General features: G+C 69.6%; 136 protein-coding genes and 3 pseudogenes (1 of these 139 cut by a window edge). 90 read left to right on the top strand and 49 right to left on the bottom strand.

The genetic code is table 11. From position 1 onward, the window contains the following. Positions 1-628 carry the 3' portion of a bifunctional DNA-formamidopyrimidine glycosylase/DNA-(apurinic or apyrimidinic site) lyase gene (gene mutM, locus ACZ5U5_RS37290; RefSeq protein ID WP_469030846.1) on the top strand. Its footprint begins 236 nt before the window's first position, so the window shows 628 of its 864 coding nt (coding positions 237-864); its start codon lies beyond the left edge, outside the window; the stop codon is at positions 626-628. On the opposite strand, the gene ACZ5U5_RS37295 is transcribed toward mutM, so the two are convergent. Continuing rightward, entirely contained in the window at positions 598-1002 is a 405-nt protein-coding gene (locus ACZ5U5_RS37295) for a winged helix-turn-helix transcriptional regulator (protein ID WP_469030848.1), read from the bottom strand. The genes mutM and ACZ5U5_RS37295 overlap by 31 nt on opposite strands. A 75-nt stretch (positions 1003-1077) precedes the next feature. Next, positions 1078-2016: a CAP domain-containing protein gene (locus tag ACZ5U5_RS37300; protein WP_469031029.1), complete on the bottom strand. Its 939-nt coding sequence runs from the start codon at positions 2014-2016 to the stop codon at positions 1078-1080. A gap of 132 nt (positions 2017-2148) precedes the next feature. Between ACZ5U5_RS37300 and ACZ5U5_RS37305 the strand changes: the two genes are divergently transcribed. From ACZ5U5_RS37305 to ACZ5U5_RS37320, 4 genes are all read left to right on the top strand, one after another. Further along, a complete protein-coding gene (locus ACZ5U5_RS37305) occupies positions 2149-2430 on the top strand; it encodes an acylphosphatase (protein ID WP_469030850.1) in 282 nt (93 codons plus the stop codon). 383 nt (positions 2431-2813) lie between these two features. Continuing rightward, complete coding sequence (locus ACZ5U5_RS37310; RefSeq protein ID WP_135333243.1) at positions 2814-3017, top strand: hypothetical protein; 204 nt, start codon at positions 2814-2816, stop codon at positions 3015-3017. 251 nt (positions 3018-3268) lie between these two features. Next, on the top strand, positions 3269-6832 hold the full coding sequence (gene smc / locus ACZ5U5_RS37315; RefSeq protein ID WP_469030851.1) for a chromosome segregation protein SMC: 3564 nt from the start codon (positions 3269-3271) through the stop codon (positions 6830-6832). A gap of 204 nt (positions 6833-7036) precedes the next feature. Continuing rightward, the gene (locus tag ACZ5U5_RS37320; protein ID WP_469030853.1) at positions 7037-8491 is read left to right on the top strand and encodes a sugar porter family MFS transporter; all 1455 of its coding nucleotides are present in this window, start codon (positions 7037-7039) and stop codon (positions 8489-8491) included. A gap of 44 nt (positions 8492-8535) precedes the next feature. On the opposite strand, the gene ACZ5U5_RS37325 is transcribed toward ACZ5U5_RS37320, so the two are convergent. Beyond that, a complete protein-coding gene (locus ACZ5U5_RS37325; protein ID WP_469030854.1) occupies positions 8536-9516 on the bottom strand; it encodes an LLM class flavin-dependent oxidoreductase in 981 nt (326 codons plus the stop codon). 107 nt (positions 9517-9623) lie between these two features. After that, on the bottom strand, positions 9624-11075 hold the full coding sequence (locus ACZ5U5_RS37330; RefSeq protein ID WP_469030855.1) for a purine-cytosine permease family protein: 1452 nt from the start codon (positions 11073-11075) through the stop codon (positions 9624-9626). Between the two features lie 198 nt (positions 11076-11273). On the opposite strand from ACZ5U5_RS37330, the gene ftsY reads away from it, so the two are divergent. Further along, the gene (ftsY, locus tag ACZ5U5_RS37335) at positions 11274-12482 is read left to right on the top strand and encodes a signal recognition particle-docking protein FtsY (protein WP_469030857.1); all 1209 of its coding nucleotides are present in this window, start codon (positions 11274-11276) and stop codon (positions 12480-12482) included. Between the two features lie 87 nt (positions 12483-12569). Here ftsY and ACZ5U5_RS37340 read toward each other — a convergent pair whose 3' ends face one another. Beyond that, entirely contained in the window at positions 12570-13232 is a 663-nt protein-coding gene (locus tag ACZ5U5_RS37340) for a bifunctional DNA primase/polymerase (RefSeq protein WP_469030858.1), read from the bottom strand. A gap of 431 nt (positions 13233-13663) precedes the next feature. On the opposite strand from ACZ5U5_RS37340, the gene nsdA reads away from it, so the two are divergent. From nsdA to ftsH, 6 genes are all read left to right on the top strand, one after another. Then, positions 13664-15139, top strand: coding sequence for a transcriptional repressor NsdA (nsdA, locus tag ACZ5U5_RS37345; protein ID WP_469030860.1), 1476 nt, complete (start codon positions 13664-13666; stop codon positions 15137-15139). A gap of 299 nt (positions 15140-15438) precedes the next feature. After that, the gene (locus ACZ5U5_RS37350) at positions 15439-16806 is read left to right on the top strand and encodes an ammonium transporter (protein WP_469030861.1); all 1368 of its coding nucleotides are present in this window, start codon (positions 15439-15441) and stop codon (positions 16804-16806) included. Continuing rightward, a complete protein-coding gene (locus ACZ5U5_RS37355; protein WP_150493276.1) occupies positions 16803-17141 on the top strand; it encodes a P-II family nitrogen regulator in 339 nt (112 codons plus the stop codon). The genes ACZ5U5_RS37350 and ACZ5U5_RS37355 overlap by 4 nt, the downstream gene beginning before the upstream one ends. 57 nt (positions 17142-17198) lie before the next feature. Continuing rightward, a complete protein-coding gene (locus ACZ5U5_RS37360; protein WP_469030863.1) occupies positions 17199-19652 on the top strand; it encodes a [protein-PII] uridylyltransferase in 2454 nt (817 codons plus the stop codon). A 628-nt stretch (positions 19653-20280) separates the two neighbouring features. Then, the gene (gene ffh, locus ACZ5U5_RS37365; RefSeq protein WP_469030864.1) at positions 20281-21834 is read left to right on the top strand and encodes a signal recognition particle protein; all 1554 of its coding nucleotides are present in this window, start codon (positions 20281-20283) and stop codon (positions 21832-21834) included. A gap of 107 nt (positions 21835-21941) precedes the next feature. Further along, positions 21942-23882, top strand: coding sequence for an ATP-dependent zinc metalloprotease FtsH (gene ftsH, locus ACZ5U5_RS37370; protein ID WP_469030865.1), 1941 nt, complete (start codon positions 21942-21944; stop codon positions 23880-23882). Here ftsH and ACZ5U5_RS37375 read toward each other — a convergent pair. Further along, positions 23879-24502 (bottom strand): maleylpyruvate isomerase family mycothiol-dependent enzyme, encoded by a 624-nt coding sequence (locus ACZ5U5_RS37375; protein WP_469030867.1) that lies wholly within the window; start codon positions 24500-24502, stop codon positions 23879-23881. The two genes, ftsH and ACZ5U5_RS37375, sit on opposite strands and share 4 nt — an antisense overlap. Positions 24503-24572: 70 nt before the next feature. Here ACZ5U5_RS37375 and ACZ5U5_RS37380 point away from each other — a divergent pair, with 70 nt between their 5' ends. Continuing rightward, the gene (locus ACZ5U5_RS37380; protein WP_469030868.1) at positions 24573-25481 is read left to right on the top strand and encodes a LysR family transcriptional regulator; all 909 of its coding nucleotides are present in this window, start codon (positions 24573-24575) and stop codon (positions 25479-25481) included. Between the two features lie 6 nt (positions 25482-25487). On the opposite strand, the gene ACZ5U5_RS37385 is transcribed toward ACZ5U5_RS37380, so the two are convergent. Beyond that, positions 25488-26357, bottom strand: coding sequence for an SAM-dependent methyltransferase (locus ACZ5U5_RS37385; protein WP_469030869.1), 870 nt, complete (start codon positions 26355-26357; stop codon positions 25488-25490). Positions 26358-26584: 227 nt separating this feature from the next. Here ACZ5U5_RS37385 and proS point away from each other — a divergent pair, with 227 nt between their 5' ends. The 18 genes from proS (at position 26585) to ACZ5U5_RS37475 (ending at position 41274) form a co-directional block, all read left to right on the top strand. Then, positions 26585-28015: a proline--tRNA ligase gene (gene proS, locus ACZ5U5_RS37390; protein ID WP_469030871.1), complete on the top strand. Its 1431-nt coding sequence runs from the start codon at positions 26585-26587 to the stop codon at positions 28013-28015. Between the two features lie 261 nt (positions 28016-28276). Next, complete coding sequence (locus ACZ5U5_RS37395) at positions 28277-28873, top strand: hypothetical protein (RefSeq protein ID WP_365864749.1); 597 nt, start codon at positions 28277-28279, stop codon at positions 28871-28873. A gap of 207 nt (positions 28874-29080) precedes the next feature. Then, on the top strand, positions 29081-29518 hold the full coding sequence (gene rpsP / locus ACZ5U5_RS37400) for a 30S ribosomal protein S16 (protein WP_363212531.1): 438 nt from the start codon (positions 29081-29083) through the stop codon (positions 29516-29518). 2 nt (positions 29519-29520) lie between these two features. Next, positions 29521-29760 (top strand): RNA-binding protein, encoded by a 240-nt coding sequence (locus tag ACZ5U5_RS37405; protein ID WP_030361979.1) that lies wholly within the window; start codon positions 29521-29523, stop codon positions 29758-29760. A gap of 85 nt (positions 29761-29845) precedes the next feature. Further along, positions 29846-30424, top strand: coding sequence for a ribosome maturation factor RimM (rimM, locus tag ACZ5U5_RS37410; RefSeq protein WP_469030874.1), 579 nt, complete (start codon positions 29846-29848; stop codon positions 30422-30424). Beyond that, a complete protein-coding gene (gene trmD, locus ACZ5U5_RS37415) occupies positions 30424-31245 on the top strand; it encodes a tRNA (guanosine(37)-N1)-methyltransferase TrmD (RefSeq protein ID WP_363212533.1) in 822 nt (273 codons plus the stop codon). Before rimM ends, trmD begins: the two co-directional genes overlap by 1 nt. Before the next feature lie 132 nt (positions 31246-31377). Next, the gene (gene rplS / locus ACZ5U5_RS37420; RefSeq protein WP_469030876.1) at positions 31378-31728 is read left to right on the top strand and encodes a 50S ribosomal protein L19; all 351 of its coding nucleotides are present in this window, start codon (positions 31378-31380) and stop codon (positions 31726-31728) included. 45 nt (positions 31729-31773) lie between these two features. Next, a complete protein-coding gene (gene lepB / locus ACZ5U5_RS37425) occupies positions 31774-32493 on the top strand; it encodes a signal peptidase I (RefSeq protein ID WP_469030877.1) in 720 nt (239 codons plus the stop codon). Next, complete coding sequence (gene lepB, locus ACZ5U5_RS37430) at positions 32486-33571, top strand: signal peptidase I (protein WP_469030879.1); 1086 nt, start codon at positions 32486-32488, stop codon at positions 33569-33571. Before lepB (ACZ5U5_RS37425) ends, lepB (ACZ5U5_RS37430) begins: the two co-directional genes overlap by 8 nt. Beyond that, positions 33456-34427 (top strand): signal peptidase I, encoded by a 972-nt coding sequence (lepB, locus tag ACZ5U5_RS37435; RefSeq protein ID WP_469030880.1) that lies wholly within the window; start codon positions 33456-33458, stop codon positions 34425-34427. Before lepB (ACZ5U5_RS37430) ends, lepB (ACZ5U5_RS37435) begins: the two co-directional genes overlap by 116 nt. Positions 34428-34507: 80 nt before the next feature. Continuing rightward, a complete protein-coding gene (lepB, locus tag ACZ5U5_RS37440) occupies positions 34508-35275 on the top strand; it encodes a signal peptidase I (protein ID WP_469030882.1) in 768 nt (255 codons plus the stop codon). After that, positions 35265-35771, top strand: a complete 507-nt coding sequence (locus tag ACZ5U5_RS37445; protein WP_469030884.1) for an NUDIX hydrolase — start codon at positions 35265-35267, stop codon at positions 35769-35771. The genes lepB (ACZ5U5_RS37440) and ACZ5U5_RS37445 overlap by 11 nt, the downstream gene beginning before the upstream one ends. A 55-nt stretch (positions 35772-35826) precedes the next feature. Then, complete coding sequence (locus ACZ5U5_RS37450; RefSeq protein ID WP_003965949.1) at positions 35827-36135, top strand: DUF2469 domain-containing protein; 309 nt, start codon at positions 35827-35829, stop codon at positions 36133-36135. Between the two features lie 118 nt (positions 36136-36253). Further along, positions 36254-36631 carry a YraN family protein gene (locus tag ACZ5U5_RS37455; protein ID WP_363212539.1) on the top strand — a complete coding sequence of 126 codons (378 nt, stop codon included), beginning with the start codon at positions 36254-36256 and terminating at the stop codon, positions 36629-36631. Next, a complete protein-coding gene (locus ACZ5U5_RS37460; protein WP_469030885.1) occupies positions 36631-38250 on the top strand; it encodes a YifB family Mg chelatase-like AAA ATPase in 1620 nt (539 codons plus the stop codon). The genes ACZ5U5_RS37455 and ACZ5U5_RS37460 overlap by 1 nt, the downstream gene beginning before the upstream one ends. Continuing rightward, positions 38247-39413, top strand: a complete 1167-nt coding sequence (gene dprA / locus ACZ5U5_RS37465; protein WP_469030887.1) for a DNA-processing protein DprA — start codon at positions 38247-38249, stop codon at positions 39411-39413. The genes ACZ5U5_RS37460 and dprA overlap by 4 nt, the downstream gene beginning before the upstream one ends. Before the next feature lie 328 nt (positions 39414-39741). Beyond that, positions 39742-40584 (top strand): RNA polymerase sigma factor WhiG, encoded by an 843-nt coding sequence (gene whiG / locus ACZ5U5_RS37470; RefSeq protein WP_469030888.1) that lies wholly within the window; start codon positions 39742-39744, stop codon positions 40582-40584. A 132-nt stretch (positions 40585-40716) separates the two neighbouring features. Continuing rightward, positions 40717-41274: a TetR/AcrR family transcriptional regulator gene (locus ACZ5U5_RS37475; RefSeq protein ID WP_344525419.1), complete on the top strand. Its 558-nt coding sequence runs from the start codon at positions 40717-40719 to the stop codon at positions 41272-41274. On the opposite strand, the gene ACZ5U5_RS37480 is transcribed toward ACZ5U5_RS37475, so the two are convergent. After that, the gene (locus tag ACZ5U5_RS37480; protein ID WP_469030889.1) at positions 41228-41887 is read right to left on the bottom strand and encodes a M23 family metallopeptidase; all 660 of its coding nucleotides are present in this window, start codon (positions 41885-41887) and stop codon (positions 41228-41230) included. The two genes, ACZ5U5_RS37475 and ACZ5U5_RS37480, sit on opposite strands and share 47 nt — an antisense overlap. Positions 41888-42168: 281 nt before the next feature. Here ACZ5U5_RS37480 and rpsB point away from each other — a divergent pair, with 281 nt between their 5' ends. From rpsB to ACZ5U5_RS37525, 9 genes are all read left to right on the top strand, one after another. Further along, positions 42169-43110: a 30S ribosomal protein S2 gene (gene rpsB, locus ACZ5U5_RS37485; protein WP_469030891.1), complete on the top strand. Its 942-nt coding sequence runs from the start codon at positions 42169-42171 to the stop codon at positions 43108-43110. A 94-nt stretch (positions 43111-43204) separates the two neighbouring features. Then, a complete protein-coding gene (tsf, locus tag ACZ5U5_RS37490; protein WP_365824119.1) occupies positions 43205-44041 on the top strand; it encodes a translation elongation factor Ts in 837 nt (278 codons plus the stop codon). A 185-nt stretch (positions 44042-44226) separates the two neighbouring features. After that, positions 44227-44988 carry a UMP kinase gene (gene pyrH, locus ACZ5U5_RS37495; RefSeq protein ID WP_367045221.1) on the top strand — a complete coding sequence of 254 codons (762 nt, stop codon included), beginning with the start codon at positions 44227-44229 and terminating at the stop codon, positions 44986-44988. Positions 44989-45147: 159 nt separating this feature from the next. Next, positions 45148-45705: a ribosome recycling factor gene (gene frr, locus ACZ5U5_RS37500; RefSeq protein WP_469030892.1), complete on the top strand. Its 558-nt coding sequence runs from the start codon at positions 45148-45150 to the stop codon at positions 45703-45705. A 34-nt stretch (positions 45706-45739) separates the two neighbouring features. Beyond that, entirely contained in the window at positions 45740-46810 is a 1071-nt protein-coding gene (locus ACZ5U5_RS37505) for a phosphatidate cytidylyltransferase (RefSeq protein WP_469030894.1), read from the top strand. A gap of 80 nt (positions 46811-46890) precedes the next feature. Continuing rightward, positions 46891-47997, top strand: a complete 1107-nt coding sequence (gene rlmN, locus ACZ5U5_RS37510; RefSeq protein ID WP_469030895.1) for a dual-specificity RNA methyltransferase RlmN — start codon at positions 46891-46893, stop codon at positions 47995-47997. 241 nt (positions 47998-48238) lie between these two features. Continuing rightward, positions 48239-49336 (top strand): thiamine ABC transporter substrate-binding protein, encoded by a 1098-nt coding sequence (locus ACZ5U5_RS37515; protein WP_469030896.1) that lies wholly within the window; start codon positions 48239-48241, stop codon positions 49334-49336. Then, the gene (locus ACZ5U5_RS37520) at positions 49312-50997 is read left to right on the top strand and encodes an ABC transporter permease (protein WP_469030898.1); all 1686 of its coding nucleotides are present in this window, start codon (positions 49312-49314) and stop codon (positions 50995-50997) included. The genes ACZ5U5_RS37515 and ACZ5U5_RS37520 overlap by 25 nt, the downstream gene beginning before the upstream one ends. Then, positions 50997-52064: an ABC transporter ATP-binding protein gene (locus ACZ5U5_RS37525; RefSeq protein ID WP_469030900.1), complete on the top strand. Its 1068-nt coding sequence runs from the start codon at positions 50997-50999 to the stop codon at positions 52062-52064. Before ACZ5U5_RS37520 ends, ACZ5U5_RS37525 begins: the two co-directional genes overlap by 1 nt. Positions 52065-52273: 209 nt before the next feature. On the opposite strand, the gene ACZ5U5_RS37530 is transcribed toward ACZ5U5_RS37525, so the two are convergent. The 6 genes from ACZ5U5_RS37530 to ACZ5U5_RS37555 form a co-directional block, all read right to left on the bottom strand. Beyond that, positions 52274-53461: an LOG family protein gene (locus ACZ5U5_RS37530; protein WP_469030902.1), complete on the bottom strand. Its 1188-nt coding sequence runs from the start codon at positions 53459-53461 to the stop codon at positions 52274-52276. A gap of 67 nt (positions 53462-53528) precedes the next feature. Next, positions 53529-53933, bottom strand: coding sequence for a VOC family protein (locus tag ACZ5U5_RS37535; RefSeq protein ID WP_469030903.1), 405 nt, complete (start codon positions 53931-53933; stop codon positions 53529-53531). A 164-nt stretch (positions 53934-54097) separates the two neighbouring features. Then, complete coding sequence (locus ACZ5U5_RS37540) at positions 54098-55276, bottom strand: hypothetical protein (RefSeq protein WP_469030904.1); 1179 nt, start codon at positions 55274-55276, stop codon at positions 54098-54100. Beyond that, positions 55258-56193 (bottom strand): ABC transporter ATP-binding protein, encoded by a 936-nt coding sequence (locus ACZ5U5_RS37545; RefSeq protein ID WP_469030906.1) that lies wholly within the window; start codon positions 56191-56193, stop codon positions 55258-55260. The genes ACZ5U5_RS37540 and ACZ5U5_RS37545 overlap by 19 nt, the downstream gene beginning before the upstream one ends. Before the next feature lie 225 nt (positions 56194-56418). After that, on the bottom strand, positions 56419-57798 hold the full coding sequence (locus ACZ5U5_RS37550; RefSeq protein WP_453443544.1) for an aspartate aminotransferase family protein: 1380 nt from the start codon (positions 57796-57798) through the stop codon (positions 56419-56421). After that, the gene (locus tag ACZ5U5_RS37555) at positions 57783-58295 is read right to left on the bottom strand and encodes an Lrp/AsnC family transcriptional regulator (protein ID WP_367049304.1); all 513 of its coding nucleotides are present in this window, start codon (positions 58293-58295) and stop codon (positions 57783-57785) included. The genes ACZ5U5_RS37550 and ACZ5U5_RS37555 overlap by 16 nt, the downstream gene beginning before the upstream one ends. A 161-nt stretch (positions 58296-58456) precedes the next feature. Between ACZ5U5_RS37555 and ACZ5U5_RS37560 the strand changes: the two genes are divergently transcribed. The 3 genes from ACZ5U5_RS37560 to ACZ5U5_RS37570 all read left to right on the top strand — a co-directional run bounded on the left by ACZ5U5_RS37560 (position 58457) and on the right by ACZ5U5_RS37570 (position 64003). Then, the gene (locus ACZ5U5_RS37560; RefSeq protein ID WP_469030907.1) at positions 58457-59896 is read left to right on the top strand and encodes a gamma-aminobutyraldehyde dehydrogenase; all 1440 of its coding nucleotides are present in this window, start codon (positions 58457-58459) and stop codon (positions 59894-59896) included. Positions 59897-60067: 171 nt separating this feature from the next. Continuing rightward, entirely contained in the window at positions 60068-62668 is a 2601-nt protein-coding gene (locus tag ACZ5U5_RS37565; protein ID WP_469030908.1) for an MXAN_6230/SCO0854 family RING domain-containing protein, read from the top strand. Between the two features lie 186 nt (positions 62669-62854). Then, complete coding sequence (locus ACZ5U5_RS37570; RefSeq protein ID WP_469031031.1) at positions 62855-64003, top strand: polyamine ABC transporter substrate-binding protein; 1149 nt, start codon at positions 62855-62857, stop codon at positions 64001-64003. 21 nt (positions 64004-64024) lie between these two features. Here ACZ5U5_RS37570 and ACZ5U5_RS37575 read toward each other — a convergent pair whose 3' ends face one another. Both ACZ5U5_RS37575 and ACZ5U5_RS37580 read right to left on the bottom strand, forming a co-directional pair. After that, entirely contained in the window at positions 64025-64492 is a 468-nt protein-coding gene (locus ACZ5U5_RS37575) for a hypothetical protein (protein WP_469030910.1), read from the bottom strand. Between the two features lie 17 nt (positions 64493-64509). After that, positions 64510-65001: a hypothetical protein gene (locus ACZ5U5_RS37580; RefSeq protein WP_469030911.1), complete on the bottom strand. Its 492-nt coding sequence runs from the start codon at positions 64999-65001 to the stop codon at positions 64510-64512. 105 nt (positions 65002-65106) lie between these two features. Here ACZ5U5_RS37580 and ACZ5U5_RS37585 point away from each other — a divergent pair, with 105 nt between their 5' ends. Then, complete coding sequence (locus tag ACZ5U5_RS37585) at positions 65107-65964, top strand: hypothetical protein (RefSeq protein WP_469030912.1); 858 nt, start codon at positions 65107-65109, stop codon at positions 65962-65964. Continuing rightward, positions 65961-66647, top strand: a complete 687-nt coding sequence (locus tag ACZ5U5_RS37590) for a class F sortase (RefSeq protein ID WP_469030914.1) — start codon at positions 65961-65963, stop codon at positions 66645-66647. The genes ACZ5U5_RS37585 and ACZ5U5_RS37590 overlap by 4 nt, the downstream gene beginning before the upstream one ends. Before the next feature lie 42 nt (positions 66648-66689). On the opposite strand, the gene ACZ5U5_RS37595 is transcribed toward ACZ5U5_RS37590, so the two are convergent. Further along, complete coding sequence (locus ACZ5U5_RS37595) at positions 66690-67883, bottom strand: serine hydrolase domain-containing protein (RefSeq protein ID WP_469030915.1); 1194 nt, start codon at positions 67881-67883, stop codon at positions 66690-66692. Positions 67884-68028: 145 nt separating this feature from the next. On the opposite strand from ACZ5U5_RS37595, the pseudogene ACZ5U5_RS37600 reads away from it, so the two are divergent. After that, positions 68029-68460: pseudogene (locus ACZ5U5_RS37600) on the top strand (NAD(P)-binding domain-containing protein); the annotation flags it as partial. Here ACZ5U5_RS37600 and ACZ5U5_RS37605 read toward each other — a convergent pair. The 3 genes and pseudogenes from ACZ5U5_RS37605 to ACZ5U5_RS37615 all read right to left on the bottom strand — a co-directional run bounded on the left by ACZ5U5_RS37605 (position 68447) and on the right by ACZ5U5_RS37615 (position 70509). Then, entirely contained in the window at positions 68447-68614 is a 168-nt protein-coding gene (locus ACZ5U5_RS37605; RefSeq protein WP_469030916.1) for a hypothetical protein, read from the bottom strand. The pseudogene ACZ5U5_RS37600 and the gene ACZ5U5_RS37605 overlap by 14 nt on opposite strands. A 31-nt stretch (positions 68615-68645) precedes the next feature. Further along, positions 68646-69353, bottom strand: a complete 708-nt coding sequence (locus ACZ5U5_RS37610) for a glycerophosphodiester phosphodiesterase (RefSeq protein WP_469030918.1) — start codon at positions 69351-69353, stop codon at positions 68646-68648. A gap of 20 nt (positions 69354-69373) precedes the next feature. Then, positions 69374-70509, bottom strand: a pseudogene (locus ACZ5U5_RS37615) (adenosine deaminase). Between the two features lie 231 nt (positions 70510-70740). Here ACZ5U5_RS37615 and ACZ5U5_RS37620 point away from each other — a divergent pair. Continuing rightward, positions 70741-71247, top strand: a complete 507-nt coding sequence (locus ACZ5U5_RS37620) for a DUF4190 domain-containing protein (protein ID WP_469030919.1) — start codon at positions 70741-70743, stop codon at positions 71245-71247. 68 nt (positions 71248-71315) lie between these two features. Here ACZ5U5_RS37620 and ACZ5U5_RS37625 read toward each other — a convergent pair whose 3' ends face one another. Beyond that, positions 71316-71897 (bottom strand): NADAR family protein, encoded by a 582-nt coding sequence (locus ACZ5U5_RS37625; RefSeq protein WP_469030921.1) that lies wholly within the window; start codon positions 71895-71897, stop codon positions 71316-71318. A 177-nt stretch (positions 71898-72074) separates the two neighbouring features. Here ACZ5U5_RS37625 and ACZ5U5_RS37630 point away from each other — a divergent pair, with 177 nt between their 5' ends. The 8 genes and pseudogenes from ACZ5U5_RS37630 to ACZ5U5_RS37665 all read left to right on the top strand — a co-directional run. After that, entirely contained in the window at positions 72075-73577 is a 1503-nt protein-coding gene (locus ACZ5U5_RS37630; protein WP_469030922.1) for a gamma-aminobutyraldehyde dehydrogenase, read from the top strand. Between the two features lie 53 nt (positions 73578-73630). Next, the gene (locus ACZ5U5_RS37635; RefSeq protein ID WP_469030923.1) at positions 73631-74875 is read left to right on the top strand and encodes an ABC transporter substrate-binding protein; all 1245 of its coding nucleotides are present in this window, start codon (positions 73631-73633) and stop codon (positions 74873-74875) included. Positions 74876-74928: 53 nt separating this feature from the next. Then, complete coding sequence (locus tag ACZ5U5_RS37640) at positions 74929-76089, top strand: ABC transporter ATP-binding protein (RefSeq protein ID WP_469030925.1); 1161 nt, start codon at positions 74929-74931, stop codon at positions 76087-76089. Continuing rightward, complete coding sequence (locus tag ACZ5U5_RS37645; protein ID WP_469030926.1) at positions 76086-77015, top strand: ABC transporter permease; 930 nt, start codon at positions 76086-76088, stop codon at positions 77013-77015. Before ACZ5U5_RS37640 ends, ACZ5U5_RS37645 begins: the two co-directional genes overlap by 4 nt. Continuing rightward, positions 77015-77818 (top strand): ABC transporter permease, encoded by an 804-nt coding sequence (locus ACZ5U5_RS37650; protein ID WP_469030927.1) that lies wholly within the window; start codon positions 77015-77017, stop codon positions 77816-77818. Before ACZ5U5_RS37645 ends, ACZ5U5_RS37650 begins: the two co-directional genes overlap by 1 nt. Positions 77819-77870: 52 nt before the next feature. Next, on the top strand, positions 77871-79289 hold the full coding sequence (locus ACZ5U5_RS37655) for an NAD(P)/FAD-dependent oxidoreductase (protein ID WP_469030929.1): 1419 nt from the start codon (positions 77871-77873) through the stop codon (positions 79287-79289). Between the two features lie 132 nt (positions 79290-79421). Next, complete coding sequence (locus ACZ5U5_RS37660) at positions 79422-79898, top strand: hypothetical protein (protein WP_469030931.1); 477 nt, start codon at positions 79422-79424, stop codon at positions 79896-79898. Positions 79899-80145: 247 nt separating this feature from the next. After that, positions 80146-81150, top strand: a pseudogene (locus tag ACZ5U5_RS37665) (chitinase); the annotation flags it as partial. Here ACZ5U5_RS37665 and ACZ5U5_RS37670 read toward each other — a convergent pair. Next, the gene (locus tag ACZ5U5_RS37670) at positions 81138-81842 is read right to left on the bottom strand and encodes a phosphatase PAP2 family protein (RefSeq protein ID WP_469030932.1); all 705 of its coding nucleotides are present in this window, start codon (positions 81840-81842) and stop codon (positions 81138-81140) included. The pseudogene ACZ5U5_RS37665 and the gene ACZ5U5_RS37670 overlap by 13 nt on opposite strands. A gap of 380 nt (positions 81843-82222) precedes the next feature. Then, entirely contained in the window at positions 82223-83557 is a 1335-nt protein-coding gene (gene gabT, locus ACZ5U5_RS37675; RefSeq protein ID WP_469030933.1) for a 4-aminobutyrate--2-oxoglutarate transaminase, read from the bottom strand. 310 nt (positions 83558-83867) lie between these two features. On the opposite strand from gabT, the gene ACZ5U5_RS37680 reads away from it, so the two are divergent. The 10 genes from ACZ5U5_RS37680 (at position 83868) to ACZ5U5_RS37725 (ending at position 99567) form a co-directional block, all read left to right on the top strand. Further along, positions 83868-86246: a type IV secretory system conjugative DNA transfer family protein gene (locus tag ACZ5U5_RS37680; protein WP_469030934.1), complete on the top strand. Its 2379-nt coding sequence runs from the start codon at positions 83868-83870 to the stop codon at positions 86244-86246. A 215-nt stretch (positions 86247-86461) separates the two neighbouring features. Then, on the top strand, positions 86462-88048 hold the full coding sequence (locus tag ACZ5U5_RS37685) for a PucR family transcriptional regulator (protein ID WP_469030935.1): 1587 nt from the start codon (positions 86462-86464) through the stop codon (positions 88046-88048). Positions 88049-88217: 169 nt separating this feature from the next. Next, a complete protein-coding gene (locus ACZ5U5_RS37690) occupies positions 88218-89663 on the top strand; it encodes an aldehyde dehydrogenase family protein (protein ID WP_469030937.1) in 1446 nt (481 codons plus the stop codon). Positions 89664-89898: 235 nt separating this feature from the next. After that, on the top strand, positions 89899-91845 hold the full coding sequence (locus tag ACZ5U5_RS37695; protein ID WP_469030938.1) for an acyl-CoA dehydrogenase family protein: 1947 nt from the start codon (positions 89899-89901) through the stop codon (positions 91843-91845). Positions 91846-91954: 109 nt separating this feature from the next. After that, complete coding sequence (gene dxr / locus ACZ5U5_RS37700; protein WP_469030939.1) at positions 91955-93211, top strand: 1-deoxy-D-xylulose-5-phosphate reductoisomerase; 1257 nt, start codon at positions 91955-91957, stop codon at positions 93209-93211. Beyond that, entirely contained in the window at positions 93208-94509 is a 1302-nt protein-coding gene (locus ACZ5U5_RS37705) for a M50 family metallopeptidase (protein ID WP_469030941.1), read from the top strand. The genes dxr and ACZ5U5_RS37705 overlap by 4 nt, the downstream gene beginning before the upstream one ends. Positions 94510-94672: 163 nt before the next feature. Continuing rightward, the gene (ispG, locus tag ACZ5U5_RS37710) at positions 94673-95830 is read left to right on the top strand and encodes a flavodoxin-dependent (E)-4-hydroxy-3-methylbut-2-enyl-diphosphate synthase (protein ID WP_469030942.1); all 1158 of its coding nucleotides are present in this window, start codon (positions 94673-94675) and stop codon (positions 95828-95830) included. A gap of 467 nt (positions 95831-96297) precedes the next feature. Next, positions 96298-97146, top strand: a complete 849-nt coding sequence (locus tag ACZ5U5_RS37715; RefSeq protein WP_469030943.1) for a GNAT family N-acetyltransferase — start codon at positions 96298-96300, stop codon at positions 97144-97146. Between the two features lie 72 nt (positions 97147-97218). Beyond that, positions 97219-97764 carry a GNAT family N-acetyltransferase gene (locus ACZ5U5_RS37720; protein ID WP_469030945.1) on the top strand — a complete coding sequence of 182 codons (546 nt, stop codon included), beginning with the start codon at positions 97219-97221 and terminating at the stop codon, positions 97762-97764. Between the two features lie 108 nt (positions 97765-97872). After that, the gene (locus ACZ5U5_RS37725; protein ID WP_469030946.1) at positions 97873-99567 is read left to right on the top strand and encodes a proline--tRNA ligase; all 1695 of its coding nucleotides are present in this window, start codon (positions 97873-97875) and stop codon (positions 99565-99567) included. Positions 99568-99830: 263 nt separating this feature from the next. Here ACZ5U5_RS37725 and ACZ5U5_RS37730 read toward each other — a convergent pair whose 3' ends face one another. From ACZ5U5_RS37730 to ACZ5U5_RS37740, 3 genes are read right to left on the bottom strand one after another with little or no spacing between them, the layout of a single operon-like run. After that, the gene (locus tag ACZ5U5_RS37730) at positions 99831-100727 is read right to left on the bottom strand and encodes an aminoglycoside phosphotransferase family protein (RefSeq protein WP_469030948.1); all 897 of its coding nucleotides are present in this window, start codon (positions 100725-100727) and stop codon (positions 99831-99833) included. 48 nt (positions 100728-100775) lie between these two features. Continuing rightward, positions 100776-101234, bottom strand: a complete 459-nt coding sequence (locus ACZ5U5_RS37735) for a ferritin-like domain-containing protein (RefSeq protein ID WP_469030949.1) — start codon at positions 101232-101234, stop codon at positions 100776-100778. Then, complete coding sequence (locus ACZ5U5_RS37740; protein WP_469030951.1) at positions 101231-101773, bottom strand: hypothetical protein; 543 nt, start codon at positions 101771-101773, stop codon at positions 101231-101233. Before ACZ5U5_RS37740 ends, ACZ5U5_RS37735 begins: the two co-directional genes overlap by 4 nt. A 240-nt stretch (positions 101774-102013) precedes the next feature. Between ACZ5U5_RS37740 and rimP the strand changes: the two genes are divergently transcribed. The 9 genes from rimP (at position 102014) to ACZ5U5_RS37785 (ending at position 113886) form a co-directional block, all read left to right on the top strand. Further along, positions 102014-102514: a ribosome maturation factor RimP gene (gene rimP, locus ACZ5U5_RS37745; protein ID WP_469030952.1), complete on the top strand. Its 501-nt coding sequence runs from the start codon at positions 102014-102016 to the stop codon at positions 102512-102514. Between the two features lie 2 nt (positions 102515-102516). Further along, positions 102517-103515, top strand: coding sequence for a transcription termination factor NusA (nusA, locus tag ACZ5U5_RS37750; RefSeq protein WP_469030954.1), 999 nt, complete (start codon positions 102517-102519; stop codon positions 103513-103515). Between the two features lie 67 nt (positions 103516-103582). Beyond that, the gene (locus ACZ5U5_RS37755) at positions 103583-103873 is read left to right on the top strand and encodes a YlxR family protein (protein ID WP_469030955.1); all 291 of its coding nucleotides are present in this window, start codon (positions 103583-103585) and stop codon (positions 103871-103873) included. Between the two features lie 145 nt (positions 103874-104018). Next, positions 104019-107207: a translation initiation factor IF-2 gene (gene infB, locus ACZ5U5_RS37760; protein ID WP_469030957.1), complete on the top strand. Its 3189-nt coding sequence runs from the start codon at positions 104019-104021 to the stop codon at positions 107205-107207. Between the two features lie 139 nt (positions 107208-107346). Further along, positions 107347-107640, top strand: coding sequence for a DUF503 domain-containing protein (locus ACZ5U5_RS37765; RefSeq protein WP_365824213.1), 294 nt, complete (start codon positions 107347-107349; stop codon positions 107638-107640). A 32-nt stretch (positions 107641-107672) separates the two neighbouring features. Continuing rightward, complete coding sequence (rbfA, locus tag ACZ5U5_RS37770; RefSeq protein ID WP_363212631.1) at positions 107673-108143, top strand: 30S ribosome-binding factor RbfA; 471 nt, start codon at positions 107673-107675, stop codon at positions 108141-108143. Beyond that, positions 108140-109048, top strand: coding sequence for a tRNA pseudouridine(55) synthase TruB (gene truB, locus ACZ5U5_RS37775; protein ID WP_469030959.1), 909 nt, complete (start codon positions 108140-108142; stop codon positions 109046-109048). The genes rbfA and truB overlap by 4 nt, the downstream gene beginning before the upstream one ends. 247 nt (positions 109049-109295) lie before the next feature. Continuing rightward, a complete protein-coding gene (locus tag ACZ5U5_RS37780; RefSeq protein ID WP_469030960.1) occupies positions 109296-112823 on the top strand; it encodes a trypsin-like peptidase domain-containing protein in 3528 nt (1175 codons plus the stop codon). 115 nt (positions 112824-112938) lie between these two features. Further along, positions 112939-113886, top strand: a complete 948-nt coding sequence (locus ACZ5U5_RS37785) for a bifunctional riboflavin kinase/FAD synthetase (protein WP_363212634.1) — start codon at positions 112939-112941, stop codon at positions 113884-113886. Positions 113887-113966: 80 nt separating this feature from the next. Here the strand turns inward: ACZ5U5_RS37785 and ACZ5U5_RS37790 are convergent, their stop codons facing one another. Further along, positions 113967-114134, bottom strand: coding sequence for a hypothetical protein (locus ACZ5U5_RS37790; RefSeq protein WP_469030962.1), 168 nt, complete (start codon positions 114132-114134; stop codon positions 113967-113969). 148 nt (positions 114135-114282) lie between these two features. Between ACZ5U5_RS37790 and ACZ5U5_RS37795 the strand changes: the two genes are divergently transcribed. Continuing rightward, positions 114283-114507 carry a hypothetical protein gene (locus tag ACZ5U5_RS37795; RefSeq protein WP_469031036.1) on the top strand — a complete coding sequence of 75 codons (225 nt, stop codon included), beginning with the start codon at positions 114283-114285 and terminating at the stop codon, positions 114505-114507. An 82-nt stretch (positions 114508-114589) separates the two neighbouring features. Here the strand turns inward: ACZ5U5_RS37795 and ACZ5U5_RS37800 are convergent, their stop codons facing one another. From ACZ5U5_RS37800 to eccE, 9 genes are all read right to left on the bottom strand, one after another. After that, a complete protein-coding gene (locus tag ACZ5U5_RS37800; protein ID WP_469030963.1) occupies positions 114590-114787 on the bottom strand; it encodes a hypothetical protein in 198 nt (65 codons plus the stop codon). Positions 114788-114969: 182 nt separating this feature from the next. Further along, positions 114970-115986, bottom strand: coding sequence for an ABC transporter ATP-binding protein (locus ACZ5U5_RS37805; protein WP_469030965.1), 1017 nt, complete (start codon positions 115984-115986; stop codon positions 114970-114972). Between the two features lie 35 nt (positions 115987-116021). After that, a complete protein-coding gene (locus ACZ5U5_RS37810) occupies positions 116022-117176 on the bottom strand; it encodes an ABC transporter ATP-binding protein (protein WP_469030966.1) in 1155 nt (384 codons plus the stop codon). Then, positions 117065-118012: an ABC transporter permease gene (locus tag ACZ5U5_RS37815; RefSeq protein WP_469030967.1), complete on the bottom strand. Its 948-nt coding sequence runs from the start codon at positions 118010-118012 to the stop codon at positions 117065-117067. Before ACZ5U5_RS37815 ends, ACZ5U5_RS37810 begins: the two co-directional genes overlap by 112 nt. Then, the gene (locus ACZ5U5_RS37820; protein WP_469030968.1) at positions 118009-119091 is read right to left on the bottom strand and encodes an ABC transporter permease; all 1083 of its coding nucleotides are present in this window, start codon (positions 119089-119091) and stop codon (positions 118009-118011) included. The genes ACZ5U5_RS37815 and ACZ5U5_RS37820 overlap by 4 nt, the downstream gene beginning before the upstream one ends. Before the next feature lie 3 nt (positions 119092-119094). Next, positions 119095-120996 (bottom strand): ABC transporter substrate-binding protein, encoded by a 1902-nt coding sequence (locus tag ACZ5U5_RS37825; RefSeq protein ID WP_469030969.1) that lies wholly within the window; start codon positions 120994-120996, stop codon positions 119095-119097. A 458-nt stretch (positions 120997-121454) separates the two neighbouring features. Beyond that, a complete protein-coding gene (locus ACZ5U5_RS37830; RefSeq protein ID WP_469031033.1) occupies positions 121455-124811 on the bottom strand; it encodes an SCO5717 family growth-regulating ATPase in 3357 nt (1118 codons plus the stop codon). Between the two features lie 308 nt (positions 124812-125119). Further along, on the bottom strand, positions 125120-125884 hold the full coding sequence (locus ACZ5U5_RS37835) for a hypothetical protein (protein ID WP_469030971.1): 765 nt from the start codon (positions 125882-125884) through the stop codon (positions 125120-125122). Next, the gene (gene eccE / locus ACZ5U5_RS37840) at positions 125884-127206 is read right to left on the bottom strand and encodes a type VII secretion protein EccE (protein WP_469030973.1); all 1323 of its coding nucleotides are present in this window, start codon (positions 127204-127206) and stop codon (positions 125884-125886) included. Before eccE ends, ACZ5U5_RS37835 begins: the two co-directional genes overlap by 1 nt. A gap of 186 nt (positions 127207-127392) precedes the next feature. Between eccE and eccB the strand changes: the two genes are divergently transcribed. Both eccB and mycP read left to right on the top strand, forming a co-directional pair. After that, positions 127393-128925 carry a type VII secretion protein EccB gene (gene eccB / locus ACZ5U5_RS37845; protein ID WP_469030974.1) on the top strand — a complete coding sequence of 511 codons (1533 nt, stop codon included), beginning with the start codon at positions 127393-127395 and terminating at the stop codon, positions 128923-128925. A gap of 18 nt (positions 128926-128943) precedes the next feature. Then, positions 128944-130191: a type VII secretion-associated serine protease mycosin gene (gene mycP, locus ACZ5U5_RS37850; protein WP_469030975.1), complete on the top strand. Its 1248-nt coding sequence runs from the start codon at positions 128944-128946 to the stop codon at positions 130189-130191. 296 nt (positions 130192-130487) lie between these two features. On the opposite strand, the gene ACZ5U5_RS37855 is transcribed toward mycP, so the two are convergent. The 4 genes from ACZ5U5_RS37855 to ACZ5U5_RS37870 form a co-directional block, all read right to left on the bottom strand. Beyond that, entirely contained in the window at positions 130488-130631 is a 144-nt protein-coding gene (locus ACZ5U5_RS37855) for a hypothetical protein (protein ID WP_469030977.1), read from the bottom strand. Between the two features lie 554 nt (positions 130632-131185). After that, a complete protein-coding gene (locus ACZ5U5_RS37860; RefSeq protein WP_469030979.1) occupies positions 131186-133483 on the bottom strand; it encodes a hypothetical protein in 2298 nt (765 codons plus the stop codon). A 10-nt stretch (positions 133484-133493) separates the two neighbouring features. Further along, a complete protein-coding gene (locus ACZ5U5_RS37865; RefSeq protein WP_469030980.1) occupies positions 133494-133919 on the bottom strand; it encodes a hypothetical protein in 426 nt (141 codons plus the stop codon). A gap of 167 nt (positions 133920-134086) precedes the next feature. Then, the gene (locus ACZ5U5_RS37870; protein WP_469030981.1) at positions 134087-134506 is read right to left on the bottom strand and encodes a hypothetical protein; all 420 of its coding nucleotides are present in this window, start codon (positions 134504-134506) and stop codon (positions 134087-134089) included. A gap of 459 nt (positions 134507-134965) precedes the next feature. Here ACZ5U5_RS37870 and ACZ5U5_RS37875 point away from each other — a divergent pair, with 459 nt between their 5' ends. The 4 genes from ACZ5U5_RS37875 to ACZ5U5_RS37890 all read left to right on the top strand — a co-directional run bounded on the left by ACZ5U5_RS37875 (position 134966) and on the right by ACZ5U5_RS37890 (position 139065). Beyond that, positions 134966-135439: a hypothetical protein gene (locus tag ACZ5U5_RS37875; RefSeq protein WP_469030982.1), complete on the top strand. Its 474-nt coding sequence runs from the start codon at positions 134966-134968 to the stop codon at positions 135437-135439. Positions 135440-137044: 1605 nt separating this feature from the next. After that, a complete protein-coding gene (locus ACZ5U5_RS37880) occupies positions 137045-138310 on the top strand; it encodes a S8 family serine peptidase (protein ID WP_469030983.1) in 1266 nt (421 codons plus the stop codon). Positions 138311-138367: 57 nt separating this feature from the next. Further along, a complete protein-coding gene (locus tag ACZ5U5_RS37885; RefSeq protein WP_469030984.1) occupies positions 138368-138706 on the top strand; it encodes a WXG100 family type VII secretion target in 339 nt (112 codons plus the stop codon). Positions 138707-138762: 56 nt separating this feature from the next. After that, entirely contained in the window at positions 138763-139065 is a 303-nt protein-coding gene (locus tag ACZ5U5_RS37890) for a WXG100 family type VII secretion target (RefSeq protein ID WP_469030986.1), read from the top strand. 414 nt (positions 139066-139479) lie between these two features. Here ACZ5U5_RS37890 and ACZ5U5_RS37895 read toward each other — a convergent pair whose 3' ends face one another. The 7 genes from ACZ5U5_RS37895 to eccCa form a co-directional block, all read right to left on the bottom strand. Then, complete coding sequence (locus ACZ5U5_RS37895) at positions 139480-140172, bottom strand: DUF1266 domain-containing protein (protein WP_469030987.1); 693 nt, start codon at positions 140170-140172, stop codon at positions 139480-139482. Positions 140173-140858: 686 nt separating this feature from the next. Next, a complete protein-coding gene (locus tag ACZ5U5_RS37900; RefSeq protein ID WP_469030989.1) occupies positions 140859-141170 on the bottom strand; it encodes a DUF397 domain-containing protein in 312 nt (103 codons plus the stop codon). A 130-nt stretch (positions 141171-141300) separates the two neighbouring features. Then, complete coding sequence (locus tag ACZ5U5_RS37905) at positions 141301-141735, bottom strand: hypothetical protein (RefSeq protein ID WP_469030990.1); 435 nt, start codon at positions 141733-141735, stop codon at positions 141301-141303. Beyond that, positions 141732-146342 carry a putative T7SS-secreted protein gene (locus tag ACZ5U5_RS37910; RefSeq protein WP_469030992.1) on the bottom strand — a complete coding sequence of 1537 codons (4611 nt, stop codon included), beginning with the start codon at positions 146340-146342 and terminating at the stop codon, positions 141732-141734. Before ACZ5U5_RS37910 ends, ACZ5U5_RS37905 begins: the two co-directional genes overlap by 4 nt. Further along, positions 146342-146995 (bottom strand): hypothetical protein, encoded by a 654-nt coding sequence (locus ACZ5U5_RS37915; RefSeq protein WP_469030993.1) that lies wholly within the window; start codon positions 146993-146995, stop codon positions 146342-146344. Before ACZ5U5_RS37915 ends, ACZ5U5_RS37910 begins: the two co-directional genes overlap by 1 nt. Then, positions 146992-147507, bottom strand: coding sequence for a hypothetical protein (locus ACZ5U5_RS37920; RefSeq protein WP_469030995.1), 516 nt, complete (start codon positions 147505-147507; stop codon positions 146992-146994). The genes ACZ5U5_RS37915 and ACZ5U5_RS37920 overlap by 4 nt, the downstream gene beginning before the upstream one ends. Positions 147508-147545: 38 nt before the next feature. Further along, a complete protein-coding gene (gene eccCa / locus ACZ5U5_RS37925; RefSeq protein WP_469030996.1) occupies positions 147546-151523 on the bottom strand; it encodes a type VII secretion protein EccCa in 3978 nt (1325 codons plus the stop codon). A 386-nt stretch (positions 151524-151909) separates the two neighbouring features. Here eccCa and eccD point away from each other — a divergent pair, with 386 nt between their 5' ends. The 6 genes from eccD to ACZ5U5_RS37955 all read left to right on the top strand — a co-directional run bounded on the left by eccD (position 151910) and on the right by ACZ5U5_RS37955 (position 159169). Beyond that, complete coding sequence (eccD, locus tag ACZ5U5_RS37930; RefSeq protein WP_469031034.1) at positions 151910-153430, top strand: type VII secretion integral membrane protein EccD; 1521 nt, start codon at positions 151910-151912, stop codon at positions 153428-153430. Positions 153431-153625: 195 nt separating this feature from the next. After that, the gene (gene rpsO / locus ACZ5U5_RS37935; RefSeq protein ID WP_160507553.1) at positions 153626-153913 is read left to right on the top strand and encodes a 30S ribosomal protein S15; all 288 of its coding nucleotides are present in this window, start codon (positions 153626-153628) and stop codon (positions 153911-153913) included. A gap of 359 nt (positions 153914-154272) precedes the next feature. After that, entirely contained in the window at positions 154273-156501 is a 2229-nt protein-coding gene (locus ACZ5U5_RS37940; RefSeq protein ID WP_469030998.1) for a polyribonucleotide nucleotidyltransferase, read from the top strand. Next, positions 156498-157877: a M16 family metallopeptidase gene (locus tag ACZ5U5_RS37945; RefSeq protein WP_469030999.1), complete on the top strand. Its 1380-nt coding sequence runs from the start codon at positions 156498-156500 to the stop codon at positions 157875-157877. Before ACZ5U5_RS37940 ends, ACZ5U5_RS37945 begins: the two co-directional genes overlap by 4 nt. Positions 157878-157918: 41 nt before the next feature. Next, positions 157919-158671 carry a 4-hydroxy-tetrahydrodipicolinate reductase gene (gene dapB / locus ACZ5U5_RS37950; protein WP_469031000.1) on the top strand — a complete coding sequence of 251 codons (753 nt, stop codon included), beginning with the start codon at positions 157919-157921 and terminating at the stop codon, positions 158669-158671. A gap of 45 nt (positions 158672-158716) precedes the next feature. Then, the gene (locus tag ACZ5U5_RS37955; protein ID WP_469031002.1) at positions 158717-159169 is read left to right on the top strand and encodes a hypothetical protein; all 453 of its coding nucleotides are present in this window, start codon (positions 158717-158719) and stop codon (positions 159167-159169) included. A 9-nt stretch (positions 159170-159178) separates the two neighbouring features. Here ACZ5U5_RS37955 and ACZ5U5_RS37960 read toward each other — a convergent pair whose 3' ends face one another. Together ACZ5U5_RS37960 and ACZ5U5_RS37965 are read right to left on the bottom strand one after the other, a co-directional pair. Then, entirely contained in the window at positions 159179-159739 is a 561-nt protein-coding gene (locus tag ACZ5U5_RS37960) for a hypothetical protein (protein WP_469031003.1), read from the bottom strand. 131 nt (positions 159740-159870) lie between these two features. After that, positions 159871-160110, bottom strand: a complete 240-nt coding sequence (locus ACZ5U5_RS37965; protein WP_160507559.1) for a hypothetical protein — start codon at positions 160108-160110, stop codon at positions 159871-159873. 190 nt (positions 160111-160300) lie between these two features. Here ACZ5U5_RS37965 and thyX point away from each other — a divergent pair, with 190 nt between their 5' ends. From thyX to ACZ5U5_RS37980, 3 genes are all read left to right on the top strand, one after another. Further along, positions 160301-161041 carry an FAD-dependent thymidylate synthase gene (thyX, locus tag ACZ5U5_RS37970; RefSeq protein WP_363310590.1) on the top strand — a complete coding sequence of 247 codons (741 nt, stop codon included), beginning with the start codon at positions 160301-160303 and terminating at the stop codon, positions 161039-161041. A 190-nt stretch (positions 161042-161231) separates the two neighbouring features. Beyond that, a complete protein-coding gene (gene dapA / locus ACZ5U5_RS37975) occupies positions 161232-162131 on the top strand; it encodes a 4-hydroxy-tetrahydrodipicolinate synthase (RefSeq protein WP_365829143.1) in 900 nt (299 codons plus the stop codon). 133 nt (positions 162132-162264) lie between these two features. Further along, entirely contained in the window at positions 162265-163950 is a 1686-nt protein-coding gene (locus ACZ5U5_RS37980; protein ID WP_363212652.1) for a ribonuclease J, read from the top strand. The last annotated feature ends 264 nt before the right edge of the window (positions 163951-164214 follow it).

Raw genomic sequence — 164214 nt, forward strand, 5'->3', positions numbered from 1 at the left:
CATGAGCGGGCAGCTGCTCGTCCAGCCCCAAGAGGCGCCCGACGAGAAGCACTTGAGGATCCGCGTGCGGTTCGCCGATGCGCTCGGCACCGAGCTGCGCTTCGTCGACCAGCGGACCTTCGGCGGTCTCTCGCTGCACGAGACCACCCCGGACGGGCTGCCGGACGTCATCGCGCACATCGCACGCGATCCGCTCGACGAGCAGTTCGACGACGCGGCCTTCCACGCCGCGCTGCGCCGACGGCGTACAACGATCAAACGGGCCCTGCTCGACCAGTCGTTGATCAGCGGCGTCGGCAACATCTACGCGGACGAGGCCCTTTGGCGGGCGAAGCTGCACTACGAGCGTCCCACGGCCACGTTCACCCGTCCGCGCACGGCCCAACTCCTGGGCCACGTAAGGGATGTGATGAACGCGGCGCTGGCTGTCGGCGGCACGAGCTTCGACAGCCTGTACGTGAACGTGAACGGCGAGTCCGGATACTTCGAGCGGTCGCTCGACGCCTACGGACGTGAGGACGAGCCGTGCCGCCGCTGCGGTACGCCGATGCGCCGACGCCCCTGGATGAACCGCTCCAGCTACTTCTGCCCGCGCTGTCAGCGGCCGCCGGTCGCCCGCTTGTCGTAGCGGTCGCGGGCTTCGAGCACGCCGTCCATCCTGCCTTCCACGAAGTGGATGAGGTTCATCAGGCGGTCGGTGATCTCCCGGCCCAGCGGGGTCAGCTCGTAATCCACCCGCGGCGGATTCGTGGGCTGCGCCTCGCGGTGGACCAGGCCGTCGCGCTCCAGTGCGTGCAGCGTCTGGGACAGCATCTTCTCGCTCACGCCGTCGACCCGGCGGCGCAGTTCGTTGAAACGGAACGTGCCCTCGTGCAGCGCGCCCAGGGTGAGTGCGCCCCAGCGTCCGGTGACGTGCTCCAGGGTGCCGCGCGAGGGGCACTGCTTGGAGAACACGTCAAACGCCAGGTCCTGGGCGGCGTCGGTCTGAGCGGGGGAGTCCATGCAGTCAGCATACTCCCGCACAGCGCCGACCCAGGGGTGGCGCTAACTGGAAGTTAGTGCTCCCAATGAGGGGCTCTAGAAGCCGAAGTCCTGCGTCCACCACGGGCCGCCCGGCGCGAAGTGCGCACCGACTCCCATGGTCTTGTAGTCGCAGTTCAGGATGTTGGCGCGGTGGCCGGGGCTGTTCATCCAGGCGTCCATCACGGACTGCGCATTGGCCTGGCCGCGGGCGATGTTCTCGCCGCCCAGGTCCGATATCCCGGCCTTCTCGGCGCGGTCCCACGGGGTCGCGCCGTCCGGGTCGGTGTGGTCGAAGAAGTCGCGCTCGGCCATGTCCGAGCTGAAGTCACCGGCGAGCGTGGCCAGCGCGGCGTCGCCGCTCACGGGGGAGCAGCCCACCTTGGCCCGCTCCTGGTTGACCAGGGTGAGCACGTCCGCCTCGGCGACGCTCTCCGCGGACGGAGACTTCGCGCTCGGGGACGGCGGGGCCTTGGTCTTCTCGGCAGGCTTGCGCGAGGGGCTCGGGGGCGTCGTCTTCTTCTTCTCCTCGGTCCTGGACGGAGCGGGAGCCTTGGACGACGGCTTCTTCGACGGCTCGGCCGAGGGCTTCTCGGTGGACTGCGACGGAGAGGGGGCCGGGGCGTCCGGGCGCTCGGAGCCGCGGCTCGGCGGGGCCGACTCGCGCTCGGCGGTGCCCGTGTCGCCGCCCTGGGGCGACACCTCGCTGGGAGTCGTGGCGGCACGCACCTTGTTCGAGTCGCCGCCACCGCCCAGGGAGTAGTTGTCGGCGCCCGGGATCAGGCCGGACGCGACCGCCACGGCACCCATCGCCACGGCTGCCGAGACCCCGAGCAGGCCGGTGCGCACCGGTGCCGTACGGCCTTTGCGGCGGTGTGACACGGTGGCGGGGCGGGGCTCCGGGACGCCGGCGTGCCCGCCCGCGTATGTGTCGGAGACCCCAGTGGCGCGGCCGGTGGCGGCTGCCCCTGCGCCGGAGCGGCGGTGGCGTCCCATCTCCTGGCCTTCCTCGTCCTCAGTGGTCAACGTGGCTCACCCATACGAGTGAGGCTCATCGAGTCGGGACTGTACGCGATGGCGCATGGGGACGAAGTGCTCCGAGAGCAATTGGCCGGTTAGCGTGCACCCATGAACGAAGAAGTCAGAGTCACGGCCTGGGTGCGTGGCCAGGTGCAAGGCGTGGGTTTTCGCTGGTTCACGCGGGCCAAGGCTCTGGAGATCGGGGGTCTGAGTGGTTTTGCTCTCAATTTGGAGGACGGCCGTGTGCAGGTCGTCGCCGAGGGGCCCCGCTCGGGTGCCCAGGGGCTGCTCGACTGGCTGCGCACGGGCGACACACCCGGCCGCGTCGACGGTGTCACTGAGATCTGGGACACTCCGCGCGGCATCTACGACACCTTCGCGATTCGCTGACGAAGAGCTGTCCGGCGGGCCCGCTCCGGTGTGGTCGTGGCAACTGCCCGGGGCAGAAAACACCTGGTGGTTGCCAAGAACGTCCCGTCGTGGCAGGCTCCCGGGTGAAGGATGATCGACACGCCCTCAGGGCCCCGCAGCAGAGGCAGCGCCGCCGTTTCAACGGCCGCAGGCCCCCGGGTTGCCCGCCAATACGGGGCGTGATCGTGTTGACCGTCAAACTTTTTGGTGAGACTCTGGAAGCCCCGCGCACCTTAGCTGTTTGGCATGTGAGAACGGCCCTGCAAGACCAGCACGAACAACGAGTGCCAAGCACCGCGGGTGCGATTCCCTCACGACCCACACCGCTTCGGTCGGTCACTCATTGTGGAGGACCATCCATCATGGCAAAGGCGCTTCTCGGTTACGTCGGCGGTTCCGACCCGCGACTTCTCGCCGAGATGCGACGGCTCCAGCAACGCGTCCAAGACCTGGAATCTGAGCTCGTGAAGATCCAGGCCGAAAACGACGCGCTCGCGGCTGCCGCTTCTCACGAATCGCTCCTGGAGAGCATCGACGTACCCCAGGCGGAGCCTGCGCTCACCTGACCATCACCTTCAGCAAGGCGCTCACCTCACACGACCGTGCGTAACGCCTCTTCGCGTCACGCGTGCTCCGGTCTGTGGGATGCCTGTTAACGCATGTGGTCAGGCTGCCCATGTCAGCCGCTTGTCCAGATCTGCAAGGGACGCTTCGGCGTCCCTTCTTTCTTGTCGCCTCGTGAACCGTCTTCTTTACCGTCTGATGTGCCCTGCATCTTCCTGGGTGAAACGATGAGTGACAGGTAGAGTCCGGCGGCGTGCACCTCAAGGCCCTGACACTGCGCGGTTTCAAATCCTTCGCGTCGGCGACGACGCTGAAGTTCGAGCCGGGCATCACCTGCGTCGTCGGACCGAACGGTTCCGGCAAGTCCAATGTCGTGGACGCGCTGTCCTGGGTCATGGGCGAGCAGGGCGCCAAGTCGCTGCGCGGCGGCAAGATGGAGGACGTCATCTTCGCCGGCACCACCGGGCGCCCGCCGCTCGGCCGTGCCGAGGTGTCCCTCACCATCGACAACTCCGACGGCGCGCTGCCCATCGAGTACGCCGAGGTCACCATCACGCGGATCATGTTCCGCAACGGCGGCAGCGAGTACCAGATCAACGGCGACACCTGCCGGCTGCTCGACATCCAGGAACTGCTCTCCGACTCCGGCATCGGGCGCGAGATGCACGTCATCGTCGGCCAGGGCCAGCTCGACGGCGTCCTGCACGCCGACCCCATGGGCCGCCGCGCCTTCATCGAGGAGGCCGCGGGCGTCCTCAAGCACCGCAAGCGCAAAGAGAAGGCGCTGCGCAAGCTCGACGCGATGCAGGCCAACCTCGCCCGCGTACAGGACCTGACCGACGAGCTGCGGCGTCAGCTCAAGCCGCTCGGCCGGCAGGCCGCCGTGGCGCGCAGGGCCGCCGTCATCCAGGCCGATCTGCGCGACGCCCGCCTGCGGCTCCTCGCCGACGATCTCGTACGGATGCGGGACGCGCTGCGGACCGAAGTGGCCGACGAGGCGGAGCTCAAGCGGCGCAAGGACACCGCCGAGGCCGAGCTGAAGAAGGCGCTCCAGCGGGAGGCGGAGCTCGAGGACGAGGTGCGCCGCCTCACGCCACGGCTCCAGCGGGCGCAGCAGACGTGGTACGAGCTGTCGCAGCTGGCCGAGCGGGTGCGCGGCACGGTGTCGTTGGCCGACGCCCGGGTCAAGAGCGCCACCGCCGCGCCCCCGGAGGAGCGGCGTGGCCGTGACCCCGAGGACATGGAGCGCGAGGCCGCGCGGATCCGCGAGCAGGAGGCGGAGCTCGAAGCCGCCCTGGAGGCGGCGGAGCACGCCCTGGAGGACACCGTCGGCCACCGCGCCGACCTGGAGCGGGAGCTGGCCGTCGAGGAGCGCCGCCTCAAGGACGTGGCGCGGGCCATCGCCGATCGGCGCGAGGGCCTCGCGCGGCTGCACGGCCAGGTCAACGCGGCGCGCTCGCGGGCGGGCTCCGCGCAGGCCGAGATCGACCGCCTCGCCGTGGCGCGCGACGAGGCGGGGGAGCGCGCGGTCGCCGCCCAGGAGGAGTACGAGCAGCTGAAGGCGGAGGTCGACGGGCTCGACGCCGGTGACGCGGAGCTAGGCGAGCGGCACGACGAGGCGAAGCGTGCCCTCACCGAGGCCGAGGGCGCGCTGACCGCCGCCCGGGAAGCGGCCACCGCCGCCGAACGCAAGCGCGCCGCGGTCGCCGCCCGGCACGAGGCGCTCGCGCTCGGCCTGCGGCGCAAGGACGGGACGGGGGCGCTGCTCGCCGCCAAGGACCGCCTGGCGGGGCTGCTCGGTCCCGCGGCCCAGCTGCTGTCGATCACCCCGGGGTACGAGGTCGCGGTCGCGGCGGCGTTCGGCGCGGCGGCGGACGCGATCGCCGTGACCACACCGGCGTCGGCGGCGGAGGCCATCCGGCTGCTGCGCAAGCAGGACGCGGGGCGGGCCGCGCTGCTCCTCGCGGGGGCGCCGGAAGCCGACCCCGGTGACGCAGGGCAGGGGAGTGCCGAAGGGCCGCCCAGGGTCGCCGAACTGGTGCGCGGGCCCGAGGAGTTGATGCCGTCGGTGCGGCGGTTGCTGCGGGGGATGGTCGCCGTCGGCACCCTTGAGGACGCCGAGGACTTCGTCTACGCCCATCCGGAGCTCACCGCCGTCACCGCCGAAGGCGACCTGCTCGGGGCGCACTTCGCGCAGGGCGGGTCTGCCGGGGCGCCCAGCCTGATCGAAGTACAGGCGTCCGTCGACGAGGCGGCGGCCGAGCTGGAGCAACTCGCCGAGCAGTGCGAGGAGTTGGCGCACGCTCAGCGGGAAGCAGGCGAGCGGCGCAAGGAGGTGGCCGCGCTCGTCGAGGAGTTGGGGGAGCGCAGGCGCGCCGCCGACCGGGAGAAGTCCGCCGTGGCCCAGCAGCTGGGCGCGCTCGCCGGGCAGGCCCGCGGCGCCGCGGGCGAGGCCGAGCGCAGTGCGGCCGCCGCGGCGAAGGCCCAGGAGGCGCTCGACAAGGCGGTCGAGGACGCGGAGGAGCTGGCCGAGCGTCTGGCCGTTGCGGAGGAGGCTCCGGTCGAGGAGGAGCCCGACACCTCGGTGCGCGACCGGCTCGCCGCCGACGGGGCCAACGCCCGGCAGACCGAGATGGAGGCCAGGCTCCAGGTGCGTACGCACGAGGAGCGGGTCAAGGGTCTGGCGGGACGCGCCGACTCGCTGGACCGGGCCGCGCGCGCCGAGCGCGAGGCACGCGCGCGTGCCGAGCAGCGCAAGGCGCGGATGCGGCACGAGGCCGCGGTCGCCGAGGCCGTCGCCCGTGGTGCGCGGCAACTGCTCGCGCACGTCGAGGTCTCCCTCGTACGGGCACAGGAGGAGCGTGGCGCCGCCGAGCGTGCCAAGGAGGTGCGGGAGCGGGATCTGGCCACCGAGCGGGGCCAGGGGCGCGACCTCAAGGCGGAACTCGACAAGTTGACTGATTCAGTTCACCGAGGCGAGGTACTAGGTGCCGAGAAGCGGCTGCGGATCGAGCAGCTGGAGTCCAAGGCACTGGAGGAACTCGGTGTGGAACCGGCAGGACTCGTGTCCGACTACGGCCCCGACCAGCTCGTGCCGCCCTCCCCCGCGGCCGAGGGCGAGGAGCTTCCGGAGGCCCCGGAGCACCCGCGCAACAGGCCCGTGCCGTACGTCCGCGGTGAGCAGGAGAAGCGGCTGAGGTCAGCCGAACGGGCGTACCAGCAGCTCGGGAAAGTGAATCCGCTGGCCCTGGAGGAGTTCGCCGCGCTGGAGGAGCGTCACAAGTTCCTGAGCGAGCAGCTGGAGGACCTGAAGAAGACGCGGACCGACCTCCTGCAAGTGGTGAAGGAGGTGGACGAGCGCGTCGAGCAGGTCTTCACCGAGGCCTACCGGGACACCGCCCGTGAGTTCGAGGGTGTCTTCTCGCGGCTCTTCCCGGGCGGCGAGGGGCGGCTCATCCTGACCGACCCCGACAACATGCTCGCCACCGGTGTCGACGTCGAGGCGCGCCCGCCCGGCAAGAAGGTCAAGCGGCTCTCGCTGCTCTCCGGCGGTGAGCGGTCCCTGACCGCCGTCGCGCTGCTCGTCTCGATCTTCAAGGCGCGGCCGAGTCCCTTCTACGTGATGGACGAGGTCGAGGCCGCGCTCGACGACACCAACCTGCAGCGGCTCATCCGGATCATGGAGGAACTGCAGGAGGCCTCGCAGCTCATCGTGATCACGCACCAGAAGCGGACGATGGAGGTCGCCGACGCGCTGTACGGCGTGTCCATGCAGGGCGACGGCGTCTCGAAGGTGATCAGCCAGCGGCTCCGGTAGCCCCGCGCAAGATCACTTCGTCACGCCATCTCCATAACTTCAAGACTTGAACGAACCGCGCTCCAAGGGTCCCTTAAATTCACAGGAACCCAGGTATTGACTTCGAAACTTGAAGGCATAGTCTCTGCAACGTTGCTTTTACCTTCAGGTGGTGGGCGGCGTGAAGTTGTGCGCCACTTGAAGTGCTCACCCCCACCCCCGGCGATGTTGCCGGTGGCCCGAGGAGTCCATGTGACCAGCACAACGAAGGCGCCGCAGCCCGGCCACGGCAGAGAGGCCCAGCCGGACCATCTCGGCCATGTCATCTTCATTACGGCGGCCGCCGCGATGGGTGGCTTCCTGTTCGGCTACGACAGTTCGGTGATCAATGGCGCGACCGTCGCCATCCAGCACCGGTTCGACGTCGATGCCAACATGCTCGGCTGGATCATCGCCACCGCACTGCTCGGCTGCGCCGTCGGTGCCGCGATCGCCGGCCGTATCGCCGACCGCATCGGCCGCATCCGCTGCATGCAGATCGCCGCCGTCCTCTTCGCGGCGAGCGCCGTCGGTTCCGCCCTGCCGTTCGCGGCGTGGGACCTGACGATGTGGCGCTTCATCGGCGGCATCGGCATCGGCATGGCGTCCGTCATCGGCCCCGCCTACATCGCCGAGGTCGCACCGCCCGCCTACCGAGGCCGCCTCGCCTCGTTCCAGCAGGCCGCGATCGTCATCGGCATCGCCGTCTCCCAGCTGGTCAACTGGGCCATCCTGAACATGGCGGACGGTGACCAGCGCGGCAAGCTCCTGGGCCTCGAGGCCTGGCAGCTGATGCTCGGCGTCATGGTCATCCCGGCCCTCCTCTACGGCCTGCTCTCCTTCGCGATTCCCGAGTCGCCGCGCTTCCTCATCTCCGTCGGCCGCAACACCGAGGCCAAGAAGGTCCTCGGCGAGGTCGAGGGAACCAAGATCGACCTCGACGCCCGCGTCTCCGAGATCGAGGAGGGCATGCGCCGCGAGCACAAGTCCTCGTTCAAGGACCTGCTCGGCAAGGTCGGCTTCCTGCCGATCGTCTGGATCGGCATCGGCCTCTCGGTGTTCCAGCAGCTCGTCGGCATCAACGTGATCTTCTACTACTCGAACCAGCTGTGGCAGTCGATCGGCAAGGACCCGAGCAGCTCGTTCCTGTACTCGTTCGAGACGTCGATCGTGAACATCGTCGGCACGGTCATCGCGATGATCTTCGTCGACCGCATCGGCCGCAAGCCGCTGGCCATCATCGGCTCGGCAGGCATGGCGCTCGCGCTCTTCACCTGCGCCTGGGCGTTCTCGTACCGCACCGGCACCGGCGACAACGTCTCGCTGCCGGACGCGCAGGGCCTGACGGCGATCATCGCCGCCAACTTCTTCGTGCTCTTCTTCGCCCTCTCCTGGGGCGTGGTGGTCTGGGTGCTGCTCGGCGAGATCTTCCCGAACCGCATCCGCGCCGCGGCGCTCGGTGTGGCCGCGTCGGCCCAGTGGCTCGCCAACTTCGCGATCACCAAGACGTTCCCGAGCATGTCCGAGTGGAGCCTGACCGGCTCGTACATCATCTACGGCGCCTTCGCCGTGATCTCGATCCCCTTCGTCATGAAGTTCGTCAAGGAGACGAAGGGCAAGACCCTGGAGGAGATGGGCTAATCCCCGCTGCCCCTCCTCTGAGGAAGCTGCCCCGGTTCAAGGACCTATTCCTTGAGCCGGGGCAGTACGTTTTCGCAGAAGTGGTGCAGGCTGCGCCAGCCCTCGTCGACGGGCATCCCGCCGGAGAGCGGATGCAGCACGAGATTGGCCGCGCCACCCTGCACGTACGCCACGCACTGGTCGGGCGTCAGGACGCGATAGACGCCCTCGGCGCGCAGCTCCTCGACCGTGGTGGCGCTCGACTTCACCGCCGAGCGGATGTCCTTGGACTGCCAGGAGGCGTACGTACGGGCCTCGTGCAGGAAGTGCTCGCCGTGCTCGGCCCAGGTGCGGTCCGGGTCGTCCGCGATGTGCAGGAGCGGGGTCTCGGCGGCGGGCATCATCGTCCAGCCCTCGGTGCCGTACTCCGCGAGGCGTGCGTTGTAGTAGGCCTCCAGCTCCGGCAGATGGGCGCTGGGGAAGAACGGCAGGCCGAGCCGGGCCGCCCGCCGGGCCGCCGCCTGCGACGATCCGCCGACCAGGAGCATCGGGTGCGGCTGGGTATACGGGCGCGGGGTGACGCGCGCGGTGCGCCCGCGGAACTCGAAGGGCTCGCCCGTCCACGCCTGCAACAGGGTCTCCAGGAGCTCGTCCTGGAGCTTGCCGCGCCGCTTCCAGTCGACGCCGAACGCCTCGTACTCCTCGGGCCGGTAGCCGATCCCCGCCACCGTGACGAGGCGGCCGCCGCTGAGCAGGTCGAGTACGGCGATGTCCTCGGCGAGCCGCAGCGGATCGTGCAGCGGGCCGATGATCGCGGAAACCGTGACCGCGATGCGCCGGGTCGCGCCGAAGACCGCGCCGGCGAAGGTGAAGGGCGAGGGCAGCCAGTTGTTGCCGACGCCATGGTGTTCCTCGGTCTGCACGGTGGAGATGCCCCGGTCGTCGGCGTACGTGGCCATCTCCAGGGCGGCCTTGTAGCGCTCGCTCAGCGAGGAGGGCGTGGCATCCGGATCGACGAGGTTGAAGCGTACGACTGTGACGGGCATGAAAACGTCCCCCTTCACCGTGTGCGGGCGAAGAGGGACGTTAGGTGATGCGGTGTCAGATGACCAGGGCCCGGGGGCAGTTGTTCCGGATCAGGCGCGGAAGAGCCTCAGGCCGAGACCAGCTTCGTCTCGCCCTCGCCGTTGCCCTTTGCCTCGGGCGCCTCGACGGCCGGGGTCCTCGGAAGCACCGCGTACAGCGCGGCGGCGATGAGGATCGTGGCCAGCCAGCCCAGGCCGTTGCGGCCGACCCAGGACGTGGCGAGCGGGCCGCTGAACCAGTCGACCTTCGTGAAGAGCAGACCCGCCACCAGGGCGATCGCCCACGCCGTCATGGCCTGCCAGGCGAAGCCCGCCTTGTACCAGTAGGCGCTGGTGTGCTTGGTGTCCATCAGCGCTTCGCCGTCGTACGTCTTGCGGCGCAGCATGTCGATGCCGAAGACGCCGATCCAGGCGGAGAAGGCGACTGCCAACAGGGTGAGGAAGGAGATGAACGAGCCCATGAAACTCTTCGCCACGTTCATCAGGATGTAGCCGAAGATCAGGCTGATGATGGCGTTGATCGAGACCGCCCAGGTGCGCGGGACCTTGATGCCGAGCGTCATGGCGGTGAAGCCCGCGGAGTACATCGACATCGAGTTGATCAGGAGCATGCCGATCAGGGCCATCAGCAGGTACGGCACCGCGATCCACGTCGGCAGGAGCTCGCCGAGGAAGGAGACCGGGTCGGAGGCCTCCGACAGGCTCGGCGTGCTGACCGCCATGACCGCGCCCATCAGGACCATCGGTACGACGACGATGCCGGCGCCGCCGATGGCGTTGCCCACCAGGGCCTTGTTGGAGGCCTTGCGCGGGAGGTAGCGCGTGAAGTCCGGACCCGTGGGGACCCAGCTGATGCCGCCCGCAGCGATCACGCCGACTCCCGCGACCATCGCCGCGGTGGAGCCCGCGGACTGCGAGAAGACGTCCGACCAGGGGGTGTTGGCCACGAGGTAGACCAGCACGAGGATGCTGAACGCGCCGAAGAGGTACGTCGCCCAGGTGTTGCAGATGTGCAGCACCTTGCGGCCAAGGCCGCTGATGACGAACGTGCAGGCGACGAAGGCGATCAGCGTCACGATCGTCAGCCACGTGCTGGACTCCACGCCGAAGCAGATGTCCAGAACGGTGATGATCGCGTACGCACCCGTGACCGCGTTGATCGTCTCCCAGCCCCAGCGGGCGATCCAGATGAGCGCGCCGGGGAAGAGGTTGCCGCGCTGCCCGAAGACCGCGCGCGAGAGGGTCATGCCCGGCGAGCCGCCGCGCTTGCCCGAGATGGAGATAAGGCCAACCATGCCGTAGCTCAGCAGGGGCGAGACGAGGGCGACGACCAGGACCTGCCAGAAGTTCAGGCGGTTGGAGACAACCAAGCCAGCGCCCATGGTGAGCAGCAGGACACTGATGTTGGCCGCCACCCACGTGGGGAACAGCTCGCGGGCCTTGCCGGTGCGCTCGGAGTCGGGGACGGGCTCGAGGCCGCGTGTCTCCAGGGCGCCTTCGTTTTCGGCGGTGGTGCTCATGGGGTGGGGTCCGTGCCTCTCGCTCGGATCGCAACGCCGCGATCCGTCCGTGGGGGTGATCGCGTTGGACTCTACGCGCGTTGATGCGGAGAGCTCCATCGTACTTTAGTCCGAGTAGTGGCCTCTATGAGCTTATGTTCTTTGGAGGAAGCTACAGCTTGAGCCTCTGTGGCCCCCATGGCTGATACTGGGGAGGTTATGGAAATCGTCATCCTTGCTGTAGTCATCGCCGTGGTCGTGATCGGCGCGCTCGGCGGGCTCGTGGTCGGCAGTCGCAAGAAGAAGCGGCTGCCGCCGAAGGCCCCGTCGTCCACGCCCACCATCACCGCTCCTCCGGCCGAGCCGCACGTCGGCGACGAGGCCGAGACGCCGCGCGACGAACCGCGCCGCACGATCGAGGAGGTGGAACTTCCGCTCACCGGTCCGGCGGCGCCGCCCCCCGTCGTCATCGAGGAGCCGGCCGCCCCGGAGGTCGAGACCCCGGAGCCCACGGCAGGTCGCCTGGTCCGTCTGCGCTCGCGCCTCTCGCGCTCGCAGAACGCACTCGGCAAGGGGCTGCTCACGCTCCTCTCCCGCGAGCACCTGGACGAGGACACCTGGGAGGAGATCGAGGACACGCTCCTCACCGCCGACGTCGGCGTCGCCCCCACGCAGGAACTGGTCGAGCGGCTCCGCGAGCGCGTCCGCGTGCTCGGCACCCGTACCCCCGACGACCTGCGCACACTGCTGCGCGAGGAACTCGTGGCGCTGGTCGACCCGCACCTCGACCGCACGGTCAAGACCGAGTCGGGCCTGGAGACGCCCGGAATCGTGATGGTCGTCGGCGTGAACGGCACCGGCAAGACCACCACCACCGGCAAGCTCGCCCGCGTCCTGGTCGCCGACGGCCGCTCCGTGGTCCTCGGCGCCGCGGACACGTTCCGCGCGGCCGCCGCCGACCAGCTGCAGACCTGGGGCGAGCGCGTCGGCGCGCGCACGGTCCGCGGTCCCGAGGGCGGCGACCCCGCGTCGATCGCCTTCGACGCGGTCAAGGAAGGCATCGCGGAGGGCGCCGACGTCGTCCTCATCGACACCGCGGGCCGCCTGCACACCAAGACCGGCCTGATGGACGAGCTCGGCAAGGTCAAGCGCGTCGTCGAGAAGCACGCGCCGCTCGACGAGGTGCTGCTCGTCCTGGATGCCACGACCGGGCAGAACGGCCTGGTGCAGGCGCGGGTCTTCGCCGAGGTCGTCGACATCACCGGCATCGTCCTGACGAAGCTGGACGGCACGGCCAAGGGCGGCATCGTCGTCGCGGTCCAGCGCGAGCTGGGCGTGCCGGTGAAGCTGGTCGGACTCGGCGAGGGCGCGGACGACCTGGCGCCGTTCGAGCCCGAGGCGTTCGTCGACGCGCTGATCGGCGAGTAGCCGCTCGGCGCCCGGTGCCGCGCACGAAGAAATGCCCCACCCCGGGGTGCAGCCGGGGTGGGGCATTTCGTGTGCGGGCGTCGGCTGCTACGCCGGTGAGCGGTGCGCCACGTACGCCAGGGTCCCGAGGACCAGCCGTGCCTGCGGGGGATGCGTCGCCGAGTCCAGGTCCGGGGCGCGGAGCCAGCGGACCGGGCCGAGGCCCGCGCGGTCGGAGGGCGGGGCCGTGATGTGCGTGCCGGGGCCCAGGCCGTGCAGGTCGATGCAGGCGTCGTCCCAGCCCATGCGGTAGAGCAGCTGGGGGAGTTCGGCGGCGGCGCCGGGGGCGACGAAGAAGTGCGCGCGGCCCTCCGGCGTCGCGGCCACCGGGCCGAGCGGCAGGCCCATGCGCTCCAGGCGGACCAGCGCCCTGCGGCCCGCTGCCTCGGCCACCTCGATGACGTCGAAGGCGCGGCCCACGGGCAGCAGTACGGCGGCGCCCGGGAACTGCGCCCAGGACTCGGTCACTTCGTCGAGCGTCGCCCCGGCGGGAACCTCGGGGGCGAATGCCAGGGGGTGGGCGCCGGGGGCGGCGCAGTCGGCCGCGCCGCAGGAGCAGCGGCCGTCCAGGGCACGTGCGCCGGGGACCGCGGCCCATCCCCACAGGCCGGTGTACTCCGCCACCGCGGTGCAGTCCGACGTGCGGCCGCGCCACCGTGAACCGGTGCGAGGCTTGTCGGTTCCCCGGATGCCGCCGATCGTGAAGCCCATGCCCCCTCCAACGGGTCGAGCGCGGTGTGGTTACGTGACGGAATCGGATCGTGACCCTGTGTTTTTGCGTTGCCGGTGCAGGCGCGCGGTGGTCCGAAGGGGGTGCGCCCGGTCATGCGCGCCCCGAAGTGCTCCCTTCCGCCCACCTTCGGTCGTCCACTGTCAAGTCAATCGCTTGTAGCGGCCCGGGAGTTCATTCGAAGGGGTGGCGAATGGTGGCGTTTCCGCGATCGCCCTCGCCGGAGGGGTGATCGTAGGATTACTTTCAGTGCACGGACCCTGAGTGCTGTGCACTCGTGGGTATGCCGGAGGCAAGTCGGTTTCCTGTTCGATGGGTGACGTTCTCCGGACGGAGAGCCGCACCGCGCGGCATTCTGGTAGGGCTTGGCGTGGGACCGCGAGTCAGTGTTGTGAGGGATGGGGGCGTTCCAGTGGGCGGCAATGGCGGAAGTGGTGCGAACGCTGAGAAGCGCCCCAACGAACTGCTCAATTCCTGGTTCGTGCGCAGCGGCTGGTCGAAGGGCGAGCTGGCGCGCCAAGTGAACCGCAGGGCACGGCAGTTGGGCGCGCACCACATCTCCACGGACACCTCACGGGTGCGGCGCTGGCTGGACGGCGAGAACCCCCGCGAACCCATCCCCCGCATCCTCTCCGAGCTGTTCTCCGAGCGGTTCGGCTGCGTCGTCGCGGTCGAGGACCTCGGGCTGCGCGCCGCGCACCAGTCGCCGTCCGTCTCGGGCGTCGACCTGCCCTGGACCGGCCCGCAGACCGTCGCGCTCATCAGTGAGTTCTCCCGCAGCGACCTGATGCTGGCCCGGCGCGGCTTCCTCGGCACCTCGCTCGCGCTCTCCGCAGGACCCTCGCTCATCGAGCCCATGCAGCGCTGGCTGGTCCCGGGACCCACGACCCCGGTCGGCGACCCGGAGCCGCCCACCCCGTCCCGCAGGCCCGGCAGGCTCTCCAGGCCGGAGCTCGACCTCCTGGAATCCACGACCGTGATGTTCCGGCAGTGGGACGCGCAGTGCGGCGGCGGGCTGCGGCGCAAGGCGGTCGTCGGCCAACTGCACGAGGTGACGGACCTGTTGCAGGAGCCCCAGCCGGAGGCCACGTCCAAGCGGCTCTTCAAGGTCGCGGGCGAACTGGCCGAGCTGGCCGGCTGGATGAGCTACGACGTCGGTCTCCAGCCCACCGCCCAGAAGTACTTCGTGCTTGCCCTGCACGCCGCGAAGGAAGCAGGCGAGAAGCCCCTCGGGTCGTACATCCTCTCCAGCATGAGCCGTCAGATGATCCACCTCGGACGGCCCGACGACGCGCTCGAACTGATCCACCTCGCGCAGTACGGCAGCCGGGACTGCGCGAGCCCGCGCACCCAGGCCATGCTGTATGCGATGGAGGCCCGCGCCTACGCCAGCATGGGCCAGCCCGGCAAGTGCAAGCGGGCCGTGCGCATGGCCGAGGACACCTTCGCCGACGCCGACGAGTTCGACGAGCCCGAGCCCGACTGGATCCGCTTCTTCTCCGAGGCCGAGCTGAACGGCGAGAACGCCCACTCGTTCCGCGACCTGGCCTACGTGGCGGGTCGCAGCCCCACGTACGCCTCGCTCGCCGAACCCGTCATGGAGCGTGCGGTCGACCTCTTCGGCAAGGACTCCGAGCACCAGCGTTCGTACGCACTGAACCTCATCGGGATGGCCACGGTTCACCTGCTCCAGCGTGAGCCCGAGCAGAGCACGGTCCTCGCGGGCCAAGCCCTGACCATCGCCAAGAAGGTGCGCTCAGAGCGGGTCAACACCCGCCTTCGCAAGACCGTGGACACCGCCGTGCGGGACTTCGGCAACATCGCTGAGGTCGTGCAGCTCACCGACCAGCTCGCCATCGACATGCCCGAGACCGCGGAGGCGGTCTGACGGCGCCCCACCAGAACTCCGGCCGCGGCCGGTCCATCCCGAACCGCCCGACTCGGCTCCCCCACGCCAGGTCAATCGGATGGCCGCCGCGGCCGGTTTTTTCGGTGTGCGCAGGGTATGAAATCGCGCCCCGCCCGACCCGGCAGTTCATGGACGCGTAACACGCACGACCTCTTCGTCACTGCGGCGAAACATCGAGGGGCGCCCCCTGAAACGGCGCTGGGCCAATCTCATGGCGCATACCGGCCCACCCCTCTGCCCCGCCCGCACGGGCCGCATACGACGACGAGGAGACGCCGATGCCCCCAGGCATCACGATCGCCGCAGACGCCCCGCAGCTGTCTGCCGCCAACACAGGGTTCGTGCTCATCTGTTCCGCCCTGGTGATGCTCATGACGCCGGGACTCGCCTTCTTCTACGGAGGCATGGTCCGCGTCAAGAGCACACTGAACATGCTGATGATGAGCTTCATCAGTCTGGGGATCGTCACCATCCTCTGGGTGCTGTACGGCTTCTCCATCGCGTTCGGCACCGACCACGGCAGCCTCTTCGGCTGGTCGTCCGACTACGTGGGCCTCAGCGGCATAGGGCTCACCGAGCTGTGGGACGGCTACACCATCCCGGTCTATGTCTTCGCCGTCTTCCAGCTGATGTTCGCGATCATCACGCCCGCGCTGATCAGCGGTGCGCTCGCCGACCGCGTGAAGTTCACCGCCTGGGCGCTGTTCGTCGCGCTCTGGGCCACGATCGTCTACTTCCCTGTCGCGCACTGGGTGTGGGGCACGGGCGGCTGGGCCTTCGAGCTCGGTGTCATCGACTTCGCCGGCGGCACGGCCGTGCACATCAACGCCGGTGCCGCGGCGCTGGGCGTGATCCTGGTCATCGGCAAGCGCGTCGGCTTCAAGAAGGACCCGATGCGGCCGCACAGCCTGCCGCTCGTCATGCTCGGCGCCGCGCTCCTGTGGTTCGGCTGGTTCGGCTTCAACGCCGGATCGTGGCTGGGCAACGAGGACGGCGTCGGCGCGATGATGTTCCTGAACACGCAGGTCGCCACCGCCGCGGCCATGCTGGCCTGGCTCGCCTACGAGAAGATCCGCCACGGCGCGTTCACCACCCTCGGCGCCGCTTCGGGCGCCGTCGCGGGACTCGTCGCGATCACCCCGGCCGGCGGCTCCATCTCGCCGCTCGGCGCGATCGCCGTCGGAGCCATCGCCGGTCTGCTCTGCGCCATGGCCGTCGGCCTCAAGTTCAAGTTCGGCTACGACGACTCCCTCGACGTCGTCGGTGTCCACCTCGTCGGCGGTGTCGTGGGCTCGCTGCTCGTCGGCTTCTTCGCCACCGGCGGCGTCCAGTCCGACGCCAAGGGCCTCTTCTACGGAGGCGGCCTCGAACAGCTGGGCAAGCAGGCCGCCGGTGTCGGCGCCGTCCTCGTGTACTCCATGATCGCCTCCGCGATCCTCGCCTTCCTGGTCGACAAGACCATCGGGATGCGGGTCAGCGAGGACGAGGAGGTCGCGGGCATCGACCAGGTGCAGCACGCCGAGACCGCGTACGACTTCAGTGGCGCGGGCGGCGGCACGGCGCCCCGTACCGCCGCCGCGCCCGGCCCGCCGGCCCAGGACGCCGGCAAGTCTGCGAACGAGAAGAACAAGAGGGTGGACGCATGAAGCTCATCACCGCGGTCGTCAAGCCGCACCGGCTCGACGAGATCAAGGAAGCCCTCCAGGCCTTCGGCGTCCAGGGCCTGACCGTGACCGAGGCCAGCGGCTACGGCCGCCAGCGCGGCCACACCGAGGTCTACCGTGGCGCGGAGTACACCGTCGACCTCGTGCCGAAGATCCGGATCGAGGTTTTGGTCGAGGACGACGACGCCGAACAGCTCGTGGATGTCGTGGTCAAGGCCGCCCGGACCGGCAAGATCGGGGACGGCAAGGTCTGGAGCGTCCCGGTCGACACGGCGGTCCGGGTACGGACCGGTGAACGTGGGCCGGACGCGCTCTGAGCCGGGCTGGGCAGGGCTGAGCAGGCGGAACTGAGCGGGACTGACAGGAGCTGCTGGGTGACGAGTGTGGACGTACGTACTGAAGCGGACTCGGAAGACTCCGGACCCAGCGGCTATGCGGCGGCCCGGCTGCGCCTCCTCCAAGGGGAGGCGCGGTCCGGGCCGCCGCGCCGTTCGGCCCTCGCCGACCTCACCGACGACTGGCTGACCGGCCTCTTCACGGCCGCGGGTGCGCCACGGGGGGCCGCGCTGGTGGCCGTGGGCGGGTACGGCAGGGGAGAGCTGTCGCCGCGCAGCGACCTCGATCTGCTGCTGCTGCACGACGGCAGCGCGGACGCCGGTGCGGTGGCGGCCCTCGCAGACCGCATCTGGTACCCCGTCTGGGATCTCGGGCTCGCGCTCGACCACTCCGTGCGCACGCCCGCGGAGGCGCGCAAGACCGCGGGCGAGGACCTCAAGGTGCAGCTGGGGCTGCTCGACGCGCGGCACGTCGTGGGCGATCTCGGACTGACGGCCGGGTTGCGTACGGCGGTGCTCGCCGACTGGCGCAACCTCGCGCCGAAACGGCTGCCCGAGCTGCGCGAGCTGTGCGAGGAACGGGCCGAGCGGCAGGGGGAGTTGAGCTATCTCCTGGAACCGGACCTGAAGGAGGCCCGGGGTGGCCTGCGGGATGCGACCGCGCTGCGGGCCGTCGCCGCATCGTGGCTGGCGGACGCGCCTCGGGAAGGGCTCGCCGATGCCCGGCGGCGGCTGCTCGACGTGCGGGACGCGCTGCATCTGACCACGGGGCGGGCCACGGACCGGCTCGCGCTGCAGGAACAGGATCAAGTCGCAGCAGAGTTGGGGCTGTTGGACGCGGATACCTTGCTGCGGCAGGTGTACGAGTCCGCTCGCACCATCTCGTACGCGAGTGACGTGACGTGGCGCGAGGTGGGCAGGGTGCTCCGGTCCCGGTCCGTGCGGCCTCGGCTGCGGGCCATGCTGGGGGGCTCCAAGGGGGCTGCGGCCGAGCGGTCGCCGTTGGCCGAGGGGGTCGTGGAGCAGGACGGGGAGGTCGTACTCGCCCGCGCGGCCCGGCCCGAGCGGGACCCCGTGCTGCCGCTCCGGGCTGCTGCCGCGGCTGCCCAGGCCGGGCTGCCGCTGTCGCTGCACGCGGTGCGCAGGATGGCGGCGGCTGTACGGCCGCTGCCGACGCCGTGGCCCGCGGAGGCGCGGGAGCAGCTGGTGACGCTGCTTGGGGCGGGACGACCGACGGTCGAGGTGTGGGAGGCCCTTGAGGCAGAGGGGCTGATCACCCGGCTGCTGCCCGACTGGGAGCGGGTGCGGTGCAGGCCACAGCGCAACGCCGTGCACACGTGGACGGTCGACCGGCATCTGGTGGAGACGGCGGTGCAGGCCTCGGAGCTGACCCGCCGCGTGGGGCGGCCCGACCTGCTCCTTGTGGCCGGGCTGCTGCACGACATCGGGAAGGGCTGGCCGGGGGACCACTCGGAGGCCGGGGAGATCATCGCCAGGGACGTCGCCGCCCGGATCGGCTTCGACCGGGCCGACGTGGCGGTCCTCGCGAAACTCGTGCGGTATCACCTGCTGCTGATCGAGACGGCCACGCGCCGCGACCTCGACGACCCGGCCACGGTACGGGCGGTCGCGGACGCGGTGGGTTCGACCGGGACGCTCGAACTGCTGCACGCGCTCACGGAGGCGGACGCGCTGGCCACCGGCCCCGCCGCCTGGTCCACCTGGCGGGGTTCGCTCGTCGCCGACCTGGTGAAGCGGGTCGGAGCGGTGCTGTCCGGGGAGGAGCCGGAGAAAGCGGAGGACATCGCTCCCACCGCCGAGCAGGAGCGCCTCGCGGTGGAGGCGTTCCGTACGGGCGGGCCGGTGCTCGCGCTGCGGGCCCAGACGGAGACAGTCGCCGCCGAGGAGTCGGCCGGGGACCCGGAGCCGCTGGGCGTGGAGCTGGTCATCGCGGTGCCGGACCAGCCCGGGGTGCTGTCCGCCGTCGCGGGGGTGCTCGCCATGCACCGGCTCGCGGTGCGGACGGCGGAGCTGCGGGGGGTCGCTCTGCCGTCGGGTATCGAGGACTCGGTGCTGCTCCTGAACTGGCGGGTCGCCGCGGAGTACGGCTCCCTGCCGCAGGCCGCGCGGCTGCGGGCGGATCTGGTGCGGGCCCTGGACGGCTCCCTGGACATCGCGGCACGGCTGGCCGAGCGGGATGCCGCGTACCCGCGGCGGCGGGGGACGGTCGCGCCGCCGCCCCGGGTGACCGTGGCTTCGGCGGGGTCGCGTCTCGCCACGGTCATCGAGGTGCGGGCCCAGGACGCGCCGGGCCTGCTGCACCGCATCGGCCGGGCGCTGGAGTCGGCGGGCGTGGAGGTACGGAGCGCGCACGTCTCGACGCTGGGGGCGAACGCGGTGGACGCGTTTTACGTGACGGGGGAGGGGGTGCCGCTGCCGGGGGAGCGGGCTGCGGGGGTGGCTCGGGCGGTGGAGGAGGCTTTGCGGGGGTAGGGGGCGGGGTCCCGTGGGGCTCCCGGCTGTTCGCGTTTCCCACCCGCGCCTGTCGCTGTTCGCGTTTCCCACGCCCCCGCTGCTGTTCGCTCCCAACCCACCGCGCTGCTGTAGGCGCTCCCCGCCTGCCGCGCTGCTGTAGGCGCTGCCTACCTGCCGCGCTGTTGTAGGCGCTCCCCACCCGCCCCGCTGTTGTAGGCGTTCCCCACCCGCCCCGCTGTTGTAGGCGTTCCCCACCCGCCCCGCTGTTGTAAGCGTTCCCCACCCGCCCCGCTGCTGGACGCGCTCCCCACCCGGCCCGTTCCTGTACGCGCTCCCCACGCCCCTTGGCGCTGCGGGGCAATCGGGTGGGTGGGCGGGAAAGCTTGTTCGTTCATGAGGCAGCTGCGGGGTGATGGGCGGCTGGGTGGGAGAGGCCTGGTCGGCGGACCCGATGCCGGTGGTGAGAGGCGAGGGGCCCACCCCGCCCCGGGGTTCACGAGCCCCGCGTACACGAGCCCCGCGATACTGCGGGCCCGCCCGCCCGGCGGGACCGATACCCTGGAGGGCGACCTGTCCGCCCTCCCCCAAGCTCTCGGCTTCGCTCGAGCAGGGGGTGCCCCCATCAACCCGAGGATTCGCGACCGCCGTGTTCGACACTCTCTCCGACCGCCTCGCAGCGACATTCAAGAACCTCCGGGGCAAGGGCCGCCTGTCCGAGGCCGACATCGACGCCACGGCGCGCGAGATCCGCATCGCCCTGCTCGAGGCGGACGTCGCCCTCCCCGTCGTCCGGGCCTTCATCAAGCAGATCAAGGAGCGCGCGACCGGGGCCGAGGTCTCCCAGGCCCTGAACCCCGCCCAGCAGGTCATCAAGATCGTCAACGAGGAGCTCGTCGGCATCCTCGGCGGCGAGACGCGACGCCTGCGGTTCGCCAAGAACCCGCCGACCGTCATCATGCTCGCCGGTCTGCAGGGCGCCGGTAAGACCACCCTCGCCGGAAAGCTCGGCCTCTGGCTCAAGGGGCAGGGCCACTCGCCGCTCCTGGTGGCGTGCGACCTGCAGCGCCCCAACGCCGTGAACCAGCTCTCCGTCGTCGCCGAGCGCGCGGGCGTCGGCGTCTACGCCCCCGAGCCGGGCAACGGCGTCGGTGACCCGGTCAAGGTCGCCAAGGACTCGATCGAGTTCGCCAAGACCAAGCAGTACGACGTCGTCATCGTCGACACCGCCGGCCGCCTCGGCATCGACCAGGAGCTGATGCAGCAGGCCGCGGACATCCGCGACGCCGTCAGCCCGGACGAGGTCCTCTTCGTCGTCGACGCCATGATCGGTCAGGACGCCGTCAACACGGCGGAGTCCTTCCGCGACGGCGTCGGCTTCGACGGCGTCGTCCTGTCGAAGCTCGACGGTGACGCCCGCGGTGGCGCCGCCCTGTCGATCGCGCAGGTCACGGGCCGCCAGATCATGTTCGCCTCCAACGGCGAGAAGCTGGACGACTTCGACGCGTTCCACCCGGACCGCATGGCGTCCCGCATCCTCGGCATGGGCGACATGCTCACGCTGATCGAGAAGGCCGAGCAGACCTTCTCCCAGCAAGAGGCCGAGAAGATGGCCTCCAAGCTGGCGAGCAGCAAGGGCAAGGACTTCACGCTCGATGACTTCCTGGCCCAGATGGAGCAGGTCCGCAAGATGGGCAGCATCAGCAAGCTGCTCGGGATGATGCCCGGCATGGGGCAGATCAAGGACCAGATCAACAACCTGGACGAGCGGGACGTCGACCGCACCGCCGCCATCATCAAGTCGATGACGCCGGGCGAGCGTCACGAGCCGACCATCATCAACGGCTCGCGCCGCGCCCGTATCGCCAAGGGTTCCGGCGTCGAGGTCAGCGCCGTCAAGAACCTGGTCGAGCGCTTCTTCGAGGCCCGCAAGATGATGTCGCGCATGGCCCAGGGCGGCGGAATGCCGGGCATGCCCGGGATGCCGGGCATGGGTGGCGGCCCCGGCAAGCAGAAGAAGAAGCAGAAGCAGGCCAAGGGCAAGCGGAAGTCGGGCAACCCGATGAAGCGCCAGCAGGAGGAGCGGGAGGCCGCCGCCCGCCGCGAGCAGGCGGCTCAGGAGGGTGGCGCCTTGGGCCTCCCCGGGGGCCAGCAGTCGCAGAACTTCGAGCTGCCTGACGAGTTCAAGAAGTTCATGGGCTGAGGACCTGCCAGTTCGTACGCCGCCTGGGGCGCCCCTCTGCCGAGAGGGGCGCCCCAGGCGTTTTCGGAGCGGATGCCCGGCCCCGGTTTGTGTCGTAGCGTCCGGATATGAGCAACCCTGTGCCGCCGCGCCGGGCGCCCGGCCAGCCCTGGCGCTCCGAGGGCGCGCCCCCGCCCGAGCCCAAGCCGCCGCCGAAGAAGAAGATGCCGGGCGGGTGGGGCGGGCTCATCCTCACCGCGCTCATCGTCTACCTCATCGCCAACCTCGTCCTCTCGTTCTTCAACGACGGCGACGAGCCGACGATCTCGTACACGGAGTTCAGCAAGCAGGTCGACTCCGGGAACGTCACGAAGATCTACTCCAAGGGCGACGCGATCCAGGGCCAGCTCAAGAAGGAGCAGGAGAAGCCGGGTGACGCGAAGGGGAAGTACACCAAGTTCATCACCCAGCGGCCTGCCTTCGCCGACGACAATCTCTGGGACGACCTGACCAAGCACGACGTCACCGTCACCGCCGAGCCCGTCGTCCAGGAGCGCAGCTTCCTCTCCAACCTGCTCATCTCGCTCGCCCCGATGCTGCTCCTGGTCTTCCTGTGGATCTTCATCGCCCGGCGGATGAGCTCGGGCATGGGCGGCGGCGCGGGCGGCATGCTGGGCCGCAAGGCCCCGCCGAAGCCGGTGGAGCTCGAACCCGGCGACAAGCGCACCACCTTCGAGGACGTGGCGGGCATCGACGAGGTCGAGGGCGAGCTCAGTGACGTCGTCGACTTCCTGAAGAACCCCGCCGCCTACCGCGAGATGGGCGCCAAGATGCCGCGGGGCGTGCTGCTCGCGGGCCTGCCCGGCACCGGCAAGACGCTGCTCGCGCGGGCCGTCGCCGGCGAGGCCGGGGTGCCCTTCTTCTCGGCGTCGGCGTCGGAGTTCATCGAGATGATCGTGGGCGTCGGCGCGTCGCGCGTACGCGAACTCTTCGCCGAGGCGAGGAAAGTCGCGCCGTCCATCATCTTCATCGACGAGATCGACACCATCGGGCGGGCGCGTGGCGGTGGCAGCGGGATGGGCGGACACGACGAACGCGAGCAGACGCTGAACCAGATCCTCACCGAGATGGATGGTTTCTCCGGCTCCGAAGGTGTCATCGTCCTGGCGGCCACCAACCGCGCCGACATCCTCGATCCCGCCCTGACGCGTCCCGGGCGCTTCGACCGGGTCGTCACCGTCAGCCCGCCCGACCGGGGCGGACGCGAGGCCATCCTCAAGATCCACACCCGCGAGATCCCGATGGCGGACGGCATCGACCTCGCCCAGGTCGCCCGTACGACACCGGGGATGACCGGCGCCGAACTCGCCAACCTCGCCAACGAGGCCGCCCTGCTCGCGGTGAAGCGCAAGCAGAAGGAAGTGACGCAGTCCGACCTCTCCGAGGCCCTGGAGAAGGTCCAGCTCGGCGCCGAACGGCCGCTGGTCATGCCCGAGGAGGAGCGGCGGCGCACGGCGTACCACGAAAGCGGACACGCCCTCCTCGGCATGCTGCAACCCGGCGCCGACCCGGTCCGCAAGATCACCATCGTGCCCCGGGGACGGGCACTCGGCGTCACGCTGTCGACGCCGGACGCCGACAAGTACGCGTACACGGAGGAGTATCTCCGCGGCCGCATCGTCGGCGCCCTCGGTGGCATGGCGGCCGAACACGTCGTCTTCGAAGTCATCACCACAGGCGCGGAGAGCGACCTCGAACAGGTCACCAACATCGCCCGCGGCATGGTCGGCCGCTGGGGCATGAGCGAACGTGTCGGCAGGCTCTCGGCACTGCCGAGCGACGCCCAGCAGGCGTACGGGCTCTCGGCCGCCCCCGCCACCCTCGACACGATCGACCACGAGATGCGGCGGATCGTCGACGAGTGCTACGAGAGCGCCTGCCGCCAACTGAGGGACCACCGGGGTCAACTGGACGCCCTGGCGGCCGCACTCCTGGAGAACGAGACCCTGGAGGAGGAGGCGGCCTACCGGGTCGCCGGCATCACCCGACTCACCAAGGACGTCGTCTAGACCCGCTGCGTGACGAAGCGGTCCTGCGGCTCCCCTCGGAGACGGCCCGGGGGGAGCTTCCTGCCGTACAGAACAAGGAGCAGGTCCTGCGCGGCTCCGGTCAGGGGAGCGCCGGTGCCATAACTCCAGTCGAGGTCGTCGGCCCGCAGCTCGACGCCGCCGACGTCCGCCCCGAAGAACTTGGTGCTCCTGGGCGTGACCTTCTCAAGAAGGATGCGCACACGGTCCAGCGGAACCCTGCGGTCGAGTTCCAGGGCCACCGAGATGTCCAGGCCGTGCACCACGTCGTGGCCGAGCGCTCCCTCGATCCCGGCGAAGGGCGGCTGCCAGGGGTGATTCGCGTTGTCCCTGAGGAACGCAGCGAGGTGGCCGGTCGAATGCGCGGCGGCGTCCCTGCGGGCGCACCGGTCGGTCATCCGGTGCAGGCTCCCACGCGCTTTGACCAGTTCGGCCAGCGTCCTCGGGAGCGAGTATCGGAAGCCCAGCGACATATGGGCCGCCACTTCCCGGACCCGCCACCCGGCGCACAGAGTCGGCGCGTCCCACAGCGCGGGCGGCAAGTCGTCGAGGAGGGCGGCGAGATCACGGCGTTCGGCGGCGACAGCGGTTCGGATGTCCACTTCTCCAGGGTGTCGACGACCTCGCCAGAAGTCCAAGAGCTGGATCTTCTCGCCGCTAGCATGCCCAGTTATGGAACTCCGCCAGCTCCAGTACTTCGTCGCCGTCGCGGAGGAGGCCAACTTCACCCGCGCCGCCGCGCGCCTGCACCTGGCCCAGCCAGGCGTGAGTGCCCAGGTCCGGCAGCTGGAGAGGGAGCTCGGGCAGCAACTCCTCGACCGCTCGGGGCGGTCGGTGACCCTGACGGAGGTGGGCGAGGCCGTCCTCCCGTTCGCGCGGGCCGCGCTCGCCGCGGTCGAGGGCGTGCGGCACACCGCGGACGAGTTCACAGGACTGCTCCGCGGTCAGATCGCGCTCGGCCTGGTGTCCGGCGCCGCCACCCACGAGTTCGACGTGGTCTCCGTCCTCGCCGACTTCCACGACGACCACCCCGGGGTCGAGATCGCCCTCACCGAGGACAGCTCGGACCGGATGCTGGCCGCCGTGCGCGATGGCTCACTCGACATCGCCCTCCTGGGTCTGACGGACGAGGAGCCCCCGCCGGGCATCTCCCTGCGGCTGGTGATCGACGAACCCTTGGTGGCCGTCATGCTCCCGGGGGACGCACTTCTCGCTCCTCAAGGGCGTACGACCGTTCCGCTCGCCGCCCTCCGCGACCGCCCACTGATCACCCTTCCGCGCGGCACCGGGGTACGCGGTGTGCTGGACCGCGCCTGCGCGCAGGCGGGCATCCGGCCCCGCGTCGCCTTCGAGGCGGCCGCCCCGCAGGTCCTCGTGCAACTCGTCGTCCGCGGGATGGGCGTGGCCGTCCTCCCCGCTCTCGAGCCCCGTACGGCGGCCGCGTACGGACTGCGGACGCTGGAGATCACCGATCCCCGGCCCCGCGGCAGGATCGCCCTGGCCTGGCGCACGGACGGGCCCGCGAGCCCGGCGGCCAGAGTGCTCCTCGACCGGCTGCGGGCAGCTCTGGGCCGAGGCTAGCCAGGGCTACCGCGTACGCGCGATCAAGTACCGGAACACGTTCGGCATCCACACCGTCCCGTCCCGCCGCTTGTGCGGGTGCAGGGCCTCCGTCAGTTCCTTGTCGACCTGTACCTGATCGGTCGCGCCCACCGCCGCGTCGAACAGCCCCGTGGAGAGCAGGCCGCGGACCGCGCTTTCGGTGTCCGCGTACCCGAAGGGGCACGCGACGCGGCCCGAGCCGTCCGGCTTGAGGCCCGCCCGCTGGGCGACCTCCTCCAGGTCGTCACGGAGCGCGGGGCGCCAACTCCCCGCACTACGGAGAGGGTCGGCGAGCTTGGTCGCCACCTTCAGTACAGAAGAGGTCGTGCAGCGCTCCGGCGGACCCCAGCCGACGAGCACCACGGGGGTGCCGCGCCCGGTCAGCGGGACGCTGGACTCCAGGAGGCCGGAGAGGCCCTCGGAGTCGCCCGCCACACACCCGATCGGCTGGAACGCGGTCACGGTGTTGAAGGTGGGGGTGTCCGGCCCCGAGACGTCGGCGGGGCCTCCCTCGACGAGCCGGGCGCCGGTGCCGCCGTGACGCTGTGTGTCCGAGGCCGTTTCCGGCAGCAGGCGTTCGCGTGCCAGGGCGAGCCGTTCGGGTGCCGAGGTGTCGACTCCGGTGACCGACGCGCCCCGGGACTCCGCCATCAGGAGGGCGAGCCCGGAACCGCAACCGAGGCCGAGAAGCCGTGTTCCGCCGCCTACGTCGAGTCGTTCGTACACCGCCTCATAGAGCGGGACCAGCATCCGTTCCTGGATTTCCGCCCAGTCACGCGCGCGTGCGCACCGGTCCACGCCGCGGGGGGTCGTGCCCGCGCGGGGGAGGTGCGGCTGCGCGAGTGTAGGTGACATCGAAAGCGCCCCAATCCGCCGAGAGTTGCTGGAGTGTCGTATTCAAACGGTTCGTCCTCCCCCGTGCAGTGCGCTCGCACTCCCCCTGTATGCCAGAGAACTCCGCATCCGTCGCGGCGTCCAGAGGTTGTGGGGCAATGCTTGCGTGCCACCGTCGTGCGCCCCCCGAAGAAGCCCCGGAAGAATTCAATACACGCGCTCCGGAGGCCCGCCGTACCATGCGCGCCATGGCTAAGGCACCCGTACTCACGCCCCGCGCGGAAGACTTTCCGCGCTGGTACCAGGACTTGATCAACAAGGCCGAGCTGGCCGACAACGGTCCGGTGCGGGGCACCATGGTGATCCGGCCGTACGGCTACGGCCTGTGGGAACGCATGCAGCAGGACATGGACGCCCGCATCAAGGAGACGGGTACCCAGAACGCGTACTTCCCTCTCCTCATCCCCCAGTCGTACCTGACCAGGGAGGCCGAGCACGTCGAGGGCTTCGCCCCCGAGCTGGCCGTCGTCACGCACGGCGGGGGCAAGGAGCTCGAGGAGCCGGTCGTCATCCGCCCGACCTCCGAGACGATCGTCAACGAGTACTTCTCCAAGTGGGTGCAGAGCTACCGAGACCTGCCGCTCCTGATCAACCAGTGGGCGAACGTGGTCCGTTGGGAGCTGCGCCCCCGGCTCTTCCTGCGGACGTCGGAGTTCCTCTGGCAGGAGGGCCACACGGCCCACGCGACGTACGAGGAAGCACGCGATTTCGCGGCCCGCATCCACCGTGACGTCTACGGAGCCTTCATGCGGGACGTCCTCGCGATGGACTTCGTGCTGGGCCGCAAGACCGCCAAGGAGCGCTTCGCGGGCGCCGTCAACACCCTCACGCTCGAAGGCATGATGGGCGACGGCAAAGCCCTCCAGCTCGGCACCAGCCACGAGCTCGGCCAGAACTTCGCCAGGGCCTTCCACACCCGGTACCTCTCCAGGGAGGGCAAGCAGGAGCTGGTCTGGCAGACCTCCTGGGGCAGTACGACAAGGATGATCGGCGCCCTGGTGATGATGCACGGCGACGACAGCGGCCTGCGGGTCCCGCCGCGCCTCGCACCGGTCCAGGCCGTCGTCCTCGCAGTCAAGGGCGACGACGCGGTGCTCGCCGAGGTCCGCGAGATCGGCGATCGCCTCAAGGCCGCCGGCGTACGCGTCCAGGTCGACGACCGCACGGACGTCCCCTTCGGGCGCCGCGCCGTCGACTGGGAGCTCAAGGGAGTGCCGGTGCGCGTCGAGGTCGGCCCGCGCGACCTGGAGAACGGCACCGCGATGGTGGCCCGCCGCATCGTGGACGAGCACGGCAGGGGCGGCAAGGAGCCGGTGGCGATCGACTCCCTGGCGACGCTGCTGCCCACCCTCCTCGAAGAGGGCCAGCAGCTGCTCCTGGACCAGGCCCGCGAACGCCGGGAGTCCCGTACCTCGGACGTCGCCACGGTGCGGGAGGCCGTGGAGGCCACGGCCGCCGGCGGCTGGGCGCGTATCCCCTGGGCCACGCTCGGCCCGGAGGGCGAGGCGAAGCTCGCGGAGCACTCCGTGTCCGTACGGTGTCTGGTCACGGAGGACGGGGCGGTGCCGGACGCCGATGAGACCCCGGGTAACGTCGCCGTGGTGGCCCGCGCCTACTGACGCGGGCGCCTCCGGTACCGGCGCGCTCGCCCTCGGCTCGTACGCCTGCCGAGGTGACACGAGTCCCGGTGTGCGCGCTTCTTCTACGCGCCGGGGCGTACGCGCCACTACGTACCGGCTTGCCATGAGCTGCGAGGCTTCTGGGCAGATCAGCGCACCCGCCCTCGTCCGGACGCATCAATGACAACTGACGGGTACGTGCAAATTATTTGGGATGCCCCGGAATGGAACCCCTGGGCACCCCGGCTCGTTGTTCACGACGTGAGCACGACACCACCTGTTCTCGCCGCAGAGCTGGCACAGGCGTGGGCCGATATTCAGCGGCACCACCCCGAGCTGCCCGATCTTGCCGCGCCCGAATCCCTGATCGGAGAGTCGTCGTCCGCCTGCGGCGCCGAACTCTCCTTCGAGCGACTGCTCCACGAGGCAGTCCATGGCATCGCCGCGTCTCGCGGCGTACGCGACACCTCACGCGCGGGCCGCTATCACAACCGCAGATTCCTCGCGATCGCCGAGGAGCTGGGCCTGGACCACCCCGATGAGCCGCATCCCAGCAGCGGCTTCTCGCTGGTCACGCTCAACCCCGAGGCGCGCAAGCGCTACCGCCCGACGATCGAGCGGCTCCAGCGCGCCCTCAAGGCGCACACCGCGGCGACCGCCGCCGACACGGCACGCAGCTTCCGGGGCCCGGCCGCCCGGCACGGCTCCTCCGGGGGCGGCGTCCGCGTCAAGGCGGTCTGCGACTGCGGACGCAACGTCCGCGTGGTCCCCTCGGTGCTCGCCCAGGCGCCCATCGTCTGCGGCGGCTGCGGCAAGCCCTTCCGTATCCCGGAAGTGGTCGGCGCCGCCGCGGGCTGACGGGCTGAGCTGGGGATGCGTCGCCGGGGCGCCCGGACCGGATTCGGGCGCCCCGGCGACGTATGGCACAATGGCTAGCTGTACTCGACAGCCGCATAGGAACCCTCTCGCCTCCGGCTGACGCGTCCATCGGGCACCCCGAGTACCGCAACCCCACGTGGCATCTCGTTGTGCCCAACCACGTCAAGACCAGGAGACACCACTCCAGTGGCAGTCAAGATCAAGCTGAAGCGTCTGGGCAAGATCCGTTCGCCTCACTACCGCATCGTCGTCGCCGACTCCCGTACCCGCCGTGATGGTCGGGCCATCGAGGAGATCGGCCTGTACCACCCGGTGCAGAACCCCTCGCGCATCGAGGTCGACTCGGAGCGCGCGCAGTACTGGCTCTCCGTCGGCGCTCAGCCGACCGAGCCGGTCATGGCGATCCTGAAGCTCACCGGTGACTGGCAGGCGCACAAGGGCCTTCCGGCCCCGGCGCCGCTGCTCGTCGCGGAGCCCAAGGACAAGCGCGCCGCGTTCGAGGCCTTCACCAAGGGCCTCGAGGGCGACGAGGCGAAGGGTGAGGCCATCACCCAGAAGGCCAAGAAGGCTGACAAGAAGGCGGACGAGGCCAAGGCCGAGTCCACCGAGTCGACCGAGGCCTGAGCATGCTCGAGGAGGCTCTCGAGCACCTCGTGAAGGGCATCGTCGACAACCCCGACGACGTGCAGGTCGCCTCGCGCAACCTGCGCCGGGGGCGTGTGCTCGAGGTCCGGGTCCACCCGGACGACCTCGGCAAGGTGATCGGCCGCAACGGCCGTACCGCGCGCGCTCTGCGGACCGTCGTGGGCGCCATCGGCGGCCGCGGTGTCCGCGTCGACCTCGTCGACGTGGACCAGGTTCACTGAACCACAGGTAGCACCGGCACGGGCCGGGGAGGGCTTCTGGGCCTTCCTCGGCCCGTAGTCGTCTGCAGACACAGGAGAAAGAGCAGTGCAGCTGGTAGTCGCGCGAATCGGCCGCGCCCATGGCATCAAGGGTGAGGTCACCGTCGAGGTGCGGACCGACGAGCCGGAGCTGCGGCTCGGCCCCGGCGCCGTACTCGCCACCGACCCCGCCTCCACGGGGCCGCTGACCATCGAGGCCGGCCGGGTGCACAGCGGCCGCCTCCTGCTGCGCTTCGAGGGCGTACGCGACCGCACGGGCGCCGAGGCGCTGCGCAACACGCTCCTCATCGCGGAGATCGACCCTCAGGAGCTTCCTGAGGAAGAGGACGAGTACTACGACCACCAGCTGATGGACCTCGACATCGTCACCAAGGACGGCATCGAGGTCGGCCGGATCACCGAGATCTCGCACCTGCCCTCGCAGGACCTGTTCATCGTGGAGCGGCCCGACGGCAGCGAAGTGATGATCCCCTTCGTGGAGGCGATCGTCACCGAGATCGACCTGGAGGAGCAGCGGGCGATCATCGACCCGCCGCCCGGCCTGATCGACGACCGGGCTGAGATCGCCTCGGCCAGGGACGACGAGGAGCCTTCGGACGAGAGGCCCTCGGGGGACGACGCCTGATGCGGCTCGACGTCGTCACGATCTTCCCCGAGTACCTGGAACCCCTGAACGTCTCCCTCGTCGGCAAGGCACGCGCGCGTGGACAGCTCGACGTGAACGTGCACGACCTCAGGGAGTGGACGTACGACCGCCACAACACGGTCGACGACACCCCCTACGGCGGCGGCCCCGGCATGGTCATGAAGACCGAGCCCTGGGGCGCGGCCCTCGACGACGTACTCGCCGAGGGATACGAGGCCGGGGCCCACGGGCCCGTCCTCGTCGTCCCCACGCCCAGCGGGCGGCCCTTCACCCAGGAGCTCGCCGTCGAGCTCTCCGAGCGGCCCTGGCTGGTCTTCACGCCCGCGCGGTACGAAGGCATCGACCGCCGGGTCATGGACGAGTACGCGACCCGGATGCCCGTCTACGAGGTGTCGATCGGTGACTACGTCCTCGCGGGCGGCGAGGCGGCCGTCCTGGTCGTCACCGAGGCCGTGGCCCGGCTCCTGCCCGGCGTCCTCGGCAATGCCGAGTCACACCGCGACGACTCCTTCGCGCCCGGCGCCATGGCCAACCTCCTCGAAGGCCCCGTCTATACGAAGCCTCCGCAGTGGCGCGGTCACGGCATCCCGGACGTGCTCATCAGCGGCCACCACGGCAAGATCGCACGCTGGCGCAGGGACGAGGCGCTGCGGCGCACGGTCCGCAACAGGCCCGATCTGATCGAGCGCTGCGACCCCGCCGTCTTCGACAAGAAAGACCGCGAGATGCTCTCGATCCTGGGGTGGCGCCCGGGGCCCGACGGCCGATTTGGGCGAGACCCCCAGGCCGTGGAAGAATAGGCCGCTGCTGTACGTCCAGCGCGCGCCCCTGCCACAGGGGGAACGACGCCCGCCCGACGCGAACAGCTATCGAATCCTCATCACGAACTTCCCGCTGATGACCTGTGGCATCAGTGAAGAAAGCAGACGATCATGGCTAACCTGCTCGACTCCGTCGACAGCGCTTCGCTGCGCACCGACGTCCCGGCCTTCCGCCCGGGTGACACCGTCAACGTCCACGTGCGCGTCATCGAGGGCAACCGCTCCCGTGTCCAGCAGTTCAAGGGCGTAGTCATCCGTCGCCAGGGTGCCGGCGTGCGCGAGACCTTCACGGTCCGCAAGGTCTCCTTCTCCGTCGGCGTGGAGCGCACCTTCCCGGTGCACACCCCGATCGTCGAGAAGATCGAGCTCGTCAGCCGCGGCGCCGTGCGTCGCGCGAAGCTGTACTACCTCCGTGAGCTGCGCGGCAAGGCCGCGAAGATCAAGGAGAAGCGCGACAACTGAGCTCGCGCACGGGTCCACAGCGGAGCCGGATAGCATCTGGATCCGATGGACACCGAAGCACAGCACACGGAGCGCGACCGCTCCTCCCCACCCACTGACTCCCCGAGCGCCGAGCGCGAGGGTGAGTCCGAGGGGACGGAGGACCGGTCGCGCTCCGCTTTTGTGTCCTTCGTGTCCTGGCTGCCCGGCGGCAGAGCCACCCTGACACTGCTGATCTGCATGGTGTCCCTGCTGCTCGTCAGCACCTTCGTGATGCAGCCCTTCCAGATCCCCAGCGGCTCCATGGAGCCCGCGTTCCGGGTCGGAGACCGGGTACTCGTCAACAAGTTGGCGTACCGTTTCGGGTCCGAGCCGCAGCGAGGTGACGCGGTCGTCTTCGACGGCAGCGGCTACTTCGGAGATGCCGACTACATCAAGCGGGTCGCAGGGGTAGGGGGAGACCGGGTGGTCTGCTGCGACAAGCGGGGGAGGATCATGGTGAACGGCGAGCCCGTCGACGAGCCGTACCTGTACCCGGGGGACGCCCCCTCGAAGGTGCCCTTCGTCGCGGTCGTCCCCGAAGGCAGCCTGTTCCTCCTCGGTGACCACCGCAGCGACTCCCGTGACTCCCGCGACCACTTGGGCCAGCCCGGCGGCGGCATGATCCCCGTCGACTCCGTGATCGGCAGGGCCGACTGGATCGCCTGGCCCATCGGACACTGGACCTCCCTGGAGCGTCCCGACAGCTACGCGCGCGTGCCGGCACCAGGCGGCGCGCATGGGTAACCGCGGGCGTACACGCGCCGCCAGTCACCGGGCCGACACCCGGCTGCCCACCGGCTCCCGGCCCACCACCGGTCCCGTACTGCCCGGAAGGGCCGAGCGGCGCAAGCTCGCGCGGAAGGTCAAGCGGCGCAGGCAGCGCTCCGCGATCAAGGAGATACCTCTCCTCATAGGCGTCGCGCTCCTCATAGCCCTGGTCCTGAAGACCTTCCTGGTGCAGGCCTTCGTGATCCCCTCGGGCTCGATGGAGCAGACGATCAAGATCGGCGACCGCGTACTCGTCGACAAGCTCACCCCGTGGTTCGGCGCCAAGCCGGAGCGCGGCGACGTCGTCGTCTTCGAGGACCCCGGCAACTGGCTCAAGGACGAACAGACCAAGAAAAAGGACGACCCCGTAGGCGTCAAGCAGGTCAAGGAAGGCCTCGCCTTCATCGGACTGCTTCCCTCCGACAACGAACGCGACCTGATCAAACGCGTCGTGGGCGTCGGCGGCGACACCGTGAAGTGCTGTGACAAGAACAAGAAGCTCATGGTCAACGGGGTCCCCCTCACCGAGCCCTACATCAATCCGGGGGACGAGCCCTCGTCCTTCGCGTTCGAGGTGAAGGTCCCCGAGGGCCGGTTCTTCGTCATGGGTGACCACCGCTCCGACTCGGCCGACTCCCGTTTCCACCGCACCGAGAAGTTCAGCGGCACCGTCTCCGAGGACAGCGTGGTGGGCCGCGCGCTCGTCATCGCCTGGCCCTTCGACCACTGGCGGAAACTGGAGGAGCCCGATACGTACGCGTCGGTGCCCGACGCGCGTGCGGGGTCGGACACCGCCCTGGGGCCGTCGCATAGGGTGGCCCCAGGCGATCGACACGGATTGACCGGACTCCCGACCCCTGCGGAACTCCCGCTCGTTATGGGAGTGGTGGGCCTGCATCGCATCAGGAGCGGGCAGCGGCACGGACTGAGGAGTGGATGTGGGGGATGTGGCGGTCGGCGCACGGTCCGGACACGGTGGGCCCGAGGAGCAGCCAGGGCGATCAGACGAGCCGGAGGCCGAGGCCACGGCGGGCGGCGTGAGCCCCGGGAGTGACACCGCGGGCGCCAGGCCCGCACCCGGTGAGACGGACGGGAAGCCGGCCAAGGGGGCGAGCAAGCCCCGCTCCTTCTGGAAGGAGCTGCCGCTCCTCATCGGCATCGCGCTGATCCTGGCGCTGGTGATCAAGACTTTCCTGGTGCAGGCGTTCTCGATTCCCTCGGACTCGATGCAGAACACGCTCCAGAAGGGCGACCGCGTCCTGGTCGACAAGCTGACCCCGTGGTTCGGCTCGGAGCCCGAGCGCGGCGAGGTCGTCGTCTTCAGGGACCCCGGCCACTGGCTGGACGGTGAGCCGACGCCCGACCCGAACGCGCTTCAGCGGGTCCTCGGCTGGGTCGGCCTGATGCCGTCCGCCGACGAGAAGGACCTGATCAAGCGGGTCATCGCGGTCGGCGGCGACACGGTGGAGTGCAAGGGCACAGGACCGGTGAAGGTCAACGGCAAGGCGCTGAACGAGCCGTACGTCTTCGAGGGCAACACCCCGTGCACCGTCGACGACCAGGGCGGTCAGTTCAAGGTCACCGTGCCCGCGGGCAAGATCTGGGTCATGGGCGACCACCGGCAGAACTCGCTGGACTCCCGCTACCACCAGAACCAGCCCGGCGGCGGCGCCGTCCCCGTGGACAATGTCGTGGGCCGCGCCATCGTGATCGCCTGGCCGCCCACCCGCTGGGCGACGCTGCCCAAGCCGGACACCTTCGACCAGCAGGGCATCAACGCCGCCATGAGCGCGGCCCCCGCGGCTCTCGGGCTCGCGGGCGCGGTGCCGGTCGTGCTCTGGCGCCGACGTCGTCTCACGGTGGCTGCCGCGCAGGCCGCGAGGGTTTCTGGCGGAGGTACCGCCGGGTAGGGTGCCGTCCCAGATCGCTGATCTTCCGCGCTCCTGTTCGTAGGGGCGCGGGGTCGTCTCCGACATGGGGGAGCACTGGGATGAGCAGGACACAACGTACGGACGAGGGCCACGGACGGCTCGGCAGCGTGCTGTCGGGACTGGCCGTGGCCCTCGGCTGTGTGCTCTTCCTGGGAGGCTTCATCTGGGGCGCCGTCCTGTACCAGCCCTACACCGTCCCCACCGGGTCGATGACGCCGACGATCGGGGCGGGCGACCGGGTCCTGGCGGAGCGGATCGACGGCAGCGAGGTGCGCCGCGGTGACGTCGTCGTCTTCCGGCAGGCGAGCTGGGGCGACCTGCCGATGGTCAAGCGCGTGGTCGGCGTGGGCGGCGACCGGATCTCCTGCTGCACCGACGGCAAGCTGATGGTCAACGGCAAGCCCGTCGCAGAACCGTATCTTCCGGAGGGTACGGGTGCCGCGGCCACCGGAATCCCGGCCACCACGGTCCCCAAGGGCAACCTTTTCCTGCTCGGTGACGAGCGCAGCGGTTCCCTGGACTCCAGCGTGCACCTGGGCGACTCGAACCGTGGCTCCGTGCCGCGCGGTGCGGTGGAGGGGCGGGTCGACGCGGTGGCCTGGCCGTCGGAGAGGTTCGGGACGCTGGAACGCCCCGAGGGCTTCGCGGACATGCCGGGAGGCATCTCCGACCCCGGGCCCGTGCGGCTCATGGTGTGGGCGGTGGTGGCCGGCGCCGTCCTCGTCCTGGGCGGCGCGGCGTACGGCCCGGTGGCCAAGCGGCTGCGGCGCGGGCGCGAGCGTCCGCGGAGCCGTGACCGCTCGGGGGAGAGCGCCCATGTCGGCTGAGGAGCCGCAGCCGGAGGCGCTTCGGAGGGTCGCGCGGGTGGTGCTGCTCGACCCGCAGGACCGCATCCTCCTGCTGCACGGCCATGAGCCGGAGGACGCGACGGACGACTGGTGGTTCACACCGGGCGGTGGTCTGGAGGGCGACGAGACGCATGAACAGGCGGCGCTGCGTGAACTGATGGAAGAGACGGGCATCACCGAGGTCGAGCTCGGCCCCGCCCTGTGGCAGCGGTTCTGCTCCTTCCCCTTCGCCGGACGGCGCTGGGACCAGGACGAGCGGTACTTCCTGGCGCGTACGTCGCAGACGTACACGCGGGCCGCGGGGCTGACGGAGCTGGAACGGCGGAGTGTCGCGGGAGCGCGATGGTGGACGTGCCAGGAACTGACCGAGGCACATGAGACGGTGTATCCGACCAGGCTCGCCGAGTTGCTTCGCAGGCTGCTCGACGAGGGTCCTCCGAGCCGGCCCGAGACCCTCGACACGGAAATCGTGTAGAGGCTCCAGGGGCTGACGCACAATAGGGGGACGCACGGCTGAAGGGGAACATGCCATGAGCGCCGAGGACCTCGAGAAGTACGAGACCGAGATGGAGCTGAAGCTCTACCGGGAGTACCGCGATGTCGTCGGTCTGTTCAAATATGTGATCGAGACCGAACGGCGCTTCTACCTCACCAACGACTACGAGATGCAGGTGCACTCGGTCCAGGGTGAGGTTTTCTTCGAGGTGTCCATGGCGGACGCCTGGGTGTGGGACATGTACAGGCCTGCCAGGTTCGTGAAGCAGGTGCGCGTCCTCACGTTCAAGGACGTAAACATCGAGGAGCTCAACAAGAGCGACCTCGAGCTGCCGGGCGGCTGAGTTCACCGCTCGGTTCACCGCCACGGGTGAGCGAGTTATCCACAACGGCTGAGTCGTCCACCAAGATCCACAGCGCTCGGGGCCGAGCCCCAGTGTGGGTGTCGGAGGTGGTTCCGACATGAACGCACGTGGGGCACTCGGGCGGTACGGCGAAGATCTGGCCGCGCGGCGGCTGGGCGAGGCCGGGATGACGGTTCTGGAGCGCAACTGGCGCGGCGGCAGGACCGGCGAGATCGACATCGTGGCCATGGACGGTGAAGCGCTGGTCGTCTGTGAGGTCAAGACGCGCAGGGCCGCCCTGGTCGGCTCGGGGATCTATCAGCACCCGATGGCCGCCGTGGGCCAGGCCAAGGCGGAGCGGCTGCGGCGTCTCGCCGAGCGCTGGATCGACGAGCGGGGCGGCCCACCGCCGGGCGGGGTGCGGATCGATCTCGTCGGCGTCCTGATCCCCCGCCGCGGGGCCCCTGTCGTGGAGCACGCGCGGGGGGTGGCCTGATGGGATTCGCGCGTACGTGTTCCGTGGCTCTGGTGGGCGTCGAGGGCGTGGTCGTCGAGGTGCAGGCCGACCTGGAGCCGGGCGTGGCGGCGTTCACGCTGGTCGGGCTCCCGGACAAGAGCCTGACGGAGAGCAAGGACCGGGTCAGGGCCGCGGTGGTCAACTCCGGAGGGGAGTGGCCGCAGAAAAAGCTCACCGTGGGCCTCAGCCCGGCGTCGGTGCCCAAGGGCGGCAGCGGCTTCGATCTCGCGATCGCCTGCGCGGTGCTCGGCGCGGCGGAGCGCATCGATCCGCGGACGCTCACCGACATCGTGATGATCGGTGAGCTGGGGCTCGACGGGCGGGTGCGGCCGGTCAGGGGAGTGCTGCCCGCGGTCCTCGCGGCGGCCGACGCGGGCTATGAGCAGGTCGTCGTCCCCGAGTGCACGGCGGCCGAGGCCGCGCTGGTGCCGGGGGTGTCGGTCCTCGGAGTGCGCAGCCTGCGGCAGCTGATCGCCGTGCTGACCGATGAGCCGGTGCCGGAGGAGGAGCCTGACGAGCCGGGGCGTCCGGATCCGATGCTCGCGGGGCTCTGTGTGCCCGGGACCGGTGTGGGCACGGGGCTCAGCGGCGGCCTGGACGACGGGCTCGCCCTTGACCTCGCCGATGTCGTCGGCCAGACCTCGGCCAGGACCGCCGTGGAGGTGGCGGCGGCGGGTGGGCACCACCTCTTTCTGCAGGGCCCGCCGGGTGCGGGGAAGACGATGCTCGCGGAGCGGCTGCCGGCCATCCTGCCTCGGCTGACCCGGGAGGAGTCCCTGGAGGTGACGGCCGTCCACTCCGTGGCGGGCATGCTGCCACCGGGGAAGCCCTTGGTGGACACCGCGCCGTACTGCGCGCCGCACCACTCCGCGACGATGCAGTCGCTGGTGGGCGGAGGCAAGGGAATCGCGCGGCCGGGGGCGGTCTCGTTGGCTCACCGCGGGGTGCTTTTTCTCGACGAGGCGCCGGAGTTCAGCGGCCAGACCCTGGACTCTTTGCGCCAGCCCCTGGAGTCCGGGCACGTGGTGATCGCTCGCAGCGCGGGGGTGGTGCGCCTGCCCGCGAAGTTCCTGATGGTGCTCGCCGCCAACCCCTGTCCCTGCGGCCGGCACACCCTTCTTGGTGACGGCTGCGAGTGTCCGGCGTCCGTCATCCGCCGCTATCAGGCGCGGCTGTCGGGACCGCTGCTCGACCGGGTCGACCTGAAGGTCGAGGTGGAGCCCGTCACGCGCTCCGAGCTGGCCGGGCACGGCACTCCGGGGGACTCCACGCAGACGGTCGCCGACCGGGTGTGCGCCGCCCGGGAGCGCGCGGCGGGCAGGCTGACCGGCACCGGCTGGCGCACGAACAGCGAGGTGCCGGGACACGCGCTGCGCACGCGGTGGCCGGCGGAACCGGGCGCCCTGGACGCGGCCGAACTCGACCTGGAGCGTGGCTTCCTGACGGCCCGGGGGCTCGACCGCGTCCTGCGGGTCGCCTGGACCGTCGCGGACCTCGCGGGACGGGGCCGGCCCGGGGCTCAGGATGTCGCCCTGGCACTGCAGTTGCGTACGGGGATCTCGCGGGGCGTGCCGATGGCGATCGGGGCGCTGACATGACCCCGGACCCGAGCAGCACACTGGAGGAGGAGCGGCTGGCGAGGGTCGCCCTGACCCGGATCCTGGAGCCGGGGGACGCGGTGGGCGGGCGGTGGTTGCGCGAGACCGGGGCCGCCGAAGTGGTGCGGCGGCTGGTCGAGGGGGAGGGGCGGCTTGCCGGGGCGACTCCGGTGAGGTGGGAAGGGTTACGGGCGCGGGCCGCGAAGGCGAGGCCAGGGCGTGACCTGGCGGTGGCGCGGGACGCCGGGGTGCGCTTCGTGTGTCCGGGGGAGGCGGAGTGGCCCGCCCAGCTGGACGACCTGGGGGACGCGCGGCCCGTGGGGCTATGGGTGCGGGGGCAGCCCAGCCTGCGGATATGGGCGCTGCGGTCGGTGGCCGTGGTCGGCGCGCGTGCCTGCACGGAGTACGGGGCGCACATGGCCGCCGGTCTGGGTGCGGGTCTTGCCGAGCGGGGGTGGGTGGTCGTGTCGGGTGGTGCCTATGGGGTGGACGGTGCCGCGCATCGGGGGGCGCTGGGGGCCGGTGGGGCCACGGTCGCGGTGCTCGCGTGCGGGGTCGATCAGGCCTATCCGCGGGGTCACGCCGAGTTGCTCAGGAGGATCGCGGAACAGGGGCTGCTGGTGGGGGAGTTGCCGCCCGGGGACCATCCCACCCCGAGTCGTTTCATCCTCAGGAACCGCGTGATCGCCGCTCTCACCCGGGGGAGTGTCGTCGTCGAGGCCGCCTACCGCAGTGGTGCGCTCGCCACGGCGCGCAGTGCTCAGGAGCTCGGGCGGTTCACGATGGGGGTGCCGGGCCCCGCGACGAGCGGTCTCTCGGCGGGGGTGCACGAACTGCTGCGGCGTGACGGAGTCCTGGTGACCGACGCGGCGGACGTCGTCGAGCTGGTGGGCGACATGGGCGAGCTGGCCCCGGAGCGGCGCGGGCCCGTCGTGCCGCGCGATCTGCTCGCCCCGGACGCCGCCCGCGTCCTGGCGGCGGTGCCCGGCCGGGGAACTGCGTCGCCCCGGGAGATCGCACTCGGGGCGGCCACGGTGGTGGATATGGCGATCGGTCGGCTGTACGAGTTGCGCTCTCTCGGGTTCGTCGAACGACACGGCGACGGCTGGCAGTTGACACGCCAGGCGATTGTGTCGGTCTTGCCGGAGGGAGGCGGTTCGTGACCGACCGTGTTCGGCCGTCTGGATGAACCCCCGATGGCCTTGGGAGCGGCCGCAGTTGACGCTTCAAGCTCGTCACGGACGGCGACGAGGGGTACTCGGTGGGGCGCTCAGCGGAACGTATCTGCGTACGCGGGATCCCCTGCTGTTCGCACACTGCGACACTCCAGTCACGCTACGCTCACAAGGATTCCGACGCGGACAGGCAACCACAGGCAAGCAGACGGACAACCTCATTCACTTCACGCAAACTCACCACCTCGCGGGCGCGGGCCAACCCATCGGCTCGCAAGACCTCACCAGTTCACGGCAGAACGGCTCAAGGCAACAAATGCCCCAGCACACCTCAGGGTCCGATCGGGCGGCGGCTCCTCCCGCCGCCCGGAGCGGCGAGCGGGAGCGGCCCCCCGCCCCCTCGTCGCTGGACGAGCTGTGGCGTTCGTACAAGAACACGGGGGACGGGCGGCTGCGCGAACAGTTGATCCTGCACTACTCGCCGCTGGTGAAATACGTCGCGGGCCGGGTCAGCGTGGGCCTTCCGCCCAATGTCGAGCAGGCGGACTTCGTGTCCTCCGGGGTGTTCGGTCTGATCGACGCGATCGAGAAGTTCGACATCGAGCGTTCCATCAAGTTCGAGACGTACGCGATCACCCGCATCCGTGGCGCGATGATCGACGAACTGCGGGCCCTCGACTGGATCCCCCGGTCCGTGCGGCAGAAGGCACGCAACGTCGAGCGTGCCTACGCCACGCTCGAAGCGCAGTTGCGGCGTACTCCCTCGGAGGGCGAGGTCGCCCACGAGATGGGGATCGCCATCGAGGAACTGCATGCCATTTTCAGCCAGTTGTCGCTGGCGAACGTGGTGGCCCTCGAAGAGCTGCTGCACGTCGGCGGCGAGGGCGGCAACAGGCTCAGCCTGATGGACACCCTCGAGGACACCGCCGCCGACAACCCCGTGGAGGTCGCCGAGGACCGCGAGCTGCGGCGGCTGCTCGCGCGCGCGATCAATACGCTGCCGGAGCGCGAGAAGACGGTCGTGACGCTCTACTACTACGAGGGCCTGACGCTCGCGGAGATCGGCAACGTGCTCGGTGTGACGGAGAGCCGCGTGAGCCAGATCCACACGAAGTCGGTGCTCCAGCTGCGGGCGAAGCTGGCGAGTTTTGGCCGCTGAGCCCGCTGAATCGTCCCTGCCCCTGGCATGTGCCGTGCGATCGGGGTGTGGGGTTCGGCGGAGCGCATCGACTCCCGTCCTCGCGGTCACGTCCGTAGAGTGGAGGGCGTGCCAAGGATTCGAGCGGCCTCTGTGGCCGAGCACCGGTCGATGCAGCGCGGCGCCCTCCTGGACGCCGCGCGGTCCCTGCTGTCCGAGGGCGGTACGGAGGCGTTGACCTTCCCCGCCCTCGCCGAACGCACGGGGCTCGCGCGGTCGTCCGTGTACGAGTACTTCCGGTCGCGTGCCGCGGTCGTCGAGGAGCTGTGCGAGGTCGACTTCCCCGTCTGGGCGGCGGAGGTCTCCGCCGCGATGGAGGGCGCCGACACCGCCGAGGGCAAGGTCGAGGCGTACGTCAGGCGGCAGCTCGATCTGGTGGGGGACCGGCGCCACCGGGCCGTCGTCGCGATCTCCGCGGCCGAGCTGGACGCGGGTGCGCGCGAGAAGATCCGGGCCGCGCACGGAGGGCTCGTCGCCATGATCGGCGAGGCGCTGCGCGAGCTGGGGCACGCTGAGCCACGGCTTGCGGCGATGCTCCTGCAGGGTGTCGTGGACGCGGCGGTGCGGCGCATCGAGCTGGGCGCCGCGGAGGACCCGTCCGCCATCACCGAGGCGGCCGTGACCATGGCCCTGCGGGGTGTGCGGGGCTGAGGCCTCGCACGTCGAGGCCCGGCAGAACGCCTGCCCACAGGGGGACCGGCCGCAGCAACGGCACATCGATCACCGGCAGCAGGCGGGCGGCCCCGCTTCGCAGCAGCCATGGCGGCATCAGCGACAGCGGGTCCAGATACGCCTCGCCCCGCAGCAGCCCCCAGTGCAGGCAGCTGCCCGGGCAGTGGGCGCGGGGCGGTTCCAGCACCCCCAGCGTCCCGCCCGCCGCCACCTGGGCGCCCTTCTTGACCGTGGCCCGCACCGGCTCGTACGTCGTGCGCAGGGGCGGGGCGCCGGTGCCCGTCAGCTCCACGGAGATCACTCCCCGTCCCGCCACCCGGCCGGTGAAGGAGACCCTGCCCGCGGCCGCGGCCCGGACCACCGAGCCCGGCGTCGCCGCGAGGTCCACGCCCCGGTGGCCCCGGCCGTACTCCGTCGCCGGAGGCTCCCAGCCCCGTACGACAACGGGCCGCACCCCCACGGGCCAAGCGCGGCCGGCCTTCGGTACCGGCTCCCCGGCGGCGCCGGCCGGGAGCGGCACCGCAGTGATCAGTGCCACGGCCGCCAGCACAGAAACCAGCCCTCTGCTCAGCCTTCTTCGCATGTGAGACATGGCAGAACCGTCCCGCGTCGGGCCGGTCCGCGGGGATCATGGCCCGGATCTGTGGATGACCAGCCGCTTGTGGACATCGGCGTCACCCGCTGCCTCGCGGGTCCCGTACACTTCTTGTGGCGATCCGGGTCACCGGGTCGACTTCGCACGCCCCGACACCAGGCCATCAAAAGCCAGGTGCCAGCGCCTCTCGGTCCTTTGCGGCACGGCGCATCGCGGGCGTCAGGCGCGACCGCCATCCGGCGGACGCGGCACAACCGAGAACACCTAGGAGTACGGCCATGGCCGTCGTCACGATGCGGGAGCTGCTGGAAAGCGGCGTCCACTTCGGTCACCAGACCCGTCGTTGGAACCCGAAGATGAAGCGCTTCATCTTCACGGAGCGCAACGGCATCTACATCATCGACCTGCTCCAGTCGCTGTCGTACATCGACCGCGCCTACGAGTTCGTCAAGGAGACCGTCGCCCACGGCGGCACGGTCATGTTCGTCGGCACGAAGAAGCAGGCGCAGGAGGCCATCGCCGAGCAGGCGACCCGCGTCGGCATGCCCTACGTGAACCAGCGCTGGCTGGGCGGCATGCTCACCAACTTCTCGACCGTCTACAAGCGCCTGCAGCGCCTGAAGGAGCTCGAGCAGATCGACTTCGAGGATGTGGCCGCGTCCGGCCTCACCAAGAAGGAGCTGCTCGTCCTCTCCCGCGAGAAGGCCAAGCTGGAGAAGACCCTCGGCGGTATCCGCGAGATGTCCAAGGTGCCCAGCGCCGTCTGGATCGTGGACACCAAGAAGGAGCACATCGCGGTCGGCGAGGCCCGGAAGCTCAACATCCCGGTCGTCGCCATCCTCGACACCAACTGTGACCCCGACGAGGTCGACTACAAGATCCCGGGCAACGACGACGCGATCCGCTCCGTCACCCTGCTCACCCGCGTGATCGCCGACGCCGTCGCCGAGGGCCTCATCGCCCGTTCCGGCGTCGCCACCGGCGACCAGAAGCCGGGCGAGAAGACCGCCGGCGAGCCGCTCGCCGAGTGGGAGCGCGACCTGCTCGAGGGTGACAAGAAGGCTGACGAGCCCAAGGCCGACGAGCCGAAGGCCGCCGAGGCCGAGGCCGAGGTTCAGAAGTCCGCCGAGACGGAGAAGGCCGCCGACGCCGAGCAGGCCGAGGCCCCCGCCGAGGTTGCTGCCGCCGAGGCCCCCGCCGCGGAGACCGAGCAGGCCTGACCTTCACAGGTTCGGTAGTTGACGGCGGGGGCCCATCAGGCCCCCGCCGTTCACCCGTAGATCTTTCAGACCTCCGAAAGAGAATTTCAAGATCATGGCGAACTACACCGCCGCTGACGTCAAGAAGCTCCGTGAGCTCACGGGCGCCGGCATGATGGACTGCAAGAAGGCGCTCGACGAGGCCGACGGCAGCGTCGACAAGGCCGTCGAAGCCCTGCGCATCAAGGGCCAGAAGGGCGTCGCCAAGCGCGAGGGCCGCTCCGCCGAGAACGGCGCCGTGGTCTCCCTCATCGCCGACGACAACACCTCCGGCGTGATCGTCGAGCTGAAGTGCGAGACGGACTTCGTCGCCAAGGGCGAGAAGTTCCAGGCCGTCGCGAACTCGCTGGCCGCGCACATCGCCAAGACGTCGCCCGCCGACATCGCCGCGCTGCTCGCCTCCGAGATCGAGGCCGGCAAGACCGTCCAGGCGTACGTCGACGAGGCCAACGCCAACCTCGGCGAGAAGATCGTCCTGGACCGTTTCGCCCAGTTCGCGGGCACGTACGTCACCGCGTACATGCACCGCACCATGCCCGACCTGCCCCCGCAGATCGGTGTTCTGGTCGAGCTGGACAAGGCCGACGCCGACCTGGCCAAGGGCATCGCCCAGCACATCGCCGCCTTCGCGCCGAAGTACCTCTCCCGCGAGGACGTCCCGGCCGAGGTCGTCGAGTCCGAGCGCCGCGTCGCCGAGGAGACCACCCGCGCCGAGGGCAAGCCCGAGGCCGCGCTGCCCAAGATCGTCGAGGGTCGCGTCAACGGCTTCTTCAAGGAGGCCACCCTCCTCGGTCAGCCGTACGCGCTCGACAACAAGAAGTCCGTCCAGAAGGTCCTGGACGAGGCCGGTGTCACCCTGAAGCGCTTCTCGCGCATCAAGGTCGGCATCTGAGTCCGTACCGCGATCGACGGTAGACCCCGCTAGGGTCGACAGCGGTCGCCCGCGTACCCACGCGTACGCGACGTACGACCGCAGGATCTGACGAGGAGGCCATTGCCGAGCATGGGATGCGAACGACACCCCACCGGCAGTGGCCTTCTTCGTATGTGCGCCGAGCAAAAAGAAGCGAGAACTCCATGACCACCAAGGCCGACACAAACAGCGGCGACGATAAAGTCCCCGGTCGTTTCCTGCTGAAGCTCTCCGGTGAGGCGTTCGCCGGCGGGGGCGGCCTTGGCGTCGACCCCGATGTGGTGCACGCGATCGCCAAGGAGATCGCCGCGGTCGTCCGGGACGGCGCCCAGATCGCGGCCGTCATCGGCGGCGGCAACTTCTTCCGCGGCGCGGAGCTGCAGCAGCGCGGCATGGACCGCGCCCGCTCCGACTACATGGGCATGCTCGGCACGGTCATGAACTGCCTTGCCCTCCAGGACTTCCTGGAGAAGGAAGGCATCGAGTGCCGCGTGCAGACCGCCATCACGATGGGCCAGGTCGCGGAGCCGTACATCCCGCTGCGCGCCGTCCGGCACCTGGAGAAGGGCCGTGTGGTCATCTTCGGCGCCGGCATGGGCATGCCGTACTTCTCCACCGACACCACCGCGGCGCAGCGCGCCCTGGAGATCGACGCCGAGGCCCTGCTCATGGGCAAGAACGGCGTCGACGGTGTCTACGACTCCGACCCCAAGACCAACCCGGACGCGGTGAAGTACGACGCGCTCGGCTACGGCGAGGTCATCACCCGCGACCTGAAGGTCGCCGACATGACCGCGATCACGCTGTGCCGCGACAACAAGCTGCCCATCCTGGTCTTCGAGCTGCTCTCCTCCGGCAATATCGCCCGTGCCGTCAAGGGTGAGAAGATCGGCACACTCGTGGGCGACGAGGGCACCCGCGCCTGATCCCGCGGACGCCCCCGAGGGCCACGAGGGATGGACAAAGCCCTGCCGGTCGGACACGGTGCAGGGAAAGAGACGCGACGCAGCCGACACCCCATGGACTCCCCCTACTTCACCGTGTGGGGGCGCCCCCAGCCCACTCACAACACGCAGGAGCAAGTGGTGATCGAAGAGACCCTCCTCGAGGCCGAGGAGAAGATGGAGAAGGCCGTCGTGGTCGCCAAGGAGGACTTCGCCGCGATTCGCACAGGCCGTGCGCACCCGGCGATGTTCAACAAGATCGTGGCCGACTACTACGGCGCCCTTACGCCGATCAATCAGCTGGCCTCGTTCTCGGTGCCCGAGCCGCGGATGGCCGTGGTGACCCCGTTCGACAAGAGCGCGCTGCGCAACATCGAGCAGGCGATCCGCGACTCCGACCTCGGCGTCAACCCCAGCAATGACGGAAACATCATCCGGGTGACGTTCCCCGAGCTGACGCAGGACCGCCGCAAGGAGTACATCAAGGTCGCCAAGACCAAGGCCGAGGACTCCAAGATCTCGATCCGCTCCATCCGCCGCAAGGCCAAGGAAGCGATCGACAAGGCGGTCAAGGACGGCGACATCGGCGAGGACGAGGGCCGTCGCGCGGAGAAGGAGCTCGACGACACCACCGCGAAGTACGTCGCACAGGTGGACGAGCTGCTCAAGCACAAGGAAGCCGAGCTGCTCGAGGTCTGAGGGCTCGTGGTCTGAGGACTGAGGAATCCGATCCGTGAACGACTCTTCCTGGGGGGCGCCTCCCAGAGCCGGGTACTGGGGGCCGCCCGACCAGGGCCCTGCTCAAGGGGCTGCCCCGGCAGGTCCCGCGTACGATGCGCATGACGCCCTGTATCCAGCAGAGACGCAGCCCATGCCCATCGTGCCTGACATGCCTGAAGTACCCCGGGAGCCCATGCCCAGCGCATCACAGCCCGCCCCTGAGGCGCCGCGAGCACCTCGAGCGCCCAAGGCGCCCCAAGCGCCGAAGAAGAGCGCGGGCCGTGATCTCGGGGCGGCCATAGGAGTCGGCGTGGGGCTCGGCGCGGTGATCGTCGCGTCGCTCTTCATCGTGAAGGCCGTCTTCATCGGCGTCATAGCGGTCGCCGTCGTGGTCGGTCTCTGGGAACTCACCTCGCGGCTCCAGGAGCGCAAGGAGATCAAGGCGCCGCTGGTCCCGCTGGCGGTGGGCGGCGCCGCGATGGTCGTCGCCGGATACGTCCGCGGACCCGAGGGTGCCTGGGTCGCCATGGCGCTTACCGCGCTCGCGGTGCTCGTCTGGCGGATGACCGAACCGCCCGAGGGCTATCTGAAGGACGTCACGGCGGGCGTCTTCGCGGCGTTCTACGTCCCGTTCCTCGCCACCTTCGTGGCGATGATGCTCACCGCGGACGACGGCGCGATGCGGGTGCTCACGTTCCTGCTCCTGACCGTGGTCAGCGACACCGGGGCGTACGCGATCGGCTGGCGCTTCGGCAAGCACAAGCTCGCCCCGCGCATCAGCCCCGGCAAGACCCGCGAGGGCCTGGTCGGAGCGGTCACGTTCGCGATGGCGGGGGGTGCGCTGTGCATGGAGTTCCTGATCGACGGCGGCACGTGGTGGCAGGGCCTGCTCATCGGCCTCGCCGTCGCCGCGAGCGCGACGCTCGGTGACCTCGGCGAATCCATGATCAAGCGTGACCTCGGCATCAAGGACATGGGCACGCTGCTGCCGGGCCACGGCGGCATCATGGACCGCCTCGACTCCCTGCTGCCGACCGCACCGGTGGTCTGGCTGCTGCTCGTGATCTTCGTAGGATCCGGCTGACCTGCGTCTTCGTACGCCAGGGGCTCGTCGTCCACAGGGCGGCGGGCCCCTTGCCGTATGTCTGCGACACTGGATGGACCATGCCTGTACCCGGAGAACTCACCTTTGTCGCGCCCCGTGGGGCCAAGAAGCCGCCGCGGCATCTCGCTGACCTCACGCCTGCCGAGCGCAAGGAAGCCGTTGCCGCCGTCGGCGAGAAACCGTTTCGCGCCAAGCAGCTCTCGCAGCACTACTTCGCGCGGTACGCGCACGACCCGGAGCAGTGGACCGACATTCCCGCCGGTTCGCGCACGAAGCTCCAGGAGGCGCTGCTTCCCGAGCTGATGTCCGTGGTGCGGCACATCAGCTGTGACGACGACACCACCCGCAAGACGCTGTGGCGGCTGTTCGACGGCACGCTCGTCGAGTCCGTGCTCATGCGCTACCCGGACCGCGTGACGATGTGCATCTCGTCGCAGGCCGGGTGCGGGATGAACTGCCCGTTCTGCGCGACGGGGCAGGCCGGTCTCGACCGGAATCTGTCGACCGCCGAGATCGTGCATCAGATCGTCGATGGGATGCGTGCGCTCCGGGACGGGGAGATCCCGGGTGGGCCCGCGCGACTCTCCAACATCGTCTTCATGGGCATGGGCGAGCCGCTCGCCAACTACAACCGCGTCACCGGGGCGATTCGCAGGCTCACCGATCCCGAGCCGGACGGTGTCGGGCTCTCGCAGCGCGGCATCACCGTGTCGACCGTCGGGCTCGTGCCCGCCATCCACCGGTTCGCCGACGAGGGCTTCAAGTGCCGCCTCGCCATCTCGCTGCACGCGCCCGACGACGAGCTCCGCGACACCCTCGTACCCGTCAATACGCGGTGGAACGTGCGCGAGGTGCTCGAGGCGGGTTGGGAGTACGCCGCCAAGTCGGGGCGCCGCCTCTCCATCGAGTACGCGCTGATCCGGGACATCAACGACCACGCCTGGCGCGGTGACCGGCTCGGGCGGCTGCTCAAGAACAAGCCCGTCCACGTGAACCTGATCCCGCTGAACCCGACGCCGGGCTCGAAGTGGACGGCATCGCGGCCCGAGGACGAGAAGGCCTTCGTGAACGCCATCGCCGCTCATGGGGTACCTGTCACGGTTCGTGACACCCGTGGCCAGGAGATCGACGGGGCGTGCGGTCAGCTCGCCGCGGCCGAGCGTTAGTCTGGCCGGAACACAACTTCACAGCCAACTTCATAGCCGGAACGCATCTTCATATTCCGACAGGGGAGCGCCACAGCGCTGAGAGTGCGGCAGCCAAGGACAGGTTGGCCGCAGACCCTCTGAACCTTGCCCGGGTCATTCCGGGTAGGAAGTTCGGACATCACTCAAGCTGTTGCGCCCTGCCCGCGGGCCCTCCGGTCCGTGGGCAGGGCCGCGTCTCTTCCTGGTCACTCCAGGAGGAATGAACTCAGTGAGCACCAGCAAGAAGGTCACGGTCACCGCGGTCGCGGCGGCCATCGGGCTCGTCGCGCTCTCCGCGTGCGGCAGCTCGTCCGACAGCGGCGACGACGCCGCCGGCTCCAAGAGCGTCACGCTCGTCAGCCACGACTCCTTCAACGTCTCCAAGGACGTATTGAAGGCGTTCGAGAAGAGCTCCGGGTACAAGGTCAACGTCCTCAAGGACGGGGACGCGGGCGCCGCCGTGAACAAGGCGATCCTGTCGAAGGACAACCCGCAGGGAGACGTCTTCTTCGGCGTCGACAACACCCTGCTCTCGCGCGCGCTCGACAACGGCCTCTTCCAGTCGTACGAGGCCAAGGGCTCGGAGAAGGTCGGGTCGGAGTTCCGGGTCGACGGGGACAAGCACCGCGTCACACCCGTCGACAGCGGCGACATCTGCGTCAACTACGACAAGAAGTACTTCGCCGACAAGAAGCTGGCGCCGCCGAAGTCCTTCGCGGACCTGACCAAGCCCGCCTACAAGAATTTGCTGGTGACGGAGAACGCCGCGACTTCCTCTCCCGGTCTCGGTTTCCTGCTCGGCACCGCCGCTCAGTACGGCGACGACGGATGGCAGGGCTACTGGAAGAAGCTCAGGGCCAACGGAGTCAAGGTCGTCGACGGCTGGGAGCAGGCCTACAACGAGGAGTTCTCCGGGTCCGCCGGCGGCAAGAAGGCCAAGGGCGACCGGCCGCTCGTCGTCTCCTACGCCTCCTCGCCGCCCGTCGAGGTGCTCTACGCCAAGCCGCAGCCCAAGGAGGCGCCGACCGGCGTCGCGAAGGGCACCTGCTTCCGGCAGGTCGAGTACGCCGGGCTGCTCAGCAACGCCAAGAACGAGAAGGGCGGCAAGGCCCTCCTCGACTTCCTGATCGGTGAGAAGTTCCAGGGCGACATGCCGCTGAACATGTTCGTGAACCCGGTGCGGGAGAACGTCGAGCTGCCCGAGCTGTTCGTCAAGCACGGGGTGAAGATCGACGATCCGCACACCATGGACCCGAAGAAGATCGCCGACAACCGTGAGCAGTGGGTCAAGTCGTGGACCTCGCTCGTACTGAAGTAGGCAAGCCCCGCCAAGGGCTCTCGCGGGGGAGTGCGGCGCGGCTCGGCCTGATGGCCGCGCCCGTCGCCTTCTTCGCTGTCTTCTTCGCCTATCCGGTCGCCGCGATCGTCGCGCGCGGCCTGAAGGTGGGCGGTCAGTGGCAGTTCGGGCGGATCGCGGACGTCGTCGGGCAGTCCGACGTCCGGCACGTGCTGTGGTTCACCACCTGGCAGGCGCTCGCCTCGACCGCGCTCACGCTGCTGATCGCGCTCCCCGGCGCGTATGTCTTCGCGCGCTTCGAGTTCAGGGGCAAGCAGGTGCTGCGGGCGGTCGTCACTGTGCCGTTCGTGCTGCCGACGGTCGTCGTCGGGACGGCGTTCCTCGCGTTGCTCGGCCGGGGCGGGCTGCTCGACGAGATGTGGGGCGTACGGCTCGACACGACCGTGTGGGCCATTCTGCTCGCGCACGTCTTCTTCAATTACGCCGTCGTCGTACGGACCGTGGGCGGGCTCTGGTCGCAGCTCGACCCCCGGCAGGAGGAGGCCGCGCGGATGCTCGGCGCCTCGCGGTGGGCCGCCTGGCGGACGGTGACACTGCCCGCGCTCGGCCCCGCGGTCGCCGCGGCGTCCCTCATGGTCTTCCTCTTCACGTTCACCTCCTTCGGCGTCGTGCAGATCCTCGGCGGGCCCGCGTACTCGACGCTCGAAGTCGAGATCTACCGGCAGACCGCCCAGCTTCTTGACCTGTCGACGGCTGCCGTCCTGACGATCGTGCAGTTCGCGGCGGTCGGACTGATCCTCGCCGTGCACGCGTGGACCGTGCGCCGGCGCGAGACCGCGTTGCGGTTGGTCGACGCCGCCGCCGTGGCCCGCCGACCGCGCGGCGCGGGGCAGTGGAGCCTGCTCGGCGGGGTCGTGCTGACGATCGCCGTGCTGATCCTGCTGCCACTCGGGGTGCTGGTCGAGCGGTCGCTGAGCGGTCCTGGCGGCTACGGCTTCGCGTACTTCAGGGAGCTGACGTCGGCGGAGGGCGGGGCGTTCCTCGTCCCGCCGATCGAGGCCGTCTGGAATTCGCTCCGGTACGCGCTCGCCGCCACCGCCATCGCCCTGGTGATCGGCGGGCTCGCCGCCGCGGCGCTCACCCGGAAGGCGGGCCGCCTGGTGCGCGGCTTCGACGCGCTGCTGATGCTGCCGCTCGGGGTGTCCGCGGTGACGGTCGGCTTCGGTTTCCTGATCACGCTGGACAAGCCGCCGCTCGACCTGCGCTCGACGTGGATCCTGGTGCCGCTCGCGCAGGCCCTGGTGGGCGTGCCCTTCGTCGTACGGACCATGCTTCCCGTCCTGCGTGCGGTGGACGGACGGCTGCGTGAGGCCGCCGCCGTGCTCGGGGCCTCGCCGCTGCGGGCGTGGCGTGAGGTCGACCTGCCGATGGTGCGGCGGGCGCTGCTGATCGCCGCCGGGTTCGCCTTCGCGGTGTCGCTCGGGGAGTTCGGCGCGACCGTGTTCATCGCGCGGCCGGACAACCCGACGCTTCCGGTCGCCGTGGCGCGGCTCCTGGGGCGGGCCGGGGAGCTCAACTACGGGCAGGCGATGGCACTTTCGACGATCTTGATGGTGGTGTGCGCGGTGTCGCTGCTGCTGCTCGAACGGCTCCGTACCGAGCGGACGACTGGGGAGTTCTGATGGACGTGGGCGTGGGCGTGGGTGCAGGAGCGGGTGCGGGGTTGCTGACGCTGGCGGACGCGACCGTGCGGTTCGGGGGGCGGGCCGTGCTCGACGGTGTCGGTCTCGCGGTCGACGAGCACGAGATCGTCTGCGTGCTCGGGCCGAGCGGCAGCGGCAAGTCGACGCTGCTGCGCGCGGTGGCCGGGCTCCAGGAGCTCGACGGTGGGCAGGTCCTGCTCGACGGCCGTGACCAGCGGGGGGTGCCCGCGCACAAGCGTGGGGTCGGCCTGATGTTCCAGGACCACCAGCTGTTCCCGCAGCGTGACGTGGCCGGCAACGTCGCCTTCGGGCTGCGGATGCACGGGGCTTCGCGGGGTGAACAGGCGAACCGCGTGGCCGAGTTGCTCGAACTCGTGGGGTTGCCGGGGGCGCAGCGGCGGGCCGTCGCCTCGCTCTCGGGCGGCGAGCAGCAGCGGGTCGCCCTCGCGCGGGCTCTCGCGCCGAGGCCGCGGCTGCTGATGCTCGACGAGCCGCTCGGGCAGCTCGACCGTTCGCTGCGGGAACGACTCGTGGTGGAACTGCGGGAACTCTTCGACGAGTTGGGTACGACGGTCCTTGCGGTCACGCATGATCAGGGCGAGGCGTTCGCGCTGGCCGACCGGGTCGTGGTGATGCGGGACGGGCGGATCGCCCAGTCCGGTACGCCACTTGAGGTCTGGCAGCGTCCTGCGGATGAGTTCGTGGCGCGGTTTCTGGGCTTCGACAACGTCGTCGACGCGACGGTGGCCGGTGAGGTGGCCGACACCGCCTGGGGCAAGGTTCCGGTGCCAGGGGATTTTGAGGGTGCGGAGGGTGGGCGGTGCCGGTTGCTGGTGCGGCCGGCCGGGGTGCGGTTGGTGCCCGTCGATGAGGGGCTGCCGTGTGTCGTGACGGCGCGGACGTTCCGGGGTACGCATGTCGCCGTCCATCTGGAGCCTCGGAGCGGGCCTCGGCTTGAGGCGGCCTGTGCGTTGCGGGATGCGCCTGGGGTGGGGGAGACGGTGGGGGTTGTGTTTGAGGTGGGGGACGTTGTGGTGCTGGGTTGAGGGGTGGGCTGAGGTGGGCCGCGGGGGTGGGCGTTGATTTCCCCAACCCCGCCCCTTCCCGAAAACCCGCTGGGCGCGGGGGCCTTGGGGGGCGGGTGGCGTTTGTGCGCGCGCCGGTCATGGTTGCCGCGATCACCGGCTTCGCCGCGCTCGTCCTCAAGCGCCGGACGGGCTGAATTGCCCGCTGGTCGGTTAGACGTTCAGGGGGTTCAGCCGCCTGTCGTTAGTGACGCCAGTGCTGCTGGGGCCTCCTCCACGGTGTCCACCAGGGCGATCCTTGGTTCCATTGAGCGGCCTTGGGCCAGTGCCTGGAGGAGGGGCCAGGCCGGGAGGGTGCTTGTCCAGTGGGTGTGGTTCACCAGGATCATGGGGGTTGGTTCGCCGCGGGATTCGTAATAGTTCGGCGTCGCCGCGTCGAAGATTTCCTGGAGCGTGCCGGCCGCGCCCGGCAGGAAGATCACGCCCGCGTTCGAGCGGGCCAGGAGGCCGTCCTCGCGGGTGGCGTTGGCGAAGTACTTGGCCAGGTGGGTGGCGAAGGCGTTCGGCGGCTCGTGGCCGTAGAACCACGTGGGAACACCCACCGACGCGCCGCCGGACGGCCACCGCTCGCGGACGTCGAAGGCCGCCCTCGCCCACTCGCTGACCGAGGGGGTGAAGGACGGGGCCTTGGCGAGGAGTTCGAGCGCCTCGTCCAGCATCTCGTCGCGGAAGACGGACGCGTACGCGCCCAGGTTCGCCGCCTCCATCGCACCGGGGCCACCCCCGGTGGCGACCGTGAACCCGGCGCGCGCGAGCGAGCGGCCGAGCCGGGCGGCACCCTCGTACGCCTCCGTGCCACGGGCCATCGCGTGACCGCCCATCACGCCCACCACCCGCGCGCTGACCAGCAGTTCGTCGAGGGCGTCCGAGATCGAGTCGTCGTGGATCGCCCGGAGCATCGAGGAGAAGACGTCGCCGTCCGCCTTGGTCTCCTGGAACCACGCGTACGCACCGGCGTCCGGAGTCGCCTCGTACCCTCCCTCGGACAGTCCTGAGAAGAGTTCGTCCGGCGTGTAGAGGAGACCACGGTACGGGTCGAACGGCAGGCCGGGGACGGGCGGGAACACCAGAGCCCCGGCGGTCCGCATCGCGTCCACCGCGCTCTGCTCCATCGCGCACCCGAGGAACACCGCGCCCGTGGCGTCGCAGGCCCGCAGCACGGACGTACGTGCCATCAGGTCTATTGCCTGGACGCGGCACCCGGCGAGCGAGCCGCCCGCGGCGATCTCGTCGAACTCCGCGAGCGACTCGATCTCGCGGTCGCCGCCGGGGAGTCGGGGTGACGGCCCCCGGGCAACGGAAGCTGCGGACACGGACACGGACACGGGCACGGACGCGGGTTTGGGAGTTGGCTGCATTCGGCCATGCTAGAGACGCCGCCCGGACTCCGGGCCTCAGCCCCGCACCCCGCCTCAGCCCCGCACCTCAGCCCTGGACCTCTGACTCGTCCATCCACATGATTTCCCAGGTGTGGCCGTCCAGGTCGTCGAAGGCGCGGCCGTACATCATGCCGAAGTCCTGCGTCTTGCCCGCCGTGGCACCCGCCGCGACGGCCTTGTCGACCAGCTCGTCGACCTTCTCGCGGCTCTCGGCGCTCAGGCAGAGCAGCGTCTCGCTCGTCTTCCGTGAGTCCGCGATCTGCTTCTCCGTGAACTGCTGGTAGTGCTTCTTGCTCAGCAGCATGGCGACGATCGTGTCGCTGATCACGACGCAGGCGCAGTCGTCCGTCGTGAACTGCGGGTTGATCGTGTAGCCGAGCTCCGTGAAGAACCTCTTCGAGCCGTCGACGTCGTTCACGGCGAGGTTCACGAAGATCATCTGCTGGTACATGAGGTGTCTCCCGATGCGGTGAGTTCTGCGTGAGTTCTGCGTGAGTGCTGCGCGCGTTCTGCGTGGCGCGTGCGTTCCGTGGCTTACGGAGAGGTAGACGCACGTTCGACGCAGAACTCATCGCCCCTCGCGGAACTTTCTCCCGGGAGCTCGACGAGGGCGACTCAGCCTGTGAGCGGCAGCGCCGCCAGCTGCGCGACCATCCAGGTCAGCGGCCCGAACACGGCCGCGAGCGCGCCCGCCCGCAGCACGGCGGTACCGCGCAGCATCGATGTCGGCGCCCCGAGTTGCAGCAGCGCCGATGTCGTCTCGGACCGGGCGTGCTTGGCCTGGACGGCGGCCGTGGCCAGGGTGAGGACAGCGCAGCCCGCGACGAGCAGCGAGCCGAGCGCGGTCAGTGGACCGACGTTCGGCCGGTCGCCGGAGTAGAGCGTGAGCGCCGCGTACGCCGCGGAGCCCACCACGCAGAGCACCCCGAGCGGCCGCCCGATCCGCCGGGCCTCCTCCTGCAGACCGCGCCCGGCCAGGAGCCGCATCGCCCCGGGCCTGGCCGCCTGCAGGATCCGCCCGCACAGGTACGTGAGGCCGGGTCCCGCGAGGGCGAGGCCGACCGCCGTGAGCGCCCAACCGGCGAGCACCCCCGCGGGGCTGCCGGTCAAACCGCCCGGCAGTGTCAGGTCCGAGGTGCTGGGGGCGCGGCTCGCGTACGCCTCGACGGCGAGGCCCACCGCGAGGAGCGCGATGCCCCACGGCAGCCCGCTCGGCGGGGCGACGGGTGCGTCCGGGTCCGCGGATTCCTTCCGCTCGGTGCCCGGCTTGCCGCGGCGCTCGGCCGTCCGGGGCCGCAGGGCGGCCGCGCTCGCGGCGGAGGCGGCCAGCGGCACCAGGGCGAGCAGGGTGAGGGCCGCGGCGAGGGGCAACGGCTGCCCGGCGGCGAGCAGTTCGGACGCGGCGCCGTCGAACGGCAGGCCGTACACGTCGCCGCGCAGGTGCAGGAAGAACAGGAGCGCGACCATCGAGCCGAGCGTGCACGCCACGGCCGTGGAGATCGTGGCGAGCACCGTGAGCCTCGCCGGTCCGAGCCCCACCGCGGAGAGCCCCGAGCGCGGCTTGGTCGCCGGGTCGGTGCGTGCGACGGTGACGGCGAAGTACACGGTGGCGGCGATCGGCGCGACGCACCAGGCGAGGCGCAGCACGGCCCCGCCGGACGCGTTCGGGTGGCCCATCGCGTACCCCAGTGTGCACAGCAGCAGGAAGCCGGTGCCGGCCGAGGCCGCGGCCACGAGCAGCCTGCGCAGCTGGACCAGGGGGTGGGCCCCGCGGGCTAGACGGAGAGCGAGCACGCGGCCCGGCCTTCCGCGTCGTCGGACTTGGTTTCGGCGGAGGCGGAAGCGGAGGCAGCTGGGGCGGTCTCGGCACCCGCGTCATCCCCGGCCTGCCCACCTGCCTCGGCACCCGCGTCGTCCCCGACCCGCCCGCCTCCGTCGGCTTCCCCCGTATCCCTGGCCTGCCCGCCTCCCTCGGCGTCACCCGCATCCCCGGCGTCCCCCGCAGCGACCGCCCCCGCCCCCGGCAGATGCACTGTGTTCACGCGCCGTCCGTCGAGCAGTGTGACCGTCCGGTCGGCGAGGGCGGCGACCTCCGCGTCGTGCGTGGCCAGGACGACCGTGATGCCGTGCGAGCGGGCCGCGGTCGTCAGCGTACGAAGGACGTGGGCGCGGTCGGCGCGGTACAGCGGCGCCGTCGGCTCGTCGGCGAAGATCACGGACGGCATGGTGACCAGGGAACGGGCGATGGCGATGCGCTGACGCTGGGCCTGGAGCAGCGCGTGCGGCCGCTTGCGGGCGCAGTCACCGATGTCGAGGCGGTCGAGCCACTCCTGGGCCGTGGCCTTGGAGGCCCGGTGCGACGAGCCGCGCAGCATCAGCGGCAGCGCGACGTTCTCCCGGGCGGTGAGCTCGGGGACGAGATGCGGCTCCGGGTCGATCCAGCCGAAGCGGTCGCGGCGCAGGCGTTCGCGGATGACCGGGCTCATCGTGTGCACCGGCGTGCTGTTGAACCAGACCTCGCCCTGCTGGGGCAGGAGCTGGCCGGAGAGACAGCGCAGAAGTGTCGTCTTGCCGCTGCCGCGCGGGCCGGTGACGGCGAGGATCTCGCCCTCGCGGACACCGAGTGATACGCCGGTGAGCGCGGGCGAGCCGTTGTGTGTGACGTGCAAGGCGCGTGCCCACAGCACGTCGTTGTCCGGCGGGGCCACCATCACGTACACCTCGGTTCAGATCAGTTTGCCTCCCCCGTACGGGGGAACGAAGGCGGGGCCGATCGGTCACTGGGCACGCTAGGGATCCAGGCCGTGCTGCCTGGAAAAGACGCGGCCCGGGGGCGTCCGTTCTCACTCGAACGGGCGCCCCCGGGGCCGGTGTTGATCACTCGATCACACTATGGGTCCCTGCGGAGCCGTAAGAAGCCCCATGGGTCCCAGGGATCAGAGCTTCGTCCACGCCTCCGTGAGGACGTGGCGCAGGATGCCCTCGATCTCGTCGAAGGTCTCCTGGGTGGAGATCAGCGGCGGGGCGAGCTGGACGACCGGGTCGCCACGGTCGTCGGCGCGGCAGTACAGGCCGTTCTCGTACAGCGCCTTGGAGAGGAAGCCGTACAGGACGCGCTCGGTCTCCTCGTCGTTGAACGTCTCCTTGGTGTCCTTGTCCTTCACGAGCTCGATGCCGTAGAAGAAGCCGTTGCCGCGGACGTCGCCGACGATCGGCAGGTCGTGCAGCTTGCGCAGGGTCTGGTAGAACGCGTCCTCGTTGTCGAGGACGTGCTGGTTGAGACCCTCCTTCTCGAAGATGTCGAGGTTGGCGATGCCGACCGCGGCGGAGACCGGGTGGCCGCCGAAGGTGTAGCCGTGCAGGAAGGTGTTGTCGCCCTTGTAGAACGGCTCGGCGAGCTTGTCCGAGATGATGCAGGCGCCGATCGGGGAGTAGCCCGAGGTCATGCCCTTGGCGCAGGTGATCATGTCCGGGACGTAGCCGAACTTGTCACAGGCGAACATCGTGCCGAGGCGGCCGAAGGCGCAGATGACCTCGTCCGAGACGAGCAGCACGTCGTACTTGTCGCAGATCTCGCGTACGCGCTGGAAGTACCCGGGCGGGGGCGGGAAGCAGCCGCCCGCGTTCTGTACCGGCTCCAGGAACACGGCGGCGACCGTCTCGGGGCCCTCGAAGAGGATCTCCTGCTCGATCTGGTCGGCGGCCCAGCGGCCGAAGGCCTCGGGGTCGTCGCCGTGGATCGGGGCGCGGTAGATGTTCGTGTTCGGCACCTTGTGCGCGCCCGGGACGAGCGGCTCGAAGGGGGCCTTGAGCGCGGGCAGACCGGTGATGGACAGGGCGCCCTGCGGGGTGCCGTGGTAGGCGACCGCGCGCGAGATGACCTTGTACTTCGTGTGGTTGCCGGTGAGCTTGTGGTACTGCTTCGCCAGCTTCCACGCGGTCTCGACGGCCTCGCCGCCACCGGTGGTGAAGAAGACCTTGTTGAGGTCGCCGGGCGCGTGGTTGGCCAAACGTTCCGCCAGCTCGACGGCCTTCGGGTGGGCGTAGCTCCACACCGGGAAGAAGGCCAGCTCCTGCGCCTGCTTGTAGGCGGTCTCGGCGAGCTCGTGACGGCCGTGGCCCGCGTTGACCACGAACAGCCCGGAGAGGCCGTCCAGGTACTTCTTGCCCTTGTCGTCGTAGATGTAGGTGCCCTCGCCACGCACGATGGTGGGCACGGGTGCGTTCTCGTAGTCCGACATGCGGGTGAAGTGCATCCACAAGTGGTCGTACGCGGTTTGGCTGAGGTCCTTGCTCACGGCTATCGGGTTCCCCACATATAGGTCTGCTTCTTGAGCTTCAGATAGACGAAGCTCTCGGTGGAGCGCACGCCGGGGAGGGCGCGGATGCGCTTGTTGATCACGTCGAGAAGGTGGTCGTCGTCCTCGCAGACGACCTCCACCATCAGGTCGAAGGAGCCCGCGGTCATCACCACGTACTCACACTCGGCCATGGCCGTCAGCGCCTCCGCGACGGGATCCAGGTCGCCCTCGACGTTGATGCCGACCATCGCCTGGCGCCGGAAACCCACGGTGAGCGGGTCCGTGACGGCGACGATCTGCATCACGCCCTGATCGAGCAGCTTCTGGACGCGTTGGCGCACGGCCGCTTCGGAAAGGCCCACGGCCTTGCCGATGGCGGCGTACGGACGGCGTCCGTCCTCCTGAAGCTGTTCGATGATCGCCAGGGAGACGGCGTCGATGGACGAAGAACCGTTCCCGTGTCGGGAACTGCTGGAATCTGCGCTGCGACTGGCCACGACCCCATGGTGCACAGGACTCGACAGTTCCGCAAGGTCAGATCGATGAAATTCGTTGTCTACGGGTTCGATCGTCACGGATTTCGCAGTTCTAGGGCTCCGGGTATGTTGAAAGCGTCGGTACAACGACTAGGGTGGGTATCTCATCCACTGGACATCTGACTGGAGGGCCGGAAGTGACCACCGAGCTGCGCCGTCTGCGTAACTACATCGACGGAGAATTCCGGGACGCCGCCGACGGGCGGACCACCGAGGTGGTCAACCCCGCCAACGGCGAGTCCTACGCCACCGCGCCCCTGTCGGGGCAGGCCGACGTCGACGCCGCCATGGACGCGGCCGCCGCCGCGTTCCCCGCCTGGCGTGACCTGACGCCCGCCGAGCGCCAGAAGGCCCTGCTGAAGATCGCCGACGCGTTCGAGGAGCGCGCCGAGGAGCTCATCGCTGCCGAGGTCGAGAACACGGGCAAGCCGACCGGCCTCACGCGGTCCGAGGAAATCCCGCCCATGGTCGACCAGATCCGCTTCTTCGCGGGCGCGGCCCGGATGCTCGAAGGCCGCGCGGCCGGCGAGTACATGGAGGGTTTGACCTCCATCATCCGCCGCGAGCCGATCGGCGTCTGCGCGCAGGTCGCGCCCTGGAACTACCCGATGATGATGGGCGTATGGAAGTTCGCCCCGGCGCTCGCCGCGGGCAACACCGTCGTCCTCAAGCCCTCGGACACGACCCCCGCGTCGACCGTCCTGATGGCCGAGATCATCGGCTCGATCGTCCCCAAGGGCGTCTTCAACGTCGTCTGCGGCGACCGTGACACCGGCCGCGCGATGGTCGAGCACAACACCCCGGCGATGGCCTCCATCACCGGCTCCGTGCGCGCCGGCATGCAGGTCGCCGAGTCCGCCTCCAAGGACCTCAAGCGGGTCCACCTGGAGCTCGGCGGCAAGGCGCCGGTCGTCGTCTTCGAGGACGCCGACCTCGCCAAGGCCGTCGAGGACATCTCGGTGGCGGGCTTCTTCAACGCGGGCCAGGACTGTACGGCCGCCACGCGCGTGCTCGTCCACGAGTCCATCCACGACGAGTTCGTGACCGCGCTCGCCAAGGCCGCGGCCGACACGAAGACCGGCCAGCCGGACGACGAGGACGTGCTCTTCGGCCCGCTCAACAACGCCAACCAGCTGAAGCAGGTATCCGGCTTCATCGACCGCCTCCCGGCGCACGCCAAGGTCGAGGCGGGCGGTCAACGGGTCGGCGAGAAGGGCTTCTTCTACGCCCCGACCGTCGTCTCGGGCCTCAAGCAGGACGACGAGATCATCCAGAACGAGGTCTTCGGCCCGGTCATCACCGTCCAGTCCTTCACGGACGAGGAGCAGGCCGTCTCGTACGCGAACGGCGTGGACTACGCCCTGGCCTCCTCGGTCTGGACGCAGAACCACGCGCGCGCCATGCGCATGTCCAAGGTCCTCGACTTCGGCTGCGTCTGGATCAACACGCACATCCCGCTGGTCGCGGAGATGCCGCACGGCGGCTTCAAGAAGTCCGGCTACGGCAAGGACCTCTCGGCGTACGGCTTCGACGACTACACGCGCATCAAGCACGTCATGACGTCCATCGAGGGTTAAGCCTCCTCGTCCCTGGGCTAATTGGGATGCCTGGCCCCACCGCCCCCGCGTACCGTCAGGTGCGCGGGGGCGGCTCCGTTGTGTGCTTCCTTCTTTCTCATCTCTGTAAAAGATCCGTAGCGCACGCACTCTCCGCCCCCGCCTTTTCTGTACCTACGGGGGTGGGACCTGATGATGACGACGGCCGACGATCTCGCGGCGCTGCTGCTGCGCCGCCGGCAGAGTGTGCACGTACCCTCCGGCGCCGGACGGTCCGCTGAGACCGACGCCGGCGTGGTCGTCCTCGAAGCCGAACTCGCCGACCGCGGGCACCTGTTGACCGCCCGGCTGCGCCGCGCGCTGACCGCTCTGTCCGTCCCCGGCCTCGCTGCGACCGGCGTGAAGCTGCTCGCCGACGTCGACGCGCTGATGGGCTCCGACCGTCACCATGCCCCGCTGTTCCGGCGCTTCCCCGACGAGATCGCGTACCAGCCCGCGTACGACCGCTACACCTCCCTCGTCGTCGAACACCTCGCCGCCCAGCCGCACCAGCCCTGCATGAACTGTGCGGGCACCAAGGCGCGCGTCCGCGCGCTCAAGCCGTGTGCGCATCTGCTGTGCGACGACTGCCACCGCAAGGAACTGGACACGGGCTGCTGCGACGACTGCTGCGTCTGGTACGCCTGCCCGATCTGCGAGAACCGCTACGAGACGGACGGGCCCACCGATCCCTGGCTCGATACCGGCGTGGGGCTCGGCGGTGACGGCGGCGAGGTTCTGCGCGCGCTGGGCCTCGCGGCGCCGGGTGACGCTTCGGCCGAACTCGCCGCGCTGCTCGCCCGCCGTACGCCCCTCAACCCCCAGGACCACGACGACCTGGTGCTGCTCCTGCGGCATCTGGACCCGGCCGACGCCGCCGACTGGCTTCCGGCCGACATCCCCCTGCGCGAGAGCAAGGCGCTCGCCCTCGCGCCGCTGCTCGACGTGCCGGACGTACGCGCGCTCGTGGGGGAGCACGCCGACACCGCCACCGATGTGCTGCGCATCCTCGTCGTACGGTCCGGGGGCGACCCCGACCTGCTCGAACTGCCCCGCCTGCGTGGGCTTCCGCGTCCCGTACGCCGTGAACTCCTCGCCCTGCTCGACGGGTTCGACCTGCGGCGGCTCGCCGAGGACATGGACCGCAACCCGCACGCCTGGAAGCGGGTCGGCGAGATCCTGCACCCCTTCGAGCAGGCCCACCGACACGCGCGCGTGGCGCTCGCCTTCGCCGTCCTGCGCGGGACCCGCATCGGTGACACCGCGCTCTCTGAGGTGCTGCTTGCCGAGGCCGCACGCCACGAGGACGTCCGTATGGCAGGTGACCGGCTGCGGATCTCCACCTGGCAGGGGCGCGTCGAGGAGGCCATCGGCCGCTGGGACACCACGGCAGCGGCCGGACTGCTGCGCGAGCGCCCCGGTGAACTCCTGCGCCGTCTGGACCTGTTGCTGGCCCGGTCGGGCGCCGAGACGCTGCCGGAGCCGGTGGGCGAGGCGCTCGCGGACGTGCTGCCCCGCTCGGGACCCGGGCCGCTGCTCGGGGCGTACGGCCGCATGAAGGTCCGTGCCGAGCCGGGGCACCGCCGCGTCTTCTTCCCGCGCGGACGCGTCACCCGGGCGTACGCGGTCGACGACGACCGGCCGCCGCTGCCGCCCCGGGTGGCGGGGCGTGCCGGTGAGCTGATCGAGGCGGAGGCGGTGCGGCGGATCGCCGCGGGCCCGGAGGGCGAGCGGTACGACGTCGCCGTCCTGGATGCCGCGCTCGACGATCTGCCGGTGCCGTTCGCCGAGCGGGCGTCGGCGGCGTCGCTGGTCGCCGTGCCGCGCGGCAGTTCGCTGCCCATGCCCGCGGACAGCGAGAACGTGCGGCTCTTCCTGCACTGGATGCAGCCGAAGGGTGTGCGCGTCGACCTCGACCTGTCCGTCGCGCTCTACGACGACCTGTGGCGCTTCATCGGCCTGTGCGACTACACGCACCTGACGTACGCGGGCGGCGCCGCCCGGCACTCCGGGGACTTCACGGCGGCGCCCGCCCCGAGCGGCGCGACCGAGTACCTGGACCTCGACCTGCCGCGGCTGGCCGATGTGGGGGTGCGCTTCGTGGTGCCCGCGGTCCTCTCGTACAACAACGTCCCCTTCGATGAACTCCCGGACGCCTTCGCGGGGTTCATGGCGGTGGAGGGCAAGGCCCGTGCGGTCTACGACCCGCGTACCGTCCGCCAGCGCTTCGACCTCGCGGGCGACGCGGCGCTGCGCGTGCCGATGATCGTCGATCTGCGGACGCGCCGCGCCTGGTGGACGGACGTCACCCTCGCCACGGGCGACGGCAATCACGACGTATGGCGCTACCGCAAGCAGCTCGGCCGCATGGGCAACGACCTGCTCGACACCTTCCAGCCGTGCGGCAGGGCCACCCTGTGGGACCTCGCCTGCTGGGCGGCGGCGGCCCGTACCGAAGGCCCCGTGTACGTGCGCGGCCGTGGGCACGTCCTGTGGGGTTACCGCCGTGCCGCCGACGAGCCGCGCGCCGACTTCGCGCTGCGGATCCGTGCGGGCTGGGAGCCGGACGAGCTGCGGGCCGAGCCGGTGTTGTCGGGGCGCCGGGCCCTTCTGGCGCTGCTGCACGGGGAGTTGGAGGGGGCGTCCGAGGTCGCGTCCGGCACGGCGTACCGCCTCTACCCGGGGCCGGTCGACGCCTCGCCGCTGGAGCGGATCACGGCGGGGGATCTGTCGGGGTGGCTGGCACCGGCGTGAGGAGGGCCCACCTCCGATCGACAGGGTGTCGGTTCGGGGCCGCCCGGCTCGACGCAGCGTCCATTGCCTGTACGTGACACGCAGGCGCATGCTGCCGGGGTGCGAGCGAACCCCAGTGCCTCCTCAGTCTCCCGCCGGTCGGCCTCCCGCCCGTCGGTCTCCCGCCCGTCGGTCTCCCGCCGGTCCCTGCTGCGTGCCCTCGGCGGCGGGGCGGCCGTCGGCGCGCTCGCGGGCTGCGGCGTGCCCGCGGCGTACATAGGACCCGGCGAGCGCGCCGCCGGGGACCGCTCGCGGCAGGACAAGACGCTGACCTTCGCCAACTGGCCGCTCTACATCGACACCGACGACGATGACACGACGAAGCGGCCCTCGCTCGACGCCTTCGAGAAGCGGACCGGCATCGACGTCCGCTACACGGAGGAGATCAACGACAACGACGAGTTCTTCGGCAAGATCAGCCCGTCCCTGATGAACCACCAGGAGACCGGCCGCGACCTCATCGTCATCAGCGACTGGATGTGCGCGCGCTTCGTGCGGCTCGGCTGGGTCCAGGAGATGGACCGCGCGCGGCAGCCGAACGTCACCAAGTACCTGGACCCGCTGCTGCGTTCGCCGCACTTCGACCCGGGGCGCAAGCACACCGTGCCCTGGCAGTCGGGCATCACCGGCATCGCGTACAACAAGCGCAGGCTGGGCCGGGAGATCAAGCAGGTCTCCGACCTGTGGGCCGACGACCTCAAGGGCAAGGTCACGCTGCTGTCCGGCCTCGACGAGTCGTTCGCGCTCCTCATGCAGGGCGAAGGCGTCGACATCACCAAGTGGAAGGCCGACGACTTCCACGCGGTGTGCGACCGGGTGGAGAAGCTCGTGGCCTCGAAGCACATCCGCCGCTTCACCGGCAACGACTACATCAAGGACTTGTCGAGTGGCGACGTCCTGGCGTGCCAGGCCTACAGCGGCGACGTCATCCAGCTCCAGGCGGACGACCCGGACATCGAGTTCGTCGTCCCCGAGGAGGGCGCGGAACTCTGGGCGGAATCCCTGATGATCCCGAACCTGGCCCGCCACAAGCAGAACGCGGAGCGGCTCATCGACTACTACTACGAGCCTGAGGTGGCTGCGGAGCTTGCGGCCTGGGTGAACTACGTCTGCCCGGTCCCCGCGGCTCGCGACATCCTCGCCTCGTCCAAGGACAAGGAACTGGCCGCGCTCGCCGAGGACCCGCTGATCTTCCCGGACGACGCGATGCGGAAGCGGCTCGCGATCGCGCGGGACATCACGTCGGAGGAACGGACGGATTTCGCGAAGCGGTGGAACGCGATCGCGGGGTTGTAAGGGTGCCGTTGTCGCCGCTGCTCAGGCTCTGCGTCGGCGCAGAGCCTTCCGGACGGCTTCGAACCCGTCCTCGCACAGCATTCCCCAATACTCCAGCTTGTCCGTGACGGTGATCCGCACCTTCTGCCACTTGAACCAGAGGGGAAGCTGCCGGAACGGCACGAAGCCCAGGGTGTCCCTGAGGGCGTGCTCGGCGAAGCCGCCGGGGCCCTCGGCGTGCAGCGCGGCGAACAGCTCCGGGGTCAGCTCACCGTTGAGCCGGGCGGCATGGCCTGCCGCGGTGAAGCCGAACCCCCGCTGACCGTGGTCCGCCAGCCGCATCGCCTTGACGATGCGCGGCGACGCCTCCCGCAGCGTGCAGTTGAAGGCCAGGCCGATGGCTGCCGTGCCGAGGCTGCGCTCGCCGCGGTCGTACGCCGCGTCCCACTCGGCGGGGTCGTCGAGGCCCAGCAGGCCCTCGCCGCTCTCCCAGTTCCACTCGGCCGCCATGGCCATGCTTCCTTCCGTCAGTGTCGTGAACGGCGCCGGCGCAGGCGGCGGTGCAGGGCCCTGCGGATGCCCTCAGACGTGTACGTGACGTTCAGGCGCCAAGTCTCCAGCTTGTCCTGCACCTTTGACGCGGCCCTCCGCCACTTGAACCATGGCGGCAGCTCCCGGAACGGCACGAACGTCAGTGTGTCGTCCACCGCGTTCTCGGCCAGGCCGCGATGACCCTCCGCCCGCAGGGCGGCGTACAGCTCCGGGGTGAGTGCGTTGTTGAGGCGGGCCGCGGTGCCGGCCGCGGTGTACGCGAACCCCCGCTGACCGTGGTCCGGCAGCTGCATCGCCCGGATGATGCGGGGGGAGGCCTCCGCCAGCGTGCAGTTGAAGGCCAGGCCGATGGCTGCCGTGCCGAGGCTGCGCTCGCCGCGGTCGTACGCCGCGTCCCACTCGGCGGGGTCGTCGAGGCCCAGCAGGCCCTCGCCGCTCTCCCAGTTCCACTCGGCCGCCATGGCCATGACTCCGTCCTATCGGATTTGAACACCCACGAGTCCCGTTCCGTTTCATAGGTAACTGCATGGCTCGTGCGGCCCTCCGTCCGGGTGCCGCGGAAAAGGACGAACTTGATGATCAAGCGAACCGGCCTTCTCGTGGGGCTCGCCGCTCTGCCCGCCGCTCTCCTCACCGTGGTCGTCTCGTCCCCGGTGTTCGCGGCGGACCCCCCGGCCTACCAGATCGACCTGGCGCCGCTGAACGACTCCGGCTCCACGGGGACAGCCCTGCTGAGCCTGCGCGGGAACGCGCTGACCGTGTGGATCAAGTCCGAGGGCCTGGTGCCGGGGCAGCCGTCGGCGCAGCACCTGCACGGTTCCACCGACGGGCACGACTTCCAGTGCCCGGACGACGGTGACGACACCAACGGCGACGGCGTCCTCAACAACACCGAGGCCACCGTCCACTACGGCGACATCAACATCTCGCTGACAGAGTCCGGGGCCACCGACGCGGCCAGCGGCCTCGCCGTGGACCGGATGCCGGTGGCCGACGCGCAGGGCAAGGTCTCCTACAAGCGCACCATCACCGTGGGGCAGGACGTGGTCGAACACATCAAGGACCTGCACATCGTGCAGCACGGCATCGACCCCAACGACAACGGCAAGTACGACTTCGAGGGCGCGGGCAAGAGCGAGCTCGACCCGAAGCTTCCCCAGGAGGCCACCGCTCCGACCAACTGCGGTGTGGTCAAGGGCGCGGCCGTCGGATCCGTTCCCATCGGCGGGGTCGAGACCGGCGGGGGCGTGGAGGACCGTACGTCCACCGGGGTTGTGACCGGGGCCGCCGGGGCCGCCGGGGCCGCGGCGGTGGCCGCCGCCGGGACACTGGTGCTCGCCAGGCGGCGCATGATGACCCCGACCCCGACCCCGGCCCCGGCCCCAGCCCCAGCCCCGGCCGCGGTCGCGAAGACCGGGGACGCCGCGTGAGCCGCTCGGCCTGGCGGGCGTGGACCGGGGTCCGGCGTGCCTCCGCGGCCGCGATCGCCGCCGTCGCGGCGGCCCTGGTGCTCACCGCGTGCGCGGGCCCGGACGACACTGCCGCCGCGCCGGCCCCTCCCCGCCAGAGCGCGGCGGGGGACGGAACGGCGGAGGACGGTACGGCGGGCGACGACCCCACGCCGTCGGACGGATCGGGCAAGGACGCCCCCGAGACCCTGGCCCGGTCGGTTCCGCAACGCGTCGCCATTCCCTCCCTGGGGGTGTCCAGCGCGCTGGAGACGCTCGGGCAGGGCGGGGGCGGGGCGATGACGACGCCGAAGGACCCCGATCTGGCGGGCTGGTACGAACCGGGCCCCACCCCCGGCTCCAAGGGCCCGGCGGTGATCGCGGGCCACGTGACCTGGGACGGCGCGGACGCCGTCTTCAAGAAGCTGAAGACGATGAAGGCCGGGGACACGATCGAGGTCACACGCGAGGACGGCAGGACCGCCACCTTCGCGGTGGACCGCGTCGAGGAGTATCCGAAGAAGGAGTTCCCCACCCTGGAGGTGTACAAGAACATCGACCACGCCGGGCTGCGCCTGATCACCTGCGGCGGGGAGTTCGACGCGGACCGCAACTACTACCCCAACAACGTGACGGTGTTCGCGAGCATGACGGGCGTCGCGTAGGCGCGGAGGGCCTCGCGCCCCCGGCTCGACCCCTGCCACAGCTCAGCCCCGCTTCATGGCCGTCAGGGCGATCCGCTCGGCGATCGGGTTCATGCCCTCCCCCTTGGCGTCGGTCGCGTTCACCGAGTAGGCGAGGGTCCGTGTGCCGTTCTCGGTGGAGGCGATCATGTTCGTGTAGCCGTAGCGGGAGCCGGTCTTGAGCCAGACCACCGTGCCGTCGTCCAGTTCCATCCGCTGGAGCCCCGCGCCGAACATGGCGTCGGGGACGCCCTGCGCCAGCTTCGGCAGAGTGAACATCTCCCTCAACTGGGGCTCGCGCAGGACCTTTCCGTCGAACAGCGCCTGGGTGAAGGCCTCCAGGTCGGCGGTGGAGGAGATCATGTCGCCCGCCGCGAAGCGGTCGTACTGATCCCACTCGGTGACGTCGACGAGCCGGGTGGTGCCGTCCGGCTGCTTGACGCTCTGGTAACCGCGGTTGTGCGGACCGCGGATGCGGAGCTCGGTCCCGGGGAAGTAGGTGTCGCGCATGTGCAGCGGCTTGAAGATTCGCTGCGCGGCCTGATGGGCGTACGAGTCCCCGGTGACCCGCTCGATGAGCATGCCGAGCACGGTGTAGCCGATGTTGCGGTAGTGCTGCTCGTCGCCGGGGTCGTGCTGGGGCCCCTTGGAGATGGCCGACGCGACGACTTTCCGGTAGGCCAACGTGTCGAAGCGGTGGGCGTATTCGTCGTCGAAGCCGTCACCCGACCGCAAGCCGCTGGTGTAGTTGAGGAGGCTGCGCACGGGGATGGGCTCGAACTTCTTCTTCGGGCCCTGCTGCTCCCGGTCCTGCTGCTTCGGGAACAGCTCCGGCATGTAGTGCTGCACCGGCTTGTCGAGGTCCAGTTCGCCCTCGGCGGCCAGCTGCAGCGCCACGGCTGCCGTCACGATCTTGGTCGTCGATCCGGCGCGGAAACGCCCGTGCGGGTCGGCCTTTCTCCCCGTCACCAGGTCATGTACGCCGGAACTTCCGCGCCAGGTCCCGTCCGTGCCGCCGACGCGGACCAAGGCGGCGGTCGCGTCGGCGTTGGGGAGGCCCTTGATCGCGGCGCGCAGGGCCTTGCCGTCCGGCGCGGGCCCTTGAGAGGAGACCGCCGCGGGCGGGGTGTGTGCCTGTGCCAGGGCGGGGGCGGCAGCGGCGCCGGTGAGGCCGATGACGAGGGCGGCGGCGAGAGCGGTACGAGCGCGGAACGGCACGGTGCGACTCCAGGAGGGCTGCGGCGCGGAAGGTGTGCCGTCCATCCTGGTGAGCCCGTGGGCCGGGCGGATCCTCACTGGGGAGGATGAGGGCCCGGTGAAACCAGAGGGGTCAACACCTACGCGGATCAGGGGTGTTGAAGGGTCGTCCCCTAGGGGGGGCGGCTTCGTCCTGCTCGCCGGGGGCGGCCCCCGTCGGCCGCGCGACGGGACGTCGGCGCCGCGCCCGGAGCGCGTGTCGTCAAGGTGTTCACCCTCTGCCACGTGGACGTGTGGCGGATGGACCCGCCGGTCTTCGACGGCAGGACGCCGGCGGTCACGGTGTGCGGGGACGACGCGTGTGCGCTGGACGCCGTACGGGAACTCGTGAGGGACGCCGGGTGTGTGCCGTTCGCCGCGGGCGGCCTGGTCCGGGCCGGTCCGGTGGAGGCGAGGCGGCGCTGTTCATTGGGCTCTAGGTGGGGGAGGGGCGGACGCGCGGGCCATCGCGCCGCCCCTCGCGTATGCCGCGGGTGCCCCGCGGGCCGAGGCCGGCGCCGTCCCCCTCCCCGGGGCCGTCCCCGTTATTTCGCCATGAGCAGGATGACGAGGACGATGCCGACCAGGAGCGCGATGGTCAGCATGCGGCCTACTGGGTGCCGTGGATTGAGGCGATGGCCGCGATAGCCCCGTTCGTCGCGCTCGTACACGAAGAGCGGCTCTTCGCGCTTGTGGTCGTCGCTGTTCCCCATGCACCACAAGCTAGTTGAGGAAACCGTTCGGCTACGAGAGCGCGCCGTCCGGCCGCATGTCCCGAGCGCGCAGCGCGTGCAGCGTGTCGACGCGGTTGGTCGTGATCGCGTCGACGCCGATGTCGATGAGCCGCCGCATCGAACGCCTCGTGTCCGGCGTCCAGGCCGAGACGAGCAGCCCCTGCCGCTGCACCCGCGTGACCAGCTCGCGGCCGAGCAGCGAGAAGCGGTAGTTGAGCCAGCGCGGCTTGATCGCCTCGAGCACGGCGTGGCGCGGCGGGGCCAGGCTCGTCCAGGTCAGGGCGATCTCGGCGGCGGGATCCGCCGCCCGCACCGCGAGCATCGTCCGGGCGCCCGCGCAGTAGTACACGCGCTCCGACGCCCCGCAGTCGGCGACGGCCCCGACGACCGCGCGCACGGACTCCGGTGTGGCGTCCGGCAGATCCACCATGAGCCGGTGGCCTTCGGTCGCCGCCACGGCGTCCTCCAGGGTGGGCACGCCGTCCTCCGTGAGGCCGCGCACCTCGTCCGCGGAGAGCACGGACAAGGGGCGATCGAGTTCCCACAGGCGTTTGAGGGTCGCGTCGTGCAGCAGGACGGGCACGCCGTCACGGCTGAGACGGACGTCGATCTCCACCGCGTCCGCGCCCCGGTCGAGCGCGGAGCGCAGGGACGGGAGGGTGTTCTCGCGGACGCGGTAGGGATCGCCTCGGTGGGCCACGGCTGTCACGGTGCGCATGGGCCCATTGTGCTGCCGCGCTAGGGGGCGAGCCAGGTCCGCGTGTACGTGTCGATCTCCTCGACGAGCTTCGCCTTGCCCGCCGGGTCGAGGAACGACGCGTCGGCGGCGTTCTTCGCCAGGTCCGCGATGCCCCGCTCGTCGAGGTCGAGGAGGCGGGCGGCGATCGCGTACTCGTTGTTGAGGTCGGTGCTGAACATCGGCGGATCGTCGGAGTTGATGGTGACCGGGACCCCGGCGGCGACGAACTGCTTGATCGGGTGCTCGTCGAGGGTGGCGACGGCGCGTGTCGCGATGTTCGACGTCGGGCAGACCTCGAGCGGGATGCGCTGCTCGGCCAGGTGGGCGAGGAGCTTCGGGTCCTGGGCGGCGCTGGTGCCGTGGCCGATGCGCTCGGCGCGCAGATCGGTGAGGGCGTCCCAGATGGTGCCGGGCCCGGTGGTCTCGCCCGCGTGCGGCACGGAGTGCAGGCCCGCGGCGATGGCACGGTCGAAGTACGGCTTGAACTGCGGCCGCGGTACGCCGATCTCGGGCCCGCCGAGCCCGAAGGAGACCAGGCCCTCGGGGCGCAGCTTGTCGGTGGTCGCGAGCCGGACCGTCTCCTCGGCGGATTCGAGCCCCGCCTCGCCGGGGATGTCGAAGCACCAGCGCAGTACGACACCGAGGTCCGCCTCGGCCGACTTGCGGGCGTCCTCTATGGCGTCCATGAAGGCGCGGTCGTCGATGCCGCGCCGCACGGAGCTGTAGGGGGTGACGGTCAGCTCGGCGTAGCGGATGTTCTGCCGGGCCATGTCACGGGCGATCTCGTACGTGAGCAGGCGTACGTCGTCCGGGGTGCGGACCAGGTCCACGACCGACAGATACACCTGGACGAAGTGGGCGAAGTCCGTGAACGTGAAGAAGTCGGCGAGCGCCTCGATGTCCGTGGGCACCTTGGAGTCGGGGTGCCGGGCGGAGAGGGCCGAGACGATGCGGGGAGATGCCGAGCCGACATGGTGCACGTGCAGTTCTGCCTTGGGCAGTCCTGCGATGAAGGCATGCGGGTCACGTGGCTGGTCTGCGGTGCGGTGGTCGGTCACGGTTTCCTCCCCAGGAACGGAATTGATCGGCTGATCGGTGGGTCAGGATCATCGTAAGTGGCGGGTCCGCGGCCCAGGCGGTGGCCGTAGCATGACGGAACGTATGAAAGAGGTGACGCGAGATGTCCGAGGGGTCGGCAGGGCCGGGCGGGTCCGAGGGGCGTGATCCCTGGGCTCCGCCGGAGGACGCGGCGGGAGGGGTGCCGCTGGAGAAGCAGGACCCGTGGGCAGCGCCCGCTCCTGCGTCTCCAGCACCGTTTCCGGCACCGTCTCCGCCTCCGGGAGGTGTGGCTGGCCAGGGTGAGCCGGTGCCGCCGCCTCCGATCGGGCCGGAGGGGCCGGGGCAGGTGCCCTACGGCTACCCCGGGTTTCCCGGGCCGGGGCCGCAGGGCGGCGGAGCTCCCGGGCCGGGGCCGCAGGGCTACCCCGGATATCCCGGCTACCCGGGCCACCAGGGGCAGGGCCCTCCCGGATACGGCTGGCCCGCGATGCCGATGGCGCCCGCGAACGGGATGGGCGTGGCCGCGCTGGTCCTCGGGATCGTCTCGGCAGCCCTCTTCTGCCTGTGGCCCCTGGCGATCGTGCTCGGCATCCTGGCGATCATCTTCGGGGCGATCGCGCGTGGCAGGGCGCGGCGAGGCGAGGCGACGAACCCCGGACAGGCGCTGGCCGGGATCATCTGCGGGGCCGCGGGCATCGTGCTGGGCGGGGCCCTGCTGGTCGTGCTGATCGTGGTGCCGGACGATGCGTTGGAGGAGGACGGGTCGGCTTCGGAGGGCGGCAGCTATTCGGCCGCCGCGACCGCGGGGCCCTGAACCGTCCTTGCCAAGCCCCCGCCAGAAAAGGACCGCGCCCCGTCGCGAGGCGTGCCGCCAAGCCCCCGCTAGCGGAGACGCTCCCGTGCCTCCATCAGTGCGAAGCCCAGCAAGTTCGGGCCGAGCCACCTCTCCGGGTCCTGGATCCGCTCGTCATCGGCCGCCAGGCCCACGCCCCAGATCCGGTCCATGGGGCTCGCCTCGACCAGTACCCGCGACCCCGTACCGACCAGGAAGGACGAGAGCGCGGGCGTGGACGCGAACTTGTGCACGCTGCCCTCGACCACGATGCCGAACCGCTCGCGCTCCCATATCGCCTCGTCGAAGCCCCTCACAAGCCGCCCCGCCTTCTTCGCCTCGGCGGGCGTACGCGAGGCCAGGACCGCCGCCTCGGCCTCCGCGTCGGAGAAGAGGCGGGCCTTGGCGGCCATCATCCAGTGCTCGGCCGTCCCGTACTCCACGCCGTCCACGGTGAACGGCGACAGCCACCACTGGCTCAGGCAGCTCGAACCGAGCGTCCCGTCCCGCCGCGGGGTGTGCCCCCAGAAGTGCAGATACTTGACCCGTTCCCCCGTACGCACCGCGCGGACCAGCGCGTCCACTGAGTCGATCTTCGTCATGCATGCGATTTTGGCACGCACCACTGACATTCCGTCCTGGGTTTTCCAGGAGGACTCGACACCTGGTCGACAGATTCCGTCGCGTAACCAAAAGGCAACAACGGAATCACTTGTTGGAGTACCACTGCTCTGTCAGGATCGGCACTCAAATCGATCTGGAGCTACGCCGACCCCCGGGAACGGGGGACGACGGCGGAGGAGAGCGTCATGCACAACTTCCAGGCGCAGGACCACTTCGCGGAAGGCGCGCAGTACATCGCGGGACGGCTGACCAAGGGCACCTCGGGGCGCTCCCACGCCGTCGTCGACCCGGCCACCGGCGACGAGATCCACCGGTACGAACTCGCGGGCGAGAAGGACGTCGACGCCGCCGTCAGCGCGGCCGCGCACGCCTTCCCCGAGTGGGCCGGCGCGACCCCCGGCGAGCGCTCCGACGCCATGCACCGCTTCGCGGGCGTACTGGCCGAGCGCGCCGAGGAGTTCGCGCAGGCCGAGTCGCTCCAGTGCGGCAAGCCCATCAAGCTCAGCCGGGAATTCGACGTACCCGGCACTGTCGACAACGCGGCCTTCTTCGCGGGCGCCGCCCGGCACCTCCAGGGCCAGTCGGCCGGCGAGTACTCCGGCGACCACACCTCGTACGTACGGCGTGAGCCCATCGGTGTCGTCGGCTCCATCGCCCCCTGGAACTACCCCCTCCAGATGGCCGCCTGGAAGGTGCTCCCGGCCATCGCCGCGGGGAACACGATCGTCCTCAAGCCCGCCGAGCTCACCCCCTTCACCTCGCTGCTCTTCGCGCAGGCGGCCACCGAGGCGGGCATCCCCGACGGTGTCGTCAACATCGTCAGCGGGGCCGGGCGGGATGCCGGAGAGCGGCTCGTCGGGCACCCCGACGTCGCCATGACCTCCTTCACCGGGTCCACCGGCGTCGGCAAGCGCGTCGCCGAGATCGCCACCTCCACCGTGAAGCGGCTGCACCTGGAGTTGGGTGGCAAGGCGCCGTTCGTCGTCTTCGATGACGCCGATCTCGAAGCCGCCGTGCACGGCGCGGTCGCGGGCGCGCTCATCAACACCGGGCAGGACTGCACGGCCGCCACGCGCGCGTACGTGCAACGTCCGCTGTACGACGCCTTCGTGGAGGGCGTGGCCGAGCTCATGGAGAGCGTCCGGCTCGGTGATCCCTTCGCCGATGACACCGACCTCGGGCCGCTCATCTCGCATGTCCACCGCGACCGCGTCGCCGGTTTCGTCGACCGGGCACGCTCCTACGCGCGCGTGGTCACCGGCGGCGAGGCGCTCGACCACCCCGGGGCGTTCTACAAGCCCACTCTCATCGCCGACGCCGCCCAGGACAGCGAGATCGTGCAGTCCGAGATCTTCGGGCCCGTTCTCGTGGTGCTGCCGTTCGACTCCGACGACGAAGGGATCAGGCTCGCCAACGACACCCCCTACGGACTCGCCGCCTCCGCCTGGAGCCGCGACGTGTTCCGCGCCAACCGGGCGACCCGCGAGATCAAGGCGGGCTGCGTGTGGGTCAACGACCACATCCCGATCCTGAGCGAGATGCCGCACGGCGGATACAAGGCCTCCGGCTACGGCAAGGACATGTCCGCGTACTCCTTCGAGGAGTACACGCAGATCAAGCACGTGATGTTCGACAACACCGCGGTGGTCCGCAAGGACTGGCACCGCACGATTTTCGGGGACCGATAGCCGATAGGCCGCCCGACCAGCGGCCCCATCCTCCCGAAAGGGCAATCAAGCGCATGGAGCAGTACGAGCCCGACCCCCTGTCCCCGGCCCAACTGGCCGCCATGCACCGCAGCCTCAGGAACGGCAGGGCCTCCCTCACCCGCCGTTCCCTGCTGCGGGCCTCCACGAGCGGCGCCCTCGCCATCGGTGGCCTGGGGGCACTCAGCGCCTGCGGGATCCCGGCCGCGAGCAAGGGCCAGGGCGACGTCTCGTCCGAGGACCACTCGGACAAGGAGAAGCGCGTCACCTTCTCCAACTGGACCGAGTACATGGACGTCGACGACGACGAGCGCCGCCCCACCCTGGACGCGTTCACGAAACGCACCGGGATCAAGGTCAAGTACACCGAGGACATCAACGACAACGTCGAGTTCTTCGGGAAGCTCAAGCCGCAGCTCGCGGCGGGCCAGGACACCGGCCGCGACCTCATCTGCGTCACCGACTGGCTCGCCGCCAGGCTCATCCGCTTCGGGTGGGTCCAGAAACTGGACCCCGCCAACCTGCCGCACGCGTACACCAACCTGGCCGCCCAGTTCCGCAACCCGGACTGGGACCCCGGGCGGGCCTACTCGTACCCCTGGACCGGCATCTCCACCGTCATCGCGTACAACAAGAAGGCGACCGACGGCGAAGAGATCACCTCGGTGTCGCAGCTCCTGGACAACCCCAAGCTCAAGGGGCGGGTCGGCTTCCTCTCCGAGATGCGCGACAGCGTCGGCATGACGCTCATCGACATGGGCAAGGACCCGGCGAAGTTCACCGACGACGACTTCGACGCCGCCATCGCCCGCCTCCAGAAGGCCGTCGACAAGAAGCAGATCCGCCGCTTCACGGGCAACGACTACACCTCGGACCTCGACAAGGGCGACCTCGCCGCGTGCCTGGCCTGGGCCGGAGACGTCGTACAGCTGAAGGCCGACAACCCGGACATCGACTTCCACATCCCCGACCAGGGCTACATCACGTCGACGGACAACCTGCTCGTCCCGAACAAGGCACGCCACAAGAGCAACGCCGAACGGCTCATCGACTACTACTACGAGCCCGAGCCCGCCGCGCGTCTCGCCGCGTACATCAACTACGTCTGCCCCGTGGACGGTGTGCGCCCCGAGCTCGCGAAGCTCGACAAGGACGCCGCGAACAACCCGCTGATCCTCCCGGACAAGGAGATGGCCGCGAAGTCGCACGGGTTCCGCTCGCTGACGCCGAAGGAAGAGACGGCGTACGAGGAGAAGTTCGCCAAGCTCACCGGCGCCTGACCCCTCATCACCCTCCCCTCGACTCCCTCGGCCCTAGACCCCCTGGACGCACCATGACGACTGCTACAGAACACGGCGGCGACGTCCGCCTCACCGGGATCAGCAAGACGTACGGCTCCTTCAAGGCCGTACGGCCGCTCGACCTGACCGTGCCGCAGGGCTCCTTCTTCGCGCTGCTCGGCGCGTCCGGCTGTGGCAAGACCACCACGCTCCGCATGATCGCGGGTCTTGAGGAGCCCAGCACGGGCACCGTGCACCTGGGCGAGCAGGACGTCACGGCGCTGCCGCCGTACAAGCGGCCCGTCAACACGGTCTTCCAGTCGTACGCGCTCTTCCCGCACCTCGACATCTTCGAGAACGTCGCCTTCGGCCTCCGCCGGCGCGGCATCAAGTCCGTGAAGGGCAAGGTCGGCGACATGCTCGACCTCGTCCAGCTCGGCGAGCAGGCCCGCAAGAAGCCGCACCAGCTCTCCGGCGGCCAGCAGCAGCGCGTGGCCGTCGCCCGCGCCCTGATCAACCACCCCAAGGTGCTGCTCCTCGACGAGCCGCTCGGCGCCCTCGACCTCAAGCTGCGCCGCCAGATGCAGCTCGAACTCAAGCGCATCCAGACCGAGGTGGGCATCACGTTCATCCACGTCACGCACGACCAGGAGGAGGCCATGACGATGGCCGACCAGGTCGCGGTGATGAACGCGGGTCAGGTCGAACAGCTCGGCGCCCCCGCCGACCTCTACGAGAACCCCCGCACCACCTTCGTCGCCAACTTCCTCGGCACCTCCAACTTCATAGAGGCCGAGATCGCGGGACGCAGCGGCGACGACCTCACCCTCAAGGCGGGCGACGGCAAGCTCACGCTGCCCGCCGCGCGATGTACGGCGCCGACCGCCACCGGCGGCAAGGTCATCCTCGGCGTACGCCCCGAGAAGATCTCCCTCACGCACGCCGACGACGCGGGGGAGATCCCGGCCGGCCGCAACCGCATCACGGGCCGCATCGCCGACAGCAGCTTCATCGGCGTCTCGACGCAGTACGTCGTCAACAGCCCGATCTGCCACGAGTTCGAGGTCTACGCCCAGAACATCGAGCGCGACACCCGCCTGGTCCCCGGCGTCGACGTCGTCCTGCACTGGAACCCCGCCCACACCTTCGGCCTCGACCCGGCCCAGGACATCGAGGCGGGCGTCGAGAAGGTCGAGGAGGACGCCTCCGCATGACGACCACCCTCACCAAGTCGCCCCCGGCGCAGGAGCCGGACGAGGCGCCGCGCAAGGTCCGCAGGCGCGGGCGTCTCGTCCCGTACTGGCTGCTGCTCCCCGGCATCCTCTGGCTCGTCGTCTTCTTCGCGCTGCCGCTCGTCTACCAGGCGTCGACGTCCGTCCAGACCGGCTCCCTGGAAGACGGCTTCAAGGTCACCTGGCACTTCGCCACCTACTGGGAGGCCCTGACCGACTACTGGCCGCAGTTCCTGCGCTCGGTGATGTACGCGGGCTCCGCCACGATCCTGTGCCTGTTGCTCGGCTATCCGCTCGCCTACCTCATCGCGTTCCGCGCGGGCCGCTGGCGCAACCTCATCCTCGTCCTGGTCATCGCGCCGTTCTTCACCAGCTTCCTCATCCGTACGCTGGCGTGGAAGACGATCCTCGCGGACGGCGGCCCCCTCGTGGGCGCCCTCAACTCGCTGCACGTCCTGGACGTCACCAGCTGGCTCGGCGTCACGGAAGGCGACCGGGTCCTGGCCACACCGCTCGCGGTGATCTGCGGACTCACGTACAACTTCCTGCCGTTCATGATCCTGCCGCTCTACACGTCCCTGGAGCGCATCGACGGCCGCCTGCACGAAGCGGCGGGCGACCTCTACGCGAAGCCGTCCACGACCTTCCGCAAGGTGACCTTCCCGCTCTCCATGCCGGGCGTGGTCTCGGGAACGCTGCTCACGTTCATCCCCGCGGCGGGTGACTACGTCAATGCGGATCTGCTCGGCTCCACCGACACCCGCATGGTCGGCAACGTCATCCAGACCCAATTCCTGCGCATCCTGGATTACCCGACCGCCGCGGCCCTTTCCTTCATCCTGATGGCCGCGATCCTCGTCATGGTCACCTTTTACATCCGTAAGTCCGGGACGGAGGATCTCGTCTAATGGCTGCCTTCTTCCGCTGGCTCCGCGGCAAATTCGTCGTCATCGCGGGTTTGCTGACGCTCGCGTATCTGCTGCTGCCGAACGTCGTCGTGACGGTGTTCTCCTTCAACAAGCCGAAGGGGCGCTTCAATTACGCCTGGCAGGAATTCTCGCTCGACGCGTGGAAGGACCCCTGCGGCGTCGCCGACATGTGCGGCTCGCTCAGCCTGAGCCTGCAGATCGCGGCCTGGGCGACGATCGGCGCGACCGTGCTCGGCACGATGATCGCCTTCGCGCTCGTCCGCTACCGCTTCCGGGCGCGCGGCGCGGTCAGCTCGCTGATCTTCCTGCCGATGGCGATGCCCGAGGTCGTCATGGCCGCCTCGCTGCTCACGCTCTTCCTCAACATGGGCGCGCAGCTCGGCTTCTGGACGATTCTCATCGCTCACATCATGTTCTGCCTCAGCTTCGTGGTGACCGCCGTCAAGGCGCGCGTGATGTCCATGGACCCGCGCCTGGAACAGGCCGCACAGGACCTCTACGCGGGCCCCGTGCAGACCTTCCTCCGGGTCACGCTGCCGATCGCCGCGCCAGGCATCGCGGCGGGCGCGCTGCTCGCCTTCGCGCTGTCCTTCGACGACTTCATCATCACGAATTTCAACGCGGGCTCCACCGTGACGTTCCCGATGTTCGTCTGGGGATCGGCACAGCGCGGTACGCCCGTCCAGATCAATGTCATCGGTACGGCGATGTTCCTGGTCGCCGTTCTCCTGGTGCTGGGCGGCATGATCGTCTCCAAGCGCCGCAACAAGCAGGCCAAGTAAGTCAAGTGCGAATCTGCATTCTGCATTCTGCATTCTGAAGGAGTTGGAAATCATGGCCCCAAGCGCCATGACCCGCTGGACCACGTCCCTCTCCGACGCCCAGCCGGTCTCGTACTGGCTGGACGACCCCGGAAAGCCCCGCGCCGAGCCGGCCCTCACCGGTGACGAGCAGTGCGATCTGCTCGTCGTCGGCGGCGGCTACAGCGGCCTGTGGACCGCGCTGATCGCCAAGGAACGTGACCCGGGCCGCGACGTGGTCCTGGTCGAGGGCCGGGAGGCGGGCTGGGCCGCCTCCGGCCGCAACGGCGGCTTCTGTGCCGCGTCCCTCACGCACGGCATCTCGAACGGCCTGTCCCGTTGGCCCGGCGAGATCGCGAAGCTGGAGGAACTCGGCGCCCGCAACCTCGACGAGATCGAGGCGGCCGTCAAGCGCTACTCCATCGACTGCGACTTCGAGCGCACCGGCGAGATCGACGTGGCGACCCAGCCGCACCAGCTCACCGAACTGCGCGAGATGTACGAGGAGATGGCGGAGCACGGCCTCGCGGACGGCTCCGAGCTGCTCGACGCGGACGCCCTGCGTGCGCACGTCGACTCGCCAACCTTCCTCGGCGGCCTCTGGGACCGCGAGGGCGTCGCCATGCTCCACCCGGCGAAGCTCGCCTGGGGCCTCAAGCGCGCCTGCCTGGAGAAGGGCGTACGCGTCTACGAGCACACGCCCGCGCTCCAACTCGCCTCGTCCGGAGCCGGAATGGCCGTACGCACCCCGTACGGCCGCATCCGCGCCCGCCACGTCGCGCTCGCCACGAACATCTTCCCTTCGCTGGTCAAGCGCGTCCGCTCCTACACGGTCCCGGTCTACGACTACGCGCTGATGACGGAGCCGCTGACCGAGCAGCAGCTGGAGTCCATCGGCTGGAAGAACCGCCAGGGCCTCGGCGACAGCGCCAACCAGTTCCACTACTTCCGGCTCTCCGCCGACAATCGCATCCTGTGGGGCGGCTACGACGCGATCTATCCGTTCGGCGGCAAGCTCCGCGCCGAGCACGACCACCGCCCCGAGACGTACGCGAAGCTGGCGGGCCACTTCTTCACCTGCTTCCCGCAGTTGGAGGGGGTCCGGTTCTCGCACGCGTGGGGCGGCGCGATCGACACGTGCTCGCGCTTCTCGGCGTTCTTCGGGACGGCCCACGCGGGGCGCGTCGCGTACGCGGCGGGCTACACCGGCCTCGGGGTCGGGGCCACCCGCTTCGGCGCCGACGTCATGCTGGACCTGCTCTCCGGCGAGCGCACGGAGCGTACGTCCCTGGAGATGGTGCGCACGAAGCCGCTGCCGTTCCCGCCGGAGCCGTTCGCGTGGACGGGCGTGGCCCTCACCAAGTGGTCGCTGGCCCGTGCCGACGAGAACGGCGGCAGGCGCAATCTGTGGCTGAAGACGATGGACAAGCTGGGCCTGGGCTTCGACAGCTGACGCGCGGCGTTGTCCGTCGGCCCTCTGTCGACTGTTCGTCAACAAGTTCCCGAAACCCGCGTAATGCTCCGGCCGGACCTCCCTCTCTCCTGTGACAGGCACAGTCGCCACACAGGAGAGGGAGGTCCCGCCATGACTGGCTCGGGCTCGGGAGCGAAGTCGGCGGTCGAATGGCTGGTGTCGGTGGCGCCGGATCCGGAGGCATGCCGCTGGGAGTGGGAGCGCAATCCCCTGGGGGTCGCGCTCCTGCCCGCGGGCAGGCTCTGGGACGTGCTCATCCTCCCCGGTGAACTCGGCTATCCCACGCTGGACGTCCTCACCCGCTGCATCGACCGCCCAGGCCCGGTGCTCGCCGACTTCGGCGACTCCCGCATGGGGTTCTTCGTGCCGGCGGGCACGGTGGCGCGCTGGGTGGGCACGGGGGTGCGTGGCGCGGGCCGCGGCACGTGGATCGTGGTCCCTTACCCGGGGCGCTCGACGGGCGGGGTCCGGTGGCTCGTCCAGCCGGACGGGTCGGGCACGCTGACGGATCCGGCGGTTCTCGAACTCGCGATGCACGAGGCGGCGGCACAACTGGCCCCGCGGGACGGAGAGTCACCGAATTCTTGACGGGGCCTTGACAACCCTATTGGTCTGGACCAAATTGAGCGACCCACCCTCCATCCCCCCATGCCCGGAGGCAGTCGTGGAGCGTTCCGTACCGCGTTACCTGAGACGTCTTTCCGTGGCCGTGGTCACGGCTTGCGCGCTGGCGGCGTCCGGCCTGCTCGCCACCGAGGCCGCGGCGGGCCCTTCGACGGGTTCCCCGACGGGCTCCCCGGCGGGGCCGGCGCCGAAGGCTGACGCCGCCGCCGAGCACACCCTGGTCGGCTACCTCCACGCCAGCTTCGCCAACGGGTCCGGCTACACCCGGCTCGCGGACGTCCCCGACAGCTGGGACATCATCGATCTAGCCTTCGGCGAACCGACCTCCGCCACGTCCGGCGACATCCGCTTCAGCCTCTGTCCGCAGACCGAGTGCCCCGGCGTCGAGTCCGAGGAGGAGTTCAAGGCCGCGGTCAAGGCCAAGCAGGCAGCGGGCAAGAAGGTCCTGATCTCCATCGGCGGCCAGAACGGCCAGGTCCAGCTGACCACCACCCAGGCCCGCGACACCTTCGTCTCCTCGGTCTCGGCGATCATCGACGAGTACGGACTCGACGGTCTGGACATCGACTTCGAGGGCCACTCCCTCTCGCTGAACGCCGACGACACGGACTTCAAGAACCCGAAGACCCCGTCGATCGTGAACCTCATATCGGCCGTCAAGACCCTCAAGTCCAAGTACGGCAGCGGCTTCACGCTCACGATGGCCCCCGAGACCTTCTTCGTGCAGCTCGGCTACCAGTTCTACGGAACGGGCAAGTGGGGCGGCCAGGACCCCCGCGCCGGCGCCTACCTGCCGGTCATCCACGCCCTGCGCGACGACCTCACGCTGCTGCACGTCCAGGACTACAACTCGGGCCCGATCATGGGCCTCGACAACCAGTACCACTCCATGGGCGGCGCGGACTTCCACATCGCGATGACCGACATGCTGCTCACCGGCTTCCCGGTGGCGGGCGACACGAACAACGTCTTCCCGGCGCTGCCTCCGGAGAAGGTGGCCATCGGCATGCCCGCCTCGGTGAACGCGGGCAACGGCCACGTCCCCACCACGGAGGTCAACAAGTCCCTGGACTGCCTGACCAAGGGCACCAACTGCGGTTCATACGAGACGCACGGCACCTGGCCCGGCCTGCGCGGCCTGATGACGTGGTCGATCAACTGGGACCGTCACAACAACTGGGAGTTCTCGAAGAACTTCGACGGCTACTTCGGCTGATCCGCGTCCGCTGCGAAAGCGTCTGCACGGCGGCCGTACCGAGCGACCACCAGCAGCGCGACCTGCAACACCATCCCGAACAGACACCAACTGGCCACCACGTCCAGCGGCCAGTGATACCCGCGCCGCACGAGGCCGAGCCCGACCCCGAAGTTCAACAGGGCGCAGGCGATGACCAGTTCACGGCGTGCGTACGTGCCGCGCAGGTACGGGAGCAGGAGCAGCGCCGCCCCGCCGTAGGCGACCATGGCGGTGGCGGTGTGGCCCGAGGGGTAGTAGCCGGTGCCGTCCATGCCGGGCGGTCCTGTGCGGCCGATGAGTTCCTTGAGCGGGATCACGAGCACCGGGACCAGGGCCATGGCCACGGCTGCGGCGGCCGGGGCGAGCCACCAGCGGAACGTACCGGCCCGGTGGCCGCGCCAGGACGCGTAGGCGATGGCAGCGGCGAGGAACGGCACGGCGATGGAGACGCCGCCCAGATCGGCGAGGAGTTCGGCGGCGCCGTCCGGCAGGCGGCTTCCGGTGATCCAGGGGCCGAGCCGCTCGTCCGCGTCGCGGAGGGGGCCGTCGGCGAGCACCTGCCAGGTGATGAGCGCGAAGAACAGCGCACAGAGGGAGAAAAGGAAAATGGTCGGCCGCCCCGGAACAGGGGGGGTAGTTCCGAGGCGGCCGTCCTGACCGGTGTGCCGCACGCCCCGGGGGGTTTGGGGCGGGCGGCCATCCGATCGGTGAGGAGTTCCAGAGCCAGTGACTCCGGGTGTGTGCGCGAGGGCACGACCAAGACGGGGCTGGGGAGGCTCCGTCCCGGTGTCGCCCACAGTCCCCTGTGGGCGGGGTGTTTCTCTCATCTGCAGAAACCGTACGTCAGCTGATGGCGGCCCGACAGGCGGAACGGCAACCCGGCATGGGTCCCGCACACGTTCTTCACATGCCCTGCCGGTCACCCCAGGTCACGGGTCTCGCACCGCGCGCTGTACACACACGTCAGGCCATGTGGGGATACATGCGGAGCCGGGATCTTCCCCCTTTGGGGTGATCCCGGCTCCGCCGGACGCTATGCGCCGTACACGTCTCAGACGCCCGAGAAGGCCGCCTCGATGATGTCCAGGCCCTCGTTCAGGAGGTCCTCGCCGATGACCAGCGGCGGCAGGAAGCGCAGGACGTTGCCGTACGTGCCGCAGGTGAGGACGAGCAGGCCCTCCGCGTGGCAGGCCTTGGCGAGCGCCGCGGTCGCCTCGGGGTTCGGCTCCTTGGTGGCTCGGTCCTTGACCAGCTCGATGGCGATCATCGCGCCACGACCGCGGACGTCGCCGACGATGTCGTACTTCTCCGCGATGGCGTTCAGGCGCGCCTTCATCGTGGCCTCGATGGCCTTCGCCTTGCCGTTGAGGTCGAGCTCCTTCATCGTCTCGATGGCGCCGAGCGCACCGGCACAGGCCACCGGGTTGCCGCCGTAGGTGCCGCCGAGGCCGCCGGAGTGCGCGGCGTCCATGATCTCGGCGCGGCCCGTGACGGCGGCGAGCGGCAGGCCGCCCGCGATGCCCTTGGCGGTCGTGATGAGGTCCGGGACGATGCCCTCGTCCTCGCACGCGAACCACTGGCCCGTGCGGCAGAAGCCGGACTGGATCTCGTCCGCGACGAAGACGATGCCGTTGTCGTTGGCGAACTTCACGATCTCGGGCAGGAAGCCCTTCGCGGGCTCGATGAAGCCGCCCTCGCCGAGCACCGGCTCGATGATGATCGCGGCGACGTTCTCCGCGCCGACCTGCTTGCTGATCTGGTCGATGGCCTGCTTGGCGGCCTCGGGACCGGCGTTCTCCTCGCCCGTCGGCCAGCGGTAGCCGTACGCGACCGGAACGCGGTAGACCTCCGGCGCGAACGGCCCGAAGCCGTTCTTGTACGGCATGTTCTTGCTGGTCAGAGCCATCGTGAGGTTCGTACGACCGTGGTAGCCGTGGTCGAAGACGACGACGGCCTGGCGCTTGGTGTGCGCACGGGCGATCTTGACGGCGTTCTCGACGGCCTCGGCGCCGGAGTTGAAGAGCGCGGACTTCTTCGCGTGGTCACCGGGCGTCAGCTCCGCGAGCTGCTCGGCGACGGCGACGTACCCCTCGTAGGGCGTGACCATGAAACAGGTGTGGGTGAAGTCGGCGAGCTGCGCGGTCGCACGGCGTACGACGGCCTCGGCGCTGGCGCCGACGGACGTCACGGCGATGCCGGAGCCGAAGTCGATGAAGCGGTTGCCGTCGACGTCCTCGATGATGCCGCCACCCGCGCGAGCCGCGAAGACAGGCAGCACGGAACCCACGCCACCGGCGACCGTGGCGGTCCGGCGGGCCTGCAGCTCCTGGGACTTCGGCCCGGGAATGGCGGTGACGACGCGGCGCTCCTGCGGAAGTGCGGTCATGGGGTGCTCCTGGGGGTGGGGCGAGGCGGACGCTCGGTGCTTGTCTGCTTGCTTTCGTTGCTGCTTTCTTTCGCAGGTTAGGGGCGGAGGCCGGAGGCGGGCATGCTCCACGGGGGAGTTGTTCGGCGTGGCGGTTGTCCGTGGTGGACATAGCGGGGGAGTGGGCGGGGTGCGGCTTTCGTCCCGGTCGGGAAGCCGGGCCGGGCCGGGTGTTCCCGCAGGCCCCGGCCGCGTATCCGGTGAACTGCCCCTGTGGGGGCACTAGATTGACGGCTGAACCGACAGACCGGCAGGTCAGGGGGCAAGGGCCATGGACTCCGAAGGCACGCACGACGCTCGCGGTACGCACGCCACACCGGTGCCGCGTCCGGCAGGGCCTTCCGTGCCCGCAGCGCCGCCGATGCCCCGGCGGGCGCCCGGCTCCGGCAGCGCATCGTCGGTCGCCGACTGGCTCGCCGCGCCGCGCCCCGAGGCGACCCCCGGCGTCTGGCGCTACGCCTACCGGGCCCCCGTGCCCGAGGCCGAGACCGAGGGCATCAACCGGCGGCTGATCGTCGGCATGGCGATCTCCGCCGTGCTCGGCCTGCTGTTCTGGTCGCTGTGGCGGCAGGGCAGCATCCCGTATCAGTGGGCCCCGCTGAAGCTGTTCACGCCCGGCGACTGGTGGTGGGCCGGCAGCGCCCAGCCCAAGGAGTGGCAGGCCGGGGACGCCCGGATCGTCTACGACGGGATTGTCTTCGGCGCGGTGCTGTACTCGGTGGGACGGCTCGGTGCCTGGCCCGACGCGATCCGGCACTTCGTGGTGCGGCGCCCGCAACCCTCCCGTGCCGTGCTCGCCTCCGTCGCGGCGGTCGGCGTCCTGATCTTCGTCTGGCCGAGCTCCCTCGGGCTCGACGCGCGGCCGCTGCCCGTGGCCGACCCCGTCTTCTCCCTGGTCGCGCTCGTCGCGGGCGGCTACGAGGTCTTCGAGTCGCAGGTCCTCACCGACGTCCTGTACGTCCTGATCACCCTCGCGGTGCTGTGGCCCTTCGCCCGGATCGGCGGCTGGTGGCAGGCGATCCGCGACGGCAGGGCCGCGGCGACGCGCCCGTCCGCCACCCCGCCGCCCCCCGCCGAGGCTCCGGCGCGCGGCCACTGGCCCGAGCTGCGCGCCGCGGGACACGACAAGGCCGCCGACCTGCTCTCCGCCGAGCTGCTCAGCGGACGCATGAACGACGTCGACTGCGCCCGCGTGACCCACGCCTGGCGCACCGCCGCCGCCGACCAGGGCGCGCTCGCCACCTTCGTGGACACGGTCGCCCGGCAGGGCTCCGCCTCCTGGACGCATCCCTCAGGCCAGCGCGACCTGCCCGCCCGCAGCGCCGTGCACGATCTGCTCGTGGGCCAGGTCAGGATCGGCCGCTTCGCGAAGGACGAGCGCAACCCCTACGCCGTGCGCGACGCCGGCGCCGCGCTCGACCCCGCCGTACTCGGCACCTCACTGCTCGCGGTGGGCCCGTCCGGCGCGGGCAAGACCGGACGGCTCATGCGCCCGGTGGCCGAATCGCTCGCCCTGGGCGCCCTCACCGGGCAGTGCGCGGTCGTCGCCGTGTGCGCCGCGGGCACGGCGCTCGGGCCCGACGACGCGTACGACGTCGTGATCAGGCCGGGCGACCCCGCGTCCGTGCACGACATCGACCTGTACGCGGACTGCGCCGACCCGGACGAGGCCGCCGCCTTCCTCGCCGAAGGGCTGATCGGTGACCTCGACGCCGTGGACACCCGGCGCGCAGCCACCAGCCTCGCCCAACTCCTCGGCCCCTACCGCCTCCTCCACGGCCGCTTCCCCTCCGTCCCCGTGCTGCGCGAACTGCTCGAAGGGGACCCCGCCGCGCTCGCCGCCCTCCAGACCGGACTCGCCGCGGACGAGCACACCGCCATGCGCCGCGAACTCGAAGCCCGTATCCGCCAGTCCGGCTCACCCAACGACCCGGGCCCCGCCCTGGCCGACCGGCTCGCCCTGCTCGACCGCCCCGCCTTCGCCGACTTCTTCGACCCCGGCGGCGAAGGGCACCCCTTCTCGATGCGCGCCGTCGCGCACCACCCCCTCCGGGTCAGGGTGGACCTGCCCGAGCACGGGCACGAGGAGGCGTCGAGGCTCCTGGCCAGGCTGCTGCTCGCCCAGTTCTCGTACGTCGCGCGCGGCCGTGCCCGGCGGCCGCACTTCGTCTGCCTGATCCTCGACGACGCCGCGCGCACCCTCACCCCCGAGAGCGTGCGTGCCATCCAGCGCCTGCGGTCCCTGAACGCGGGCGTCGTGCTCGGACTGCGCACGATCGGCGAGGTGCCGGAGCCGCTCCAGGGGCCGCTCTACGCGGCGGTCGGCTGCCGGATGGCCTTCTCCGGCGTGACGACCTGGGACGGACGCCGGTTCACCGAGGCCTGGGGCACCGAGTGGATCGAGACCAAGGAAGTGGCCCAGCACACCGTCTTCGCCGATCAGCCGATGACACGGGCGCTGCACTCGCTGCGCAAACTCGTCACCGGCAAGGCGGTCACGACCGACGCCGTCACCGTGCGCAAGGTCGAGCGCGAACGCTGGTCCGCCTCCGAACTGGCCCACTCCCTGCCTCCGGGCCACGCGGTGCTCTCCCTGACCGACGTACGGGGCGAGCACGCGCCACCGTTGCTGGTGGACCTCCGGGGTTAGTCACCGGGGAGTAGGTAGGGGACGCACGTACGGGGTATTCGGTCCCGTACGTACCGTACGGTGAGGCAGAATCGGCACAGGTCGTTCATACGTACCGGCTAAAAGATCCACACCTCGGCCGGGATCCGACGGCCGACCGGAACGCGTGCCTCACCGCCGCCGCCAGGCATCAGCCGTGATGTGCCCTGACCCTACTGACCAGACCTGAAGGTCCCATGCCGCCCACGCTCGCCTCCCTCGTCCACCACTCCGCGCTCAAGCTCACCGTGCGCGCCGGCGAGGAACATCTGGACGCGCCCGTGCGCTGGGCGCATGCCAGTGAGCTCACCGACCCCGTGCCCTACATGGAGGGCGGCGAGCTCCTCCTGATCACCGCGCTCAAGCTGGATGCGGAGGACCCGGAGGCCATGAGCCGCTACGTGAAGCGGCTCGCGGCGGCCGGCGTCGTCGGGCTCGGGTTCGCGGTCGGGGTGCATTACAAGGACATCCCGGAGGCCTTGGTCGCGGCCGCCGCGGACGAGGGGCTTCCGCTTCTGGAGGTGCCCCGGCGCACCCCCTTCCTCGCCATCAGCAAGGCCGTCTCCGCGGCCATCGCCGCCGACCAGTACCGCGCGGTGACGGCGGGCTTCGCCGCCCAGCGCGAGCTGACCAAGCAGGCGCTGAGCGGCGGCCCCGAAGGACTGCTCGGCGCGCTCGCCGCACAGGTGGACGGCTGGGCCGCGCTGTACGACGCGTCCGGCGCCGTCGTCGCCCACGCCCCCGAGTGGGCCTCCCGCCGGGCCGCCCGACTCACCACCGACGTGGAGCGCCTTCGCGACCGGGCGGCCCCCGCGAGCGCGGTCGTCGCGGGCGCCGAGGACCGGGTGGAGCTGCACTCGATCGGCACGGGACGCCGGCCCCGCGCCGCGCTCGCCGTCGGCACGGCGTCCACCCTCGGCACCGCCGAGCGGTACGCCCTGCACTCCGCCATAGCGCTGCTCACCCTCACCACGGAACGCAACCGCTCACTCCAGGCCGCCGAGGCCCGGGTCGGCTCCGCAGTGCTCCGGATGCTCCTCGCGGGGGAGCCGGACCACGCCCGCACGGTGGCGGGGGAGTTGTACGGCAGCCTGCTCGACGCGCCGTTCCGCCTGGTGGTCGCGGAAGTACCCGCGTCGGCCCCGGCGGACGGCGACCCCTTCGCCCAGCTCACCGACGCCGTCGAGTCGGCCGCGGCCCGCGCGGGCGAGGCGCTCCTGGTCGTCCCCTACGGCGAGCGGCTCGTGCTGCTCGTCGTGGACGACGGCGCGGGAGCCGCGGCCTGCGTCGCGTACGCGCGGACGCTGGAGGCGGGACGCTCCGAGGCGCCGGAGGCCGGTGCGGGCGACGGGGCGGCCCTCCTCCTCGGCCTCTCCGCGCCCGCGGGCCCGATCGCGGCGGCCACCGCGTACAAGCAGGCCGACCAGGCGCTGTCCATCGCCCGGCGCCGGGGCCGCGCGATGGTCGAACACGAGGACCTCGCCGCGGGCTCGGTCCTGCCGCTGCTCGCCGACGACGCGGTGCGCGCGTTCGCCGACGGCCTGCTGCGCGCCCTGTACGAACACGACGCCACCGGCCGGGGCGACCTGATCGCCTCCCTGCGCGCCTGGCTCTCGCGCCACGGCCAGTGGGACGCGGCGGCGGCCGACCTGGGCGTCCACCGCCACACCCTGCGCTACCGCATGCGCAGGGTCGAGGAGATCCTCGGCCGCTCCCTGGACGACCCGGACGTCCGGATGGAGCTGTGGCTGTCGTTGAAGGCGACGTCGAGCGGGACGGAGTAGCTCCGGGGGGAGCGGCCGGGGCGATTGGTCCCGGTTCGGTCCCCTGCCAAAGAGGCGCGCCCCCACGGGGCAGTACTCCGCGTCGGACAAACGACCGTCGCCCTTGCCGCCCCTACGGTGGGGAACGTACCCCCCAAGACACACCTTCGCGGAAGGGCCGGGAATCGACATGACTTCCATCCACGCCTTCTGGCTCGCCGGTCGCCAGACCACCGGTGAGACCACTCTCGACGTCACCTCGCCCTGGGACGGGCGGATCGTCGGCAAGGCGGCCGTCCCGACCGACGCCCAGGTCGAGGAGGCCGTCGCCGCCGCGTACGCCGTGCGCGACGAGTTCGCCGCGACCCCGGCGCACGTGCGGGCCGCCGCCCTCGACCACGTGAGCCGCAGGCTCGTCGAGCGGACGGAAGAGATCGCCCAGCTCATCTCCGCCGAGAACGGCAAGCCGATCAAGTGGGCCCGTGGCGAGGTCGGCCGTGCCGTCTCCGTCTTCCGGTTCGCCTCCGAGGAGGCCCGCAGGTTCAACGGCGGCGAGGCCCAGCGCCTCGACACCGACGCCGGTGGCCAGGGGCGTCTCGCCTTCACCCGCCGCTTCCCCAAGGGTGTCGTCCTGGGCATCGCGCCGTTCAACTTCCCGCTGAACCTCTGCGCCCACAAGATCGCCCCGGCCATCGCGTCCGGCACGCCGATCATCCTCAAGCCGGCGCCCGCGACCCCGCTGTCCGGTCTCCTCATCGGCGAGCTGCTCGCCGAGACCGACCTGCCCGCCGGGTCCTGGTCGGTCCTGCCGGTCGCGAACGACAAGATGCCCGCCCTCGTCCAGGACGAGCGCCTCCCCGTCATCTCGTTCACGGGCTCCGAGAAGGTCGGCTACGCGATCCTTGACTCGGTGCCGCGCAAGCACTGCACCCTGGAGCTGGGCGGAAACGGCGCCGCCGTCGTCCTCGCCGACTTCTCCTCCGACGAGGACCTCGACTGGGCCGCCTCGCGCATCGCGACCTTCTCCAACTATCAGGGCGGCCAGTCCTGCATCTCGGTGCAGCGCGTCATCGCCGATGCCTCCGTGTACGACCGGCTCGTGCCGCGTGTGCTCAAGGCCATCGAGGCCCAGGCCACCGGCGACCCGTCCGACCCGAAGACCGACGTCGGTCCGCTCGTGAACGAGGACGCGGCCAAGCGCGTCGAGTCCTGGGTCGACGAGGCCGTCCAGGCGGGCGCACAGCTGCTCGCCGGCGGCAAGCGTGACGGCGCCTCGTACGCGCCGACCGTGCTCGCCGACGTACCGGCCGATGCCACCATCGCCGTCGAGGAGGTCTTCGGACCGGTCCTCACGATCAAGAAGGTGGACGGCGAGGCGGAGGCGTTCGCCGCCGTCAACGACTCCAAGTACGGCCTCCAGGCGGGCGTCTTCACGCACGACCTGCAGACCGCCTTCCGCGCCCACCGCGACCTGGAGGTCGGCGGCGTGGTCATTGGCGACGCCCCCTCCTACCGCGCCGACCAGATGCCGTACGGCGGCGTCAAGCAGTCCGGCGTGGGCCGCGAGGGCGTCCGCTTCGCGATGGACGACTACACCTACGAGCGGGTCATGGTGATGACGGGCCTCGCCCTCTAATCAGTACCTGTACTCGGTCACGAACCGAACGGCCGGAGCCCACTGTGCGGGGGCTCCGGCCGTTCTCGTGCGCGGGGACGCGATGCGCCGAACGCTGCGCGAGGACTGGTGGGCTCCGGACGAATCGGGTACATACGATCCATACGATCGAGTAGCACCAGTCAGTAACCGACCGGGTCAAGATCGGGTCATACGGAGCCGATCGGCCCCCCTTCGCGGCGAGGTGAGCTCCTCAATGCCCGCACAACCCACACCCCCTCCGGGGGCGTCCGTCAGTGAACGCGAGGCCCGGCAGGTCGCCGAGGCCGCCCGTGAACAGGACTGGCGCAAGCCCAGCTTCGCCAAGGAACTCTTCCTCGGCCGCTTCCGGCTCGACCTGATCCACCCGCACCCCATGCCCGCCGATGAGGACGCCCGGCGCGGCGAGGAGTTCCTCGCCAAACTTCGCGACTTCTGCGAGACGAAGATCGACTCGGCGCGCATCGAACGAGAGGCGCAGATCCCCGACGAGGTGATCAACGGGCTCAAGGAGCTCGGCGCGCTCGGCATGAAGATCGACACGAAGTACGGCGGGCTCGGCCTCACGCAGGTGTACTACAACAAGGCCCTCGCCCTCGTCGGCTCCGCGAGCCCGGCGATCGGCGCGCTGCTCTCCGCCCATCAGTCGATCGGTGTACCGCAGCCGCTCAAGCAGTTCGGCACCCAGGAGCAGAAGGACGAGTTCCTGCCGCGCTGCGCCCGCACGGACATCAGCGCGTTCCTACTGACCGAGCCGGACGTCGGCTCCGACCCGGCGCGCCTGGCCACGATGGCGGTGCCGGACGGCGACTCGTACGTCCTGGACGGCGTGAAGCTGTGGACCACGAACGGCGTCGTCGCCGACCTCCTGGTAGTCATGGCGCGCGTACCGAAGTCCGACGGCCACAAGGGCGGCATCACGGCCTTCGTGGTGGAAGCCGCGGCGGACGGCATCACGGTCGAGAACCGCAACGCCTTCATGGGGCTGCGCGGCCTGGAGAACGGCGTGACCCGCTTCCACCAGGTCCGCGTCCCGGCCGCGCACCGCATCGGCCCGGAGGGCGCGGGCCTGAAGATCGCCCTGACGACCCTCAACACCGGGCGCCTCTCGCTGCCCGCGATGTGCGTCGGCGCGGGCAAGTGGTGCCTGAAGATCGCCCGTGAGTGGTCGGGCGCGCGCGAGCAGTGGGGCAAGCCGGTCGCGCTGCACGAGGCGGTCGGCGCGAAGATCTCCTTCATCGCGGCGACGACCTTCGCCCTGGAGGCCGTCCTGGACCTCTCCTCGCAGATGGCCGACGAGGACCGCAACGACATCCGCATCGAGGCGGCGCTCGCCAAGCTGTACGGCTCCGAGATGGGCTGTCTGATGGCCGACGAACTGGTGCAGATCCGCGGCGGCCGGGGCTTCGAGACCGCAGAATCCCTCGCGGCCCGCGGCGAACGCGCCGTCCCGGCGGAACAGGTCCTGCGCGACCTGCGCATCAACCGCATCTTCGAGGGCTCGACGGAGATCATGCACCTGCTCATCGCCCGCGAGGCGGTGGACGCGCACCTGAAGGTGGCGGGCGACCTGATCGACCCGGACAAGTCCCTGACCGACAAGGCGAAGGCGGGCGCGAAGGCAGGCGGCTTCTACGCCCGCTGGCTGCCGAAACTGGTCGCGGGTCCCGGCCAACTCCCGAGCTCGTACGCCGAGTTCCACCCCAGCGGCCACGCGGACCTCTCCCCGCACCTGCGCTACGTGGAACGCAATGCCCGCAAGCTGGCCCGCTCGACCTTCTACGCGATGTCGCGATGGCAGGGAAAGATGGAGACCAAGCAGGGCTTCCTGGGCCGCGTGGTCGACATCGGCGCCGAGCTCTTCGCGATGAGCGCGGCGTGCGTACGGGCCGAACTGCTGCGCACGACGGAGGACCACGGCCGCGAGGCCTACCAGCTGGCCGACACGTTCTGCCGCCAGTCCCGCATCCGCGTCGACGAACTGTTCGACCGCCTGTGGACCAACACGGACGACGTCGACCGCAAGGTGGTCAAGGGCGTCCTGAACGGCATGTACACCTGGCTGGAAGCAGGCGTTGTCGACCCCAGCGGCGAAGGCCCCTGGATCGCCGACGCGACACCCGGCCCGACCCAACGGGAGAACGTCCACCGGCCGATCCGCTGACGGCTTTCCGGGGCGTTCCCTCACGCGGGAACGCCCCGGAACACGATTTCGGCCGACCGGATCGGGGCGCAGTGTCTCCTCACACCTCCGCCCAGGCAAGAATGGGGGGATGAGCGACAGTCCAGCCCCCCTCGCCGATCCGCATCTCGTCTTCGACCCCGTGGTCACGGACGGTCCCCGGGACATCGTCATCCTCGGCTCGACCGGGTCGATCGGCACCCAGGCCATCGACCTCGTCCTGCGCAACCCCGGCCGCTTCCGCGTCACCGCGCTCTCCGCCGCCGGCGGCCGCGTCGGACTGCTCGCCGAGCAGGCCAGGCAGCTGCGGGTACGGACCGTGGCCGTGGCCCGCGAGGACGTCGTACCGGCGCTGCGCGAGGCGCTGAAGGGGCAGTACGGCAGCGAGCCGCTGCCCGAGATCCTCGCCGGACCCGAGGCGGCCACGCAGGTCGCCGCGTCGCAGTGCCACACCGTCCTGAACGGCATCACCGGATCCATCGGGCTAGCGCCCACGCTCGCCGCGCTCGAAGCGGGCCGCACCCTCGCGCTCGCCAACAAGGAGTCGCTGATCGTCGGCGGGCCCCTGGTGAAGGCCCTCGCCAAGCCGGGGCAGATCATCCCCGTCGACTCCGAGCACGCCGCGCTCTTCCAGGCGCTCGCCTCGGGCACCCGCGCCGACGTGCGCAAGCTGGTCGTCACGGCCTCCGGGGGCCCGTTCCGGGGACGTACGAAGGCCGACCTGGCGGACGTACGGCCGGAGGACGCGCTCGCGCACCCCACCTGGGCCATGGGCCCGGTCATCACCGTCAACTCCGCCACGCTCGTCAACAAGGGCCTGGAAGTCATCGAGGCGCACCTCCTCTACGACATCCCCTTCGAGCGCATCGAGGTCGTCGTCCACCCCCAGTCCTACGTGCACTCCATGGTCGAGTTCACCGACGGATCGACGCTGGCCCAGGCCACGCCGCCCGACATGCGCGGTCCGATCGCCATCGGCATCGGCTGGCCCGAGCGCGTGCCGGACGCCGCGCCCGCCTTCGACTGGACGAAGGCCTCCACCTGGGAGTTCTTCCCCCTCGACAACGAAGCGTTTCCGTCGGTCGGGCTCGCCCGGCATGTGGGGAAGCTCGCGGGCACGGCCCCGGCAGTGTTCAATGCCGCCAACGAGGAGTGCGTGGACGCGTTCTTGAACGGCGCCCTGCCCTTCAACGGGATCATGGAGACCGTCACTAAGGTCGTCGCCGAACACGGCACACCGTCCGCGGGAACTTCCCTGACCGTCGCGGACGTCCTCGAAGCGGAGACCTGGGCGCGCGCCCGGGCCCGTGAACTGACGGCGAAGGCGACCGCGGAGGCTCGCGCATGACGACCTTGATGATGATCCTCGGCATAGTCGTCTTCGCGGTCGGGCTGCTGTTCTCGATCGCCTGGCACGAGCTGGGCCACCTCTCGACCGCCAAGCTGTTCGGCATCCGCGTGCCGCAGTACATGGTCGGTTTCGGCCCGACGATCTTCTCGCGCAAGAAGGGCGACACCGAGTACGGCATCAAGGCCATCCCCCTCGGCGGATACATCCGCATGATCGGCATGTTCCCGCCGGGCCCTGACGGCCGCCTGGAGGCGCGGTCCACCTCCCCGTGGCGCGGCATGATCGAAGACGCGCGGTCCGCCGCCTTCGAGGAGCTCAAGCCCGGCGACGAGACGCGCCTCTTCTACACGCGCAAGCCGTGGAAGCGCGTGATCGTGATGTTCGCGGGCCCGTTCATGAACCTGATCCTCGCCGTCGCGATCTTCCTCGGCGTGATGATGACATTCGGCATCAGCACCCAGACGACGTCCGTCGGCAAGGTGTCCGACTGCGTCATCCAGCAGAGCGAGAACCGCACCAAGTGCGAGAAGGGCGACACGGTCGCGCCCGCCAAGGCGGCGGGCCTGAAGCTCGGCGACAAGATCGTCGGCTTCCAGGGACAGCCCGTCGACGACTGGTCCGCGCTTCAGGGGAAGATCCGCGAGACGATCGGCCCGGCCACCATCACGGTCGAGCGCGACGGCAAGCGCGTGGAACTGCAGGCCAACCTCATCAAGAACCAGGTCAGCAAGACCGACGGTGAGGGCGGCTATGTGGAGGGCAAGTACGTCACCGCGGGCTTCCTCGGCTTCACCCCCGCCACCGGCATCGTCCAGCAGGGCTTCGGCGACTCCGTGAGCCGCATGGGCGACATGATGGAGAACGGCGTCGAGTCACTCATCGCCCTGCCGTCCAAGATCCCCGACCTGTGGGACGCGGCCTTCGGCGACGGCGACCGCAAGCAGGACTCCCCGATGGGCGTCGTCGGCGCGGCCCGCGTGGGCGGCGAGGTCTTCACCCTTGACATCCCGCCGGAGAACCAGATCGCGATGATGCTGTTCCTGGTGGCGGGCTTCAACCTCTCGCTGTTCCTGTTCAACATGCTGCCGCTGCTGCCGCTGGACGGCGGTCACATCGCCGGGGCCCTGTGGGAGTCGGTCCGCCGCAAGGCGGCCAAGCTCCTGAAGCGGCCCGACCCGGGCCCCTTCGACGTCGCGAAGCTGATGCCCGTCGCCTATGTGGTGGCCGGGATCTTCATCTGCTTCACGATCCTCGTCCTGATCGCGGACGTTGTTAACCCGGTAAGAATCTCCTGATAAGGCGAAGTTTGGGACGGCCGGGCACTCTCTGTGTCCGGCCGCCCACCTTTGGGTGGACTTACGGACGGGATGTGCTCGGGCCCTGTGGGGTGCCGTAATCTCGAAGTCTGGAGCCCGCCGAACTCGGGACCTTGATCCACACCTTGGGGATGCACGCCAGATGACTGCCGTTTCTCTCGGAATCCCGTCCGTACCGACCAAGCTCGCCGACCGCCGTGTCAGCCGCAAGATCCAGGTCGGTACGGTCGCCGTCGGCGGGGACGCACCCGTGTCGGTGCAGTCGATGACGACGACGCGTACGTCCGACATCGGTGCGACGCTGCAGCAGATCGCCGAACTCACCGCGTCCGGCTGCCAGATCGTGCGGGTGGCCTGTCCGACGCAGGACGACGCGGACGCCCTCGCGACGATCGCGCGCAAGTCGCAGATCCCGGTGATCGCCGACATCCACTTCCAGCCGAAGTACGTCTTCGCGGCGATCGACGCCGGCTGCGCCGCTGTCCGTGTGAACCCGGGCAACATCAAGCAGTTCGACGACAAGGTCAAGGAGATCGCGCGGGCCGCGAACGACGCGGGCACCCCGATCCGCATCGGCGTGAACGCGGGCTCGTTGGACGCGCGCCTCCTCAAGAAGTACGGCAAGGCCACCCCTGAGGCCCTGGTCGAATCCGCTCTCTGGGAGGCGTCGCTCTTCGAGGAGCACGGCTTCCGGGACATCAAGATCTCGGTCAAGCACAACGACCCGGTGGTCATGGTCAACGCCTACCGCCAGCTGGCCGCGGCCTGTGACTACCCCCTGCACCTCGGTGTGACCGAGGCAGGACCGGCCTTCCAGGGCACGATCAAGTCGGCGGTCGCCTTCGGCGCGCTGCTCTCCGAGGGCATCGGCGACACGATCCGCGTCTCGCTCTCGGCCCCGCCGGTGGAGGAGATCAAGGTCGGCATCCAGATCCTGGAGTCGTTGAACCTCAAGCCGCGCCGCCTGGAGATCGTCTCCTGCCCGTCCTGCGGCCGCGCCCAGGTCGACGTCTACAAGCTGGCCGAAGAGGTCACCGCGGGCCTGGACGGCATGGAGGTCCCCCTCCGCGTCGCCGTCATGGGCTGCGTCGTGAACGGCCCCGGCGAGGCCCGCGAGGCCGACCTCGGAGTCGCCTCCGGCAACGGCAAGGGCCAGATCTTCGTCAAGGGCGAGGTCATCAAGACCGTTCCCGAGTCGAAGATCGTGGAGACCCTCATCGAAGAGGCGATGAAGATCGCCGAACAGATGGAGAAGGACGGCGTCCCTTCGGGCGAGCCGTCGGTGGCCGTCGCCGGCTGATTCTCGCCTGCGCGTCTACGCGTCTACGTGGGCCCCGCCACCGGGGGTTGGTGGCGGGGCCCACGTGTGCGTGTCCTTTGTCTGCGGCCCGTCTCCACGCTGAACCGCCGCTGCGCGGCGGATGTTTCCCGCCCGCCCGCCCGAGGGCCCCGTGGCTGACCCTGCCCACGGCACTGGCTGATGCGGGGCAATCGGGCGGGTGGGCGGGAAACCCGCCGCGGAGCGGCGAAGACGCCCCCCCCGGCCCGCGGAGGAGACGACGACCGAGCCCAAGCCGCCCTACGGCACGAGGTTGATGCCGGGTGATCGGGCGGGTGGGTGGGAGACCCCGCCGCGGAGCGGCGAAGAAGAGCCCCCCGGCCCGCAGGGAAGGGAGACAAAGCCCCCTCCAAGCGACCCCACGGCACAAGGCGCCCCCGCCAGGTACAGTGCGGAGATCAGCAGACCGCATGGTGAGGCCCCCGCACGTGTTGACGCAGACCACCACCAGGGTCCTCGAACCGAGTGACCTGGACGCCGCGCTCGCCGTGCTCGACCGCGAGCCGGTGGCCAATGCCTTCGTGACCTCGCGGGTCCGCGTCGCGGGCCTCGACCCGTGGCGGCTCGGCGGCGAGATGTGGGGCTGGTACCAGGACGGAATGCTGGAGTCCCTCTGCTACGCGGGCGCCAACCTCGTCCCGATCTGCGCGACCCCGCGAGCGGTCCGCGCCTTCGCGGACCGCGCCCGCAGGGCAGGCCGCCGCTGCTCCTCCATCGTCGGCCCCGCCGAGCCCACCGCCCAGCTGTGGCGACTGCTCGAACCCTCCTGGGGCCCCGCCCGCGAGGTCCGCGCCCAGCAGCCCCTGATGGTCACCGACCGGCTCCCGCAGGACATCACCCCCGACCCCTACGTCCGTCGTGTCCGCAAGGACGAGATGGAGACGATCATGCCCGCGTGCGTGGCGATGTTCACCGAGGAGGTCGGCATCTCGCCGCTCGCCGGCGACGGCGGACTGCTCTACCAGGCACGGGTCGCCGAACTCGTCGGCGGAGGGCGCTCGTTCGCCCGCCTGGACCGGGACGGCAAGGTCATCTTCAAGGCAGAGATCGGCGCGGCCACGGCACTGGCCTGCCAGGTGCAGGGCGTCTGGGTGGCCCCCGAGTACCGGGGCCAGGGCTACGCGGCACCGGGCATGGCGGCCGTCCTGCGCTACGCCCTCGCGGACGTCGCCCCCGTGGTCAGCCTCTACGTCAACGACTTCAACACCGCGGCCAGGGCGGCGTACCGCCGGGTGGGTTTCCAGGAGGTCGGGGCGTTCATGAGCGTCCTGTTCTAGCCTCCGTCCAGCCCCTACGCGTCTCACACCGCACTCCTCACGTCCCCCCGTCCGCGAGTTAAAGTTCGGCGCATGACTGACGACGTCGTGATCGGGCCGCTGGACCTCGCCACGCGCGTGGACGAAGCGCTGCGGGTGCAGGCCCACGCCTTCGGGCTCAGCGACGACGAGGTGAGCGTGCGGCGGCAGATCGTGCTGCGGCACATCACCTACCCCGGCGCCCGCGCGCTCGGCGCCACCACCCCCGAGGGGAGGCTCGTCGCCTTCGTCTACGGCATGCCCAACGACCGCGGCCACTGGTGGTCCACGGTCGTCGAGCCGTATCTGCGCGTGCGGGGCATGGAGGACTGGCTCGACGACTCCTTCGTGATCACCGAGCTCCATGTGCAGCCCGGCCACCAGAACCACGGCATCGGCCGCACGCTCATCACCACCATCACGGACGCCGTCGACCAGCCCCGCTCGATCCTCTCCGCGATCGACGTCGAGAGCCCCGCGCGGGGCCTCTACCGCTCCCTCGGGTACACCGACCTGGCCCGCAACGTCCAGTTCCCTAGCGCCCAGAAGCCGTACGCGGTGATGGGCGCGCCCCTGCCGCTGAGGCGTCCGGGCACCTAACCGATTTCCGCCCGCGCCGGGGCCCCGCGTAACCTCCTGCCAAGCACCCTCCCCCAAGCTCTCGGCTTCGCTCGAGCAGGGGGGACCCCCATCCCGCAGGAGTTCACCATGGCCCAGGTCCAGCGCATGTCCCGCTTGATGATCAAGACACTGCGCGACGACCCGGCGGACGCGGAGACGCTCAACCACAAGCTCCTCGTCCGGGCCGGCTACGTCCGCCGCACCGCCGCAGGCATCTGGTCCTGGCTGCCGCTGGGCAAGAAGGTCCTGGACAACATCACCAACGTCGTGCGCGAGGAGATGGACGCCATCGGCGCCCAGGAAGTCCTCCTGCCGGCGCTCCTGCCCAAGGAGTCGTACGACGCGACGGGCCGTTACGACGAGTACGGCGACCTGCTCTTCCGCCTCAAGGACCGCAAGGGCGCGGACTACCTCCTCGGTCCCACGCACGAGGAGATCTTCACCCAGATCGTCAAGGACCAGTGCTCGTCCTACAAGGACCTGCCGGTGGTGCTCTACCAGATCCAGACGAAGTACCGCGACGAGGCCCGCCCCCGCGCCGGTGTGCTCCGCGGCCGCGAGTTCCAGATGAAGGACTCGTACTCCTTCGACACGACGGACGAGGGCCTCGCCGAGTCGTACGCCCTGCACCGCGCCGCGTACATCAAGATCTTCGAGCGTCTGGGCCTCGACCACCGCATCGTCTCCGCCGTCTCCGGCGCGATGGGCGGCTCGGCCTCCGAGGAGTTCCTGGCGCCCGCGCCGGCCGGTGAGGACACGTTCGTGGACTGCCCCGCGTGCGACTACGCGGCCAACACGGAGGCCGTGTCCTTCGTGGCCACGGCGGTGGACGGTTCCGCGCACGGTCCCGTCGAGGACCTCGACACCCCCGACACCCCGACCATCGAGACGCTCGCGGCCCACCTCGGTGTGCCCGCCTCGGCGACCCTGAAGAACCTCCTGGTCAAGGTCGACGGCGAGATCGTCGCCGTGGGCGTTCCCGGTGACCGTGAGGTCGACCTCGGCAAGCTCGGCGAGCACCTGTCGCCCGCCGTCGTGGAACTGGTGACGGCGGAGGACTTCGAGGGCCGCGACGATCTCGTACGCGGTTATGTCGGTCCGCAGGGCCTGGAGAAGGTCCGCTACATCGCCGACCCGCGGGTGGCCGCGGGCACGGCCTGGATCACCGGCGCCAACAAGATCAACACGCACGCGAAGAACGTCGTCGCGGGCCGTGACTTCGAGGTCGACGACTACCTGGACGTCGTGGTCGTCGAGGAGGGCGACCCCTGCCCCAAGTGCGGCACCGGCCTGAAGCTGGACCGCGCCATCGAGATCGGCCACATCTTCCAGCTGGGCCGCAAGTTCGCCGACGCCTTCCAGCTGGACGTGCTCGGGCAGCAGGGCAAGCCGGTCCGCGTGACCATGGGCTCGTACGGCATCGGCGTCTCGCGCGCGGTGGCGGCGCTCGCCGAGCAGACGGCGGACGACAAGGGGCTGTGCTGGCCCCGCGAGATCGCCCCGGCCGACGTGCACGTGGTGGCCGCGGGCAAGGCGCTCCAGACGGAGCTCGCCCTTGACGTCTCCGAGCAGCTGAACGCGGCGGGTGTGCGGGTCCTGGTCGACGACAGGGCCGGCGTCTCGCCCGGCGTGAAGTTCACCGACGCGGAGCTGATCGGTGTCCCGACCATCCTGGTCGCGGGACGCCGCTCCGCCGAGGGCGTCGTGGAACTGAAGGATCGGCGGACCGGGGAGCGCGAGGAGCTGACGGTGGCTGAGGCTGTTGCGCGGCTGACGGCCTGAGTCCTGGCTGGGGTTCGGGCGGACCCTGCGGGGCTCTCCCCAACCCCGCCCCTTCCCGAAACCATGGGGCTCCGCCCCTGGACCCCCAGATCGCCCTCCGGGCTCTGTCCTCAAACGCCGGACGGGCTGGAAATCCAGCCCGTCCGGCGTTTGAGGACAACTCGGCGGAGCCGGTGATTGCGGTCACCAAGGCCCCCGCGCCAGAGCGGGTTTTTGGGAAGGGGCGGGGTTGGGGAATAGCCCCGCAGGGCCGGCCCGCCCCCCTACAACCAACCCGCGAACTCCAACAACAGCTCCGCATCCTGCTCCCGCCCCACACGGCGGGCCCGCACCCCCGACTCCACGGCGCGGAACAACGTCCACCCCCGCAGCCGCTCCTGATCCACATCCAGCGACTCCGCCAGCTTCTTCACCCGGCGGCGGGTGATCGAGGACCCCGAGGGGGAAGCGATCAGGTCCTCGACGCGGTCGCGCACGAGCCGCGCCAGGTCGAACGCGGGCTCCCCGACCACAGGGTCGGGGCCCACGGCCAGCCACGGCACACGATCCCCCTGAAGCACCTTGCTCTGCCGGAACGTGCCGTGCAGCAACCGCACCTCGTCCGGCGGCCCCGCGAGCAGCTCGTCCCGGGCGGCGAGCGCGGCGTCCACCAGGGGCGCGACCTCCCCGTCGGCAGACGCCCGCATCGCGTCGGCCTGCCGCCCCGTCCGCTCCGCGACCGTCTCGAAACGGTGATCCGTGGGCGGCTCCACCCACAGCCGGCGCAACGTGCCCGCGGCCTCGAGGAGCGCCTTGGCCTCGGGCAGCGAACGGACCGACACGTCGCGGTGCAGCCGTTCGAGCAGGAGGGCCCCGTCCGCGGCCGAGGGGTCGAGCAGCCGTACGGCGCCGAGCCCGTTCCAGTGCGCGAGCGCGGCCCGCTCGCTCTCGGGGCGCGACCTCGGCGGCACCAGCTTCAGCACCGCGGGCGTCTCGTCGGCCCGGCGCACCATGACGACGAGACTGCTGCGCCCACCGGGCACATGGACCCGCTCGACGGTCAACTCGCGTAGAGCGACGGCCTGTTCGGCCCCCCCGGGCAGCTTCTCCAGCCAGTCGTCGCCGTCCTGCGCCGTCTCACCGAGTGCGGTGACCAGACGCCGGGGCGGTTCGAGAGCCATACGCGAGGTGTTCCCTTCCTGAGCGGGTCAGGGTCCTGCTGACGGACCCTAGGCCTTGGGCGCCGAGGAGCCAGAAGTGGCGGCCCGCTCGGCGAGACCAGGGAAGGTTACGCTCCCGCCGCGCCACCGCGCCGCACGGACCGCCGCCTCCCGCAGCGCTTCGGCCGCGTGCCCACGCCGGGCGCCGGTGGTGGCCCGTACGAGATCCGAGTAGACGCCCGCGACCCGCTCCTCCAGCTCCGTCGCGAGCCGCACGGCGGCCGCGGAGTCCGGCACCGCGAACGGCAGCGCGTAGGCGGCCGCCGAGGGCTCCGGCTCGCCGCCCAGGTCGCGCACGGCGCGCTGCAACTCGTCGCGCCGGGCGCGATGCGCGTCGTACGCCGTGCGCGCCTCGTCCCTGCGGTCCTCGCCGATCCGGCCGCCGACGACCCCGAAGCCGTACACGGCGGCGTGCTCGGCACCGAGCGCGGCCTGCACCGCCCGCAACTCGTCCTTGGAATCGCTCACTTGTCGCCCTCCGTCAGCAGATACGCGTGCGCGGCGCCCGACGCCGCCACCGAAGCGAGCAGCCTGGCCAGCTCAGCAGGCGCGTCGAGCAGGTCGTTCCCGCGCCGCTTCGCCAGCTCCCGCTCGGCCTTGGCCAGCTCACGCACGGCGTCCTTCTCGTCCTTGGGGACGGAGGGCTTGCGGGAGGGCGTCGCGGAGGGCGAGGCGGAGCCGGACGCGGCAGCGGGGCTCGGCGGCGCGGACCCCTCGGTGAACACCTTCTCGTGCCGCTTCACCTCCGCCCGCAGCGGATCGAGGCGACCGGCAAGGGAGGGATGCGCGGCAAGGACGGCGTCGTACCGTCCCAGCAGCTCACCGCTGTCCCTGGCGGCACGCGCGCGCAGCCGCGCGGCGGCGGCAGGACGCTCGTCCGCGTCCGTGGACGCGGAGTCCGAGCAGCCCGAGAGCAGCACGGCCCCGGCCGCTCCTGCGGCCCCGGTCAGCAGGCTCCTGCGGCGCGGCCCCGAGCGGGCGTGCGAGGGGGTGGGATACGACGGCACAGCAGACGTCCTCGGCAGGAAGGCCAGAAAGGCAGGCAGTCAGAAGGTGGGCGGGCCGGGCGTGAGCCCGGTGATCACCGTACCTGCGGCCTGCCCTCGTACGCGTGAGCGGCTCGATGCCGGTCCTGCGGCGGCCGTACAGCGGGCCGACAGCGGCGGCAACACCCCTCGGGACCGGATACCCTTTGACCTGACACGCGACAAACCCACAACAGCACACGCGGCCGAGGAGTCACCCGGATGAGCACCACCCAGAGCGAGAGGCTGCGAGAACTGCTGGAACCGCTCGTCAGCTCCAAGGAACTGGATCTCGAAGAGATCGAAGTGGCCTCGGTCGGACGCAAGCGGGTGCTGCGGGTGGTCGTCGACTCCGACGACGGCGTGGATCTGGACCAGATCGCGGAGATCAGCCGCGAACTCTCCGAGAAGCTCGACGAGAGCGACGCGATGGGCGACGGGGAATACACCCTCGAAGTCGGCTCCCCGGGCGCGGAGCGCCCGCTGACGGAGCACCGCCACTATCTGCGCGCCGTCGGCCGCCTGGTGAAGTTCCAGCTGACAGAGGGCGGCGACGAGCTGATCGCCCGCATCCTCGACGTGGACGACGAGGGCATGAATCTTGAAGTGCCGGGCGTGAAGGGGCGCAAGCCCACCGCCCGCAGGCTCACCTTCGACGCGATCGCCAAGGCGCGCGTCGAGGTCGAGTTCAACCGCAAGGACAAGAAGGAAGAGGAGGCGTAGCCGTGGACATCGACATGAGTGCCCTGCGGGGCCTGGTCCGCGAGAAGGAGATCTCCTTCGACCTGTTGGTCGAGGCGATCGAGTCTGCTCTTCTCATCGCCTACCACCGCACCGAAGGAAGCTTCCGTCGTGCCCGCGTGAAGCTGGACCGCGAGAGCGGCCATGTGACGGTGTGGGCGACGGAGGACCCGGCGGACCTCGAAGAGGGCCAGGAGGCCAAGGAGTTCGACGACACCCCGTCGGACTTCGGCCGCATCGCCGCGACGACCGCCAAGCAGGTCATCCTGCAGCGCCTGCGCGACGCCCAGGACGACGCGACCCTCGGCGAGTACGCGGGCCGTGAGGGCGACATCGTCACGGGCGTCGTCCAGCAGGGCCGCGACCCGAAGAACGTGCTGGTCGACATCGGCAAGCTCGAGGCCATCCTGCCGGTGCAGGAGCAGGTCCCGGGCGAGGAGTACGCCCACGGTCTGCGCCTTCGTTCGTACGTCGTCCGGGTGGCGAAGGGCATGCGCGGCCCCTCCGTCACGCTCTCCCGTACGCACCCGAACCTCGTCAAGAAGCTCTTCGCGCTCGAGGTCCCGGAGATCGCCGACGGATCGGTCGAGATCTCGGCCATCGCCCGCGAGGCGGGACACCGGACCAAGATCGCGGTGCGCTCGACCCGTCAGGGTCTCAACGCCAAGGGCGCCTGCATCGGTCCGATGGGCCAGCGTGTGCGCAACGTCATGGCCGAGCTCAACGGCGAGAAGATCGACATCGTCGACTGGTCGGACGACCCGGGCGAGATGGTCGCCCACGCGCTCTCCCCGGCGCGGGTCAGCAAGGTGGAGATCGTCGACATGGCGGCCCGTTCCGCACGGGTCACGGTGCCGGACTACCAGCTGTCCCTCGCGATCGGCAAGGAGGGCCAGAACGCCCGCCTCGCCGCGCGGCTCACGGGCTGGCGCATCGACATCCGCCCCGACACCGAGCAGCCGCAGGACTCCCAGGAGTCTTGATCAAGACAACAACCGTTCGATTTTTGCCCCAAAGGGGTGAGGTCGGTACGGGGAGGTAGACTTAATCGTGTCTGGCCGGACGCAAGCCCGCGCATGCCCTGAACGCACCTGTGTGGGGTGCCGGGAGCGAGCGGCCAAGAACGATCTGCTGCGCATCGTGGCGAAAGAGGGCGCTTGCGCCCCCGATCCAAGCGGTACGCTGCCCGGCCGGGGTGCGTATATCCACCCCGTCCCGGTCTGTCTCGACCTGGCGGTCCGACGCAGAGCGTTCCCGAGGGCCTTCCGGGCCCTGGGCCCGCTCGACACGGCGGACTTGCGCCGAGTCGTCGAGACAGTTGCCCAGCAGGCAACACCGTAAGGAAGGTCGCGCGGAACCCCGCGCGACCCTGGTATTCCGCGAGTTGGAAGTAGGTCGAGATTGCGATGAGCACTCGATGAGCACGCGATGAGTACGCCCATGAAGTAGCGACGGTCCGGCGTAACCCGGACCTAAAAGGAGCGAAGTGGCTAAGGTCCGGGTATACGAGCTCGCCAAGGAGTTCGGCGTAGAGAGCAAGGTCGTCATGGCCAAGCTCCAAGAACTCGGTGAATTCGTACGTTCGGCGTCCTCGACGATCGAGGCGCCCGTAGTACGTAAACTGACTGACGCATTGAACACGGGTGGCGGCAACGGCAAGTCCGCCGCCAAGCCCGGGGCGCCGCGCAAGCAGGCCGCCCCCAAGCCGCCGGCCCCCTCGGGCTCGGCGTCCCCCTCTCCCGCGCAGGCCGCCCGTCCGGGTCCGGCCGCGCCCAAGCCGCCGGCGGCCAAGCCCGCCGCCGCGGCCGACAAGCCCGCGGCCTCCCCGGCCGCTCCCGGCCCGCGTCCGGGTCCGAAGCCGCCGACGCCCAAGCCGGCGCCGGCAGCTCCGGCTGCCCCGGCCGCACCCGCCGCGCCTGCCGCGCCGGTCACCCCGGCTCCGGCCGCCCCGGAGTTCACCGCTCCGCCGGCCGCTCCGGCTGCCCCGGCCGCCTCTTCGGCGCCGGCAGGCCCCCGTCCGGGCGCTCGCCCGGGTGCCCCGAAGCCCGCGGGCCGTCCGGCCCCCGGCCAGGGTGGTCAGGGTCAGGGCGGTCAGGGCCGTGGCGACCGCGGCGACCGTCAGGGTGGCGCTCCGCGTCCCGGCGGCCAGGGTGGCGCTCCGCGTCCCGGTGGCCGTCCGGCCGGACCGCGTCCGGGCAACAACCCCTTCACCTCTGGTGGCTCCACCGGCATGGCGCGCCCGCAGGCGCCCCGTCCGGGCGGCGCCCCGCGTCCCGGCGGCCAGGGTGGCCCCGGCGGTCCCGGCGGCGCCCCGCGCCCGCAGGGCCAGGGCGGCCAGGGTGCTCCCCGTCCGCAGGGTCAGGGCGGCGCTCGCCCCAGCCCCGGCGGCATGCCTCGCCCGCAGGGGGGCGCTCCGCGCCCCGGCGGTGGTGCGCCTGGCGCCGGTGGTAATCGTCCGAACCCCGGCATGATGCCGCAGCGTCCCGCCGCGGGCCCGCGCCCCGGCGGTGGCCCCGGCGGTGGCCGTGGTCCCGGCGGTGGCGGTCGTCCCGGCGGTGGCGGCGGCGGTCGTCCCGGTGGCGGCGGCTTCGCGGGCCGTCCCGGTGGTCCCGGTGGCGGTGGCGGCGGTTTCGCCGGTCGTCCCGGTGGTCCCGGTGGCGGTGGCGGCGGTTTCGCCGGTCGTCCCGGTGGCGGCGGTGGCCGTCCCGGCTTCGGTGGCCGTCCCGGCGGTCCCGGTGCCCGTGGTGGCACGCAGGGTGCCTTCGGCCGTCCCGGCGGGCCCGCCCGTCGTGGTCGCAAGTCGAAGCGGCAGAGGCGCCAGGAGTACGAGTCGATGCAGGCTCCGTCGGTCGGCGGCGTCATGCTGCCGAGGGGCAACGGCCAGGCTGTCCGCCTGTCCCGTGGTGCCTCGCTGACCGACTTCGCCGAGAAGATCAACGCCAACCCGGCGTCGCTCGTCGGCGTGATGATGAACCTCGGCGAGATGGTCACGGCCACGCAGTCCGTGCCGGACGAGACGCTGAAGCTCCTCGCGGACGAGATGAACTTCGTCCTCGAGATCGTCAGCCCCGAGGAGGAGGACCGCGAGCTGCTCGAGTCCTTCGACATCGAGTTCGGCGAGGACGAGGGCGGCGAGGAAGCGCTCATCGCGCGTCCGCCGGTCGTCACCGTCATGGGTCACGTCGACCACGGCAAGACCCGCCTTCTGGACGCGATCCGCAAGACGAACGTCATTGCGGGCGAGGCCGGCGGCATCACGCAGCACATCGGTGCCTACCAGGTCGGCGCCGAGGTCAACGGCGAAGACCGTCGCATCACCTTCATCGACACCCCCGGTCACGAGGCGTTCACCGCCATGCGTGCCCGTGGTGCGAAGTCCACCGACATCGCGATCCTCGTGGTCGCGGCGAACGATGGTGTGATGCCGCAGACGATCGAGGCGCTGAACCACGCCAAGGCGGCCGAGGTGCCGATCGTGGTCGCGGTCAACAAGATCGACGTCGAGGGTGCCGACCCGACCAAGGTGCGCGGTCAGCTCACCGAGTTCGGTCTGGTGGCCGAGGAGTACGGCGGCGACACGATGTTCGTCGACATCTCCGCCAAGCAGGGCGAGAACATCGAGGCCCTCCTGGAGGCCGTGGTCCTGACCGCGGACGCCTCGCTCGACCTGCGGGCCAACCCGGAGCAGGACGCGCAGGGTATTGCGATCGAGTCCCACCTGGACAAGGGCCGCGGCGCCGTCGCGACCGTCCTCGTCCAGCGCGGTACCCTCCGCGTCGGTGACACGATGGTGGTCGGCGACGCGTACGGCCGAGTCCGCGCGATGCTCGACGACAAGGGCGAGAACGTGACGGAGGCGGGTCCCTCGACTCCGGTCCTCGTCCTCGGTCTCACCAACGTCCCGGGTGCCGGCGACAACTTCCTGGTCGTCGACGAGGACCGTACGGCCCGTCAGATCGCCGAGAAGCGTGCCGCCCGTGAGCGCAACGTCCGCTTCGCCCGCAAGGGTGTTCGGTTCTCCCTGGAGAACCTGGACGAGGCCCTCAAGGCCGGTCTGGTGCAGGAACTCAACCTCATCATCAAGGGCGACGCGTCCGGTTCGGTGGAGGCTCTCGAGTCCTCGCTGCTCCAGCTCGACGTCGGCGAAGAGGTCGACATCCGCGTCCTGCACCGCGGCGTGGGTGCGGTCACCGAGTCGGACATCGACCTGGCGACCGGCTCCGACGCGATCGTGATCGGCTTCAACGTCCGTGCGGCCGGTCGTGCCGCCCAGATGGCCGACCGCGAAGGCGTGGACGTCCGGTACTACTCGGTCATCTACCAGGCGATCGAAGAGATCGAAGCGGCCCTCAAGGGCATGCTCAAGCCGGAGTACGAAGAGGTCGAGCTCGGCACGGCGGAGATCCGCGAGATCTTCCGCTCGTCCAAGCTGGGCAACATCGCCGGTGTTCTTGTCCGGTCGGGCGAGGTCAAGCGCAACACCAAGGCGCGCCTCATCCGCGACGGCAAGGTCATCGCGGAGAGCCTCAACATCTCCGGTCTGCGCCGCTTCAAGGACGACGTCACCGAGATCCGCGAAGGGTTCGAGGGCGGTATCAACCTCGGCAACTTCAACGACATCAAGATCGACGACGTCATCGCGACGTACGAGATGCGCGAGAAGCCGCGAGGCTGATCCACGTAGCTCGAACCGGGGCCGGTCGAGGGGAGGTAAATCCCGTCGATCGGCCCCGGCCGTTCCGTGTACGGTTCTTGTGTCCCTGCCAAGTGGTTGGCGGGGCACGACCCCGAACCGGCGGGACATCCGGACACACATGTATGTGGGGACACTGTCCTTCGATCTGCTCCTCGGCGACGTTCACTCGCTGAAGGAGAAACGCTCCGTCGTCCGCCCGATCGTCGCCGAACTCATCCGCAAGTACGCGGTGAGTGCGGCGGAGACGGGGAACCAGGACCTCCATCGCAGGGCCGAGATCGGCCTGGCGCTGGTCTCCGGGGAGACGGGGCACCTCACCGACGTACTGGACCGGTGCGAGCGCCTGGTCGCCGCCCGTCCGGAGGTGGAGCTGCTCTCCGTTCGACGCAGGCTCCACGGCGACGAAGACTGATTGCACAGCAAGGCGAAGAAGGAGACGGAGCAGTGGCCGACAACGCGCGGGCGAAAAGGCTGGCGGACCTCATCCGAGAGGTGGTTGCCCAGAAGCTGCAGCGCGGGATCAAGGACCCGCGGCTCGGTACGCATGTGACCATCACGGACACCCGGGTCACGGGTGACCTGCGGGAGGCGACCGTCTTCTACACGGTCTACGGGGACGACGAGGACCGCGCGGCGGCCGCCGCCGGTCTGGAGAGCGCCAAGGGCGTCCTCCGCTCCGCGGTCGGCCAGGCGGCGGGCGTGAAGTTCACCCCCAGCCTCGCCTTCGTGGCGGACGCGCTGCCGGACAACGCACGGGCCATCGAGGACCTCCTCGACCGGGCCCGGATGTCGGACGAGAAGGTGCGTGAGGTGTCCGCGGGCGCCGAGTTCGCCGGCGGGGCCGACCCGTACCGCAAGCCGGAGGACGAGTCCGCCGACGACGCAGAAGAAACGGACGGCGACGCCCGCGCATGAGCAACACCGGCAACAAGACGCCGGACGGACTTGTCATCGTCGACAAGCCGTCCGGCTTCACTTCGCATGACGTGGTCGCCAAGATGCGCGGGATCGCCAAGACCCGCCGCGTCGGCCACGCGGGCACCCTGGACCCCATGGCGACGGGCGTCCTCGTCCTCGGGGTGGAGCGGGCGACCAAGCTCCTCGGCCACCTCGCGCTGACGGAGAAGGAGTACCTCGGCACGATCCGGCTTGGCCAGAACACGGTCACGGACGACGCCGAGGGTGAGTTCACCTCGTCCGCCGACGCCTCGGGCGTCAAGCGCGACGCCATCGACGCGGGCATCGCCAAGCTCTCCGGCGACATCATGCAGGTGCCGTCGAAGGTCAGCGCCATCAAGATCGACGGCAAGCGGTCGTACGCGCGGGCACGCGAGGGCGAGGACTTCGAGATCCCCGCCCGGCCGGTGAAGATCTCCGCCTTCACTGTCTACGACGTCAGGGACGCCGTCGCCGATGACGGCACCCCCGTCCTCGACCTGGTCGTCTCCGTCGTCTGCTCGTCGGGGACGTACATCCGGGCCCTCGCCCGTGACCTGGGCGGGGACCTCGGGGTCGGCGGCCATCTGACGGCACTGCGGCGCACCCGCGTCGGGCCGTACAAGCTGGACGCGGCCAAGACCATCGACCAGCTCCAGGAGGAGCTGACGGTGATGCCGGTGGCCGACGCCGCCGCTGCCGCGTTCCCGCGCTGGGACGTCGACGAGCGGCGGGCGAAGCTGCTGCTCAACGGCGTACGGATCGAGATGCCGGGGGAGTACGCCGGGGCCGGCGCCGTCGCGGTGTTCGATCCGGAGGGCCGCTTCCTGGTCCTGGCCGAGGAGCTGAAGGGCAAGGCCAAGAGCCTGGCCGTCTTCGCCTGAGCCTCAGGCCCCTTCTGACGGATCTCCGTCGTGGAGCGGCGGCAGCTGTCCGCTCGGCCGCACGCCGCTCCGCGACGAATCCCCCCCACCCAAGTTGTATCCACCACGCCCCGCCGATTCACCCCTTTGGGCAGGCGCTCGGAGTGAACCGAGGGAGCAGAAGGGGGCGCGTTCGCGACGCGTTCTGTCCCGCTGATCACCGCCGACCTACCGTCGAGAGGGATGGGGCGTCGCGGGAGGTTCGGGCATGGCGGGACAGGGCGACCCGACGGTGCTCGACGCTGCCCTCGTGCGGATCTGCGATCTGGCCGGGCGCCCGCGGGGGATGGGCTTCGCCGCCGACGACCACGGCACGGTGATCACCAGCCATGAGGCCGTCGACGGCCTCGCACGGCTCGTGCTGCATGCCGCGGGGGAGCGTGTCTGCGTGGTGGCCGCCGATGCCGTGGTGGCCCTCCCCGAGGCCGATCTGGCCCTCGTCCGCACCGAGGGGCTCGGTCTGCGGCCCCTGCCCGTCACGGTCCGCGAGGCCGTTCCCGTCGGCGCCTACGTACGCATCGTCGCGCGCGGCCCGCGCGAGGCGCGCGTCCTTGGCCCGGCCTCCGTGACCTACACGGCGACGGACCGCTTCCACCTCCTCGACGCCGCGATGGAGCTGGCGATCGGCACGGACGGCACGGACGCGTTGCGGCTCGGCGGTGGGGCGGCCGGTGGCCCGGTCGTCGACGCCTCCTCCGGTGCCGTGCTCGCCGTCCTCGGCACCGCGCTGCACGGCGAGCACCGCGCGGCGGGTTTCGCCGTGCCGCTGCGGGAGGCGGCCGCCGCCGACCCGGGCGGTCCGCTCGCCGAGCTCCTGGCGCGCAACGCGGCGACCGTCCCCGCGTACGGCTGCGACCTGAACCTGGCGGGCGCGCTGCACCTGGCGGCGACGTCTGTGGGCTCCGACGGCCCGCGCCCCGCCCTCCTCGAACCGGTGGAACGCCCGGACACTACAGAGGAGTTGGCCCGTTTCGCCGCCGGGCCCGCGCAGGTGCTCGGTCTGGTCGGCGACCCCGGCACGGGACGCACGACGGAACTCGCCGCCCTCGCCGCGAGCCGCGCGCGGGGCGCCGAACCGGCCCCCACGCTGTGGCTGCGCGGCGCCGATCTGCAGGGCACGGACACCGGCGTGGGCGACGCGGTGGAGCGGGCGCTCGAACGGGCGGGCCGGATCCTGGAAGCCTCGAACGCGGCGGAGGACGCGCCCGCCGACGCCGCCGACGGGCTCGGGGACATCTCCGCTGTGCGGGTCGCGCGGCTCGTCCGGGAGGAGGGCCGGGCGCTGCTGCTGCTGCTCGACGGCCCCGAGGAGATGCCGCCGGCCCTCGCGCACCGCCTCGCACAGTGGAGCAGGGGGACGGCCGACTGGCTGCGGGAGACGGGCGCGCGGCTCGTGGTGGGCTGCCGGGCGGAGTACTGGGAGCAGGCAGGGGAGCACTTTCCCGAGGAGCTCCTGCCCGGACGCGTGCACCTGGGGGACCTGCCGGAACGGCAGGCACGCATCGCCCGTGCGCGGTACGGCATCCCGGACGGCGCGCTCGCCGCGGCCGACGCACGTCATCCCCTCGCCCTGCGGCTGCTCGCCGAGGTGCGGGCGGCTCTGCCGGATGAGCCGCCACCGGGCCGCCCCGACCGGGACGCGATTTTCGAGGCCTATCTGGACGTGCTGTGTCTTCGCGTGGCGGTGCGGCTCGCGGCGGCGAACGGACTGCGGGGCACGGCCGTACGACGCCTCGCGGCGAAGGTGTCCGGCCAGGTGCATGAGGCCGCGCGGCGGTGCCTGGGGCCGGGCCAGGGGGAGCTGGACCGGGCGTCGTTCGAGGAGGTGTTCCCGTGGGGCACGGGCTGGGCCTCCGCAGTCCTCACGGAGGGGCTGCTCGTCCCCGCCGGTGACGGCTACCGCTTCGCGCACGAGGAGCTCGCGGACTGGATCCAGGGCATGCACCTGGACGTGGACGGAGCACTGTGGTCCCTGGTCCACAGAGACGGCCCGACACCCCCGTCCTTGCCGGTACCGCGACACAGGATCGGCCCGGTGGTGCAGGCGCTGCTGCTGCTGGGGCGGCAGCGGGGGGCGGGGGAGCTGGGGGCGCGGTTGGGGGAGTTGGGGGAGACGCGGGGTGTGGCTCCCGCGGGGGAGACGCGGGGTAATCGGGCGGGTGGGCGGGAAACACGCCGCGAAGCGGCGAAGGGCGAACCGCCGGGTGCTGGCGCGGCCATGCCCGCGGCGAAGGGCGGACCGCCGGGTGAGGGCGCAGCCACGCCCGAGGCAAAGGGCCGACCGCCGGGTGCGAGTGAGATCGGGGTGGAGGCCAGGGGCCAGGAGGACGCACGGTGGTGGGCCAGGCGCCTGCTGGAGGAGACCCTCTCCCGGGTGGCCGACGCGAAGCCGTACCTCACGCTCCTCAAGGACCTCGCCCGGCAAGGCACGTACCCCGCGGAGTTCTGGCTCGGCCTACACCTCACCGAGGACGACCGCTTCGACCTGCTGCGGGACGCGGTGATCCACGACCCCCCGCCCGGCACCCCGCAGACCCGGAGCCTCGACGCGGTGGCCGAACTTCTGGCCACCGCACCCGCGGAAGTGCAGCCACAGCTGACCCGCTGGTTCACCGACGAGCGCCCCCTCGAAGCCACCCCGCACGCCACCGTCGCATCCGCCGCCCAGGCCCTGCTCCACACCCACCGCCATCGCGCCATCGACGACCTCATCGAGATCCTGGCCGACTGCGCCCACCCCCGCGCCGACGAACTGCTCGCCGCGCTCGCGGAGGAGGAGCCGTCGGCCATCTGCCGGGCCGTCGACCGCTGGGTCCACGACACGCGCCCCGCCCGCCAGGTCGCCGCCGTCGCCTACGGCCTGCGCGCCGCCCCGCACGCGAGCACGGACGCCGACCGCAGGCTCCTGCGGCACGCGGCCTTCACCCTGCTCGCCCGCACCGCCGACGACTCCCTGCACGGCGGCGCCCTCGCCCTCCTCGTACGCGACCCGCAGACCCGCGCCCGCCACCTGCGGCCCGCCCTGAAGCGCTTCACCGGCGGTGACCCGCAGCTGCCCGCGAGCGCGCTCGTCGCCGCCCTCGACACCCACCCGGAGCAGGTGCTCGCCGCTTTCCGTACCCGGCTGTACGGCCCCGGGCCCACCCCGGGTGACGTACTGCGCGCCCTGGCCGAGGTGACGGCACCCGTGCTCGCCCAGCGGGTGGCGGATCTCGTACGCGACGTGCTGGAGCTGCGCCCCGACCTCGCGGGCCACGTCGCCGCCTACCTCGACCTGCGGTTCGAGCAGGGGCCCTGCGTCCGTGCCGTCCTGCTCCCGCTGGTGACGGAGCTTCTGCGCAACCGCCCGCCGGCGGTGCGCGCCGCGCTCGCCACAACCGTCGCCGCCCCCGGAACCGACGCATCGCACGCCTTGCGCACCGAACTCGTCGAGGTGCTGCTCATCCAGGAGCGGGAGCCCGAGGTCCTGGACGCGGTGCTCTGCGCGGTGGCTGTCGGCGACGACGAGGAAAGGGTCCGCGCATTGGTGCACCGCACGGGCGGACTACTCGTCCGCACGCCGGAAGGCGCGACCTGCTTCGACCGGCGCCTGGTCGAGCTGGCCCGTTCCGTTCCGGGCTTCTCCACACGGGCCGCCCGGTGGATCTGCGAGGCCCCGCAGGACTGGTCCGCCCTCGTCGGTCCCAGCTCCCGCCGCATGATCGAGAACCTCTCCGGAGTACGTGTCCCGGCGTGACCCCCACCACCCCCTCCGATGCGATCCGGATGGCGCGGGCATGGCAGTCTTAGACCTGCGCGATCGGCAATGGGACGTACCCACACATACACAGGTTCGGCGAGGAGCAAAGACAGTGCAGCGCTGGCGTGGCTTGGAGGACATCCCCCAGGACTGGGGGCGCAGCGTCGTCACCATCGGTTCCTACGACGGCGTACACCGCGGACACCAGCTGATCATCGGCCGCGCGGTGGAGCGCGCCCGTGATCTCGGTGTGCCCGCCGTCGTCGTCACCTTCGACCCGCACCCCTCCGAGGTCGTGCGCCCCGGCAGCCACCCGCCGCTGCTCGCCCCGCACCACCGGCGCGCCGAACTCATGGCGGAGCTCGGCGTGGACGCGCTCCTGATCCTGCCGTTCACCTCGGAGTTCTCGAAGCTGTCGCCCGCCGACTTCGTCGTGAAGGTCCTGGTCGACAAGCTGCACGCGCGCCTGGTCGTCGAAGGCCCCAACTTCCGCTTCGGCCACAAGGCCGCGGGCAATGTCGCCTTCCTGACCGAGCTCGGCGCCACGTACGACTACGAGGTCGATGTCATCGACCTGTTCGTGAGCGGTGAGGCCGGGGGCGGCGAGCCCTTCTCCTCCACCCTCACCCGGCGCCTGGTCGCCGAGGGCGACGTGCGCGGTGCGGCGGAGATCCTCGGCCGCCCGCACCGCGTCGAGGGCGTGGTCGTCCGGGGCGCGCAGCGCGGGCGTGAACTGGGCTTCCCCACCGCCAACGTGGAGACCCTGCCGCACACCGCCATCCCCGCCGACGGCGTCTACGCGGGGTGGCTGCACGCCCAGGGCGAGGCGATGCCCGCGGCGATCTCCGTCGGGACGAACCCGCAGTTCGACGGGACGGAGCGGACCGTCGAGGCGTACGCGATCGACCGCGTCGGCCTCGATCTGTACGGGCTGCACGTGGCCGTGGACTTCCTCGCCTTCGTGCGCGGGCAGGCGAAGTTCGACTCGATCGACTCGCTGCTCGTCGCCATCGCGGATGACGTGAAGAAATCGCGCGAGCTGATCGAGGCCGCCGAGTAGGTCTGCTGTTCAGCCCTCCTGCTCTTCCTCCAGCCCTGCCCTTCGCGTCTACAGGAGGTGAGGGAGGGCGACGCTGTTGATCAGCGGCCCTCGACGTTGACCCCTTCGGTGATCAGCGACTCGACGTGCGGCATCGGCGGAGGGCTCACCGGCGCGTGCTCGGTGGCCGAGACCGGAGCGGCGATCGCGATGGCGGACACGGTGAGGGCAGCGAGCAGGGTGACGGCCCGGGCGCGGCGATGACGCATGCGATATCTGCTTTCTAACGGTTCTTCGGACCCCGGCGCCGACGACCCGTTCGTATGATCGTCGGTGACTTTCTGGTCCTTCGGGGGTTGGTCACGGCGAGTGGGACGCGACCGGCGGCCCGCACACGCATGGGCCAAGGAGGCTGCTGTGAACGGCAGTTGGATGCAGAAAACATCCCGGTGGTTGCTGGTCGCGTCGATGGCGGCGGTGCCGTCCGTTCTGTGGTCCGGCGTGGCGCACGCCGATGAGACGAACAACAACTCGCACAACGCGCCCAGGGTGGGTCTGATCAACACCGGCCAGATCGACGACCCGCTGGAGGACGTGCTCGAACACGTCCTCAACTTCGGGGACGGGTACACGTGGAAATGACGGTCTGAACCGCTCCTGGCCGTCACGTACTTGCACGGCCCCGGTGGCCGCGCAAGTACGTGACGACGCAGGGTTGTTCAGGTCACGGTGCGAGACACGCCGCGCCCGGCACCTCGGAGGGGAGGCCGGGGCTGGCCGGATCGACCAGCGAGGTGACGTCACCAGCCGCCTGAGCCACGCAGTCGACGGTTCCTACGGGGTCCGGGATGGCGCTCGCCGGCACGGCGAGTACCCCCAGAAGCGCGACGGCCCCGAGAATGACGGCGGCGGAACGGCGCATGGAAATCTCCTTCAGGTCGGTGGAGTTGAGCCGTCACGGTCCGTATGTGAACCGCAACGCTCAGTGACTCCCCAGGGGTCGTGCCAGGTAGGCGCCGTATCACCCGAACGTGGAAGAGGTAACGATCCGCCACCGCAGAAGGGGGCAAGCCCTTATGCCGCCCTGATGTCGCCCTCGACCGATCAGACCCCGGACGCGCCGACGTTGACCGCCGCCCAGTGACACGCCACCTGCGTCTCGCCACCGCCCGCGAGCACCGGAAGATCCTCCGTCCGGCAGCGGTCCGCCACGCCCGCCCTCTCCGCCTCACCCGAGGCGAGCACCTGGCAGCGCGCGTGGAAGCGGCAGCCGCCCGGGATGCGCGACGGGTCCGGCGGCTCACCGGTGAGGACCACCGGCTCACCCGGGGCCTCCGGCAGTACCGACAACAGCGCCTGGGTGTACGGATGCTGAGGCGAGGTCAGGACCTCCTCCACCGTCCCCGTCTCGACGATCCGTCCCAGGTACATCACCGCCACCCGGTCGGCGATGTTCCAGGCCAGACCCAGGTCGTGCGTCACCACCAGGGCGGAGAGCCCCAGCTCCTCACGCAGACGCAGCAGCAGAGCGAGGATCTCGCCCCGTACGGACGCGTCGAGCGAGGCGACCGGCTCGTCCGCGACGATCAGCTCGGGCTCCAGGACCAGCGCGCCCGCGATGACGACACGCTGACGCTGGCCGCCCGACAGCTCGTGCGGATAGCGCAGGAAGAACCGCTCGGGCGGCCGGAGTCCGGCCCGGGAGAGGGCGTCGGCGACCGTCGCCTGCTCGTCGCCGCCGTACCCGTGGATGCGCAGGCCCTCCGCCACGGCCTCGTACACCGTGTGGCGGGGATTCAGGGAGCCGCTCGGGTCCTGGAGCACGAGCTGGACGCGCTTGCGGTACGCCTTCAGTGCGCGGCCCGAGTAGTCGAGCGGCTTGCCGCCGAAGGTGACCTTGCCGGACGTGGGCGCCACCAGGCCGAGCAGCGAACGGGCCAGCGTCGTCTTGCCGCAGCCCGACTCGCCGACCAGGGCCACGATCTCGCCCGGCTTGATGTCGAGGTCGACGCCGTCCACGGCGCGCGCGGGCGGCGCGCCACGGTGGCCGGGGAACGTGATGTGCAGGTCGCCCGCCGACAGCAGCGGATCAGCGGACAGCAGGGTGTCTTCGGTGGTCATGCGTCGCTGCTCCTCGGTGCGTGATCTGTCGGTGCTCACGGCGTACGCTCCGCCGTCGCCGGCGCCGATGTCGGCTGCGCCGGAAGCTGCGCGCCCGCGTGCACGCACGCCGCGCGGTGCCGGGGGCCCGCGTCCCGCAGCGCCTGGTCCTCCGTGACGCAGGTGTCGAGGGCGACGGGGCAGCGCGGGTGGAACGTGCAGCCCGTGGGGAGCAGGGACGGGTCCGGCGGGTCGCCGGGCAGGCCGCGCGGCGCGAAGCGGGACGCCGTGTCGCCGATGCGCGGGAAGGCCGCCGAGAGGGCCTTGCCGTATGGGTGCTGCGCGTTCTCGTAGACCTCGGAGGCCGGGCCCTCCTCGACGACGCGGCCCGCGTACATCACCGCGAGCCGGTCGCAGGTGTCGGAGAGCACCGCGAGGTCATGGCTGATCATGATCAGGCCCAGGTCCTGCTCGGCCACCAACTGTTCGATCAGACGCAGGATCTGAGCCTGGATCATCACGTCCAGGGCCGTCGTCGGCTCATCGGCGATGATCAGGCGCGGGTCGCAGGCCAGCGCCATCGCGATCATCACGCGCTGCCGCTGCCCGCCCGAAAGCTCGTGCGGATACGCCTGCGCGCGAGCAGCCGGCAGACCCACCTGTTCGAGCAGCTCCCCGGCCTTCTTCTTCGCCCCGGCCTGCGTCGCCTTCTTGTGCAGCAGGATCGGCTCGGCGATCTGGTCGCCGATGCGGTGCACCGCGTTGAGCGAGTGCATCGCGCCCTGGAAGACGATCGACGCGCCCGCCCAGCGGACCGCGCGGACCTGGCCCCATTTCATGGTGAGGACGTCCTCGCCGTCGAGCAGGACCTCACCGGTCACCTTCGTGCCCGCGGGCAGCAGCCGCAGGAGCGCGAGCGCCAGCGTGGACTTGCCGCAGCCGGACTCGCCCGCGACGCCGAGCTTCTGGCCCGCGTCGACCGAGAGGTTCACACCGCGCACGGCGGCCGCCCCGGACGCGTATGTCACTTCGAGATTCCTTACGTCGAGCAGGCGCTGTTCTGTCGTCAATTTGGTCTCCGTCACCTTGTTCGAGCTGATCAACGGGAGACCCCCAGCCTGGGGTTGAGCACGGACTCCACTGCGCGTCCGCAGAGCGTGAACGCGAGCGCCACCACGGCGATGGCGAGTCCGGGCGGAGCCAGGTACCACCAGTCGCCCGCGCTGACCGCGCCCGCCTCGCGCGCGTCCTGGAGCAGCCCGCCCCAGGAGACGACGGTCGGGTCACCGAGGCCCAGGAAGGCGAGCGTGGCCTCGGTCAGGATGGCGTTGGAGATGACGAGGGTGGTCTGCGCGAGCACCAGCGGCATGACGTTGGGCAGGACGTGCCGGCCCATGACGTGGCCGTGGCCGCCGCCGAGCGCCTGCGCGCGTTCGATGTACGGGCGTGACTCCACGGCCAGGGTCTGGGCGCGGACCAGCCGCGCGGTCGTCGGCCAGGTGGTCACGCCGATCGCCAGGATGATCGTCCAGATGGACTTGGACATCACCGAGGCCAGCGCGATGGCGAGCACCAGCGTCGGCATCACCAGGAACCAGTCGGTGATCCGCATGATGACGGTGGAGTACCACCCCTTGAAGTGCCCCGCGGTGATCCCCACCACCGTGCCGATGGCCACCGAGAGCACGGCGGCCAGCAGCCCGACGGTGAGCGAGATCCGCGCGCCCCAGACGAGAAGCCCGAGCAGGTCTCGCCCGAACTGGTCCGTACCGAGGGGGAATTCGCCGCTCGGCGACTCCATCGGCTTGCCCGGAGCGTCGGTCACGCTCTGCGCGTCCGAGCCGACCAGAAGCGGCGCGAAGACGGCGATCAGCGCGATCACGACGAGCGCGGCGAGGCCGAAGAGCCCGGCCCGGTGGGTGCGGTACTCGCGCCAGAAGCGGGCGACGGAGTGCCGCCTGCGGGTCCAGGCGAGCGCCCGCGGGCTCTTCGCGACCGGGACCTCGGGGACCTCGGGGGCCTCGGGTTCTGTTGCTTCGGTCGTCATCGGCCCACCCTCGGGTCGAGCAGCGGATAGATCACGTCGGCCAGGGTGTTCATCAGGATCACCGCGGCGGCGAACACGAAGAACAGACCCTGCACGAGGGGCAGGTCGGGCACGCTGAGCGCGGCGTAGAAGAGGCCGCCGAGCCCCGGCCAGGAGAAGACGGTCTCGACGAGGATCGCGCCCGCCACCACCGTGCCGAGGTTCACGAACATCAGCGTGACGGTGGGCAGCATCGCGTTCGGGACGGCATGACGACGGCGTACGAGGTCGTCCCGCAGGCCCTTCGCGCGGGCGGTCGTCAGATAGTCGCTGCCCATCTCGTCGAGCAGGGACGACCGCATCACGAGGAGTGTCTGCGCGTACCCCACGGCCACCAGGGTGATGACGGGGAGCACCATGTGATGCGCGACATCGAGGACGTACGCGATGCCCGTCTCGCCACCCGATTCGAGCCCGCCGGTCGGAAAGAGCCCGGGGATCGGACCGGCGCCGACGGAGAACGTGATGATGAGCAGAAGTCCGAGCCAGAAGGACGGCACGGAGTAGAGGGTGAGCGCCAGACCGGTGTGGAGCCGGTCCCCGGGCCCGCCGTTGCGCCAGGCCGTCCGGGTGCCGAGCCAGATGCCGATGAGGGTGTAGAGCACGAACGCGGTGCCGGTGAGCAGGAGCGTCGCGGGCAGCGCATCGGTGATCTTGTCCATCACCGGCGTGTGGAACTGGTAGGAGGTGCCGAAGTCGCCGGTCAGCGCATTGCCGCAGTAGTCGAGGAACTGCGTCATGACCGGCTGGTCGAGGCCGAACTCCTTGCGCATCGCGTCCAGCTGTTCGGCCGACACGCGCTTGCCGCCCGTCATCTGCTTCACCGGGTCACCCGGAATGAGACGGAACAGGAAGAAGCTGGTGACGAGGACGGCGAACAGCGAGACGGCGGCGCCGCCCAGCTTGCCCGCCACGTACAGGAGATAGGCGCGGGTGTTGCGGGCCCGGGGCCCGCGGGCCGACGGCCCGGCGAAGGCCGGATCGTCGGTCGCCGCGGCGCCCTCGGTGTCGAGCAGTGCGGGATTGCTGTCAGCGGTCATGCGTTACTCGCGGTCCTCTGCGGTCGAACGGCGGCGCAGGGCGAACAGGACTCCACCGCCGACGAGCACCACCGCGGCGGCGGCGATACCGATGATGACACCGGTCGAGCTTCCATCCTTGGAGGAACTCTTCCCATCCGCGGGCTCCGCTGACCACCAGGACCAGTAACCGTCCTGGCCGTAGATGTTGCCCGCGGCCGTCGGCATGGTGGTGATGGACTTGATCTGGTCGGTGCGGTAGGCCTCGACGGCGTTCGGGTACGCCAGGACGTTCATGTACCCGGAGTCGTAGAGCCAGGACTGCATCTCCTTGACGGTCTCCGCGCGCTTGGCCGGGTCGTACTCGGCCAGCTGCTTGTTGTAGAGGTCGTCGTACTTCTTGTCGCAGATGAAGTTGTCGGTCGCGGCGCTCTCCTTGGCCTTCACCGGGAGCGCGGCGCAGGAGTGGATGCCGAGGACGAAGTCCGGGTCGGGGTTGACCGACCAGCCGTCGAACGCGAGATCGTACTCACCCGCGTACCAGGGCACGGACACGTCATCGAGGCAGTTGACCTTGAGCCCGATGCCGAGATCCCCCCACCACTCCTTCAGATACTTCCCGACCGCCTTGTCGTTCGGGTCGGTGGCGTGACACAGGATGCGGAAGTCGAGCGGCTTCCCGTCCTTGCCGACGCGCTTGCCGTCCCCGTTCTTCTTGTAGCCCGCGTCGTCGAGGAGTTGGGCCGCCTTCTTGGGGTCGTACGACAGCTTCTGGTCGGCGGAGGGCTTCCAGGCGTACTCGGAGAAGCGGGGCGGAATGTACCCCTCGCCCTCGACGGCCTGACCCTGGAAAACCTTGTCGACCAGCGCCGCACGGTCGACGGAGAGGAAGAGCGCCTGACGCACCTTCTTGTCCAGGAGCGCCTTGTGCCCGTCACCGAACTTCTTGCGGTCGCGGGTCTGGGCGCCGGGGTTGGTGGCGATGGCGAAGAAGCGCCGCCCGGGGCCTTCGTTCACCTTCACGTTCTCGGTGCCCTTGAGCTCGGCGGCCTGAGCGGGCGTCAGCGCGGGCTGGCCGGCCACGAAGGAGACCTCGCCCTTCTTGAGCGCGGCAACGGCGGCGTCCTGGTCCTTGTACGTCTTGAAGACCACCTCGTCGAACTTGGGCGCGCCGCGCCAGAAGTTCTTGTTGGCCTTCAGCTTCACGTACTGATCGGTCTTGTAGTCGGTGAGGACGAAAGGCCCGTTGCCGACGACGGGAAAGTCCTTGTCGTTGTTGTACTTGCTGATGTCACCGACCTTCTCCCACACATGCTTCGGGACGATCGGCACGTCGAGGGCGGCCATGGTGGCCTGCGGCTCCTTCAGCTCGACGACCAGCTTGGTGGGGCTGGGTGCGGTCACCTTCTTGAAGTTGGCGACGAAGCTGGAGTTGGGGCTCGCGGTGCCTTCCTTGGACATCAGCTTGTTGAACGTCCAGGCCGCGTCCTCGGCGGTGGCCTTCTTGCCGTCCGACCACTTGGAGTCGTCCCGGATGGTGTACGTCCAGGTCAGCTTGTCCGCGGAGGGCTCCCACTTGGTGGCGAAGCCCGGGATCGCGTGGTTGTCCTTGGCGTCGTAGTTCGTCAGGTACTCGTACGTCAGGCGGTGGATGCTGGTGCTCAGCAGCCGCTGGGCGAGGAAGGGGCTGAGCGAGTCGACGCTCTGGGCCACCGCGACGGTGAGGGTCTCCTTGCCGTCCGCCTTGGCCTCGGCCTGTTGGGGCGCCGGGTTGAGCGGAGAGGCAAGACCCGCGGTCAGGGCGAGGGCTCCGGCTCCGGCCGCCAGCAGGAGGCGGAGGCGTGCGGGGGCCTTCGGGGGTGCCTGCGGGGGCGCCTTGGTGGTGGGGTGAGACCGTGTTCTGCCGTGCTGATCTTGTGTATCCATGGGTCGGTGACCTCGCGTCATCGCTCGCGCAGAGATGGCTAGTTGATCAAGGAACGCCAGCTGGTTGATGTGTGTGTCTACCAGCGCCAGTCTGCGTCAGTCAACGGCAGGTGAACCCCATGTGGCCTGCGGAAATAACGAGTTGACCCGAATTTCATCCGCATTGGTCAAGACCTGTGAAGCGTGGCTGGTCGGGGGGTGACGGTGGGTGGAGGGGCAGGTGGGAAAGCCGCGGCATACCGATGCCGCTTGGTCCTGCGCCCCTTCCCCTATCGCGCCGCCTGCGCTGTCTCCCCGGCCCGCTCTGGTCTCTTCGTTGCTTGGGCGAGGCTGCGGGGTAATCGGGTGGGTGGGCGGGAAAGTCTGTTCGTCAGCGGAAACACCGGGGCGCCGGGATAACAGGCTGGGCCCGCACCAGGGTTTGGTGCGGGCCCAGTTGAGATCGACGGAGGCAAAGGCTACTGGTGCGGCGCCTCCGGCGCGGGAGGCTGCGGAGGCTGATACGGAGCCCCAGGCTGGAACGGCTGCCCAGGCTGAACAGGCGGCGGCACCTGCCCACCCTGGGGCTGAGGCTGCCCCTGAGGCGCAGGCGCAGGCGCAGGCGCCTGGAACGGCTGCCCAGGCCCCGGCGCCGCAGGCGACTGCGGAGGCGCAGCGTTCTGCCACCCCTGCGGAGCCCCCGGCTGCTGCGGATAAGGCTGCCCACCCGGCTGAGGCTGCTGCTGCGGAGGTTGTTGCTGCGGCGGCTGCTGGGGAACGTACGGCTGCTGAGGCGCCTGCCCAGGCTGAGGCGCCTGCCCCGGATACGGCGCCTGCCCCCCGTACGGCTGCTGCTGCCCGGGATAAACCCCCTGCCCCTGCCCCGGCAGGGGCGGAGCCACCACCGGCGGCGGATTCCCGTCAGAAGTCCAAAGCCCCTGCTGCTGCTGAGCCCGCACAAAGTCCTCCGCAACCATCGCGGAGAGATTGAAGTACGCCTCCCGCACCTTCGGCCGCATCATGTCGAGATCGACCTCGGCACCCGCAGCAAGATGCTCATCAAACGGAATGACGACAACCCCCCGGCACCGCGTCTCGAAGTGCGACACGATGTCGTCAACCTTGATCATCTTCCCGGTCTCACGCACCCCGGAGATGACGGTGATGGACCGCGAGACAAGATCGGCGTACCCATGGGCGGACAGCCAGTCCAACGTCGTCGAGGCGCTGCTCGCACCGTCCACGGACGGCGTAGAGATGATGATCAGCTGATCGGCAAGGTCGAGAACACCCCGCATGGCGCTGTAAAGCAGCCCCGTACCCGAGTCGGTCAGAATGATCGGATACTGCTTCCCGAGCACATCAATCGCACGCCGATAGTCCTCGTCGTTGAAGGTCGTCGAGACGGCCGGATCGACGTCATTGGCGATGATCTCGAGCCCGGACGCGGCCTGCGAGGTGAAGCGCCGGATGTCCATGTACGAGTTGAGGTACGGAATCGCCTGCACGAGGTCACGGATGGTGGCCCCGGTCTCGCGGCGCACGCGGCGCCCGAGCGTACCGGCGTCGGGGTTGGCGTCGATGGCAAGGATCTTGTCCTGCCGTTCGGTGGCAAGCGTAGAGCCGAGCGCGGTAGTGGTGGTGGTCTTACCCACCCCACCCTTGAGGCTGATGACGGCAATCCGATAGCAGGACAGAACCGGGGTCCGGATCAGCTCCAACTTCCGCTGCCGCTCGGCCTCTTCCTTCTTGCCGCCGAGCTTGAACCGTGACCCACCGGCGGCGGGCCGACTGCTCTTGGCCTTCGGCTTGGTGTTGCGCAGCAACCGGTCGGAGGACAGCTCGACGGCGGCGGTGTACCCGAGGGGCGCACCAGGGTTGGTCCGCTCCCGCTGATCGTGCTGCACGGGCTGCGGCCAGGCAGCACCGGTACGGGGATCCACGGGCGGCTGCGGCTGCGGCTGCGGCTGGGCCGGGGGCTGGGCCTGCGGCTGCGGCTGAGCCTGGGGCGCCTGCTGGGCCGGAAGCGGCTGCTGCTGAGGCTGAGGCTGCGGCTGTACGGGAGCAGGCGCCTGCGGCATCGGCTGCGGCGCGGGCGGCTGCTGGGCCTGAGGCGCGGGCGCGGACGGCTGAGGGAACCCATAACTGCCGTGCGGGGCAGGAGAGTTGGGCTGAACCGGAGCGGGCACCCCCTGCTGGGGGAACCCGTAACTACCCTGCTGCGAAGGCGCAACGGGAGCAGGAGCCGGAGCCCCGGCCTGCGGGAACCCATACCCGGCGGACGGAGCGGCTGCTTCGGGAGCAGGGGCAGGGGTCGGAGCGGGAGCCGGGGCTCCGGCCTGCGGGAAGCCGTACCCGGCGGGCGGAGCGGCCGCTTCGGGAGCCGGGGCCGGAGTCTGGGCGCCGGCCTGCGGAAACCCATACCCGGCGGGCGGAGCCACCGCTTCGGGAGCCGGAGTCGGAGCGGGCGTCACGGGAGCGGGAGCCGGGGCAGGGGCAGGCGCACCGGCCTGCGGGAACCCGTACCCACTCGGCGGCGGCGGAGCCGGCGCATCGGCGACCGGCGAGGGAGCCACGGGCCCGGTGGGCGAGGGCCACGCCGGGGGCGCAGGCTGCGGAGCCTGCGGCTGCACAGGAGCAGGCGCGACCTGCTGAGGCACCTGTGCCTGCGGCTGCGGCTGCGGTTGAGGCTGCACGGGCTCGGGGGCCGGCGTCGGCTCAGGCCACTGCGGCGCAGAGGTGGGCGCGGCGGGCTGGAAGGCGGGCGGCAGCGGCGGAAGTCCACCGTTCGGCGCGGGCGGCGGAGTCCAGGAGGGCGGCACGGAATCCTGCACCTCATCGACGGGCTCGACAGGCACGGGCACGGAGTCCTGCGGAGCGGCGTCCTGAGGAACGACGTCACGGACCTCGTCGTCGAGAGCAACGGAGTCTTCGACATCTCCATTGTCGTCAACGGCATCGACATCGACATCGCTGTCCGCCACGTCACCGTGGTCGGCGTCGGCAGGGTCACCGCCATCAAGCTCCCCGCCCAATTCGGCCTCGGCCTCAACCTCGGCCTCATCGGCGGAGTCATTCTCCGGAGCCTCTGCGGAGGCGGCGGCCCGCTCCTCGATCTCCCGCATCTCCCGCTTCAGCGCGGCAGAGGAGAACCGCATGGTGGCGCCACTCTCAAGGTCGCCACTGCTGTCGGCAACAGGCTCGACCACAGCAGGGGACGGGGAAGCAGGCTCGACATCGGGCTCCGCCACGGCCTCGGGCTCCGGAGCAACCTCAGGCTTCGGCACAACACCAGTCACATGCACGGAGGAGGCAACCCCAGCAACGGCCCCACTCCAGTCAGCAGCACCCCCCGAGGGCGAACCACTCTCAGGCGCAACAGAGTCCGAAGGGTCGGCCGGAGCCGGAGCCGGAGCCGGAGCCGGACCCGGACCCGGCGTCGGCTCCGGAGCAACCGGCGCAGACCAGTCAGCCCGAGGCTGGAACCCCCCGCCCACAGGCAGCTTCGGCACAACGGAAGGCGGCCCAACGGGAGGAGCCAGCGGAGCCGGAGGATCAGGAGTAACGGGAGGAACAACGGGCTCCTCAGAGACCGCAGACGCAGGCGTAACAGCCGAGTCATCCGCCGCAGGCGAAGCAGAATCCGACGCCGCCGAGGCAGAGGCCGAAGCCGAAGGAGTCTCCCCCGCACTGCCGGACGCATTCTGCGTATACCAGGCAGGAGGGGCGTAGTCGATGGTGAACTCGCCCGTCGTCTCGGCAGCGGACTCCGCGTCGGACTGATCATCGACGGGTGAATCCCAGCCCCCGCGGATCTCGTCCCGATCGCTGTTCACAATGCCTCCTGATGTGGTCGAACACCCTCGTGCCGTGGTGGGAGGGCGACCGTTTCTGTCGTCCGATCCGCCAAGGCTCTCCCCGTGGTGGACGCACACCACCCACTCCCGGGTTCTGGCGACGCGTCCAGTACCAGCCTAATCACCAAAAGCACCAGCACGGCAGGGCAGCCCACCCCACGAATCCTGTCCTCTTCGTCACGCGCCCCACAGGAGCGATCTCCGTATCCGAAACACCGAAGGACAAACCAGCCAACAAGTGGCAAATGTTGGCTAATTCATTTGGTCAATCGACACCGACCGCCCGATCAATCCATCCTCCGCGCCGTACCCAACAATCCGGTCTCGGCATCTGTGGCCTGCGTCATCACGTACTGCCGGTCACGATCGGCACACCACAACGTCACCCCGTCGGCAAGCGTCGGCAACGCCTCTACATCGCCGCGCGGCAGTCCCACGAACCGTCCGATCTGAGTGGCCTCGTCCGGTGAGACCCGCTGCACGCCGACGAGCCGGGCTTGCCGGATCAGCCGAGGTGCGACCGGGCTCAGGTACGGCAGCAAGGTCAGGACCGACTGCCAGGGCCCGGACACGACCCGCCCCCTGGGCGGCCGCATCCCGCAGTCCCGCACCACGAGGACCGGGCTGCCGGCCGACGGACCCTGCGGAGGCACTCGCCCCACGTCGTGCACCGACATGCCGCTCGGCCCGACACCCAACGCCTCCACGAGCTGGGCCCAAGCAGCCGCCCGCCCGGTCTCCACGGCCACCCGGGCACCTGTCGCGGCGGCCCGCAGCGCGATGACCTGGGCCGTCCACAGCCCTCCGATCAGGAGCACGTCGTACGGAGTCGGGCGGTTGACGCCGAGGACCGAGGGTTGACCCTGCGCGTCCACGCCGATCACTACGCCGTCGTCACCGATCGGCAGAGCCAGCGCGTCCACCTCCTCGATGGGGAGCGCGTGGCGACGGTGACGCGGCCCGAGCAGCCCGAACCCACTGCGCAGCGCAGGGCGGAACCCTTCGCCCGGAGTGGATGGGGCAGTTGGATTGGTCGCGTTAGTGACGGCCATCAGCGAGCGCCTCCGAGCGGCAGAGTGGCGAGCATGCCGGGCAGCTGCTCGCGATCGAGCCGGACCAGCCCCGTGCCGGCCTGCCTGGCTGCTTGCTCCAACGCGCGTCGCGCAGCATCGAGTTCGGCATCACTGCGCCCGGTCACCCGTACGTGCCCACACAGCGACACCTCCTGCCGTTCGGCGTGGCGCAGGGTGAGGCTGAACGTCGTGGCCAGCGTCGGGACGGCGGTGAGCAGCGCGACGAGATGTGGCAGCGAAGGACCGCCCACATTCCCCAACTGCGGCCAGCGCCGCACCCAGTAGGTGGTGTGGCGGCGGTTGTCGCAGCGCCAGGCGCGTGCGGACTCCTCCGTTCTTCGCTCCGGCGCCCCGGTCCGCCCGGCCTCCGCCGTGACCAGGGGATTGGCGCCCGCCGAAGTGGCGATGGCGGCGGCCAACTGCTCCTCGGTCAGCGCGGTAGCCCGGAAACCGGCCCCGGTGAGTCGGCTTGCGAGCTGATCCATGGCACGCACCACACACTTCTGGGCCCCCGCGAGCCCACCCCCGCGCGCCGCGACGGCCTCAGGGCAGAGCTCCGGGTCGAGCTTCAGCGCAACCCACGTGATCCGTACGGCGGGTGCTCCGGTCAGGGCCTGAAGGGGTGCGTAGTTGCTGACGGCCACGGACTGCTGGGGGAGGTGCAGCGCGGGGGCCGGCTGGGTGTGCTGCACGATCTGCGCCGACTCGAGACGAATCCCGTCCACGTCCAGGGCGTCCCGCACGAGCCCGACCGGCAACGGCTGGCGGCCACGCTCGGCCCGCAACGCGGTGGCGTCCGATTCGATTTGCAGCACAGCGGTCACGAACGTCCCGTCGCCGACCATCCCGACCTGCCGTCGATCCCGGTCTCCGAACGCGTACGTCCGCAGAGCGGGATCGCATTCGACGGCAGGGGCGAACGCAGGCTCCGTACCCCGAGGTATCGGAGCACCCCCCGCGCGGCGGTTGCGCGCCCGCAACGCCCGTGCGGTACCCAACCATTCGTGCCATGCGCGGCCACGACGGCGTACTACAGCGAGCAGCACCAGCACGGCGGCGACGACAGCGGCCGGTACGACCGCCAGCGGGCCCACCACCCACGCGGCAAGCAGGAGGGCCGCGGCGACCTCGATCAGCACAAGTCGTTGCAGGCGAAACGATCCGAACTGCGCGGAGCGCTCCCGGAGATGGAAGAGCACGGGCCCTCGGGATGGCGTCGTGCCAGGCACAACGGGCGGCACCTGCCCATGGTTCCCGGCCCCTGACGGCTCTCGAGCCCCGGTCCGTGCTGCGGAAGCCACCAGTCCAACCCCCCGTAAATCTCCCGAATCACCCTGCTGGTCACGGAACATGCACCCCAGGAGTGTCCCGGAACCTTACCCACCCCACACGCGCGATTACTCAACAGGCATAGTAGGGGCCGGGCCTGACAACGGAGGGTGGGGGTGGCGTGCCCCCTGCGCCGCACGGGGGAGAAGCACACACTCATGGCATCACGGCGGGACGAACTCAACGCCTACACCTTCGCGAAGCGCCGCACACTCGCGTCCTTCATCCAGCCGTCGCCATCGGGTTCGGAGGAAGGGGCACCACGACCGCTGCGTGGCGTGGTGCCGGGCCTCATCGTCGGAGTGATCGTCCTGGCCGTATTCGGCGCATGGGGCATGTTCAAACCGGCGGCCAAGCCAGGCTGGGACAAACCCAAGGAGCACGTGATCATCGCGAGCAAGTCCACGACGCGATACGTGGTCCTGAAGACGAACGGCAAACGCCAGCTTCACCCCGTCCTCAACATGGCCTCGGCGAAGCTCCTCCTCGACGCCGACAAGGGCGACGTCATCAACGTCGACGAGTCGGTCCTCGACAAGGGCAAGATCCCCCACGGTGCCACCATCGGCATCCCGTACGCCCCCGACCGTCTGCCCTCGGAATCCGAGGCCGGCGCCGCCAAACGCTGGGCGGTGTGCGAGCGCCCGGGCGAGGGCGGCAGAGCGATCCAGAAGGCGGCGTTCATCCTGGCGGAGCGCGAGCAGAAGAAGACCGAGGGCAGCGCACGACTGCGCGGCGGAGAGCTGTTGTACGTCGTCGGCCCTGACAAGGTCCGCTACGTGGTCGATGCGCATGGCACTGCGTACCGGATCGCGGAAAAGAACAGGCTCGAATTCCTTCTGCGTACGATCGTCGGCTCAGGCCGTGAACCGCAGCGGGTGTCCAAGGAGTGGTTGGACACGCTGCACTACGGCGACCCGATCTCGTACCCGAAGGTGGAGGGCACTCCAGGGGCAGCCGCCAAAGTCGCGGGTCTCCAGGATCAGCGGGCGAACCGGGTCGGCATGGTCCTCAAGGCGCCCGACGGGGCAGGGACGCAGCACTACGTTGTCGAGCCCGGACGGGTTGCCCCGGTCTCCGACTTCACCGCGGAACTGCTTCTCAGCAGCCGCGACTTGCTCACAGTGGGCCAGCGCGGACACGCCCGTGACCTGAGCGCCGCCGCCTTCACCCCGGATCCCAAGGACTTCGACGCGTCGTACGAGTGGCCGAGCGAGGCGCCGACGACCGCGAACGAGGCCTCTGCCGACGCGGGCAGCCGCAACACCGTCTGCAACGTCCTGCGCAAGGTGGACGGCGGCAACGGCGACACCACACTCAGCACCTGGGCGGGAACGGACTTCCCCGCCGCGCTCCCCACCGGCTCGTCCAGCGCGTACGTGACGGCCGGCTCGGGCCTCCTCTATCGACAGTTCACCGGCTCTGAGACCAAGGCAGGCGGCGTCTTCCTCGCCACGGACACGGGGCTGCGCTACGCGATGCAGTCCAACAGCGACAGCGCGACGGAGGACGCGGGCATCGGCACCACGGCCAAGCAGCGCAAGCAGCAGCAGGAAGAGGCGAAACAAGCGCAGACCCGCCTGGGCTACGCGAACACGGACGTGGTTCCGGTGCCGGCCCCTTGGTCCAAGTTCCTGCCCACCGGCCCGCGTCTTTCGACCTCGGCGGCGCGTCAGCCGCAAGGTTCCTAGACCGTAGGCGGATTGACGATGACGTACGCAAAGCACTGGCAGCGAGTTGCGGCAATGACGGCGGCTCTCACCGTGACCGCGACGCCCGTGGTCATCACCGCACCCACCGCGGCCGCGGCCGGAGAACAATGCACGTACCCGTCCGAGAAGTACGCGGGCCGCCCCTGGGCGCTGCAGCGCGTCCTCCTGGACGAGTTGTGGGGCCAGTCCACCGGGAAGGGCGTACGGGTGGCGGTGATCGACACAGGGATCGACATCAAGAACCCACAGCTCAAGAGCGCGGTGGACGTGTCAAAGGGCCGCAACCTGCTCCCCAAGAATCTCAAGGACGACAACGGCAACAAGGTCAAGCGCGGCAAGGAGAACGGCACGACGGACGAGGTCGGCCACGGCACGCGCGTGGCGGGGATCATCGCAGCCCGACCGACCAAGGGCACCGGCTTCGTGGGCCTGGCCCCCGACGCGACGCTGATCCCGATCCAGCAGAACGACGCGGAGGGCCACGGCACCGCGGAGACTCTCGCGACGGCGATCGACCATGCGGTCAGTGCGGGTGCGGACGTCATCAACATCTCTCAGGACACGGCCAACGCCACGAAGCCGACCTCGATCCTGAAAGCGGCGGTGGACAGGGCACTCGCCCGCAACAGGGTGATCGTGGCCTCTGCCGGCAACGACGGCGTGGGCGGCAACGTGAAGCCGACCTATCCGGCGTCCTACGAGGGCGTGTTGGCGGTGGCGGCATCGGACCGCAACAACGAACGGGCCCCGTTCTCACAGTCGGGCAAGTGGGTGGGCGTGGCAGCCCCGGGCGTGGACATGATCTCCACCGTCCCCCTCGGCGGCCATTGCTCGGACAACGGCACAAGCTTCTCGGCCCCGTACGTGGCGGGCGTGGCGGCCTTGATCAAGTCAAAGCACATGGACTGGACATCCCGCCAGATCACGGCCCAGATCAAACAGACAGCGGAACGCTCGGTGGCGGGCCACGACCGCCTGGTCGGCTGGGGAGTGGTTGACCCGGTCCGAGCCCTCACCGAAGACGACCACCGGATCGAGACCCCACGGGCCGAGGAAGGCATCACTCGAGCGAAGGCCCCGACCCCCGCGAAACTCAACCTCGGCGAGACAGCCGAGGAACGAACGGCCCGCATCGCCACGTACGTGACTGTGGGAGCGGGGGTTGTGGTGGCGGGGCTCGGTGGGGCGGGGGTGGCTGTGCGGGACTGGCGGCGGCGGGGGCGGCGGGGTGTGGGAGCCAGGTAGGCCGTGGCGCGGATTCGCGTACGGCTGCACGCCACGGACTCTTGATCCGACGGCGCCCGTCTCGCTCTCGGACGCCCAGTTCCAAGCCGTGCTCCCAGGGCCGATGCCGTGCGCCGGGGCAACACACGGGCAGTAGCCGCTGGAGAGTCGGACGTGGTCCCGGACCTCGGCCGCTACGAACCCCAGGGCAGTTCAGCACTGTCGGGATGAGGAAGGAGTTCGTGAGGTTCTTGGGTCAGGGCTAGTCACGGCCCAAACCCCAGACGTTTGAAGGCTGGCAGCCCTCAAACCCCCTCTCAGTTCTTCGCGGAGGTCGGAACGGTCGAGGGGATCTTGGGCTTGTTGGTGCAGTTGAAGGCGTCGGCCATCACCTTGGCGGAGTGCATCAGATGTTGGAGGTGGGCGCGGGTGCTGGGGTCCTTGGTGAGGTGGTCCGTCATGTGCCCTTCCAGGGGGACTTCATTCAGCTGGGACCCAGGGCTCCCGGGTACTCCACACCTGACGTAGACGTAGTACTGCATCTGGCCGAGGAGATGATGTTCCCAGTAGGCCAGCTTTACATCGGGCCCGACGCTGATCGCGGTCCTCTTGGTGTCGCGGTCGTACCTGGGGGATCTCCCGAAGTCGTAATTAAACGGGAACTCAGATGGCCCGTATGAGATAGAGAGGGACTTGTCGCCATACTTTGACGTAGCTCGCTTCGCCACACATGCTCTTGATGCGTTGAAACTCAGCGGTTCGTACTTCTTCGGCGCCTCCAGCACTTGCTTACGGAAGTCCGTGCGGTTCTCCGTCAAACTCGCGGGGCCGGTCATTTTCAACGGATCCTTTTCGGTGCGGCTCTCGATCCACTTCAGTCCTTCATCGCCAAGCAGCTTCTCGCATGTTTCACGCTCCGCTGTCGCGCGATCGTGGCCATCATCCGCGCTGGTGCAGCCACCGACGCCAAGCAGAAGGGCCATCAGGCCGAGGAACCCGGCGCATCGACTTCCCATCAGTGACCTCTCGAATTGTCGGTGTCCGCTTGCCTCGCACCATGCATGTACATTGTGCGTAGATCCGGCTCTTCAGCACGCCAAGATTCGCCAACTATCCCCTTGGACTCCGCATAGTTCACGATGGGTGTCATTGCATTGTCCTTGCCAATCTCCTGCGCCGCGTCGATGCTCTCGATGGCCTCCTGGTCGTTGCTGTACTCCTTGGTCTCAAGCCAGTCGATGGTGCTGGTCGCCCATGCCGTCTCCGCCGCCCCACCGCCAGCCTCGAAAGCAAGCGGTACGGCGATCATGGCAGCGGCACCTACAGGGACGATGGTGGCTGCTCCCACGCCCACTGCCGTGCCGATCGCGGCACTCGCGGCGAACTTGCGCCACTCCGCCTGCTTCTCCAGCTCCTTGTTGCGCGCCGTCTCGTCGTCAGCGAAGTCCTTGCCGATGGCCTCCATCCGGGACTCATCGAGCATGCCGTGCACCAGCAGGCTGTACCCACCTGCATCGATTGCGGCCTCGTGGTTGTCGCCTTGGGCTGCCATGAGGCTTGCACCGTAAACCTGCTGCGCACCGGAAACCGTCGCGTAGGAATCCGGGTCCGATCCCAGTGCGCGAAGGAACCCTGTGGAATCGGAAAAGCCGAAATCAACCAGACGCTTCTCTTCAGCGTTGAGTAGTCCGTCGATTCCGGCCGGACCCCGGCTGCCCCCGAAGTCGCTCACCGAGTAGGTGAGGCTGTCGACATGCCCCGCCGCCATCCGCGCAAGACTGTCCCGAACTCCTGGCTGCCCGTCGATCAGCTCGGCGCTCTTGTAGTGGTCGACCACCCTGTGCATCAGGTCGGTCCGCTCAGCCCGTGCCGCGATGTCCGCCTCTGTCTTCAGCGGGGGAATCTCCGGGGTCTTGTCGTCGTACGCGTAGCCGAGCGCCCCCGACTCCAGAGCGTGCCCCAGGTTCGCGTACCCGAGCTGCTTACCCTCTCCGTCCTCCGGCCATTTACGGACGTCGATCGGCTCGCCATCGCTGTTCTTCTGCTCCTCGCCCGTGAGGTACGCGAAATTGTCGAGCTTCTCCAGGCCCTTGGCGTCCGTGGAGCCGTTGAAGAACTCCGCGGATGCCTGCGGGTTGTGCGCCAAGCCCTCCAGGAAGCCGGTCATCGGGTCGTTCCCCTTGTCCGAGGGCGGGTAGTCCAGCTGCGTGTCGTCGCTCCACAGCAAGTCGGGGTTTCCTAGAGTCTCGTCCTTCCCCTTCTCACGCTCGAACTTGATCAGTTCGCTGCCGTAGCTATTGAGGAAGCCGGAATCAAACTTGCCCTTCTGCATCAGGCTGCTCGCCACCTGGAAGCCGTACGGCCCTTCGAGACCCTGCCGGATCGGGAACTGCTTGTCCCCGGCTGCGACGACGTCGCGCTTCCATTGGTCCATGCCGTCGGTGTCGACGTGGGTGGCGTTGGCGAGGGACATGCTCATGTTGTCCTGGACATGGGCCAGCATCTTTGCTCGGTCGCCCTCGATGTCGCTGCCCGCCGGAGCGGCCAGGTCACGCCAGAACTGGAGGGTGCCCTCGCCGCCGAGGGATGTGGCGAGTGTGGCGGTGAACTGCTCGTTGTCGCGTTGATTGCGCAGGGCCTCGTTGAAACGTGCGAGTTTGGCGTCGCTCCAGTCCTCGACGTTCCCTTCCTCGATCTTCTTCGCCCAGTACTCGGCTTCCTTCTTGCCCTGCTGCCTGTCCGCCTCTTCTAGGTCCTTGGGCCCGCCGGTCCTGAAGTCGTTCTTGTTCTTCGCGATGTCACGCAAGGCCTTGGCCGCGATCCGGTCGGTCTCCGTGGCCTCCCACAGGATGCGCGAGACGCGCTCGGCCGCCGCGTCCAGTTCTTCCTGGGTGGGGGCGAGTGATTTACCTTTCGTGATCGCCGGCGGGGCTGCAGCCGAGGTTGCCGTACCGTCGTCCGCGACGTAGATGTGCCGCTTCTCCGCGTCGGCAATGGCTGCCTTGAGATCACTGCGGTGCTTGGCAAAGTCGTGGTGCGTGTCGCGCAGCAGCCCGAGGATGGTCTTGGCCTCGGCGGCCGCGTGGACGAACTCTTTCGCGGTCTTGTCAACGAATTCGCGGGTCACGGTGGCGCTGTCGCCACTCCAAACGGCGCCGTTCGCCGCCTGGGCAAGTCCTCCGGCGGTGATGCCCCCGCCCTCGCCCTTGCCGGCGGCCAAGCGCTGGAGCTTTCCCACCATCGTCTCCCAGTCGGAGACGGCCTCTTGCAGCCTGCCGAGACGCAACTGCGTCAGATCCTCGACGGTCAGCACCTGTTTCTCCTCACGTCAAGTAGCTGGAAATGACGGAGGCCTTGAGTGACGTCTCGATATCGACCTCGTCCTTCGCGTGCTGCGAGCGGGTGAAGTCGAGCCCGTTGGAGATGTGCGCACAGGCTTCCTTGAGGACCTTGGTCTTGCTGTTCCACGCATCGTGCAGCTCGGTGAGTGCGGAGCCTGTGTCCAGACCGTCGTTGAAGAGCGCGATGGAGGCGTCGAACGTGCTCTGACGGGCGTGGTCGCTGTCCACGCGGAAGCGTTCTCGCAGGTCGTAGGCCATGTTGCCGAGTTTTCCGAGCTCGTTGTCGCGGACGACGAGGTCCTTGCCCCCTACGCCCCCGCCTTCTGCGGGCAGACCGTTCAGCTGCATCCCGCTGGACCGACGCCCTGCGGCCTCCGCGTTCAACTGCTCCCATTCGGCCCAGGCCATCTGAGATTCCCCCGTCTGTAGAGATCGTCCGGACACGTCCGGACCGCAAAACCTTATGGATCGTGGAGAGTTGCTTGCAAGGGCTAACGGTGAAGAGATGGCCGAGCCCTGTCGTCCACTGAAATTCTCAGGTGCCACGGGTCAGGTGATCCGCCTGCGGCGGCAGGTTACGGCGACGGTGGCTGGCCGTAGCCGAGTGGCGGGCGGAGGCCGCGGGTGTGCCAGTGGCGGTCGGGGTCGGGGTGAAGGAGACCCAGGACGCGCTGTCGATGTCGGTCGGTGGGTGGGCTGTGCAGATCGTCGTGGGAGATGGTGGGCAGGTCGGCCTCGGGTTCCAGGATGGGTATGCCACCGCGGGCCGAGTGGACGTCGGTTCTTGATCTGGCCGTGCTGGACTCGAGGTCATCCGCGGTCTTCGCTGCCCTGGTCCAAGGGCCTGCGCTGTGCTTGAGCGTGGCAGCGCCACTGGCCCGGCTTTTGGGCGGGTCACCCTCGCGTCCGTCGGCCTGCAACTCGTCGAGCTGTATGTGAGCTGTGTGCTGCTCGGCCGCTGCCGACTTGAGATGTTCCCACTCGTCCAACGCCATCCATGGTCTCGTTCCTTCGAGTGCAGTGGAGGGGTGCCAGTGCTGCTGGCTCGGCTGAACCCTGGTGAGAGTAGCGATAGTTGTGCCCATGAAGCTGAGTAGGTGTACTCAGATGGGTGGAGTGGAGGACAAGCCGTTCCACGGGGGGCAGAGGTGGCAGTGTGTGATCTGTGGTCAACATCAAGGCACCGAAAAGTTAGTCGCCTTGTGGCGTCACGGACTCGCCAGGGGCCAGGTCTTGGCTGATAGCGGGCTCCCACGGAGAACTGTTGCGCCTCGTCGCAGGGCGTGGGGCTTGTGAGAGTTCGGCTGATGGCTGGTTCTCAACCCGGTGTGGCACATAGTTCAGTTGGTAGTCACAGTGTGTGTGACTAGAGTGACGCGTGCGCGATAAGTGACCACCGAGCACCGCGATCGTGAAGCGATCGGGGCAGGCCGGTAACGGGGAGGGAAGGCATCGTGCTTGCCACAGATGGGCGCGGGGGCGCCGCGCCGTCATCCGGCGCCGACCTCAAGCGCGGGCTGGAGGCGCTGAAGACCTTTCGTCGGCGCGTCAACACGCTGCTCACGGAGTTCGAGGGTTCAGCGGGCGGTTCGAGCGAGGTCGGGGGATACAAGCTCTCCCGGGGCTCCTTCAGCGGCGGGGGCAGTGCGTTTCCGGCAGCCGATGGCCTGTACTCGCAGTACAACCAGGTTCACGAGCGGCTGACCTCGCTCTCCAAGATGCTCGGAGACCAGATCGACGCCATGGGCATTGCGGTACATGGCGCGGACGTCGGGTTCGACAATCTTGACGAGGACCTGCGGCAGCGTTTCTGGGCGATCCAGACCAGGGTGGACCGCGACGAGGCTGCCGCTCAGCGCGAGAAGGACGGCATGCCTGATTCACCGCGTAGCAATGGCGACGCCGGCTCTGACTCCGGGTGGCGCTGATGAGCTTCGAAGGCCACCGCCTCAACGACATGATCGACTTGGTCGAACAGGCGAACCCCGCGGACCTGGAGAGTGCGGGCGAGGCTCTCAAGAAGGCCCGCAACGCGATTGCCACGGCCGCCAAGGAGCTCGGAGAGCACATCGATCGAGTCGACTGGGAAGGGGCGGCAGGGGAGGCGTTCCGTAAGTGGGGCAAGAACCTCGTCAAGGACACGCGTACACTCTCCGACTTCGCTGACACTGCCAGCGTTCAGATCGCATCCGCGGGTGCGGGCCTGGCATCCGTGCGTAGCTCCATGCCGCCCCGGGACCAGCGCACCGATCCGAAGATGGTCGAGGACATCCCCACCCCCAAGCGGGTGGACGGCAATGCGGAGTACGCCGCCGCGGCCAAGGCGGAGCAGCATCGCCAAGAGGCGATCAACCAGATGAATCGGTTGTCGTCGTTCTACCAGGTGTCGCAGCACTCGATGGCTGGGCAGGAGCCGCCTACGTTTTCGGCGATGCCGGACGTGGGGGTGCCGCAGGGGAAGGACGCCATCAGCCGTGGCGCGGAGGGGGGTGCGGCATCCTCCGCCGTGGCCGCCGGTGGCGCTCAGGTCCCGCTTGACCGCTCTACCGACACCGTGATGGGTGGTGATCCACGGCCGGTCGAGTCCTCGCCGCCCCGCAGTGATGGCCCTGCCCCGACCACCTCGCCCGACTTGATTGCTTCGCCAGATCGGCCTGTCGGCACGGAGATTGACAGCGTCGGTACTTTGCCGCCGCAGACCGTAAGTCCGGCACCCGTTGCGTCACCTCCAACACCTTTTCCAGCAGGTGGCGTTGGAGAAAGTGCTCCTCCCATCGGAACTGGCCCCCGCGTCCCCGCGACCACTGGCCCTGTTGCACGCACGTCAGTTCCTGGAGCAGGTCCGAAGACCTCACTACCGGCCCAAGGCCGAACGGGTCCGACAGGCCCAGCGCGACCAACTGCAGGTCCTGGTCCTTCGAACCCGATCGGGCGTACAGGTCCGATGGCCCAAGGGAGAACCGTCAGTGGTCCGACGGCCACCGGGCTGCCGCAAGTAGGACGTGCTGTCACTGGCGGAACACCACGTCCCGCCATGCCGGGCCCGCGACCTGGCCTCCCGGGTACTGGTGCGGGGCGCGATAACGGCGTCGTCGGTGGGCGGCCCGCTCCTGGCCCCTTGCAGGGTTCGTCGGGCTCCAGGTTGCCGCGTGGCCCGGTCATCGGAACCGAGGGCTCTGGTGGTCCAAGGGCAGCGAATGGAGCTGGAGGCCAACGCGGGGTCGTTAGAGCGGCTCCTCATGGCACGGCTGGTGGCGGGCAGCCGTCTCCCCGGTTCATCAGTAGTCCCGATGGCGTGGTCGGTACTCCCAAGGAGCGCACGTCTACTGCCTCAGGCCGTGGGAACGGATTCAGCGTCGGTGGTTCTGGTCTGGTGCGTGGTCCCGCAGGCACACCACAACGCCCGGATGACGATGAGGACGAGGGTGTGCGGCGGCCCGACTATCTGGTCGAGGACGAGGAAACACATCTGCCGGCAACCGGCGGCACGTGCCGCCGGTGATCGACTGATCGCGAGCAAGGACGTGCAGGGCATGAGGTCTGAAGCCAGTCGACCCGGCGGGTGGTTTACGCCGTTTCAGGGCGGTGCGGGGAGACGCATCGCCATCATGGGCTCGGCAGTTGGTGTGCTGGTGCTCGTGTCCCTGGGGCTCGCTCCGAGTGCGACGGCGAACGATACCCAGTCGAAGCTGTGGCACTTGGAGGCCATGGGTGCTGATGACCTTTGGGAGGTCAGCACCGGCGAGGGCATCAAGGTCGCAGTTGTCGACACTGGCGTCTCGGAGACGCCTTCGCTCAAAGGTCACGTCCAACCGGGCAAGGACGTGACAGGAATGCCTGGTGGCTCGACAGATGACTACGACGGGCATGGAACCACGATGGCGGAACTCATCGTGGGATCCGGACGAGGCGGGGGTATCAAGGGATTGGCGCCCGGTGCCGAGGTGGTTTCTTTCCGTACCGGTCTGGGTGGAAAGTTCGCGAAGAAGGGAAGCCGGAGTGCCGAAGCAATTCGGGCCGCGGCAGATAGTGATGCCCGGATCATCAGCATGTCCTTCGGTTCTGACTTCATGTATCCAGATGAGAAGGAAGCGGTGAAGTACGCCGCCTCGAAAGGCAAGTTGATGTTCGCCGGTGTCGGAAACGACGGTGAGAAGAAGAACTTCATCGGGTATCCCGCAGCATTTCCGTCTGTCACCGGAGTCTCCGCCGCCGACAAGTCAGGAAAGGTAGCCAGGTTCTCTGAACGCGGCGACTACGTGGATTTGGCGGCACCGGGCCTGGACCTACCCGAGTGGTGCGATGAGGCGTTCCGCTCGTACTGCGACAGCAAGGGCGGCACGAGTGCCGCCACTGCCATCGCTTCCGCCTCCGCCGCCCTGATTTGGTCCAAGCACCCCAACTGGACGGCCAACCAGGTCCTCCGCGTCCTCATCGACACCGCGGGCCGCGATTGGCCGAAGAATGATCCGAGTGCCTACCTCGGCTACGGGCTCGTCCGGCCCGCTCCCAACTTGCTGGACGGAAAGGGGAGCCCGGGCCCTGCGGACGTGGACCCCCTCACTAACCAGAAGACCCCCGGTGTCGGGCCCGGCAAGGAGGCTTCCCCCTCTGATTCCGCACCAGCTCCATCGCAACCCCCGAAGGGGCCCGCAGGTGGCCACGCCGCTGCGGCGACATCAAGCTCGAAGTCTACTGACAGTAACGGTCAGTTGTGGTTGATCCTCGGTTCGGTCGCCGTAGTCGTGGTGATCGGCGGTAGCACCTTCGCGGCGATGCGTGCTCGGCGCAGAGCCTGACCACGCCGCAGCATCACCCGACCCATACCAACAAAGGTTCAAGAAGGGAGCCCAGCCGTGGCTGACGGCCAGAAGTTGAACAAAGAGCAAGTGGCGCTTCTGAAGAAAGAGATCGTGGGTAAGTACGAATCGGTCCAGCAGCAGCTCAAGCGCCTCCAGGGCACCCTCGACACGATGGAGGTGAACTGGCGAGGCGTCGGCGCTCATGCGTTCGACACGAAGCAGACCGAGATCAACGAGCGTATGCAGGCGATCGGCAGGATCTTGGTGGACTTCCTGGACGGCATCAGCGGCAACGAAAAGCTGACCGACGGGCTCGAGGATCAGGTCCGGTCGACGATGAACAGTATTGACGTGCAACACGGTGGCAAGCACTCGGCCATCAGCAGCTACTGAAGCACTGATCCCAGCGGGTAAGACGTTCCCCGCAACTACTCAGAAACGGGGCAAGCATGGCAAACGTTCACTTGGACGAGCTCGCCGTAAAGTACGGCGGCCTTGACGCCATCACAACCGAACTCGGCATTCAGGCCAAGCAGTTGGAGGCCGACCTCGCGGACATCAAGCGGGCGGTGGCGAAGGTGGCCGAGGGCTGGGAGGGAGAGGCTCACAGGGCGTACATCCTGAAGCAGAAGGAGTGGGACAACAACGTCGAGGCGATTCACCGGGCCCTCGTGGACATCGGTCAGAAGGTCGGCCAGGCCGGCGGTGACTATCGGGGCGGCGACCTGAAGGGTGCCAGCTACTTCCAGTGAGACTGAGGAGTGGCGCGGAACGTTGGGGTGGACACGCGCGGGAGGTGTCCACCTCGTTCTGTTGTGGTAGGGCCGTCTCTCAGAGCGGGCTGAGTCGGCGGGTGACGGGAATCCGCTCAGCGCGCGGGGCCGCGGGCTTCACCTGGCCGAAGCGCTCTCGCGCCGGTGGGGCTGGTGCAGCGCCGGTTTCGACGAGGAGCAGGTTTGGTGCACGATCGCCATCGAGTCAGCGCCTCTCCGCTTGGGAGCCCGGTAGGGCGCTCTTGATGTGAGGTCAGCCCCGTGATCGGGTCAGCGATGTGGGAGATGCCGAGCCGACGGGCCCGGCCAGCGGTGCCGTCGCCGTTGCAGGCGCAGCCATCTCCCCCGTATCGGCTACCGCGAACACCGAGCCGGTTCGCTCTCTTGGTTGCTCTACCGGAACGGGATGTTAAGCCACGGGCTACCTGGATCCGACATCAGAATCTTATGCGCGTTGAGCATCTCCCCGTACCAGTCCCCGAACTCTTCGTCGTCAAAGTGCAGACAGCGGCCGAGGATGTAGCCCGCGGAGAAGTCTTGCCAGGAGCGGTGCGAGCGGGCTGAATTCTGCCCTGCCTGAAGGATGGCAGCTTCGGCCTCTTGAAGGGTGCAGAAGCGGGCACCGAGCCCCCAGCGGGCCATTTTTGACGCGCGGCCGAGGTCCCACGCGTCGACGGATGTGACGTATCGGTTATCCTCGAGTATTCCGTCGGCGCGCATACGAGCCTCATAACGGGTGATGCGCCCGATGAGTCGCTGTACACCGGCCACTTGCGCTTCGGTCTCAGCCGTGGGTTGCGGATCGGTTGCGGTGGCGTCGGCCGGGCTGATCGCCACCCCGCTTTCGGATCGCGGGCCCCGCAGTACGCGTGCGGCCGCCTGGCGCCAGTAGCCGGCGTCGACGTGGCCTCCGAAGTCGCGGGCCAGTGCACGCCGCAGCCCTAGTACGAACTCCCAGACAGGGCTGGAGGCTTCGCAGGACAGGAGCCGGTGCAGGTGGTGCAGCCATTGCTCCCGAGTGGTGATGCCCCACCATTCCCGCAGCCGCTTGCGCTCACCGTCGTAGCCGCTGCCGTGCCAGGCCATAGCGTTCCAGAGAGAGCCGTTGCTGACACAGAGCAGGGCGCCACATGCCAGTCCGTGAGCGACAGGGCCGTGCAGCGAGCCTCCGACGCGCAGCGTACATAGCCGCGTTGATAGGGGAACGATCCCCACGCGCTCGGAGTGCCGGGACCACTCGGTGGAGTGCGCGGGACCGTGAGGAAGCGCGAGTTCGCAAGGACTGCCAGGGTTGATCACGATGGTCGGGGGACTACTCGGGGTCCAGGCGCGCGCGAACCAGCGCAGGCGTGCCTCCCCGTACACGATGTCCGGCACTGGGGCGGGCAGCATTCCGTGAGTGAAGACTTCCCACCACCTGGCGGATGTGGTGGTGTCACGTCGGTAGCGGGGGTAGGTGCCCTCTGGGTCGGCGTCCATCCTGTCCCGGGAGACCTCGAAATACAGCCGCGTACGGGCAAGGACGTCGTAACAGGCTGCCCAGTCGCCCCGCGCCTTGGCGTCGAACAGTGACTGCTCAACTTCGGTGGGCGCGGTCCAGGTGGGGCCCGTTGGGGGCAACGGAGAGCAGAAAGCCGCCGATGCTGGCCCGAACGACATCCTGTTCCCTTCAGATTTCAACGTGCAGCAACGCCAATGACTTGAACGGCTGTTGGTCTCCGCTGGGCGCGGCGTGAGTACGCGAGGGGGGCACCCGTGAGCTGTGGCCCCCGCTACTCCGCCGTCCCCGCCCCGCCATTACGCGGCGAAGGCTCCAGGTCGAACTCTCCGTCTCGTGCCCCAAGTACGAACGCGCGCCACTCCGCCTCGGTGTACCGCAGGACGGTGCCCGGTTCGATGGATGACCGCATGGCGACGGCACCCTGGGGGAGGTACGCGATCTCGACGCGCTCCTCGTGTGCCTCGGTACCGGGCGCGCTGTGCCAGTCGACGTCGGAGATGTCGAGGGCGTAGAGCTGGTTCTTCTCCCGCTCCTTGCGCGCCTTGATGTCCTGCTCCGGCTCCTGGTCCTCTGCCTCGGCCATGACGAAGTGGCCCCTTCCTGACGTGCCAATGGACGGTTGGCTCAGCCTACTTGGGCCTTGCGACGCTCGCTCGGCAACGGACTGGCCTGGACGTCGCGCTTGGTCAGATGCCGGTGCTCCGTCCCCGCCTTCAGGTATTCACGAGACGAGAGAAGGTCGATACCACCTCAATTAGCTCTTCTTGTTGGTACCCGGTTCGGAGGAATATCTCGCGAGGGCTCATCGCTGAAGTGGTGGTGAATTTCAGCAAATCAAGCCAGGCTGTACTGGTGTTCTCTGAAAGGTTGACGCTAATGCTTCCCCTCGAATCGATTTCTGTAACGACAGGGGTGTCAGAGGGTTTAAGATCTCTGTCGACGGCGAAGCGCACCGTCGTTACTCGATCGATGGCCAGTCGAACCCTCGTCACTGTGTCAATCAGAATGGACACATCTGAAGAAGTGTACCCGAGTTCTTGCAATCGAGCTTCTGGCAACTCGAGCACCTGGTGTGCGATCTGAAATAGCGATTTGAATGTATCTCGACTCAGTGATGCTTCAGTCATTATCTCTTCTCTCGCGCTCATTCTAGGACGGTGTCGAACCAGGCCTTGCCGCCGATTGGAGTGAAGACGGTCCCGCCGTCTCCATTTTCAATCACAACCGCCCGCTTATCGGGGTCCCAGTATCCTATCCGCCCGTGCCTTAGGTCATAACGGACCTCGACGTTAGGGGTGTTGCCGTTTATTACTCCGTCCACATAAAATTCCAGGCCTTTGGTGTCAACGCCACTGACGTAGTGGCTCCCCTTCCCGTCCGGGCGGATCGCCTCCTCATTTGCATGTCGGGCTATCTCTTGAGCCACAGGGTCGGCCTTCGGGTACTCAGGGGCGAGACCTAGCGGGTCCGCCCAAGAGTGAGGATTTTGGACATACGCGTTGGGGTTGGGTGCTGGTCGAAGGCCAAGAGGATCTGCCGTCAGATAGCGGGCCGTTTCCGGGTCATAGTGCCGGAAGTAGTTGTAATGCAGCCCCGTCTCCGGATCAAAGTACTGCCCCGGAAAACGAAGTGGCGTATAAGAGGTACTCCCCGCCTGCCAAGCAGTCGTACCCCACAGCGTGCTGCGCGTCCGCCACGCGATCTCGCCCTGTTCGTCGACCAGTTCGCTCGGTGTGCCGATCAGGTCGGTGACGATGGCGAAGAAGCGGGAATCGATCTCCTGTTGTGGTGCATCGGCCGCAGTGATGCGCTCCGTTTGCGCTACCGGGTGCAGGCCCTGGTGGTCCCACGTAAGAGTGACTGGGTGCTGCAACCCCTCACCTGTAGTGCTCTGTTCGCAGAGCGTCGTGCCGTCCCAGGTGAAGTCCACCCGCTCTACGACCGTCTCCCCATCGGACGCCAAGCGGAGCTTGGCCGTGCGGCGGCCCAGTGGGTCGTACGTGTAGCGCCAGCGCGTGCCGTCCGAAGTGACCACCGACGTCAGGCGATCCTCCGCGTCCCACGAGTAGCGCCACGTATCCGGCTTCCGGGACAGGCGAGTCTTCTGGCGTAGGGTGATGCGGCCAAGAGCATCGTGCTCGTAGCGGACGCCGCCGGCGCGTGTGATCCGCGTACCGGTGTACTCCCGTTGCCCCGTCGCCTCCTGCCCCGGATGCCCGGCAGGCCACTCCGCCTCCGTCTGGTTGCCCGCCGCGTCGTAGGCGTACGTCTCCGTCCAGTTCGCCGCGTGGACCGCCGTGACCCGGCCGGCCCCGTCCAGGTCGAAGCGACGCTCACCGGACAGCTGGTCGTCGATGGCGATGAGGTTGCCGTCGGCGCGGTAGGAGTAGGCGCGATGCTGGATCGATCGGCCGCCCGTTGCCGTGACTGATTGACCTGTGAGGCGGCCCAGTTCGTCGAACGTGTTGTCCAGCGTGATGGATTCGCCGATATGACGGGCGAGTTCGCGGCCTGCCGCGTCGTACGCGAAGTCGATGGTGCGGCCCGACGTCGTCAGTTGGGTGCGGCGGCCTGCACCGTCGTACGTCCACGCGCTCGTGGCCCCCGACGGCGTCGTGCGGCCGGTGCGGCGGCCCAGATCGTCGTAGGTGTACGTGATCTTGCGGTCGTTGACCGTCTCGGATCTCAGCCTGCCGTAGCGGTCGCGCAGCAGCACGAGCGTGCTGTCTGGGCCCGTGGCCTGGGCGAGCTGGTCGGTCAGGTCGTGAACGAACGTCGTGACCTGGCCGTCTGCGTCCTTGCGTATGACCTGGCCGAGAGTGTTGCGCTCGAAGGAGATCGTCTGTCCAGCCGCGTTCGTACGGGAGGTCAGCTGTCCGGCGCTGTCGTGCACATAGGTGAGCGTGCGGTCGTCGAAGTCCGTCTCCGACATCAGGCGGCCGGCCGGGTCGTACGCGTAATTCCACGTCAGACCTTGTGGGTTGGCCACCTCGATGAGGCGCAGCTCCTGGTCATGGGTGAACTCGTAGCGCACCCCGTCCGGGCCCGTGCGTGCGGACAGTACGTCGAAGTGGGTGTACTCGTAGCGGGAGACGCCACCCATCGCATCGGTGTGGGTGGTGCAGTTCCCCTCGCCGTCGTACGTCCATGACTCGACGGCTCCGTCCGCCGCCGTACGCTGGGCCAGCTGTCCCTCGACGGTCCATTCCAGGCGTGTCGTGGCGCCCATCGCGTCCGTGATCGTGACGGGTCTGCCGAAGGCGTCACGCTCGTAGTGGGTCACTGAGCCGAGAGGGTCGGCGATCTCAAGAGGGAGCCCGGCCGCATTGCACCGAACGGTCGTTGTGTTGCCGAGCGGGTCCGTAACCGCGACGAGACGGCCCGCCTCGTCGTACGTGAAGTGCGTCGTCTGGCCCGAAGGACTGGTCACCGCCGTGCGGTTGCCGCGCTCGTCGTAGGTCTGGCGCGAGGTCGTGCCGTCCGGGTTCACCACCTTTACGGGCTGCCCGAGTTCGTTGTACTCGGCCTTCGTATCGCGGCCGTCCGGGCGCACGGCGGCGAGGAGATTGCCTGCCGTGTCGTAGCTGAGGGTCGTGGTGCGGCCCAATGGGTCGGTGCGGGAAAGCAGCCGGTTGTACCGGTCGCGTTCGTAGCGGGTGACCGCGCCGAGCGGGTCGACGTCGGCGATCACCTGCCAGGCGTCATTGATCAGGAAGCGACGGGTGTGGCCCTCGCCGGTGGTTGTCGTCGTTACCCGGAGGCCGGTCTCGGGGTCCGTCGTGTCATAGGTGAGGCGCAGGCTCATGTGACCTTCGGAGCCGCCCTCGGCGAGGCACCTGTCCCGATCGTCGTACGTGTAGGTGTAGCTGCGGTCGTTGGTGTCGGTCCACGACGTGACCCGGCCCGAGTCGTCGTACGCGAAACGGAGAGGGAGACCGGAGGAGTTCATAACCTCGGTCAAGTGGCCGTCGGTGTACCGGTAGCGGACCAGCTCCTGGTCGGTCCCGTCAGCGGCCGCGCCCGCCAGGTGCAGGGCGCTGACGCGACCGCCTTCGGTGGTGAGCTTCAGGTGGTAGCCGCCGCTGTGCACCAACGACCGCGGTGCGCCTTCGACGTCGTACTCGAACGTCAGCCAGTTGCCGTTGCGGTCGTCGATCTGCTCCAGGACCGCCAGACCCTCGCTCCGGTCGGCGAAGTGCCACTTTCGCAAGGTGGCCGGATCGGTGATCGTGTAGCCGTCGTCCTCGCGGGCCAGTGGCCACCGCGGGCCGTGGCTCGGCATGGTCGGCAGGCCGGGCGCGGGGTGCGGGTAGGCGAGCAGCAGGCCGTCCTCGGTGACGAAGACGACGCCCTCGACGTCGATCTCGAGGCGCTGGTCGACCGTCGACGACCAGGAGGGGCCGAACCAGTGCCCCAGCTTGTAGCCGGACTCCACTCTGCGCTTGAAGAGCAGAGGCAGGGCTCCGGGCAGCGTCACGTCGGTCTGCGGCAGGTACATCTTGCCGGTGGCGAGGTCGATCGGGTCCGTGCCCTTGTTCACCACGCTGCCCTCGGGGCGGGAGCTCCCGGCAGCGTCCTTGCCTGCGGCCTCACGCGCCCCGCGCCGTCCGCCCGATTCCGCCGCTTCCTTCGCTGCGTGCCTGACTCCGGACCGGACCCCTCCGCCGACCAGCCCGGCGCCCTTGCTCCCGACTATCTCCGGCAACATCCTGCCCCCGAACTCCGAGGGGTCCTTCTTGAAAGTCTCGTACGCGTCCTTCACCGCACGGTCGGGATGCGTTGCCGTGGACGCGAGCCCGGCCAGCGTCATGTTCACGTTCTGCACATAGGCAGCGGGGTGGGTGATGTTGTACGGGTCCATCGGGGACAGGCCTCGCACGAAATTGATCAGCCCTCCTGTCCCTTTGAGCGCGCCGCCCATGACGTGCTGGAGTTCCGTGTTGACCGTCTTGAAACCGTCTACGTAGTTGGACTGCAGCCGGTCCAGCGGCGGCGGTTCGGCCGGAGCATGTGCCAGGGCGGCCTTGACCGTGGACTCGGCCGACTGGCCCGCCTCGTTGCGCTGACGACGGGCCTCGGCGAGGATCTCGCGGGCGAGTTCGAGGTCGGCCTTGCCCGGGTCCTTGAACGGCTCCGGTTGTGGACCCGGATCCTTGTCGGCCTTGATCGCGGCGTTGTAGGCATCGACCCGTTTGTTGTACGCCTCCACGGCTGACTCGGATGCTTGGATGCTCTTCTTGTGCAGGTCGATCGCGTCCTGTGCCCGGCCCTGTGCCCACTTGACCGTGTCCGCGTACTTCTCCAGGGCTTCACCGGCACTTCCGCAGGCGTCCGCCGCATGCAGCCACTTGACCGGGTGCACGGCGAACTTCTCGCGGAAGGTCCTGGCCGCCTCACCCTTCCAGCGGGAGGAGTCCAGCCTGCGCATGCCCTGGCCGACCTTGTCGAAGGCCTTGCCGAAATCCTTCAGGTGCTTCGCGCTCGTTCGGATCGTTTCGGGGTTGCCGTGTATGAGCTGACTGGCCAGATCAGTTTCGCCGAGCTGCCGTTCGTCGACCTCCGCGCCCAGCTTGGAGGCGGCGCCGCCACCGATGATCTGAACGATGTCCGCGGCACGGTCCGCGCCGATGTGGTCGAGACCGTCAGCGAGCTTGTCGGAACCCCACTCGACACCCTCTCCGACAGCCTCCTTCGTCGTGTCCCAGCCGTCCTCCAGCTTTCCCAGACCCGAGTTGACGACATCACCTATGCCCATCAGCCCGCGTCTCCACGCTGCTGAGTGCCCTGCTGAGCGTCAGCCTGGGCACGCTCCTCGGGCGAGGGGCCGAAGGTCTCGTCCAGGAACGCCTCGTACTGCTCATCGCTCATCCCGGCGGCTCGCTGGGGGACCCCGGGACCGAGCATGTCCGAGGTCAGCGCATCCCGACCGGCGTCCTGGTAACCCTGCTTGATGTTGTCACCCGCCGTCTCGAACGATTCCTTGCTGTAATCCGGGTCGGCGAAGGCGTGGTTCCCGGCCAGCTCACCCCAGCCCATCTTGGTGACCTCGTCCTCGGTCGCGTATGGATTACCGCCGAGCGAGTTCGCCAAGACCTTGAGTGATCCGCCCACGTACTGCTCGGTCTCGTACATCGTCCCGGCCGAAAGGCCCACGCCCTGCGCGAAGGTGCTCCCTTCGAAGACCAGGGACCGCACCCCCCACTCCCAGCGCTCGCAGAACGACTCGAAGGCAGACGTCAGCCCACCGTGGCCCAGCTCAAGACCCGTCAGAGCGATGTCCTCAAATCCGCGACCTGCGCTCGCCGCGCCGATCGGTCCGAGTTCTCTGAGCTCGTCCAGGGTCAGGTTGATCCCTTGCGCGATGAGGTCCAGGCCACCCGTTCTCAGATCGGGTTCGTCGTCACTCACTGTCCAGCCTCCCCGTGATTGCCCACCCGGTGTCTGTCCGCCCCGTGTCCGTCCGCGTCGACCGCGACCGCGGCGGGGACGATCCCCATCACCGGCGGAAGCAGTACCTGGTCGCCCTCGCTTCCTACGTCCAGGGCCACGCCGCACGGCACGCCCAACGCCGGGATCACGCCGTCCAGCAGTCGGGCACCCAGCAGGCGTTGGTACTCCCACTCGCGAGCCCCTTCCCCTCGCATGACCGCGAACCGGGCCAGCGCCGCCTCGTCCGAGAAGGCGTAGATCCACCGAACGCCACTGAAGTCAGCGGTGAGCGGGCACGCGTCCCCACCCAGCGGCAACATGACGGCGGTGCGTCGGAACTCGCCGAGCAGGGCGGCGAATTCCCGGCGCATCCGGATACTGTCGTCCCCCGCATGGGGCACGGCCGGTGCTGGCACGGTCATGTCCGCCAGGTCCGCGAGACGGGACCGTCGTTCCTGCTCCGGTGGACTCTCGTCCCTGTTGTCGATCATGGTTGACATCCTCATGCGGTCTGGATCGAGAGCGACACTCAGTACTCCCCGGCCACCAAGCCCGTCTGCACCAATGGCTTCCCCCGCCGCCGCGAGACGAAAGTCCCCCGACCCACCGGCATCGGCCGCGGCCGCACCCCGCCGAGGATGTCGCCCTCGCCCGGATCACCGGCGAGCACCACACCCTGCGCGCCCAACTCCTTCATCCGCTGCATGAAGGGTTCGTACGCTGCCCGCCCCGCGCCCGCCGTGGAGCGCGCGATGATGAAGCGGACGCCCACATCGCGGGCGAACGGGAGCAACTCGGTGAGCTGGCCCAGCGGGTTGCCGCTGGAGTTGGACACCAGGTCGTAGTCGTCGACGATCACGTACACGGTCGGGCCCCGCCACCAGCTGCGGTCGCGGAGCTGCTGGGCGGTGACGTCGGCGGTGGGCGTGCGGCGGTTCATCAGGTCGGCCAGGGCCGTCATGTGGTGCTCCATGGCGTTGGACATGGGGATGTACTCCGCCAGGTGCGAGGCCGGGGTCGCGTCGAGGAGAGAGCGGCGGTTGTCGACCACGAAGAGTTTGCAGTCGTCGCCGCTGTAGCGCTCCGTGAGGCGGGTGATCAGCAGGCGCAGCAGGTTGGACTTGCCCGATTCGCTCTCCCCGAAGACGAGGAAGAACGGGTCCTGCTCGAAGTCCACGAAGACCGGTTCGAGGTTGGTCTCGTCTAGGGCGAAGGACACACCCCGGTTCGGGAACACGTTGCCCGGTGGGAGTTGCTCGGAGGGCAGCTCCCGCGGCAGCAGACGGACGTCCGGCGCGCCGGGCCCCGTCCAGTGGCGGGTCACCTCGGCGGTCAGGATGGACGTGGCATCAGCTAGGTCCGTGTCGGACGTCAGACCGTCGATGCGCGGGACCGCCGCCATGAAGTGCTGCTTCTGCGGGGACTGGCCCCGGCCGGGCACGCCGGAGGGGACATTCGCCGCCACCTTGCGGTCGAACTCGGAATCCATCGTGTCGCCGAGGCGCAGCTCGAGGCGGTTCATGAGGTGGTCCTTGAGGTTCGCGCGGACCTCCATCGACCTCGACGCGGTGAGGATCAGGTGGACGCCGTAGCCGAGGCCGCGGGCCGCGATGTCCAGGACCGCGGGCTCCAAGCCCTCGTACTCCGAGCGGAAGTTGCCCCACCCGTCGATGATCAGGAAGACGTCGCCCCATGGCTGGTCGGTGACCGAGATGTCACCGCGAGCCCTTCGCGACCGGAAGTCGGCGATCGACGGGATGCCGGACGTACGGAAGTACTCCTCGCGACGCGTCATCACGCCGTACACCTCGGAGACCGTGCGCCGCACCCGCTCGGGATCGAGACGTGAGGCGACGCCGCCCACATGGGGAAGCCCGGCAACGGACGACATTCCGCCGCCGCCGAAGTCCAGTCCGTAGAGCTGCACCTCGTACGGAGTGTGGGTGAGGGCGAAGGAAGCCATCAGTGAGCGCAGCAAGGTCGACTTTCCGGACTGCGGGCCGCCGACGATCTGCATGTGGCCGGCCGCGCCCGAGAAGTCGCACCACAGTGCGTCACGGCGCTGCTCGTACGGCTTGTCGACCAGGCCGACGGGGACGACGAGCCGGCCCGCCCCCTCGTAACCGGGCTGCGTGAGCCCGCGCCCCGGCACGGCCGCCAGCCCCGGAAGCAGCTGGTCCAGGGAGGGAGGGCTGTCCAACGGCGGCAGCCACACCTGGTGGGCCGCCGGGCCCTGTGCCTCCAGGCGGCGCACGATGACGTCGAGGACGGTGTCGGCCAGCGCGTCGTCCGGGTCCGTCGCCGACTGCGTGCGAGGTTCCGGCACCGGTGCCGGAGCGGCGTAGCGCACGGGAACCTCGGCCGCCGTGAACAGCACCGGACGGCGGTCCACCGGACGCGGCCCGCCCAGCGCCGCGGCCTGCTGCGAACCCGAGCGGTACACCCCGGAGACGTACGCCGCCTTGAAGCGGACCATCTCGTCGGTGCCGTACTTCAGATAGCCGGAGCCGGGCACGTTCGGCAACTGGTACGCGTCCGGGACCCCGAGCGCGGCGCGCGACTCGGCCGCGGAGAACGTCCGCAGACCGACGCGGTACGAGAGGTAGGTCTCCAGGCCGCGCAATCGGCCCTCCTCCAGGCGCTGCGACGCGAGGAGCAGATGCACGCCGAGCGATCGGCCGATACGGCCGATCTGCACGAACATCTCGATGAAGTCCGGCTTGGAGGTGAGGAGTTCGCTGAACTCGTCGATGACGAGGACCAGGGAAGGGATCGGCTGGAGCGGGGCGCCCGCCGCGCGCGCCTTCTCGTAGTCGTGGATGTTGGCGTAGTTGCCCGTGTCGCGCAGCAGCTCCTGACGCCGGTTGAGCTCGCCGCGGATGGAGTCGCCCATGCGGTCGACCAGCGTCAGATCGTCCGCCAGGTTCGTGATCACAGCCGCGACATGCGGCATCTGTGCCATGCCCGCGAAGGTCGCACCGCCCTTGAAGTCGGCGAGGACGAAGTTCAGGCTCTCGGAGGAGTGGGTGACGGCGAGGCCGAGAACCAGCGTGCGCAGCAGCTCCGACTTGCCGGAACCGGTGGCTCCCACGCACAGACCGTGCGGACCCATGCCCTCCTGCGCCGCCTCCTTGAGGTCCAGCATCACGGGGCGGCCGTCCTCGCCGACACCGATCGGCACGCGCAGCCGCTCCGCCTGAGCGCGCGGGCGCCACGTCCGGGCCGTGTCGACCGAGTTCGCGTCACCCAGGCTCAGCAGATCCGTGAACTCGAGGTTGGCGAGGAGCGGCTCGTCGTCGTCACCGCCCGATGCCACCCGCAGTGGGGCCAGCTGCCGGGCCAGCGCCTCCGCGCCCTCGTACGAGAGGAGGTCGGGTTTGCCCTCGTAGACCAGGCCGTGCCCGGATTCGATGCGCAGTGACCTCGGCTGCACGACGAGGGACAACCCACCCCGCCCGCTGTTCAGTTCCCCCGGCACGACCTCCAGGACCGTCACGCCTTGCAGCCCCTCGGGGGAGGCGAGGACCGACATGGGAGGCAGCGACAGGCCATCGAGTACGACGACGATGTGCGGCTCATCCGGCAGATGAGTCCCACCGGGGTGGAAACGGGGGCGGCCCTGCAGCCGGGCGGAGAGCATTGCCTCGAGCTCCACCGGGTCGTCGGTGATCAATCGGCGGCTGCCCGCACCGTCCGCGCTGCCCTGCGTCTGACAGTGCGGAAGCCACTTGGACCACTCCCACTCCGGAGCGGCGTCGCGCCCCGCCGCGACCGCGATGACCAGGTCCTGGGGGGAGTGCAGTGAAGCGAGAGAGCCGGTCAGCGCTCGGGCCGCCGCCCGCACCGTGCCCGGGTCTCCGCTGACCGTCACGTGGTAGAAGGCCCGCAGGGAGACCGCCATCGGCAGATCCTCCAGCGTGCTGTGCGCGGCGAGGAAGCGCTGCATCGCGCCCGCGGTGAGCGGCTCCAATTCGTCCACCGGAGCGGTCTGCGGCGGCACGAGAGGCGTGGCGAGTGCCTGCGGACCGAGCCCGACGCGGACCTGCCCGAAGTCCTCGTCCCCCGCGCGGCGTTCCCAGACACGGCTGCCCTCGGCGACCAGGGCCCACAACTGCTCGGGGGAGGGGTGGAGGTAGTACTGGGCGTCACGCTGGGACTTGGCGGTGTCCAGGGCCTGCCGCCGAGTCTGCTTGAGGTACCGCAGGTAGTCGCGCCGAATGGTGGCCAATTCGCCCTGCGTCCCACGCCGGTAGCGGATCAGCATGGCGACGGACATGGCCACCGTAGAGGCGACCATCACCATGCCCATGATCTTCATGAACGGATGCGAACTGGGCATGAAGAAGAACACCACGGAGCCGCCCATGCCCAGCATGGGAAGGAGCTGCATCATCGCGCCCTCCTGCTGCCCACGCGGCAGCTCGGGCGGAGGCTGCAGCACGATCTCCTCGGTGGGCACGTGGGACGGCAGAGCCCGAGGTGGGCGCTTCACGACGATGTGGCTCACTACGCACCAATTCCCTGACAGGGCCGAGGTGTTCCGTCCGCCGCCCCGTTTCAGGCGGACGCAGGCCGCTGTGTGATCCTACTGATACAGGTGGTGACCAGTCGGCGGTAGGGTGCCGATGTGCGCGTGAGCACCTGCTAATCCGGCCGAAGACGCATCCGGTCAACCGGTCGATGAATCAGCGCATTTAGCGGTAAGTGGTGAGGGCCGCCGCCAAGAACCGGCCAGCCGGACTTGATTGCGCCACGACGCACCGTGCGATGCGGCACAGTCGGCGGACGCACCGACCTGGCGGCGTCAGCACCACTGCCGCGCACGCTGCGTCAGCACCACTGATGACATCGCCATCAGGACCATCAGCATTGAGGGGGAGCAGCAAGGTGAGCATGACGGCCTCCGCGACGGCCACCGGAACGGGTCGGCCCGGCCAGGGAACGCCCCCGGGGACTCCTTCTGGGAGCGGCACCGGATTCGGCTTCTGCCGCGTCACCATCGTCGCGCCCGACAGCCGGATCGACGTGGCGCTGCCCGACGACATCCCGGTCGCCGACATCTACCCGGAGATCCTGCGCCTCTCCCGGCAGAGCCCCGCCGAAGGCGCCCCTGTCGGCTACCACCTCGTACGCCGCGACGGCGCCGTGCTCGACAGCGCACGTTCCTTTTCGGCGCAGCGCATCCTCGACGGCGAACTCCTCACCCTGCGTCCATTCTCGGAATCGCTGCCTCCCGCTGTCTTCGACGACGTCTCCGAGGCCATCGCCTCCGCGGTGACGCGTGACCGCACTCTGTGGAACGGCGGCCTGACGCGGGTGGCCGGGCTTGTCGGCGGCGCCGTCCTGTCGGCGCTCATCGCCTTCGTGGCCTGGACCGCGGAGCCCCGCCACGACATGCACAGCCTCCCGGGGATCCTGGCCGCGGTCGCAGGCTTGCTGCTTGTCACTCTCGCCTGCGTGCGTGCGCGCGTTTACGACGACCGTGCCTCGGCCATCGCGCTCGGCCTCGGCGCCCTGCCGAACGTGGCGGTGGCAGGCTCCGGACTGTTGCCCCTGACCGAGCACCAGGGCATCGGCAGGCTCCAGTTCCTGCTTGCCTGCGCGGCCGTGCTCGTCGCCTCGGTGATCCTCACCCTGGTGTCACCGCGCGGGGACGGCCCGTTCGTCGCCGTCGTCGTCGCCTCCTCCGTCGGTCTGCTCACGGTGTTCCTCGCGACGCTTCGAAACCTGGAGCCGATCGAGACCGCGGCACTGTGCGCGCCCCTGGCCGTGGGGGCGCTCGCGTTCCTGCCGGGTCTCTCCATGCGGTTCGCGCGACTCCCCATCGGGTTCGAGTCGCCGCACGCCGCGCGCTACGAGTACGACGCGGAGCCGGAGCCGCAGGAGCCGATCGACACCGAGCGGATCGCCGCCCAGGCCCGCCGCGGTCACGAACTGCTCGTCGGCCTGGTGGGCGGCTGCGCTCTGGTCTCCGTGGGGTCAGCGGCGGTACTCGGCTTCTCCGACGATGTATGGGGCCAGCTGCTGGCCCTCGCCACCGGCATCGCGATGCTGATGCGCGCCCAGCTCTTCCGATACACGGCACAGGTCGCGGCCACGCTGGCAGCCGGCCTCGGAGCCTTGGTGCTGCTCGGACTCGGTCTGTGCATCAATCCGCCGTACGCGCTGATGCGTGATGCCCTGCACGGCGACAACGCGGCTCTCAATGTCCGGACGCTGTGGCTCGTCGCCGCGATCGCGGCGGCCTCCGCACTGGTCACGGCCATAGGCTTGATCACGTCGCGCCGAGGAGGGGCCACCCCCTTCTGGGGCCGTTTCACGGAAATCGCGGAGGGCTTCGTCCTGCTGACGCTGGTCCCGCTGACCCTGGCCGTCTTCGACGTCTACGCGGCAGCACGAGCCATGACCAGCTGACCCACGTCGACTGGTACCCTGTGTAGCGGCCGTATGTGTACGCGCCCCCGGACCCCCGAGGTCGAGACTCTTCGAGACTCCGACCGAGGACCTGGAGGCAGCGCCCAGCGGACCTCGCCTCCCGAGTCATGGAAGCTCCCCTGCGATGTAGACCAGGGGCACTCGGTGGCCACGAAAAGACTACGAGGAGTAAGCGTGTCGCTCGACGCCGCTACGAAGAAGCAGATCATGACCGAGTTCGGCCAGAAGGAGGGCGACACCGGCTCCCCCGAGGTCCAGGTCGCCATGCTCTCCCGCCGCATCTCGGACCTGACCGAGCACCTCAAGACCCACAAGCACGACCACCACTCCCGTCGTGGTCTGCTGATCCTGGTCGGTCAGCGTCGCCGTCTGCTGCAGTACCTGGCCAAGAAGGACATCAAGCGCTTCCGTGCGCTGGTGGACCGTCTGGGCATCCGTCGCGGTGCGGCGGGCGCGAAGTAAGACATCGTGAAGGGGGCGGTTCCCACGCAAGAGGGGGCCGCTCCCTTTGCTGTACGTGCGCGTTGTCACCGACGCTTTGTAGTCTGGTGACATAAGCACGTCCCCGCGGGTAGGGATCACCATGGTCCAGCGCCCCGGGGACACCCAGCAGGACCTCACGAAGGAGAGGCGCACCAGCCGCCGCCGATCTTCGGTAGTGGCCCCCGGGCGAAACCCCCGGGAGCTTCGATCGAAGACCGGCCCGCACACACGGCGCGTTTCTCCGCACAGTCCCTGTCCACGAAGGACGCATGGGGCGCCGCTCCCGGGCCACACGGGCCCAGGGGCGAGAAGACGAAACGTAGACACGTAGGAGAACAGTGGAGAACGAGACCCACTACGCCGAGGCTGTTATCGACAACGGCACTTTCGGCACCCGCACCATCCGCTTCGAGACGGGCCGCCTGGCCAAGCAGGCCGCAGGCTCCGCCGTCGCGTACCTGGACGACGACACCATGGTGCTGTCGGCCACCACCGCTTCCAAGCGGCCCAAGGACCAGCTCGACTTCTTCCCCCTCACGGTGGACGTCGAGGAGCGGCAGTACGCCGCCGGCAAGATCCCCGGTTCGTTCTTCCGTCGTGAGGGTCGCCCCTCCGAGGACGCGATCCTGACCTGCCGCCTGATCGACCGCCCGCTGCGTCCTTCTTTCAAGAAGGGCCTGCGCAACGAGATCCAGATCGTCGAGACGATCATGGCGCTCAACCCCGACCACCTGTACGACGTGGTTGCGATCAACGCCGCCTCCTGCTCCACGCAGCTGGCCGGCCTGCCCTTCTCGGGCCCGATCGGCGGCACGCGTGTGGCGCTCATCAAGGGCCAGTGGGTCGCCTTCCCGACGCACACCGAGCTCGAGGACGCCGTCTTCGACATGGTCGTCGCCGGTCGCGTCCTCGAGGACGGCGACGTCGCGATCATGATGGTCGAGGCCGAGGCCACCGAGAAGACCATCCAGCTGGTGAAGGACGGCGCCGAGGCCCCGACCGAAGAGGTCGTCGCCGCCGGTCTGGAAGCCGCGAAGCCCTTCATCAAGGCGCTCTGCAAGGCCCAGTCGGACCTCGCCGCCAAGGCCGCCAAGCCCACCGGCGAGTTCCCGGTCTTCCTGGACTACCAGGACGACGTCCTCGAGGCCCTGACGGCCGCCGTGAAGTCGGAGCTCTCCCAGGCCCTGACCATCGCCGGCAAGCAGGAGCGCGAGGCGGAGCTGGACCGCATCAAGGAGATCGCCGGCGAGAAGCTGCTCCCGCAGTTCGAGGGCCGCGAGAAGGAGATCTCCGGTGCGTACCGCGCGCTGACCAAGAAGCTGGTCCGCGAGCGCGTCATCAAGGACAAGGTCCGCATCGACGGCCGTGGCCTGACGGACATCCGTACGCTCGCCGCCGAGGTCGAGGCCATCCCGCGCGTGCACGGCTCCGCGCTGTTCGAGCGTGGCGAGACCCAGATCCTGGGCGTCACCACCCTCAACATGCTCCGTATGGAGCAGCAGCTCGACACCCTTTCGCCGGTGACGCGCAAGCGCTACATGCACAACTACAACTTCCCGCCGTACTCGGTCGGCGAGACCGGCCGTGTCGGTTCGCCGAAGCGCCGCGAGATCGGCCACGGCGCGCTCGCCGAGCGCGCGATCGTGCCGGTGCTCCCCACGCGCGAAGAGTTCCCGTACGCGATCCGTCAGGTCTCCGAGGCCCTCGGTTCGAACGGCTCGACGTCCATGGGCTCGGTCTGCGCCTCGACGATGTCGCTGCTGAACGCCGGTGTGCCGCTGAAGGCCGCCGTCGCCGGTATCGCCATGGGTCTGATCTCCCAGGAGATCGACGGCCAGACGCACTACGTCGCCCTCACCGACATCCTCGGTGCGGAGGACGCGTTCGGCGACATGGACTTCAAGGTCGCCGGCACGAAGCAGTTCGTGACCGCGCTCCAGCTCGACACCAAGCTCGACGGCATCCCCGCCTCGGTCCTGGCCGCCGCGCTGAAGCAGGCCCGTGACGCGCGTCTGCACATCCTCGACGTGATGAACGAGGCGATCGACGTTCCGGACGAGATGTCCCCGAACGCGCCGCGCATCATCACGGTCAAGATCCCGGTGGACAAGATCGGTGAGGTCATCGGCCCGAAGGGCAAGATGATCAACCAGATCCAGGAGGACACCGGCGCCGACATCACGATCGAGGACGACGGCACCATCTACATCGGTGCCCAGCAGGGCTCGCAAGCCGAGGCCGCCCGCGCCACGATCAACGGCATCGCCAACCCGACCATGCCGGAGGTCGGCGAGCGCTACCTGGGCACCGTCGTGAAGACGACGACCTTCGGCGCGTTCGTCTCGCTCATGCCGGGCAAGGACGGTCTGCTGCACATCTCGCAGATCCGCAAGCTCGCCGGTGGCAAGCGCGTGGAGAACGTCGAGGACGTCGTCGGCGTGGGCCAGAAGGTCCAGGTCGAGATCGCCGAGATCGACTCCCGCGGCAAGCTCTCCCTCATCCCCGTCATCGAGGGCGAAGAGGGCGACGAGAACTCCGCCGACTCGAAGGACGACACCGACAAGTGACGTCGCGTAGCACCACGACGACGGCCCGCCCCTCTTCGGAGGGGCGGGCCGTCGCCCGTACCCAAACCCTCCTCAAGGGCAAGGACGGCATCGGCACGGTCCGCCGTACGACGCTGCCGGGCGGCCTCCGTGTCGTCACCGAGACCCTGCCCTCCGTACGCTCGGCGACCTTCGGGATCTGGGCGAACGTCGGTTCCCGTGACGAGACACCGTCCCTGAACGGCGCCACGCACTACTTGGAGCACCTGCTCTTCAAGGGCACCAAGAAGCGCAGCGCCCTCGACATCTCGGCCGCGCTCGACGCGGTCGGCGGCGAGATGAACGCGTTCACGGCGAAGGAGTACACGTGCTACTACGCACGCGTGCTCGACACCGACCTGCCGCTGGCCATCGACGTCGTCTGCGACATGCTGACGGGCTCCCTGATCCTCCAGGAGGACGTCGACGCCGAGCGCGGCGTCATCCTCGAAGAGATCGCGATGACCGAGGACGACCCGGGCGACTGCGTGCACGACCTGTTCGCGCACACGATGCTCGGCGACACCCCTCTCGGCCGCCCCGTCCTCGGCACCGAGGAGACGGTCAACGCCCTTACCGCCGAGCGGATCCGCCGCTTCTACAAGAAGCACTACGACCCGACCCACCTCGTGGTCGCGGCCGCGGGCAACGTGGATCACAACAAGGTCGTACGCCAGGTCCGCGCCGCCTTCGAGAAGGCCGGCGCCCTGGGCCGCACCGACGCCATCCCGGTCGTCCCGCGCCAGGGCTCACGCAGCCTGCGCACGGCGGGCCGCGTCGAGATCGTCGACCGCAAGACCGAGCAGGCCCACGTCATCCTCGGCATGCCGGGCCTGGCCCGCACCGACGAGCGCCGCTGGGCCATGGGCGTCCTGAACACCGCGCTCGGCGGCGGCATGTCATCGCGCCTCTTCCAGGAGGTCCGGGAGAAGCGCGGCCTGGCCTACAGCGTGTACTCGTACACGTCGGGCTTCGCCGACACCGGACTCTTCGGCGTGTACGCGGGCTGCCGCCCGAGCCAGGTGCACGACGTGCTGAAGATCTGCCGCGACGAACTCGACCAGGTCGCGCAGAACGGCCTGACCGACGACGAGGTCGGCCGCGCGATCGGCCAGCTCGCGGGCTCCACCGTCCTCGGCCTCGAGGACACCGGCGCGCTGATGAACCGCATCGGCAAGAGCGAGCTGTGCTGGGGCGAGCAGATGTCGGTCGACGACATGCTGGCCAAGATCGCGGCGGTCACCCCGGACGACGTCCGCGAGGTCGCCCGTGAGGTCCTCGGCCACCGTCCCTCGCTGTCGGCCATCGGCCCGCTCAAGGACAAGCAGGCCGCCCGCCTGCACGAAGCGGTCTCCTAAGCCCTCAGCGGTCTCCTCACTCCCTTTAAGGAATCAGGCACATGAGCAAGCTGCGCGTGGCGGTCATCGGAGCCAAGGGCCGGATCGGCTCCGAGGCCGTCCGGGCCGTCGAAGCCGCCGACGACCTGGAACTGGTCGCCGCGCTTGGCCGGGGCGACTCGCTGGACACGCTGGTGGAGACCGGCGCCCAGGTCGCGGTCGAACTGACCAACCCCGACTCGGTGATGGGCAACCTGGACTTCTGCGTACGGCACGGGATCCACGCCGTGGTCGGTACGACGGGCTGGACCGACGACCGCGTCGCGCAGCTGGAGAGCGCGCTCGCCGCATCGCCGAAGACGGGCGTCCTGATCGCGCCGAACTTCTCCATCGGCGCGGTCCTCACCATGAAGTTCGGACAGATCGCGGCGCCGTACTTCGAGTCCGTCGAGGTCGTCGAGCTGCACCACCCGAACAAGGCCGACGCCCCCAGCGGCACCGCCACGCGCACCGCCCAGCTCATCGCCGAGGCGCGTCGGAATGCGGGCAGCGCCCCGCAGCCCGACGCCACGACGACCGCGCTCGACGGCGCCCGCGGCGCGGACGTCGACGGCGTGCCGGTGCACTCCGTGCGCCTGCGCGGCCTCCTGGCCCACCAGGAGGTGCTGCTCGGCGGCGAGGGCGAGACGCTCACCGTGCGGCACGACTCGCTGCACCACAGCAGCTTCATGCCGGGCATCCTGCTCGGCGTACGCCGTGTGGTGAGCACTCCGGGCCTGACGTTCGGCCTGGAACACTTCCTGGACCTGAACTGACGCGGGCCGAAGCGAACCGAGCCGAACCGAGCTGAACTGACCCTCATGCGAGCAAAGATCACTTACGCCGTCACGGCTGCCGTCCTGGTCGTCTACTTCGTCCTGGTCGGCAGCCGCGGCGTGCTCCTGATACAGCACGGCACCGCGCTCACCGTCACTTTCGGTGTCGCGGTGCTCATCCTGCCGTTCATCGGCGTCTGGTTCCTCTGGAAGAACACCCAGTTCGTCCAGCGCGCCAATCGTCTCGCCGCCGAACTGGAGGCCGAAGGCGGCCTGCCGGTGGACGAGTTGAAGCGCACGCCCGGCGGCCGCATCGACCGCGACTCGGCCGACGAGGTCTTCGCCAGGCGCAAGGCCGAGACCGAGGACGCGCCGGACGACTGGCGCTGCTGGTTCCGCCTCGCCGTCGCCTATCACGACGCCCGGGACACCCCGCGCGCGCGGCAGGCGATGCAGCGCGCGATCGCGCTGCACGCGGGCAAGCCGGTGAACGTCTAGCGCCTCGGATCAGGCGGTACGGCGGTACTCGTCGGCCCACACCTCGATGGAGTCGGCGGCCCGGTTGAACGCCTCGTACCGCGCCAGGAAGTCGGCGTTGCGGTCGGTGAGCAACGGCTGCTGCCCCTCGGCCCGCTGATCCCGGTGCACGAGGACGAGTGCCTGCCCCTGCACGGTGCGGGGCAGCCCGAGCCACCGCACGGGCTGCTGTGTCGTACGCACCGTCACGACCTGCGCCCACGGCACGGTCTGCGTCGTCAGGAAGGCCACACGACGCAGCCCGTGCGCGCTCACCCAGGTGCCCATCCGCAGCAGCCGCAGCGCGCTCACGATGATGGCCACGGCGAGCCCCGCGCAGATCGCGGCACCCGCCAGTGAGTCCGCGAACGCGATGATGACGGCGGCGACGAGGACGTACGAGGCGAGCAGCAGGAGCAGCGCGGCCGCCCCCACCCGCCACGGGCCCGGCCGGTAGGGCCGGCGCCAGTGGTCGCGGTCGTCGAACGGCAACGCGGCGTCGTCCGCTGACTCGTCAAAGGCGCGGTCCGCCGTCAGGAAGGGCAGGGGCACGACTGAATCCTCACTCGATCCACGCACGGGCTGTGCCCGGTGAGGCTACCGAGCCCTGCTCCCGCCTACCACCTCTGGGGGGCCAGCGGGGTACCTCCCACGCTTTCAGGGCAGTGGGGCGAGTCAGGGCGTCATCGACCGTCCGAGGCCTCTGACTGCTGGTTCTGCGCGGGTGACTGATCGGGTGACAGGGCGGGCATGCCGAACAGCAGGGAACCCGCGAGGCCGGCGACCACGACCAGGCCGACCAGGGTGCGGCCCACGACCTGAGCGGCCGAGGCACGCTCTCGGGGTGGGGGAGTGACGTTGCTGCGGAACTTGTCGGCTTCGGCGATGAAGGCGAACGGGACGGGCTCGCGCCGACGGAACATGGGGTGCGTTTCTCCTCACGCGACTCGAACTTAACTCTGTTGTCCAGTCAGACGCTCGAAACGGCCAATTGGTGCCCGGTTTCGCCAAATTCGCCGAAGATTGTCGTGGCGGGCCACCGAACGGCCGATTGTCAGTGCCGGGCCATAGAGTGGGCGCCGCCCGAGTGATGCACATGGAAGGACCCCGCCAGTGAGCGAGACCCCCACCGAAGACCTCAAGCCCAGCTTCCGCAGCGAGGTCACCGTCGAGTTGGTGAAGCATGCCGCCACCGACTCCGACGTCCTGTGGGCCGCCCGTGTCTCCACTGCCGGTGAGCAGTCCCTGGAGGAGCTCCAGAAGGACCCCGAGCGCTCCAAGGGCCTGATCAACTACCTGATGCGGGACCGCCACGGCAGCCCCTTCGAGCACAACTCGATGACGTTCTTCATCAGCGCCCCGATCTTCGTCTTCCGCGAGTTCATGCGGCACCGCGTGGGTTGGTCGTACAACGAGGAATCGGGCCGCTACAGGGAGCTCCAGCCGACGTTCTACGTCCCTGACGAGTCCCGCAAGCTGGTCCAGGAGGGCCGCCCCGGGAAGTACGTCTTCGTGGAGGGCACCCAGGCCCAGCAGGAGCTCACGGGCCGCGTCATGGAGGACTCCTACCGCCAGGCGTACGAGGCGTATCAGGAGATGCTCGCCGCCGGTGTGGCCCGCGAAGTGGCCCGCGCGGTCCTGCCGGTCGGCCTCTTCTCGTCGATGTACGCGACGTGCAACGCCCGTTCGCTGATGCACTTCCTCGGCCTGCGCACGCAGCACGAACTCGCCAAGGTCCCGTCCTTCCCGCAGCGGGAGATCGAGATGGTCGGCGAGAAGATGGAGGAGCAGTGGGCCAAGCTAATGCCCCTCACGCACGCGGCGTTCAACGCCAATGGACGTGTGGCTCCGTAAGGCACTGATGTACGGGTGGGCTGAGTGAGGTGTCCGTATTGCGGCATTTCGAGAAGTTCATCTAGCCTGATCAAACGGACCCGGCACTGCTTGAACCCCCGAGCAGGCAGTGCCGGGCTCCTCACTTGTCAGGTCCGCACACATCCCCCGAGGGGGGACCACGCGCTGAGCAGCGAGTAGCGTGTTACCCATGGCTCCGACCTCCACTCCGCAGACCCCCTTCGGCAGGGTCCTCACCGCTATGGTCACGCCCTTCACGGCGGACGGCGCACTCGACCTCGACGGCGCGCAGCAGCTCGCCGCCCACTTGGTGGACGCAGGCAACGACGGCCTCGTCATCAACGGCACCACAGGCGAGTCCCCGACCACCAGCAACGCGGAGAAAGCCGATCTCGTACGAGCCGTGGTGGAAGCAGTCGGAGACCGCGCCCACGTCGTGGCGGGCGTCGGCACGAACGACACCCGCCACAGCATCGAGCTCGCCCGCGACGCCGAGCGTGTCGGCGCCACCGGCCTCCTGACGGTCACGCCGTACTACAACAAGCCCCCGCAGGAGGGCCTCCTCCGGCACTTCACCGCGATCGCCGACAGCACCGAGCTGCCGGTCATGCTCTACGACATCCCCGGCCGCAGTGGCGTACCGATCAACACCGAGACGATCGTCCGCCTCGCCCACCACCCCCGGATCGTCGCCAACAAGGACGCCAAGGGCGACCTCGGCCGCGCCAGCTGGGCCATCGCCCGCTCCGGCCTCGCCTGGTACTCCGGCGACGACATGCTGAACCTCCCGCTGCTCTCCGTGGGCGCCTGCGGCTTCGTCTCCGTCGTCAGCCATGTGGTCACGCCGGAGCTGCGCGCGATGATCGACGCGTACACCACGGGTGACGTACAGAAGGCCACGGAGATCCACCAGAAGCTGCTCCCGGTCTTCACGGGCATGTTCCGTACGCAGGGTGTGATCACCACCAAGGCGGCGCTCACCCTGCAGGGCCGCCCCGCGGGCCCGCTGCGCCTGCCCCTGGTCGAGCTGTCGCACGACGAAACGGCCCAGCTCAAGATCGATCTCGCCGCAGGCGGGGTACAGCTCTAAACACAGACTTCACAACTGAATACGCGAAACCCCGCGGGACACCGTCCTGCACACACAGACAACTGCTACTGCACGAACGTCATGCGCGCCACGTGCCCTGGAGGTACGTGGCGCGTGTGGTGAGGAGAGTCTTTTGAGTCATCCGCATCCTGAACTCGGCGCCCCGCCGAAGCTCCCGAAGGGCGGCCTGCGGGTCACCCCGCTGGGCGGCCTCGGCGAGATCGGCCGCAACATGACCGTATTCGAGTACAACGGTCGCCTGCTGATCGTCGACTGCGGAGTGCTCTTCCCCGAGGAGGAGCAGCCCGGAATCGACCTGATCCTGCCGGACTTCACGTCCATCAGGGACCGCCTCGACGACATCGACGGCATCGTGCTCACGCACGGCCACGAGGACCACATCGGCGGTGTCCCCTATCTCCTGCGCGAGAAGCCGGACATCCCGCTGATCGGCTCCAAGCTGACGCTCGCGCTCATCGAGGCGAAGCTCCAGGAGCACCGGATCCGTCCGTACACGCTGGAGGTCGTCGAGGGCGACCGCGAGCGCCTGGGCCCGTTCGACTGCGAGTTCGTCGCGGTCAACCACTCCATCCCGGACGCCCTGGCCGTCGCCGTCCGCACCCCCGCGGGCATGGTGGTCGCCACCGGCGACTTCAAGATGGACCAGCTGCCGATGGACGGCCGCCTCACGGACCTGCACGCGTTCGCACGGCTGAGCGAGGAGGGCATCGACCTCCTTCTCTCCGACTCGACGAACGCCGAGGTCCCGGGCTTCGTCCCGCCGGAGCGCGACATCTCGAACGTGATCCGGGGTGTCTTCGCCGGCGCCCAGAAGCGGATCATCGTCGCGAGCTTCGCCAGCCACGTCCACCGCATCCAGCAGATCCTGGACGCCGCCCACGAGTACGGCCGCAGGGTCGCCTTCGTCGGCCGCTCCATGGTCCGCAACATGGGCATCGCGAGGGACCTCGGCTACCTGAAGGTCCCGCCGGGCCTGGTGGTCGACGTCAAGACGCTCGACGACCTGCCGGACCACGAGGTCGTGCTCGTCTGCACGGGCTCGCAGGGTGAACCGATGGCCGCCCTCTCCCGGATGGCCAACCGCGACCACCAGATCCGCATCGTCCAGGGCGACACGGTGATCCTGGCGTCGTCGCTCATCCCCGGCAACGAGAACGCGGTCTACCGCGTGATCAACGGCCTGACCCGCTGGGGAGCGAACGTCGTCCACAAGGGCAACGCGAAGGTGCACGTCTCGGGCCACGCCTCGGCCGGCGAGCTCCTGTACTTCTACAACATCTGCAAGCCCAAGAACCTGATGCCCGTACACGGCGAATGGCGCCACCTGCGTGCCAACGCCGAGCTGGGCGCCCTCACCGGCATCCCGCACGACCGCATCGTGATCGCCGAGGACGGCGTCGTCGTCGACCTCGTCGAGGGCAAGGCGAAGATCGTCGGCAAGGTCCAGGCCGGTTACGTGTACGTCGACGGCCTCTCGGTGGGCGATGTCGGCGAGCCCGCGCTGAAGGACCGCAGGATCCTCGGGGACGAGGGCATCATCTCGGTCTTCGTGGTGGTGGACTCCAGCACCGGCAAGATCACCGGGGGCCCGCACATCCAGGCCCGCGGCTCCGGCATCGAGGACTCGGCCTTCTCGGCAGTCATGCCGAGGGTCCAGGAGGTTCTCGAGAAGTCGGCCCAGGACGGTGTCGTCGAGCCCCACCAGCTGCAGCAACTCATCCGCCGCACGCTGGGCAAGTGGGTCTCGGACAACTACCGTCGACGCCCGATGATCCTTCCCGTCGTCGTCGAGGTCTGACCCCGGCACTGCGTGAACTAGGAGCGGGGCGCCTCGATTTGCATCGGGGCGCCCCGCTCCAGTACGTTTACGTCTCCGCCGCAGAGGGAAGCACCCGGCACTCACGTGCCCGGGGCGAACCGAAGAGGGCGGGGGAATTCCGACTCAGAATCTCTGATAAAGTCGGAGCCGCCGGAAAGGGAAACGCGAAAGCCGAAAGGCCGGAGCGGGAACCGGAAAGGCGCCGAGGAAATCGGACACGAAAGAGTCTGATAGAGTCGGAAA

Source organism: Streptomyces sp. NPDC033177, assembly GCF_055577715.1.

Excerpts from the sequence above, each read along its gene's own strand:
- ACZ5U5_RS37765 (WP_365824213.1), top strand. The coding sequence starts at position 107,347 with ATGTATGTGGGGACACTGTCCTTCGATCTGCTCCTCGGCGACGTTCAC.
- ACZ5U5_RS37605 (WP_469030916.1), bottom strand. The coding sequence starts at position 68,614 with ATGGGGAACAGCGACGACCACAAGCGCGAAGAGCCGCTCTTCGTGTAC.
- ACZ5U5_RS37835 (WP_469030971.1), bottom strand. The coding sequence starts at position 125,884 with ATGGCCGTCACTAACGCGACCAATCCAACTGCCCCATCCACTCCGGGC.
- ACZ5U5_RS37650 (WP_469030927.1), top strand. The coding sequence starts at position 77,015 with ATGGCTGCCTTCTTCCGCTGGCTCCGCGGCAAATTCGTCGTCATCGCG.
- ACZ5U5_RS37965 (WP_160507559.1), bottom strand. The coding sequence starts at position 160,110 with ATGTTCCGTCGGCGCGAGCCCGTCCCGTTCGCCTTCATCGCCGAAGCC.
- ACZ5U5_RS37575 (WP_469030910.1), bottom strand. The coding sequence starts at position 64,492 with ATGGCGGCCGAGTGGAACTGGGAGAGCGGCGAGGGCCTGCTGGGCCTC.
- ACZ5U5_RS37535 (WP_469030903.1), bottom strand. The coding sequence starts at position 53,933 with ATGTACCAGCAGATGATCTTCGTGAACCTCGCCGTGAACGACGTCGAC.
- ACZ5U5_RS37320 (WP_469030853.1), top strand. The coding sequence starts at position 7,037 with ATGTTGCCGGTGGCCCGAGGAGTCCATGTGACCAGCACAACGAAGGCG.
- ACZ5U5_RS37330 (WP_469030855.1), bottom strand. The coding sequence starts at position 11,075 with ATGAGCACCACCGCCGAAAACGAAGGCGCCCTGGAGACACGCGGCCTC.
- ACZ5U5_RS37580 (WP_469030911.1), bottom strand. The coding sequence starts at position 65,001 with ATGGCCATGGCGGCCGAGTGGAACTGGGAGAGCGGCGAGGGCCTGCTG.
- ACZ5U5_RS37325 (WP_469030854.1), bottom strand. The coding sequence starts at position 9,516 with ATGCCCGTCACAGTCGTACGCTTCAACCTCGTCGATCCGGATGCCACG.
- ACZ5U5_RS37900 (WP_469030989.1), bottom strand. The coding sequence starts at position 141,170 with ATGGCCGAGGCAGAGGACCAGGAGCCGGAGCAGGACATCAAGGCGCGC.
- lepB (WP_469030879.1), top strand. The coding sequence starts at position 32,486 with ATGGGTAACCGCGGGCGTACACGCGCCGCCAGTCACCGGGCCGACACC.
- ACZ5U5_RS37705 (WP_469030941.1), top strand. The coding sequence starts at position 93,208 with ATGACGACCTTGATGATGATCCTCGGCATAGTCGTCTTCGCGGTCGGG.
- ACZ5U5_RS37820 (WP_469030968.1), bottom strand. The coding sequence starts at position 119,091 with ATGACCGCTGACAGCAATCCCGCACTGCTCGACACCGAGGGCGCCGCG.
- ACZ5U5_RS37565 (WP_469030908.1), top strand. The coding sequence starts at position 60,068 with ATGATGACGACGGCCGACGATCTCGCGGCGCTGCTGCTGCGCCGCCGG.
- ACZ5U5_RS37725 (WP_469030946.1), top strand. The coding sequence starts at position 97,873 with ATGGCCCAGGTCCAGCGCATGTCCCGCTTGATGATCAAGACACTGCGC.
- proS (WP_469030871.1), top strand. The coding sequence starts at position 26,585 with ATGGCTAAGGCACCCGTACTCACGCCCCGCGCGGAAGACTTTCCGCGC.
- truB (WP_469030959.1), top strand. The coding sequence starts at position 108,140 with ATGAGCAACACCGGCAACAAGACGCCGGACGGACTTGTCATCGTCGAC.
- ACZ5U5_RS37455 (WP_363212539.1), top strand. The coding sequence starts at position 36,254 with ATGAACGCACGTGGGGCACTCGGGCGGTACGGCGAAGATCTGGCCGCG.
- ACZ5U5_RS37920 (WP_469030995.1), bottom strand. The coding sequence starts at position 147,507 with ATGATCGACAACAGGGACGAGAGTCCACCGGAGCAGGAACGACGGTCC.
- ispG (WP_469030942.1), top strand. The coding sequence starts at position 94,673 with ATGACTGCCGTTTCTCTCGGAATCCCGTCCGTACCGACCAAGCTCGCC.
- ACZ5U5_RS37955 (WP_469031002.1), top strand. The coding sequence starts at position 158,717 with ATGCGAGCAAAGATCACTTACGCCGTCACGGCTGCCGTCCTGGTCGTC.
- ACZ5U5_RS37910 (WP_469030992.1), bottom strand. The coding sequence starts at position 146,342 with ATGGGCATAGGTGATGTCGTCAACTCGGGTCTGGGAAAGCTGGAGGAC.
- ACZ5U5_RS37305 (WP_469030850.1), top strand. The coding sequence starts at position 2,149 with ATGAACGAAGAAGTCAGAGTCACGGCCTGGGTGCGTGGCCAGGTGCAA.
- ACZ5U5_RS37855 (WP_469030977.1), bottom strand. The coding sequence starts at position 130,631 with ATGACGGACCACCTCACCAAGGACCCCAGCACCCGCGCCCACCTCCAA.
- ACZ5U5_RS37655 (WP_469030929.1), top strand. The coding sequence starts at position 77,871 with ATGGCCCCAAGCGCCATGACCCGCTGGACCACGTCCCTCTCCGACGCC.
- dprA (WP_469030887.1), top strand. The coding sequence starts at position 38,247 with ATGACCCCGGACCCGAGCAGCACACTGGAGGAGGAGCGGCTGGCGAGG.
- ACZ5U5_RS37295 (WP_469030848.1), bottom strand. The coding sequence starts at position 1,002 with ATGGACTCCCCCGCTCAGACCGACGCCGCCCAGGACCTGGCGTTTGAC.
- ACZ5U5_RS37635 (WP_469030923.1), top strand. The coding sequence starts at position 73,631 with ATGGAGCAGTACGAGCCCGACCCCCTGTCCCCGGCCCAACTGGCCGCC.
- gabT (WP_469030933.1), bottom strand. The coding sequence starts at position 83,557 with ATGACCGCACTTCCGCAGGAGCGCCGCGTCGTCACCGCCATTCCCGGG.
- rplS (WP_469030876.1), top strand. The coding sequence starts at position 31,378 with ATGGCTAACCTGCTCGACTCCGTCGACAGCGCTTCGCTGCGCACCGAC.
- ACZ5U5_RS37640 (WP_469030925.1), top strand. The coding sequence starts at position 74,929 with ATGACGACTGCTACAGAACACGGCGGCGACGTCCGCCTCACCGGGATC.
- ACZ5U5_RS37525 (WP_469030900.1), top strand. The coding sequence starts at position 50,997 with ATGGACGTGGGCGTGGGCGTGGGTGCAGGAGCGGGTGCGGGGTTGCTG.
- ACZ5U5_RS37450 (WP_003965949.1), top strand. The coding sequence starts at position 35,827 with ATGAGCGCCGAGGACCTCGAGAAGTACGAGACCGAGATGGAGCTGAAG.
- ACZ5U5_RS37880 (WP_469030983.1), top strand. The coding sequence starts at position 137,045 with ATGAGGTCTGAAGCCAGTCGACCCGGCGGGTGGTTTACGCCGTTTCAG.
- ACZ5U5_RS37385 (WP_469030869.1), bottom strand. The coding sequence starts at position 26,357 with ATGTCACCTACACTCGCGCAGCCGCACCTCCCCCGCGCGGGCACGACC.
- ACZ5U5_RS37445 (WP_469030884.1), top strand. The coding sequence starts at position 35,265 with ATGTCGGCTGAGGAGCCGCAGCCGGAGGCGCTTCGGAGGGTCGCGCGG.
- tsf (WP_365824119.1), top strand. The coding sequence starts at position 43,205 with ATGGCGAACTACACCGCCGCTGACGTCAAGAAGCTCCGTGAGCTCACG.
- ACZ5U5_RS37545 (WP_469030906.1), bottom strand. The coding sequence starts at position 56,193 with ATGGTGGCCCCGCCGGACAACGACGTGCTGTGGGCACGCGCCTTGCAC.
- ACZ5U5_RS37720 (WP_469030945.1), top strand. The coding sequence starts at position 97,219 with ATGACTGACGACGTCGTGATCGGGCCGCTGGACCTCGCCACGCGCGTG.
- ACZ5U5_RS37695 (WP_469030938.1), top strand. The coding sequence starts at position 89,899 with ATGCCCGCACAACCCACACCCCCTCCGGGGGCGTCCGTCAGTGAACGC.
- ACZ5U5_RS37680 (WP_469030934.1), top strand. The coding sequence starts at position 83,868 with ATGGACTCCGAAGGCACGCACGACGCTCGCGGTACGCACGCCACACCG.
- ACZ5U5_RS37825 (WP_469030969.1), bottom strand. The coding sequence starts at position 120,996 with ATGGATACACAAGATCAGCACGGCAGAACACGGTCTCACCCCACCACC.
- lepB (WP_469030877.1), top strand. The coding sequence starts at position 31,774 with ATGGACACCGAAGCACAGCACACGGAGCGCGACCGCTCCTCCCCACCC.
- ACZ5U5_RS37870 (WP_469030981.1), bottom strand. The coding sequence starts at position 134,506 with ATGGCGTTGGACGAGTGGGAACATCTCAAGTCGGCAGCGGCCGAGCAG.
- ftsY (WP_469030857.1), top strand. The coding sequence starts at position 11,274 with ATGGAAATCGTCATCCTTGCTGTAGTCATCGCCGTGGTCGTGATCGGC.
- ACZ5U5_RS37310 (WP_135333243.1), top strand. The coding sequence starts at position 2,814 with ATGGCAAAGGCGCTTCTCGGTTACGTCGGCGGTTCCGACCCGCGACTT.
- ACZ5U5_RS37800 (WP_469030963.1), bottom strand. The coding sequence starts at position 114,787 with ATGCGCCGTTCCGCCGCCGTCATTCTCGGGGCCGTCGCGCTTCTGGGG.
- ACZ5U5_RS37865 (WP_469030980.1), bottom strand. The coding sequence starts at position 133,919 with ATGGCCTGGGCCGAATGGGAGCAGTTGAACGCGGAGGCCGCAGGGCGT.
- dxr (WP_469030939.1), top strand. The coding sequence starts at position 91,955 with ATGAGCGACAGTCCAGCCCCCCTCGCCGATCCGCATCTCGTCTTCGAC.
- ACZ5U5_RS37645 (WP_469030926.1), top strand. The coding sequence starts at position 76,086 with ATGACGACCACCCTCACCAAGTCGCCCCCGGCGCAGGAGCCGGACGAG.
- ACZ5U5_RS37660 (WP_469030931.1), top strand. The coding sequence starts at position 79,422 with ATGACTGGCTCGGGCTCGGGAGCGAAGTCGGCGGTCGAATGGCTGGTG.
- ACZ5U5_RS37685 (WP_469030935.1), top strand. The coding sequence starts at position 86,462 with ATGCCGCCCACGCTCGCCTCCCTCGTCCACCACTCCGCGCTCAAGCTC.
- mycP (WP_469030975.1), top strand. The coding sequence starts at position 128,944 with ATGACGTACGCAAAGCACTGGCAGCGAGTTGCGGCAATGACGGCGGCT.
- ACZ5U5_RS37730 (WP_469030948.1), bottom strand. The coding sequence starts at position 100,727 with ATGGCTCTCGAACCGCCCCGGCGTCTGGTCACCGCACTCGGTGAGACG.
- ACZ5U5_RS37340 (WP_469030858.1), bottom strand. The coding sequence starts at position 13,232 with ATGGGCTTCACGATCGGCGGCATCCGGGGAACCGACAAGCCTCGCACC.
- ACZ5U5_RS37480 (WP_469030889.1), bottom strand. The coding sequence starts at position 41,887 with ATGTCTCACATGCGAAGAAGGCTGAGCAGAGGGCTGGTTTCTGTGCTG.
- rimP (WP_469030952.1), top strand. The coding sequence starts at position 102,014 with ATGAGCACCACCCAGAGCGAGAGGCTGCGAGAACTGCTGGAACCGCTC.
- eccB (WP_469030974.1), top strand. The coding sequence starts at position 127,393 with ATGGCATCACGGCGGGACGAACTCAACGCCTACACCTTCGCGAAGCGC.
- ACZ5U5_RS37610 (WP_469030918.1), bottom strand. The coding sequence starts at position 69,353 with ATGCGCACCGTGACAGCCGTGGCCCACCGAGGCGATCCCTACCGCGTC.
- ACZ5U5_RS37890 (WP_469030986.1), top strand. The coding sequence starts at position 138,763 with ATGGCAAACGTTCACTTGGACGAGCTCGCCGTAAAGTACGGCGGCCTT.
- ACZ5U5_RS37630 (WP_469030922.1), top strand. The coding sequence starts at position 72,075 with ATGCACAACTTCCAGGCGCAGGACCACTTCGCGGAAGGCGCGCAGTAC.
- pyrH (WP_367045221.1), top strand. The coding sequence starts at position 44,227 with ATGACCACCAAGGCCGACACAAACAGCGGCGACGATAAAGTCCCCGGT.
- ACZ5U5_RS37530 (WP_469030902.1), bottom strand. The coding sequence starts at position 53,461 with ATGCAGCCAACTCCCAAACCCGCGTCCGTGCCCGTGTCCGTGTCCGTG.
- ACZ5U5_RS37405 (WP_030361979.1), top strand. The coding sequence starts at position 29,521 with ATGCTCGAGGAGGCTCTCGAGCACCTCGTGAAGGGCATCGTCGACAAC.
- lepB (WP_469030882.1), top strand. The coding sequence starts at position 34,508 with ATGAGCAGGACACAACGTACGGACGAGGGCCACGGACGGCTCGGCAGC.
- whiG (WP_469030888.1), top strand. The coding sequence starts at position 39,742 with ATGCCCCAGCACACCTCAGGGTCCGATCGGGCGGCGGCTCCTCCCGCC.
- ACZ5U5_RS37625 (WP_469030921.1), bottom strand. The coding sequence starts at position 71,897 with ATGTCAGTGGTGCGTGCCAAAATCGCATGCATGACGAAGATCGACTCA.
- ACZ5U5_RS37380 (WP_469030868.1), top strand. The coding sequence starts at position 24,573 with ATGGAACTCCGCCAGCTCCAGTACTTCGTCGCCGTCGCGGAGGAGGCC.
- ACZ5U5_RS37690 (WP_469030937.1), top strand. The coding sequence starts at position 88,218 with ATGACTTCCATCCACGCCTTCTGGCTCGCCGGTCGCCAGACCACCGGT.
- ACZ5U5_RS37905 (WP_469030990.1), bottom strand. The coding sequence starts at position 141,735 with ATGAGCGCGAGAGAAGAGATAATGACTGAAGCATCACTGAGTCGAGAT.
- rlmN (WP_469030895.1), top strand. The coding sequence starts at position 46,891 with ATGCCTGTACCCGGAGAACTCACCTTTGTCGCGCCCCGTGGGGCCAAG.
- ACZ5U5_RS37895 (WP_469030987.1), bottom strand. The coding sequence starts at position 140,172 with ATGGCCTGGCACGGCAGCGGCTACGACGGTGAGCGCAAGCGGCTGCGG.
- ACZ5U5_RS37350 (WP_469030861.1), top strand. The coding sequence starts at position 15,439 with ATGCCCCCAGGCATCACGATCGCCGCAGACGCCCCGCAGCTGTCTGCC.
- ACZ5U5_RS37300 (WP_469031029.1), bottom strand. The coding sequence starts at position 2,016 with ATGGGACGCCACCGCCGCTCCGGCGCAGGGGCAGCCGCCACCGGCCGC.
- ACZ5U5_RS37780 (WP_469030960.1), top strand. The coding sequence starts at position 109,296 with ATGGCGGGACAGGGCGACCCGACGGTGCTCGACGCTGCCCTCGTGCGG.
- ACZ5U5_RS37805 (WP_469030965.1), bottom strand. The coding sequence starts at position 115,986 with ATGACCACCGAAGACACCCTGCTGTCCGCTGATCCGCTGCTGTCGGCG.
- eccD (WP_469031034.1), top strand. The coding sequence starts at position 151,910 with ATGACGGCCTCCGCGACGGCCACCGGAACGGGTCGGCCCGGCCAGGGA.
- ACZ5U5_RS37790 (WP_469030962.1), bottom strand. The coding sequence starts at position 114,134 with ATGCGTCATCGCCGCGCCCGGGCCGTCACCCTGCTCGCTGCCCTCACC.
- ACZ5U5_RS37460 (WP_469030885.1), top strand. The coding sequence starts at position 36,631 with ATGGGATTCGCGCGTACGTGTTCCGTGGCTCTGGTGGGCGTCGAGGGC.
- trmD (WP_363212533.1), top strand. The coding sequence starts at position 30,424 with ATGCGGCTCGACGTCGTCACGATCTTCCCCGAGTACCTGGAACCCCTG.
- rpsB (WP_469030891.1), top strand. The coding sequence starts at position 42,169 with ATGGCCGTCGTCACGATGCGGGAGCTGCTGGAAAGCGGCGTCCACTTC.
- ACZ5U5_RS37815 (WP_469030967.1), bottom strand. The coding sequence starts at position 118,012 with ATGACGACCGAAGCAACAGAACCCGAGGCCCCCGAGGTCCCCGAGGTC.
- ACZ5U5_RS37515 (WP_469030896.1), top strand. The coding sequence starts at position 48,239 with ATGAACTCAGTGAGCACCAGCAAGAAGGTCACGGTCACCGCGGTCGCG.
- dapA (WP_365829143.1), top strand. The coding sequence starts at position 161,232 with ATGGCTCCGACCTCCACTCCGCAGACCCCCTTCGGCAGGGTCCTCACC.
- ACZ5U5_RS37355 (WP_150493276.1), top strand. The coding sequence starts at position 16,803 with ATGAAGCTCATCACCGCGGTCGTCAAGCCGCACCGGCTCGACGAGATC.
- dapB (WP_469031000.1), top strand. The coding sequence starts at position 157,919 with ATGAGCAAGCTGCGCGTGGCGGTCATCGGAGCCAAGGGCCGGATCGGC.
- ftsH (WP_469030865.1), top strand. The coding sequence starts at position 21,942 with ATGAGCAACCCTGTGCCGCCGCGCCGGGCGCCCGGCCAGCCCTGGCGC.